Here is a 200,762-nt window from a genome sequence, read left to right as displayed (position 1 = left end):
AACTCAATAGTGTTTAATAGAACGTATGTTCGATAATATTGTGATGCTTGTTTTAATGGTGGTTGCTATTGTAATCACCGCCATTGTTGTGCTGGCTATTGTTAAGCACAACTCTGGAACGCAAGGCGCTAATGGCGTAAACCAACGCGAATTTAACGAATTGCGCTCGCAGTATGAACAAGCGCGCGCTCAAGCTCAAGAAAATGGCAATCAGGCTATACGGTATCGCACGCAAGCAGAGCAGCTTGCTGAACGATTGAAATTTGTGGAGTCTGAGCTGTTAAAAGCGCAGCAAGCAGAACAATTGCGAGTGAATCGCGAAGAACAATTGCGTGCAGAGCGAGAAGAACGCGAACGATTAAATCGTGAAAAAACTTTGAAAGAGCAAGGTAAAGTCTTGGAAGCGCTTGCTCCAGTAAAAGACAATCTCGAAGCATTGAAGAATAAAGTTTCGCAGATTGAAGAAGGGCGTAAGCAAGAAATGGGTGTGCTGAGCACTCAGCTTAAAGGCCTAAGTGAGCAGCAAACAAGGCTTGACCGCGAAACAAGTTCGCTTTCTGCAGCATTGCGAAATAATAAGGTTCGCGGAGCTTGGGGCGAGGCTCAACTAAAGAATATTGTTGAATCTGCAGGCTTGCTTGAGCATGTTGATTTTGATACGCAGGTTGTTGTAACTGGAGTAAATGGCGAACAGCAGAGGCCAGATATGGTTGTGCATCTGCCAGGAGGCAAAACAATTCCAGTTGATGCAAAAGTTCCGTATGCGGATTATCAGCGCGCTTGCGAAATCCCAGATAACGCAAGTGACGAAGAATTAGCTAGAAGGAGCGAGCTTCTAAAAGCGCATGCTAAGGCTTTGCGAGAACACGTTAGAGTATTGGGAGCTAAAGCGTATTGGCAGGCTTTTGAAACAGCACCAGATTTTGTAGTTGCATTTATTCCAAACGAAGCATTGCTTCAGGCGGCTCTTGAAGCGGATCCAACGCTTATGGATGATGCTTTTGCGCAAAAAGTAGCACTCACTTCACCAGTTACTTTGTGGGCTGTGCTTAAGTCTGTTGCGTACGCATGGCAGCAGCAAAGTCTTACAGATGATGCAAAAGAACTTTTCGATTTATCTCGAGAATTATATGATCGCTTTGCGGTTCTTGGGGAAAATGCTTCAAAACTTGGCGTATCTTTGGCAAGAACAGTTGCAGCTTACAATAAGTTTGCTTCCTCACTTGAGTCTAGAGTGTTGGTAACAGCGCGTAAACTTCAGAAGTTAGATCAAAGTAAAGTTATTGCTTCAATAGATCTTATAGATTCCGATAAAGCTGATGTTAAAGAGCTGAGCGCTCCGGAAGTATCAGTAGAAGATCGTTAAGCATAAAAACATTAAAGCATCAAAAATTGAAGAACTCTAACGCTAAGGAGTGCAAAAATGGCAGAATTACAAGAGGAACGCGCGGAACTTAAACGCATGCTTTGTGCGGATATGAGTGCGAAACCATTTAGCGAACTGTTTTCTGTTACTTTTAATCAGCGCGGCTCTAAGCTGGTTGGCGATGTTCTTTTTGACGCAATTGAGAAAGCTGGGTATTCGTTAGAACGCGATGTTGATGCTGTTGGCGCGCTAACTGCTGCTGCAGTGCCGATGGTTTTTGCGCTTATTCATGCTGCAGAACGTAAAGGAATTGCACTCGACGGCTTTGTTATGGATTTTGTTTTTCCTGCAACAAAAGGCCCGTCAGTTAAAGGCAAGCGAGTGCTGTTGCTTGACTCTTGGCTTTCTGAAAAATCGTATGTTCAAACTTCTTCGCTTGTGACTTTACGACACGGAAATGAATTAAGTCTTGATTTTGGCATTGTTAATCAGCAAGGCGCGCAAATTCTTGCTATAGTTGCATTAATTGGTGGTGTTGACGCCGACGAAGAAGGCATGAGGCATCTTCAATTAGTAAATCCAATAAGTGAGGAGAGTACTAAAATGGCATTTGTTCAAGCTTTCGATGAAGAAGAATTACGTGCAGATGCAGAACACGAAGATTGCTGCAACGATCATTGCTGTGGCGGTCATTGTGAGGTTAAATGCACTGGCGATTGCGCTAACGATGGTTGCACTGAGCCTTGCTGCGAGGATAACTGCTGCGGTGGCCATTGTGAGGTTAAATGCACTGGCGATTGCGCTAACGATGGTTGCACTGAGCCTTGCTGCGAGGATAACTGCTGCGGTGGCCATTGCAAAGTAGAGTGCACTGGTGATTGCAAGCATGACGGTTGCACTGAGCCTTGCTGCGAGGATAACTGCTGTGGCGGCCATTGCAAAGTAGAGTGCACTGGTGATTGCGCTAACGATGGTTGCACTGAGCCATGCTGCGAAGATAACTGCTGTGGCGGTCACTGCAAGTCAGGTTGCACAGGCGATTGCGCAACTGATGGCTGCCAAGACTAGTTGCAAAGACTAGCTGCCAAGCCTCAATCGCAAATTAATACTTTAATTGGAGCAAAACTTATACATGCACGAACCGAATCCAATTACTTTGGCTGCAAAAGCTTCCGATGAGCCAGAATTCCGACCTATAGGAGTTGGCCCGTGGGAAGAAGAGCATCCAGGTGAGCCTCGTCCAGATAATCCAGAATCGCCAAATTACGATGCGCGGTTTAGCACTGAATTACTAGACGAAGGCGACCAGCGTAACGTCCTAGACCGCTACCGGTACTGGAAAGTAGAAGCCATAAAAGCGGATCTCGATTCTAAAGGCCGTCATGAATTTGAAGTAGCTGTAGAAAATTGGACTCACGATTTCAACATAGGCTCTATGGTTCGCACTGCAAACGCATTTACTGCGAAAAAAGTGTATATCGTAGGGCCTCATAAATGGAATCGTAAAGGCTCGTTAATGACTGAGCTTTACCAATACGTTGAGTGCTGTCCAACTATTGAAACTCTAGTAAATAATTGGCGCGAAAATATAGCACGAGAAACAGAAGAAGCGCATCAACTTTTGCTTAAAGCGCAAGCAGAAGGCAATAAAGAAGCAGAAAAAATCGCAAATATCAAGGAACAAGACGCTAAAAACGCTCGCGTTATAGCGCTCGATATCATTCCAGGCGCTGTTGCTATGGAAAGCTACAAGTTCCCTAAACGTTGCCTTATGCTTTTTGGCGCGGAAGGTCCGGGTCTTTCTAAAAAAGCACTAGAAATGGCAGATGATGTTGTTTATATTTCGCAATTTGGCTCTGTTCGCTCGCTAAACGCAGGAGCCGCTGCGGCTGTTTCCATGCACGCGTGGATTGCGCAACATGCAGCACCAAATTGCTGAATCTTAATAAAATATTAATTAAAATTTCAGCAGCAAAATTTCAGCAGCAAAATTTCAACAAAAATATTAATCAAAACGCAATAGCCTGTACTCATAAACGCTTACATTTAATCTATATTTTTTTTTTATTTGTGATATTGTTAAGTTATGTTAGAATTCCAACATATTACAAAGCGTTTCGGCGCAAAAACAGCGCTTAACGACGTTTCTTTCGTCGCCGAAGACGGTAAAGTCACGGGCTTTTTAGGTCCTAATGGCGCTGGTAAATCTACTACCATGCGTTGTGCGTTAAATCTTATTCATGCCAATAGTGGTACTTCTCTTATTGACGGAAAACCTTACGCAAAAATCGCATCCCCAATGACAGAAGTTGGCGCAGTTCTTGACGCAAAGTCTGCCCACAGAGGTCGTTCCGCTTACAATCACTTGTATTCATTGGCTTTAACTCACGGAATATCAAAAAAGCGCGTTGACGAAGTGATTGATATTACTGGTTTAACTAGTGTAAAAACCCGCAAAGCAGGTTCGTTCTCGCTTGGCATGAGCCAGCGTCTTTCGATTGCTGCAGCACTTTTAGCAGATCCGCACAATCTCATTTTGGATGAGCCAATTAACGGATTAGACCCAGAAGGCGTTAAGTGGGTTCGTGAATTATGCAAGTATTACGCAAGTCAAGGCAGAGCAATTCTGCTTAGTTCGCACTTAATGAGCGAAGTTGCGCTTACTGCAGATAACCTTGTGATTATTGCGCATGGCGAAATTTTGGAGCGCACAACAGTTAAAGACTTTGTTGACGCTCATTCGCAGCACGCTGTGCGACTTGTAACGCCAGAAGGCGAAAAACTAAAGTCTGTGCTTGCTCAAAATCATCCTGAATGCAAGATTTTGTCGTGTAATCGCACTCCACAAGACGTTCAAGAAGGCGAACTTTTTAAGGTAACAGGTTGTGAGCTTAATCAACTTGCTCGCGAAATTGCAGATAATCAAATTCTGGTATATCAGCTAAATCAAGAGCATGCATCGCTTGAGGAAGCATATTTGGCTCTTACGCATGGGCAAGAGCAGTATGTGACTAGGACTATTCCTTCCGGAAACTTAAATCCTGCTGAGCAAAGCGTAGCTCAATTTAATAATCAGGGGAGTGCAAAATGAGTGAGCAAGTAGCAAATCAGCAAGTGCAATTGGCTGAATCTAACGCACGCCAATCCAACGCATACAAGACTGGCCGCAGTATGAACGCGCAACACTTGCGTTTAACATTTATGCACACGCTTAAATCTGAAATTGTTAAGTTGCGTGGGCTTGCATCTACGTGGTGGTGCATGGCATTGACTATTGTTTTGCCAGTAATTTTTAGCTTTATAATCGCGCTTGTGCAAAAAGCAATGTCTAAAGTTGACATTAAGAATGGAGCAAGTCAAAGTAAATCAAGCGCTGCAATTACTGTTGGGCCGAGCAATAAAAGTGACCTTATTGCATCTCAAGAAAGCATTTTCCGCTTGGTCATTAGCTTTGCTTCTATATCTTTGATTGTTTTGGCGATTTTTGCAGTGCTTGCTGTAACCGCGGAACATTCTACGACTTCAGTTCAGGCTTCTCTTACGGCTGTACCTAAAAGGGGTATGTTCTTTACTGCTAAGTTTATTGCTGTTGCAATCTATGTTTTTGTAGCCCAACTTATTGCAATGGCAGTTTCTTTAGCTGCTGCAGAATTAGCTTTTATGGGAGATAACATTTCCGGATTATCTGGAAGCAACGTGTGGAAATTGCCGCTTACTCTGTTCCTTGGCTCTCCTGCAATTATGGTTGTTGTGGCAGCAATGGCCTACGGTTTTGGCATGATTTGCAAGTCAACTGCTGGCGGAATTATGTGCGTTATTGGAGCCGTGATGATTCTGCAGGCCATTGTTAGCATTATTATGGTTGCAAGCAATTTAGCGAAGTGGACTTCAACACTTATGCAGCTTTTGCCAGGCAAGGCTGTGAGCCAATTCTTAGGAACGGGCGAACTACTTCCACCAAACGCATATGTTTTTACATGGTGGCAGTCCGGTTTAGTGGTCCTCGCTTGGGGTGTAGTTATGTACGCAATTGGCTACGTAATTGAAAAGCATCGCGATATTTAAATATTCTGCAAATAATATTTAAATAATATTTAGCAAACAATAAGGGCTTTATCTCGTAACTGGCTACAAGATAAAGCCCTTTTTTGTATTCATTTATCTTTAATTATAAATTAAATTATTCTTATTAAATTATAGGAAAAATCAATCGTTCTTCACAGTTTCAGCAACGCGTGGCCACAAGGTTGTGCCCCAGTTCTTGATTGTGCGCTGGCGAACCAGTGGCAAATCGGAACGGTCATACACTGTACGCCATGGCTCCCAAGCCAAGCCGGTCTTTTCAACAAGCTTGATGCGAAGATTGCGCACATTGCCCTTGAACTGAATAGTTGTGTTGAAGTGAGCTGTACGATACTTGCCGTTGCCTTCCCAAGCGCGAGAACGCACGTAAGGAGTGCCGTCAATTTCGGTGCCGTACTCATCCCAGTAGATGTAGTAGCGAGCTACGTAAGCTCCACGGTGATCCAAAGTCAAGTAGCCGTCGCGGTAGGAAGAAACCTTGGTTTCAACGTAATCGCTATTGGTTTGCAAAGTTGCTACTTCGTTATCCTTGACGAAGGAAGTGGTGTAAGCAATTGGAACTGCTGGGCTGGAGGTGCTCAAATTTGCGCCTTCCTGAATCAAAGCCTTCAACGTGTCGATGTTGCCGGTAATAACCTTGGCTGCACCGTTTGCGCTGCCACCGAGAATTACAGCAGTTACAGAAGTGTTCTGCAAAATGCGGTGGAACTCGGTATTTGGCTTGATTTCAACACCCTTGATTGCAGCTTCAACAGCAGCCTGGAAATCGGTGCTCTTGCTGCGGGTGTCGAACTTTACGTACATTGAACGGCCGTAAGCTACGTTGGACACATATACTGGTGGACGCTTGCTGTCTACTCCGCGGCTCTTCAAGCTTTCTGGCGTAGTGCATGGTGCGAAGAAGTCAGCTGGGCTGTCTGGTGCATCAACGCTTACGGTGTAGTAGGTCTGCTTGAAGTTCACAATTTGAGTCTGCTTTTCGCCCTTGTGCACAGCATCGAAATCAATCTTCAGCGGAACACCAATCTTGGCGAAATCAGCACCAAACTTTGCCTTGAGCTGGTTCATGCTTTGTGCGCTTGCAGAATCGTACTGCATGCGAGCAGCAACATGATGGCTTGCAGCATACTGTGCATTCCACTTGGAAACTAAGCCGTTCACTGCGGAAGTTACAGAGCTCTTGGTTGGGCGCTGAACAGTTACAGCACTTTCGCCGCCGTGGAAGCCTGGCAAATCAACGCTCAACGTGATTGGAGCGCGGTTTGCGGAAATTAGGCTTGGCATATTGTCCATCAAATTCTTATCAGCGCGGAAAAGAGCACCTGGGTATACGCGATCATCGTTGGCGGAAGTAACCGACAAGTTTGAAGTTGTATTTGTGATGTTCTTCTTCTGATGCTCAACAACAACGAATTCATCGCCCTTGTTGAAGCTATCGCTAGAGAATTTGTTGTCGATGGTTTCGCCATGACGGGCGAGAATGTTTGTTTTATCGTATTGCAAATCCCACAAATAATTATTCAACGAGTCCTTCTTGGCTGCGCAAGATGTGGCTGGTTCAGAATCCTTAGCGGAAGGAGCGGCCATTGCTGGTGCTGCTAAGCATTGTGGAATAATAGTTGCGCCCGCGAGCAACAACATTGCTGCATTACGGTAGAACTTTGAGTTCTTCATATGTGTCCTTCGATTTTTATTAGATTATTTTTATTAGATTATTTCGATGAGATGCTGAAATTCATATGCTTCAATGCATAACGTGCCTCAGTGCATTAGTTTTTAGCGTCTCACAAAACACGATTATTACACACTTTTTATTTATGCGATAATCTCTTAAAAAATTTTTTTATTTTGAAAACAATACTTTAAATATCGTTGAAATATCAACAATTTTTGGTTACGTCGTTTTTGCTTATGCGGCGTGTTGATATAGCAATTGCTGCAAATTTTGAAATTTTATATGCGTAATAATTTTGTGAAAACGCGCACGTGCAGTATGTGGATATAATAGATTTTTTCAGCTTTGAAAGGTCACGCATCACACATATAGTTGGGGTTATGCCTACATTCACACGAGAAGAAATTGAGCATTTGGGTGTTCTTTCCCAGATTGCTTTAAGCGACGAGGAAATTAGTCGCTTGCAAGGCGAATTAAACGTCATTGCAGAATCTATTAACAAGGTGCAGGAAGTTGCTGGCGAAGATGTGCCACCTACTGCAAATCCAGTGCCTCTGGAAGCTTATTTGCGCCCTGATGTACCTGCTACACCATTAACTCAAGAAGAAGCGCTTTCTGGTGCGCCTAAGAGTGAGTCTGGCATGTTTGTAGCACCTCGCATTTTAGGGGAGGAATAAAACATGACTAATACTCAAGATTTAGTAAAGCTTTCTGCTGCTCAAATGGCAGAAGCTGTAAAAGCTAAAGAAGTTTCTAGCCGTGAGCTTGTTGAAGCTCACTTGGCAGTGATTGAATCTGCTGAGCCAGAAATCAAGGCATTCTTGCATGTTTCTGCAGATATTGCACTCGAGCAAGCAGATGCTTTTGATAAAAAGAACGCTAATGGCGAGACTGAAGATTTGCCTGAGCTTGCAGGCGTTCCAATTGCCATTAAAGACATGATTGTCACTAAAGGCATTCCAACCACTGCAGCATCCAAGATTCTTGAAGGCTGGGTTCCACCTTACGACGCTACAGTTATTGAAAAGCTCAAAGCAGCTGGTATGCCAATTCTCGGCAAGACTAATTTGGATGAGTTTGCTCAAGGTTCTTCTACCGAGCATTCTGCCTACCAAACCACTTGCAACCCTTGGGATACCGAGCGTGTTCCTGGCGGTTCCGGCGGCGGTTCTGCAGCTGCTGTTGCTGCATTCGAAGCCCCTATTGCTTTGGGTACAGATACTGGTGGCTCTATTCGTCAGCCAGGTGCTTTAACTGGTACAGTCGGCGCAAAGCCAACTTACGGTGGTGTTAGCCGTTTTGGTGCAATTGCCATGGCAAGTTCCTTGGATCAGATTGGTCCTGTTTCTCGTACCGTTCTTGACTCTGCGCTTTTGCAGGAGATTATTGGCGGCAACGATAGGCGCGATTCCACTTCGATTCCAGCTCCTGTTCCTCCAATGGCTCAGGCTGCACGCGAAGGCGCTCGCCGAGATTTGAAGGGCTTGAAGGTTGGTTTGGTTAAGGAGCTTAGTGGCGATGGCTTCCAGCCAGGCGTTGAAGCTCGCTTTAATGAGGCGGTGCAGCTGCTTAAGGATATGGGTGCAGAGGTTACGGAAGTTTCCTGCCCTCACTTCCCTTATTCTTTGGCTGCTTACTACATTATTATGCCTTCCGAAGTTAGCTCCAACTTGGCTCGCTACGACGGCATGCGCTACGGTTTGCGCGTAATGCCGCCAGCAGACAAGCCTCAGACGGCCGCAAATATGATGGCTGCAACTCGTGAAGCTGGTTTCGGTGACGAAGTAAAGCGCCGTATTATTCTCGGTACTTACGCACTTTCTGCAGGTTATTACGATGCATGGTATGGTTCTGCTCAAAAGGTTCGCACCCTTATTATTCGCGATTTTGAAGAAGCATTTAATAAGGTAGATGTTCTTGTCTCTCCAACAAGCCCTACAACGGCATTTAAGTTTGGCGAAAAGATGAACGATCCGCTTTCCATGTACATGAACGATATTGCTACGATTCCTGCAAACATGGCTGGCGTTCCAGCTTTGAGCCTTCCAGCTGGCTTAAGCGACGATGGTCTGCCTGTTGGTATTCAGATTATTGCTCCGCAATGCCATGATGAGAAGATGTACAAGCCTGCAGCAGCGTTGGAAGCTGCTCTTGAAGAGCAGTGGGGCGGTCCAATCTGGAAGTCGCTTAAGGCTGGCTGGCTCGATTCATTGGCTAAGTAAAGTGAAGTAAAGCTTAAGTAAGAAGGATTCTCATGGCTGAAAAACTTATGAAATACGCCGATGCTGTTGAGCAGTTTGATCCAGTATTCGGTTTGGAAACGCACGTTGAGCTTTGCACTCGTACGAAGCTGTTTTGCCCAGCGGAAGTATCTTTTGGTGGCGAGCCAAATACTCAGCTAACTCCTGTAAGCCTTGGTTTGCCAGGCTCTTTGCCAGTTGTAAACAAGACTGCAGTTGATTACGCGATTAAGCTCGGTTTGGCATTGCATTGCGAAATCGCTGAGTGGAGCCAGTTCGCTCGTAAGAACTACTTCTACCCAGATATGCCTCGCGATTATCAGATTTCCCAGTACGATAAGCCTACTAACGGCAACGGTTACTTGGATGTTGAGCTCGAAGATGGCACCGTGTTTCGCGTGCCGATTGAGCGCGCTCATATTGAGGATGATGCTGGTAAGAATACTCACGTTGGTGGTGCTGACGGCCGTATTGAAGGCGCAAATCATTCTTTGGTTGATTACAATCGCGCAGGCGTGCCTTTAATCGAGATTGTAACTAAGCCAATCGAAGGTGCGGGTAGCCGCGCTCCAGAAATTGCTGGTGCCTATATGCGCGCAATCCGCGATATTGTTCGCGCCCTCAACATTTCCCACGCTCGCATGGAGCAGGGCAATATGCGCGCTGACGTGAACGTTTCACTCCGCAAAAATCCGACCGATCCGTTCGGCACTCGTTCCGAAACTAAGAATGTGAACACATTCCGCGGAATCGAAAAGACACTGCAATATGAGATTCGTCGTCAGGCTGCTATTTTGAGCGAAGGCGGCGAGATTTTGCAGGAAACCCGCCACTGGGATGAAGCAACTCAGACCACTGCTGGCGGTCGTGTGAAGTCCGACGCCGACGATTATCGCTACTTCCCAGATCCTGATTTGGTTATGCTTCACATCACTAAAGAGCATATTGAGCGCATGAAGGCCGAGATGCCAGAAATGCCTCGCGAGCGCCGTAACCGTTTGCAAAGCGAATGGGGCATTAGCGATCTTGAAATGCGAGATATTTTGAACGCAGATGCTCTTGATTTGGTTGAAGAAACCGTTAAAGCTGGCGCAACTGCAGCAGGCGCTAAGAAGTGGTGGCTTGGTGAGCTTGCTCGCGAAGCAAACACTCGTGGTGTGACTTTGGAAGAATTGCCTATTACTCCAGAAGATGTGGCTGAAGTTGAAAAGCTGATTGCAGACGGTAAGCTTAACGATAAGCTCGCTAAGCAAACTGTTGCTTGCGTTTTGGCTGGCGAGGGCAAGCCTGATGAAGTTGTTAATAAGCACGGATTCAAGGTTATGAACGATGACGGCGCTTTGGAAGCCGCTGTTGACGCTGCTCTTGCAGCCGATCCTGAAGTCGCAGAAAAGCTTAAGGCAGGCAATATGAAGCCGATGGGCGCGATTATTGGTGCTGTTATGCGCGCAACTAAAGGTCAGGCAGACGCTAAGGCTGTTACTAAGATCGTTATGGCAAAAATCAAGGGCTGAAAAACCAAAAGCTAAAAAATTTAATATTTGATAACGCTAATGTATAAGCGCAAAAGCGTAATCAATATCAAAAAGTAAGTGCTGCGTACTTGCTGCATAATCAAATCAGATTTGTTTGTGTAGCAGGTGCGCAGAATTTGCTATTTAGAAATATCGTGACGCATTTTTCGTCTTCTGGATTATCATATATTATGCGACATGAGAATTATGCGAAGGGCTTAATACTCAAAGGCACAATACAAGTAGGTGACTATGCAACAAACCAATGATGGTGTGAACAACTCTCGCGAGTTACCAAAATCTATAGTAATCCCTCCAATTCGTGGAGAAATGGCGCATCTTCGCCCAGCAACATGCGATGATTTACAGCGTATGGATGAGCTTTGCGCATATGATAACGCTTCGGTTATTACCGGAAAAGATTCTCAATCTGAGCGATCTATGGTTCATGCGTGGGTTGAGCGTTCTGTTCAGTGGTCTAATGACGGTTTTGCTGTTGAAAAAGCTGCTGAATCATGTCGTTTTGCTGGGGATATACAATCTCGTCCTACAATTGCTTGGGCTATAGTTCCAGATGTTTTAGATGATGTTAAGAATACTTCTGGTGCGATTATTGGTATGATTTTCCTTATTGACATAGATGGGTGGTCTCGTTCTGCGCGTATTCAAGTTGTACTTGGCAAGGATTATCGCGGACGTGGCTATTCGCGCGATGCTATGCCTCGAGTGATGACTTACGGTTTTGCTTCAGAGCCAGTAGGTTTAGGATTACATCGTATTTGGGTTGGTGTTCCTGCTACGAATACTCGCTCGCTTTCTGTATATCAATCTCTTGGTTTTGCACAAACCGGTACTGCGCGCGATGCTTTGTGGGATGCGCAAAATCAAAAGTATCAAGATTTTGTTGTTATGGATACGATTGCAGATGAGTACGATGCAATTCGTTCTCTTGATGCGTTTGGTCTGCATGTTATAGAGGAAAATCCGGGTGTAGTTGAAGCATTGAGCGCACACGAGCACTCTGTGGCTATACCGGTGCGTCGTGATAATCTTGATGAAGAATGGCCTTATAATGCAAATAACACCGAAGGTAGTTCTTCAAAAAGAGCTTGGTGGCGCATTATAGGTCGCGGTCGTAAACGTAACACCAATACGGAAGGGAAGCAATGAGCGCCGAAGATCTCGACAATTATGAAACTGATGCTGAACTTGCGTTGTATAAAGAATATCGTGATGTTATTAAGCTTTTTACGTACGTTGTAGAAACAGAACGCCGATTCTATTTGGCAAATAAGGTTGATTTCAACGTGCGTTCGGCCGGCCAAGACGTTTATTTCGACGTTCAACTTACAGATGCGTGGGTTTGGGATGTTTATAGGCCTTCGCGTTTTGTTAAAAATGTGCGAATAGTGACTTTTAAGGATGTTAATGTTGAAGAAGTGCAGAAAACAGACATTGATATTCCGGAATCTATCGCGTGATAAGCGTATGCTCAATAAAGATATATAGAAATTTTACCTAGCACAAAATGTGTTTTTGTAAAAATTGATGTATTAAGGTATGGAGGACAAGTGACGGATACACAATCCCCAAAGAAATCTGTTGTGATTATTGGCGGCGGTCCGGCAGGGTTGACGGCAGCCTGGGAGCTCGTTAAAGATGGCGGTTCTAGTCGCTATGACGTAACGCTGCTCGAAGCAACGCGTGAATTTGGTGGTATTTCGCGTACTGTAAAGTACAACGGTAATCGTATGGATATTGGCGGTCACCGTTTCTTCTCGAAGGATGATCGCATTATGCAGTGGTGGCGTGAAATGTTGCCGTTGCAGGGTGCGCCTTCATACGATGATAAGAAGCTTGGTCGTCACCATGACTTGGAACCAGGCGGTCCTGATCCTGAAGTTGAAGACGAAGTTATGTTGAAGCGCCATCGCGTTTCGCGCATTTTCTGGAATCATCATTTCTTCGATTATCCGATTTCTCTTTCCGCAGCCACCTTGCGCTCTATGGGCTTTATTTTGACGATGAAGGTTGGTTTTAGCTACTTGTGGTCTATGATTCACAAGTTACCAGAAACTAATCTTGAAAACTTCTACATTAATCGTTTTGGTAAGAAGCTTTATTCAATGTTCTTTGAGGGTTATACCGAGAAGCTTTGGGGTAGGCATCCAAGCCAGATTTCTGCAGATTGGGGTGCTCAGCGCGTTAAGGGTTTGAGCATTGTCGAAGTTTTGAAGAATGCTTTTTCTAAGCTTTTCCCTAAGAAAAATGGTAAGAAGAAGGAAGTAGAAACTTCTTTAATTGAGGAATTCTGGTATCCAAAGCTTGGCCCTGGTCAATTGTGGGAAACTGTTGAACGCCGCTGCCGTGAAAATGGTGCTACAGTTCGTACAGATGCTAAGGTTGTTGCTATTAAGCAGTCTGATGGCAAGATTTCAAGCGTTGTTATTGAAGATGCCAACGGTGAACGTTCTGAATTGCATGCTGACGAGTTTGTTTCTTCTATGCCTATTAAAGATCTGGTTGCAGCTCTTGAGCAGGGTGCAAATGGTGACAAAAAGGCTGAAGTTCCAGCAGAAATGCAACGTGTTGCCAAAGGTTTGCCTTATCGCGATTTTGTGACTGTAGGTTTGCTTGTTAAGCGTGTTCGTCTGCGTAATACTACTACTATTCCAACGCTTGGTAATCCTCCTATTGTTCCTGATTGCTGGATTTATGTGCAGGATCCTGGTTACAAGGTTGGCCGTCTGCAAATCTTCAACAACTGGAGTCCTTATCTTGTTAAAGATGTTGACAACACTGTTTGGATTGGTCTTGAGTACTTCTGCGAAGAAGGCGACGACTTCTGGAATATGAGTGATGAAGACGCTCGTAAGATGGCTATCGATGAATTAACTCGCATGCAGGTTATTAATGGCGAAGAAGATGTTCTTGATTCCCATCGTGAGCGTGTTCCAAAGGCTTACCCAGCTTACTTTGACACTTATGCACAAATGCCTGAGTTGATTAAGTACTTGGATAGCTTCGGCAACTTGTATTGCGTTGGTCGAAACGGACAGCATCGTTATAATAACCAGGATCATTCCATGGCTACTGCAATCGAAGCTGTAGAAAATATTCACACTGGCGCAGAGTCTAAAGCAAATGTGTGGTCTGTAAATACTGAAAAGTCTTATCACGAAAAGAAGTAGTAAGTATTTATAAATAACTTAAGTAAAAATTAAGCTAAAAGTAGCGTCAATAGTAGTGGCATAGTCCATTATTATTGGCGCTTTTTTATTAGAATATTCAGTTTATAATTTAAAAAATAATTAGACTTGCTGGCGCGTCGCGGTTTGCAGCGTCGTAGAGCTGTAGTAGCATACATAATGTTCGTGGTTGTGTACATTGTTATGTAATAATCATGAGTTCGTGACGGATTTTTCCGTAATCTTCCATACAAAGGCTTACCGGTAGTATATTCCGTGTGAGTTAGGGAAAGGTAAAATTGTGGCAACAAGCCAAAATCTTGAGAAAATGAAGCTCTCAGAATTGAAAGATCTTGCGAAGCAAATGGGTTTGCGCGGCACTTCGACCATGCGTAAGCCTGAATTGTTAGCTACATTGAATGCGGCACGCAATGGGGGAGAAGCGCCTGCCGGTGTAAGTGTTCGCACGCCTTACAATTCTACGAGTGCAAGTAAGTCTGCAGATACTCGTGCAGATAATGAAGAAGTTCGTTCGTTGAGCGACGATAAAGACTTAGAAGCGTTGGAAAACTTAGTGCCAAATGCAACTAATGATCGTCGTAGGCGCGACGAAGATTTTGGATCTAAGAATTATCGACGAGATAACAATCGTAATTCTTCTTTCCAGCGTCGTCGTGTAAATGATGAGCGCGATAACAATCGTGATCGTCGCGCAGAAGGAGTAGATTCGCGCGATTTAGATCAGATTTTGGCAACTTTGCCAGGAGATGAATCTCGTTCTGAAGGCGAATCTCGTCGACAGCGTGGAGCTTCTCGTGATTTTGATCGAGAAGAGCAAGATAATAAGTCGGAGCGTTTCCAGCGTCGCATGCGTGGCCGCGGTAGAGATTATGAGGATGATCGAGAGGATTATTCTGATCACGATGATCGTCAAGATCGTTCTGATCGTCAAGATCGTTCTGACCGCCAGGATCGTAAAGATCGCTCTGAGCGCAATTCTCGTTTAGATCGCGATAATCGTGAGAGCCGCGAAGAGCGCGATTCTCGAGAATCTCGCCGCGAAGAGCCTCAGGAAGATCTTGTTCCAGTCGCAGGTATTGTTGATGTGCTCGAATCTTATGCATTTGTGCGCACTTCTGGCTACCTTCCAGGGCCAAATGACGTGTATGTTTCAATGAGCCAAATTAAAAAGTATGGTTTGCGCAAGGGCGATGCTGTGCAAGGCTCTATTCGTGCACCTCGCGAGGGTGATCGTAGAAATCAGCGTCAGAAGTTTGTTCCGTTGCAAACTGTTAATAGTATCAATGGAATGAGTGTTGAAGAAGCTCAGAATCGTCCGCAATTTGCTAAGCTTACGCCGCTGTACCCTAATGAGCGCTTACGCCAAGAAACTACTGCTAATCGTATGCTTGGTCGTGTTATTGATTTGGTTGCGCCAATCGGTAAGGGTCAGCGCGGTTTGATTGTGTCTCCTCCAAAAGCTGGCAAGACTATTACTCTGCAAAATATTGCTAACGCTATTACTACGAACAATCCTGAAGTGCATTTGATGGTTGTTCTTGTAGATGAGCGTCCAGAAGAAGTTACGGATATGGAGCGTACGGTTCAGGGTGAAGTGATTTCTTCAACGTTTGACCGTCCTGCTTCCGACCATACTACAGTTGCAGAGCTTGCAATTGAGCGTGCTAAGCGTTTAGTTGAGCTTGGCCAGGATGTTGTTGTTTTGCTTGATTCTATGACTCGTTTGGCTCGTGCATACAACATCGCTGCTCCTGCTTCTGGACGTATTCTTTCTGGTGGTGTTGATGCTCAGGCGTTGTACCCACCAAAGAAGTTCTTTGGTGCTGCTCGAAATATTGAAGACGGCGGCTCTTTGACGATTATTTCTTCCGCTCTGGTTGAAACTGGATCTAAGATGGATGAGGTTATTTTCGAAGAGTTCAAGGGCACTGGCAACATGGAATTGCGTTTGAGCCGCGACTTGGCAGATAAGCGTCTGTTCCCTGCTGTAGATATTAATGCTTCTGGAACTCGTCGCGAGGAATTGATTACTCCGGCTAACGAACTTCCTATTATCTACCGTTTGCGTCGCCTATTTGGCGGTCTTGAGCCTGAGCAAGCGTATCAGACTTTGATTCCTCGCTTAAAGAAGACTGCTTCAAACCGTGATTTTTTGGCTGCTATTGTTCAGCAAGCAAACGGTTCTTCAAATACTTCTGCGCCAACTGCTGCTTAAGTGATTTGAGTGTTATTTTTAAGTTTGTAAGCTGAAAAATAACAGAATAAATAATTTTGCGCACAATCTTAAGAATTTATCCTAGGATTGTGCGCTTTTATTTATTGCTTTTATTTATTGCTTTTAATTGTTTTTACGCATTATTAGCAGCCTGCTGCTCAAGCGCAAACTTTCGCATGCGAGCCACAGCTTCCTTAAGTTCTTCCGATTTTCCAGCGTAAGAAAGTCGCACAAATCCGCTTCCTTCTTTTCCGAAAGCTTCTCCCGGAACAACAGCAACTTTTTCTTCTTCCAAAAGTCTTCTGCTGAATTCTTTGGAAGTTAATCCAGTTGGGCGAACGTCGACAAAAACGTAGAAAGCTCCTTGTGGCTCAATAAGTTTTAGTGCGTCGCAATCTTGTAATGCGTTAAGTACCAGATTTCGTTTTTCACGGTATTCTTCACGCATTTGACGAACATGATCTTGAGGTCCGGTAAGAGCAGCAACTCCGCCGTATTGTGCAGTCGAATTGACGGAAGAGTGTATCATTTCCGCAATTTTACTGCTTTGCTCAATAACGTTAGCTGGTGCAAGAATATAGCCGATTCTCCAGCCGGTCATTGCGTAAGTTTTAGACAAACTTTCTACAATAATGGTTCTATCTTTCATTCCTTCAACTGCTGCAATAGATGGCGCTACAGCATCTCCTGCAGGTTCTGTGTCAGGGTCACTTGCGAATACAAATGGATGATACACTTCGTCAGAAATTACCCACAAATCAAATTCTTTACATAATTCTGCTACTTCTGCAAGTTCTTCGGCTGTAGTTACTGCGCCAGTTGGGTTGCAAGGTGAGTTGATAATAATAGCTTTAGTTCGTGGAGTAATTGCTTTGCGTATTTCTTCAGCATTAACATGCATTCCATGTTCAGGTTTAAGGGCAACTGTTACAGGAGTTGCGTCGCACATTAACACTTCTGCATCATAAGAAGTGAAGTATGGGGAAGGAATAATTACTTCGTCGCCCGGATCAATTACTGCTTTAATAGCTAAATATAAACCAATTGTAGCGCCGTCAACTGCTTGAATTTCAGTATCGGCGTCATAAACTAAGCCTTTTACTCTCTTTGTGTAATCAACTGCGGCTTTGCGGAATTCTGGAATTCCTAAAACGTCGGTATATTTTGTTTTTCCGGCTTCAATAGATTCGCAAGCTGCTTTAACAATATGATTGGAAGCAGTTTCGCCAGGCTCTCCTAGGCAGAGCGAAATAGCATCAGGGATTTGTTCTACGCGGTCAAATACGTCACGAATACCAGATCTAGGTATTGAGATTGCGTGTTCTGCTACAACAGCCATATTATCTCCCTCTACTCTTTCGACAATAAATATTATTATTTAGTTTATATTTTTTATTATTTTTCCACAAAAAAACTGAATAAAGCAAGGTGTAAAAAAATTTTTTATATTATTTTGTTCTTTTTCTGTAAAAAATAAGGTAACATAGGTATTGCTGCCTGCCGGCGCTAGCATAAATCCGACTATAATTCTCGTTCAGCGTCGATTAGAGAATGGAGAAAATATGACAGGAAGTTCCCGTAAAGTTGAAGGCGCTTTGCCAATGGATTCAACCGATGGAGTTATTGTAGATATTCTCGAGCATGATGGTCGTGCTACGTTAACGCGTTTAGCAAAGGCTTCAGGATTATCTGTTTCTGCCGTGCAGTCGCGTGTTCAAAAGCTTGAGCGCAAGGGTGTTATTACTGGTTATCGTGCGCTTATTGATTACGAGCGTCGTGGCTTGCCAGTTAGTGCATTCGTGTCAGTTACTCCGCTTGATTTTGGTAAGGAAGCAACAATTCCTACAAAGTTGCGCGATATTCCTGGTATTGAAGCGTGCTATTCCGTCACAGGAAGCCCAAGTTTTATGCTGGTAGTTCGTGTTGCAACGCCAAGTAAGTTGGAAGAGCTAATCAATACTATTCATCGCATTGTGCCAGTAAGTACGGAAACCACAATGGTTTTGCAGACTTATTTTGATTAAAGTTTTGTATAAATCATATTATGTGTGATTTTTCTGAAACGACAATTAATCCGAGCAATACTTCATTAAATAAAAGTTGTGAAGATGCTGCGGATAAGATTTTAACGCTGCGCAAATCGATTGATAATATTGACGGTGCGATTATTGCGCTTCTAGCGGAACGTTTTAAGACTACTAATCGCATTGGTGAGCTTAAAGCTAAAGCTAAATTTGCTCCTTTGGATTCTAAGCGTGAGCAGGAGCAGGTTCAGCGTCTGCTAAATCTTTCTGCTGCTGCTGGCTTAGATGAATCAATCGCATTGCAATATCACAAATTTGTAGTTACAGAAGCTAAAAAGCGTCATCAAAAGATGCAGTTGTAACTTAAAGCGTTTTAGATAGTAAGTTATTAGAACAGCTTTTGTAACACTTTTGTGTATTTGTGTAGCTTTGTGAATTATAAAGGCGGATAATACAAGTATGACTATTGCAACCGTTGAACGTTACGCGCATATGCTTGATGCTGCAAGTCGAGGTGGCTACGCGTATCCTGCTATTAATGTTACAAGTACTCAAACGCTTAATGCGGCTCTTCAAGGTTTTGCGCAAGCTGAGTCTGATGGCATTATTCAGGTTTCTGTTGGCGGTTCGGCTTATTTTTCTGGACAGTGCGTAAATAATCGCGTTGTTGGCTCTCTTGCGTTTGCTGCTTTTGCGCATGAAGTTGCATCTCAGTATCCAAATATTACTATTGCTCTTCATACCGATCACTGTGCAGAGGCTTATCTTGACGACTGGATTCGACCGCTTTTAGCTAAAGAAGCAGAGCAAGTAAAAAAGGGGGCAGAGCCTCTTTTCCAATCGCATATGTGGGATGGTTCAACAGTTAATTTGCAACATAATTTAGATGTTGCAGAAGAGTTACTTGACGCTTCGCAAAAGGCTCGCACAATTCTTGAAATTGAAATTGGTGCGGTTGGTGGAGAAGAAGATGGGCATCGTGCCGATATTGACGAGCGCCTATATTCTACGCCTGAAGATGCTTTACGCGTTGTAAAAAAGCTTGGTTTGGGAGAGCGCGGAAGATATATGGCAGCGTTTACTTTTGGCAATGTTCACGGAGCATATAAGCCTGGCGTTGTAAAGTTACGTCCGCAATTGTTGCAAGAAATCCAACAAACTGTGTACGAAGAATATAAAGATACTTGCGATACTCGTACATTTGGCGCATCTAAAAAGCCTTTCCTGCTGGTATTCCACGGAGGATCTGGTTCTACTGCTCAAGAAATTGCAGAAGCTGTGCGTTACGGCGTAGTTAAAATGAATATTGATACGGATACGCAATATGCTTTTACTCGCGCTATTGCAGGACACATGTTTAGCAATTACGATTCTGTTCTTAAAATAGATGGCGAAGTTGGAGAAAAGAAACTTTACGATCCTCGTTCTTGGGGTCGTGAAGCTGAAAAAGCCATGGCTCAACGCGTGGTAGAAGCTTGTGTGCAGCTTGGCTCTGCTGGTAAAGCATTGAAATAGTTAGCTTTCATACTTAAAAGATTTTTCTTACCTCTTAATCGGTAGGGGCGTAGCGATAATCTTGTCAGGTAGGATTGTGCAAATTTGGGCAACGTTAGCCCAAAAAATGGAGGTGCGGCATGCCTGGTATTGTGCTTATTGGCGCTCAATGGGGTGACGAAGGTAAAGGTAAAGCAACAGATTTAATTGGATCTAAAGTTGATATTGTCGCACGTTTTAATGGTGGCAACAATGCTGGTCATACCGTTGTAGTTGGAGATAAGTCTTACGCGCTGCATTTGCTTCCAAGCGGCATTATTAGCCCTAATGTAACTCCTGTAATTGGCAACGGCGTTGTTGTTGATCCGGAAGTTTTGTTTGAAGAGATTGATGCTTTGGAATCTCGTGGAGTTGATTGCTCGCGTTTGCTGGTAAGCGAAGCTGCGCACATTATTACGCCGTATCATCGCGTAATAGATAAGGTTACAGAGCGTTTCCTTGGAAAGCACAAAATTGGTACAACCGGTCGCGGTATTGGACCTACTTATGCGGATAAAATTAATCGCGTCGGAATTCGCGTACACGATTTATTTAATGCTGAGCATTTGCGTGACAAAGTTGAGGCGAGCTTGCATCAAAAGAATCAGATGCTTGTGAAGCTTTATAATCAGCATCCTATTGATATTGACGCTGTAACTGCCCAGCTTGTTGAGCTCGGTAAGCGTTTGAAGCCTTATGTTGCTGACACTTCGCTAGTTTTGAATAAGGCAATGGATGAAGGCAAAACCGTTCTGTTCGAAGGCGGACAAGCAACAATGCTTGACGTTGACCACGGCACCTACCCATTCGTTACTTCTTCGAATCCTACTGCTGGCGGCGCTTGCACAGGTACGGGCGTTGGTCCAACTCGCATTACTCGCGTAATTGGTGTTGCTAAGGCTTATATCACTCGTGTCGGTGAAGGCCCATTCCCAACTGAGCTTTTGGATGAGCAGGGCGATTGGTTGCGTGAGCAAGGCCATGAATATGGTGTTACAACAGGCCGTCCTCGTCGCTGCGGTTGGTTTGATTCTGTAGTAAGCCGTTACGCAACTCGCGTAAATGGTTTAACAGATATTGTTCTTACCAAGCTTGATGTTTTAACAGGCTTGAAGGAAATCCCAGTTTGTGTAGCTTACGACGTGACTTTGGCAGATGGAACTTGCAAGCGCGTGGAAGAAATGCCTGTGGACCAGTCTCTATTTGCTTGTGCAAAGCCAGTTTATGAGATGGTTCCTGGTTGGAGCGAGGATATTTCTCAAATTCACAAGTTTGAAGACTTGCCTCAGAATACTCAGAATTACGTGAAGCGTTTGGAAGAGCTTTCTAATTGCCGTATTTCTGCCATTGGCACTGGCCCGCAGCGAGATCACATTATTAGTGTTCACTCTCTGATCGACTGAAATTGTTTATTGGCTGATGATTAACTTAACAAAACGGCACTTCTCAATTGAGAGTGTCGTTTTGGTTTATGCAAAGAGTTTTGTAAAAGAGTGCAAATGAGTAAAACAAGCGAGAAAAATTGCAAAAATAGCCGCCGCTTATACCTTTTAGTTTTTATTGGTGGCACTTTAGGAGCATTTGTGCGTGGGCTAATTTCTTCCTACGCGCCTTTAATTTACCCGGTAAATCTACAATCTTCTATATTTGGTCAGCTTACTTTAGGCACTTTCTTGTCTAATATGATTGCTTGCTTTATTTTCGCTCTTGTTACTGCAATATCTGTTAAAGCGTTATCTAAAGAAAAGCAAACTTTTTATAAATATGCTTTAGGAACGGGCTTTTGCGGCGGATTGTCAACTATGTCTACTTTCGCATTTGAAAGTGCAGTGTCTTTTGTTACTCCGCGCATGACGTTTGCTATTTTGGGTATGGTTCTTTCCTTAATATTTGGCGTTTTTATGGCGTTTTTTGGCAGTTGGCTTGGAACGGGAATTGCAAAGCGCATTAATAGCAAGCAAGAGCAAACTGTTCAAGAAGATAATACTAAGGCGGTGAAGTGATGAATCCATTGTACGTTTTTACTATATTTGTTTTGCCTTGCTTCTTTGGCGGTTTGGGTGCTGTTTTAAGATGCGCAATGACTAAAAAAATTTCTGCAAGCCATGATAGTAGAATTCCTGTTGCAACGCTGTTTATCAATTGTGTAGCCTCGTTTGCTTTAGGAGTTGTTGCTAATGTTTTTATGGTTGCGGTAACAATTTTTGGCGCTAATTTTATTTATTTGATGATTTTGGGATTCTTGGGTGGATTTTCCACGTTTTCTACCGCAATTTTTGAAGGTGTGGATCTTATTCAAGGAAAGCGCATAAAAGATGGCATTTTTCTACTTTGCGCGGAGCTTATTGCGCCATTTTTGTCTGCTTCTATTGGTTATGTTGCTTTGCAAATTTTGTTATTCCAAATATTTTAGTATTTAAAAGTTAAGTTTTGCGCGCAGAATCGAGTAGTTGTGAGCTTTAAGAATGTGGTGAGCTTTTTAAGTAAGCAGTCAAAGCAAATATTAGAAACTTTTTGCCAGCTTCGCTGGAAAGTAATATTAGCGGGCGTTTTAGTTGGCGTAGTTTCCGGTTCTCTCGTAGCTTTCTACAGATTTGGCATTGAGCATGGTACTGATTTTGCGCGTTGGATGTACTTGCAAATTTTGCATAACACATGGTGGATTGTGCCATGCTTAATTTTTGCCATAATTGCAGGCCTGATTATTGGTTGGATGAGCGTTAAGGAAAGCATGGCTTCCGGAAGTGGTATTCCACAAGTTGTTGGCTACGTTCGCCGTGGATTAAATATGCGCTGGCACACTATTTTGCCGGTGCGTTTTGTTGGAGGTTTGCTAGGTTCTTTATTTGGATTGTCGCTTGGGCGTGAAGGTCCGTCAATTCAAATCGGAGCGTGCGGCGCTCAAATGTTATCTCGAATCTTCCGTAAAGGAAGGAGAGACGATATTGAGGAGCATTATATTGTAACTGCTGGTGCTGCTGCTGGTCTTTCTGCAGCATTTTCTGCTCCTCTTTCTGGAGTTATGTTTGCTTTAGAAGAAGTGCAGCATGGAATGTCGTCTACAGTTTTAATGGGCGCTGCTGTTGCTTCTCTTTTTGCTGATTTTGTTTCACAAACCTGCTTCGGTTTACGCCCTGTACTTGATTTCGGCCAAATTCCAGATTTGCCAATGGGATTGCATATTTGGCTTATTCCACTTGGTATTTTTGCCGGATTTGTGGGCTCTTTAATGAATCGTTCTCTTCTTGGGTTGCAAACATTGTATGGATATTTGCCTCAGTGGATGCCGGTTGTAGTAGCCTGCTTAATTGCAATACCAGTTGGTTTATTCCTTCCAGAAGTCCTTGGAGGCGGATCTAACTTAGTGCGTCTTTCGGAATATGGAAAAATAAGTATTGCAATGCTCTGTTTGCTTTTTGTTGCAAAAATGCTTTTTACGTCAACAAGTTTTGGTTGTGGTGCTCCTGGAGGCATTTTTATGCCAATACTTGCTGTTGGTGCGCTCGCAGGCGGAGTTGCAGCGCGCAGTATTACTAGCGTTTCAGCATTTGGTATTGACACAAAATTCGTATCCGTGTTTGCGGTTTGTGTGATGGCTGGAACGCTATCTGCTTCTGTAAAAGCTCCACTTACTTCGATTTTGCTAACAGTTGAAATGTCTGGAACTATGATCCATACACTTCCAGTGGCAGCTTGCGCATTTATTGCGTTGCTTGTTTCGGATATTCTAAAAACTAAGCCGGTTTATGGTGAACTTCTTGAACGGTATATGCAATCTCATGGAGATCTTGTTCTTAATAATGCGCTAATTGCCGAATGATTAATGTTTTAACCACATTGATTTAATTTTATTGCAAACCAACTTGCGTATGCGTTTCAATAGGCGCATGAGTACAAATATTGATTTAAATAACAAGTTGGTTAGCGCTAGGCAAACTGATTTAAGCGGTAGTAGTAATTTAGCTAGATTTAGTGCGTCGAAAGACGTTAATCGTTACGTTTACCCGCCTCAAGCGGCGAGCTATTCTAATCCAAGCGCAATTCGTAGCGATTGTGTTAATTCATCTACTCTTGTAGACGATCACACTGTAATAACTACTATTGCGCCCAAAAATCGCAATATTTCATTACAAAATCTGAATCAGTCTTTGTGTGAATATTCAGAAGAAGCGCCGCTTGAAAGTGAATTTCTTGAGGCACTGCCTTCGAATATATTGGTTGGAACTGCGGCAACTGATGGAATTGGTTTGAGCACGTTATTGTCTATTATGGCTCGTTATATAAGCAAGCAAGGCTACAGTGTTGCGATTGTAGATGCTGATTTAACGCATGGCGGTTTGGATGTTTTGTTGGGGTTAGAATCCGATGAAGGTAGGCGCCTGCAAGAAGTAGAAGCACCTCTTGGTCGTTGCGATGGATGCGTACTAAAAAATGAGCTTATTCATTGGGATGATGTTGATGTTTTAGCATTTTCTCCTTGGCGCAGCGAGCGTCCAGAGCCGTGGGTTGTTGAGGCTGTAATTCGCGCTTTGGCTGAAGCTTGCGACGTGGTTATTGTAGATATTGGATCTGGAAAATCCTCAGTTGAAATTTACAAAAGTATTCCCCAACTTTCTGCTTCTGCCACTCTTGCTTCTGTTGAATTATCTGTTCTTGATTTAGCTCGTTTTCGCGCATATTCGCATGTTCTTAAGTCAACTTGCAATGTTGATATTAGTAGCGATGACTTTGCCGCAATAGGGATGTGCCCTAGAGGTCTAAAACAAAAATCATATGTTTTAAGTGTTGACGAAGCTTCTGAATATCTTTCAACGCAGATATTAGGGTTTTTGCCGTATGATTCAAACCTTCATGCAGACATTATAGGAGGATACGGTATTCGCGAAGTCCCTTCTTGTATGAAATCTGCTATGAAAAAACTAGGAAACTGGCTTTTTACAGAGGCAATCTTTAGCAAAAAAGAAAGTTCAAGCAAACATCGTCATTCTAAATTTAGTCATTTTTCATATTCAAGGGGAAAGTATGGTCGTAAATAATTCTCGCGATATTGATTTCGGAATTTTGCAGGAATTTGCAAATGATTCACGAGTTACAGATATGGTTGTGAGCGAAGATGGACGCGTGTGGGTAGATTGTGGTCAGGGTTTAAGAGAGTGTAAGCCTAGAGTGCCAATGCATAGCCCTAAATTATTAAGAGAGTATGCAGTGTGGTTATGTGCTCAGCTTGGCAAGAGGCTTGATGATGCTTGCCCTATTGCAGATGCTTCAACTAACTCTGGTATTCGTATTCACGCGGTTTTGGCACCAGTTGTAGCACAAGGTGCAGCTTTGTCGGTGCGATTCCCAACTTTAAAAAAGTATGATCTATTAGCATTAAGTGGCCAAGGAATGTTTCCTAAAGAAATTGCGTATATTCTTGGATTCCTTGTGAAATTAAAGGCAAACATATTGATTACAGGCAGCACTGGTTCTGGTAAAACTACGCTTATGAAAGCTCTTCTTGCTATGGCGGATGCGCGTGATCGAATTATTTCTGTGGAAGAAACTCGTGAATTAGGTGAGCTGACTGCAAATCATGTTTCGCTAAGCGTTCGCGAAGCCAATGTGGAAGGGGTTGGAGAAATTGGATTATCTCAATTAGTAAAAGCAACTTTGAGGATGCGCCCAGACAGAATTGTTTTAGGCGAGTGCAGAGGGGAAGAAATTGCTGATTTGCTACGCGTTTTTACTTCCGGACATAAAGGCGGCATGACTACGATTCATGCGGATGAGGTAGAAAAAGTTCCTGCTCGGCTTATGGCTCTTGGATTGCTTGCAAAATTAGAGCCTGCAGCATTATGCGCTTTGGCTGCAGGAGCTTTTGATGTAGTAATTCATGTGGAGCGCGCTTCGGACGGCAGACGTATGGTTCGTGAAATTGGTGTTTTGCAATATTTGCCTGCCGCTTCAGCTTTACAAGGCAAAGCAGTTTTGCGTTTGGAGCGATGTTTTAGTGATGGTAGTATCCGTGTTCTTGTTTTACCTGAGTGGAAAAAGTTTGCTAAGTGTTGGCGGCTTCCAGAAGATATTAGTAACATTTTCGCGCGTAATTTTAGTAAAAATAATTTTAATCAGCGTAATTTTAATCAAATAGCTTCGTAACTTTCATTCTTTGATTGGGGGAATATGGATATTGAAGAAGCTCTTGCCGGTTTAATTGCTGCATTGAGATCCGGCTCAACGTTTGAAATGATATTGCAAAATGATGCTGATTTTAAGAATAATATTTGTTCTAATGAGGTCAGCACAAAGATGATTTACAGGTGGCTTAATAATAGATGTTCTATTAAAAATCGTAATCTATCTGCAGCCCAGCGTCGGCGCATTGAAAACCATATGCAATCTGTTTGCGAAAATCTTATGGCGGCTTATGAATTAAGCAATACGTTAGGCTGCGAAATGGCTACTTGTGTAGAAGCTGCTTCGGCATCGTATCATGCTCGCCGCAGAGCTGAAGATCTGCAAGCAGACGTATCTGCAATGCCAGCTGCCACAATAAAATTACTTACCGCATTGCCTTTTTTGTCTCTATTAGCAGGCGAATTGCTTGGCGGTCATCCGATTCTTATTTTGCTAACTACCGTATATGGGTGGGGTTTGTTGATTGTTGGCGCGATTTCTTACAGTCTTGGCTTGGCATGGGTTAAGTCAATGTTGCGAATATCTAATCATAATATGGCAAGTTCGGTTATTAGGAAGTAAAAATGGAGTATAACAGTCGTCTTTTGCTGATTGTGCCTTTATTCGTTATTATGGCTTGGCAATTTTGCAATATTTCTTTTGGCTCTAAAACATTGCTTGGTTATAAAAGATTAAATATTGGCTATTTTGATACTAAATATGAGTGGCGTAATGCTTATTCTAAAGATATTGATCCTCTGCTTGGATTGCATATGATTATTGTTGCTTTGCGCAGTGGCGTTGCTATTCCTAGAGCTTTGAACGTAGTCGGTGCTGTTTTGCCCGGCGGTCACGGATTGTGGATGTGTGATGTGTCCAGAGCTTTGATTTCTGGGGATAGCTGGCATGAAGCGTGGTCTCCTCCGCATGTTCTTAAAAATATTCAATCTGTTTCAAAAAGCACAAACCGTCACAAAAAACTTGAAAAAATAGATTCATCGTCGGTTTTAGCAACTTGGTTAATGACTTCTTTGCGCGAATCCTGGTGTAATGGTTCTTCGCCTGTTCCGGTACTACTTGCGCTTTCTAAGCATTACGAAATCACTATGGAAAATGTTGCTAGGCAGGAAACTTCCAGGCTGTCTGTGCGATTATTGCTACCAGTTGGATTGTGCTTTCTGCCAGCTTTTATATGTATTGGTATTCTTCCTACGGTTGCTTCTCTTATGCGATAGTAGATTAAATTTTGTTAAGAAAATCTTATTTTTGAATTTTCTTAAGCGGTTTCCAAAAGATTTCAATGCTTTTTAGCTTTTATCCACAATGAAGATTTTTTCTTGGCCTTTGCAAATCAACCTGCAAAAATATTTTTATCCGAAAATTTCGGATAAATTGAAGGGAAAGGTACAAATAATGGTTGGGATAATCCAAAAGCTTGTTGCAAGATACACTGTATCGATGCTTCAAGTAAATGACCAATTATCAGTTGTAGAAATGCGCCTTAATCAAAAAGGTAAGCAGTATATTAACAATCTTCAAAAGCAAGATTCTGGTGCTGTAACCGCCGAATATGCTGTAGTGCTTATTGCTGCGACTGGTTTTGCTGCATTATTAGTTGCCATTTTGAAATCAGATGCAATACGCAAAACATTGACAGAATTAGTGAAAAAAGCGTTGAAAATTGGTTGATTGATTTTGGCTAATTTATTGATGCTTTATGTTTAGTGAAATGAGCTTATGATGCGGAAGAATATTTTGCATGAATGTTTGGTGTTATGCAAAAAATTATTGCGTAATATTAATACGCGTGATTTTGGTGCTGTAACTGCTGAATTTGCAGTTGTTTTGCCGTGTGCAATAGTGCTTGTAGTTGTACTTCTTGGAGTTGGTAGAGCAGTAGTATGCAATATGAATTGTCATGATGCAGCTTCCCAGGTTGCTTACTACATGGTTACTCATCACGACGATAAAGCTGCTGCAAGTATCGTGCAGAAAGTTGCAGGTTCAGGAGCATCTGTGCAAATAAATCGTAATGGGAATATGGCTAATATTGTTGTGAAATGTCCTCTTATTCCAGATCCGCTTCACATATTGCCTCCTTTGGTGGAAAGTCGCGTAAGTCAGGTTTTGGAATGAGTTTGCATTGTTGTTTTAATTGTTTAGTATCTTTCGCTCGTAAGAAGAGCAGTAAGGCAGATTGCGGTTCTGGCACAGCGCTAGGCATTATGCTGGTAATCGCAGTCTGCTCAATGCTTGCTGTTGCTGCAATTTTGGGGCATGTTCTTAGCGCTAGGCATCAAGCTTACGCAGTTGCAACTGCAGCTGCGTTGTCAGGGGCTTCCGCTTTACAGCGCATGGAAAATAATCCTTGTGAATTTTCTACTAGAACTGTTACTTCAAGCCGCGCAATATTGAAATCTTGTAAGTCTGCTAAAGATGAAGTCACCGTAAGCGTTACAGTTCCTTTGAATATTCCTTTAGCTCCAAGCGTAGAAGCTTCTGCTCGAGCAGCATTGGAAGATTGTGATAAATAAAAGTAATTAATATTCTTTTGTTTATAAGAGGGTGGCGGCTGCTGCTAATCTGAAATAAGATATATCGGGGAAACATTTAGGTCGCGGTAGGTTAGAAAACATGGCACTTGCACTGTATCGTAGATATCGTCCGGACACATTTGATGGTGTTATTGGGCAGGATCAAGTTACCGTACCTTTGTCTAGAGCATTAGACCAAGGCAAAATCACTCATGCTTATTTATTCTCTGGTCCTCGCGGATGCGGTAAGACCAGTTCTGCGCGCATTTTGGCACGTTGCATTAATTGCGAAAAAGGTCCTACTTCTCACCCATGTGGTAAATGTCAGAGCTGTAAAGATTTGGCAACTGGTGGCCCTGGGTCTATTGATGTTGTAGAAATAGATGCTGCAAGCCATAACGGTGTTGACGATGCTCGAGAGCTTCGAGAGCGTGCGGGTTTTGCTCCAGCTCGAGACCGCTATAAAATCTTTATTCTCGATGAAGCTCATATGGTAACTCCACAAGGTTTCAACGCATTGTTGAAAATTGTGGAAGAGCCTCCTGAGCACGTTATGTTCATTTTTGCTACCACTGAACCAGATAAAGTAATTGGCACTATTCGTTCCCGCACCCATCACTACCCATTCCGCCTAGTTCCTCCAGAAGTTATGGGTCCTTATCTTGAAGATATATGTAAGAAGGAAAACATTAATCCTGCTCCTGGTGTTTTACGTCTTGCTATGAGAGCAGGTGCGGGTTCCATGCGTGACACTCTTTCTGTGCTTGATCAACTTATGGTCGGAGCAGTTGATGGTGCTATTTCTCTGGATTCTGCAGTTGCTTTGCTCGGGTTTACGCCTAGTGAATTAATTTCTGAAGCCATTGATGCGCTTATTGAGCATGATGGTGCTGCAATATATGACGTTGTTCGTCGCGTTGTTGTTGGCGGCTATGATACTCGAAAATTTGTTGAAGATTTGTTAGGCAGAGTGCGAGATTTACTTCTTATGGTTTCTGCCGGAGCTAAAGCTGCTTCCGATCTGCTTAATGATATTGCTCCAGAAGATTTGGAAACCTTGCAGCGTCAATCTTCGCAAATGACGTTACCTAATTTAGCGCGTATGGCTCAAACTATTAATGAAGCGCTAAGCTCAATGGCTGGTGCTGTTTCGCCTCGCATGAATCTGGAAATTCTTGTTGCTCGTTTGCTTGCAGATAGTGGCATTACTGCAAATGTGCAAGGTAAATCTTTTATAGGTGCAACAAATACGCAAAATAAATCTTTTGCGCAAAAGCAGCAAGATAAGTCTTCTGTGAAAGAAACTAAGCATGAAGAGCCTTCGGAATCTTCTGCTGGATCTTTCGCTGAATCTTCTGCTGGACCTTCGCCGGTAGCTTCTTTGGAATCTCCGTTGCAATCTTCGTCAGAATCTTCTGCAGAATCCTCTAATTCTGTTACAAAAACGCAGAATAATGATTCTCTAAGTGCAGACGAAATGTGGGATGAAGTAGTCTCTAAGTTGCCAGAAGATGCGCGCGAATATGTGACGCGTAAGTACGTTCCTAAAGTGCAATTAAACTCTGAGCAATCTGGGCGTCAGCGTTTAGTGCTTACTTTTAATGAGCCTATGAGTCAGCATGCTTTTGCGCTCGCAGTATGCACTACATCTCCTTACGATGGTCAAAAAGTACCAAAAGTGGTAATGAGCGTAGTGAAAGACGTTTTTGGTAATCAGGTAATGATTGCTCCTGCTCCTGTTGCGTCTAACGGAGAAGCGGTGGAATCTGTTGCAAGAATGGATCCTAAGCGTCTTGCTCAAGTAAAACGCGATATTTTATTGCGAAAAACTGGCATGACTGCAGGATTTATTGGTAAAACAACTTCTGACAGCGGTGGATTTACTGAAAGTAAAACAGAAAAGGATTCCTCGGATTTTCTAGACGCTGATGGCTCCGCAGCATCAGTAGTATTTGAGAATACTGCGGAAGATGCAAGGCAAGAAGCTGCTTTGCCGGACGTTGAAGATGATGCTTGGGCGGATATGTCATCTGTGCCTATTGCGGATGTTATGACACTTCCTAACGCTTCTACTTCGGCGCTTGACGTATCTACTAAAACGCAAAGCAAGCCGCAAGCAAAAATGCAGTCTGCGCAATCTAATGCTGACGAGTCTAATGCTGACGTTACTAATGTGCATGTTTCAAATGTAGCTGTTTTAGACGCTTCTAAGTCAAGTATTTCTGATTCAGGTTCTGCTGGTCCAAGTTCTGTTAATCCAAGTGCTGCTGGTCCAAAAGAAATTACGCAAGAGCCTGTAGTCCCTACAAGTGGAGCGTCTGCAGATGAATGTTCTATGGATGATATTTCCTTGGAAGCTGCATCTTCAGTAGACGTGGATGATCTTAAGGCAATGTTTGAGGTTAAAAAGGTTGAAGAATTTGCTGCAACCGATCCAAAAAATCCAAAGAATATTTCTGCAAACGTTAAGAAAAAGCAAGAGGAGTAGTTAACTGTGCATAATGCATCGTCGTACGATGGCGCAATTGGTCGTTTAATTGACGAGTTTTCAAAACTTCCTGGAATCGGACCTAAAGGCGCTCAACGCATTGCTTTTTATATACTTTCTGCGTCTGAACAAGAAGCGCAATCTTTAATAGATGCCATAAACGATATGAAGTCGAGTGTGCGCTTTTGTGATATTTGCGGAAATGTTTGCGAACAAAGCCCTTGTGCGGTTTGTGCAGATCCTCGCAGAGACCATAGCAAAATTTGCGTAGTTGAAGAGCCTAAAGACATTATGAGCATTGAGCGCACTCACGAATATGATGGCGTTTACCACGTTCTTGGCGGAGCTATAAATCCAATGGCAAATGTTGGTCCTGGAGATTTATCAATTACTCAATTACTTGAGCGTCTTAAAAATCCTCAAATTAAAGAGGTTATTCTCGCGCTTGACCCAAATATTGAAGGCGAAGCAACAGTTACATATTTGGCTCGCCTGTTAGATCCTCTAGGTATTAAAATTACGCGTTTGGCAAGTGGTTTGCCTGTTGGCGGCGATTTGGAATATGCGGATGAAATTACTCTCGGACGCGCTTTCAGCGGACGACAAGCTGTGTAGGAGTAAAATTTAACGAACAAATTATCAATAATTGCGAATAATAGAGCGCAGTTGATACTCTGATACCAGACCAAATATTTGGAATATCCGTTCGTTCATCTGTTTATACATGAGCAAGGGGTAAAAATTGGCGCTTATCGTACAGAAATACGGCGGCTCGTCTGTGGCAGACACTGATTCCATACAGCGCGTTGCTAAACGTATTCTTTCCACAAAAGCAGCTGGCAATGATGTAGCGGTTGTAGTTTCTGCAATGGGGGACACTACTGACGATTTAATTGATCAGGCAATGAGTGTTAATGCGCATCCTCCTGCTCGCGAAATGGATATGCTTATGACTGCAGGCGAACGCATCTCTATGAGCTTGCTTGCTATGGCTATTCATGCTCAAGGATCTCACGCATACTCTTTTACCGGTTCTCAAGCAGGTTTTATGACCGACATGAAATTTGGTGCAGCTCATATTCGCGCAGTAAAACCAGACCGTGTTCGTCGCGCGCTTAGTAAGGGAAGTGTTGCGATTGTTGCCGGATTCCAAGGCATTAGCGAAATGGGGGATGACACTACTCTTGGCCGCGGAGGTTCGGATACTTCAGCAGTTGCTCTTGCAGTTGCTTTAGGAGCTGACGTTTGTGAAATTTATACAGATGTTGATGGTGTTTTCACTGCAGATCCTCGTATTGTTCCAACTGCTAAACGTATTCCAGTTATTGATTACGATTCGATACTAGAAATGTCTTCATGTGGTTCGCGTGTGCTCGCTCTGCGTTGCGTTGAGTATGCTCAGCGTTTTAGTATGCCGCTTCACGTTAGGAGTTCCTTCTCTCACAGAAATGGAACTCTTATTGTGCCGCGAAATGTTAATCCACGTACTTTACCTAATTTAAGTTGATTTAAGCAAGTTTATTTTTATAGATAATTATTTTTTATAGATAATATTTAAGCAAATAGAAATTAAGGGCGGTAATAATGGTAAACCAGGAGATTCGTTCTACTATGGGCGACTTGTTCCCAGATTTAGGTGTTGAAACGCCTGTTATTTCAGGTGTTGCTCACGATCGCAGTGAGTCTATGATTACAGTTCGCGGTATTCCGGACGTTCCTGGAATGGCTGCAAAAGTATTTACTACTCTTGCAAAAGCTAATGCAAATATAGATATGATTGCACAAGCAAGCGCATCTACGGGTACTGCGGATATTTCCCTTACTGCTCCTAGCTCGTCGATGAAAGCAATTTGTAAAGTTCTTGAAGAAGCGCGTGATGAATTGAAGTTTACTTCTATGGATGTTGACCCTACTGTTGGGAAAGTTGCAGTGGTTGGTGTTGGTATGAAGATGCACTCTGGTTTAGCGGCTACTTTCTTTACTGCATTAAGTGATCACGGTATTAATACGCTTATGATTTCTACTTCAGAAATTCGTATTGCCGCTTTGGTTCCTGTTAATCAGCTTGATGAAGCTGTTCGAGCCTTACACACGGCTTACGGATTGGATGCTAACCAAATCGAAGCTGTTGTTTACGGCGGCAGCGGACGTTAAAAATCGAAATTATTGGCATAACCACTATTAAGGGAGAAATAAGATGACGATTATCAATGAAACAGGTGTAAACGTATCTGTTTTAGGTGCTACTGGCCAAGTTGGTATGGTAATGCGCCGTGTTCTTGATGAGCGTGATTTTCCCGTTCGAGATTTACGTTTTATGGCTTCTGCTCACTCTGCGGGAACAGTTTTGCAATATCGTGGGAAAGATATTGTTGTAGAAGATGTAGAAAAAGCTGATTTGCGCGGAATTGATATAGCTATTTTTTCTGCAGGCGGTGGAACTTCAAAAATCTGGGCTCCAAAATTTGCTGAAGCTGGCGCAATAGTAGTAGACAATTCTTCTCAATGGCGTATGCATGACGATGTGCCTCTGGTTGTTGCAGAAGTAAATCCCGAAGATTTAGACACAATACCTTGTGGAATAGTAGCAAATCCAAATTGCACAACAATGGCTTGTATGCCAGTGTTGAAGCCACTTGCAGATGCTTTTGGATTAAAGCGGTTAATAGTATCTTCCTATCAGGCTGTTTCTGGAGCTGGAAGAGCTGGTGCTTTGCAGCTTATGAATGAGGCTCAAGATGCGCTAAATCAAGGCGCAGATAAATTAGTTTTTGATGGTAGTGCAATAGATTTTCCAGAACCTACCAAAGTTGTTCGCACAATCGCATTCAATGCAGTGCCTTTTATTGGTGCAATTGTTGACGACGGTTCTGAAGAAACTGACGAAGAGCAAAAGTTGCGTAATGAAAGTCGTAAGATTTTGCATCTGCCAAATCTTGCCGCGTCGTGCACTTGCGTTCGAGTAGGCGTTTTTACTGGCCACGGTATGAGTGTTAATGCTGAGTTTGATAATGACGTAACACCGGATATGGCTCGCGAAGTTTTAAGCAAGGCGTCTGGTGTTGAATTGAATGATATTCCTACTCCTCAGCTTGCTGCAGGTAAATCTGCAAGCTATGTTGGGCGTATTCGCCAAGATCAAGCTGTGGATGGCAAGCGAGGGCTGGCGCTTTTTATTACTAACGATAATCTTAGGAAAGGCGCTGCGCTTAATGCTGTTCAATTGGCGGAAATTATTGCGAAAAAACGTAATTTTGCTTAAATAACGAAATTAATTGCTCGCAATTGTGAAAGTCTCTGCGTAAACTGTAAGTATGTCGGTAGCATCGGAAGAAATACAGCAGCAGCTTGATCGTATAGTAGCGCTCGGGTATCCGGATGTGGCGGATATGAGTGCTGACGCTTTTCGTTCTCTTGCTCTGCCTCTTTTGCGCGCGCTTAAAAATAGTGATTTAGGAACGAATATTTTGTTGGTTCCTACGCGTGAGCTTGTTTCTCCAGAGTCTTTGATTTCTCGTACGAGTATTGACCGCATGGCTGGTTTTACAACTATGCCTCCTCGCGATATTGCTAGTTTTATGCCAAAAGATGGTTTTGAGCCTCCGGAAGGTCCGTTCTATTTGGCAATTGATCCTCATGCGGGCGGATCTTACTTAAACAGAGAGCCGGATGTTGCTAGTAAGCTTATTGATTCCGACGAACGCTTACCTCTTACTTTGGAAGAAGGGCTTGCGATTGTTACTCAACATCCGGATTGGTTGGAAAATAAGAATGGGTTTAATCTGCTCGGCTCTCAAAGCACGGATGGAAGAGTTCCTAGCATTTGGATGAGTCAGGGCGCTCCACGCTTAGGTGCAGTTTGGCCAAATTCTCGTCATACTTGGCTTGGTAACGCGTATTGCATGGCACGCCGTGGAATCTCGATTCTTTAAGTACAATTCATAAAATCTTCACGGTTATTACGTAAAATAGTTATAACAATAAAACAAGAATCCATAACAAAAGTTGAAAACCACTATCAATGGATGATACTTACGAAAGGCGCATTGTGGCATATATAACTTTTGATCATGTTGTAAAAGAATACCCGTCTGGTTCTTCTGCCGTTCGGGCTTTAGATGATGCCAGTTTTACGGCAGAACGTGGTGAGCTTACAGTAATTTTGGGCGCATCTGGCGCTGGAAAAACAACGGCCTTAAATATTTTAGGCGGTATGGATACGGCTACGAGTGGTCGCGTTATTGTTGGGGATTGCGATGTTACTAAGCTTAAAGGAAAAGGTTTAGTGCGTTATCGCCGCGAAGATATTGGTTTTGTTTTTCAATTCTATAATTTAGTTCCAAATTTGACTGCTCTTGAAAATGTTGAGCTGGCTTCGCAGATTTGTTCAGATCATTTTGATCCTGCCCAAACGCTTAAAGATGTTGGCTTGGCAGATCGTTTACAAAACTTCCCAGCGCAACTTTCCGGCGGCGAGCAGCAGCGCGTATCTATTGCTCGCGCTCTTGCTAAAAAACCGAAGCTTCTTCTATGCGACGAGCCTACAGGTGCTTTGGATTATGAAACAGGCAAGTCAGTGTTGCAATTATTGCAAGATATTTGCCGCACGGAAGGCATGACGGTTTTAATCATTACCCATAATGCTGCAATTGCGCCTATGGCACATAAAGTTGTGCGCTTCCGCTCTGGAAAAGTCGTAAGCGAGACTATACAAGAGAATCCTATGGCCATTGCTGATATTGAGTGGTGATTTTAATGAGTGCATTATTTATTAGCGCCGTTAGAATGTGGATTCATCAGTGGCGACGTTTCTGTGTACTTGCAGTTATTGCAATGCTTGGCGTTGCTGTTATGACAGGAATTTACGCTGGCTGCAACGATATGCTTCTTGGTACGAACGACATGTACGAAAAGTTGCATGCATACGATTTGCAAATCGTATCTACCTTGGGTTTAACTAAAGATGATGTTGCTTCTTTGCAAAAATTATCTAACATAAGCGAAATTGAAGCCGAACGTTTTTGGAAAGCTACAGCGCATCCTGATGACGATGCAAGTTCCACATATGCAATGAATTTTGTGCATTACGATTCGCAAAAAAATATGAATCGTCTTCATTTGCTTCACGGCAATATGCCTACTAATAATCGAGAAGCCGTTGTAACTCAACGATTTTTGCACGATAGCGGCTTAAATATTGGCAGTACCGTTGTTGTAAATTTGCAGCAGTCGGCCGCATTCGGCAGCAGTGTTTCAAATAATTCAAATAAAAAATCTGAAAAATATAATCTTTTAATTACTGGAAGCGTCTTAGATAGTAACGATTTAAACAATCCTGAAGGTTACCAGTCAAAAGCTTTTCGTAATTCTGTAACATCTCGCTACCCAATCTTTACGTCTGCAGCCCCAAGCAACATGAGTGACCTGCCGTATTCTGCAATATCTGTGAGATTGAACGATACTAAGAATGTTAATGCGTTTTCTAAATCGTATCGCAATATTGTTGACGACGCGTCTGAGCAAATTCGCGAAAAAGTGCAGTCTAAGCGCGAAAAAGTTCGTCGAAATCAGATTATTGATGAGATAGCGAATAGAGAAGCGAAAAATATTATTGCGAATGACCCAAGGATAAAGCTTGCTTCAAATTCTGTGAAAGAACAAGTAAAAGCGAAAATTCTAAAGCAGATTAGGCCAGAAATACAAAAGAAAGTTCCTCAAGCACAATGGCATATATCTACTAGAATTGCTAATGATAGTTACGCAAGCTTACGCTCCGACGTTGCTTCGATTCAGTCACTTGGTTATGCTTTCCCGGCAGTATTTCTTGTAGTTGCCATGATGATGAGTTTAACAGCTATGGCACGTATGGTTGAGGAAGAGCGAAGTCTTATTGGAACGTACCTAAGCCTGGGTTATGGACGTTCTGCTGCAGTTACAAGGCACGCGTTCTTCGCTATTTTAGCATGCTTTATTGGTGGTGGAGTTGGGGATATTGTTGGATTCCTTGCAATTCCTTCGCTTCTTTTGAAGATTTTGCGCGGACTTTACGCTGTACCAGGTGTTAGTTTGCGTTACGACTGGTTATACGGTTCACTGTGTGTGATTGCTTTTGTGATTCCTGTAGCAGTTTGCACAATAGTTGTTAGTTGGCGTGAAACAAAGCAAGTTCCTGCTGATTTACTTCGTCCAAAAGCTCCAAAAGCTGGCGCTCGCGTACTTCTTGAGCGTTTGCCTTGGATTTGGAAGCGTATGAGCTTCCTAAATAAAGTAACTATTCGCAACATAGCGCGCTTTAAAGGCAGATTATGCATGACAATCGGCGGTGTTGCTGGCTGCACTGCACTTATTGTGTGCGGTCTTGCATTAAACGATACCGTCGCAACTTTAGGCACTCGTCAATATGAGGGAATCTACCATTACGATATGATCGCGATTTCTGCTCCCGATTCTTTCCAAAGCATGAGAAAGCGTGTGGAACAAGATAAGTCGAATAATAAAGTAGAAACTATGCTTCCTGCTTACATAAGTTCTGGCGAAATTGCTAAGCATCAAAATTCGGGCAACAACAAATCTGAGCATAACAATGTAGAAGATTCTGAAAGTGTGCAAATGATTGTTGTAAAAGATGCGGATACTTTAGCTCGTCTTGTGCGATTGCAAAATATTGACAACAATTTGCAACCTGTTAAGCTCACAGATGACGGCCCGTTGCTTTCTCAAAGCGCAGCCGCTTCTTTGGATATCAATCGCGGAAATGAAATCACAGTAACTAACGCAAGTTTTAAGCGCACAACAGTAAAAGTTAATGCTATTGTTCGAAATCTAATTGGTTCAAACATGTATATGACTTCTAGATGTTACGAACGATTGTTTAATGATAAAAATAGTAAATCTCTAAAGCATAATGCGTTGATTCTTCGTTTGCGTGGCAGCGATGATAAAAAAATAAAGTACGCGAATAATGTTTCGGAGCGTGATAGCGTTCTTGCGGTTATGAATATTACGAAAATGAAGCATGCTTTTAGTTTTGATCTTATGAATGCTGTTGTTGCTCTGATTGTAACGTTAGCTGCAGGTTTGGCTTTAGCAGTGCTATTTACTTTGGCTAGTACGAATATTTCGGAGCGTTCGCGCGAAATGGCAACTCTAAAAGTTCTTGGCTTCTATAGAAGAGAAATTCATTCTTACGTACATAAAGAGATGCTAACTCTTACTGTAATCGGTATCGCTGTAGGTTTGCCGTTGGGAAGGTTGATTGCAGGCTTGCTGACCAAAGCTCTTAGAATGCCATCGCTTTATTTTGAGGTGGAAGTAGCTCCGTTAAGTTACTTTATTGCAGGCGTTGCAACATTAATTTTCGCTTTGATTGTGCAGTGGGCCACTAATCCTGCTCTTGATCGCATAGATCCGGTTAGCTCTCTAAAAAGTGTGGAATAGTGCAATAGTTAAGGGTGCAGATAGAATAAAAAGTTCGTATATACAAGGAACGGAGTTTTGGCAATGAATATGACGGCGAATAATGACAATTCCAACCAAATGGAACGCAGTCTTACTAAGCGTCATGTGCAATTTATTGCTATCGGTGGCACAATTGGTACTGGTTTGTTCCTTGGTTCCGGAAAATCTATTAGCTTAACAGGCCCTAGTATTGTATTTGTTTACATTATTGTTGGCTTGATTATGTTCTTGCTTATGCGCGGCATTGGCGAACTTATGTACAAAGATCCGAACCAGCATACTTTTATTAGTTTTATTACGCGTTATCTTGGCAGAGGCTGGGGTAATTTTGCTGGGTGGTCTTATTGGTTTGTGCTTGTGCTTATTGGTATGAGCGAGATTACGGCAGTTAGCACGTATTGCGTCACATTTTTCCAAACTTTTGATATTGACGTAAGTCATTGGAAATGGCTTATAGAAGTAGTATTTTTAGCGGCTTTAGTGTGCATAAATCTGGTTGCTGTAAAGCTTTTTGGAGAAACTGAGTTTTGGTTCTCCATGATTAAAATTACTTTGATTGTTGCGCTTATAGTTACTGCTATTGTGATGGTTGTAATTGGGTATCATTACCCAGCAACTCAACTTCATGGAGGGGTTATTAGTCCTGCTGGGCATGCTAGCGTCGATAACATTTTCAATAATTTTTCTCTTATGCCAAATGGTTGGGTTGCATTTTTGATGAGCTTCCAGATGGTGTTTTATGCGTATCAGCTTATTGAGTTTGTTGGTGTGACTGTTTCGGAAACAAAAAATCCTCGCAAAGTTTTACCTAAGGCTATAAACGGCATAATTACGCGTATTTTGATTTTTTATGTTGGCGCTCTTGTAGCAATCATGCTTATTGTTCCATGGCAGCGTTTCAAGGCTACTAATGCTGAAGGCACATTTATGTCTCCGTTCATTATGGTGTTCCAGTATGCTGGCTTGCATTGGGCCTCTGCGCTAGTATTCTTCGTGGTTATTACGGCTGCATCTTCTGCTCTTAACTCTTTACTGTATTCTGCCGGCCGCCACATGTATCAGATTGCTATTGAATCTCCTTCTCCTATTTTGGGTAAGTTGCGAAAGGTGTCGCATACTAAAGTTCCTGCTCGCGCAATCATATTTTCTTCTGTATTAATCCTTCTTTCTCCGGTAGTTAATTCGATTCCTGGAGTTCATGGTGCGTTTATTTTGTTCGCTTCTGCGTCTTCGGCTGTAATCATCATGATTTACATTCTGATTATGGTTACGCACCGTAAGTATCGTAAATCTGCTGATTTTATGGCGGATGGTTTCTTGATGCCGCATTATAAGCTTCTTAATTCGCTTACCATTGCATTCTTCGTGTTTGTGTATATTACATTGTTTATTAGTGAAGATACTCGCGTTTCTGCAATTGGCGGTTTAGTTTGGCTTGTGCTATTTGGAGGTTACTGCGCTCTGCACGAGCATTGGCAGAATCGCGATTTAGCAGCTGCTTTGCGCAAGTGACATTCTTTCCTGCACAAGTTCTGTTATGCTTACTGTGTGCGAATTATTGTTGCAGATTGTAGTGCTGAATATACAGGTAGATTAAACGCTACGCTTCCGCTATCTAAGCGTGTGCTGCTTATTAAAGCAGATGGTAGTGTGCTGATTTTTTCGGAGCTTGGAGCGTATAAGCCACTTAATTGGATGGTTGCGCCTTGTACAATGCGCATACTTCAAAAAGAAAATGGTGAAGAATCTACTTCTAACGAGCTTTCTGATGGTTGTATTCTTCGAGTTGCTGCATCAAAAGGTGATGATTTACTCAAAATTTCTTTAGAGCACATATACAGTGACAGCACTTATTATTTGGGTGAGGATCCTGGATTAGTTAAAGATGGTGTTGAGGAGCATTTGCAGCGATATTTGGCTGAGCAGATTGAGCGCATTGGGGAAGGCGCGAAGCTTGTTCGTCGAGAGTATCCTACTGCTATTGGTCCAGTTGATATTATGGCTCAGGATGCTGAAGGCGTGCACGTTGCGATTGAGATTAAGCGTCACGGTGGCATTGATGGTGTAGAGCAACTTACTCGTTACTGTGAGTTGCTTAATCGCGATCCGTTACTTAAGCCCGTTCGTGGCATTTTTGCTGCTCAAACAATTAGCCCACAAGCTAGAGTTTTGGCGGAAGATCGCGGTTTTACTTGTCTTATTCTCGACTATGACGATATGCGCGGTGTTGAATCCGACGACCTTCTTCTGTTTTAGATTTAGACGCATACACAAAAACCCCTCGAAAATGAGGGGTTTTTGTAATCAATCACTTGCGTATTTTTGTAAATTATCTCGCAAATTATCTAGCTAATTATTTTGCAAAATATTTTGCTTTGCTAGGCATTGCGAAATTTACAAACTCACGAAGCGTAAAGAATATCCACAACGAAGTACAGAGTGGAGTTTGCAGGGATTGTTACATTTCCCTTTGCATCCTTCTTATCTTCTTTGCCGTAGCCATCTTCTGGAGGAATTACAAGCAGAACTCGAGATCCAACTTTCTTTCCAGCCAAACCTTTAGTCCAACCTGGTATTACGCCTCCCGCAAGAGAGAAGTCTGCAGGCATTGAGCGAAGCCAAGAGGAATCAAACTGATGCATTTTGCCGTCTTTATCTGTGGTCCATCCGGCATAATGAGCAGTTACGGTGCTTTTTGCGGTTACCTTTTTGCCGGTTCCTTCAATCAAAGTCTGAGAAACAAGCTTTCCATCTGGCACATAGTTGTTCTTATCTAAGGATGGAACTCCAGATTTATCAAGAGTTACCTTTGGCAAATTTGCAGGAATATCTGTTACTGCTTTACCTTCTGCGTGCTTTAATGCTTTTGAGCGGGACACAAGCGTTAGAACCATAACGTATGAAGGTCCCTTATTTTCTCCAGCGACTCCAAAAGCAATAGTTGTATTAATCTTCTTGCCTTTAATAAGCGCGTAGTATGGTCGGCTGGTGACGTTTTTGTCAATAGAAATTGAGCAATCAACTCTGCCCTTATCCCACGTATTCATAAGTTCTTTGCCATCTTTAGCGTTAAGCACAATGCCTTGAGAGCAAACGCGATCGCCTTCTTGAATAGTCTCACCATTGCCGTGCTGTAAGATAGCGTAAGTATTTCTTTTTATATCTGCAGGTGTTTTAAGCGTAATTTTTGGCTTTTTCCCAAGCTCTCCAGAAGCGCTTATGCCTTCAATAAGCTGCATTCCGGCTTTTTGTGCGTTTTCATCTGCAGCACCTTTTGTATTGTCGGAATTGCCGCTGCAAGAAGCTAATCCTACGCATAATGCTACTGTGCTAATAGCAGCAAAAGTGCGTGCAATAAAGGATTTTTGTTTAGATATTGTAGTTTTTTGCATAGGTTCACATTACCGCTTGATATTGATTTTAAGGCAAAACCTGCAACTGGTATGAAAAGATTGTAGAATAGTATCGTTATGACTAATACCAACAATGCTCCTGAAAAAGAAGGACAATCAATGCGACAGTCAGCAAGGCGAGTAACATTGCGCACTAAAATTATGCGACGTATCGTAGCTCCATTTTTTGTAGTGCTTGCAGTATTAAGTGTTGCTCTTGGTGTTGCTAACGCAACATTTTGGAAGCCGAATGACGTGGTTATTGCTTATGCGCAAGTAACCGGAACTCGTTATATTGTTACAGATCCAGGTGTTCTTAATTTGGTTGACAGTAAAGTTCGCGTAAGTGTTGCAGCTTTGCGAACGCGTAAACCTATTTGTGTTGCTGTTGGTTTAACAAAAGATGTGCGTGGTTGGGTAGCTGGCTCTCCAGTGCAGCGCATTACAGGTCTTAAAGATTGGAATAATCTGTCTGTATCGGAAATGTCTGGCAAAAGCACTTTGCAACAAGATTTTAATACAGATATAAAAGATTCTGACGTTAAGTTCCAACAATCTAACTTATGGCCTTCTGTTACGTGTCAGCTTGGTTTAGCAAAGCTTTCAATAAATACTTATGATTATGTTCAAACTGCAGGTTCTGCTTCATATGATCATGCAGTTGCAACTGGTGCAGTTCTTAAGTCTGGTAAGAATTCAAAAAAGAGTTCAAATCGTCGCTACTCGCGTTCTATGAGAGCTAGATCTCAAGCAGCTCGACGTGTTCTATTAATTGATTTGGGAGATAACGTTCCTGCTGCTTCTGTGGAATTGCGTTGGCGCAGGCATCAAGTTCCAGATTTCGCAACACCTTTGTACTTTGTTGGTGCTCTTTTTGCTGTGTTAGCTTTGCTGGCTGCAACTATTTTTGCCATGGCTCCGCATCGTCGCAGGAATAAGCAACTTGCGGCAAATTCTTCCGGTTTGCTATCTAAACAATCTAAAGATGAGGAAGTCACATTTTCTGAAGCATTTTCTGGAACAGTGCATGGCATGCTTGCTCATAAGAAGCACAAAAAAGCTTCAGGGTCGCATGCGCGCCATGGATGCCACACTCGTCGTGGTAAAAATCCTGTAGAAAATCAGAATATTGCAAATAATTCTGATTCTAAGCAAATTAACCAGGAGTCTCCGTCGTCACAAGTATCTTCTGAAGATTCAATAGCGCAGACCACGGTTATTTCTAAGGACGATATGCTTGCATTCGCTGCTCGTTTTATTCAACAGCATGATGATGGTGAATTTGCGTATGAATTGCCAAGCGATGAGGAAAATAGCGAAAGTGTTGTTGATGAATCTTCAGATTTGAACGACGAAAATCTAAAGAACTCTTATTCCGAGACTAAAGACGATGCTAAAAATAATCAGGATCTTCAGTCCGCTCGCGTAGATAAGAATCGTAAGAATTCTCAAACTAGGCGAAATCAGCAGAATAAAAAGAACTCTAGAAATAGGCAGGATAGGCAGGAAAAGCAAGATAGGCGAGATAAACAAGACAGTCAGGTCAGGCTAGGTAAACAGGAAAATCAAAATAAGCAATCTAAGTCAACAAAGCAGACAGATAATTCTAAGAAAACTCGTGGCAATCGTCGTGGGTACAACGCAAATAGCAATAATTCGCGATATCGCAAGAATAATAAAGGTTATCGAGGCAATTTCTCGAGTGAGCGAGGTAACAAGCAATAATGCGTAGTATTAAAATGCGTAATCTTAATAAGTATATTCGCGAGTTTAATAATGGCGGAATTATGCGAAAAACGTTGCGCGCAGCTTCTCTTTGTGTTGCAAGTGCTGTATCTGTTGCTCTTGTTGCGGGATTATCTGCTTGCGATGGTCAAGTACCTAAGCCTGTGGAAGCTCGCAGCGGCCAAGAGCTTCCTAATGTAACTATGATTCAAGAAAAGGATATTCGTCTTGGTTTGCTTCGAACACTGGAACGAGCAAATGATGAAAAAGACGTTAACGCCTTGCCTAAAGCTGTTTCTGGGCCTGCGCTTGATGTTCGCACAAGCGAGCTTGTTATTGCTGGTAAAACCGGTAAATTAGACCCTAAAACTATTATTCCGCGCGCTTCAGCTCAGACGATTGTGCCAACAAATGCTGGGTGGCCTAGAGACTTAATGACAATTACAACCACCACTAAAGATCAGCAATCAAAGCGTTTGCTTGTTTTGCGTCAGCAACGAGCTAGGTCGAATTATAAGTTGTGGGCTGTGGCTCGACTTTTCCCTGGTGTGCATCTTCCTAAATTTGCTGTTCCAAGTATTGGTGCTTCAATGGGAAAATCAAATGACACTGGCTTAATTATGACTCCAGAAGAATCAGTAAAAGCTTATGCTGATGTTCTTCAGCATGGTGGTGAAAGCAAGTATGCAAAATATTTTGAGGAAGATTATCTTCGTCAAAAACTTGCAGAACTTTCTAAAGCTGTACAAGCTGGCATGGAGCGCAACAAAGGTTCGCAGGAACAAGTTTTTACTCCACAATTGAAACAAATAAGCGTTATGCGTTCGAGTGATGGAAGCGATTTAGTTGTTGCAAGAATTGATTCTGTTTGGACGCGTATTGCCGGAGAAGGCCGTGAGTCTAGGCCGGCATCTGACGAAGAAAAAGCACTATTTGGCGACGGAAAAGCAAAAAGTACTATGCGCGTAACTTATGTAAATGTTATTGCGCTTGTTGTGCCACCTGCTGGATCTCATATGAAAATTACGCCGGTTGGTGCTGAACGACAGCCTATTAAAGTAGAAGCGTTGTAAATATAAGAATCAACAATATTGCAATTAGCAAAAGAGGCAATAATGGTAAACGGTCAGTCGCAAGGAATGAATCCAGGAGGATTTTCGCTTGCTGGAGCTGTAGATTTAGAAGGCGTGAAGCGTCGCGTGGAAGCGCAAGCTAAGCAGGCTGCAAAAGCTGGAGCTGGTTCGGATGCTGGTTCTTCTGCCAATAATTCGGCGCCAAAAGCAGGCGGATACGTTATTGATGTTAACGATAAGTCTTTCCAGGCAATGGTTCAAACTTCCGTAAGTTTTCCTATTATTTTGTTGCTTTGGCAGCCTGGAGATACTGCTTATTACGATGTTGCACAAAAATTAGCTGATGCAGTAAATTCACTCGACGGTCGTATGCAGTTGGCGCGTATTGATGCAGACGAAAGCCCAAGTATTGCTCAAGCTTTGAGAGCTGAGCAACTTCCTGCAATTTATGGTTTGATTGGCGGACGCCCTATGCCAATTTCGCAAGGATTACCTAGCGATGATGAGTTGCAGCAGATTTGTAGCGCAATTTTACCTCAATTAGTGCAGGTGGCAGAGCGTTCGGGGGTTGCTGGAACGGCTCCTTTTGTACAGCCGGCTGAAGATGCTAAGGATGATTCAGAAGAATCTTCAGATAATAATTCTAGTTGCGAAAATCAAGTTCCTGCAGCTCATGAAAAAGCGCATGAACTTGCTATGAAAGGTGATTACGAGGGCGCTGCTTTAGAATATGCGAAGCTTATGGATGCAGATCCGCGCGATTCTATTGCTGCGCGTGAGCATGCCAAAGCTTTGCTGCTTGCGCGTAATACTAATACTGATGTTGCTTTAGTGCGCAAAAATGCTGGTGATAATCCTAATGATGTAGATGCGCAGCTTGCTGTGGCAGATGTCGATATGATTGATGGTCATATTGATGACGCTTTTGGCCGTTTGCTTGATTTTTTGGCTGCAGGGCATCGTTCGGATGCTGAGGCTATTCGATCTAGAATGCTTGAGTATTTTGCTATGCTTCCTGCAGATGATGCTCGATTAGCGCGCGCTCGCCGTCGCCTTGCAATACTTCTTTATTGATTCTTATGCAGATGACTTGTATTCTGGCGATTGCAGATTGAACTTCTTATGCGTTATTAAACAAAAAAGCCAAGAACCACAACAATCGTGAGAAATTCGTGTGATTCTTGGCTTTAGTAGCGGGGCATGGATTTGAACCATGGACCTCTGGGTTATGAGCCCAGCGAGCTACCGAGCTGCTCCACCCCGCGTCGGCTACTTTTAGCAGCTCTATCTACGATAGGTGCAAATTTGAATTTGTCAAATTCGGGCGTGTCTCTCTGTATTTGGTTAAAATTTTACGATTTGTGCACATTAGTGACATAGACACAATAAACATAAACAAGTGCGGGGTACAATAAACACATGCCTATTAAGATTCCTGAAGGATTGCCAGCGCGAAGCATATTAGATGCTGAGCGAATTTTTGCATTGGAACGCCCAGAAGCAGAACAGCAGGATGTTCGACCACTTCGTTTGTTGATTTTGAATCTTATGCCCAAAAAAATCGAGACAGAAACTCAGCTTTTGAGACTCATCTCTAAATCTCCTTTGCAAGTCGATGTCGATTTTATGAAAACTTCCACGCATATATCCACACACGTTAACGCTGATCATTTAGTAAAATTCTACGAAAATCTTGACGCACTTCGTAACAACTATTACGACGGATTTGTTGTAACGGGAGCTCCTGTTGAGCACATGGAATTTGAGGATGTCGACTACTGGAACGAATTTACGCAAATTCTTGACTGGGCAGCAACACACGTTTTCTCAACAATGTATTTGTGCTGGGGGGCAATGGGTGCGCTTTACTATAGATATGGCATAAAAAAGCATGTTCTCAGCGAGAAAATTTTTGGTGTGTTCCCACAATATTTGCAGGATGAGTACTGTTTTCTTACAAATGGTTTTGATGAAATCGCTTTACAGCCGCATTCTAGGATAGCGAGTGTTGATGTTGACAGCATTTCTTCAGATCAGCGTTTGCAAATTCTTACGTATGGTCCCGAATCTGGCCCAGGCTTAGTCGCTACGCGTGATTTTTCTGAAGTTTTTGCGCTTGGACACTGGGAATACAGCAAAATGACTCTTGCGCAAGAATATGAGCGTGACATGTTAAAAGGTTTGAGCAACGTGCCATTCCCCTACAACTATTTCCCTTATGACGATCCAAAATTAGAGCCACTATTTTCTTGGCGTGCACACGCGAATTTGCTTTGGCGCAACTGGCTTAACTGGGTGTACGAAACTACGCCTTACAATCTTTCTGATATTCCACATTTAAGAACTGCTGGAAAGCTTGGAACTGAACGTTCTATAAGGCATGAGCCGGCTTCTCCGCGTTCTGATAACTTTTGTCCATTTGACGGTATTAAGTACGGTATGAGCAAATAAATTTTGAAGTTGCGTAATTATGTACAAGCGAAGAGTACAATCAGCAGTTAGATGTATTTTTCGTTTCGTGCCCCGCGCCTTACGAGATACGGAATAGATGATTTAGATAATATATAACGCCGCAAGATGATTGAATTTAATAATGTGAGTGAGTGGCGTAGTTGTGAAGGCGTGTGAACGAATTGCTTAAGGAGGCACTTATGGATGGAATGGTTGACTTTTTGCTGAGGACTACCAATGTAGCTTCAGCAGTGGCTTCGTCTGGACCAGAATTGCCTAATATTGGCGAGTTTTTGCCTCCAGAGATTTTGTTCCAGGGCACACCGTTTGCCATGAATCGCATTATTTTGGTGCGTGTTCTTATGGCTGTAGTCGTTATGATTATTTTCGGCATTGGTGCCGCTCGCGCAAAGTTAGTTCCAGGAAGATTCCAAAGTGTGCTGGAAATCTTAATGGACTTTGTGCGCTACAACATCGTTTACGAAATGATTGGCGAGGAGCGCGGCAAGCGTTACGTGCCAATGATGTCTACACTTTTCATCACGATTTTCTTCTTTAATCTTTGTTCTGTGATTCCAGGATTAAATATGGCTGCAACCGCAACCATTACTGGTCCGTTGGTATTTGCTTTGTGGGTTGTGTGTCAGTATCTTCTTGCTGGCATTCGTGAAAAAGGTTTTTTGCGATTCTTCCGTGAAGCGTTGTTCCCAGCGGGCGTGCCATGGCCGATTTACTTCATTCTTTCGCCATTGCAGCTCATAGAATTAATAATTGTGCGACCACTTTCGCTTACAATCCGTTTGTTTGCGAATATGATTGCTGGCCATTTGCTGGTGGCCACTTGCTTAGTATTCACCAATTTCTTTGTGGTGGATTCCAGCAATAAACTCCTTGCCTTCGGCGGTGCTTTGTGGCTGCTTGGTGGCATTCTGTTTACCCTATTCGAAATTATGGTAGCCGGTTTGCAGGCGTTTATTTTCACTGTGCTTGCTTCTGTCTACATTTCGGAAAGTTACCCGGAGGAAGAAGAAAAGTCTGCTGTTGCTGTTGCCTGATAGCATAGCTTAAATCTTCAGATTTTACCCATCTTACGGGTTTATACTGGTTACTGTTTTAACAGAAAGGAAACCAATGAATAATATCATCGCTCTCGCAGGTTTGGTCGGCAACCTCAGCATTCTTGGCTTTGCTGTCGCAACAATTTCTCCTGCACTTGGTATGGCAATAGTCGTTGCTAAAGCTATGGAATCTACTGCACGTCAGCCAGAAGTTGGCAACCGTATTCAGTTGTTCATGTTCGTCGGTTTGGCATTTATTGAGGTTCTGGGCTTGCTCGGATTCGTTGCCTACATTATGGGAAAGTGAACCGAACGAAACAACTCGTTCCAGCACAAATATAAAAGTGTTGAAGGAATAGAAAGGACAAGCCATGGCACATGCAACTGAGAGTAATGGTTTGGCGTTGTTCTTGCCTGAGCCTTATGACTTAGTGTGGTCGTTAGTTGTTTTGGTAGTTCTTGCAGCGTTTTTCTACAAGTTCGTTATGCCTAAATTCCAGGCAATTCTCGACGAGCGCGCAGAAAAAATCGAAGGCGGAATAGCTAAAGCAGCAAACGTGCAGCATGAAGCTGACGAATTAAAAAGTCAGATGGAAGAAGAGCTTGCTCAAGCTCAAGCTGATGCTGCAAAAACTCGCGAAGAGGCTCGTACGGAAGCTTCAAAAATCATTGGTGAAGCTAGACAACGCGCTGAAAAGGATGCTGCCAAAATCATTAGTGAGGCACAGCATTCTATTGAAGCTCAGCATCAGCATGCCATGTCCAGCCTCCAAGGAGAGGTATCGGTTCTTGCAGCAGCGTTGGCTGGCAAGATTCTTGCATCCAAGCTGGATGACGATACTGTAAGCTCCAAAATTATTGATCATGTGATTGATGAAGTTGGAGAAACTAAAAATTCGGATCAAAGCAAGTAAAGCTTTAAAGTATTAATCTAAATTAATTTATTGAGATTAATACGTAAATTGCGTTACTTCGTTATTACAGAAACGAGGAGGTAAGAATGCCAGAAAAGGCATCGCGTGCAAACGACAGTTTGTCGCGCTCTTCTCTTGCGCAGGCCATTTCAGATGCGCACGATGAAGCGCAGCGCATTGCTGACGAGCTTTCGTCAATGATGGGCATGATTGATCAGTATCCTGAGCTTTCTGATGCGATTACCGATCCGAATAGATCTTCGGAAGATAAGTCTCGTTTAATTGACGAGCTTATTGGAGGTAAAGCGCACCCTGTTGTATTGCGCATTATGCATTATCTCGTAGGAACCTGGCACGGTGGAGCTGAAAGTGGTAAAACTGGCAGCTTTGGTGGTGCTTGGTCAGGATTTGAGCGTGAAGCTGGCGAAACATTGGTTACTGTCACTACTGCTCAGCCGCTTACAGATAAGCAAATTAAGCGTTTGATTGAAATCTACAGTAATAAGTTGGGTCATCGTGCATACATTAACCCAATTGTGGATCCAAACGTGCTTGGCGGCATGCGTATACAGATTGGTGATCAAATAACTGATCGCACCATGTTGATGCAGCTCAAGCAGTTGCAACGTTCTGCGCGCAATGGCGCTTGGACACAGGCAGTGAAGTAGTAAATTAAGGAGAATTATGGCGGAACTATCTATTGATCCCGCCCTGATACGCAAGGCGCTCGACGGGTTCGTTGACTCGTACAAGCCTACTGACATGCCAACACAAGAAGTTGGCTATGTTGTTACGGCTGGTGACGGCATTGCGCACGTAGCTGGATTGTCCGGCTGCATGGCAAACGAGCTGCTCACATTCGAGAACGATACCTTGGGTCTTGCGTTTAACCTTGATGCGCATGAAATCGGCGTTGTTATTCTTGGCGATTTCACAGGCATTGAGGAAGGGCAGGAAGTATACCGCACAGGCGAAGTGTTGTCTGTGCCGGTTGGTGACGCTTATCTTGGTCGTACTGTGGACCCGTTGGGTAATCCAATCGATGGTTTGGGTGCGATTGAGTGCAGTGAGCGTCGTATTCTTGAAGCCCAGGCTCCAGACGTTATTCACCGTCATCCAGTTGACGAACCTTTGTCTACTGGTTTGAAGGCTATTGACGCAATGACGCCAATCGGTCGCGGTCAGCGCCAGTTGATTATTGGCGACCGTCAAACTGGTAAGACGGCAATTGCAATCGATACGATTATCAACCAGCGTGCTAACTGGGAAACTGGAGATCCAAAGAAGCAGGTTCGCTGCATTTATGTAGCAATCGGTCAAAAGGGTTCAACAATTGCTTCCGTGCGTCAAAGCCTCGAAGAAGCTGGCGCTATGAAGTACACCACAATCGTGGCAAGCCCAGCTTCTGATTCTGCAGGTTTTAAGTACATTGCACCTTACACCGGTTCTGCAATCGGCCAGCACTGGATGTACAACGGTAAGCATGTTTTGATTGTTTTCGACGATTTGTCTAAGCAAGCAGAAGCATACCGTTCAATTTCCTTGCTTTTGCGTCGTCCACCTGGGCGTGAAGCATACCCAGGCGACGTGTTCTATTTGCACTCTCGTCTGCTCGAACGTTGCGCTAAGCTTTCCGACGATTTGGGTGGCGGCTCTATGACCGGTCTTCCAATCATCGAGACTAAAGCAAACGACGTTTCTGCATACATTCCAACCAACGTGATTTCCATCACCGATGGTCAGATCTTCTTGCAGTCTGATTTGTTCAACGCAGGTCAGCGTCCAGCAGTAGACGTCGGTATTTCTGTTTCTCGTGTTGGTGGTGCGGCACAGGCTAAGGCTTTGAAGAAAGTTTCAGGCATGTTGAAGATTTCTTTGGCTCGTTACAAGTCTTTGGAATCCTTCGCAATGTTTGCTTCCGATTTGGATGCAGCTTCTAAGGCTCAGCTTACTCGCGGTGCGCGTTTGACGGAGCTGCTTAAGCAGAAGCAGTTCTCTCCTCGCGCAATGGAGCAAGAAGTTGTTTCTGTGTGGGCAGGTACGCACGGCAAGCTTGACGATATTCCTGTGAAGGATGTTTTGCGTTTTGAAGACGAATTGTTGGATTACCTCGATAAGGGAACTGACATTTTGCAAGTGATTCGCGATACTGAAGATTTCACTAAGGAAACTGAAGCTAAGCTTGATGCGGCCATTGAAGATTTCCGTAGGACGTTTAAGACTTCTGTTGGCAAGCCTTTGATTGTAAAGGATTCGTTGCCGCCGGCTGAAAATCCTGCTCCTGTTGAAAAGGAACAGCTTGTAGCTAAGCCAAAAGCAGATAGTCGCGAGCCTGAGGGGAAGTAGCGTATGTCCTCCCAACTTGCATTGAAATCGAGAATTATTTCCACACAGTCTTTAGGTAAAATCTTTAAGGCTCAGGAAATGATTGCGTCTTCGCATATTGCAAAAGCGCGAGATATTGCGCTTAATGCTAAGCCTTATAGTGACGCAATTTTCGATGCCGTGCAGGCGTTGGTAGCTCATCACGAAGCAAATATTAAGCATCCTATTTTCGGTAAAGAGCATGCTGGCAATCGCGTAGCAGTTCTAGCCCTTACTTCTGATCGTGGAATGGCTGGTGCGTTTACGTCTTCGATTATTCGTGAGACTGAAGCGCTTCTTGCAAAACTCGATGCGGAAGGTAAGCACGCTGAGCTGTACGTGTACGGTCGACGCGGTGCAACTTACTACAAGTATCGCAATCGCGATGTGGCAGGTACGTGGGAAGGTTCTACTGACCATCCTGACGTTACTATTGCAGAAAAGATTTCCGATACTTTAATGGACGCTTATATGACGCCGGAAGCAGAAGGCGGAGTTTCGGAACTGTATATTGTTTTCACCGAATTTATTAATATGGTGAGGCAAAAAGTTCGTACGTTGCGTATGCTGCCAGTTGAGCTGGTTCCTTTGAAGGATGGTGAGGAGTTTGCTATGCACCGTCCTGATTACGAAGCAGCTTCTGGACCTTCAGCATCGTTGTCGTCTACTAGTGCAGTTTCAGCTCGCGAAGAAGCAGTCAGTCGCAGCAATCCAGAGGCTGTTGAGTATTGCTTCGAGCCAAGTCCGGATGAAGTGCTGGATTCTGTTTTGCCGAAGTATATTCAGTCTCGTATTCACGAGTGCTTACTTACTTCTGCTGCTTCTGAAACAGCAAGTAGGCAGAACGCTATGCATACGGCTACAGATAACGCCCGCAATTTGGTGGATGATTTGACAAGAAAGCTTAATGCTTCTCGTCAGGCATCCATTACTCAAGAACTTACCGAGATTATCGGCAGCGCTGATGCGCTGAATAATGAGGAGGATTAGGAGCATATGGCTGAAAATCAGACCACAGCGCCTCCAGAAGCTGAGCAGGAGGTCGATCCAACAGCTGGTCGCGTAACCCGCGTTCAGGGTTCCGTGATTGACGTTGAATTCCCAGTCGGCTATCTGCCGGATATTTACAATGCTCTCAAGGTCGATATCAACACCGTTGGAAACACGGAAGGTGATACCGTTCACGAGATTACGCTGGAAGTTGAGCAGCACCTTGGTGATTCGACTGTGCGTGCAGTTGCTTTAAAGCCTACTGACGGCTTGGTTCGTGGTGCTTTAGTGCGAGATACTGGCGGCCCAATTTCTGTACCTGTTGGCGATGTTACTAAGGGTCACGTTTTCGACGTTACCGGCAACATTTTGAATGCTAAGCCGGGCGAGAATATTGAAGTAACTGAGCGCTGGCCAATTCACCGTAACCCACCTGCTTTCGATCAGCTTGAGTCTAAGACTCAGATGTTCGAAACCGGCATTAAGGTTATCGATTTGCTCACCCCTTACGTTCAGGGCGGTAAAATTGGTCTGTTCGGTGGTGCAGGCGTTGGTAAAACCGTGTTGATTCAGGAAATGATTCAGCGCGTTGCGCAGAACCACGGTGGTGTTTCTGTGTTTGCTGGCGTTGGTGAGCGTACCCGTGAAGGTAATGATTTGATTGGCGAAATGGCTGAAGCTGGCGTTTTGGAGAAAACGGCACTTGTCTTTGGTCAGATGGATGAGCCTCCTGGGACTCGTCTTCGCGTGCCTCTTACCGCGTTGACTATGGCTGAGTACTTCCGCGATGTGCAGAATCAGGATGTGTTGCTGTTCATCGATAACATATTCCGCTTTACTCAGGCTGGTTCTGAGGTGTCCACATTGCTTGGTCGTATGCCTTCTGCAGTTGGTTACCAGCCAAACTTGGCGGATGAAATGGGTGCGTTGCAGGAGCGTATTACTTCTACGCGCGGCCATTCCATTACGTCGCTTCAGGCTATTTACGTGCCTGCTGATGATTACACTGATCCTGCACCTGCAACAACCTTTACGCACTTGGATGCAACTACTGAGCTTTCGCGTGATATTGCAGCTAAGGGTATTTACCCAGCTGTGGATCCTTTGACTTCTACTTCTAGAATTTTGGATCCGCGTTACGTTGGTCAGGCTCATTATGATTGCGCAAACCGCGTTAAGGCTATTTTGCAGCGTAACAAGGAGCTTCAGGACATCATCGCTTTGATTGGTATCGATGAGCTTGGTGAGGAAGATAAGACCACTGTGAGCCGTGCTCGTAAGATTGAGCAGTTCCTTGGTCAGAACTTCTACGTGGCTGAAAAGTTCACAGGCCGTCCAGGTTCTTATGTGCCAGCAGACGAAACCATTGAGGCGTTTACTCGCATTTGCAATGGTACTTACGATGATATTCCGGAACAGGCGTTCTCGGGTATTGGTGGCATTGACGATCTTGAGCGTCGTTGGCACGACATGCAGCAAGAGTTTGGTGCGTGATTATGGCAGAGAAGCAAGTAAAATCGCTGCACGTTAGTGTTGTGGCAGCCAGGCATCCTGTTTGGGAAGGTGACGCCAAGTTTGTGGTCATTCCTTCTGTGAATGGCACAATGGGTGTGCTTCCTGGGCATGAGGCTGTGCTTGCGTTGATTGATCACGGTTTTGTGAAGGTTGACGATTTGAAGGGTGTGCGTCACGTTTTTAAGGTGACGGATGGCTTCTTCTCGGTTGACTCTGACAATATTACGATTGCTGTTGAGCACAGTTGTAACGTTGATAAAGACGGCAACGTGCTGCCTAACGCTAAGGTGATTTAGGTTGCTTTTGTTGCTTATGTAAGTTTGTTGCTTTTGTAAGTTTGTAAACTTACGTAAGTAAGGTAATCTCTTACAAGGTAGGAGTTTGGGTATTCTCAAGCTCCTACCTTTTTGTTATTATGTCTGATTTTTGATTAATTTCTGGGTAGGCGGCATAAACTGCTCAGCGGTGAGTAGTTTATGCCGCTTTTTCGCGTGATTCCGACCAAAACGACTCAGCTGTGAGTAGTTTATGTCGTGCGTGAAGGTGACCTCTGCGCGTGTCGTGTGTAAAGTGGCGGTTTTTCAAGGGTTTGCGGGTGGCGAGGGGGAGCTGCCGCGAGTTTTCTGAGAGTTTTCTGAGAAAAATCTTTGAAAATCGTGAAATAGTATTTTTTACGATTAAACAGTGCTGTTTGGCGTATTTTTTTGTGGTTTTACGCGCTTTTACTTGAATATTTTTGTAATTTTGTTGATATTTTCTGTGTTGGACGCTTATTTTTGCTCTTGACTTTTTCGAACGGGGGGGGGGTATGTTAATAACAGCTTTCAGCTAGATACTCTATCTGAAAGTTATCCACAAGAGATTGATTTTGTGGGTTTATGTTTTTCACTGCGTTTTAAGCGTGGTGGAGAAGAAGAAAGGAAAATATTATGTTGAATAAGAAGGCTATCGCCGCACTCGCTGCTGGCGCCACCCTCGTTTCCGGCTTGGCTTTCGCCGCCCCAGCAATGGCTGACGGTGATCAGACTGCTCCAAAGACTGATCAGACTGCTCCAAAGGCTGATCAGGGTAAGGCTCCTGCTGCTGGTGAGCAGGGTAAGGCTCCTGCTGGTGGCGAGCAGGGTAAGGCTCCTGCTGCTGGTGAGCAGGGTAAGGCTCCTGCTGCTGGTGATGAAGCTACTTATGATAAGTCATTCTATAAGACTGAGGACTCTCAAGCTCTTGCTGATCGTTTGAATAAGGAGAAGAAAGAGAAGGAAGAGAAGGCTAAGGCTGAAGACGAGAAAGATAAGTATGAGCATTCTCCATTTGGCAATAAGGACATGGATTACAAGAAGTGTGTGAAGCTTTACGGTAAAGATTCTCTCGAGTGCAAAGCTGTCGCTGACTACCTCAAGCGTCATGGTCAGAAGGTTGATGACAAGACTAACGATAAGAAGTCTGACAAGAAGGCTGAAGCTAAGAAGGCTGCTCCATTGGCTAAGACTGGTGCTGCTGTAGCTTTGGCTGCTGTTGCTGCTTCCGTGCTTGCTGGCATGGGTGTTGCTCTTCGCAAGATCCGTCACTAAGCTTTTAGCACATTAAGTGTGTTGATTGTTTAATGATTTGTGAGCGTGCTGTATGTGAGTATGGTGCGCTCACTTGTTAAATCTTTCACTCAACGTGCTGCGAATGCTGTTTAGTGTTTTGTGGCGGGTTTGCTTTCGGGCTTTTGCATGATTCTACTGTTTTGCCAAATCTCTTTCTTCACGGTAGTGTTGTGCGCTGGCTTTCGGGGGCGTGACTGTTGAGTGTTTGGCTGGCTTGTTTGTTAGGGAAACGAGTCGGTTTTGTTAAAGGGCTTGGGTTTGGTGCTACTAGGGGCATCAGGCTCCAAGCCCTTTCTTTTTGCGTTCGCACGCGAAGGCCCTTTTCTTTTTGCTTATAGTTTTGCGAATCTTTACTTTTGAGTATGCAGAATCGCAATTATCTTTACTTTTTATGGTTTTTATGTGCGAATAAGTAAAGATTTAGCTATAACATAGCGCTTATATTTGGAATAATCTACGCCGAAACGAGTGGCGTGATGTTGCCTATGCTGGATTCGTCAAATCGCAAAATATGTGGTAAGTAAAATGCATTGCGAATAGTAGAATAGTTGTTAGTTGTTTTTGATTTTGAGCGGGTGCTGGCAGGGAGAAGAAATGATTGATAAGGAAACGCAAAAGTTCCGACTGGAAAACGTTGCAATAGCACTATCTTCAGCAAAGTTAGAAGGAGGCATGGTTTCTTCTGCATGCTTGGCTGATACAAGAAAATATATTCGCGGTTCTATAAGCGCAGATGAGCTTATATCTCTAACTCGTAAGCGTTACGGTCTGAAATAATCAATCTTAACTTGTTTAAGGATTAATTATGGTTGATGAAGTTTTTGACCCATATCTTATTCCTCATACGAGAGTGCTGAAAAACAAGCTGAATGTACAAACTCAGGAAGATCTTGATTTCTTTGAAAACGATTTAGTTTCAGTCCGTAGCTATAAGTTGTATGAAAACTTGCCGCATGCTGAAGGAACTGTTAAGCAATTGCAGTGGATTCATCATTATCTTTTCCAGGATGTTTACGATTGGGCTGGTCAGATTCGTACTATTGACATGTCTAAAGGCGGTGGCGAGCCGTTTCATCCGCTTGAATACATGGGTGCTGGGATTCGCTACTGTGAGCAAACGCTTAAAAATGATAATTTATTGCAAGGTTTATCTATTGATGAGTTTATTAGTAAGCTAAGCGTAAATTACAATAATTTTAATGTTTTGCACCCATTTCGTGAGGGCAATGGCAGAACGCAGCGCGTTTTTTGGGATATTGTTGCGCGAGATGCTGGATACCATTTTGATTGGGGTTTAATAACTCAGCGCGTTAACGACGAAGCTTCAATTCAGGCTAAAGATGCTAACGATACAAAGCTTCTTGAGGACATGTTCCACATTATTACAAAGCCTTTGAATGTTGAGCTTTTAGCGCAGCAGCAGTTTGCGCATCTTGTTGAAGAAGAATACAAATACGCGCCGAATGTGGCTAGTGTTTTGCAAGATAAGGATTACGCGGCATATAAAACGCGTTACGGCATAGATTGAATGTAGTGATTGCGTATTGCTAACGCCGAAACGAGTAGCGTGACGTTGATGCTGCCGGCACTACTGATGCTTCTATAGTGCTTTTTTGCGAAAATGTAGGTATAGACTAATCTTTTTTGCGTGCTATGCCTTCATTTTGCGAAAATGTAGGTATAGACGAATATTTTTTGCGTGCTATACCGCTGTTTCGCGAAAATGTCGGTATAGAATGAGACCGTCTGTAAACTATGTCGACATTTTGCTGTTTTTGTTATTTTGTTGCGGATTTTGACGAGTAACAGAGAGTTTTGACTTAGGGAGTGAGGCAAGCGATGTTTAGGAATGTAATGGCGTTTGAGCGCGCGCTTGGAACGGGGATTATTATTTCCAGCAGCAAGCCGATTCCTGAGCGCGCTGAGCAGCGGATTCGAGCTTTTGTTGACGAGTACGAGCGCACTCTTTCGCGCTTTCGTGCAGATTCGCTTGTTTCGCGCATGGCTTGTGCGGGGCATGGCGGCGATTTTGAGTTTCCAGCGTGGGTGCAGCCGCTTTTTGCGATTTATGACGAGTTTTACGCTGCCACGCACGGAGCTTTTGATGCTTGCGTTGGCGCGGATCTGCTTGCGCTTGGCTATGATAATTCCGTGCAATTCGTTCCGGAGTCGAAAGCTGGCGAAGGTAAGGATGAGAATATCAGCAGTGGCAGCTGGAGAAAATATCGCCGTGCTCTGCCAGTTACGTGGGCAGATATTTCGCGAGATGACGGCGGCGCAACGCTTCACACAAATAAGCCAGTGCAGCTTGATTTTGGGGCAGCTGGGAAGGGCTATTTTGTAGATCTTGTAGCGAAGATTATTAAAGATGGGCTTAGCTGCGATTCGCCTTCGGATTGTGATTCGCCTGCGGATTGCGATTTTTTGGTAAACGCTGGCGGAGATATGTGCGCTTGTTTTAGTGAAGAAAATAGCCAAATAAAAGTGGCTCTGGAAAATCCGTTTGACACAACTCAAGCGGTAGGTGTGGTATCAATTGCAAGCGGAGCGCTGTGTGCATCGTCTAGTGCAAGAAAGCGTTGGAAAGTAAAAGACGCAAGTTATTTAGGAAAAGATGCAAATGGCTTTGAGTCTAATTTAATTGCGACTCACTTAATTAACGCTTTGGATGGAACTCCTGCGCAAAAACTTTCTGCAAGCTGGGCGTATGTGCCTAGCAAAACTTGCGCTTTCCCAACTGCTTACGCTGATGCGCTCGCAACTGCGCTTTTTATTTCGCAAGAAAGCGATTTGCAAAAAATCGTGCAAACCACTAGTGCTGAGTTTGCTGTAATGCTGCCAAATCATGCGCTTCGCAAAACGTGTTCATTCCCAGCGCACTTTTTTGCTGAATAATGCCAACTAATGCTGAATAATGCCAACTAATGCGCCCCAACGCTGCCTAATCGCCTTGTTGCCTTATTGCCTAAAGTACTATCGCGTCGTTGCGTTGTGTCTTTTGTAACTCAAGGCTTGCCTGCAGAAATCGAAGCTAGACGCAAGCAATACAAATAACATTATGCAAATAAAATTATGCAAATAATATCGCTGATGATTGTGCGCGTTTACAGTAGAATATTAAAGAACGCTTATTTAATTATTGCGTAATATTGCGTAATTATTGCGTTTATTTAATTATTGCGCATACGCTTGCACGAATTGCACAAATAGGGAGCAGTAAAATGGACACTCGCAAAGAAGAAGAACGTGCGGAATTGCATCGCACGATTTGGAAGATTGCCGACGATTTGCGAGGTTCTGTTGATGGTTGGGACTTCAAAGCATACGTATTGTGCACAATGTTTTATCGCTATATTTCCGAGAATTTATGCGATTATATTAATAAAGATGAGCATGAATCTGAAGGCGGAGATCCAAACTTTGATTATGCAACAATAAGCGATGAAGACGCCGAGCCTCTTCGCGGTGACATGATTAGTGAAAAAGGCTTCTTTATACTTCCTAGCGAACTGTTTTGCAATGTGCTTAAGAACGCTCCTCAAGATAGCAATCTGAACGAAACATTAAGCCGCGTGTTCCGCAATATTGAAGCTTCTTCTCAAGGCACTGATTCCTCTGACGATTTTAAGGGATTATTCTCCGATTACGATGTGAATAATATTAAGCTTGCAGACACTGTTGAAGGCCGCAATAAGCGTTTTGTTAAGTTATTACAAGTGATTAGTGAGATGAAGCTTGGTAGCGTAAACAACAACGTGATTGAGGCTTTTGGTGACGCTTATGAGTATTTAATGGGCTTGTATGCGTCGAACGCTGGCAAGTCTGGCGGCGAATACTTTACGCCTGCAGAAGTCTCAATGCTGCTCACGCGCCTTGGAACTGTTGGAAAATCAAGCATTTCCAGCGTGTATGATCCCGCGTGCGGTTCTGGCTCGCTTCTGCTAAAGGCCAAAAAAGTGCTAGGCATTGAAAACATTAATGGCGGTTTTTACGGTCAAGAAAAGAACGTTACTAGCTACAACTTGTGCCGCATGAACATGTTTTTGCACGATGTGAATTTTAACAAGTTTGAGATTACGTGTGGTGATACTCTTATAAATCCGCAAATCGATGCTAATAAAAAGTTTGAGCTGGTTGTTTCTAATCCACCTTATTCCACGAGTTGGGAGGGGGATTCTAATCCGCTTATGATTAACGATCCTCGTTTTGCTCCAGCGGGCGTGCTTGCTCCAAAAAGCAAGGCAGACATGGCGTTTGTTTTGCACTGCTTGGCGCATCTAGCAGAAAACGGCGCTGCTGCAATTGTTTGCTTCCCAGGAATTATGTACCGCGGCGGAGCTGAGCAAAAGATTCGCCAATATTTAATTGAGCATAATGCTGTTGATTGCGTGATTCAACTTCCGAGCAACTTGTTCTTTGGCACTTCGATTGCTACGTGCATTATGGTTTTGCGCAAAAACAAGCAAAACGACACTTCCATACTATTTGTTGATGCTAGCCAAGAGTTTGTAAAGTCAACGAATAGTAACAAGCTTTCGGATGAGAATATTGAGCAGATTGTTAAATGGTACACTTCTAGGCAAGATGTGTAGCACATTGCGCACGTTGCGTCTTTGGAAGAAGTGGAGTCAAATAAATACAATCTTTCCGTTTCCACGTACGTTGAAGCAGAAGATACTCGCGAAAAGATTGATATTACAGAGCTTAACGCACAAATTGCGTCGGTTTGTGCTAGAGAGCAGGAGTTGCGCGAACAAATTGAGAAGATTGTAAGCGAGATTGAAGCTGGCAGCGTTAACTTCGATAATAGCGAGGTGGCTCAATGACTAGCAAACTTGAGGAGTTAATCGCTGAATTGTGCCCGAACGGTGTGGAGTATAAGAAAATTGGCGATGTTTATTCTCGTATTAAAGGTACTCCGATTACTGCAAGTAAGATGAAAGAAATAGCTTCTGAAGATGGTGAAGTTAGGATATTTGCCGGCGGTAAAACTGTTATTAATGCTCATGAATCAGACATACCTAAAGCGAATATCACGAGAGTTCCAGCAGTTTTAGTGCAATCTCGAGGTGTTATTGATGCTGTTTATTTTGATAAACCATTTACTTTTAAAAATGAGATGTGGGCTTATACTTCAGATAGTCAAATTAGCGTAAAATTCTTGTATTACATATTAAAAAACAACATTCAATATTTTCGTGATGCAGCTTCTGGAATGGGATCGTTGCCGCAAATTTCTTTACATGTAACAGAAGATTTTGAAATCCCAGTTCCGCCAATTGACGTACAGGCGGAGATTGTGCGGATTTTAGACACGTTTACAGAGCTTACAGCAGAGCTTACAGCAGAGCTTACAGCAGAGCTTACAGCTCGTAAAAAGCAATACGAATACTACCGCGATGCACTTCTTACATTTGACGATAATAATCCTCTTCACTCGCTTATCTCACACTACTGCCCGAATGGGGTGGATAAAATTAAGTTAAACGAAATTTGTAAGATATATGATGGAACTCATTCTACGCCACAATACAAAGAATCCGGAGTTAAGTTCGTAAGTGTAGAAAATATAAATGATTTGTATTCAACGACGAAGTATATCTCAGAAGAGGACTTTGATAAATATAAAATCAAACCTCAAATTGGGGATGTATTTATGACAAGGATTGGCTCAATCGGTATTTGTAATGTCGTTGATAGAGATGAAAAACTTGCATATTATGTATCTCTCGCTCTGCTACGACCTAATACAGCTATTATTAATAGCCGTTATCTTAAATACGCCATTGAGAGTATCCACGGAAGAAAAGAGTTAAGAAAGCGTACCCTTGTAAATGCTGTTCCAATAAAAATAAATAAAGATGATATTGGAAAGGTGCAGCTCCCCGTACCTCCGTTGGAGGTACAGAATCAAATCGTACAAATTCTGGATCGCTTTGATGCATTGTGCAATGATTTAACTCAAGGCTTGCCTGCAGAAATCGAAGCTCGTAAAAAGCAATACGAGTACTATCGCGATCAACTCCTAACCTTCAAGCGTGCGTAATTAAAAATTCGAGTGTGAGTAGATAAGAAGGAATCAAAATGAAAATCGTGTTAGAGAATCAAGATAGCACTGTAATGTCTACGTTTACGCCAAGCGCGCGCAACGACAGCAGCTATCAAAGCGAAACACAACTCGAAGAAGAGTTTATTAACATTTTGCAATCCCAAGGCTACGAGTATGCTCATATTCACAACGAGAAAGATCTTATAGCAAATCTTCGCGTGCAAATCGAAAAGCTCAACGACTACCATTTTTCAAATGACGAATGGGAAAGATTTTTCAAAGAAAATATTGCAAATAGCACTGACGATATAGTTAAGAAAACAGATACTATTCAGCGAGATAACGTTAAAATACTCAAAAAAGATGACGGCGTAGATAAGAACATTACTATTATTGACAAAGAAAATATTCACAAGAATATTGTGCAAGTAATCAATCAGTATGCTGTTAATGCAAGCGATAATGCAAGCGATAATGATGCAAATGGCCCTGCTCGTAGCAATCGTTACGATGTGACTGTTCTAGTAAACGGCTTGCCAATGGTTCACATTGAGCTAAAGCGCAGAGGTGTGCCTATTAGAGAAGCGTTCAATCAGATTAACCGTTATGCTCGCGACTCATTTTGGGCTGGGAATGGGCTATTTGGATACGTGCAAATTTTCGTAATCTCAAACGGCACTGAAACAAAGTATTACTCTAACTCAACGCGCAATAATGCTTACAACGAGCAGAAAAGTAAAGGATCTAGCAAAACAACAACAAGTAACAGTTTTGAATTTACAAACTATTGGTCGGATGCTCAAAACACTATAATCTCCGACTTATGCGATTTTGCTAAAACATTCTTTGCAAAGCACGTAATTCTTAACATTCTTACAAAATATTGCGTTTTTAATGCAGAAGACTGCTTGATGGTTATGCGTCCATACCAGATTACTGCAGCGGAAAACATAGTGAATCGCGTAAAATACATGTTTGCTAATGCGAGCAAAATGCAAGCATCAGAGCGTCAAAAGGGTGGTTATGTTTGGCATACTACTGGATCTGGTAAAACGCTAACTAGCTTCAAAACATCGCAGCTAGTAAAAGCGTTAAAAGACGCAGAAGGCAATAATCTTGTTGACAAAGTTTTGTTTGTTGTAGACCGTAAAGATCTTGACTATCAAACAATGAGAGAATACGACAGGTTTGAAAAAGGAGCCGCAAATAGTAACACTTCAACATCTGTGCTTACAAAACAGCTAGAAGACAATACGGAAGAATGCAGGCTTATTATAACCACTATTCAAAAGCTTAGTAAATTTATAAGCAGCAACCCGAGCCATGAAATTTACAAAAAGCGCATAGTGTTTATTTTTGACGAATGCCACCGAAGCCAATTTGGAGGCATGCACGCGGATATTGTAAAACATTTTAAAAATGCTCTGCTTTTTGGGTTTACTGGCACGCCAATTTTTGAAGCGAACGCTGCTGGATCCGACGCTGCGCATATTTCTACAACCGAGCAAACCTTTGGGCCTTGCTTGCATACGTACACAATCATTAACGCGATTAACGATAAAAATGTGCTGCCATTCCGCGTGGAATATGTTGCTACTGTAAAAACATCGAGCGAGCTGGAAAAAGCAACCGACGAATTGGTTAAAGATATTAATCGACCCGATGTAATTAGGCACAAAGATCGCGTGCATAATGTTGTTCAATACATTATTGAGCATTTTAGTCAAAAAACGTATCGCAACGAGAAAACTTACAAGTACAAGCGCATTCTTAACGTTAAAGAACTTGCTGCAGATAAGCATAATACTTTAGAAGCTAAAAAATCTTCTGAAGCAGTTGACGTAAACGGCTTTAATTCAATCTTTGCTGTTGCAGACATTCCTCTTGCAAAATTGTATTACAACGAGTTCAAAAAGCAGCAGCAAAATCTGCCTCCAAGCGAGCGCTTAAAAGTAGCAACTATTTTCAGCTATGCAGTAAACGAGGGTGAGTCAGATTCTTCGGCGTATGCCAACGGCATGGGTTCTCTTGGAGAAGAAAATTCAGAAAGCACGGCAAATCTAGATGCAAATTCGCAAGAATTCTTGGAAAGCGCAATAAAAGACTATAACGAAATGTTTAATACTGCGTATGATGCGTCAAATAACAAATTCCAAAACTATTACAAAGACGTTTCAATTCGTATGAAAAATAAGGAAATTGACGTTTTGATTGTAGTCAACATGTTCCTAACTGGTTTTGATGCAACAACTTTGAACACGCTTTGGGTAGATAAAAATCTTCGCATGCACGGGCTTATTCAAGCGTTCTCGCGCACAAATCGAATCTTAAATTCCGTTAAAACATTCGGAAACATTGTGTGCTTTAGGGATTTGAGCTATCAAGTTGACAAAGCGGTAGCTCTTTTTGGAGATAAAGATGCGCAAGGTATTGTGCTTTGCCCTACCTTTGAGCAGATTTTCAACGGTTATGTTGATGCTAATGGATTTGAGCGTTGCGGATACAGTGATTTAGTAAATGAGCTTATGGAAAAGTACCCGCTGCAAGGATTGAACATTGTTGGAGAAGAGAATCAGAAAAAGTTTATATCGCTTTTTGGTAATATTCTGCGCTTGCGTAACATGCTGAAAGCTTTCGATCAATTTGAAGGCAACGAGATAATCAAAGAGCGCGATATGCAAGATTACTTGGGGCATTACCAAGATTTGCATGAAGAATGGAAGCGCAAAGAGCAAAAAGGCGATATTGCAAACATTACGGACGATGTTGTGTTTGAGATGGAGCTTGTGCGCCAAGTAGAAGTAAATATTGACTACATTTTGATGTTAGTAGAACGTTACCATAGCAAGCATTGTAAAGATAAAAATGTTCTTGCTTCTATTAAGGTGGCGATTGACGCTAGCCCGCAGTTGCGTAGTAAAAAGAAGCTTATTGAAGGGTTTATTGCGCAGCTTAATGAGAAGGAGCTTGGGAAGCTTGTGAATTATGGCGATACAACTACTGTTTACGATTCGAACGGCAATAAGGTGAGTATTGTTGATTGCTGGAGCGAGTATGTTGAGAAAAAGTATGATCATGACTTGGCGCAACTTGTGCAAAGCGAAGGATTGAACGATGCTTTGACTCGCAAGTTTATGGAGAAATCTTTTAGCGCTGGCGAAGTAAGTGAGCTTGGTACAGACATTAATGATTTAATGCCTAGAATGAGCAGATTTGGCTCTGCAGCTAAGGCGCGCGCTGAGAAGAAAAGTCGCATTGTGGAAAGTATGAGAAACATGTTTAATGAGTTTGTTGGGCTTGTTGGCTTTAGCAAAAACGAAAGATAATTCTCATTTTCAACATATTTTTTGCAATATTTGCGTGTTTTTTGCTCCGAACTATATCAATCTACATGATATGTCGATATTATGTACCTGTGGGGCCTTTGATGGCAAGTTTTAGTTGGGTGCGCTCAATCGGGGTAGAGCGTGTTGAGAAGCAGGAAGTGTAAGAAGACACGAGGAGATGTTATGCGCGCGTGTAAAAGTGTGCGCCGAGTTGTTTCCGGTGCTACCGCGCTCATGCTGGCTGTATGCATGGTTATGTGCATGTCTATGTGCACGTTTGCGAGTTTTGTTATAAGCTCGTTTGCTGTAACTGAGCCAGCTTTTGCAACAGACGCAGATCGTTCGTACGCTAGTTGGTCGGATGTTTCTAAGGCGATTGATAGCCAATTGCAGCAGGGCCAAAGTGAATATAAAAGCGGCAATAATTCGGGAGCTGCCACACGATTCCAGGCAGCTTACAATTCCGTTTATGTTGCTTCGAATATGATTACTGTTGTTCGAGATACTTTTGGTCAGAATAAAGTTCAATCGCAAAGCGATCAATTCCAGCAGCTGCAAACGCTTGTGTACCAGCAAAATCAGGGAGATCAAATAGCAGCTGTATCAAAAGCTCTTTCGGCAGATGTTGCGCAAACTGCAGATCAACTCGACTCAAACTCAAAAATAGATAAGCCGAATATTTACGCGCAAAAACTTCGTGCGCAAATCAAAGCAGAGCGCAAAAAGCTTGACGCTGCAAAAAAGAAAAATCTTGGACGCAACGGCCGTACTTGGAGCCAAGTTGCTCGAGAAATGAACGTTATTCTCGACAAATCCGTTGCAACCTACAAATCCGCAAAAGGGAACAAGTCTCAAGTCGAAGCAGCAGTTGATTTAATCAACGAAGCATACTACCAGTATTACGAAAAGCTCGGTTTTGAAAAGAACGTAATGAACGCAATAAGTGGTAGTCGCGTTTCAACAGTCGAATATCAGTTCAAAGAGTGTCGCCAAGCAATGAACAACGGCAAAACGGTTGAGCAAGCTAAAAAGTTCGTAACGGATCTTAAAGCAATGCTTATTGAAGATTCGGCTAAACTTGACGGTGGTGCATCTTCAAATGCTAATCCGTTTATGCAGTTTATAACCAGTTCTTTCGGCCAAGCTTTTGTAATTTTGCTTCGCGAAGGTTTGGAAGCGCTTCTGGTTGTTGCAGCAATTATTGCGTACCTGATTAAATCCGGCCACAAAAACATGGTTAAGTATATTTACTTAGGACTTGCTGCAGGTATTGTGGCTTCGCTGATTGTTGCTGCACTGTTCGGCTTACTTTTCAACGGTTCCGGACCTCAGCAAGAGATTACAGAAGGCGTGGTTGCACTGTTTGCAATGCTTATGCTTCTTTACACAAGCAACTGGATGATTTCGCGTTCTTCCGTGCAAGCGTGGAATAAGTATATTAGCGATCAGACTACGGCTGCAGTGTCTAAAGGCAGTTTAATTTCTCTCGCTCTGCTTAGCTTCCTTGCGGTGTTTAGAGAAGGCGCAGAAACTGTAATCTTCTATCAGGCTATTTTTGCTGTTTCAAGTGGAGCTGACTCCCTGATTTGGGGCGGTTTTGTTGCTGCGGCTGCAGTTCTGGTAGTGATATTCTTGCTTATTCGTTTTGCTTCCGTTCGCATACCAATTCGTCCATTCTTTACCGGCACAAGTGCTCTTATGTCTGTGCTTGTGGTGATTTTTGCTGGCGGCGGTGTGCATGCTCTTATTGAGGGTGATGCGCTCGCAGGTATGTATATTCAAGGCTTGCCAACTAACGATTGGCTTGGGTTCTATCCGTACGTGGAAACGATTACGGCTCAGATTGTTGCTGCAATCGTGGTAATTTCGCTACTTTGCGTGTCTATTGCGCGGAGCCGTGGAAAGCGCGCGATAGAAGGTAAATAGGCAAAATTAAATAAATAACAAATAAATAACTAAATAACAACTAAACAATAAATAATAAAAATAACTAATCAATCAAAAGAAAAGGTTAGATATGAAGAATAAAAAAATGATGGCAATTGCAGCTTTGGCTCTCGCAGGTGTGCTTGCGCTTGCCGGCTGTGGTTCTAACGGAAATTCCGCAAAGTCTGCTTCTAAGTCACAGGCAACCGAGCAAAAGGCTGACGACAAGGCTGACGACAAAGGCGGCGATAAGGGCTTTGAAGAGGTGCCAGTTGGCCCTCACCAGGATCAAAACATTGGACCTCTTACTATCGGTGCTGTGTACTTCCAGCCAGTGGACATGGTTCCAGCTGGCATGGGCTTGAAGGCTTCAGAGGCAAGCTTCCACCTTGAGGCAGATATTCATGCTAACCAAAAAGGTACTAAGCTCGGCTACGGTAAGGGCGAGTTCATTCCAGATTTGACTGTGAACTATGAGATTGTTGACAAGGCAAGCGGCGAATCTGTTGTTAAGGGTACTTTCATGCAGATGAATGCTTCCGACGGTCCTCACTACGGTGCAAACGTTAAGCTCGACAAGGCTGGAAACTACAAGCTCGTGCTTTCAGTCGAATCCCCAGAAAAGAAGGGTTGGATGCTTCACGTCGATCCTGCTACCGGCGTAACCGGTCGCTTCTGGACTGAGCCAATCAAGGCCACATTCGACGACTGGAAGTACACTCCTCGCCAGTGGTAGTAATAGTTAGTAATAATTAGTAATAGTTAGTAACAATTAGTGATTGTTAGTAAATATTAGAAACTATTGAATAATAGATTGTAGCTAATAGCAAAGGAGGGAGTTATGCTCAGACTGTTCGTAACAGTGCTTCCTGGGCTGCTCCCTCTTATGCTACTTACAATGGGCTTAAGTGCCTCACTTACAGTGGGTGAGGGGCGAGATAAGCCGCTGAGTGCGCGCTGGAGACTGTACGGATTGTCGTTTGGCACAGTTGCTGCACTTATTTTTGCAATTCTTCGAGCAAGCGTAGTAATTAATCAGCGTAACTTTATTAACATGCCCGCTCTTTGCGTTGCAGTTCCTTTCGATATTGCTGCAATTGCGGCTGTAATTCGCTCGAGCAAAACTGTTGAAAACTGGCGTGAGCATCCGCTTGCAATGCACATAAGTAACGCAATTGGCGCGTGCGCACTAGCATTTACAGTATTTTATGCGCTTCCGGACGTTATTTTACAGCTTACGATTTTTGTAGATTCAAGCACACCACCTTTTACATCCGACATGCTTCTTCGCGCGCTTGGATTCGTGCTTGGTGCAGCCGCAGCAATTTGCATAAGTCTTATGGTGCACTCTTTGCGAGCCACATCTAACGCAATTTCCTTCAAAATTGCAATTGTGCTCAGCATGATTATTCTGCTTATTCAGCATGTAACTTCACTTTTGCAGATTATGCAAGGAAGCATTCTGCTTTATATTGACGACTTTTCTTTCAACGTGCTTGTTTGGCTGATTAACAATAATCCGCTGATGATTATGGCGCAAATTAGCGTATTTTTGATTCCTGCAGTTGCGTCTCTCGTAATCGGTTTTAAAACGGCAGTAGTTGGAGAAAATGCTGCAGAAATTCGCACAAAGCGAGCTTTTAAGCGCAAATCTCGAAAGTCTGCTCTTGCGGCGCTTTTGGCTGCTGTTACCGTAATACTTACGCTTACTGCAGGCGTATCTATTATGAATATTAAGCCAACTTTAACACCGCCTGAACCGTACGAATTGCACGATGGCGTGGCAACTATCAACTTTGTGCAAATTTCAGACGGCCACCTTCACCGCTTCCAGTACAAAGCAAAAGACGGCACTGTTATGCGCTTTATAATCATTAAAAAGAATGGTGGAGCGTACGGAGTTGGTTTGGATGCTTGCGAAAACTGTGGTGATGCAGGCTACTATGAAAAAGACGGTAAGATTATTTGCCGTAAATGTGACGTAGCAATTAACTTGGCAACCATTGGTTTTAAGGGTGGTTGCAATCCGATTCCGTTCCCGTACAAGGCTGGGCATGGCAAAATCACAATTCATACTGCTGATTTAGACGTGCTTAGTTCGCACTTTAAGTAAGGAGCAACGCTAATGTTTATGATGCGCATGGTTGCTCGCTCTCTTGTGCGGCAAATAAAAAAGCGTGTGCTGATTGCGCTTGTTGTGTGTTTAAGCGCGTGCGTAAGCGTTGCAATGCTTAGTGTTGTGTACGACGTTGGAGACAAGATTAACGCCGAGCTTAGCTCGTATGGTTCGAATATTGTTGTTCAGCCAAAATCTAGCGCTGTTGTAAATGATTTATACGCTTCTCGCGAGCAGGAAGACGCTGCTTCTTTGCATAATCTAGCAGCTGCCGAAAGCCAAGAGTCTACTGCTTTTTTGAAGGAATCAGACGCTGCAAAAATTAAAATGATTTTTTGGGCGTTCAATATTACGAATTTTGCGCCGAAAATAAAAGTTCACGCAAATCTTGAATCGAAGTCTTCTACTAAAACTGTTGTGCCTATTGTTGGAACTTGGTTTAATCGCAAGCTTGCGCTCGCTTCAGGGGAGACAACTGTTGTTGGTGTTCGAGGCTTGCGTTCTTGGTGGAAGATTCGCTCGGGCCGTTGGGCAAAAGATAATCAATCTGAGGCAATGGTCGGCGTTCAATTAGCTGAGCGTTTGCACTTAAAACTTGGTCAGCGTTTGCGTTTGATTCGTGACGGACGCGAGGTTTCGTTGCGCTTGGTTGGTGTATACGATTCTGGCGACGACGACAATAACGCAATTTACGCAAGCTCTAGTGACGCTCAAAACCTTGCAAATAAGCCGAATATGGCTGATTTGATTGAAGTAAAAGCGCTCACAACTCCGGAAAATGATTTAGCGCGAAAGGCTGCTAAAAATCCGGCAGCTCTAAGCCAGGAAGAGTGGGAAACTTGGTATTGCACTGCTTACCCGAGTTCGATTACTTACCAAATTGAGGAGGTAATTCCGGGAGCTGTTGCAAAGCAGGTTCGTCAGGTTGCTGCTTTGCAGGGGAACGTATTAAATAAGACGCGCGCTGTTATGGTTTTGATGACTGCATTGAGTTTGATTGCTGCGGCTGTCGCCGTGGCGAATCTTATGGCTGCTTCAATTTCGGAGCGTTCCGGTGAGCTTGCATTGCTTAAGGCTTTGGGTGCGCGAGATGGTGCTGTTGCTCGTCTTATGCTTATGGAAACTGCGGTTATTGCGCTTGGCGGAGCGCTTCTAGGTATGGTTTTGGGATTTGCGGTGGCTCAGATTATTGGTTTTACTGTGTTTGGTTCTGCGATTTTGTTCCGACCGATGGTGTTTGTGCTTGTGTTTGTGCTGCTTGCGTTGACTGTGCTTGCGGCTGCAGGCTCGTCGATTCGTTCGATTTTGAGTGTGCGTCCTGCGGAGGTGCTTCATGGCAGGTAAATCTTATATGACTTCCAACAATTCAATGTTTATAACCATGCTATTTAGCGCGGTATTTCGCCGAAAATCGCGTGCTTTAATGGCTGTTATTGCAACGCTTGTTGGTGCTGCTACGCTGTTTTGTTTGGCTGCAATCTGCCTGGTTGTGCCTCAGCAGATGAGCGACGAAATGCGCGCGTATGGAGCGAATATTATCGTAACGCCAATTGAGGGCGAGTGGAAAAACGGTATTGACCGCGCAATGGTTTTGCACACAAACGACATGGTTCTTGCAAAAGGTGCTATGCGATCTGCTACATATCGTTACGAAAATGTGCGTATTAACGCAGCCCCGTATGTTTTAGCAGGAATAGACGTTCGTTCAGTAAAGTCTCTTAATAAGCATTGGAATGTAGACGGCTCTTGGCCGAGCAGCGGAAATGTGATGGTTGGGCGAGATGTTGCTTCTGCAATGGGCTTAAAAATAGGTTCTCGTATTGCGATTGCGTATAGGTCTTCGGATAATACTGACGGCTCGCATAAGCCGGCAGAAAAATCTGAAAGTAAGTCTGCAAGTAAGTCTTCAGATCAGTCTGCGCAAAAATCTTCTCAACAAAAGCTTGTTGAAGGCCGTGTTTCAACGGATATTATGGATACTCACGGCACAACTTTCCGCGTTTGTGGCATTTTGGACACTGGCGGCGCGGAAGATTCCATGCTTTATGCTCTTAATGCGGATGTGAATACTCTTACTGGTGTTAAGTGCGGAGCAGATGTTATTGCTTACTCGTCTTCTGCACCTAGCGTTGATGCGGTTGTGAGAAGTATTAACGATATGACTTCTATGCGTGTGCGCGCTCAGCAAGTTACTAAAGTTACTGCTGCTGACACTGGCATTATTACTATGCTTCGAAGCCTGTTTTGCATAGTTTCGCTGGTTGTGCTTGCGTTAATGATGGTTGGCGTGAGCACTACGATTTCTTCGATTGTGCAACAGCGTCGAAACGAAATTGGTTTGCGCAAAGCTTTGGGTGCAAGTGCTAAGAGTATTGGCGTGGAGTTTACTGCCGAAGCTGGATTATACGGCTTGATTGGCGGAATCGCAGGTACGGCCGTAGGGTATGTGTTTGCGCGTTTGCTTGCGGCAATGGTGTTCGCTAGAGATTTGGGTGTGAATTGGTGGCTTGTTGCATTTTCTGTTGCATTTAGCCTGATTGCTTCTTGCGTTGCTGCCTTGCCGCCTGTTTTGCGCGCTTCAAAAATTGACCCTGCGATTGTGCTTCGAGAAGAATAGTTTTAAGTGTAAATTTATGGATTGTTTAAGATTTGAGTTAAGGATTTGAGTTAAGGATTTAATATGACAGAGAATGTAGAAAATAAGCTGGAAGGCGCGGAGTCTAAGCCAAAAATGCTGTTGACTTTGGATCATATTTCCAAGATTTACGGCTCTCTTCGTGCGGTTGACGATTTGTCGCTTACTGTGCCGCAAGGCGAGTGGCTTTCTATTGTTGGCTCCAGTGGTTCTGGCAAGACAACGCTAATGAACATTATTGGCTGCATGGATTCGCCGTCCAAGGGTTCCGTGTCTTTGCAAGGCCGCAAACTTGAGGATTTGAATGCAGGTCAGCTTGCAGACGTTCGTAAAAACGTAATCGGCTTAGTTTTTCAAAAGTTTTATCTTGTGCCGCATTTAACAGCCGTTGAAAATGTGATGGTTGCGCAATACTATCATTCTGTTGTTGACGAAGCTCAAGCAATGGATGCTTTGGATCGCGTGGGTTTGAAGGATCGCGCTCACCATTTGCCAAGCCAGCTTTCTGGTGGTGAGCAGCAGCGTGTTTGCGTTGCTCGTGCACTTATCAACTGCCCGAAGTTGCTTCTTGCGGATGAGCCGACTGGTAATTTGGATGAAAAAAATGAGCAGATTGTGCTCGACTTGTTTAAGCAGCTGCACAATCAAGGAACGACGATTATTGTTGTAACTCACGATTCTTTGGTTGCTCAGTGTGCGGATCGCGAAATTATGCTTAATCATGGTGTGCTTGTTGGTGAGCGTTGGAATAATGAGGATGCGCGCAAAGCGTACGAGGCGATTGGCGGCAAGCCTGCGTTTACGAGTGCTCATGTTGATGAAAGCGTTGCGGAAGCTTTGCAAGACCATGAGCCTACTAAGTCGCCTAAATTAGCGAATTTAGATGATTAGTTTTTAAATGATTAGTTGCGTATAGTTTTTAATTTAAGATTTAAAGGCGATGATTTTATGGTTTCGGATAATATGTTTCACGATGTTTCACGTTGCAATAATTTGCGCGATGATTTGAAGTCTAAAAAAGTTGCAAAAACCGTTGCTACACTTGCGATTGTAGCCGCGTCGTCCGCTATGTTTTCTGCTTGTGGTGAGCCAAGCGCTGTGCCGATGAACGATGAGTTCGCTGGTAATTCCGGTCAGAGCGCTGATGATGGCGGTAATCCTTCTGGAAAGTACGATGCTGGCGCTCAACAATCTAAGTCTTCTGCGCAAATTGAGGATTCTGGAGATTCGCAAGATTCTAAAAACCAGCAGAATCAGCCTAAAACAGACACTGGCAATTATAAAGATGGCGATTATAAAATCAAAGCTAAGTATGGGCCAGTTGCAGAAGATAGCATTGACGTGAATTTAAGCGTTGCAAATGGAAATGTTAGCGATGTGCAAATAACGTCTCATCCGTTTACGCCGATTTCAAAGGGCCATATGGATGCATTCTCAAAGGCTATCCCCGGCAAAATCGTTGGAAAGCCGTTAAAAGATTTGCATATTTCGGTTGTTGCTGGAGCAAGTTGGACTAGCGACGCATTTAATAAAGCACTTGACGTTGCTCGCCAAGAGGCTTCAATTCAATCCGCGCAATAATCTTGAACCACCTTAATCTTTGACTTCAAAAATAGTGCCTTCGTTTCGAGTCATCGTTGCTGTGCTTGCTCCGGTAGTTGCTATAAATGGAATAATAGCATTACTGTATTCGTGCATGAACTGTACAAAATCATGATTCCAAGAAATAATCGCAACGTACAAAATAAAGAATTCGAATGCTGTAAATATTGCCCACTTAAGAATCCAAATAAGCGTTTCTTTAATAAGTTTTATATAGTACTTGCTCATGAGTTGTTTCCCTTCCAATTTGCTGTTTTGTTTGTGAGCATTGTAGCTAATTCGCGTACACTGCCTATCGTTCGTATGTATTTCTAGTATAAATGCCGCAAGTCTTCGAGCAATATGATGTACTCAGAACTTAGTACTCAAGATTGCGCGGAAAAGGTTTGTAATTAGACTTAAATCAACGCACAAATATGTTGCAAATATATGTTGCAAATATAAGTTGCGAATATATTACAAATATAAGGAGATACAAACATGAATAGCACAAATATGGATAGTGAAAATACTGTCAATCAAACTAAAGAGCAGGAAGATAAACTTGCGGAAAATAGTAGCGAAGAGCTTTCGCAAGATGAAATTGATGAATTAGCTAAGCAATTAGAAGAATTCTTTACAAAATATATTGTGCTAGAAAATGGCTCTTTTGTTGTAAAAGATGATGCTATTATTGCAGACGGTTATGGCGATCACATAGAATATTTTCGCAATGCTGCAAAAGGATTAAATCTTTCAATGGAAGATCAACAATAAGCCTAAATCCTTAAAGTCTTAAATCTTTAAAAATCGCTTTCGTCAATAGGGTGACCTTGTGGTCGCTTTATTACTCGCCACAAAATCACCAATGTTAAAACGCCATTTGCAATTCCGTAGTAATAAATCCAAGGAACGTGAATAAGCCCACAAATAAAGCATGAAATAATATTTATTAAATTATTTGAGTAATTGTTGAGTATTTGCTTATTTTGTGATTCGACTTTTTTGCGTTCTTGCTCAAGAGTAATTATGTAATCTTTGTTGTTCTCTGTATTCTCAACGTCACTACTTATGCTGTTAGCACCCGCGCCGCTAATCTTAGATATATTATTTTCTATATACGCATTTTTTGCTTTAATAACGCTGTTGAGCAAGAAAAAATATGCACAAGAATACATTGCAACAGAAAGAAGTCCTAGAACAAGCCACAAAGCGAAAAGGTCAAAGCTACGCATAAAAGCAGCTGCTGAGGCAAACGCCATCGCAGCTACTTCTGCGGAGTGCAATACTACTAGTCGTTTTGTCATATAATCCTGCTGCAATCATTATTGAAAATGAATTTTCAACGCAACCAAAAGTCACATATTGTTACTTATTATAATCACATTTGATTTACATGCATTACTTGTAATCATTTATTACTACACGATTTGCTCTACTTTGAGCATGCTTATAAAGTAGAATATAAGAAAAGTAGCATAAGATTGCAAGAAAGCCATTATGCAAAAAACGTATGCAATAGTAGATAACGACCCATTAGTTTTAGCGGTTATGCGAAACGTGCTCAGCAAGCTTTTGCCAAGTGAGTACGCTTGCAAATGGTGCGTAAAATCAGGCGTGCAAGCTTTGAAATATTGCCAAGTAGCAAAAACTACTCCAGATTATATTTTGATAGATATGTCAATGAAAGACATGTCTGGAGTGGAAGTAATCCGCGCAATTCGTGAGCAAAACAACAGTATCATTTTAATTGGCATGACTTCGTATGACTGCAGATCCTATGCTTCGTCAGTAGCGCAAGTTGGTGGGCAAGCTATGGTTGCTAAAGACAATTTCAAAGGATTGGCAGAAGCTTTGCAATATTGCGATAATCAGAACGTGTATGGCTGCCGTTGCGTTAAAGACGTTGCGTACGATTTTGCTACTCCGCAAGAATCTTTTATTAGGCTTTCTAAATCAAGGTCGCGCAGCGTTTTGCCGCCGCAAGAACTAAAAATCATGGATCTGCTCGCTAAAGGTTACACGACGAATCAGATTGCGGCTCAACTTGGTCTTATGCCAAACACTGTAAACACGCATATTCATAGGATTTACAAAAAATTGCATGTTTCTAATCGCGTGCAAGCAATATCTGCATTTGCTGCAATGCAAAATCGTGAGCAAACTAACAATCTGCAATATTTTAATGATTTGCCGCAGAATCATACGAATATTTTGCAAGAAACGGATAGCGCATGTTAATGAAAACATTTTCGCGCGTTATTGAGTTGGTTAAAAGCTGGAAAATTCAGCGAACTTTATTCATAATATTGGCGATTCTTGTGGTGTCAATGGATGTGCAATCGTGCAATACAGCTGGGTTGTGGCATAATCCATTACAATCTGCGTGTCAATACGTTTGGATGTTTGCAATATTTCTTTTGATTGCTTTTCCGCGTCAAATATCACTCGTAACTCCGATTTTGTATTGCGTAACGTTAGCAGTACCAAGTGTAAATGCGACTTGCGTGCTTTTTTCGCTGATTGCTAGCATGTTTGTTGCAGGCTTTTACGATTCGTGGAAGTATTTGCTTTGTGCGTACATAGTTTCGCTGAATATTATGTACTTTGCAAAAATGGCGTACATTCCGTTTACTTTTCCTTGTTTTATTCTTATTTCCATGATTTGCGGTTACGCTTTGCGCAAGTATTTGAACATGTTGGAAGAAAATAATCGTGCAAAAATGGATATTGTACGAAGCAAGTTCCAGTCTTATATTGCGTCGGTTGCGTTGCAATTGCATGACGATGTGAACAATGAGATTACGGATATTACGCTGCTTGCAACGGATGCTTTATATGCTGAGAACAATGAACATACAAAAGAATCGTTAGAGCAGATTGTTGAACATTCGCGTAACGCGCTTTCCAAAGCGAGACTTGTTATCAGCCTGCTTGAGCAAGCTGAGCAAAAGTATGATGATTCTTTAGATTCAAATATTGCCAGCACGCAGTTTGTTTATGGTTCTAATAGCAATGATCGCATGAATTTGACTGATTTCTTATGCAATATTCGTGCGCGCTTACAAGCTGAACGGCAAATTTGCGAGCAGCTTGGATACTATGGCTCTCTAACAGTGGTTGATAAAAGTTCGGGGAGTGGTGATTTTACTACATCTGCAACTGTTAGTACTGAAAAGGCTCAATGCGCTATTCGCATGTGCAGCGAGTTGCTTACTAATATTCGCAAGCATTGCAATACTAGCGTTGATTTTTCTATGAATGTTACGGTTGATGAGCGCGAATGCAAAATAATGTGCATGAATTCGATTTCGACGTTGAATAAGTTTGGTGGAAGACTCGTTTTTGGCAAAGGGCTACTGTTTCACAAAAAATCTGTGGAACGTTTAGGTGGATCTTTAAGCGCTCAAAAAGATGATGACACTTGGCTGGTCAATGTTGTTATTCCGCTAAACTAGCAGCGCTCAAATCATGCGTTATCGTGGCAGAAATTGCAAAATTCGCAAAAACTGCCACGATAACGTGTATAACATAGCAACAAAACAGCATTCTGCATTGCAAATTAACCACCTACTTGCATCTGCTGCGCAAAGGTTCGTCCAAATACTCGATTAAAACGCGTCCAGACACTCGGTCGAAATACGTCCAAATACTCGATTGAAGCGCAAGGAAGCACAATAAGCATCTTGCGCAATGGCTATTTCTCTGCATGAAGCGGAACATGTACATTAATAATCCACGAATCACCATCTTCAATAACTTTAAAAGTTCCACCAACGCGTTCCGCAAGCATCTTATGAAAACGCAGTCCATATCCTAATTGCAAGTTAGCAAGGATACCGCGTTGCGCACTATTTATACACGTAATATGACATTCATGGTCATTAAGCATTACATTCATGGCGTATTCTTTAGGCTTTGCAGCATGCTTTTTTACGTTCGCAAGCAGTTCTCGGCAAATATACTCAATCTGAGCACATTCTTCAAAAGGCAAATGGATTGATTGGGAATTTTCAGCAGCTAAATCACTATTCAAGTCAATGGAACCAATATAGCCAAGCTTCTCAAATGACTTTTGCTCACCATCAAATAAAACGCGTAATCCTGTACAAAAATCTTTATAACATGTAGTCGATTGCATAACATCGCCAGTGCTTGCAGTTGTAGCATTGTCAAGAAGAGAAATGATATTACGTGCTCTATGAACAGTTGTAGTAGCACGTTGAAGAATCTCTCGCGAATTTTCATGCTCTTGTTCATGAGTTGTTTGAGGTTCAATAGATTGTTGAGCCATCATCATAATGCTGGAAAGCTCATTAGTTACTTCATCGTGCATGCGAATTGCTGCAATAGTGGCATATTTTTGAAAAACGTTGTAACGCTGTGCAAATAACTGTTCCTGTTGTTGGTGAATAGTAGAAATATAGTATTTTACGATTGCGCTAGAAATAAGAGTGATAAGAAGCCACCATGCTAACGCATAAGCGTTTTGAAAATCGCAGATAATAAAGAACCATGAAGAAACTCCGCAAGAAGAAAGCACAGTGTACCAAGGTTGAGTAATTACAGCAATTGCCAAACAAATCAATATGGTAAGCATCATAGATGAATAGTTGATATTTGGCGCAATAATTACCAACGGCATCCAAATGAGCACAATAAAAGATGCTTTACGAGGCCATATTGCAATACATAAGCAGATTACAATCCATACTATTTCAACCGTAATGGAATGCCAATTAGAGTAGTAATGAAGATTATTATAGGAACAAATTTCAAGAATCAAAGTACAACTTATGATCACACCAATTCCAATTTTCTGCCAGGCATCATGCGGCAAAAAATTGATCATACGCGTTAATAATTTCATAACTACCTACTTTTACACGTTAATTTCTTACACGTTATATGTCATGTGAATATTTTGCGAGCGCAGCAAGCGCCTGCATTCGACTTCGGACTTGAAGTTTTCCATAAATACGACGTAAATGCGTGTTTACTGTTGAAACTTTCACATTAAGCTGATCTGCAATCTCTTTCGTAGAATACCCCTGTTTGCAAAAGCGCATAATTTCCGATTCTTGAGGAGACAAAACTGAAGTCTTCGGAAGTTGAGAAATCATATTAAATGATTCTTGCGGAGTGTGAAAATAGTCAATATATTGTGGCAATTCTGGGCAACCGTAGCTTGTTGCGCGCGATTGGATGGCTGCAACTACGTCTGCTAAATTGTCTTTATGCACTAACGCTTGACCACCCGACTTAGCAACTTGCAATACGTATTCATCCAGCATGTAGGAAGTAATGCCAATTAAAACAATATTGCTATTGCGCTCGCGAATTGCTTTAATTACATCAACACCACTCATTTCTCTCATTGACATATCTACTAAAAGTACGTCAGGAGTATTTTCTGTAACGCAACGATGAATAGCTTGTTTTGCAGAAGAGCACATCCATGCACAAACAAAGTTTTCAGGCAAACGACTTTTTAGAAGAAGTTGCATGTACCGCAATACAAGCGTGTCATTATCAACAATTGCGTAAGTAGTGTTCATACAATATATGGTATCTTGTTTTTTAAATCCGCTTATCAAGAGATGTGCGACTGTATTGTTTTTCTCAAATTATCAAGATTGTACACATTAAAGTGCCATACACTAGCACTTTCCGTTGGCACACTCCATTCTTCTGTTTTACCATTGACAGTAAAGCGAATTATTTGAGTTGTTGGCTTATTTATAACTTCAAAATTAGTGAGTTGATTCCACGGAATGCGACGAAGATGCTTATCGTCTAATTTAGCTAGATTACTCGAGCCTAAAATGACATTCGGATTAACAACAATAAACTCATTATTAGTGGCAGCGATAATACGCGCAGCAACGCCTTGCTCTACATAGAATAATTTAGGTAACAAAAATAGTTTGATTAAATCTTTCCACCAAGGGTCGTACTTCATAGTAAGCACATATGTTTTACCAACTGAAAGATTATGCGCTTTAAAGTACTTAACAATATCCTCTTCTCTTATACCGCGCAAAGGATTAGTCATAATAAGCACCTCCTTGTGATTCTTGTTTTGTAAATTACCAACATACTAACGTGCAGATTTTATATACACAAATAGGCGTACCTATTTTTAACGATAGCGTTTTTAGAAAACTTTTATTATTAGCAGTTTGCATGTTCTCAACAATCAATATTTAAGAATATTTTCGTTTTGGAAATATTCTTAAATAGAGGCATACTTATGGAGTTATCGTGGCAGTTTTTGCGATTTTTGCGATTTCTGCCACGATAACTTGCTTAAAAATATAGCGTTGCAATTCTTTGTTGCTTTTACACTACAAAAAATATAAAATATTAGTATGAAAGCAACAGAAGTGAGGCTATTGTGTCAAACAAAGAGATACTCCTTAACTATTTAGATAATAATCATGGAATAATTACATACAAGGATTGTAAAACATTAGATATTCCAACTATATATTTAACTCGTTTGAAAAACGAAGGTGTTCTTAATCGAATTGAAAGGGGGATTTTCCTCTCTTCCAATGGTGATTATGACGAATATTACTTCTTTCAATATCGTTATCCACAGGCCGTATTCTCTTATGTTTCAGCTCTTTATCTTCAAAGTTTTACAGATGAAATTCCACAACATTTTGAAGTAAGCGTTCCTAGAGGATATCGTTTTAATAATCCACCCTCAAATTTAGCTATTCATTGGGTTTCAAGATTGTATAGCAAGTTAGGCGTTACTACAACGGCTACCCCAATGGGTAATAAAGTACGTGTATATGATTTTGAACGTATTATTTGTGATTTTATAATAAACAGAAACAGTATTGATTCTGAACTCTTTGTTAAAACTCTTCAAGCTTATAGTAAGTACAATGGGAAAGATCTTATAAAACTTCATGAGTATGCAACAAAAATGAATATATCCAATAAAATTAAGCAAACACTGGAAGTGCTACTGTGAATAAGGCAAAATTAACAGTGGCAAAATTATTCGAAAAAATATAGTTATACAAAAGGAATAACATTTTCAAGCGTACTTGATGAAATTATAAACTTATTGAACGTTCTTAACGCTAAGCAAAATGACTAAATTTTGTATCCATTGGCGACAAAGCGACAATTTTGGCGATATAAAAATGTCGCTTTGCGTCATATCTCTCATGTTTATTCTTGACAAACTCATACAACAACTTTAATATTTTTAATAAAAGTTTAATTTAATTAAAGTTTTATAGGTTGACGAAAGGGGTGATATGAATCATATTCCAAAATGGATGGCTAATCTCACAGATGAAGATATGTCGTTTATAAAGAACTTTGTATTATCGTCTGGGTCGTTAAAAGAAATGTCGCAAATGTATCAAGTCTCTTACCCAACGATGAGAATCAGGCTTAACAGGCTTATTGAAAAACTGCGCATAAGCGACAATGAACCAGAAGATCCGTTCGTTCTTTTAGTAAAGAGTCTTGCTATTGACGATAAATACGATGTTGACACAGCTCGAACACTCATAAACGAATATAGAAAAAGAAAGGATGAATCATGAGCTATGCATTATTTGGTCCGATAATTGATATTATTATCGCACTTGCTATATGTGCTTTAGTGTTCTTTATTGCAAGAAGTCTTATTCGATATGCACATTCTCTTAAGAAAGACGATACGTCATCTAAGCAGTCTGCAGAAGATAAAAGAATTGCGTTACAGGACTTATAAAACACAAAAATAACAAGTTATCGTGGCAGTTTTTACTAATTTTGCAATTTCTGCCACGATAACTCGTATAACATAACAACGAAACAGCATTATGCATCACAGATTAACCGCCTACTTGCATCTGCTGCGCAAAGGTTCGTCCAAGTACTCGATTGAAATACGTCCAAGTACTCGATTAAAACGCGTCCTTAACATTTCTTGTTGACGCAACGAATAAGTAAATCTATCATGTTAGTGGGAGGCACATTGCCCCCCCCCCAACAAATAAGTTGGAGGTTTACGATGAAGAAAATTTCACGTATTGCATCGACAGTAGTGTTAGCAAATGCTACAGCCTTTTGTAGGCACTGGTCGTGCTACTGCCTATTGGGATTGCAAATAATCTGTATGCATAAATAACTTGTTATAGAGGTTGAGATGTCTCGATTATTGCGTTCATTGTCATGCGCACTTGTTCTTCTGCTTGCGTTATTTGCATCGCTGTTAGGTTTGACAAGAATGAGGGACTCCTTGAGCGATTGCATTGCTATATATCCGCAAACGAGTCGCCTTTTCTCATTGCGCGGTGTTACAGAAGACAAAGCTAATCAAATTTACGCATTACTCGAGGAGACTGTTGCTCAGCATAATGCTTTTGTGGTTCGTAATGATATGCGCTTGGCAGCGAGTGATGCTGGTGTAGATGGTTTTGAGCTTGGCATATTTGGCAACCCGCGAGGTAAAGATGATTTGCTTACTTTGTCGTATCTCGGAACGCCGATTCTGACATCGCATGCCTTTACGCAATTATTACACAGCGAAAGCAGCAAAACGCTTGGACTTGATATGGCAAAAGCAGATATGCTTGCTGATCTTCCCACTATTTCCATTGAGGGTTCGCGTTTAGTTGTTCGTCAATTAGATGCCCTCGTCAACAATAGTAAAACAAAGCTTGGCGATTACAGGATTGTGGGACTTTCTAACCGAGACTACCATGCATTAGTTACTCAAGCTGCTCGCATCGCTGGTACAACCTACCAAGATTTTCAACGTGGAAAATCTGGAATAGCGCGATCCAATAGTTTTAATCAACTTACTTTTATTATTGTCTGCATTGTAACAGTGTTGCTTCTTGGCATTACAATAATCGCTGATGGGTATCTTTCGTATAGAACATTGGGAAGCTACTTATTGCTGGGTTGGTCGCGTTCATCGTTTGCTTTGCGTCATCTTATGCCGATACTTGTTTCAACGCTCGCCGTATATCCTCTTGTTTGTATCGTGATGAGTTTATTTACTCGCGGATTTATATGGAATATTCAATTGTTAATGCAGGCGCTGGTTATAGCGTTGCCAGTTATTGCAGTTGTGTTGCTTCTCAGTGCATTAGTTATTTTGATGATTATTTCTGTGAAACCAGTAGATGCAATTCGTAATCGTATCACCAAACGCGGTATGCTTATTGCTCTTGCACTCGTTTATGCTATTGCATCAACATGCGTATTAGAAGGTGTGCATAGCATAGATGGGCCAATAGGCGAGTTGACGAAAAGTGTGGAAGTTGCTCGTATGTGGCATCCTGTATTAAACCAGAGAATTATGTATCACCACCTCGTAGGGCAAGATGGTGCTTCGGTATCTGGTCAATCGACGCAGTATGCCAAAGATGCTTTTGCATGGTATCGTTCTATTGAGGATAAGCCAGGAGTAAGGCTTATTTACACAAGCTTCTTTGATGCGGATATACTACAAGATTGGCGCAATGGTAGCGTATATAAGCATGTGCCTTCTAAGCCATTCTGGTCGTTTGTGGCATCGCCTAAGTACTTGCAAGATCAAGGATTTACTGTAGATAACGAGGTCAAAAACCTTGCTCGTCAGGGTGTGCGCATCTACTTCATTCCCGACACGTATAATCCTCAAGAGCAGACTTCGATGAAGCAGTGGCTTCAAGAGTCAGACAACTTAACGTCTACTGATGTTTCGACCAAGTTTACTGCGCATCCACAATTCGCATTCCGCACGTATCATCCTTCTCGCGAGTGGTTTAACTGGTCTACGGATATTCATCATAAAGTTATGGTAAAAGATCCTATTATTTTTTATGCGACGAGCGATAATTTGAATGCATCTGAAAGTGAATCATTACTTGCTGGCGGCCTTGACAATAGCTACATTAAATTGAATGATCAAGCAGCAGCCCGATATCTGAGCGACGCTTATACTGCACGGTATCATCTTGATGATAATCATCTTCAATTCTTACAAGTAGGAGAATGCATTGCAGGCTACCAAAAGACGATTATGCAGACGTTGCAATTGTTCGGTAGCGTAATTCTGCTTATTACCCTGCTTATGTTGATATTGCTTATAGCGATTATTGCTATGTTTGCAGCATGCTATCAAGAAAGTATTGCAGTGAAACGATTGCTTGGTTTTTCGCTATTACGCATATTCTCTATGCCATTCTTGCTTGTGGGAATCGTTCAAGGAGCGCTTTTTGTTATTGCTTCGATTGAACGGACTCGTTCTGGCATGATATATGTGCTGATTTCGGCAATTATTGAACTCATATTATTAACGATACAAACATATTATTTGAGTAATAAACACATTACTTCTATGGTAAAGGAGTAGTCGATAATGCAAAATAACAGTATTGAACCTTTAATAAGCGTACGCAATCTTTATAAATCATATGGAAATCGACCGGTTTTAAATAATCTTAGTTTTAGTGTGCAACAAGGAGAATCGTTAGCAATCATGGGGGCTTCCGGCTCTGGAAAATCCACTATTCTAAACATTCTCGGCATGCTTGAAACCTATGATAAAGGTGAAATAAAGATTGCTGGCAAAGAACTTCCAGCTATCAATTCTGTTGCTGCTACTAAGTTACGTCGTTATCATATTAGCTATTTATTTCAATCGTTTGCATTGCTCAATAATCGAACTGTATTTGATAATTTGTGGATTGCAATGGCATATAATAAAGAGTCAAAGTCTGTTAAACACCAAATGATTGATGCAGTTCTTGCTGAACTTGGTATTGAGTATGCTAAAAATGACCGTATTGCTGTGCTTTCTGGTGGTGAACAGCAGCGAGTTGCGATTGCTCGCGCAATGCTGAAACCTGGCTCGTTGATTTTGGCAGATGAGCCGACGGGTTCACTTGATAGAGATCTTGCTGATAAAGTGTTTGCGCAATTGCAAGCGATGAATAAAGAATATAACAAGACCTTGCTTGTAGTGACGCATGATCCTTTGATTGCTCAGCGGTGTGATAGTGTGTTGCATATTGAGGCGCTAGCTCGGTAGTCGCATTGATTATCTTCTCTTCGTTAAATTTCGAGTTATCGTGGCAGTTTTTGCTAGATTTGCAATTTTTGCCACGATAACGCGCGGTTGCGTTGAGTATATTGCAAAATAGTATAATTTAGATTATTATAATTATGATTATAATAATCGCGATTATAATAACTTGAGCGCAGATTCAGCAGCTATAAGATGCGCTGAAAAATATTGCAATTATTAACGTAGCGGCAGGTGGAATATGGTTTTTGTTGGCAGACAAGACGAGTTACAAGTACTGGAAAAACTGTATGAAAACAGCAAACACTTGTTCCAGATGGCAATAGTTTATGGCCGAAGACGAATAGGAAAAACTTCGCTTATTTCACAATTTTGTAAAAATAAACGCGCAATACTTTTTACTGCTCGCGAACAAACCAATATCGAGAATTTGCGTGATTTCTCGCGAACTGTGTACGATTTCTTCAATCTACCAGCAACTACAGGATCGTTTAACAATTGGAACGACGCTCTCGATTTTATTTCACAACAATCTAGCAGTGCAAATCAAATTGCCTCTCAATCTCCACTTATTCTAGTTTTCGACGAATTTCCGTACGCAGCTCAAGCAGATAAATCCTTAGCGTCAACATTCCAAGTCGCAATAGATCATAAATTTAAGAACACGAACATGACTCTTATTTTGTGCGGCAGTAACGAAGGATTCATGGAAAGTGAAGTGCTTGGTAAAAAGAGTCCACTTTACGGAAGACGTACCGCGCAGATTCGCTTGCAACCATTCAATCTTTTTGAAGCATCTGAACTTATGCCAAATAATGCTACTTGGGAAGATAAAATCAACTATTTTGCATCTCTTGGAGGAACACCATACTATATTGAACAGTTAGATAATAACTCTTCGTTTGCGGAAAATCTTGAGCAGTTATGCTTTAATATTTCGGGAATTTTGTACGCTGAACCAGACATGCTTATGCGCCAGGAATTGCGCGATCCTTCAACGTACAATAGTGTGCTCAATGCTCTTGCTACAGGATGCAATACTCCGACTTTAATATCGGATCGTATTGGATTGCCGGCTACATCAGTGAACGTGTATTTGAAAACATTAGAAGGCCTTGGATTGATTGAAAGAAATATTCCATTCGGTATGAATCCGCTTCATTGCAAAAAAGGATTATGGCAGATTTGCGACCCATTTTTTGCGTATTGGTATAGGTTTGTAGCGCCTAATAAAGGATTGATTGAACGCGGACTTTCACACGCTTCCGCAAGTAGTGTTCTTGGTGGTGAGCATGAAGTGTTTAGCACTTTTGTAGGTCAACAGTTTGAGAAAATGTGCGAGCAGTGGATTGTGAGCCAATGCAAAATTGGTGGAATGGACTTTTTGCCAACTAAGTTAGGTAAATGGTGGGGCTCTGATCCTATTGCGCGCGAACAAACTGATATTGATATTGTTGCGCAAGACGATATTAACAAGCAGCTTCTTATTGCAGAATGTAAGTGGCGTAATAATCTTAACGAAGCTGAAGCAGTAAGCAAGTTGTTGCAGCGAGCAACTTTAGTCGAGAATTCAGAAAATCGCGATTATAAGAAAATATTTATGCTTTTTACAAAGCATCCAACTTCTTACAATCCTCGTCATGCTAAAACAAGCATCAACTTTGTTGACGCGCAAACAATGTTTTTTAACTGATTACGGGACAATAGTTACGAGACTATATTGCGCAGCAATAATCACAAGTTATCGTGGCAGAAATTGCAAATCTAGCAAAAACTGCCACGATAACTCGTATACCATAGCGACTATGCAATTAAAGTTGCGCGATATAGTCGCGTAATCAGTTAAAAAATATTGCCTGTTCATCAACCTCGTCGATGCACAGGCAATATTCTCAAAACAACAAAATTTGGCAAATAATCTAAATTATGTTGCTAAATCGTTTACTATTTTGCTACGTCAAGAACTACTAAACGTTGTCCGCCATAAGTTCTTGCATCAAGACAAGTTTGAATAAAGTAAGCAGATTTAGGGAATTGCTCAACATATCCTTTGAACTGGCTTAGCAATTTATCCGCGCTGCCGCCACCCTCAAAGTCTTTATAATCCGCCACTTTGTAATCTTTGCCGTTTAGTTTAACAGGCATGCCTTTTTGGAGTTTCTTTAATAAGATTCCTGAACTGTTCAAACGGTCAACAACCATATAATGACCAGTAGTAACTTGGAACCAGTCATCCTGAAGTGTCCAGTGGTAGAAAGCATCTTTCACGTAAGCCAACTGATCAGGATAAGCATCCCAAATAACGCGTTTAGTTTCGCCTAAGGCTTCCAAGGTTCCTTCTTGCCCTTTTACAAAAGCTTCGGAGATTTTCTTCTTTGGAGCCTTTTTGACTGATTTTGAATGTTTTTTAGCAGAATGGTGGGCTATTTTTGTTGGCTTCGGATTGTTTGCTTTGGAGTTACCGCAGGCTGCTAGACCCACAAGCGAGCTGAAGAGCACTACAACACAAAGTAATTTTTTATAAGTCATTTTCCCCATAAATGGACTTCTTTCTTCTTATAGATGCGTCTAACGGCTGTTAGTCATCCTTACAAACTTGGACTCCAACTTTAGTGCCCGCTCAGTTCAGTTCAAAAATCTTGGTTTGAACGTGAGTAGGAGTGATGGTCACTGCCGATTTTTGCATAAACAAATCAACAAGACCGGTTCCTTTTCACATAGTGTACCATAAAGGCTGAGTGACCTGTGTTATTTTTTGACTTCTAGCTTTTATATAGGATCTATTTTGCTGCAATAATTGACCTGACTAAATTAAAATTGGTTAGCTAATTAAGATAATTAGCTAACCAATCAGTTAGTTATTCAGTTATTCAGTTATTCAGTTATTCAGTAAATTAGTCAGTAAGTCAACTGTGCGATTAGAAGTCCCAATCATCGTCGTCAGTTTCAACAGACTTGCCCATAATGTAGCTGGAGCCAGAGCCGGAGAAGAAGTCGTGATTTTCGTCGGCTGCAGGAGAAAGAGCTGCGAGAATTTCTGGGCTTACGTGAGTCTCTTCTTCGCTGTACTTAGCAGGGTAGCCAAGGTTCATCAAGGCCTTGTTGGCGTTATAACGAACGAAGTCAAAAACGTCATCGTGGAAGTCAAATCCTTCGTAAATCTGACCAGAATACTCAACTTCCAAATCGTACAAAGTGTCGAGCAAGTTCATAGTGAACTTTTCAAGATTCTTCTTATCGTTCTCGCTTCTAAGCTCCAAACCACGCTGGAACTTGTAGCCGGAATAATAGCCGTGAATTGCTTTATCGCGCAAAATCAAGCGAATCATATCGGCAGTGTTCATCATCTTGCCGCGAGAAGCAAAATAAAGCGGAAGATAGAAGCCCGCGTAAAGAAGAAGCGAAGAAAGCATAGTTGCTGCAATCTTGCGCTTAAGCGGATCTTCGCTCTCGTACTCGCAAAGCACGGTGGTAACGCGCTGCTGCAAAACGTCGTTTCCAACAGCCCAACGGTAAGCTTCATCAATCTCCTCGCTAGAGCAAAGAGTGGAGAAAATAGAGGAGTAGGAGCGTGCGTGAATCGACTGCATAAAAGCAATATTCGTGTAAATAGCTTGCTCGTGCTCCGTGCGAGCGTGCTCAATCTGGCAAAGCTCGCCAATAGTTGCCTGGCTGGTATCTAGCAAAGTCAAGCCTGTAAAAACGCGAGTAGTGGTCTTGCGCTCAAGGTCGGTGAGGGAACGCCAAGAAGGAATATCGTTGCTCAGCGGAACTTTTTCTGGAAGCCAGAAGTTAGCAATAAGACGGTTCCAAACGTCCAAATCTTTGTCGTCAATAATATTGTTCCAATTAACTGGGCGCACGCGCGATCCGTGATGGTAGCGGTACTGAGATGGTGTGATGGAAGCTGCCATCATAGCGTCGTCTGCGATTACGCGATTCGTGCCGAAAGGCTTATCGAGACTACTGCGCAGTTCTGTTGGGTCGAGCTTGGTTGAGCTGAGTTCTGTCATTATTACTCCTAAATTATTTGTTTCATACTACGTTTTATAAAATTTTTAAGTTTTTTTTTTGATTTAATTTGCGAAATATTTACTTCGCTGCGATTTTCAGCGCTGCGATTTACAGCGTGCAGCTTACGCAACCCTCGATTTCCGTACCTTCCAAAGCCTTCTGGCGAATACGAATGTAGTAAAGAGTCTTAATGCCCTTACGCCACGCGTAAATCTGAGCTTTGTTCAAATCGCGAGTAGTAGTAGTGTCTGGGAAGAACAAAGTAAGCGACAATCCCTGATCCACATGCTGAGTTGCTTCAGCGTAAGTGTCAATAATCGCCTTCCAACCGATCTCGTAAGCGTCCTTAAAGTACTGCATATTGTCATTTGTCATGTATGCGGCAGGGTAGTAGACGCGACCAACCTTGCCCTCTTTGCGAATCTCAATGCGAGAAGCAATCGGGTGGATTGAACTCGTGGAATGGTTGATGTACGAGATTGAGCCAGTTGGAGGAACAGCCTGCAAATACTCGTTGTAAATGCCGTCGCGCAAAATCTCGTCGCGAAGCTGCTCCCAGTCCGAAACGGTTGGAATTGCAACGTTAAAGCGAGCAAACAAATCGCGAACCTTTTGAGTTTTAGGCTCAAGAGAGCGGCTGCCATCGGTGTACTTATCGAAGTAGTTGCCTTTGCCTGCTGGCTTAGCGTAAGCGCTCGTCTTAAAGCTTGCAAAAGCAGTCCTGCGCTCTACAGCCAAAGCGTGAGAAGCCTTATAAGCGTGGTAAGCAACCGTCATAAAGTACATGTCTGTAAAGTCAAGAGCTTCCTCGCTTCCGTACTGCATGTGTTCACGCGCAAGGAAACCGTGCAAATTCATTTGACCCAAGCCAATAGCGTGACCTTCCGCGTTACCGCGACGAATCGAAGGCACAGAATCAATAGAAGTATGCTCCGAAACAGAAGTGAGCGCACGCACAGCAAGCTCAACGCTTGTACCCAAGTCGCCATCCATTGCCTTAGCAATATTAAGAGAGCCAAGATTGCAAGAAATATCGCGACCAACGTGGCTATAAGACAAGTCAGCGTTGTAAGTGCTTGCTTCCTGAGTTTGCAAAATCTCGGAGCACAAGTTGCTCATAGTAATGCGGCCCTCAATAGGATTTGTGCGATTCACAGTATCCTCAAACAAAATGTAAGGGTAGCCAGACTCAAACTGAATTTCCGCAATCGTCATAAAGAATTCACGAGCGTCGATGTACTTCTTGTGAATGCGAGGATTTGCAACCATCTCATCGTAATGCTCGGTAACAGAAATATCTGCAAAAGGCTTGCCATATTCGCGCTCAACATCGTAAGGACTAAACAAAGCCATCTTTTCCTTACGCTTAGCAAGCTCGAAAGTAATATCTGGAATCACAACACCCAAAGAAAGCGACTTAATACGAATCTTCTCGTCTGCGTTCTCGCGCTTAGTGTCAAGGAAACGCATAATATCTGGGTGGTGAGCGCTAATATACACGGCGCCAGCACCCTGACGAGCGCCAAGCTGGTTAGCGTAAGAGAATGAATCTTCCAAAAGTTTCATAACAGGAACAACGCCACTCGACTGATTCTCAATGCGCTTAATAGGAGCGCCAAGCTCGCGCAAATTCGTAAGTAGCAGAGCCACGCCGCCGCCACGCTTAGAAAGCTGCAAAGCAGAGTTAATTCCGCGCGCAATAGACTCCATGTTGTCTTCCAAACGCACGAGGAAGCAGCTCACAGCCTCGCCGCGCTGAGCTTTACCAAGATTCAAGAACGTTGGTGTAGCTGGCTGGAAGCGGCCTGCAAGCATCTCGTCCAAATAGTTGAGTGCTGCTTTTTCGTCGCCGTCTGCGAGTTCCAAAGCGACTGCAGCTGCGCGCTGAGCGAAGTTTTCCAAATACTGTTTGCCGTCAAAAGTTTTTAAAGCGTAAGAAGTGTAGAACTTAAAAGCGCCCAAGAATGTGCCGAAAGTGTGGTGAGCGGCTTCTGCGTGCTCATAGAATTTATCGAGAAACTCGTCGCTGTACTTTCCGAACACGTTGCCGTTGTAGTAGTAGTTGTCAATCAAATAATTCAAGCGCTCGCGAGTGGAAGCAAACTTCATGCTGTGCTCTTGCACGTAACCCGAAACGTAAAGCTTTTCTGCTTCCGTGTCTTTATCAAACTGAATGCCTTTTTCTGGATCGAAAAGACCGAGCATAGCGTTAAGAACGTGGTAATCGCGGCTGTTGCGAATGCGTTCTGCTGTGCTGCTTGCAGCTGCGTTTGCAGTTTCGCTGGAGTCAGTGTGATCAAGATTAAGCGAAGTAGATTCGCTCATCGGATCCGTGCTATTCATTTGATTGATTCCTTTCTTCATGCGTTATTTTTTGATTTTCAAACGCTGATTGTTTTTGATTATTTTGATTATTTTGCTTATTTAGTTTCTTTTGCTTCTTTTAGTTGTTTTAAAAATTTCGGTATTCCCTGCGCTACTTTTTCAATATCTTCTTGAGTTCCTGTGAGCTCAAACGAATACATATTTGGGATTGCGCACTTTCCTGCAATCTGACCGCCTGCAGCGCAATAAGCATCTCCAAAATTCGTATTTCCGGAAGAAATTACTCCGCGAATAAACGAACGATTTTCGCGATTATTTAAGAATTTGCGCACTTGCAGTGGTATTGCTTTTGCAATATTTCCGCCGCCGTAAGTTGGTACGATTAGCACGTACGGTTCTCGCACGTTTAATTCCGGGTCTTTTGGTCGAAGCGGTATGCGATACACGTTTACGTTGTTGCTAGGAAAATCGCAATTTTGCACGAATCGTAATGTGTTTTCGGAAACTGATGAAAAGTAGACTACAGCTCCGATTGATTCGCCTTGTGCGCGAGATTCTGGCTTGCTTGGCTGTTGGATGCTTTCTTGTTCACACATTTCTCATGCTTCTTTTTCTGTTTCTGCGGAAGTTCCGAGTTTATCCGCAATTTGTGCGATTAAATCTGGGCGGTAACCGCTCCAGGATGTGTCTGGCGCAATAACTACAGGTGCTTGACGGTATCCTGCATTGCGCAATTGATCCAGTGCTTCAGGGCTTTTCGATAAGTCTACAGTTTCGAAGTTCACGCCAAGTTTTGTGAACTGTCGTTTAGTGGCATCACACTGTGGGCAATGAGGTTTTGTAAACACTGTAATTGTCATTTCAATCTCCTCTGGTGATGGGGAATCGTTAGATTCCGCGGTGTTAGCACAAAAGCCAAAAGTCAGCATACTACTCATAATTACTATTTGTAGTGGTGTGTCGATTATTCAAACACTACATATAGTTATTGTTTATATTTACAGAATCCGCGTGTTTGTAAGCGTGTCGTACTTTTTTAGAGATTTTAAGAACGATTTGTTTGTCTTAAAAATGTAATTTATATCACAAAATTTACTTAGTGTAACTTGCATTTTTTGCATCGAAAATCTTGTGCATATAGGTCGATAAAATTAAAAAGTGTGTTTCCTGAAGGGGAGTAACGCAGAAACGAAAATATGACAAAACAAGATAAGAGGTGTCGTAATGACTCAAGCTCAGGCAAATATTGGCGTTGTTGGCTTGGCTGCAATGGGATCTAATTTAGCGCGTAATCTTGCCCATCATGGCAATACTGTTGCTGTTTACAATCGTCATTATTCGCGAACTGAAACATTGATGAATGAGCACGGCACTGAGGGTGCTTTCGTTCCATCTAAAACTGTTGAAGAATTTGTGGCTTCTCTCAAGCGTCCACGCACAGCAATCATTATGGTAAAAGCTGGTGCTCCTACGGATGCCGTTATTGAAGAGCTCGCAAATGCTATGGAGCCTGGAGATATTATCGTCGACGGCGGAAACTCTTATTTTGAAGACACAATTCGCCGAGAGCGTGAAATTCGCGCGCGTGGTCTTCATTATGTTGGTTGCGGTGTTTCTGGCGGTGAAGAAGGTGCTTTGCGCGGCCCTTCGATGATGCCTGGTGGAACTGAAGAATCTTGGAAGACTCTTGGACCTATTTTGAAGTCTATTGCGGCTGTTGCAGAAGGCGAGCCTTGCGTAACGCATATTGGTACCGATGGTGCTGGTCACTTTGTAAAGATGGTTCACAATGGCATCGAGTACTCGGATATGCAGCTTATTGCCGAAAGCTATGATTTAATGCTTCGCGGCTTGGGCATGAAGTCCGACGAAATTGCAGACGTGTTTAGCGAGTGGAATAAGGGTGAGCTTGATTCTTATTTGATTGAGATTACTGCGGATGTGCTTCGCCAGAAAGACGCTAAGACTGGTAAGCCTTTGGTAGAGATGATGGTGGATCACGCTGGCATGAAGGGCACTGGCACTTGGACTGTGCAGTCTGCTCTTTCGCTTGGAATACCTGTTACGGGTATTGCTGAAGCTGTGTTTGCTCGCGGACTTTCTAGCCAAGTTGCATTGCGTGAAGCTGCTGAAAGCCAGGGTTTGACTGGCCCGGATGTTCATTTTGATTTGAATGATGCTGAGCGTAAGGCGTTTATTGAGGATATTCGTCAAGCTTTGTACGCTTCTAAGATTGTTTCTTATGCTCAGGGCTTCGATGAGATTGCGGCTGCTGCAATTGAGCATGATTGGAAGATTGACCAGGCTGCTGTTGCTCGTATTTGGCGAGGCGGCTGCATTATTCGTGCTCAGTTCTTGAACCGCGTTTCTGAGGCTTTTGAGTCCGGTGAAGCAAGCGTTTCTTTGCTTTTTGCACCGTACTTTAAGGATGCTATTGAAAAGTCGCAGGCTGCTTGGCGTCGTGTTATTGCGCGCGCAGTTGAGCATGGTGTGCCTGTGCCAGCATTCTCTAGCTTGCTTGCCTACTACGATGGTTTGCGTTCCAAGCGCTTGCCAGCTTCGCTTATTCAGGCTCAGCGCGATTTCTTCGGCGCTCACACTTACGGCCGAATTGACGAGCCGGGCGTATTCCACACTTTGTGGGCAGATTCTAATCGTCCAGAAGTAAAGCAAGATTAAAACAAATAATATTTAGAATAAGCAGGCCTCTGCATAATAATGCAAAGGCCTGTATTTTATTTTATTCTTTTTAATATATTTTGTTGCTGAATTTTATGCAGTTATTCAATAGCAGCTTGCAGTGTGCTTGCGGTGGTTAGCCAAGAGATTTCCTCAGTTCCGTTTGCAAAAGACGCAGGATATTCAGGATTATTAGCTCCCGAAAGTGAATTCATTAAAGCAGCGCCCTTTTCTGCTCCGGCAGTCAAAAACCAAGTGCGGCGACTGTGAGCCAGCACAGGAACTGTAAGCGACAATCGCATTGGCGGAAGCTTAGGGGAGTGGTTTACTCCAACAACAATGCGCTCGCGATTATTAACCTGCGGCAATCCCGGGAAAAGCGAAGCCATATGCGCGTCCGGGCCCATGCCAAGAATTGCTAAATCAAATACTGGCTCTGGCCCAAGTAATCCTGTAATTTCTTCCTCATAGTCGCGCGCTGCAGCATCTAAAATAGCGTCATTTTCAGCGTCGCTGGCTGCTGCAATTTCTTCCGCACTACGCTCATCTGCAGGCATCTCGTGAATATGAGATTCTGCCAAAGCTTTGTGAGAAGTAAGTAAGTCAAGCAGCGCTTCGCGAGTTTTGCGTGCGTTACGATCCTCACTATCGTAAGCTACGAAACGCTCATCTGCCCACCAAATATGCACTAAATCCCAATCAATCACCGTTAAAAGCGGATTGCTGGCAAGCATTTGGAACATGCGAATCGAATCCGTACCGCCAGTAATAAGTAAATGGAATGGCTTGTCGAGATTTTGCACATTAGCTTGTGACTCCATAAGAAGAATTGCCAAGCGCTGAGCTGCAACGGCTGAAAGTACGTCGGGGTTATTGTAGCCGTAAACGCTTGCGTTGTGTGCAAAAGTAACTTCATTATCTGTCATAATTATTCCTTTATGCCGTTAAAAATGTTTCACACGCTGTTTCATACGTTGTTTCACAAGTTGTTTCACGTTTTGTATTTTTTTATATACTTAACTGTTTTCTGCAGGATTATCTCGAACCAGCTGCGCGTAAATTTCGTCCGGATCAATGCGCCGCAATTCTTCACTTAAGCAATCATCCAAAGTGCGAATAGGAAGCGCAATCGGCTGAGCAGTCTGACCGGGAAGACTAATTAAAGCCTGATCTCCTCCAGCAGGGCGAGTAAGAGACAAAGTGCCGTCCTCGCGCTCTAAAGTTACGGAAGTAATTGCTTTAGCCTCAGGATTTTCAACTATTTCTACAGGCACTCGCAAACTGCTCTTAAGCCAAGCCGCAAGTAAATGCAAAGAAACATAGTGCGTAGGGCCGGTAACTTTTGCGCTAGTAATTGGCAAATGCGGAGGCTGATCGAGCATAGAAGCCAAAAGTGCACGCCATGGAGTAAGACGCGTCCAAGATAAGTCTGCATCTTGCGGAGACCAGTTTTTGCGTAAGTTTTGAACAGTTTTAAGAGTGTCGTCTGCGCGCTGAGCGTCAGTAATTCTGCTACTTGCCATAGCTCCAAGCAAATCGTGAGCAGGATCTTCCGGAGCGTTCGTCGGCCACCAGGCAACAATTGGCGCATCCGGCACAAGTAGCGGAATAACAAGCGTATCCGGATGGCGAACCAAGCCGTTATGAGGATACAAAATAATAATCTCGCCAGCCCCAGCATCAGCACCAAAACGAACTTGAGCGTCAAGATTTGGCACAATTTCTCCGCGCTCAGCAGCATTCTCGCTAGACCAGTCTCGAACCATAGCAATAACTCGGCAAGGATGCTCGCGGCTTGCAGCATTAGCAGCTTCGAGAGCATGCTCCAATTCTTGAAGATCTGTGTCGATTAAAAGAGTAAGCACGCGTCCAGTTGCAGATTCTCCGCGCTCTTCGTGCAATTCGTCGATTTTTTGCGAAATTTTACTGGTATTAGTATCAGGAAGGTTGATAATCATGGCAGTCTCCAATGACGATTGTTACGAGCAAGCATGTCGTCTGCTTCCTTAGGTCCCCAAGTTCCAGCGCGATACGGCTGTGGTTGTGTTCCAAGTGAACTCCAGAATTCCTCAATAGGATCCAAAATCTTCCAGCTCAAATCTACTTCTTCAGTAGTTGGGAACAGTGGAGGCTCTCCAAGAAGAACGTCAAGAATTAAACGCTCGTAGGCTTCAGGTGAGCTTTCAGTAAATGAGCGTCCGTAACTAAAGTCCATAGAAACGTCGCGAACTTCCATAGCAGTTCCGCCAGGAACTTTTGCGCCGAAACGCATAGTAACGCCCTCGTCTGGTTGCACGCGAATCACAATCGCATTACTGCCAAGCTCTCGAACAGCAGTTGATTCAAACGGTAAGTGTGGAGCGCGCTTAAAAATAACAGCAATTTCCGTAACACGCTTGCCTAAACGTTTACCGGTGCGCAAATAGAATGGCACTCCAGCCCAGCGGCGAGTGTCAACGTCTAGTCGCACGGCAGCATACGTTTCAGTAGTGCTTTTAGGGTCGATTCCTTGTTCTTCCAAGTAACCAACTGCTTTATAAGAACCTTGCCAGCCTGCTGCATACTGTCCGCGAGCAGTATTTGCTGCCAAATCGTGAGGCAAGCGAACTGCAGATAAAACTTTCGTTTTTTCTGCGGTCAAATCGCTTGCGCGGAAGCTTACAGGTTCTTCCATAGCAGTAAGTGCCATAAGCTGAAGCAAGTGGTTTTGAATCACATCGCGAGCAGCACCAATTCCGTCGTAATATCCGGCGCGTCCGCCAATACCAATGTCTTCAGCCATCGTAATTTGCACGTGGTCAACATAATTCGCGTTCCAAATCGGCTCGTACATTGCGTTAGCAAAACGGAAAGCCAGCAAATTTTGCACGGTTTCCTTACCCAAGTAATGGTCGATTCTAAATACGGAATTAGGGTCAAAAACTTCTGAAACAACGCGGTCTAATTCGCGCGCGCTCGCCAAATCGTGTCCGAAAGGCTTTTCAATAATTACGCGACGCCACGCGTGTTCAGAAGAGTGAGAAAGTCCAGACGCTGCCAACTGTTGCGCAACAATAGGGAAGCTTGAAGGCGGAATAGACATGTAAAATGCGTGGTTTCCGCGCGTGCCGCGGTCCCTATCTAACTCGTTTACCGTTTTGCTTAAACGCTCAAACGCAGAAGCATCGTCAAAAGTGCCGCGCACGAAGCGTATGCCTTTTGCAAGATTGATCCAAGTTGATTCACGAAATGGAGTGCGGCAATGCTGCTCAATATTTTCGCGCACAAAGTTTACGAAATGCTCGTCTGTCCAGTCTCGTCTTGCAAAACCTGTTAAACCAAATCCTGGTGGCAAAAGCCCTCGATTAGCCAAGTCGTATACGGCTGGCATAAGTTTTTTGCGTGCTAAATCGCCAGTAATACCAAAAATTACTAAACTGCACGGGCCGGCAATGCGAGCCAAACGTAAATCTCTAGGATCTCGTAATGGGTTCGTCCACGCAGACGCATCATCAGCATTGTGTTGCGTGTTAAAAGGAATCCTCAACTCAGTCATACATACTATCGTAATATTTCACTGCTATTTTTCCTACACGAGTCGTTATTTTCATTGCGATTCGTTATAAGATTTGCTTGTATCGTGCGCAAAATACTTGTAGTTATGCCAAAATTTACGTGATTAATAAATCAGGCTCCGCATAGAGCGAGTCGAATCATTTTTGCGTATTTTGGACCGCCAACTGGAGTTAAATGCACGCCGTCGTCAGTTAAATATTCAGAATGATCTTTGCTAAAACCATTCCAGTCAATAATGCCAACATTAGGATGCGTTTGAGCAAACTTGCGCAGGCGGTCGTTTGTAACATCTTGCCATGGCTGTGGAACTCTAGTTGTAACGAAATAAACAGGCTTACCCTTAGCAACATCTACCATGTGCTGAAGAACGCTGTCGTCGTGAGGTGGGCCATTTGTTCCTAGAGCGTAAATAACAACATCCCCAGCATGTTTTCTAGAAATATCTTGAGCGTATTCGTCGGCTCCGTGGAAAATCTGCCTGCTTACTTTTCCGTCAATATAAGCATTAGGCATTACTTGTAGCAAGTATGGTTTTGCGCCTTCGGTAATAGAATCGCCTACCATAGTTAAGTTTACTGAGCAAGTGTTGCGCTTTCTATCAATACGAGTGTGTGATGCTGCAAGATTCTGCGGAACTTTTTCTGCAATTGGGAAAAGCACAGGATACTTTGATGGCGTTGGCGGAAGAGATTGTTTTACTACAGCCTTGTGCGATCCTTTTGCTTTCTTATTCGAAGCAGATGCATTTGCTTTCTGGTCAGTTTTTGTTTTTTCTGCTTCAGCATTTTTAGCAGCATCTTTAGCAGCATTTACTGTTAGTTCTGGTCGAATTTGTATTGCGCGTTGTTGGGCAATACTATTCCAATTCAATGGCAAAGCAATTAAGAAAATAGTTATTACGCAAACTATTGCTAATGCTACGAAATGTACCAATTTTTGCAGATATTTTTCTGTTTGTTTTTCAAATAGTTGATAGAAACATTCTGCTACTGCAACAATTACTACAGCTTGCAAAATCTGCTCTTCCCAAGAAACAGCTGTTGTTCTTGTGGCAGGATTGCACAATTCCAAAATTGGGAAGTGTACTAAATAAATAGCAAATGCGCGCTTTCCAATATAAGATAACGGCGCAAATGCGAAAATTCTTGAGCAAATATTATCGGTCTGAGTGCAAGACCACAGTATTAGCGCGCAAACTGCCGCTGTTAAAGTGTATCCGCCAAAAGTAAATGCTGAGGATGTGCCGTCTGCATAAACAAAGCACAAAATCAGAACTATTGTTGTAACAATACCTATTAAGGATCTTTGCAACGCGTGCAAAGGGTTGTAAAACACTGTTTTTGGAGCTGTAAATACGTTATCTGGAAGTTCGCGTATTTCAGATTTAGAAGAATCTTCTAAATCTGTATTCTTGTAGTCATCGCGCAAAATTTCAGCATTGTCAGACAAATCAATTTGTAATCCAGCTCGCAAATCTTCTGGAATACTATTTTCAGCAGGAGATTTTGCAGCATTTTCATCAATATGCTTGTTGCTTGTGTTCTTTTCAGCATAAGTTTCGTTTGAAGAAGAGCTAGTAATGTCAGATTTCGGCAATATTGGGGAAATCTTAACTATTGCATGCTTATTGCCGCGAATCCAGTAAAATGCGCGAATAATCCAAGCGTGTAATGAATGTTTAGTAAACCAAGCCCCATACATTGCAAGCATTGCGCCTAGCAAGAATTCCGACGCTCTTGTGTCGAGAGAATAATAGACGCGAGCTGGAGTAGTGTAATTTCCAAACATGTAGGCAAAAGTAAACGTAAGTATTGTAGAAAGTATTGCCAATCCTGCAGTAATATACATGCGATTAATTGCGCGTTTAACAAGCTTTACTAGGGCTGTAAGAATAAGTGGCCACACAACGAATGCTTGCATGATTAAGCCAAGATACCACAAGTGTTTAATTGGGGAAGGCAATCCTGTTTGCTCAAAATAAGATAGTTTTCGCGCAACGTACATTATGTTGCTAAAGAAGCCAGCTCCAGAAAAAGCGTCCGCCTGTAATTTTGGAAGTAGACTTGGCGAAAAAAGCCACATCATTGGTGCGCTAACTCCAATAATTCCAAGGGTTGGTGGCCAAATTCGCTTTAAACGATGCCAAATGTAATTAAAGTAGCAGGTGATTAATCTTTTAAATTCACCAATTTTTGTTTTACTTTGCTCGATGCTGTTTGTATTGCTACTTGTATTGCTGCTAGTCGTAGCGCTTTTTTGAGAGTCTAAATAGCGAAGTATGGAATGTGTGCAAAAGTATCCAGCTAAAACTAAAAATAGCGTTACTCCTAAAAATCCTCCAGAAAGTGTGCTTGGGCGCATATGGAAGCAAACAATTCCAATAATTGCTAAAGCGCGTAAGCCGTCTATTGCAGGATTTCTTTTAGATTTAGTCTGATTTTTTACTTCACTAACGGTATTAGTTGACTTAGCTCTTTCGTTTGCAAGCTTTTTATTTACGAGTGTTTTACTAGCATTATTTGCGGCCTCAGCTTCCTTTTGGTGGAAGTTTTTATTGGCCGGTGAAACAGTGGAAGTATTCACGCGTTTCTTCTTTGTCATCTTGCCTGCGCTTCGTCAACCATGCTTTTGTATGTGCACATATTATGTGTAAAACAGAGCTATAATAACTGTGTCTTTCGACACTTTTGAACCGCAAAGCGTGTTTTGAAATAATGCTTTCTTTAGTGCGCGCTAAAGTGAAATAGAACAGTTGTGTCAATTGTTATTAAAGATAATAAAGGAGCCAAAATGGCAGAAACTTTTAACGTCGTGGTAGAAATCCCACGCGGTTCTAAGAACAAGTATGAAGTAGACCACGAAACCGGTCGCGTATTCTTGGATCGTACACTTTTCACCGCAATGGGTTACCCAGATGATTACGGATATATTGATGGCACTTTGGGCGAAGATGGCGATCCACTCGACGCTCTTGTTATGATTCCAAACTCCGTATTCCCAGGATGCGTTGTTGAGTGCCGCGCTGTTGGCTTGTATCACATGGTTGATGAAGCCGGTGGAGACGACAAGGTTTTGTGCGTTCCAGCAGATGTTCGTTTCGACGATATTAAGGATATCGATGATGTGAGCGAGTATCACAAGGCAGAAATCAAGCACTTCTTCGAGCAGTACAAGGCTTTGGAGCCGGGTAAGGAAGTTCTTCCTGGTGACTTCTGGGCTGGCGTAGAGCAGGCTGAGAAGGAAATCGTTGCAGCTCGCAAGCGTTTGGCAGAAAGCGAAAAGTAAGTTTTGCTTTTTGAATAAAAAAATTCCCCTGCGAGTTCATGGAAAAAATAGTTAAAAAAATAAACTCACAGGGGAAAACCTATAATGCATTCTCATGCAACTACAAGCATACCAAGTCCTGCAATATAAATCAACATTCCTGAAAACATTATTGGAAGTAACGAAATAGCAACGTCGCGAGTTACGTTATTTTCGTAGTAATTTTTGCAATTATTCCTAACCCACAAATACGAAAGTCCGGAAAGCAAAATCACCATCAATACGCATAGTGCAGCAACAAATATTCCGCCGTCTGTGTTGCGCAAAGATGGCATAAATCTAATAATAGAAGGCAAAAACATCCAGCCAGGAAGAGCTGCACAAGCAATACTTGCTGTTAGAGTGTGAGAAAGGTTTCTAACTAAATTTGTGCGGTTTTCGCGTAGCATTTGCCTTAAGAAAGTTATGAATGTTGCTGCTACAAGAATTAGCGCAAACGACACGGCCCAGCGCTCATAAGGTTTTATTGCTGCAATGAATTTACTCATTGAAACAGTTTCATTGTCAATAATAACGCTTTGTGGAAGCCAGCCTTTTAGCGCAAGAGTTGCGCACCATGCTGAAGCTACGCAGGAGAATAATGCAATAGCTCGATCAATAACGTTGCCGTGCAGTGGCCAAAAAGTAAGGAAAGTTAAAAGTATAAGCGCGCAAACAACAAGAGTTATTTTTGCGCTTGCTATCGGTAGTGCAGATGCTCCTGCAATTAGTATCACAACAAAAATCTGGCTTGCAATCATTGCTAGAAAATTAGTGTGAGGAATATGTGCTTGTTTTTGAGAGCTAGTACAAGAATTAGCATCGTTCTGCACTTGTTTGTTGCAGATATGTGTTTCGTCGCTCATAGCACTCCCGTTACGGTAAATATTCGCTCTTATGAATAGTAATATGTGTATAAACTTGATGCATATTACTTATTTCTTATTACTAATGTAGCTTACAACCTGCACTTATTGTTTGTGCTTGTTGATTACACAGAACTTTTGGATTGCTGTATTGTTGACGCTAACTTTATGCGAAATAAATTAAAGGTAAGTCGATATTTTTCGTAGCATGGTTTACAATTCCTGTAAAGGCTTGTATTTGGCATTGCATTATTTGTTGGCTGGAGGCATCACATGACCGATATTACATTGATGACTTCGTGCGCTTCTCCAGCAACTGTTTTGCCTTCGCTGGCTCTGCTTTCTCATAGAGTGCGTGTTCTTTCATTAGATTCTGCAAGTTTATCTAAACTTCCTGCACAAACAGTTCTTTTGATTGATGCTCGTGAAGATTTGGCTTTGGTGAAATCTTTATGCGCTCTTTTGCGCGCTGAAAATATTACAGTTCCAGTTGTATTGGTTCTTACAGAAGGCGGATTTACTGTAGTAAATTCTTCGTGGAATATTAATGACGTTGTGCTTACAAACGCTTCACCTGCAGAAGTAGAAGGAAGATTGCGCTTAGCTTCTCAGCGTATTACAAGTAATGGGTCGTTTGCGCAATCTCAAGATTCTCAAATTAGTGATTCTGCTGTTGACGATGGAACAATGCGCTCTGGCGATCTTGTTGTTGATATGCGCAGTTATACCGTGAGTTTGCATGGCCATCCTGTTGATTTAGCTTATAAAGAATTTGAATTGCTAAAGTATTTTGTGCAGAATCCTAGGAGAGTGTTTACTAGAGCACATTTGCTTCAGGAAGTTTGGGGATACGACTACTACGGTGGAACTCGAACAGTTGACGTTCATATTCGACGTCTTCGCGCTAAGCTTGGTGTTGAGTACGAGCATTTAATTGGCACAGTAAGAAATGTTGGGTATCGTTTTGATCCGTCTGAGGCGGAAGAAAATAGCGATGTAGATGAAGATACTCCCAGCGATTCAGATGATTCTTCAACGAATATATAAATTTGTAGTATGAAAGAATCAAAACAGGAAAAACTTGCGCGTATGCACGAAGAGTATGCGCTTCTTTGCAAAGAAATACCTGATCCTAAATGTGCGCTTAATTTTTCTAATCCTTTTGAGCTGCTTATTGCTACTGTTTTAAGCGCTCAAACAACCGATAAGCGTGTTAACTCTGTAACTCCAGAACTTTTTGATACTTTTCCAGATTCGCGTTCACTTTCTGAAGCTTCAGTTGAGCAAGTCGAATCTATTATTAAACCTCTTGGATTTTATCGAGTAAAAGCTCAGCATATTATTGCGCTGTCTTTACGTTTGGAAAGTGCTTTTCATGGCGTAGTTCCCTCAAAAATGGAAGATTTAACATCTTTGCCTGGCGTTGGTCGTAAAACAGCTAATGTTGTTAGAGGAAACGCTTTTGGATTGCCTGGTTTTCCTGTAGATACTCACGTAATACGCGTCACAGGCCGTTTAGGTTGGCGTAAAGACTGCAATAAGCCTAAAAAGTATGCAAATCCAGAATCTATTGAGAAGGAAATAACATCTTATTTCGACCCTGCAGATTGGACTAATCTTTCTCACCGTCTTATTTTGCACGGCAGAAAAATATGCACTGCTCGCAATCCTAAGTGCGCTTTGTGCCCTCTAAAAACAACATGTCCTTCTTCTAATATATTCGTTTAATGCAATTGCGTGTTGGTCTACATTCAGTTGTTGATATAGACTATGAACTATGTCAAGAACAGGCAAATACGCATATCGTACTTACAGATCATCTCATAGTCGTTCTAGCGCAGGTTGGGTTCCATGGGTTGTATTCATGGTTGTTTCTGTAGTAATGATTGGTGTTTTGTGGTGTGGATGGCAGATATACCAAGGGCGTTCGCCTATTGATTCTTTTACACATCCTGCTGGTAATTCGGTGTTAAAAGTCGGTTTAAGAACGGCTCCGGATTCTCTTGATATTCGTAAAGATAGCAGCGATTCTTTGCAGCAGGCGTTAATTGGCAACGTTTATGAAACTCTTGTAAAACGTGGTGACGATAACAGTTTGCAGCCTGGCTTGGCACAATCTTGGGATGTTTCTCAAGATGGATTAACGTATCGTTTTAATTTGCGCCAAGGTGTGCGATTCTCCAACGGTGACGTTATGAATTCGGATTCTGTGTTGCAATCATTGCAGCAAGGAATTACTAATAATTATCCAGGTTATGAAGCTTTAAACACTATTAAAACAGTTGCTAACCCAGATAATCATACTGTAGTTTTTACGCTCACAAAGCCTAACGCTTTACTTTTACGTCGACTTTCGGGTAGAGCTGGAATAGTGTATGACACTAAAGCTGTTGCTATTGATTATACGAATGGTGCTTTAGGAACTGGCCCTTTTACTGTTAGCAGTTACAATAAAGGACATTCTTTGGTACTTGTGCGCAACAATAGATATTGGGGTACGCCTGCATCTTGCGCAAGTATTACTTTGCAATATTTTGATAGTGATACCGCTTTGGCAGATGCTATGGAAAAAGGCAATATTCAGATGGCTGTTCCGCTTGAAGGCAATGAAAACAAGCGTCTTGCTGCTATTGCGGATACAAAAATGGTTGCAGGCCAAAGCACTCGCGTTCGATTCCTTGCATTTAACTCGACTGTTGCATCTATTTTCTGCGATGAGCAAGCGCGTAAAGCTGCTAGATACGCTATGAATGTGCAAACAGTGATGGCTGCTGATGGTAATGGTGGTGTTCCTGTAGGTGGACCTATTGACCCTCTTTCAACAGGATATGAAGATTTAACTGGATTGTATCCTTATAATCCTTCAAAAGCTGGTCCACTTTTCCATTACTTCAGTTCAAGTTATTTAGGAACTATTAGCTTCCTTGTTCCACAAGGTGAAGGCGATGTTGGCCGCGAACTGTCTAAGCAAATTAGCTCTGTAAGTGGTTTTAAGGTCAATCTTGAAGAGGTTGATCAAAAAACTTTGCAACAGCGTATAAGCGAAGGCAAATATGATATTGCTCTTACAACTTTGAGTAATACTTTAGATGAAGGTGCTTTTGCAGAAAGTGGCTCGCCGTTTGTTTTGCAGGATTCTAGAGCTCAGCAGGCTTGGGCGAATGCAGTCCACTCAAGAAATGCTTCAGAATATGAAGCAAACGTTCGTGCTTATGCGCGCGAAGTAAGCAATAATGCTGCAGCGCACTGGCTTTATGCTCGTAAAAGCATAATGGTTGTGAAATCTAATATAAGCGGTTACACAAAGAATATGACTGATCAGCTTCTTCCATTGCACGATGTAAGCGTGAAGTAGAAAGCGTAAGATTTGCGTTGTCGAACTGAGTTTCTAATATTCAGTTCATGAGTGAACAGGATAATAACGCAGTAAAACACGCACATTTAACACCATTGCCTAACAAGGTTGGTGTTGATGGTCTTGAAGACAAGTGGCGTAATAATTGGGAAGAAGCCAAGACTTACGCTTTCCACAATTCCCGCGACCGCAAGGCCGTATATTCTATTGATACTCCACCTCCAACAGTTAGTGGCCACTTGCACGTAGGTCACGTATTTTCTTACACGCATACGGATGTGATTGCGCGTTATAAGAGAATGCAAGGCTTTGACGTGTTCTACCCAATGGGTTGGGATGATAACGGCTTGCCAACAGAGCGCCGCGTTCAAAACTATTACGGCGTGCGCGTAGACACTTCGCTTAAATATGATCCTGATTTTAAGCCGCCTTTTGAAGGCACTGAAGGTAAGAAGATTGAAGCAAAAGATCAGGTTCCTGTAAGCCGACAGAACTTTATTGAGCTTTGCGAACGCTTAACTTCTCAAGATGAGAAGCTGTTTGAAGCTTTGTGGCGTAGGCTCGGTCTTTCTGTGGACTGGTCGCAAACTTACCACACGATTGGCGAGCAGCCTCGCCGAGTTGCACAAAAAGCATTCTTGCGCAATCTTGCTCGCGGAGAAGCATATCAGAAAGATGCTCCAGGCTTGTGGGATGTTACATTCCAGACTGCTGTTGCTCAGGCTGAGCTTGAATCGCGCGAATATCCTGGTTTCTACCATAAGATTGCGTTCCGTTTCGAAGATGGTACGCCAATTTATATTGAAACTACGCGCCCAGAATTACTTGCTGCTTGCACATCTTTGATTGCAAATCCAGAAGATGAGCGCTACAAGAAGTACTTTGGTCAGGAAGTTTACTCACCGCTATTTAAGGTGAAGGTTCCGATTTTGGCTCATTCTGCTGCTCAAATGGACAAGGGTGCTGGCATTGCAATGTGCTGCACTTTCGGTGATGTAACCGACGTTGAGTGGTGGCGTGACTTGAGTTTGCCAACTCGACCAATCATTCAGCGCAACGGCCGCATCGTTATGACCACTCCTGATTGGATTACGGACGAGTCCGGCCGCGAAATGTTCGAGAAAATTGCTGGTAAAACCACTTTCTCTGCTCGCAAGGAAGTTGTTGAAGCTTTGCAAGCTGCTGGAGATATGGAAGGCGAACCAAAGCCAACAAAGCGTATGACGAACTTCTACGAAAAGGGCGATAAGCCTTTGGAAATCGTCACTTCTCGCCAATGGTACTTAAAGAACGGTGGCACAGACGAAAAGCTGAACGCTGAGCTTATTGAGCGCGGCAAAGAACTTAATTTCCACCCAGACTTTATGCGCGTGCGCTACGAGAATTGGGTTCACGGCTTGAATGGTGACTGGCTTATTTCTCGCCAGCGCTTCTTCGGCGTTCCATTCCCACTTTGGTACCCAGTAAACGAAAATGGGGAAGTGGATTACGAGCATCCTCTGACTCCTAGCGAAGACCGTTTGCCAATCGACCCAACTATCGATGTGCCAGAAGGATTCGATGAATCTCAGCGTAACCAGCCAAACGGCTTTACTGCTGAGCAAGACATTATGGACACTTGGGCAACATCTTCCTTAACTCCACAAATTGTGACCCGTTGGGAAGAGCCAGGTGAGGAAAATCAAGCTTTGTTTAAGGCTACTTTCCCAATGGATTTGCGTCCACAAGGCCAGGATATTATTCGTACTTGGCTGTTTAGTACGGTTGACCGCGCGCATCTTGAAAACGGCTGCTTGCCTTGGAAGCATGCTGCGCTTTCTGGCTGGATTCTTGATCCTGATCACAAGAAGATGTCTAAATCTAAGGGCAACGTTGTTGTGCCAAACAAGCCAATCGAAGAGTTTGGTGCAGATGCTGTGCGTTATTGGGCAACTTCTGCAAAGCTCGGATTGGATGCAACTTACGACGAAGGCCAGATGAAGATTGGTCGTCGCCTTGCTATTAAGCTTTTGAACGCTACAAAGTTTGCGCTCGCAATTGGCCGCGAAGACGAGGAACATCAGGTTCTTGAGTCTGCCAGCGCGGATTGGGATTTTGCAGACGTTACGGAAGTTTTGGATCGCTCTGTTATGGCAAAGCTTGCATCCGTTATTCGTACCGCAACTGATGCGCTTGAATCTTACGAGCATTCTAAGGCTTTGGAAGCAATCGAAACCTTCTTCTGGGAATTCTGCGACGATTACATTGAGCTTGCAAAGAATCGTGCTTACGGTACTGCAGAATCTACTGGACGCACTCCAAGTGAAGCTGCTGTAAAGTCTGCTCGTACAACTCTTGGACTTGCACTAGACGCTTTGGCTCGCTTGCTTGCTCCTTACTTGCCTTACGCTACTGAAGAAGTGTGGAGCTGGATGCATGACGGCGAAGGCTCTGTGCATCGTGCAAGCTGGCCATGCGCTAAGGCTTACGAGGCCGCTGCAAACGGTGTTTCTGCAGATACTTTGGCTTACGCAGGTGAAGCTTTGGCTACTTTGCGCAAGATTAAGTCCGAAGCAAAAGTTTCTATGAAGACTCCTATTTTGCAAGTGACTTTGAACGTTACAGAAAATGCTTACAAGGCTGTTGAGGAGACTTTGGATGACGTTGCTGAAGCTGGTCGCGTTACTGGAGAAGTAAAGATTAACTCTGTTAAGGCTGCAGTTGCTGCTGATACTGAATCTGCTGAAGATTCTGCAGAATCTGATGCAGCTAACGTGAACGTCTCTGTTGCTCAAAGCGAACTTGGCGAAGCTCCTGCAAAAAAGAAGTAAACGCAAGTAATCGAAAATAACTAATTGCAAAACAAAAGCGCTGGAAGTCAATCTTCGACTCCAGCGCTTTTTGTGTATTTAAGCACTTAAGAATAATCACTTGTTATAAATTCTGCTACGATGATCAATATCCACAACAAAAACGGTCAGTACATTATTTTCAATCGCACAAATTATTCTGTAATCCCTTACTCTATATCTCCAAAACCCCGAATAGTTGCCAGTTAGCGCTTTGCCTCTGATTCGAGGATTGTCGAGATTGCTAATTTCGCGAAGTTCCTTAACGATTTGCTTAGCAATTGTTTTGTCAATTTTGCCCAGCTGTTTTTCAGCTCTTTTAGATAAATTAATCTTCCAAGCCAAGGCGCTTCACCACGTCGTCGAGTGGAGATGTTTCTAATTCCCCACGTTTATATGCTTCAATATCTGCCATTAGACCATATTCATGTTCAAGTTCATCGATTTGAGCCTCTAGTGCTTGATTCATGTAAAATGAACGAGTGCGGTGAGTGCTTTTAGCGAGCTGATTATAACGATCTAAAACGTTAGAGGGTACTCTTAATCCTGTAATTGTTGCAGCCATTCCTAATCTCCAATGTAAAACATGTAAAACATATATTACCTTACATTCAGAATAATGCAATTCAATGCGCTATAATCTCAAAGCATCGCGCGGTAACGCTAGACTGTAAACCATGAATCCAGAAAGCTTAAGTGAATTAATTGAAAAAATCGCTAAAGATTTAGTAGAAAATGGTAAAGCTGGCAGTCTAACAGAAGATTTGATTCCTGCAGCCGAAAAACTTGCGGTAATGCGACCAAAAGATCGCGCACACGGCGATTGGGCTACGAATGTTGCTATGCAACTTGCGAAAAAAGCTGGTATGAAGCCTCACGATTTGTCGGAACTTTTTGCTGAGCGTTTGCAAGAAGCGCAAGGTATTGCGTCTGTAGAAGTGGCAGGCCCTGGCTTTATTAACATAACGCTTGATTCTGCGTCTGCAGCGGCTGTTGTTGACGAAGTCTTAAAGCAGGGTGCTAATTTTGGTAAAAATGCGCACTTGGGTGGCAAAACTTTAAATCTTGAGTTTGTTTCTGCAAACCCAACTGGACCAATTCATATTGGTGGCACGCGCTGGGCGGCAGTTGGCGATTCCATGGCTCGAGTCTTGGAAGCGAACGGCGCAAAAGTTGTGCGCGAATACTACTTCAACGATCATGGCGAGCAAATCAATCGTTTTGCAAAGTCTTTAGTTGCTGCAGCTCACGGAGAAGAAACTCCTGCAGACGGCTACAAAGGCGCGTATATTAACGAAATCGCGGATGCTGTTATAAAAGAAGCACAAGCAGACGGCGTTGATGTTCTTTCTTTGCCAAGAATTGATCTTGGAAAAGACGAGGAAGGTTTGCCACTTGGCGAAGGTGATTCCGAGCAGCGCGAAGAGTTCCGCAAGAGCGCAGTGCCAATGATGTTTGCCGAAATTCGCAAGTCAATGCGCGATTTTCGCGTTAGTTTCGACGTGTGGTTCCACGAAAACAGCCTGTACGAGGATGGCGAAGTTGAGCGTGCTATTGCGGACTTGCGTGAGCGTGGAGATATTTTCGAAAAAGATGGCGCAACTTGGTTTGAATCCACTAAGCATGGCGACGACAAGGATCGCGTAATTATTAAGTCCGACGGAAACTACGCTTACTTTGCTGCAGATATTGCGTACTACCGCAACAAGCGTCACCGTGAGCAGAATCCTGCAGACGTGGCAATCTACATGCTTGGCGCGGATCATCACGGCTATATTGGCCGAATGATGGCAATGTGCGCGGCTTTTGGAGACAAGCCGGGCGAAAACATGCAGATTCTTATTGGTCAGCTTGTAAACGTTATGAAAGACGGAAAACCTGTGCGCATGAGCAAGCGTGCTGGAAACGTTATTACGATTGACGATTTAGTTGATGCAATTGGCGTTGACGCTTCGCGTTATTCGCTTGCGCGCACCGACTACAACACAAGCGTTGATATTGATTTGGACTTGCTCGCTTCTCACAGCAACGATAATCCTGTGTACTACGTGCAATACGCTCACGCGCGCAGTTGCAATGTGGCTCGTAACGCGGCAGATGCTGGAATTACGCAAGATGGCGCTGATTTGAGCTTGCTTAATACCGAGGCTGACGGCGAAGTGTTGGCTGCTTTGGCGCAATGGCCTGCAGCTCTTGCACAAGCTGGCGATTTGCGCGCTCCTCACCGCGTTGCGCATTATCTTGAGGATTTGGCTGCAAGCTACCACAAGTGGTACAACCTTGAGCGCGTGGTGCCAATGGAGTTAAGCGACCCAGAAGATCGTTTGCCAGAAGCTGAGCGCGAAGCAGTTCGCATTGCAAAGTGCCCAGAGCCAGCTCGTGCTGCAGCTCGTTTAAAGCTTAACGCTGCTGTGCGCACAGTTATTGCAGCTGGTCTTGATTTACTTGGTGTTTCTGCACCAGAAAAGATGTGATTTTGCTTATTTTATATAAGATTTAGAGCAAAAATATATAGCATTTTTTGATTACATAGGACGTTGGTAATATGCCAGCGTCCTATTTATTTTTGATTAGAAGACACGCGCGAGATTGTAAATTTATGCTGATTAAGTACATGTGATTTATTAAGATACCCCCTAATATTATTTTCGCTTTAAATCCACAATAAAGTCAGGGATTTAGCTGAATAATATGCTTAAACAATTTTCACCATATAGGAGGTGTAAGCATGAGCGTCACAACACAAAGTGTCAGCACAGACAGTGCCCCGAAAAAAAGGAACTTGACAATTATTGAATCCGCGTACGTGGCGGTCATGTTGTTTGGCATGTTCTTTGGCGCTGGAAACCTGATTTTCCCAGTATTTCTTGGTGCTAACGCGGGCAACAATTCTGCGCCTGCAGCATTAGGTTTTATTGTTACTGGCGTTGGTTTGCCGTTGTTAGGCGTCACGGCTCTTGCAATGAGCCGCGCAAACGGTCTTTTTGAGCTTTCGAGCAAAGCTAGCAAAAAGTACGGCATGTTCTTCACTTGTGTGCTGTATTTAACTATTGGCCCGTTCTTTGCAATTCCGCGCTGCGCAACAACTTCATACACTGTTGGCTTAGAGCGCGTTATTCCACAAGATGGAAACGGTCAGCTTTACTTATTCTTGTTCTCCGTAGTGTTCTTTGCGCTTGCGTTCTTCTTTGCTATGAAGCCAAGCGGAATACTTACGTGGGTTGGTAAAGTTCTTACGCCAATCTTCCTTGTGTTCCTAGCGGTTTTGGTGTTTACTGCACTATTTTCTCCTGTAAGCGGCGCTTCTGCGGATGCTGCTCCTATGGGAAATTACGTTAATAAGTCATTCTTTACAGGATTCTTAGATGGTTATAACACAATGGATGCTTTAGCTAGCTTGGCATTTGGAATTGTGGTTGTTAGCACCATTCGTCAGTTTGGTGTCAAAGATCCTAAAGATGTGGCAGTAAATACTGCTCGTTCTGGTTTCTTTAGCTGCTTGCTTATGGCAGTGATTTACGTTGCGATTGTTATTGTTGGTGTGCGTAGCCGCGCTCTGTTCCCACCTGCGGAAAATGGTGGCGTAACTTTGGCGCAAGTTGCACGCTACCATCTTGGAAATGCTGGCTTGTTTGTGCTTGCTGCAACTGTAACGCTTGCCTGCTTAAAAACTGCGGTTGGCTTAATCGTAAGCTGCTCGGAAACCTTCTCTAAATTATTCCCTAAGGGTCCTAGCTACAGAGTTTGGGCTGTGTTGATTACGCTTGTTTCGTTTGGTCTTGCAAACTTTGGTTTGAGCGCAATCATCGAATATGCGGTTCCAGTATTGATGTTCTTGTATCCACTGTCAATCGTATTGATTCTTTTGGCTTTGTGCGGTCGACTTTTTGGAAATTCCAAAGTCGTGTACGCTTGGACGCTTGGTTTTACTGGCGTTGCAGCTGTATTTGACTTTTTGAATAGTTTGCCAACAGCTTTGCGCAACGCATTGCATATGAACGATATGTTGATTGTTGCTCAAAACTGGCTGCCGTTCTCGGAATTTGGCATGGCTTGGGTTTGCCCTGCTGTTGTTGGATTTGTTGTTGGCTATGTTCGCATGGTTTTATGTGACAACAAAGGTATGGAAGAAGTGGCTCGTGTAGCTGCTGGCCCAAATCTTGAAGGCAGTGTTGCTAGTAGCGATGACTATTCTTCAAGCGATGCTGAGTTTAACGAGTCTGCTGACTTCGCTGTATCTGCTAAGTCTACTGCTGACGAACCTAATTTTAGTGAGCAATCCTAAAGTTTTGTAGAGTCGCGTAAAAGTTATAATAATCGCCATATTTTGATGCGTATTTTACGTAACAAGATATGGCGATTTTTGTATAAAACGCGCACTTGACTTATTTATTGGAACGATTTAGTATATTTCAATAACGAACAAAATAATGTGCAATCTAAAGTAATTCTCGCTTAGCCAGTAAAGCAAGATACAAAAATGCACGCGTCTAATGCTCGATGCTGAGGCATTAGCAAAAGTGGTTGTTCATGAGTGAAAGGAGTAAACGACGCTGTTTGCAGCAGAAGTCTGGCGTTGCTATATATCAAATGATTCATTGGGCGGTATGTCCAAGAACCTAAGTTTCTCTAAATATTTCTAAGGAAGAACAACGATGTTGAAACTAAAAAAGTTTGGAGCAATCTCTATGATGCTCGCTGCTGCGCTGTCTCTTACTGCATGCGGTGGCGGCACAAGCTCTACAAGTAATACTCAAGGTAAAACAACCGTTTCTGTTTGGCACTACTGGGATGGTGCTAATGCAGATGCTTTCGATAAAAAAGTAAAAGCATTTAATGCTTCGCATAAGAACATTGAGATTAAAACTACGAATGTTCCTAATGCTGATTTCTTAACAAAATTACGCGCATCTGCTACGTCAAATACTTTGCCTGATATGGCAATAGGTGATTTGATTTGGATGCCTCAAATGGCGCAAATTGGCAAATCTGCAGACTTAAAAAATCTTCTCAAGCCTGAAGTAATTGACAATATTAACCCAGCATTAAAGAATTTCGGCTCAATTGATGGTCACTTAGTATCCGTTCCAATGTCAGCCAATAATCTTGCGTATATGTACAATCGCACAGTATTTAAGAAGGCTGGTTTAGATCCAGATAAGCCGCCAAAAACTTGGGATGAATTAAAGCAAATGGCAAAGCAGATTAAGGATAAGACTGGTCTTCCAGGTTACGATTTGCCAACTGAAGCAGGAGACAGCGGTGAGGCTCTTACTTGGAACTTCCAAGTCAATCTTTGGCAAGCCGGTGGCGAATTCTTAAAGAAAGATAACTCTGCTGCAGCATTTAACACTCCTGCAGGTAAGAAAGCTGCAAACTTCTGGATGGATCTTATTAAAAGTGGAGTGAGCCCATATGCTGGATGGGGCAAGTTTGAAAAAGGTCAAGGTGGTTCTGCACAGGAAGGTTCATGGATGGTAGGTATTTGGGCTGCTGATCCGCCGTTTGATTTTGCTGCAGCGCCATTGCCAACCCCTGAAGGTGGTAAGCCATCTACCAACCTTGGCGGAGAACAGGCAATGCTATTTAATAATGATGATGCAAAAGTAAAAGCCGCTGCTGAATTTGTGACTTGGTTCTTGCAAGATAAACAAGTTCTTGATTGGTGTGAATCTACCGGCTTCCTGCCTGCAACAAAGAGTGCAGCTAGCAACGCAGAGTATCGTTCTTGGGTTGAGAAGAAAGAGCCTCGCTTGCTGCCATACATTGAACAAATGGCAACTGCTCATACTCGCCCGAACACCAAACTATATCCACAGATTTCGTTGGCATTCGCAAAAGAAATGGAAAAAGCATTTTCTGGCGAAGTAAATGTTGATACTGCATTAAAGAATGCAGAAAAAGCAGTCAACGACGTAATAGCGCAAGGTAAGTAGTCATGCGTAATCCGATAGCACAGCTAAAAAATAAGCAGCCAGCTACTATTGACAACGTAAAAGTTGGCAGTAGCAAGCTGATGCGAAATGATCATAAAACTGTAGGAAAATGGGAGCAAATTCTCACAGCATGGGGATTATTGCTTCCTGGATTAGTGATTCTCGTCATCTTCACTTTTTATCCAATTATTTCTGCAGCCTACACGAGCTTAACGAATTGGAACGGTTTTTCTGCAAATCCAGATTTTATTGGATTGAAGAATTATGTAAAACTATCTCAAGATCCAGAATTTTGGAATAGTTTAACTGTGACTGTTATATATGCGTTTGGCGTAGCTGTGTTATCGGTTGTTTCCGGTTTGATTTTTGCGGTATTACTAGATGCGCCAATTCGCGCTCGCGGATTGTATCGCACCATATATTTCCTTCCTGTCGTTACCTCCTCGGTGGCTGTAGCAATTGTATGGAAATATATGCTGGATCCATCGGGTCTTGTAAATTCGGTACTCTCATCCCTCGGTATTTCAGGACCCGACTGGCTCCACGATAAGTGGCTAGCATTATTTGCTACTATATTTCTTACAGTTTGGAAGAACTTAGGTTTTAATATCATTCTATATTTGACTGCTTTGCAATCTCTTTCTAAGTCGACTTATGAAGCGGCAAGTCTTGATGGTGCTACGAGCTGGCAACAGCTGCGTTATATTACAGTTCCTCTGTTGAGACCAATGACATTCTTCGTGGTTGTTCAAGCGCTGATTAGCAGTTTCCAATCATTTGATTTAATTTATGTGTTTACTGAAGGCGGTCCTCGAGGAGGCACTGACGTACTAGGAATGTTTATGTATCGTCAAGCATTTAGGTTAGGCAATTTCGGTTATGGCACAGCAATCGCGATAGCATCGCTGGTGTTAGTTCTTATCGTAACTCTTGTGCAATGGAAGGTAAGTAATGCAGAAAATAAGTAAGGTCTTTACGAGATTGCGTTCGTTGCATCTTGCTCGACATATTGTACTAATTGTTGGTGCAGCCTCAGTACTCATTCCATTTATGTGGATGTTTACAACGTCGTTGCAAACAAAAGCTGAGACGTATGCCGTTCAGTCAGTGATTCCAACATCGTGGCATTGGGAAAACTATTTGCATGCTTGGCAAAGTGCTCCGTTTGCAAATTATTATATTAATAGCTTGATTATGTCGGCAATTATTGTAGTTGGTCATCTTGCGTTCGACGCTATGGCAGCTTTTGCTTTTGCGCGATTAGAGTTTCCTGGAAAGAAAATATTATTTGTGCTTCTGCTTTCTGCATTCATGGTTCCAGCCTTCGTAACTGTTATACCTATGTACGGTATTATTGCTCAGCTGCGTTGGATTGATACTATGGCAGCGTTAACGGTTCCTCGTTTGGCTGATGTATTTGGCATTATTTTGCTGCGTCAGCATTTTAGTACTATCCCGCGTGAACTTGATGAAGCTGCACGAATTGATGGATGTTCAAGTCTTGGTATTTTTATTAAAGTTATTCTGCCGCTTTCTAAGCCAGCTCTTGCAACTCTTGGTGTGTTCTCATTCCTATTTGCGTGGAATGATTTCCTGTGGCCTCTGTTGGTTACAAATGCTGAAGAAATGCGTACTATACAAATCGGATTAAGTGGTTTTGTTGGGCGTTATGGTACGTCATGGAATTATTTAATGGCTGGAACTTTGACGTCAACGTTACCATCAATTATTATTTTCTTCTTCTTCCAAAAAGCTCTTGAACGAGGAATAGCTTCTACTGGTCTTAAAGATTGAAGAAGTGATAAAACTTTCGTAATTTGTAAAATTAATTATTTGTTAGGAACAAGTCATGCAACCTGAGTGGGTAAAATCAAGCGTATTTTATCAAATTTTTCCGGAGCGCTTCGCAAATGCAAATGCTTCTATTAACCCTAATCCTGTAGAATCATGGGATAAATCTCCAACTAGAGATAATTTTTTCGGTGGTGATTTGCAAGGTATTAGTAAACATCTTCCATATCTTGCGGATATGGGTATAAATGCTCTGTATCTTACCCCAATTTTCCAAGCAGATACGAATCATCGTTATGATGCTACTGATTATTTCAAAATTGATTCTCGACTTGGCAATGACTCAGATTTTGATGAATTTATTAAACGTGCTCATGAATTGCAGATTCGTGTAGTTTTAGATGGCGTATTTAATCATTGTGGAATAGGTCATTGGGCTTTCCAAGATGTTGTTCGCAACGGTGAACAATCACAATATGTTAATTGGTTTTCGGTAGAGGGATTTCCTGTAGTGTCTCATCCGGAACCGAATTATAAAACATGTTCAGGCTGCTACTATTTGCCAAAATGGAATGTGTATAATCCAGAAGTGCGTAGACATCACTATAACGTTGCTAAATATTGGTTAAATCGTGGTATTGATGGTTGGCGTTTAGATGTTCCATATTTCGTCAATAAAACATTTTGGAAAGGTTTCCATAATATAGTGAAATCTTTTGGAGATGATAAATACTTAGTAGCTGAAGAATGGCGTAACCCTTCTCAATGGCTTACTCCTGAACTTATGGATGGAACCATGAATTATACTGTTCGTGATTTAGTCCTAGGTTTTTGCGCTGATGAAACTTTGGATGCTTATGATTTTGCAGATGGCATGAATGCTTTGTATAACGATATTCCGGAAGAGCATCGCTCTTGTATGTTGAATTTGCTTGGTAGTCATGATACTGAGCGCTTGCTTACGCGCACAAAGGCTCATGAATATGCTTGGGATACACCTGCTGAAGACGCTGAGAATTTAGCTTACGCTTTGCTATTCGCTGCTGATGGTGCTCCTATGGTGTATTACGGCGATGAAAATGGCATGGAAGGAGAAAATGATCCGGGTTGCCGCGCTCCTATGATTTGGAATAAGAATGATTGGAATTTATCTGTTCGTAAAACAGTTTGCAAATTAATGCGTCTACGTAGAGAAAATGCTGCTCTACAATATGGAAGGCAGCATGTAGCTGCTTTGGGAAAACATACTGTGTGTATCACTCGTACTTTGCCTTCAGGGCGTGCATGCTTATGTTTAGTGCATCGAGGATCTGGAGCTTACATCAATTGTGATGATTTGCCAGTGCGTATGGATCGTGCGCTATTTGGTGTGCCAAGTATAATAGGTAATCAATACCGTATGGGCGAAAAATCCATTATATTGTATGAAGGTGAAGCAGTAGGGAAGCTATGAATGTTCGTAGAGTGACTATTAAGGATGTTGCAAAGAAAGCTAATGTTTCCAAGTCTGCAGTATCTTTTGCATATAATGATCCGTCAAAACTGTCTGAGGCGACGGTTGAGCATATTATGCAAACTGCTGAAGAAATGGGATATGTGCGAAGTGCAACAGCTAGAGCATTGCGCACGAATTCTTCGAATGCGTTGGGCTTGTTGCTGCCGCAAGGTATTGATACTATTTTGCAAAATCCTTATTATTCACTTTTGATTCAAGGCATTGGGCAGGTTTGCCAGTCAGAAGGCTACACTTTGATGCTTGTTCCTCCGCTAAGAGGTTCAATGTTAAAAGCTATTCCTACAGCTGCAGTAAGTGGTTTTATAATTTGCGGCTTGGAAGCTGAGCGTGCAGAAGTTGTTGAAATTTTGAATAAGCACGTTCCGGTAGTAATTGTTGATCCTGCTCAACCTATTAACGTTCCAACTGTAGAAGTCGACGATGAGCATGATTTTGAAGATTTAGTAGATAGACTCATTGATTTAGGCCATAGGAATATTGGTATTGCAGCAATTGAAACGAAATCGCATACTGATTATCCTGGATGGCAAGGAATAGTTGGTAGGCGCATGGCAAGTGTTGTGCGTGCGCTTAAAAAGCATAACTTGTCACCTGAAGATAAAGAAATTACCGTTATAGAAACGCCTTGCACATATCAGGGTGGGGCTGATGTTTTCAACAAAATGTGGAATGATACTAGTCTCGAATATAGGCCTACTGCGATTGTGTCGTTTAGTGACATCATTGCGTTGGGTGTGCTTGGGGCAGCTCAACAGCAAGGATTACGCGTTCCTGAAGATCTTTCCATTACGGGTTATGACGATTTGCCTTTATCTACAATTTGCACGCCTAGATTGACTACGGTTCATCAGCCAATTACTTCAAAAGGACGCTTGGCTGCAGAAAGTTTGATTGATCAAATACGTTTTAATGAAGAATCTTTGCCTGTTTCGCATAAAAAACTAGGAACTGCCCTCATCGTGCGTGAATCGGTTGGGGCAGCTCCTCTTAAGAAGTAGTTTATATATTCTGCAGTTTTTTATTTAGAAGTTGCTGCCGTTCCAACCCCAGTCAGTGGTTGCGGTGTAGCGAATATAAGTGCGATCCTGTGGCACGCCAAGCTCGTTCTCCAAAGCTGCCATAATCTGCTGAGTCAACTTTTCCCAAGCAGACTCAGGTACGCTGGAACCAAACACGTTCACCTCAACGTAAGCTGCAGGCTTGGAATCGTCTCCTGCAAAATAAATCGGCATATTGTCCTCGAATGGGCACATAAGCCAATGCTCACTTTTGCCTGGAACGGCGTTAATTGCTCTGCCGTAAGCTTCTTTTAATGCGTCGCGCTGGGCAGGTGTTGTGCTTACAGAAACATGAGTGTGAATAACTGGCATAATTGCTCCCTTGCTAAATTTAGTAAGTTTTATTACGTAACAATTATATGTTAATTGTTAGCCGTCGCGTGTTTAATGGAATGTATGAAAAAGCTTATTGAACAGGTTGTGAAATTCGGTATTGTCGGCATTATTGCGTTGATTATTGACGTTGCGCTGCTGAATTTGTTGCTGCTTGTGCACGTAAATAACGTGGTTGCTGGCACTATTTCGTTTATTATTTCGCTTATTTTTAACTATATTGCGAGCATGAAATACGTGTTTAAGCACCGCGAAGACATGGCTCGTTGGATGGAGCTGCTGATTTTCGTTATTTCTGCAGTTATTGGATTGCTTATTAACGATGCGATTATTTGGGCTAGTACTTTTGGAATGACAGCGGCTATGAGCAAAACTGCAATATACGTGCTTAGAACGAATATTGGTAAGTTAATTGCGACGGTTGTTGTGGCAGTGTGGAATTTTGTGATTCGTAAGTGGCTGCTTGACGACACTAAATCCAAAAAGCCGGGTTACGTAGCTGAAGAAGATACAAGTTTTGCGCATCGCTTGGGCGAATGGTCGCTAAATCATACGCCAAAAGGTTGGAAGTAAAAGTAGGAGTTAGGAATGCCGGCTACAACAATTCATTTTGTGCGTCATGGGGAAGTAGATAATCCGAATCATGTGCTGTACGAGCGCCTGCCGGGATTTCATCTTTCTGCGCGAGGTGTGCGAATGGCAAGAGCTACGGCGCAATATATTGCAACAGTTCCGCAAATGCGAGGAATTAGTGCAATATACTCGTCTCCTCTTGATCGCACTCGCGAAACAGCGCGCGAAATTGAGGATGCTTTGCGTGCTATTCCTGATTCTTGCTACGTAAAAGCACACTGCGGTGAGGATTCTTCGCAATCTTCTGTAAAATCTTCTGCGCAATCTTCGGTTCAATCTCATGAAAGCGACATTATTTTAGATAAGCGTTTGATTGAAGCTGGCAATAATTTCCGAGGGAAAAGAATCGGCTACGGTGAAGGTGCGTTGTGGAAAAACAATAACTGGAAGCTTGTTGCAAATTTGTGGAAGCCAAGTTGGGGAGAAAGCTACCGCAGTATTGCTACTCGCGTTGGTGATTTTGCACGCGAGCAGGTTCGTAAGCATCCTGGTGAGCAAATTGTGGCTGTAACACATGAGTCGCCGATTTGGTCTTATCGTCACCTGCTGGAAACTGGCCATGCTGAGCACAATATGCTTCTTCGCCACACAGCATTGGCGTCAATTACTTCTATTACTTACGATTGCAAGACTTTGCGCGTACTTTCTATTACGTATGTAGATCCTGCAGCAAACGTTAAGTAGAAGTAAAAGCTGCGAATGTAAAGGAGCGTTCGATGGTAGCTTCTAATGGAACAATAGGAATCGAAAACGTGGGAATTGAAAAAGTGGAAATCGAAACCATAAAAAATCTAAATAACGCAGCTCAATCCGCCGCAAATTTGACAGCATTGTGGCCATTAACAGAAGCTCGTCACCTTGATAACGACGCAAAATACGCGGAAAATCTGGAAGTGCGCTCAATGCGAGCAATAGCGCGAATGCTAACGAATCTTGACGTGACCGTTCCGGATGCTGAATTTGTGTACGAAGGTGCGGACGAGATTCCGGGCAGACCGCAAGAAATTGTTGACGCTTTGCTTTCGGCTGCGGACGCCTACGATGCAATGGATTCGTGCTATGAGCCTAATTATGACGAAGCGGAAGCAGAAATTTTAGAAAACGACGTCAATAATAACGTCAATAATATAGAAACTATTTTTAATAAACTTGCCTATCACTCTTCTGCGGATGCTGATGCAATTAATAGCGCTGCAGATACGTTGGGAGTACAAGGAAATTGGGTTGCTGAAGATTTACAAAACGCTATCGAATACGCAAAAAAGCAATCCTTTGAATACAGGGAATCTGTAGAGTCGCAAAAAATTATTCTGGTTTTGTGTATTCTTATCAAGCTAGTTTCAAAAACTAGTGATATTAAAGAAACTTTACCGATTTTCCTTTATATTAACGAAGTATGCGAGTGCGCTGGCGTGCCTCGCATGATGTTTAAAGATACTCAGTGGCGTGAACTTGTTGATTACGTGCGCAATTCGCAAGTAGATTGCAATGAAAGTAACGAAAGTAACGAAAGTAACGAAAGTAACGAAAATAGTATTAGCGCTTTAATTAATTTTGCGGCGCCTTTGTTGGCTGCGGAATGGCAAAAGCATCGTGAAGACGTGCTGTGGGATCCAGAAGTTGCTAAGAAGCTTGCAAAAGAAGAAGACGATCGTAAATCTCGCGAAGCATTGGCAGCAAAATTTGCGCATGTAGAGGGAAATAAGGAATCTACGCAAGCTTTGGACTGATGCAATCCGTCCGTAACGCGCGGCACAATGGAATCTATGACTGATACAGAGGAAACTCAAAACGCTGCGCAAGTTGCAGCAAAATCCGCAAAGCCTGAACTTCCAAAGAATGTTCGTGTGCGTTTTTGCCCTTCGCCAACTGGCACACCTCACGTGGGTATGGTTCGTACCGCGCTGTTTAATTGGGCAGAGGCTCGCCATACTCACGGCAAATTGCTGTTCCGCATTGAAGATACCGATAATGAGCGCGATAGCGAAGAAAGCTACCAGCAGATTATTGAGGCTCTTCGTTGGCTTAATATTGATTGGGATGAGGGCATTGATGTTGGCGGAGACAACGGCCCGTACCGCCAGTCCCAGCGCATGGAAATTTATAAAGACGTAGCACAAAAGCTTTTTGAAGCAGGATACGCTTACGAATCCTTCTCTACTCCTGAAGAAATTAAGGAGCGTAATATTGCTGCTGGCCGTCCAGCTGAGTTTGGTTACGATGGTTACGATCGCAATCTTACGGAAGAGCAGAAGCAAGCTTTCCGTGCGGAAGGCCGCAAGCCTGCGCTTCGCTTGAAGATGCCAAATGAAGACATTACTTTTAACGATTTAATTCGTGGCGAAATCACCTTTAAAGCTGGATCTGTTCCAGATTATGTGATTGTGCGCCCGAATGGCGATCCGCTTTACACGCTTACGAACCCTGTTGATGACGCTTTAATGGACGTGAACGTGGTTTTGCGCGGTGAAGATATTCTTAGCTCCACACCTCGCCAGATTGTGCTTTACCGTTACCTTATGGAAATGGGTATTGCTAAGGAAACTCCACTTTACGGCCATATGCCTTACGTTATGGGCGAAGGTAAGAAGAAGCTTTCTAAGCGAGATCCAGAGTCCAACTTGTTCTTGCATAGGGATAACGGCTTTATTCCAGAAGGCTTGCTGAATTACTTGGCTTTGCTTGGATGGTCTATTGCGCCGGATCGTGACGTGTTCACTATGGACGAGATGGTTGAAAAGTTCGATGTGCGCGATGTTAAGGCAAATCCTGCACACTTTGACTTGGATAAAGCAATTTCGATTAACGCTGAGCATATTCGCATGCTTGAGCCTCAAGATTTCTTGAACCGTTCCGTGCCTTACTTGCATAAGGATGACGTAGTTAGCGCGGATAATTGGGATGCATTAACTGACCGCGAGCGTGAAGTTCTCACAGCTGCAGCTCCACTCGTGCAGCCTCGCGTGCGTTTGCTTGGTGAGGTTGCTGGAATGGTTGGAAGTCTTCTTAGTGAAGATGGCTACATTGCTCCAGATGATGACGCTCGTAAGCAGTTGAAGGAGTCCGCAGGAGAGGTTCTTGACGCTGCGCTCGCTGCCTTGAAGGACGTTGATGCTTCTGATTGGCATACTGATTCCTTGCATGAGCTTTTGAACAAGAAGCTTGTTGAGGAAGCTGGTTACAAGCCGCGCTTGGCGTTTGGCCCTGTGCGCGTGGCACTTTCTGGCCGTCGCGTTTCTCCTCCACTGTTTGAGTCCATGGAAATCGTGGGCAAAGACGTGACTTTGGCGCGTTTGGCTGGATTGCGCGAGCACTTGTAAATCGCAAATAATTTATAAGCGCAAATAAAATTTGAATAAGGCGGGAGTGTGGCATTATTGCTGCATTTCCGCCTTTTTATTTGTTTTATGCTTAATATATTTTCGACACGCCGCGGTTGCAAGTATTTGCTTTATGTTGTAAAGTCGCTATTTGTTGCGTCAAGAGGCGTAGCTGATAAATGAAAGCCCCCGTCGTCTAGCGGTCTAGGACTACGCCCTCTCACGGCGCCAACACCGGTTCAAATCCGGTCGGGGGTACGAAGACGGAACGGTTCCAAGAGCCGCGAAGCCTGCCAATTGGGGTATGGTGTAATTGGCAACACAGGTGATTCTGGTTCATCCATTCTTGGTTCGAGTCCAGGTACCCCAGCGAATAGCTCTCGTAGAACGAGGGCTTTTTTGTTATCTATCTGTATTTCTGCGTATTGCATCAGCAGCGGCATAAACTACTCACGTCCTCGCTATTTTGGTCGATCGCATCGCTTCGGCAGTCAAAAAATCAAAAACCCCGGTGCGTGACCGGGGTTAGAGAAAAGAGAAGAAGAGAGGTTAAGTTCTTTAAGGTTTCGTAACTACTTGTTTGTAGTTCGTTTTCCTTTTGATATATCTATAATAAACACCTTATGCTGAGTGCAATAATGCGATTGCCTGTAAGTTTCCTGTGAATTTGTAACTATTTTGCTGATTTTTGCTGATTTTTCCTGTTTCCCACCTGTTTCCCATCAGTTTTCACTCGTTTTCGTTGGTAGTAGCGAGTTTTTCTGATCTCAACCATTTTTGCAAGCAAACCGAGTTTTACAAGAATTAGCGAATTTTTGAAAACACTGCAAAAAATTTAGTGAGTCGTTTCGTATCTGCCGTATGCTTGAAGTATGAGTGATTCTGCACAATCTGAAGTTACTGCAAATGCAGAGCTTCCTTTATCGATTTCGGCGCGATTGGGGCGCTTACAGTTCCATCTTTCTGGTAAGTTTCGCGTACTTCAATGTGCAGATGTTCAAGATGTTCCTAAAGTGTCGTCGGATACTATTCGACTAATCGAATCTGCTTGCAGCACTGTGCGCCCCGATTTGGTTGTGTTTACAGGTAATCAAATTGCTGGCTACGAAAAAGTTTTTTCGAGCACTTTTACGCGCAGACGTTGGCAGAAGCCAGAAAATATGTCTGACTGTGATAGGAAGCAGCTATTTCAGCAGGTTAAAAACGGAATATCTCGCTTAGTTGAACCATTAGAGAAGCGTAAAATTCCATGGGTTGTAACATATGGTAATCATGATTTTCAGTGTGGCTTAAGTAACGAGGAGCTTGACTCACTGTATCGTGAATTTTCCTGCTGCATGAATCGCGTTTCTAACTCTACGTCTTCATCAAGCGCAATGCAGTCAACGAATTGTATTTTGCCAAAGCAGATTATACTTCCTTGTGAGCCTGGTACTTTCGCTCTTCCAGTTATGGACGAAAGTCAAGAAAATGTTGTTTTTTCAATCGTTTTAATAGATTCAGGAGATTATTCTCAATCTGGCGGCTACGGTCAGCCTTCTAAAAAGGCTCTTAATTTTGTAGAAAAGCTGCCGGATTCTTTGCCGCCTCGCTTCTGCGTGTTTCAGCATTTTCCTTTGCAACAGTATTATCGCGTTCTTCGTGAGGTTTCTAAAGATTCTGCTGCACAAGAAAGTGCAATTGAAGGGTATCGTACTTTTTCTGGGCGTTACTACGCTCTTGACGAGAATCGTGTTCTTCCGGACGGCTATTTGGGCGAGGGTATTAGTTGCCCAGATGTAGACAGCGGCGAGTTTGAGCTTTTAGCTAAAGTTGGCGCGTTTGCTGTTGTTGCAGGCCACGATCATCTAAATGCTTTTGCTGGTAAAGAGCCTGAAAAGAATATGCTTCTTATTGCAACTCCTACTTGTGGATTTGGTTCATATGGCCCGGAGCCTGCAAAGCGTGGTGTGCGTTTGCTTGAATTTGATATTCGCCACCCATTTGAACCGCGCACGCAAATGCTAGAATTTGGCAATCTTGTTGGCAAACCATCAACTAAAAAGGCTTATACGTATGGTCTTACCGCAGAATCTGAGCATGATTTACCTGAGGTTGATTTATTGCGAAAACCATCATTGCTAACTAAGTTAATTCGCAGATGGCGTCAGCATCAAACCCATTAAAATGTGAGTTTAGCGGATTTAGGATTTTATTAAGCAATATATCTGAGCGCGTTGGCAAGTATGCCGGTATGATAGTTAGTAGTTTTTTAGCGCGAACGAAAGAGGTAAACGTGTCCGCACATAATACGGCTGAACAGAACAACAATAGTGGCATTGATGCTGCAGACGTGTTGCACGTAGAAGGTGGTAAGCCGCTTAATGGCACTATTAAAGTGCGTGGTGCGAAGAATTTTGTAAGCAAGGCAATGGTTGCTGCTCTTTTAGCACCTGGAAAGTCTGTGCTTAAAAATGTTCCAGAAATTCGTGACGTGCATGTTGTTTCGGATTTATTGCGCTTGCATGGTGTTTCTGTAGACGTAAATGGTTCGGAAGGAATTGTTACAATCGACGCAACAAAAGTTCAGCTTGCAGATGTTGCAGACGTCGATACTCTTTCCGGCTCTTCGCGTATTCCTATTCTTTTTTCTGGTCCTCTTCTTCACCGTCTTGGAGAAGCGTTTATTCCAGCGCTTGGAGGCTGTAACATTGGCGGTCGCCCAATTGATTTTCATTTGGAAACCTTGCGAAAGCTTGGTGCTGATGTAGATAAAGACCATGAAGATGGCATTCATATTACTGCGCCTAACGGTTTGCATGGCACTAAAATTCATCTGCCGTATCCTTCTGTTGGAGCAACAGAGCAGACTTTACTTGCAGCAGTTCTTGCAGAAGGTCGAACTGAGCTTTCCGGCGCTGCAATTGAGCCTGAAATTATGGATTTGGTAGCTGTTTTGCAAAAAATGGGTGCGATTATTTCCGTTGATGTTGATCGCACTTTCCGAATTGAAGGCGTAAAAGAGTTACAAGGCTATACGCATACTTCACTAACCGATCGAATTGAAGCTGCTTCTTGGGCTTCGGCGGCTCTTGCTACTCACGGAGACGTGTTTATTAAGGGCGCAACTCAGCCGGAAATGATGACTTTCTTAAACGTATTCCGCAAAGTTGGTGGACAATTCGACGTTACGGATAAAGGTATTAGATTCTGGCATCCGGGTGGGGATTTGCATCCTGTTGCTATTGAAACCGACGTGCATCCTGGTTTTATGACGGATTGGCAGCAGCCGCTTGTTGTTGCGCTTACTCAGGCGAAGGGCTTGAGTATTGTGCATGAAACGGTGTACGAGAATCGTTTTGGTTTCACTAAGCCTCTTGTTCAAATGGGTGCTATGGTTCAGCTGTATCGTGAATGCTTGGGTTCTCTTCCTTGCCGCTTCCAGCAGCGCAATTACAAGCATTCCGCTGTGATTTTTGGACCTACTCCATTAACTGGCCAAGATATTGACGTTCCGGATTTGCGAGGTGGTTTTAGCCACTTGATTGCAGCTCTTACTGCTAAAGGTCCGTCTAATGTTCGCGGTATTTCGCTAATTGATCGCGGTTACGCTGATTTTCGCGGAAAACTTCTTGCGCTTGGTGCGGATATTGACTAATTAATCCAAGTATTTTGTAGGATTCTAAGCTTTTAACCACAATAGGTAAAAAAGCTTTTTTACGCACAAAATTATCGATACAGTAGTCGCAATTGTAATTTAATTGCTCAGTAAATTAACCAAATTTCGCCGAGCAATTTACATTATTTAGATTGCGAGGATTGACGATGGTTTGTGTAGGAGGGCGATACCAGTTACTAGGAGAGCTGGGTTGCGGTGGTACTTCAACCGTATTTCTTGCGGTTGATACTGTGCTGCACAAACAGTGGGCTGTAAAAGAAACCTTGCTTCAAGGTGATGAATCGTATCGCAAAAATATAGTCCAGTCTTTACGCGCTGAAGTTGATGTATTAAAAGAGTGCGATCATCCAGCAATACCTAGAATCGTCGATTTTTTTGAAGAAAATGGTCGAGCTTATGCCGTACGAGATTATGTAAAAGGACGTTCTCTTAAATCAATTGTTGACGAAGAAGGTTTACAAAGCCCTTCAACGGTTAAAAACTGGGGAGTGCAATTATGTTCGGTTTTAGCTTACTTGCACTCTCATTATCCTCCAATTATTTATGGTGATCTTAAACCTTCAAACGTTATTATTTCGCAAGACGGAACAGTTCGCCTAATTGACTTTGGTGCTGCAAGTAAACTGTATACTCGCGAAGAAGCTGCTGATTTTAAATCTGATAGTATGCGAAGTTTTGAAAAATCGGATTTACGTTTTGCAACTCCACGTTTTTCGGCGCCTGAAGTTTTAGATGGTAGTGAGGAAATAACCCCTGCTAGTGACGTTTATGCTCTTGCAATGACATTAAGATACGCGTTATTTCCTAGCGATGCTTCTAAAGCAGGTTTGCAAACGCTAACTGTAAGGCACGAAAATCGTGAATTGTTTGAGAATCTAGTATCTGTTATTGCACTCGCAACAACTTCTAATCCTTCGCACAGGTATAAAGATTGCGAAGAGATGCTTTCTGCGTTAGAGTCATGCGGCTCCAGAAGCAGTCGAACTTCATTAAAGAATAAAAATTCTGTTATTAGCAGGCGCAAAAGTCAAGCATCTTCTACGAAGAGGCTTAAGAGTAGTGCGCAGATTAGCACTCCTGTAAAAACTGCAGGCATATCCGTATTGCTGCTATTTTTTGTGGTTGTATTATTCAATTGCCTGCCTATTTTCAGCAGCAATGCAGCAGTTAAGACGGCAGACAAAACTTTAAGCGCAGAAGCGAAAATAAGTCGCCTGAAGTTAATAAAGAAAAATAAAACAGATTACGATTCTCTTATACGTATGGCAGAACGTGAAAGCAGATCTGATTCCGCTAAACGCTATATTTCGCGCGCTATGCAAATCCAAAATAGCATGTTGCAAAAGAATTACGTTCGACAAATGTCTTTTAGGCCTTTGCGCGTTTTGCTGCGCTCGCAACTTGCGGATCAGCAGTGGAGTGCGGGGGAGGAGCGTGATTTTATGAGCTTAATAAGCAAGTATGATCATCAGCTGCGTTCAAATAGAAACGATTGGGCAAGTATTTCTGGCGATATTGGTAAAGCGTATTGGTACTATTTTGCGGGATTTTCTGGAAAAGTTGCGAATGTGGAAAGACTTTCGCGCATGCGAGTGGCAAGGGCTTGGTTTGTTGACGCATTGGCAACTTCCAAATCCGATTTAGTGAAAAATCAAGCGCACGAAGCACACAAGAAAGCAAGTAATAAAGCAAGCATGTTTAAGGCTTATGTTGCTATTTCTGATTGCTACGCTCGCCTTGTTGATGTTAGTACAGATGCTCCAAATGAAGAAACGTATAAACAGTATGTGAATCATTTGCAGAATCTTATAAAAATATCGAAGCAGAATAATGTGAACATACTTCGCATTGATACTGGAGAATTGGTGCTGCAATCCTTACATTCTTGGATGCGAATGTTGCGTGGAAGCGGTTTTAGTAAGCAAGAAATTCAACAGTTATGTGATGATGCGAAAAATCTTCTTAATCAGGCAAATGCTTCGAATGATGATGCTGCAAAAAGACAAAAATCTGCGCTCGATAGCGTGCATCAAATTCAAGACGAAATCAACTCAATTTTTTCAGAAAAATAATTTAAGTAATAAAAGTAATAAAAGGTAATAAAAGTAGAACAAAGTAACAGCAAAGTAATAAAAAAATAAAACAAATAAGGGATTAACAAAAGGGGGAACATATGAAACAGCAAAATCGAGAAGGGTTTGCTGAGCAGAAACATTCTTTGTGGGGGAAGGCAAAGATGTCTTTTAATAAACTTATTAAAAGACTTTTAGCAAGATTTATTGCAGGTATTTGCATTTCTGCATTTTTCTTTATGAGTATTGTTGCAGTGTTGCTGCCGATTAATGCTTCCTACGCGCAAACAAAGAATATTAGTGTAACAACAGAAAACCATGTAAAAACGCAGAATATTAACACTGATCGCAATTTGCGCATACGCCATATTTCTGTTATACCAAACCAGAGAACAGTTCGCTCCAAAGGTAAGTACATGTTTACTAAGCGTCCAGTTTTGCTAGTCGTTACGGTTGACGGAATAGATGCGTCAACATTAAAGCGTATTCACAAAGTTTATGTAAATATTGGACGTTACAAAGTTGCTAATTCTAAAGCCGAGTTGGCTAAAACAGAAGTGTTGTCGTCTTTAGTTAATTTCCGTTACCAACTACGTCCTAATCCGGTAGGAGTAGTAAAAGTTGAGTTGAAAAGTTGCGGAATTTACGATTTGCGCGACGTTTCAGTGCGAATTGCGTCCGTAGCAATTGCGCCGCATCGCATATGGGGTGGTAGTAATGCAAATAAAAAGAACGAAAATAAGGCATCTAGTATTACTCGTGTAGCAAAATCTTCTACAAGTAAAATGAATTTTCAAGAGCCAATACTAAATATTCCTGCTTTAGCTGTAAATATTTCGGATTCAACGCAAAGTAGCAATATGATAGATTCTGCACGTTTTGTGGTTATTGATTATACTGAACCGCGGTTAAAGGTTATTTACGACAACAATACCGTTTACGGAGGTAAATATTTTAAGGCAAATCGTTCAGCTAGGGTAATAGTAGACGATGATTCTTTTGCTTTTTCTTATCTTCTTAGAGACTCTTCGCCAATAGCAACTGTTAAAGCAAACGGAAAACAAGTTATTAATCTAACTGCTCAACAGTTTAAAAACGACAGTTTTCACCCAAACATTTGGTATGCAGATATTTCGTTTAATAAAGATGCTTCTTGGGAAGCTAAATATGCTGCTCAAGATTTGTCGGGAAATTTCAGCTCTTCGCGTAGTGACAATTTTGTTATTGATACTCACATTCCAACTGTTTCAATTACCGGTGTTAGTAATGGTGGAGCTTATTCTCGTGAAGTAAAACCAACGGTTGTTATTAGTGATAATTATTTGAATCCAAAAAGTGTAAAGTGCTGGCTGCATCGCGTTCGCGGTGGTCAGAACGTAAATCCAGCTTCTGCAAAATTTAGTAATAACAGTGCAAAAGTCCAGTACGAAGCTTTTTATAGCGGTCCAAACGATGACGATATTTATCAGTTGCAGTGGAGCGCAAAAGATGTGGTAAATCATGAAATTCACGGAAGTATGCAATTTTCTATTAACAGCTCCGGTTCAACGTTTAGATTAGATGGTTCAACTGCTGCAATGAACAACAAACAGTTGCAGCATGCGAAAGATGTTCGTATTGAAGAAGTTAATGCAAGCTCTTTGGCGTATCCTGCAAAAGTAAGCGTTGTGCAAGACGGTGTTGAAAGAAACTTAAGCAAAAACGATTTTTCTGTAGCTGTAAGCACAGATCGCGGTTGGCCTCGTTTAACATACACTATTTTCCAACGCAATTTTGCGGATAACGCAAATTACAGAGTGTTAATTAATTCCGTAGACAAAGCAGGTAATCATTCCTCTAACGAGCGAGTAGCAGGTGAGTCTAACGGAGCGCTACGCGCATCTTCTGCGTCTTTGCGATTTACTGTAGATCATCTTGCTCCTCTTGCAACAGCATTTGATATGCGTAAAAATTCAGTTTACAAAACTGAAAAAGATGGAAAATTAGTGAGAATTAGCGCAAAAGATAATATGGCTTTGAAATTAGTGTCATTTAATGTTGACGGCAAAGCTAAGCATATTTGGCGAGGAAAGTCGGCTAATAAGCCAGTACTGTCTTTGAAAATGAAGCCTGATGGTGTGGCGCACGATGTTCTTGTAAAAGCTGTAGATTATGCAGGAAACATAACAGAGTTAAGATACAACAATGTGAAAGTTGTGCAGATTTCACACAGTTTAAAAAAGATTTCTGCATTAGAAAAGAAGAAAAATGGGGGTAAAAAAGACAATAAAAATGATGATGTAGCAAGTTCTCAGGTGCAAGATTCTAATGCAAATAATGAAAATAATGCAGATTCTAATGGAGTTTCTAATAATGATTTGAGCAGCGATTTGAACGATAAAAACACAAGTGGAAGAAGCTCGTCAAATCTTCTAGTAGTGCTTGCGTATGTTGGAATAATCGTTGTTACATTGTTATGCGTGGCGCTTGGAGCTGGAATAATCTACAAAAAGCATAAAAGTAGCAAGGAAGATGATTAAGTGCGCAATAGGGCTAAGTGAATAAAAAAGCCCACTGCGGTGGAATGAATGCAGTGGGCTTCGTGGAGCTAATGGTAATCGAAACCACGACCTCTTCGATGCGAACGAAGCGCTCTACCAACTGAGCTATAGCCCCAATGTCTAAGACAAATCATCTTACGACAACTCTGCACACTGTACTACAAATCTTGTATAAAAACAATATTTCTTATAGTGCAGTGTGCATGAGTGTCGTAAGCACAATCTATTTAGATGCCTTTTTTGCTTTGTGTGCTTTGTATAAGCCAATAAAAGTTGGAACAAGTGAAATAAGTAAAATAGCAACAATCACTAATTCAAAATTCTTCTGTACGAAATCAATCTTTCCAAAGAAGTATCCAAGAAGCGTGAAAAGTGAGGACCATATAATTCCGCCAAGAATAGAAAATGGTGTAAAACGAACCCATCGCATTCCGGATACGCCGGAAATAAAAGGCATGAACGTGCGAATAAATGGGAAGAATCTGCCCAAAAATACGGCTAAAGGACCCCATTTTTCAATCATTGCTTCGGTTTTAGCAACGCGCTCTGGAGTAAGCGCCTTAACTTTACCAGATTCTACAATCTTGCGGCCGAAGAAATGGCCAATAAAATAGTTGCACTGATCGCCAATAATAGGCGCCAGCCAAACAACCGCAAGCAACAGTGGAAGAGGAAGTGCGCTGTGACCGGTTTGAGCATCGGGAGCTGCAAAGAAGCCGGCCGCAAAAAGCAAGGAATCTCCCGGCAAAAATGGGAAGAATACTACGCCTGTTTCAATAAAAACAATTAGAAAAATAAGGCCTAATGCTGGAGCTGTACCCATCGCAATCCAACTTGCAATAGCGGAGCGTGGATCCTTAAGTAAGTTGACAATAAAATGAATAAATCCCATGATATCCTGTCGTATTTTTTGCGACTAAACGCCGCTTTTTAAGCAAAACGCATGCAAAACATGCCTTTACAATGAGACTAGCAGTCGGCATAAACGGCAAACATGTTAAGCGCACTACTTCTTGCGCGAGTTATTGAATACAATAATAAAGTATTGATAAAGTATTATTACTGTTACGCAGGTGTGCTTAAACTTGCGAAGGATTGGGCGAATGCTAAAGATTGGCAGGAGAATTATCTTATGACATTGAATGATGAACATAGTGAGAGTCCTAAAAGCTTTACGCCAATAAAAGTAAGACGACGCCCAACATCTTCTAAAAATGCTGTGCTTGCAGAAAATGCTGCGCCTGCAGAAAGTGCTGCACCCACAAAAAGTGCTGCGCCTGCAAAAAGTGATGCGCATGCAGAAAATGCTGCGCCTGCAAAAGAAATATCAGACGCATATTTAAGCTCAGATTTACCTGAAACGGAATTGTCAATTGCTGACTTTTCGCGTAAACATGCGAATCCTAAGCGTTGGTGGATATATTTAGGAATATTATTGCTTGCAATTGTGCTACCGTATTGGGCTGGCCGCACTCTTGCTGTTCAATATACGTCGTGGGTTGTTTCGCATTGTGCAGGGCTGTCTGCTCAAGGGGTAGTTTTTATTTCCTGGGTTATTACAGTTGCTGCTTTTACAAGTCTTGCAATGGCTCTGATTGAATCAAGTAGCTGGGTTTGGAGATTTATTTTTGTGGTATTTCTAGCTTTTGAACAGCTTATTGCAGGCTTGTGTATGCTGAGTATGAGTTTTTGGTATTCAACTTACGTAGTTTATGGTCCTGCATCTGGGCTTGCTAACGCAGCTAATCTTGGCATTATTTCTGCAGGATTTGCTGTGGCTGTTTTTGCTGTATTATTCGTTGGTTTGCTTGTTGTTATTCCTAAAAAATCGCGTCTAAATGTGCTAACTCGCAGCTGGGCATCTTTTATTATGTTTTACGCTGTTGAAGTTTTGGCAATTCTAGTTGTGCTATTTGGTGGCTTTATGACCGCAATGTAATATTTTGCACTGCAAATTTTGATTAGCAATAATAACTTGTTGACGAGTGGTTGTATGATAGAGATTTGGCGTGTAACGCCCGCGGATTGAGAGCGCTACAACAGAAGGTTGTGGCACCGCGCAGTGATATTAAGGAGGACGCCGTGGCATTAACGGCTGAAGATAAGAAGAACATTATCAACGAATACGCGACGCACGAGGGTGACACGGGTTCCCCAGAAGTGCAGGTCGCTTTGCTTAGCAAGCGCATTGCTGACCTTACTGAGCACTTGAAGGAGCACAAGCACGATCATCATTCTCGTCGTGGCTTGTTGCTCATGGTTGGTGATCGTCGTCGTCTTCTCGATTACTTGAAGCGTGTTGACATCAACCGTTATCGTTCTTTGATTGAACGACTCGGCTTGCGTCGATAGTCTTTTAGCCCGGGCTTAAGCTCGGGCTTTTGTATATACATAATTGAAAGCATAATTTAAAATTGAATCATAACTAAAGATTGAAGAATAATTTAAGATTAAAATAATTTAAGATTGAAGCATAACTGAATACGGATGATTGAAGTAACCGAAACAAAAAACACTACGAAATATTGGCGTGCAGGATTGCGAAAAATCGTTAGGGATAATAACAACGTGAAGGCGCCAATGTTATTACGCATGTTGGTTGATTAGGTAAGTTAAGAAAAGGAGGAACCCGTGGAGGGTCCCGAAATTAAGGCTGTAGAAGCCGTTATTGATAATGGTTCATTTGGTAAGCGCACGCTGCGCTTTGAAACTGGTCGACTCGCACAACAGGCAGACGGTGCTGTTGCCGCCTACTTGGATGACGATTCCATGATTTTGTCGACGACGACTGCAGGATCTAGTCCGAAGGAAAATTACGACTTCTTCCCACTTACTGTTGATGTGGAAGAGAAGATGTATGCTGCTGGTAAGATTCCAGGTTCGTTCTTCCGCCGTGAAGGACGTCCTTCTAACGAAGCAACATTGGCATGCCGAATTATCGACCGCCCATTGCGCCCACTGTTCCCACACACTCTTCGTAACGAAGTGCAGGTTGTGGAAACTATTTTGTCTATTAATCCTGACGATGCTTACGATGTAATCGCTTTGAACGCGGCTTCTGCATCTACTATGATTTCTGGTTTGCCATTTGAAGGCCCAGTTTCTGGTGTTCGTTTGGCTTTGATTGACGGCCAGTGGGTTGCTTTCCCACGTTGGAGCGAACGTGAGCGTGCAGTATTTGAAATTGTTGTGGCTGGCCGAGTGATTGAAAACGGCGATGTTGCTATTGCAATGATTGAGGCTGGCGCCGGCAAGAACGCTTGGAACTTGATTTATAATGAAGGTCAAACTAAGCCGGATGAGGAAGTTGTAGCCGGTGGTTTGGAAGCCGCTAAACCATTTATTAAGGTTATTTGCGACGCTCAGAATGAGTTGAAGCGCATTGCAGCTAAGGAAACCAAGGAATTCCAGCTCTTCCCAGAATATACGGACGAACTTTACGCGCGTATTGACGAAATCGCACACAAAGACTTGGATGAGGCTCTTTCTATTGCAGAAAAGCTTCCTCGTCAAGATCGCATCGCTGAAATTAAGGAAGGCGTGCGTGCTGCAATCGCAGAAGAATTCACTGATATGGACGAAGCTGAGAAAGAAAAGGAACTCGGCAACGCGTTTAAAGAATTGCAGCGTCAAATTGTTCGTCGCCGTATTTTGACGGAAGATTACCGAATTGATGGACGTGGTTTGCGCGATATTCGTACACTTTCTGCAGAAGTTGACGTTGTTCCACGCGTTCATGGTTCTGCACTCTTCCAGCGTGGTGAAACCCAGATTTTGGGCGTAACAACTTTGAACATGCTTAAGATGGAACAGCAGGTGGATGCGCTTTCTGGCCCACAGACTAAGCGCTACATGCACAACTACGAAATGCCTCCATACTCCACTGGTGAAACGGGTCGCGTTGGATCTCCAAAGCGTCGCGAAATTGGTCACGGTGCTTTGGCAGAGAAGGCTTTGGTTCCAGTTTTGCCAGGTCGCGAAGAGTTCCCATATGCTATTCGTCAGGTTTCTGAGGCTATTGGTTCTAACGGTTCCACTTCTATGGGTTCTGTGTGCGCTTCTACACTTTCCCTGCTTGCTGCTGGCGTTCCTTTGAAGGCTCCAGTTGCTGGCATTGCTATGGGCTTGGTTTCTGGAGATGTTGATGGAAAGCACATCTTCAAGACTTTGACTGATATTCTCGGTGCTGAAGATGCATTTGGAGACATGGACTTTAAGGTTGCTGGTACTTCCGAGTTCATTACTGCTTTGCAGCTCGACACTAAGCTCGATGGTATTCCTGCAGACATTTTGGCTGCCGCTTTGCAGCAGGCTCACGAGGCTCGTGCAACTATTCTTGAGGTTATTAACGAGTGCATCGATTGCCCAGCAGAAATGAGCCCATTCGCTCCACGCATTATTACAACCACAATTCCTGTTGATAAGATTGGCGAAGTCATTGGTCCTAAGGGCAAGATGATTAACCAAATTCAGGAAGAAACTGGTGCTGAGATTGCTATTGAGGATGACGGTACTGTTTATATTGCTTCCGAAGGCGGCGAAGCTGCTCAGAAAGCAAAGGAAATCATTGATTCTATTGCAAATCCTCGCGTTCCAAAGGCCGGTGAAACTTTCACAGGTAAGGTTGTGAAGACTACGAGCTTTGGTGCTTTCGTTAATTTGACTCCTGGAACTGACGGTTTGCTGCATATTTCGCAAATTCGTAACTTGGCTAATGGTGAGCGAATTGACACTGTGGAAGATGTGCTTAAGGAAGGCGATAATGTTGAGGTTATCGTTCAAAGCGTAGATGAGCGCGGCAAGATTTCCTTAGCAATTCCAGGTTTTGAAGATCAGGAATCTTCTGCTCCGTCTCCTCGCGAAAATCGTGGCCGCGGTTCGCGTGACGATCGTGATTCTCGTAATGATTACCGCGGTGGACGTGGCCGTCGAGATGATCGCGACAGCCGTGATCGTTCGGATAGAGATGATCGTCCACGTCGTCGCATGCGTGATGATCGAGATGATCGTGACGATCGCGACAGCCGTGACAGCCGCTATTCCGATCGTGACAATCGTTACGAAGATCGCAATTCTCGTCGAGATGATCGTCGTTCGGATCGTGCAGATCGTTCGGAACGCGACGACCGTTACGCTGACGGCGATTTTGATGATCGTCCTCGCAGGTCTTCTCATCGCGATGACCGCTATGACGAGCGCGACAATCGTGATAATCGCGCAGATCGTGACGACCGTGCAGATCGCGACGAGCGCAATAGCCGACGCAATTCGGAAGCTCGCCGTGGCTCCGATCGCAATCTTCGCTACGCTGCAGATGACGATCACTATGATGAGTATCGTTCTGCTCGCGAAGAGCGTACCGAGCGTCCTCGTCGCCGCGTGCGCCGCGATTTTGACCCATTTGAGGAAGATTAATCGCATAAAATTATCGAAAAGCAAATGCTAATAGATAATAAATAAATTAATAACTTACGAAATGCCTTCAAATTGCGCTTGCATTTGGAGGCATTTTAAAACTGTTTAGATAAGAGGTAAATATGGTTATGCATCGTGCACTGGGGTCGTTTGACACAACAGCCATTGGCTTTGGTGAAATGCCGCTTACAATCGAAAACAATCTTGGACACAGTATGGGCATTGAAACCATTCATGCAGCTCTTGATGCTGGCTGCACGCATATTGATACCGCATGGGCGTATTACTGCTCTGGCGGTGAGGAGCAAACTGGAGAAAAGCTTGTTCGTGAGGCTTTAGAAAGCTGGAAGGGCAATAAATCTTCTATTTTAGTTGCAACAAAAGTTGGTCACTTCCGTAACTTTACGGATGGCCGCCCAACGTGGGGCAAGGATGGCAAGCCGGAGCATTTAATCCGTCACGCAAAAGAGTCTGCAATGGCTTTAGGCGTTGACACTATTGACTTGCTTTACTTCCATAGGCCGGATCCGGAAGTTCCATACAATGAATCCATTGAAGCAATGCAGCAGCTGCTTGACGAAGGAGTTGCTCGAGAAATCGGAATTTCTAACGCTTCCGTGGAACAAATTGATATTGCGCGCAATATTTTAGGAAATAAGTTAGTTGCTGTGCAAAACCAGTATTCGCCGGTTCATTTAGAAAACGAAGATACTTTGCAATATTGCGAAAAGCTTGGAATTGCTTTCGTTTGCTGGAGTCCATTAGGTGGATTCCGTCATCCGTATGACGACCATCTTTTTGACCCATTCCGCAAAGTTGCCGAGAATCATGGCGTAAGCTATCAGCAGGTAGTTTTGGCTTGGGAGCTTGCAAAAGGTGAGCACGTATTTGTGATTCCAGGAGCGCACAGGCCTGCAACTATTCTCGACAGCTTAAAAGCTTCAGATTTGAACTTAAGCAATGAAGAATTGGCTTATTTAGGGTGAAAGAAAGTAACATATGCAACAAACAAGCGTAACTGGCATGCCGTTGCCGCATGAAGATAACGAAGGCAAGCCAATTCCTGTAACTATTCCAGTTGCATTAGGAGCTCGTACTCACGCAGTTTTTACTACTAGATTGGGCGGTATTTCTGAAGGTTCATTTGCTTCGCTTAATTTAGGCGGACGTGCAGGAGATAATGAGGAAGCTGTTGCAAGCAATCGCGCAGCGTTACAGCGTGCGTTACAAGCGGACTTATCTTTGGTTGCTCAAGTGCACGGAAATGAAGTTTTTGACGCGGATACTGTAGTTGATTCATGGAATACGCCTTACGGATTCGACGCAACTGGTTTTGCGGATTCCAAATTGCGTATTGAATCAGATGCGCAAGTTTCTACAGCACACTCGCTTGCTTTGGGAATGTTTGCAGCCGACTGCTTGCCTGTTTTACTTGCGGACGACGAAGCTGGAGTAATCGCTGCAGCGCATTGCGGAAGAAAAGGATTAATGGCTGGAGTTCTTGATTCTGCTATTGAAGCAATGTGCGAAAAAGGTGCTGAACGCTCGCGAATAAATGCGGTTTTAGGACCATGCATTTGCGGCAACTGCTACGAAGTCGGCGAAAGTATTGCGCTCGATTTTGAAAAACGCTACCCACAAACCGTAACAAAAACTCGTTTCGGCGGCTTAGGTATTGATATTGCTGAGGCTGCTCGAATCGATTTGGCTCTCGCAGGAGTTGCAAATATTGTTAACGCTTTGCCTCGAGTTTATGCAGCAACGCAATATTTGCAGGAAGATGAAGAATTGCGCACAATTTGCGAAGTAGACGGTGAAGGAGAATCTTTGCCGGAACGTTTGCAAAATTTGCAAAACCCAATGTGCACTTTGGAAAATCCTCTGTGGTATTCGCATAGGCGCGCGCAACTTGCTGGAAAATCGCATGAAGGCAGACTTCTTGCGCTTGTAATACTAGACAAGTAGCTAAAATCTTCAGAAAGTAGGCTAATATTATGAATCAAATTAACGTTGTAATTTCAGGATTTGGTCCATACGCAGATTTAGAAGTCAACCCTTCTTACGAAGTGCCATTTGCACTAGAATCTGCGGAAAATCTTGCTAAAATGCAGCCTTCTGAAGATATTTGCGTAAAAGTAACGTCTGTTATGCTTCCGATTAGTTTTGCGAATGCTTGGCCTAAATTATTAGAAACAATTGAGCGTGAGCAGGCAAATATTGTAATCGCCACTGGCACAAAGCACACTGCGCGAGGCGTGCAACTTGAAAGATGCGCAACTAACGTTATTGATGCTAAAAAGCCGGATGTAGATAATAGTCGCCCGCAAAAAATGCCGATTGTTAAAGATGGTCCTGCAGCTTACTGGACGAGGCTGCCTTTGCGAATGATTTTGCAGCGTTTTGCTCACGACTCAATTGCGTCTAATTTAAGCTCCGACGCAGGAACGTACGTGTGTAATTCTTTGTTTTATCAGCTTTTGCACTGGGCAGCTAAAGATAATAAGCATGTTCTTGCCGGTTTTGTGAGTTTCCCTCCGGTAGTAAGTTCGCACGATGCTAGAAACGGTTTGCCATTAAAACAGCAGATTGAAGCAGGGCAAGATATTGTGCATGAAGCAGTCAGATATTATATGCAACCTTCTGCAGAAGGAATGTTACTAAAGTAGTTATTACTAAATTATTTGTTACTAAATTAGGTGATGATAAATTAGTTGTGTGAGCTTAGCAAAAACGTGCGCAACACACGAGTATTTTGCGCTCTTAAGTGATAGCGTTGATGCTGATGGCGTAGGCACACAGTCGGTGCAGCTTACTGGGGGCTTGTGAAAGGAATATTATGGCAACGGATTTATTCCCAACCGCGTTGCGTGGTTACGATAAAGACAAGGTAAATGAGGCCTTTGCTAACTATGAGCGTACAATTTCGCGTTTGCGTGAACAAGTGCGTTCCAGTGACGAATCAATTTTGCAATTGCAAGCTCAATTGCAAGAAGAAAAAAATAATGTAAAACGCGCAAAAAGCGGAAATACTTTCGCATCTTTGGGTGCAAATGCGCAACAATTACTGGCTTCTGCAGAACAAACCAGTGCGCAATTACTTGAGCGCGCAAAGCAGGATGCTGCGTCAATCAAAAAGAATGCACAAGCTCAGGCTGGAACATTACTTAATAACGCTAAATTAGATGCAGCTCACTTAATGCAGGAAGCACAAACTAAAGCCGACACAATGCTTTCAAACGCTACTCAAAAGTCGACTCAAATGATGCAAGCTGCTCAAGAAGATTCTGCACGTTTGCGCGACACTACAGCAAAAGACGTTCAAGCGCAAAAAGATGCTGCAGAATTAGCTTTACAAAATGCTCAAGAGGAGCACACTAAGCGCATGGCTTCTGAGCGCGCTCAGCAAGAAAGCAGTATTTCGCAACTTAAGTCGGAAGCTGCTCAAAAAATTGCAGAACAGCGCGCGGCAGCAAACGAAGAAATTGCACGCGCAAAGGCTGAAACTAACGATCAAATCGAATCTGCATTGGCAGAAGCGAATAAAAAGTTGGCAGATATGCGCGAGCATGCTTCTAAGATGATGGCGGATGCTCAGCGTAAGGCTGGCGAAATTACGGATGCAGCTAGCGCAAAAGCTCAGGAAATTGCGGATGATGCTCAAGTTGAGCGCACGCGTACGTTAAGCCAAGTTAGTGCAGAAGTTGAGCAGATTCGTGCAGATATTGCCTCCCAGCAGGAAGAAGCTACGAAGAAGGTTGACGCTTTGCTTTCCGGTTTGAAGGAAAAGGAGAGTGCAGCTCAAGAAGAAGCCGATGCTTTGGTGGCTCGTGCGAAAACCGTGCATCAGGAAGCTGACGAATATGCGGCACAAACGCATCAGGCTGCGGATAATCAGGCTGCTGATATTGTGCGCAAAGCTATGCAGGAGGCGACTGCTCAGGTTGAAGAGCGTAGGGCTGCAGCTCAGCAGGAATTAGATGGTATGACTGCGCGCTTGAGCCAATTGCAGCATCGCGAGGCAACTATTACGCAGCGAGTTACGGAATTGCGCTCGCTGTTTGCAAACGCGTTCTCTGGTTTTGATTTTGGAGATGCTCAGCCGGATCAGCCTGTTCAGCAGGCTTCTGACGATGTTGACAATTCTTCGGATGCGAAATCTTCTGCCGAAGCAAAGCAGGCTCAGCGAGATGTTCAGGCTGCGTTGGCGGAATCTGAAGAATCTAACGAATCTGACGAATCTCAAGAAAATTAGTAAAATAAGTTTTCTAAACAAATTTTCTAAACAAATTTAACTAAATAATTAACAGGAAAGGTAAGAATAGTGACTGAGATCACCGCTTTAACTGATGAAGCATTGCAAGGTTTGCGTGAGGATTTTGATGCAAACCCATTGAACCGTTTGGCTATGAATGGTGTAACTGCTGCTGGTATTGATAAGGTTGCGCGTAATTATGACCGCGCTCGCTTGTTGCAGCGTCGTTTTTCCACGATTGTTGACAACGGTGATGCTACGCATCAGGATCATTCTGGACGCTGCTGGCTGTTTAGCTCGTTGAACGTTGCTCGTTTTATTGCTAAAAAGTCGCTTGGTTTGAAGGAATTTGAGTTTTCTCAGAACTACGCAATGTACTACGACAAGCTTGAGCGAATTAACTACTTCTTGAAGGATGTTGCGGCTTTGGTTCGCGCGGGCGAGCCTTCAGATTCTCGCTTGATTCAGCATTTGTTGCATGATGTTATGGGCGATGGCGGCCAGTGGACCATGGCTATGAACGTTTACAAGAAGTATGGTGCTGTTCCTAAAGATTTGTTCCCAGAAACCGCTTCTTCTAAGAATACTGGCGCTATGAATACGCAGTTGCGTGCGCTTTTGCACACTGCTGTAGCTCATATGTATGCTAATGCTACTGAAATTGATGAGATTATTGCGGACGCTACTGCTGCAGGCCACAGGATTTTGACAATTCACTTGGGTGAGCCACCTAAGAGCTTCGATTGGGAGTGGACTGATAGCGACGGCAAGTTCCATCGCGATGGTGAGATTACGCCAGTTGAGTTCTGGAAGAAGTACGTGAACGCTGGTCTTGAGGATTATGTGTGCTTGGTTGACGATCCTCGTGCTGAGCATCCTAAGGGCAAGAAGATTGCTATTGAGCATTTGGGTAATGTTGCTGGCGGAGACGCAACCGAGTATTTGAACGTACCAAACCAGTTTATGAAGGATTGCGTGCGTAAGATTTTGGTTGAGAAGGGCATTCCAGTTTGGTTTGGTGCTGATTGCCATCCTATGATGGATCGCGAAAATGGCGCTTGGGCTACTGATTTGTTTGAGTATGGCCGCGTTTATGGCGTTGATTTTGATTTGGATAAGGAAGAGCGCGTGCGCTTTGCTGATTCTGCAATGAATCACGCTATGGCTTTTGCTGGCGTGGATGTTGCTGATGACGGCACGACTACTCGCCGTTGGCGCGTGGAGAACTCTTGGGGCACTGACATTGCGGATAAGGGTTACTTTACGATGAGTGACGATTGGTTCACTGAGTACGTGTATGAAGTTGCAGTGCCGAAGAATCTGCTTCCGGCGGAATATCGCAAAGCACTGGAAGAGCCAGCAATCGTTTTGCCGGCGTGGGATCCAATGGGCGCTTTGGCCTAGCTTAAGCGCATTGGGCGCTTAAGCTACTTCAAAGTGCCGCGCTTGCTTAAAGTTGGAAGTCCAGTGGACTTCCAACGCAAGCGCGGCGGCTTGTGCCGGCAAACGGCACAAGCCGACCACATCAAGTTAGGTTAGATTCTCTGCGCGAGTTCGGCGGTGTTTGCATCTTTATTTCAAGATGCAAACACCGACCACATCAAGTTAGGTTGATTCTCTCCTCACAACCACCGATTACACCAAGCATTGTTTTATAGGATGGTGAACAAATGTCTTCTACAGCTGAGCAGCGTACTTCTCGCGCGGTAAAGAAGGAGGTTGAGGAGGGGCGCAACCCTCTTAACTCCGCGAAGTTCCAGCGCTGGGAAGACCAGGTTGGTGTGGATCGCATTATTAACCGCCGCGTGTTGGAGCTTGAGCCGCTGCCGACTCCTGCTCAGGTGCTTGGTGAGCTGCCGTTGTCGCCGTATGCGCAGGATATTGTTGCGCAGTCGCGCGATGAGATTCGTGGCTGTTTGAATGGCGACGATGATCGCTTGTTGGTTATTGTTGGCCCGTGTTCTGTGCATGATCCTAAGGCTGCTCTTGATTACGCGAGTCGTTTAGCTAAGTTGCGTTCGGAGCTTGAGGGTGAGCTTCTTATTGTTATGCGCGTGTATTTTGAAAAGCCGCGCACAGCTCTTGGCTGGAAGGGTTTGATTAACGACCCGGATATTGATGGAACGCATGATATTCATAAGGGTTTGCTTCTTGCGCGTAAGACTTTGCTCGGCGTGTTGGATGCTGGCTTGGCTGCTGCTACTGAGTTTTTGGAGCCGACTAGCCCTCAGTTTATTGCGGATGCTGTGAGCTGGGGTGCGATTGGTGCGCGTAATACGGAGTCTCAGATTCATCGTCAGCTTGCTAGTGGTCTTTCTATGCCGGTTGGTTTTAAGAATGCTACGGATGGTTCTGTTTCTGCGGCTGTGAATGGTTGCTTGGCTGCGAGCCAGCATCATACGTTCTTTGGTATTGATCATCTTGGTCGTGCTTGTGCTGTGCAGACTCTTGGTAACCCGGATTGCCACGTGGTTTTGCGCGGATCTAGTAAGGGTCCGAATTATGATCCTGCGTCGGTTGCTTCTGCTGTGGCTTCAATTCGTTTGCGTTTGGGCACTGGTTGCGTGGCTTCTAACGGCGTGGTTGTGGATTGCTCGCATGGTAATTCTGGCAAGGATGAGCATCGCCAGATTGAAGTTGTGCGCGAGATTGCGGATCGTTTGGCTGCTGGCGAGCAGGGCATTAAGGGCGTTATGATGGAGAGCTTCTTGCAAGGCGGCAATCAGGATCCTGCTCCTCTTAGTGAGCTTGAATACGGCAAGTCTATTACGGATCGTTGTATTTCTTGGGAAGATACTGCCGATTTGTTAAGAACTTTAGCGAAGTCCGTTGCAACACGCCGTAGAGATTAGAGATTAAAGATTAGAGATTGTAGTAAGATAATCTCAATTTACTTCTACCTGGCTTATATTTTACTGTATTTGCCAGTTAAGTTTTGAACTATATTTTGCGTACAAAGGAGTGTGTTGAAATGTATAACAAAGACTTGAATAAAGCGAATAAAGCGAATAAAGGTTTTGCGTGTAAAGCGTTTCCGATTGTGAAATATGTGCTGTTCGCTTTGATTGCCACTGGCGTTATTTTACTTGCTTTTGCGTGGTATCGTGGCACTCATAGCGCAGGGTACACGCTTGTTACTGATTCTGCATTGTGGTTTAGCATTTTTATGCCGTTTGTAACTGGAATCGTTTTGCTTATTTTTACTCGCGGATGGCGTCGCATTGTTGGCACTTTAGTTTGCGTGCTTCTTATAGCTGGATTTGTCGCTTTTCTTGCTCTGCAGAATCAAATTATTGCGTTTTTCAATGTTCCTATTACGAATCCGTGGTTTGATTTTACGTGCGGCGCATTGCTGAAGATTGCTACTTTAACTTTTGTTATTATGACTTTAGTATGCGTGTTTTTGGTTAAGAATAACGATAAATGCGTAAGTGGCGAAGTAAAAAAAGGATGATTCTTAATGTCTAATACTGAGAAAATTACTAAAGTTGCTGTTGTTGGCGCTTTAGATGAGGAAGTTGCTCATATTGCTAGTGCGCTTGAAAACGTGAGTCACAATCAGTCTGCAAGTCTTAACGTATCTTGCGGCACTCTCAATTCTGCAGATGGTAGCAAAATCGAAGTCGCGGCTACAGTTGGCGGAATGGGCTTAGTAAATGCTGCTGCAACTGTGCAATATCTTATTGACGCATATAATCCTCAAGCCGTAATTTTTTCTGGTATTGCAGGAAATCTTAATAAAAATTTGCATACAAACGATGTTGTTCTTGGAAAAACTGTAAAATATCTCGATACCGATATGCGCTTAATCGGTCAATGGAAGCCGTTTGCAAGCGAATTTCATTCGGATGATTATCTTCTTATAGTAGCTACTAAAGTGCTTACCGATATGAAAATTACACATATTGCTGGCACTATTGCTTCTGGCGGATATTTTGTTGATTCGCCAGAAAAAGTAGCGGAGGTAATTGCAGCTACTCAAGCGGATGCTGTGGAAATGGAAGGCGCAGCAGTCTTGCATGTGGCTGCTCGTAACGACGTTCCTGCACTTGTTGTGCGCGCAATGAGCGATAATGCGGATACAAAATACGAGGATTTTCACACTTTTGATATTTCCGAATATGCGGACACTGCTGCAAAAATTACGGTAAATATTCTTCGCAATTTGTAGCATTTCGACACGCTGATATGGTCGCCGACCTTCATTTTGCTTAAGTCGCGTTAAATCTAGCGCCAAATACCGCCATTTTTAGTACACACTTTATTTTTGCCGGTGCGGTTTAACCCACCTATTTATGATGGTTGCGTTAATAAAAAAAGATAGGGATTAAGTTAAGAAAATGCGCCCAATTCGCAAATACGGCTATAGGAACGCGAAAATGTGGTGGGGCGCAAGGCAATTCTTCGCGAAAGGAAAGAAGAATATGCGTAACGATATGAATAAGTCAAATATGAATAAAGTGAATACAACTAAAGTAAATACAACTAAAGTAAATACGATCAAAGTAAATACGAATAAAAGCGCACTTAAGTTCCGTAGTATTGCTGCGGCAGCGCTAACTTTCGGCTTGTGTGCAACCTGTGCTGCTTGCGGAGACAATGTTCCTGCAGACAACAACAACGCAACTGGCGCGCAGAATGCAAAAATTTCCGGCAATTTCCAAGGCTCGGGAGCTTCCTCACAGCAGGTTGCAGTAGAAGCGTGGATTGCAGGATTCCAAGGCAAAAACAGCGGTGTAAAAATCGCCTACAATCCAACTGGCTCTGGTGCAGGAGTAACTACTTTTATGACGGGAGCCACAGCATGGGCTGGATCCGATAAATCGCTAAGCGACGACGAGATAGAAAAGTCAAAGTCGGTTTGTGCAAATGGCACTACAGCTTTTGACGTTCCAGTATATGTATCTCCAATCGCTGTAATCTTTAATCTAAAAGGCGTTTCGGATGCTGGAAAACACATAAATATGGACGCTTCTACGATTGCTAAAATTTTCGACGGCAAAATCACGCGCTGGAATGACGATGCAATTAAATCGCAAAATCCTAAGCTAAAGCTTCCAGACACTCCAATTACCGTGGTTCACCGCTCCGATAAGTCTGGCACAACGCAGAACTTCTTAAGCTACGTGAAGGATGCAGCTCCGGACGATTGGTCGCATGATCTTAGCGAAAACTGGCCAAACAGCGTCGGTCAAGGCGCAAAAGGCACTTCCGGTGTTGTGTCAACAGTTCGCATGGCTGACGGTGCTATTGGTTACGCTGATTTTTCGCAAGTTGGAAAGCTTGGCACTGTGGCTGTGAAGGTGGGGGATACTTATAATGAGATTTCTCCTGAAGCGGCTTCGCAAACTTTGGCTGATTCCGAGATTGATTCTGATATTTCGGCAAAGTATCCTAACCGCGTTGTTATGAAAATTAATCATAATACGCAAACTAAGGGTGCTTACCCGATTGTGTTGATTTCTTACGATATTTCCTGCCCGGTTTATAAGGATGCCTCAACTGCACAGTTTGTGAAGTCTTGGCTTAGCTACGTAACTAGCGCGGAAGGTCAGAATGCTGCTTCTTCTGCTGCTGGAACGGCTCCACTTCCGCAAAATTTGGTTGGCAAAATTAACAAGTCAATTCAATCGATTAAAACCGGAAAGTAAAACCGGAAAGTAAAACTGGAAAATAAAAAATAAAAATCGGAAAGTAAAACTGTAAAGTAAAAACTTTTCGTAACTGATATTATGAAAAATATCAGTTAAAAAGGAGAATGATTGAGTTCTACGAAAAATGCAGCAGCAGTTGCGTATACTGCAAACGAAGCTACTCAAGTTTCTGAGAGCAATAGCAAAAATTATGCAGGCACTCATTTTGCAGACCGTCTTTTTAAAGGCGTGGCTGCAAGCTGTGGCATGCTGATTTTGCTTGTGCTGACTGCAGTTGCAGTATTCCTGCTGTTTCGCGCGTGGCCGCTAATAAGTGGGAATCCTGCGCAGGTAAGTCGCGTATTTTCCGACTTTACTGGTGGCAAAGCGCACGATTTTATAAGCTACGTAGCTCCGCTTATTTTTGGAACTGTGCTTATGTCTGCGCTCGCGCTGCTGTTCGCATTTTTCGTGGCACTCGGCATTGCTCTGTTTATTTCGTATTATGCTCCTAAAAAAATTGTTCCGCTTTTAAGCGGAGTTGTTGATTTGCTTGCTGCAATTCCGTCCGTAATTTATGGTTTATGGGGCGGATTGGTGCTTGTGCCGGCAATGTATCCGTTCTGGGATTGGGTTTCTAAAGTTTTTGGGTGGATTCCATTTTTTGCCGGTCCTGCTGCGAATCCTTCCAGAAGTGCTGCAACAGTTAGCTTAGTTTTAGCTGTTATGATTTTGCCGATTATTACTTCGATGGCTCGAGACATTTTCCAGCAGGCTCCTCGCTTGCAGCAGGAAGGTGCGTTGGCTTTGGGTGCTACGAAGTGGGAGATGATTAAGTTAGCTGTTTTGCCGTTTGCAAAGTCTGGTATTGTGTCAGCTTCTATGCTTGGCCTTGGTCGAGCTCTTGGCGAAACAATGGCAGTTTTGATGATTTTGTCTCCTGGATTTACTTTTGGAATCAATATTTTCAAAGCTTCTCAAAATCAAACTATTGCCGCAAATATTGCAGCGCAGTATCCGGAAGCGAACGGTCTTGGCGTAAGTGCGCTTATTGCAACCGGCTTGGTTTTGTTCGTTATTTCTTTTGCAGTCAACTTTATTGCTCGCAAAATTACCGGAAAGGCGGGCGCATAAATGGAGAATCAAATTAATAAATCTGCCGAAAGTGTTTCTGCTGAAAGTGTTTCTATTGAAAATACTTCCGCAGAAAATTCCGCAGCTCCGGTTATTGACTTCAACAAATTCCGCCCAACTAGATCTTCTATAGCCGCGCGCAAACGCAAAGATATGCTTATGCGCGTGCTGATTTTCTTGTCTTTTATAGTGGCAGTTATTCCTTTGGCTTCCTTGCTTTTAACAACAATTATTAACGGCATTAAGCGCTTAAATCTTGACTTTTTAACGCATAATATGACTTACGTTGTGGGCGGAAATGCTACTGGAACTGGCGGTTACGGCGGTATTTTGCACGCAATTATTGGAACTCTTGAAATTACGCTTGGAGCTATGGCTATTTCGATTCCAATTGGCCTAATGTGTGCTGTTTACTTGGTTGAGTATGCTAGGGGAAATAAAATTTCGCGCATAATTAATCTGCTTGTTGACGTTATGAGTGGCATTCCGTCTATTGTTGCCGGTCTGTTTGCTTTTTCAATGTTTGCTCTTCTTGCAGGTCCTGGCACAATCAATGGCTTTGAAGGTTCTGTAGCTCTTTCTCTTCTTATGATTCCAACGGTTGTTAAATCTTCTCAAGAAATGCTAAAAATTGTGCCGAACGATTTGCGCGAAGCAGCTTTAGCTTTAGGCGTGACTAAGCAGCGCACGATTACGAAAATCGTTTTGCGCACTGCTCTTCCGGGAATTGTGTCTGGCTGTATTCTTGCGGTTGCGCGCGTTATTGGCGAAACTGCGCCACTTCTTATGGCTTCAGGCTTTATTGCTTCAACGAATTTCAACTTATTCGACGGGCAAATGACGACTTTGCCTGTGTACGTTTATCAGGAATATTCTAAACTTTCTGCAAATTGCCCAGCTAATGCGCCGGCTTCTTGCGTTACAACAATTCCAATGGAGCGAGCTTGGGCTGCGGCTTTAACGCTTATTGTGTTGGTGTTGTTACTAAATATTTTGGGGCGAGTTGTGGCTCGAGTGTTTTCTGTAAAGGCGAAATAAGGCGAAATAAAGCGAAATAAGGCGAAATAAAGCGAAATAAGGCGAAATAGATTTTTTAGAAAGCGAGCATAAAATGGGTCAACGAATTGATGTGAAGAACTTAAATATTTACTACGGTGATTTTCTTGCCGTAGAAGACGTAAATATTAATATTGAGCCCAATAAAGTTACGGCTTTTATTGGTCCTTCTGGCTGCGGAAAGTCAACAGTTTTGCGCACTTTAGACCGCATGCACGAAATTACTCCTGGCGCTCGCGTAGAAGGCCAGGTTCTTCTTGAAGGCCGCGATTTATACGGCAAAGACGTTGACCCTGTGGCAGTTCGCCGCGATGTTGGAATGGTTTTTCAGCGTCCAAATCCTTTCCCAACTATGTCTATTCGAGAAAACGTGCTTGCAGGAGTTCGCTTAAATAATCGCAAGATTTCCAAGCAGGATGCTGACGATTTAGTCGAGTGGGCATTGCGAGGCGCAAACTTGTGGAATGAAGTTAAGGATCGCTTAGATAAGCCTGGAATTGGTCTTTCGGGCGGTCAGCAGCAGCGACTTTGCATAGCTAGAGCAGTTGCTGTGCATCCGCAAGTTTTGCTTATGGATGAGCCTTGCTCGGCGCTCGACCCAATTTCTACGTTGGCTGTAGAAGATTTAATTAACGAGCTTAAAAACGATTACACGATTGTGATTGTGACTCACAACATGCAGCAGGCTGCGCGTGTTGCGGATTACACGGCATTCTTTAATTTGAAAGCTGTAGGTCGGCCGGGGCATTTGGAATACTTTGCAGACACGACTACCATGTTCAACAATCCGCGCAATGCCGAAGCTGAGCGTTATATTTCCGGCCGTTTTGGCTGATTTGTTATATACTTTTTTGATTTCAGTGTATTTTCTTGGTCAGCACGTGCGCGTAAGGTCAGAGCTGTTCGGTTGTTCAAAGGTTTCGCAATTTTCATAATTTTATGTGAGATTTTGTGATGCCTTCGTTCATTCGACGAGTCGCAGTAACCTCTGCGTGAATGCCCAAATGTAATTGCGTCCGCGATTGCTCAAGTGCTTTCGCCGCGCTTTTTCATGGTCTTTTGCGCGTCAAAACCAAGGAACAGAGAGTTTATGGAAAAGTTCTTCCAACTCAAAGAAAACGGCACGAATGTATCAACGGAGATCACTGCAGGTCTCACTACATTCTTCGCAATGTCGTATATTATCGTCGTAAATCCAATGATTTTAAGCCAAACTGGCATGCCTAAAGGTGGCGTTTTCCTCGCTACAATCATCGCAGCAATCATTGGTACCCTTGTTATGGGCTTGTTTGCTAACGTACCTTACGCACAGGCTGCTGGCATGGGTCTTAACGCATTCTTTACTTACACAGTTTGCTTCGGCCTGCATTTTACTTGGCAAGAGGCCATGTGCATGGTGTTCTTGTGCGGTTTAATTAACATTATTATTACCGTTACCAAGATTCGTAAAATGATTATTCGTGCCATCCCGACTTCGCTTCAACAAGCAATCGGCGGTGGCATTGGTTTATTTGTGGCTTATGTTGGCATGATGAGCGTTGGTTTGATTACTTTTACTTCCAAGGATCCTGCCGCCGCTGCAAAGAGTAAACCAACTGCTGCTATTCCAGGTCTTGCTGTTATGAATAACCCTGTGCTTTGGTTATTCCTTATTGGACTTCTTTTTGCTATTGTTCTTACAGTTCTTAAAGTTCGCGCAAGCTTGCTTATTACAATTATTGCAACTTCTTTAATTGGTATTCCTTTGGGATTGACTTCTTTGAACAATGCAGTGTCTGTTACTGACGCTTTTGCTCAGCTTCCAACTACTTTCGGTGCTATTTTTAGCGATAAGGGTTTTGCATCTTTGTTTGCTGATCCTGCTCGTTTGCCGCTTGTGTTGGTAACTATTTTCGCATTCTCAATGTCGGATACTTTTGACACTCTCGGCACCTTTATTGGTACTGGCCGTCGTACAGGTATCTTCTCTGAGGCTGACGAAAAGGCTCTTGAAAACGGCTCCGGATTTAGCTCCAAGATGGATCGCGCATTGTTTGCTGATTCTATTGCTACTTCTGTTGGCGCAATTTGCGGTACTTCTAACACCACTACTTATGTAGAATCTGCTGCTGGTATTGGTGCCGGTGGTCGCACTGGTTTGACTTCCGTAGTCGTATCTATTTGCTTCGCGCTTTCTATTGTTCTTGCGCCTTTTGCTTCTGCAGTTCCTGCTGCAGCAACTGCAGGCGTGCTTGTTGTTGTTGGTTGCATGATGGCAAGCTCCTTGAAGGAAATTGCTTGGGACGATATTTCCGAAGCAATTCCTGCATTCTTTGCTGCCGTATTTATGGCGTTCTCTTACTCTATTTCTTACGGCATCGCTGCAGGCTTCATCATGTACTGCTTAGTTATGACTTGCAAGAAGCGTGCTAAGGAAGTTCATCCAATGCTTTGGATTGTTTCCTTGCTGTTCTTGCTTGATTTCGTTGCTAATGCAGTGCTGTAAAATGTGCATTTAATGTAAGGGTGCATTTTGCAAGTAGTGAACTTGTGAAACATAAAATATAAAAGTAAAAATTAAAAAATTCGAGGGTATGTAAATTACATGCCCTCTTTTTTATTTCTATAGTATTTCTCTTGACATTGTCCTAATGGCGTATTAGACTTACCCAACGTAAACCACAGACCGTTGGTGGAATCACAAGATTCCTGAAATTGATGCGTCAGGCCAGCACAGGTTGAGCAAGATTTACAACTAGCATGTTGTAAGTTTTATTTAGCACTTAGTGTGCTTCGTATGTTGCTCTGCCGGTGCGCAGAGCTTTTTTATTGCTCTGTTTCTTGAGTTTGATGCTTTTCTTTCGAGCTGACGGCCGATTTAGGAAGGAACGCCATGAAGAGGCCCGAAAAGGAAGCGGTAGTTGCCGATCTTACGGAACTTTTCCGTAATGCAGACGCTGTCTACCTTACCGAGTACCGCGGGCTTACCGTTCCGCAGATTTCTTCTCTGCGTGAAAAGCTAGGCCGCGATACTTCCTACTCTGTGGCGAAGAACACGCTTGCTCGTATTGCTGCTAAGGAAGCGGGCATTGAAGGTCTTGACGAGCTTCTCGCCGGCCCAACTGCAATCACCTTCGTTAAGGGTGATTTCATTGAGGCTGCTAAGACCTTGCGTGATTTTGCCAAAGAGAATAAGACTCTCGTCATCAAGGGCGGTTTCGCAGATGGAACTGTTTACGATGCCGAAGGTGCAAAGCAGCTTGCAGACTTGAAGTCTCGCCCACAGTTGCTTTCCGAAATGGCCGGCGCGCTCAAGGGCACCATGTCCAAGGCCGCCTACCTGTTCAACGCATTGCCAACCAAGACGGTGCGTACTATCGACGCTTTGCGCGAGAAGCAGGAAAAGGCCGCTTGATTCCCTTGCAGCTTGCTGCATGAGACCAACCGATAATAAAAATGTTATGGTCGTAAGGCACACCGTGTGCCTGGCCAAGTAAGAAAGGAAGCCAATTATGGCTAAGCTCACTAGTGAAGAGCTTCTTGAAGCTTTTGGTGAAATGACCCTCGTTGAGCTCTCTGAGTTCGTCAAGGCCTTTGAAGAGAAGTTCGACGTCGAGGCTGCTGCCCCTGTCGCCGCTGTTGCCGCTGCTCCAGCTGCTGCTGGCGCTGCTGAGGAAGAGAAGGACGAGTTCGACGTCATTCTCACCGCTGCTGGCGACAAGAAGATTGCAGTCATTAAGGCTGTTCGCGCTTTGACCAACCTCGGCTTGGCTGAAGCTAAGGCTCTCGTTGACGGCGCTCCAAAGCCAGTTCTCGAGAAGGCTAAGAAGGAAGATGCTGAGAAGGCTAAGGCTGCCCTCGAAGAGGCCGGCGCTTCCGTGGAACTTAAGTAGTTCTAGCTTTTTATTACTTTGCGTGTAGCGCAGTTTTAGGCGTGTGCGCATAGTGAATAAGGCGGTAGGATTTATTCCTGCCGCCTTTTTTGTTGTGCGTTTGTTGGCAGAGAAAATGGGTTATAGGCCAAAAAGTGTGTAAAGCTAGTCTGATGAATATTCTGTGGAATAAGCCACAAGTCTCAACACTGTTAAAAACTCAGTCAACAAACTGAGAAAGTAACACTGATAGCCCAAATACCGTTACTAACTCAGCTAACAAACTGAGAAAGTAACACTGATAGCCCAAATATCGTTACTAACTCAGCTAACAAACTGAGAAAGTAACACTGATAGCCCAAATACCGTTACTAACTCAGCTAACAAACTGAGAAAACAACGGTTATGTGTTACTGGTGCAGTATGTAGACTGCGTTAGTAACGAATAATTGCGATTTATCGTTACTTGCGCAGTAGACAATCTGCGTTAGTAACGAATAGGTTATGAGAGAGGTTGCGGCGTGTGTGGTCTCCGCGCGTGTCGCGCTGTGAGTGGCGGTTTTTCAAGGGTTTGGGGGCGGTGTGGGGGAGCGGCGGCGAGTTTCCTGAGAGTTTTCTGAGAAAAATCTTTGAAAATCTTGAAATAGTATTTTTTACGATTAAACAGTGTAGTTTGTTGTATTTTTTATGGTTTTACGAGCTTTTACTGGAATATTTTTGTAATTTTGATGATATTTTCTGTGTTGGCTGCTTGTTTCTGCTCTTGACTTTTTCGAACGGGGGGGGGGTATGTTAATAACAGCTTTCAGCTAGATGCTCTATCTGAAAGTTATCCACAAGAGATTGATTTTGTGGGTTTATGTTTTTTCACTGCGTTTTAAGCGTGGTGGAGAAGAAGAAAGGAAAATATTATGTTTAACAAGAAGGCTATCGCCGCACTCGCTGCTGGCGCCACCCTCGTTTCCGGCTTGGCTTTTGCTGCTCCAGCAATGGCTGATGCTAAGTTACCTGCTGATGCTATTGCAAATGCTAAGAAGCAGGAACAGGCTGATAAAGATGAGTTGGCTAAAAAGGTTGAAGAGAACAAAGCTAAGGAAAATAAGGCAGTTTTAGATAATCTCGATAAGTCCAAGGCTTTTGACAACTTCCTTAACGGTTCCGAAAAGGGAGACATTGTAAATGGTTCTTTGAGCACCTTGAATGGTCGTGGTGCTGCAGAGGTTTCAGCAGCTAGGTCCAAGGCTAATGAAGCTACTGCTGCTTTGAATGCTTTGAAGGCTAAGTGGGCTGATATGTTGGCTCAGGCTGATTATCTTGACGCTGAAGGTGAACATGAAGCTGCTGCTGCTTTGCGTAAGTCTTACTACACTAATGTTCCATTCTTAGATAGTATTTCTGCTGCTACTAAGACTGAGAAGGAAGCCAAGGATGAGCTTGCTAAAGCTGAGAAGGCTTACAAGGAAAGTAAGGAACGCTTTGCTAAGTTCTTGAACAATCTTGGTGGCAAGAAGGCCGATGTTAAGAAGTCTGATAAGAAGTCTGATAAGAAGGCTGATGCTAAGAAGGCTGCTCCATTGGCTAAGACCGGTGCTGCTGTAGCTTTGGCTGCTGTTGCTGCTTCCGTGCTTGCTGGCATGGGTGTTGCTCTTCGCAAGGTCCGTCACTAAGCTTTTAGCACATTAAGTGTGTTGATTGTTTAATGATTTGTTTGTGAGCGCACTGTATGTGAGTATGGTGCGCTCACTTGTTAAATCTTTCACTCAACGTGCCGCAAGGGCTTTATGTTTTTGCAGCGGGTTTGCTTTCGGGCTTTTGCATGATTCTACTGTTTTGCCAAATCTCTTTCTTCACGGTAGTGTTGTGCGCTGGTTTTCGATGGCGTGACTGTTGAGTGTTTGGCTGGCTTGTTTGTTAGGGAAACGAGTCGGTTTTGTTAAAGGGCTTGGGTTTGGTGCTACTAGGGGCATCAGATTCCAGGCCCTTTCTTTTTATGCGTCTGTTTGCTGCGGTGTGAGTGCTGCTTGTTGGTGCGATGCGACAGAAACGACTAAGCGTTGAGTAGTTTATGTCGCCACTGCTTTGTCTACGCTGCGAAACGGATTAAAAATCAAAAGTTTAGGTCATTGATAACCTAAACTTCTAAAAATCAAAAGTTTAGGTCACGAATAACCTAAACTTGTAAAAAATCAAAGTTTAGGTCACGAATAACCTAAACTTGTAAAAAATCAAAGTTTAAGACATAGTATTTATAAGTTAAGTAAGATTCAGAATAATTACGAGAAGCTGGTTATTACTTTGAGCAAGGCTTTGGACGATGATTACGACGGCATTCGCGTTGAAAACATTGTTGATTATGGGAAAATAAGTAAAGATTTAGCTATAATTTGGCACTTATCTGTGTAATAATCTACGCCGAAACGAGTGGCTGTATCTTGCCTATGCTGGATTCGTCAAATCGCAGAATGTCGTAGTTGAGTTGGAGATTGAGCCAAAAATTGGGAGTTGTTCTAAAAGCTTTAGATAGCTTGTATGCCATTGCTACGCTGATTGCGCGTTTGCCGTTTAAGATTTCTCCGATTGCTGTTTGGGATACACCGATAGTGTGAGAAAGTTTGTATGAGCTGATTTTAAGCGGTTCCATAAATTCTTCGCGCAAAATTTCGCCAGGAGTGCTCAAGTAGTTATTAAGTTCCTTTTCTCTGGTTTCCATAGAACTATAGTAATGCATTGCGTTACTAATGTAAAGCGTGAGTATTATTTGTGTTAGAGCTATCAAGTGTTTATTATGCTGTTTTTAGTTGATTTTTGATTAATGTCGTTTATTCTTGGCTACGGGGGGGGGGGGATGCTTTTATGTGATTGTTGATGAACTTCTGGCTTTACTTTTATCAATCTGCCAGTTGTTTCAACGTGTAATATTTGCGCTTTTGCGGAAGATTTCGGCCAAAACGACTCAGCGTCGAGTAGTTTATGTCGCCTACGCAAGAAAATCCGACCAAAACGTCACGCGCGTGAGTAGTTTAGGTCGGCTACGTAAATATGTAACATTTTTATGCGAAAAATCAATAAAAAGTAGCGCAATATACACAAAGCATGACACAATAGAAGGTAGTGTATGTTTTCTGAAGGGAGCAGATCACGTGAGTGAGCGACAAGTCGTGCAGCGCTGGATGATTACAGTAGGCGGTGTTGAGCAGGCGCGCATTGGAGCAGGCCAGTCGGTTGAGATTGGTAGAAAGCCTATACGCCCATTGCGTGAAGATGGATTTAAGCGCATTGACATAGTAGATAATAAGCGTTCTATGTCTAAGCGCCATGCGCTACTCATTGTTGATCCTAAAGGCGTGGCAACAATACGCGATTTACATTCAACAAACGGAACTTACTTAGTTGGCTCAAACGGTGATTTGTTGCGACTTGATCCAGATGTTGATTTCCAGCTTCCAGACAGTTTAATGCGAATGCAGTTTGGCGATGTTCCTGTTGATTTTGTGCGCGTAGAAGATGAAGTTCAGGAAGAAGAGCATAGTAATGTGCGCGACTTATTCTCCTATGCCACTGATGATGAAAAGCATGAAGAGCCTGCCGCGTCTGGCTTGTCGGTAGATCAGATTCTTGATTTGCGTGCGGGCGAGCCGACTGGAATTTTCCACGCACAGTCGGTGTCGGAGCCTGGATTGTCTTGGCAAAAAGGCCAATCTATTAAGGATGCGCTTGAGGGTACTGCGTCGGTTGATGATGCGTCGGCTGACTCTGCGTCGGTTGATTCAGATCCGATCAATGCTGCACCAATTAATCACGATGTAACAGTTCCTGTTGTTTTGGAGCAGCAGGAAGCGCCTGTTGAGCCGCGTAATTTGTTTGCGGACGCTCGAGCGGAAAGTGAAAATGCTCAAGCAGAGATCGAAAATGCTCAAGTTGCGCAATCTCAAGCAGAACCGCTTCAAGCAGAACCTCTTAATGTAGAGCCTCTTCAGGCAGAGCAATCTCAAGCAGAATCCGCTCAAGCTGAGTCCTATGAAACAGAATCAGATAAAGTTGAATCAGCTGAAACCGAATCACCTGAAACCGAATCGGCTGAAACAGAACCAGCTGAAATCAAGCCTTCCAACACCGCATCAAATCCATTAGAGGGTAATCGATATTACTTAACTCACGAAGACTCTAATAAAGCGTACGAAAATTACACAAATATAGGTCCGCTTGATTCGCGCTTCACGGCCACAAGTATTGATATTAGCGATATTAGCGATATTAGTGGTATTGATTCCGACGCATCTTATACTCCTGCTTTTGAACCAGGATCCGTATTTGAAAAAGTATCGAAAGGTGAGTTCGACGCTCAGCAAAATATTGTAGAGGCTGGCGGATTCACTTCTAAAGAAGCAGAAGAAAGCACAGATTTTTCAAAGCAATTTGAAATGGCTCAACATTCCGAATTGCTGCCATACTTAGCTTCAAATCCTGGATTGTACGACGACTTATACGCTTGGCTTGCAGCACAAGGCAATGCGGATGTAGATGCAGCACTTGCGCGTAACAGCGGTTATAGTGCATACCGTAAAGCTATTGAACAGTAAGTGAGTAGGTGGGAAAATGAGTGAGGCAAACAGCGAGCAGAATGGCGAGCAAAACGTTGAGAACAGCGTTGAGCAAAATGTTGATCAAAACGTTGAGAACAGCGTTGATCAAAACAATTCACAAGTAAGTGCTCGAAGCAGCGCAATAAAAAATATTGTTGCCTGGAAGCAGCAGTATCAGTCTCAGCTATCTCCTTCTCCGCTAGAAGATATTACGCAACTTGCAGCGCAATTAGAGCTTACTCACGCACATCCTTCTGGAATAGCGCAACTTTTTGCAAGTGGAAAAGTAACGTTAAAAGCTTTATTCCGTGATGCTGGAATGTTGCGTGCTGCTGGGCGTAGATTGGATCGCGTTTTTGAAGACCGCGACGCAAAAGCGCACGAAAGCGGCGTATCTGAGCTTTCTTTGGTTGTTGGAGTTGCATCGTGGAATGGCAATCATGTTCCAGTTCTCACATACCCGGTGCATGTAGTTCGAGATACTAATCAAGACGAAACTGCAGCAACTATTTACTTCTCCGGTAGTGTTGGGCTAAACCATGCGCTTGTTCAGCGTTTGAGTGCTCGCGGAGTTGAGCTTCGTGAGGATGTGCTGTTCGACGGTTCTCAATACGAAAGCGGTACTCCAGAAACTTCTGTTGTTTTTGACGCTATTTGCAAGAAAGCGCGCACTTCTTTCCCAGATTTCGACATTGAGCGAGATATTGTACTTGGATGCTTTACGGATGCAGGGTCTCGTTTTGTGGCGGAAAGTGAGCAAATTCTTAACGCTTTACACTCCGGCAATGTTGGAAATATGCTTATTGACGCTATGGCAGGAGATGAGCGTTCAATACAAGCGATTAACGCTGATAATAAGCCGGAATATAGTCCTTTTGATGCAGATCCACATGGTGAGTGCGAAGTTGGAGATGTTGATAACACTGTTCGCTATGCTGCAGATCTTGTTTCTTCCGGAAACTCGTTATTCGTTAATATTGATTCCGGCTCGGATTCGGCCGCTATTGCTGCCGCAATCGCTTCGCGCTCAGTTCTTGCAGGGCGCTCGGTTTTGTATGTGCCAAATGTGATTGAACAGCAGCGTAGGTTCCGCTATACGCTTAATACGCATGAAATTTCTTCACTAGCATTAGACGTTGCAGATGGGCACATTGCCAAGCATGTTGATTCGCAGCTTATTTCTGCAGTTGGAGCGCGTCAAAGCGTTGCAACATCGCGTTTTGAGCAGGTTGCCGACGAATTAGTTGGTGTGCGCTCGCGTCTTACTCGCTATTTAGGTGACCTTCACGGAGTTAATGAAACTTGGGGAGTGTCGGCGTATCAAACAATACAAAATCTTGCTGCAATTGCTATGCTCCCAACGCATCCTTCTACGCACGTGCGTTTAGACGTTGCTGCAGCTCATGCAATTACTGGTCAAATCGATACTTGGTTGCAAAAATTCCATCAAGCGGACGAGCTTGGTGAATTTAATATTAATCCTGAAGATACTCCGTGGTTTGGCGCTTCTATTTACGACGAAAACGAAGCTGTATCGGTGTATCAGCGAATAGTAGACGTGCTTCTTAAGCTACTTCCTGCTACTCGCGAGCAGGTTAAAAGCACTGTTCAAAGCTGCGGATTCCCTGTTCCAACAACTGCGCGCGAATGGAGCAGACAAGTTACAGTTTTGAAGAATTTGCGACGCGTGCTCGACGTGTTCCAACCTGAAATTTTTGAGCGCGATTTGGACGCAATGATTGAAGCTAGTAAGCCGAAAGCTGTTAGAAAAGCTGAAGGCACGATTATGGGCTTCTGGGAGCGTCGTCGTCACGTGCGAGAGGCTCGTAGTTTGCTTAGAGTTGGAGCTAAGGTTGACGACTTGCATGAAGCTTTGAAGATTGTTGCTCAGCAGGCTGCTCAGTGGCGTACTTTTGTGCCTCACGGCGGATGGCCTGTTTTGCCGCCAAAATTAGACGAATTGGTAAATACTCAAGAAGTATTATCTAGGAATCTGGTGGCTCTTGACGCAGTATTGTCTACAACTCGTCAAGGTGCAGATCTTGAAAATATTGAGTTTGCGCAACTTGAGGCACGTTTGCAGGATTTGCACGACGATCGCGCATCTCTTGATACTCTTCCAGGTCGCTGCAAGTTGGAAAGTGAATTTAGCAAGGCTGGTTTGCTTGATTTAGTAAGCGATTTGCGTCATCGTCATGTTACAGGAGATGCTCTTGATGGCGAGTTGCAGCTTGCTTGGTGGACTACCGTTTTTGAAGATATTGTCAATTCTTCTGCGATTATTTCGCATCAAGATGGTTCTGCTATGCAGGATGCTTCGGATCGTTTTGTGCAAGTAGATACTGAGCATGTGCGTTCTATTGGACCGATGGTTCAGCAAGAAGCTATGAGGCATTTGTGCGAATTGCTGTTCTCGCATACTCAGGAAGCAAATCAACTGCACACTATGCTTGCAAGCAACCGTTCCGGAATAACATTTAACAAGCTTTTGCGCAATTATGCTGAGATTTTGCTTGCTGCAAAGCCAATCTTAGTGGCTATGCCATCAACGCTTACTATGATGACTCCGCTTGGCCCTATTGTAGACACTGTAATTATTGATTCTGCAGAGCATATATCAAATATTGAATTATTCTCTATTTTGGCTCGCGCTTCGCAAGTAGTTGTTCTTGCGCATAAGCAGACTGTAAGCTCCGAAAGCTTGCGTAAGCTTATTTCTATTCTGCCGTCTGTTACGGTTGTTTCTCGCGCTACAAGGCGTTCTTTGCGCTTGGCTCGATTCTTGGAAGAGCACGGTTACGGAAAGTTGCGTCACGATGTTCCTGTTGAACGCTTGCAAGGCAAGGTGCGTTTGCATCAGGTTGATGCTACAGGCGTTCCAGTGCTGTCTTCCGGACTGATTGAAAGCAGCCAGCGCGAAATTGACGAAGTGGTGGATCTTATTCGTCAGCGCGCGAAGACTTTCACTGTTGTTCCTTCAAGCTACATGCTTGTGGTTGTGACTTTAACAAACGTATTCCGCAGTCGTTTGGGTTCAGAATTGAAGTCTTTGTCTATTAAAGATGAAAATATGGCTCGATTCTTGCGTCATGTGCGTTTAATGAGTGTTCACGAAGCTTCCGGAGCTATTGCTACGGATGTTATTCTGTCTCTGTGCTACGCAAAAACTTCTCACGGACGTTTGCTTCAGCAATTTGGTTTGCTGGAAGAAGAAGACGGCAAGTGTATGCTTTTGGATGCGCTTGCTTTGGCTCGTAGGCATCTTGATATTGTTAGCGCATTTACTTCCAAAGATATGGATGATGAGCGTTTGCATCAGGATGGTCCAAAGCTGCTTAAGACTTTGTTGCAGTGGGCTGAGCAGTTAAGCGATAAGCCTTTGCGTCCGGAAGATGCTCATGATGTTGAAGCGCAGGTTGCGGCTTTATCTGCTCAAAATAATGTGCTATTTACTGATTTAGCTGAGCGTATTCGTTCGCGCGGATTAAATGTAGCAGTTAATTATGGTTTCGATAACGGCGTTCGTATTCCGCTTGTTGTTGGTCTTGCAGATAAGCCATTTGCTTTGGCTGTGCTTACTGATGATGCGCAATTTATGAGTATTCAGTCCACTCGTGAACGTCATCGTATGATGATTCAAGATTTGGAAGCTCTTGGATGGTCTGTTATGACTGTTTGGAGCGTTGGTGCATTCGTTAATCCAGAAAAAGAAGTTGACCGCGTTGTTTCAAGGCTCGGTGAATTGTATGGTGACAACGAATGAGCGATTATGATCCTAATCGACGCTCTCCGCGCAAATCTGTAAGAGTAGTGCGTGAAGGCTCTGAGCTTTTTGATGCCGATGGCGTAAAACTAGAGCCTTCTGATGAACTTACGAAAGAGCAGCGTGCTTTGGACGACGATAATCGCATTTTAAGCGAGCTTCCGCCGCATTGGGCTGTGTTTTCTGAGCGCGGACGAAACTAGTCGCTCTCGCTAGTTTGCCAATAAACTTATGAGTTTGCCTCGGCTGTCACGGCGTATAATAGGATATTTGAAGGAACAGTAAGTTTTTGTCTTACATTTGTGAAACTTCGGAGGAACTTTTGCCTACTTATCATTACCGTTGTAAAGAATGCGGATACGATTTTTCTGAACATCAATCATTTTCGGATGAACCTATTACTATTTGCCCTCAGTGCGGCAAAAACACTGTGCGCAAAGTGTATTCTGCTCCTCCAATCAATTTTAAAGGCAAAGGCTTTTACAGAACTGATAAGTAAATAAAAGCACTTTATTTGCGTTTTGCTTACGCTTTATTTGCGCGTTGATAGGTTTTATCCACAACGCGCAATTTTTATTGCGTGACTCTTTTGCTTACGTAAAAATGCATGTTATGAGTACACGTTTTTCTTTATTCTCGGGGTTTCAGCGCTCCGACCGTTCTAGCGCATTGGTTAAAAGACGCCAACATGATTTTGTGCGGAAAATTATTGTTATTTTATGTGCGGCAATCATGTCTTTGCTAGTGGTGTCTACAATTATTGATTCCCAAGCTACGCAAGTAATACCAGTAGCTGCTCGTAATATTCATCAAGGATCTAAAATCCGCGAAACGGATGTTAATTACATTCGAGTTCCGCAGCATTCTGTGTTTCGTTATGCGCTTGCTGGGCGAATAAACTCGCGCAATGCGCTTATTGCAACTTGCGAAATTAAAACTGGTATGCCAATTTTGCAAAATGCTGTAAGTCATGTGCCGGATATTCCTGAAGGCTTTACTTCGATTGCTGTGCATTTATCTAGCACAGATCACACGATAATACCCGGAGAAGAGGTAGATCTTGCTTTTAGTAAGCCTGTTCAAGAAGAGGGTGAAAAGTCGGACGATTCTACAAAAAATGGTGAGAATGCTCAGGAAGTCGGCAGTTCTGCAAGCAAAAGTAGTAAAAATAACGAAAGTAGTAAAAATAGCGAAAGTAGCGACGAAGAATCTGAAGAATCTGAAGAAACTGATATTACGCAGATTGATAGAAGATATGTAGATGTTGTTAATCACGTTATTGTAATGCGAATAGCTAAAAGTCAACAATCTTCTCAAGATCAGCAGAATACTACGACTCTTGCCATGCCTGCTGCAGACGCTTTACGCTTGTTGCAAGCTCAGTCTGTGAACCCTTCACTTGCGATTGTTGCTATGAAGCACGTTAATAACCGTTAGCTATAACACAGCATGTTGTGTGAAGAAAGATTGCATATTCCCACATTTTGGCGACACGCCGACGCGTTTATATTGCTACACATCCTTAGACGTCTTTATATTAATAGATATGGGTTATGAATCGGTTAGCGCACTAATTGTGTTAATCATCCTCGTAGCCTTATGGTTCGGGTGGTTGCCTAAACGCACGGTTAATGGCATGAAGACCATGCTTGAGCATCGCGAGGATAGGTTTTCACCAACACTACATCTTGTAGGTGAGTGGAGTGCTGCGCGCATTTGTGACGGCACAGGTATGTTGGCAAAAGGGGCTTGTATGCAACCGACTCAACGAAAACGAACATTAACTCCTGAACGTATTGCGCGTATTCGTGCTGCAAGACGAGCCGCTATTCGTCGCCGTTGCGTATTGGTTGGTGCTCTTGCTGTTTTAACAGTTCTTGTGTTTATAGTTGGGTGCTCTGGAGCGTTTTCGCCAGCCTTTGTGCTTATTCCAGGAACTATGCTGGCTGCAGTGCTTTATTTCGGTTCTCGTGCAGCTAAGCATGCTCGCGAATGGGAAGCGCGCGTAGCTAAGATGCGTGCTGAATCTTTGGAATCTGTAGATTTAGCGAATGATTCTTTGCACAACAAGTCTTTGAATAGTGAATCTTTGAAACTTGAACCTTCGAAGAAACAGTCTTTGAAGAAACAATCTTTGAAGAGTGAACCTTCAGAATCAGCTGAGCAACATTCTTCTCGAGACGATACCGCAACTTCCGTTATGGAAAAGGGCGAAATTAAAGTTGCGTTAATGCGTGCTCAAGAGGAGCGTAATGCGGCTCTTCTTGCAAGAAGTGAAGCAACTGAAAATGCTGAAAATGCTGAAAATGCTGCTGAAAACGTTCCTGAAAACGCTGCCGAAGATATTTCCGCTATCGAAAATAATCAAGATTTGATTTCATTCTCTCTTGGAAGCGACACAAAGTCTGATTTAAGCAATTCTTCTGTTGTGGCAAAAGCTCCGGAAAGCTTGGAAATCAAGTCAACTAAGCAGGTTGCTAAAGCAATACCTGTGGTTAAGCCTGCTAAATCTAAAGCTGCTAAAAGCGCTAAGACTTCTAAATCTAAGAATGCTAAAAATTCACTAAAGTCAACTTCTTTGCAATTCCACGCAGAAGAGCAAGCAAGTCAAGTAGAAGCTCCGGAAAGCTCTGCAGACTCACTGGGAGTTGCAAATCTGCGCGAAGTTTTAGCTCGTCGCAATGCCTAATTTAAGAATTTTCTAAAAATTTTCTTAAAAGATTAGCACTCGAGTTGTTAGAGTGCTAATTTCGCGGTACTATGAAACACAGAACGTAAGTGCGATTGCAAACGTGATCGTCAGCCTCGTATGTAAAACGCTTGCGTACAAAGTTAGTATCTCTCTTAAGAAAGAGGTGGCGACAGTGTCGATTAAGCTCACACCGTTGGAAGATAAGATTATTGTAAAGCAGGCTCAGGCAGAAACTCAGACTGCTTCTGGATTGTATATTCCAGATAATGCAAAGGAAAAGCCACAGCAGGGCGAAGTTCTTGCGGTTGGTCCTGGTCGTCGTGACGATAAGGGCGAGCGTATTCCTATGGACGTTAAGGTTGGAGACAAGGTTTTGTACTCCAAGTACGGTGGCACTGAAGTGCATTACGATGGCGAGGATTACTTAATCGTGTCTTCTCGCGACGTGCTTGCTATTCTTGGCTAGTCTTTAGCCGGTTGAAACAATAAAACTTACGCTGGAAATGACGCAAATGTCATTCCCAGCGTTTTTTTTTATTGCTGCACGTAAATGTAATACGCTATTGCACAGTTAAGTCGTGCGTGGAGTATTATGGAGAAGTATGACATACAAACACCGTAACATTGTAGATACGATTCCTAGCTACAAGCAGGGAAAGCCAGCTCCTAAATTAGACGGCATTCGTGCGTATAAGATTTCCAGCAATGAGAACCCTTATGAGCCTTTGGAAAGCGTAAAAGAAGCTATTTCAACTCGCGCACTTAATGTAATCAACCGTTACCCAAATATGCGCGGCACGCAAGTTGTTGAAGAGCTCGCTAAGCGCTTTGGAGTGACACCAGACGAAGTAGTGCTTGGTTGCGGTTCTACTGAAGTTATTACGCAGCTTGTTGACTTTGTTGCAGGCCCTGGTGATGAAGTTGTGTACCCTTGGCGAAGCTTTGAAGCGTATCCGATTATTGTGACTGGCGCTGGAGCTAAAAGCGTGCAAGTTCCTAATCTTCCGGATGGTTCTCACGATGTAGATGGAATTATTAACGCAATTAACGAGCGTACGCGCTTAGTTATTTTGAACAATCCTAATAACCCAACTTCTGCATCTCTTAGTGAAGCTGACGCGCGCAAAGTTTTGGACGCTGTTCCAAGCGACGTTCTTGTGCTTATTGACGAAGCTTATGTGCAGTTCAATACTGCAAAAGGCACGGCAGATGGCATGAAGTTGTATCGCGAGTATCCAAATGTGGTTGTGGCACAAACCTTCTCGAAGGCGTATGGCTTAGCTGGTTTGCGTATTGGTTACGGTATTGCTCCTGCAGAGGTTGTAGAGGGCATGCGAAAGGTTGCTGTTCCGTTTGGAGTTTCTCAAATAGCACAGGTTGCAGCTTTGGCATCTTTGGAAGATTTAGCAGTTAAGGAGATGAATGAGCGCGTTGCAGCTCTTGTTTCTGAGCGTGAGCGCATTATTTTGGCTTTGCGCAATCAAGGCTGGAATATTGAGGATGCTTATGCAAACTTCTTCTGGATGCCGTTTGGTGCGGATACTGAGCGTGTAACTGAGCGCTTTGTGGCAGTCGGTTTATCTGTTCGTGCTTTTGCTGGCGAAGGTATTCGTATTAGCATTGGTGAGCGCGAGGCGAATGATCGCGTTCTAACCGTTTGCGAAGATTTAAAAAAAGATGGTTTTTCGCTAAATAACTAGCTTTTTAGCATAAAATTTTGTTTTCGGCGTGTCTTAGACTTGCATTAGTCTCGCACTCGTGGCAAAATAACAAAGTTGCCGTTTGAAGTTCACTTCTTACGGAGACTGCTGGCGGGTTTCCCAAGTGGTCAAAGGGAGCTGACTGTAAATCAGCCGCTTCGTGCTTCAGTGGTTCGAATCCACTACCCGCCACGCCTCGATAGCTCAGTGGTAGAGCACTTCCTTGGTAAGGAAGAGGTCGTGAGTCCGATTCTCACTCGAGGCTCTCTGGCGGGGTAGCTCAGCTGGCTAGAGCGTACGACTCATAATCGTAAGGTCAAGAGTTCGAGTCTCTTCCTCGCTACAACGGCCAGTAGGAGACTGGCTGGCCAACAATGAATTGTAGAGGTGAACGAAATGGCAAGCAAGAGCGCCGACATCCGTCCGGGCATCACAATGGCATGCACGGAGTGCAAGGAGCGTAACTACATCACGACGAAGAATCGTCGTAACACGCCTGATCGTCTTGAGTTGAACAAGTTCTGCCCACGCTGCGGCAAGCACACGCTTCATCGCGAGACTCGCTGAAAATATTCAGCTTGCTGCGTTAATATAGCGTCTTTTTTAGACCTATTTAGATTACGCAGATTTTATACTTATTACCCCGCTTTTTGCGGGGTTTTTGTTATTTAGTGTTGTTAAGATTAAAACTATGACTATGCAAGCATCATCTACTACGTCTACCGCAAATCCAACTTTCGCAGATCTTACAACAATTGGTGTTGGTGGCAAAATTACTCGCTTCGTAGAGCCAAAAACGCGCGTTGCTGTTATTGAAGCTGTTGAAGATGCAGATGAGGCTAATCTTCCGCTGTGTGTAATCGGCGGCGGATCTAATATGCTGGTTTCAGATCTTAACTTTAATGGTGTGGTTGTGCGCGATGCTCGTCGCACTATTAACGTTCTCGATGAAGCAGCACCAGCAGAAGATGGCGTTGATGCCAAAACTGGAGCGAATATTGTACATGTGAATGCAGAGGCGGGCTGCAATTGGGATGATTTTGTAACTCACGCTATTGAGCTCGGTTTAGAGGGCGTGGAAGGTCTTTCTGGAATACCTGGCACTGTTGGCGCTTGTGTGGTTCAAAATATTGGCGCGTATGGCCAGGAAGTTTCTCAAAGCGTTACTTCTGTAGAAGTTTGGGATCGTAAAAATAAAGTAACGCTTGAATTGTCAAAAGATCAGTTGCATTTTGGGTATCGTACTTCTGCTCTTAAACAAAGCATGTACGCTTCTGCAGGAGTTCCAGGCGATTCGTATTTTCCTACTCCTCGTTACGTTGTGCTTTCTGTTACTTTTTGTTTGAAGCATAGTGATACAGGCGTTGTTGCTCATTCGCAATTGGCTCGCGCTTTGAAAGTTGAAGTAGGCGAGCGTATGAAAACTTCGGCAATTCGTCGTGAGGTTTTGCGTGTTAGAGCTTCTAAAGGCATGCTTGAAGATGCTTTGAGATACAAAAATCAGTGGATGTGCGGCACAAAAAGCGCTCAAGGCGTTGATTTTGCTTTGAAATTGCAAAATGAGGATTATGTTACTGGCGAATTTTTGCAAGGGGATGATCCTTATAGCGACCGACATAGCTGTGGAAGTTTCTTTATGAATCCAGTAATGACAAAAGCTGAGGCTGATTTATTGCCTGAGGATGCTCCTCGTTTTGATGCGCTTCTTCCGGACGGCTCTAAAGGTGTAAAAACTTCTGCAGCTTGGCTTATTGATCATGCCGGTTTTCATAAAGGATTTAGGCTTAGTGAAAACGGAGAAGTCTCTGCAGCAGGGCTTTCTTCTTTGCATACTTTAGCGTTGACGAATCGCAATAATGCTTCTTCTAGCGACGTGCTTTCTTTAGCTAAAACTGTTATTGAAGGTGTGCGTAATAAGTTTGGCGTGACGCTTGTACCAGAACCTGTGCTTATAGGTCTTTCTGTAAACTAAAAATTTTACACTTATACAGGTGCTTACACAGAAATATATAAAGTTATTTCGTAAAATTTCGTAAATAATAAAGGAACACACTGTAAAACTACCGTATAAGCAATGTTTTGTGTAATATTTACCTACATTATCCGTATAAAAGTTTTGTTTAATACCATTTATTGTGATTTGGCAGAATTTTATATAGATTAAGTCGCAACAGTTTCGCGCAATTCGTTGATGCGTTGCTAATTGCGTCTAATACCTTTATACCTATACATCGACGAAAGTGCGTTTATTATGCAAATATGGAGAAAAAAGTCTGTTGAACAGACTATCGCAGAGACGATGGATGGTGATCGCCATCTTAAACGTACATTAAATGCGTGGGATCTGGCAGTTATGGGTGTTGCCGTTGCCGTTGGCGCCGGTATTTTCTCTGTCGGTGCTCAGGCTGCAGCATTTCACGCTGGTCCTGCTGTAATTATTAGCTTTATTATTGCAGGTGTTGTGTGCGGTTCTGCTGCAATGTGCTACGCAGAATTTGCTTCTATGATCCCAGTTGCTGGATCTGCTTATACATTCACATACACTACAGTAGGCGAGCTTGTTGCTTGGATTATTGGCTGGGATATGATCCTGGAAATGCTGATGGCAGGCTCAGTAATTGCAAAGTATTGGGGTGTGTATCTTAACGATTTAATGAAGCTTTTCGGCTTGAATATGACCACCAGCTTTAAGCTAGGTGGTTTCTCTATTGACGTAGCTCCAATTATAATCGTTGCATTCTTTACAACTATGCTTGTTCTTGGAACTAAGCTTTCTGCACGTTTCGACGGCGCTTTAACAATCTTGAAGATTGGTATTGTTCTGTTCGTGGTAGTTGTGGGCTTCTTCTACATTAAGGCTTCTAACTTTACGCCATTCGTTCCACCTGCAACTGACGTTGCAAGTGTAAAGGGAATAGAAGTTTCTGGTGTTATGAGCCAGCCTTTGTGGCAGTGGGTAACCGGCATGCAGCCAGCCGTTTATGGCGTTACTGGCATTCTTTCCGGTGCAGCACTCGTGTTCTTCGCATTCATCGGTTTTGACGTTGTGGCAACCACGGCAGAAGAAACCAAGGATCCTCACAAGAACATTCCACGAGGCATTGGCCTTGGTTTGCTTATTGTTACCACTCTTTACATCCTCGTTGCAGTTGTAACAACCGGTATGGTTTCCTACAAGGATTTGGCAAATCAGCCATCTCCTTCGCTTTCCACAAGCTTCGAACTCGTGGGTGCAACTTGGGCTGCAAAGATTATTTCCCTCGGTATTGTTATTGGCTTAACAACCGTTGTTATGGTGCTTTTGCTTGGTCTTACGCGAATTATCTTCGCTGTTAGCCGCGATGGCTTGCTTCCACGTAGCTTCTCCAAGGTGAGTAAGCGTGGTATTCCTGCAAGGCTTCAGATTGTTTCCGGTATTGTTGTGGCAGTTGTTGCTTCCACTCTCGATATTGGCATTCTTTCCGACATGGTTAATATTGGTACGCTTTCTGCATTCCTGCTTGTTTCTGCAGGTGTTCCGATTATGCGTATGCGTAGGCCTGATTTGCACCGTTCGTTCAGCGTTCCGGGCAATCCGTGTCTTCCGATGTTCGCAGCTCTTTCCACATTCTGGCTCATGCTTAACTTGTCTGTATTGACTTGGATTCGTTTTGCAGTGTGGCTGGCAATCGGTTTTGCGGTGTACTTCGGCTACTCCTACCGCAACTCTCTGCTTGGAAGGCAGTTGCGTAAAGCCAAGAAGCTCGGCGTGCCGGTTGAAACCTTGTTTGCTCAAGATGCTGCAGCTGCAGAAAAGGTAGCTGAAGGAGAAACTGAAGAGCAGGCTCGCGCAGAAGCTGAAGCTGAGGTAGCTGCTGCACCTCAGTCAGCATCTGAATAGTTTGCAACTTAACAGTCTGCATCTTAGTAAAATAATCAAAATTAATAGATTATTTAAGTAGCAAGAAGTCGGCATACGGTTAGATTCGCATGCCGACTTTTTGTTATAGACTTTTCAAAAATGTTCTATAATAGAAAAGTTGCATAAAAACAGAAAGGAGGGCATTATGCCATATGTAATTGCAGAGCCTTGCGTAGATGTAAAAGATAAAGCATGTGTAGACGAATGTCCTGTGGACTGTATTTATGAGGGCGATCGCACGCTTTATATTAACCCGAACGAGTGTGTTGATTGCGGAGCTTGCGAGCCAGCTTGCCCAGTAGAGGCTATTTTTTACGAGGATGATTTGCCAGAAGGCTGGGAATGGTATCGAGATGCTGCAGTTGATTATTTCGACAAGCTTGGCGATTTAGGCGGAGCTACAGATGCTGGAGCTTCCGGATGGGATGAAGAGCGCGTTGCGGCACTGCCTCCGCGTGCGGATAAAGCAGGTAATTAGCTATTTGCCGAATTATTGTTTAATGTTGGCGCGAGTTTACAATCCAATGTGAGCTGCATCGTCGCCGTATTTTTTGCGAACAGCATCTAAAGCGTGCTCCGCGTGACGCAATCTAGTATTTTTATTCATTGCAGAAATGCTGTTTTGTGCAGGATTTTTAGATTCGCGCGTATTTTCTTCCAGAATATCGTTTAATGAAGGCTGCAGCGAAACTTTATTTGCTGGCACAAGATTATTCGCTGTAATACCAGCTAAGCGAACTGGGCTTAAAAGCTTTGTGTTGTTGCCGCCAAGAATGTAATTATGAACAGTTGGATTAGCTTTAGAAAGCAAGTCAATAGCGTGCTTGTAAAACTCGTGCGTTGAATCAGTGGCATTTTGCAAAGTAGAAGATCTAGTAACATAATGCAAGTCGCTAAATCGCAGTTTTAGCGTTATAGTTCGCGCCATAAGCTTACGGTTTCGCAAATGCTGAGTTACTTCGCTGCAGCATTGTTGCAGTAATTGTTGAACAGTTTGCTCACTAGTTGTGTCTGAATCTAAAGTTCGCTCAGTTCCAATAGATTTTTCTGGCGCTCTAGGTATTACAGTGCGCTCGTCTATGCCCCTAACAGACTGATATATCATTCTTGCCATGCTTTGCGAGCCTGTTATGCGAGCAAGAGTTTTTTCATCAACATTTTTAAGTGATGTAACAGTAGATAATCCCCAGTCTTCAAGTTTATGTATTAAAGAAGGACCGATTCCTGGTATTGCGCGCAAAGGCATTATTGACACAAAATCTTCATTACATTTTTGCGGAATAAGAAGCATTCCATTAGGTTTTGCGTTAGTTGAAGCCATTTTTGCAATAAGTTTATTGCTGGCAATGCCAACAGAGCACGTAATATGATATTTTTCAAATACTTCTTTTCGTATCCAAGCCCCAATGTTTACAGGCGACTTCCACTGTAATAAAGCCGATTTAACGTTCATGTAGCATTCGTCAACAGAAACTTTTTCGACTTGATTAGTCACACGCAAAAAAATTTCTTCAAAAATACTTTTAGAAACGCTTGAATAGTAGGGTATGTCAACTGGCAAGAAAACTCCCTGCGGGCAAAGAGTTCTAGCCTTAACAACAGGAATTGCGGAATTAACGCCATAAGCGCGAGCTTCGTAGCTTGCTGCAGAAACAACAGCACGATTTCCTGTGCCAATAATAAGAGGCTTTCCTTTAAGATCCGGGTGTCTTGCAACTTCTAAAGAAGCATAAAACGCATCCATATCAACATGAAGTATGTTACAGCCGGAGGTATCGTGACCCCAATCTCGTTTTGCTGCCTGAACTCTCGGTGCTGTACTCATAAATTTATAATAGAACAAACGTTCGATTTTATAGAAAAGAGTAATGTTTTTTGCAAAAAAGCGAATGTCGCCTATATATTCATGTAGGGTTGTTGCTATGAAGCAATTTGTCGTAAATGTATTACACCGCATGCCAGTGTTGTTAATCATAGTTATTGAAGCTGCAATGGTGTATACGGCTACGTCTGTTGCAAAAGTTGCGTTTAGTCAGTTAGACCCACTTTATGCTGTGTGGTATCGCGTTGGTTTTATGACTTTGATGCTACTGGCTTGGCGAAGACCATTTTCGCGCGCAAAACGTAGCTTGTTGCCAAAAACTTTGCGTGAATGGGCTATTGTTATTGCGGTTGGAATTTCTTTAGTTGCTATGAATACCATGTTTTATGTGGCAATTAGCTGCATGCCGGTGGGTGTGGCTGTAACTATAGAATTTATTGGCCCGTTGCTTGTTGCTGTTATTACTGGTCATGAATGGCGTGAAAGAGTGGGTATGGTAATTGCTGTTTGCGGAATTGCTTTACTCGCAAGCGCTTCCATACATAGTGCAGTAAGTCCGCATTTTCTAATCGGTTTATGCGCTATTCTTGTTGGCGGCTTAATGTGGGGATTGTATATTGTTTCCGGACGAAAAATTGCAAAAGCTTCGCATGCTATTGACCGCGTAAGCGTTGCTGCTCTTATTGGCTGGCTTTTGCAATCTACAGTTCTTGCTGTTCCTGCAGTTAAGAATGTTATTTGGCCTAAAGCAGAAGCTACGTGGGCTTCCAGGCCTGGAGGATCCGTTGCTTTGCTTGCGTTGATGCTTGTGATTGCAGTTTGTGCTTCGTTCTTCCCGACTTTGCTGGATCAGGTTTTACTTAAGCGCGTTAGCTCTGCAAAATATTCTGTTATGCAAGCACTGTATCCTGCAATTGCTGTGGTTATTGGAATGGGATTTGGCGAGATTCCAACTCTAAGCGATGTTGCTGGTATAGCTTTGGTTATGTGTGCTGTGGTAGTTACGTTCTCTGGCGACCATAATCCTGTTTAGTGCTTTGATTGATTTTTAAGTGTGTCGTCGGGCTTGTTTACAGTCCGTAAGAGGTGCTATAGTGTCAATCTGTTGCTAATTGTACGCAACAAATAATTGGAGTCATGCCTGAGTGGCCGATAGGGGCACCCTGCTAAGGTGTTAGTCGCGTAAGCGGCTCGAGAGTTCGAATCTCTCTGACTCCGCGGATTACTCCGGACTGCTTTTTGCGGTTCGGAGTTTTTTGTTTTTTAAAAATCTCCACGAGAAAAAATTGGGTAAGCTGCGGGTAAGAGGCGGGTAAGCGGCAAAAATTTAGGCAAGAAATTTAGGCAAGCAATTTAGGCAAGAGATTTAGGCAAAATTGTGGATTTGTGCATAACTTTTATTCAAATCTGACCTTTTAACCACAATACTAAAAAAATATTTACGCAAATCTTTTCTAAAGTCATAGTTGATGTCATGAGCGCTTACTCTAGCGCTCAATGCAAATAGAAAATTATTCTCATAATTCGCTATTTGCTAAGGGTTGGGTTAAAGGAGATTTTTATGGAAACATATTTGGGGAAGCATACTAGTTTTAGTTGTGCAAATAAATTGCGAAACCTCATGAAACAAAAAAATATTCGCAAAATGTTGGCATTGTTTACTTCCGCAGTACTAGTTCCTTCGGTGCTTTGTTCGCAAATTGCTATGGGATCTGTCGATAAATTAACGGGTTATTATTACAAAAAGTCGAATACTGTTGAATGGCTAAGTGAAAGGCTTGCAAGGCTAAGGCTCGGTCCTGTTAGGGATAAGTGGGGAGGCAGAGAGAATTCTATTTTTTGTATGGAATCTTCCGTGTTTGTAGATTACCAAGGCGATATTAAGCAGATGAATGATAAAGATTATCGTATTGCTGCAAATATTATTAAAACGCACGTCAACCATGGCGATGATTTAACTCAGGCTGCTTTGGCGTTTATGATTCATAATCATTTTGATATTAATCAAGATAGATGGAAGGAGGCTGTTGAAAACGGATTTGTAGACGTTGAAACAGAAACTTTGAAAAATAAGGCAGATGAGTTGTGGCAGCAGGGTGTTAAAGAAACTCCGGTTAATGCTGTGATAAAAAATGATTACACTAAGGGCAAGCGCGTTGGTGTAATGCATATTAGTCTGCAAAATTCTAATGGAGATTCTTTAGGTGGAGTTCCTATTAAAGTAAAAGCCTCAAATAATCTTATTAAATTTGCTAACGGGTCTGAATCTTTTGAAGGAAAATCTAAAAAAGAAGGTTTAGATATTACTTGGAACGCGCTTGATGCTGGAAATGCTCGAGTTGAGGTTTCTTTTAACGCTCCAAAAGCTGAACGTTTATTCTCTCCAAATGGTCAAGATGTGATTAGATCTTTTGAAAATACATGGTATCCACAAGATTTTCAGTTTAGTGTAGAAAAAACTTTCCAGCCGTTGCTTAAGTCGAAAATATCAAAGCATGAGCTGCGTGCGGGAGAGCAGGTAGATAGTACTGTAACTAGCGGTGTTGCAGGAAATGATTCTTGGCCAGAAAATGTTCGTCTTCGCGCGCAAGGCTACTATTTTGTAGGTTCTGCTGAAGATATTTTGCATATTCAACAGCGAAATAGTGGTGAATCTGCTAAAGAGTACTTGAATCGCATGCGTTCTATGCCTAATTTGCGTCAAGTTGCTGCGGCAAAAGCTAATTTCTCTAATTCTGGCGAAACTATAACTGCAGTAGCAAAACGTGCTAATGGCGATATTACAGCCTCTGATCTTGATAAAGCAGAAGCTTATAAAGTAAATGATTTAGAAGCAGGATCGTTTGGCACATGGGTTTGGATTATTTCTCGCGATGCTCAGAATAAATCTGACCGAGAGTTTTTGAAAGATGATGTTGTGCAGCTATTTGGTTCTACTGACACTACGGCTGTTCATCAAGCAACTGTAAGTTCAGACATTGTTGCTAAGCAGCAAACTGTTGGGCTTAATACGGAAATTGTTAATGAAATTACTGTAAGAGGTCTTCCTGAAACTTATGGATCTTTTAAGGGGAATAACAGTTACGGCTTTAACGAAGATAAAAAAGCGCATATTCGCGTTTGGTGGGCTGGTGCTGGCACAGAAAATCCTACTAAAAAAGATAACGAAAACTATATGCCTGGATCTAAAGGCGAGCCGTCCGCGCAAGAGCCAAAAGAAGATAGTCATCATCATTTGATTGCTAAGTGGGATGTTCCTGCAGTTAATGGCGTCTACAAGATTGGCAACGGAAATATTACGCTTAGACCTATTGCTGGAACTGATAGGTCTACTGCTGAGCCGAAAGTTTTGGAAAATAACGTGCATATTCGTGCCGATAAGAATAGTGCTTCAGGCTGGTATGTGTTTGTGTACGATTTTCCTGGATCTTCGCGCGCTGTAGCTTATAAATCGGCGTACGACAATTTGTGGAGCCGCACGTATGTGGAACCAACTGCTTTGATTCATCCTGTATCTGTAACAACTAGAGTTAGTGACGATAAAGTGCAGGTTGGAGAAAAGTTCCATGACAATGCTCGTATTACCGGTGACGTTCCAAAGGGAAGCTACGTAGTATTTAGCGCATATGCGTATGGTGACGATAATGCTAACGATAAAGCCAAGTCTTCTTCGCTAAAGTCTGATGCAGAAGGAAAAGGAAAGTCAAAGGCAAAAGCAAAGGCAAAAGCAACTGATGCGCCTCATGATTCACCATCTGCCAACTCTGTAACATCTGCACAAAGCGATGAGATTATGCCTGAATCGCGCGTAAATATTACGGATAAGCAATCTGAAGATAGCAAGAAATCTCCAATTACCGTTAAATCTGCGGATATTACTTTGAATCACGACGGAATTGTTTATTGGAAGGCGGAAGTTTTCGATGCTCAAGGTCATCCTTTAGCTACTCATGTTTTGGGTGTAGAGGGTGAAACTGTGCAGGTAATGGATAATTCTGCGCGCTCTTATGGAGATCAGAATCAGGATGATCAAGCTGATTTTGAGAATCAAGGTGTAAATGGCGAAAACGACAAAAGTGGTAAAGGCGGTGCAGATGGTAAGTCCGATGCAAATTCAAATTATCCAATTGATTTAAAGAATTTTGGTTTTGCGGATGGCAATAATGGGAATAACGCTAAGAGTGGCAAAAGCAATACACAGTCTACTCCAAACAATTTGGATGAATTGTCGGATAACAGATTAGATAAAGATGATAGTGATGAAATAACAAATACGAACCCATCTTCACTGGCTGTTACTGGCGTGTCTGATGCGACTGTAATGCTTCTTGCGCTAACAACGCTAACATTCGCTAGCGGAATGTTCCTAGGACGATTTGTTGCTGTAATTCCTAGACACGGACGCAAATTCGACAACGCGCGTCACGGTTGTGCTCGTCAATTGAAACGTAGATTGGTGTAGTGCTTATTACTAGGAATATGCGGAATTTGGCGCGTTAATCTTATGAATTTTTCAAAAAATATGATTAGCGCGTCAATTTTTTGTTGTAATTGCTTTACAATTTGCGCATAATATGAGTAGTATGTCAACTTGTACTATGTTGAGTATGACGTTATGACATCTAGGTTACTGTGCTTTTATTGAAGAGGGAGCAGCAATGAAAGATTATGATATTGATAAAAATAAACTGTTAGTACGCTTGCACAGAGTGCAGGGTCAGCTTAGCGCTATCAATACTATGATTGAGAAAGATGCTGAATGCAAAGATGTTCTTATGCAACTTTCTGCTGCAACAGCTGCGTTGCATTCTTTAGCTGTGTTGACTGCGCGTGAGCATGTTAATAGTGATATACAGCATGCTGTTGAAACAGGCACGGCTGAAGGCGCAAAACAAGCAATGGAAGATGTTACTGAGATTATTGATCGTTTGCTTCGCTACGAAAAGGCCTAGTATATAGTGCCAGATTCGCATACTGATTCGCACTCTGTTTTGCACACAGTGCAAGAAAATTCTTCTAATCCGGCGCATGATGCGTTTGTTGAGAAAAAGTCAGAATTTATTGGCAATATTTGTCATGTAACAACTCTTGATGAAGCTGTGGATTTTGTGCAGTCGGTTAAAGTTGCGAATCCTAAGGCGCGTCACGTTGCATATGCTGCTATATGCGGAATGTATGGAGCGCAATTATGCGAGCGAATGAGCGATGACGGTGAGCCTGCTGGAACAGCTGGAAAACCAATACTTGATGTTTTACGATCAGCAAATTTAACCGATTGCGTAGTAACAGTAACGCGCTACTTTGGTGGAATTTTACTTGGTTCAGGTGGATTAACGCGCGCTTATGCTAAGTCTGCAAGTATGGCGGTTGCTGCAGCAAAAATCGTAGATATTGTTTCTTGTATTAGCTTCGCTTGCAATCTTAAATATCAGCAATTGCGCATGTTGCAGCATATAGTCAATCAAGTAGAAGGCGTAATTGACAGCGAAAATTATGGAGCTGATATTACTCTAAATATTTCCGTACCAACTTATAAATCGGAAGAATTTCTTTTGCTAGTTAAAAATGCTTTTTCTGGAAGTGTTGTTCCTGAAGTGTTGTGCCGAAAGCAGATGGTACTCTAAGTAATAAGCTAACCGACATAAAGCGTTAAAGGTGATTTTATGAGTACGAATAATCAAGAGCAGCAAAATAATGATGCAGAATATGAGCCTTTAACCGCAGTATATGAGCATTTGCGCCATAGTGAGGATCCTGCAGAACTTCACGAATTTGCTAGACGCAAGTTGCCAGATAGGTCTGATCAAGCCGCGTTTTCTAGAGCCACTTCTTTATTGGAAGCTGTTGCTGGAAACGCAAATACTCCAGAAGAAGACAGAATCTACTTAGCTACTTCAATGCCATTCCCGAATATATTAGTGAAACTTTCAGAAGATTGCGCAGATGATGTTCGTCTTGCTGTTGCTGAAAATCACGATGCTAAAAATTGGTTAGTTGGAAGACTTACAAAAGATTCTTGCCCTAAAGTTCGCGATGCTGCATTGTGCAATCCAAAAGCATCTTGGAAAATGCGTTTAGAAGGTGCGCAAGTAGATGGCGTAAGTGCGAAAACCTTGCAATATCTTGCATCTCTTGGAGTAAGTATAGAAGAAAACGCGCCAACCGTGTTGGCAACTATGGTGCGTAGAGCAGTTGCGCTAAATCCTGGAGTTCCGCAAAATGTTTTGCAAACTTTGTGCAACGACAAGTCGGAAGATGTGGCTTTGGCGGCGCGCGGTCGTTGCTCTCGCGAATAATGGGAAGCATGAATAATACAACAGAAGAAGTGACAGAAGCGTCGCCACTGCATCGCCTAGCAGAATTAATGGGCGTGGGTGTGCGTTACGTTGGTTCCGACAATAAAGAACATGAAATTCAAGATAATGTATTGGTGTCTGTTTTAGCCGCATTAGGCGTAGATGCTTCTAGCGATGCTGCAATAGAAAAATCTATGCAAGATGTTTTGGCTTACCGTCATGGGCGTATTGTTGCTCCAACAGTTTTGCATACGGTTGGAAAGTGCGATGAAGTAACTGTGAATACTGGAATTCTCGAGTATCCAGTGGCAGCTATTACGTTGGAAAATGGCGAACAGTATGAGGGTGAATTAGAAATCGTACCTAACGATAACACCACTGCATACCCTGTAAATGGCAAGTTTGTAGCTACATCTTTAATTAAAATTCCTGAAGATTTGCCAATGGGCTACCACACTTTGCGAGTAACTGTTGGGGAGCGTCAAGAAGAAGCAACACTTATTAGTGCTCCAGAAAGCATTACTACACTTGATTCTCTTGAAGCAAACGGCGAGCAGCTTTGGGGATGGATGGCTCAGCTTTATTCAATCCGTTCTTCAAAGTCTTGGGGTGTTGGTGATTTTGCAGATTTAGCAACTCTTCTTGCTGAAGCTAAGAAAAAAACTGGCGCCGACTTTGTGCTAATCAACCCAATGCATGCAGGTGAGCCTGTAACTCCGCTTACGCCATCTCCGTACTTACCGGTTGCTCGAGGAATGGTAAACGTAACGTATATTCGCCCAGAAAGTATTCCTGAGTATGAAACGTTAAACGATAAAACTCGAAAAGAAGTCGAAAAATTACATGCCCAAGTAGAGCCTCTTAACAACGATGCTCAAATCATTGATAGAGATTCTATGTGGCGTGTAAAAATGCGCGCATTGTGGCTGATTTTCAAGGCTGGCATGCCAGAAAATCGCGCTCGCGTTTTTGACGAGTTTAAGCAGGAGATGGGCGAACGTCTTGAATCCTACGCCACATGGTGCTTGTGCTACGACAAGTGGGGTGCTCCAAAGGGTGACGATTGCTGGGAGAAGACTCTTACTAAGGATTCTGACCAAGTGCGCGAATTAGCTAATCGTTTCCCGGATACCCTTGAGTTTTATCGTTGGCTTGAATGGGTTGCTTTTACGCAATTGCATGATGCTCAAGTTGCTGCACGTAAAGCTGGTATGAAAATCGGCATTATGTCTGATATGGCTGTTGGCGTGCATCCTGCAGGATCTGAAGTTTGGTGGAATCCAGAGCGATTTGCTAACGGAGCTACTGTTGGCGCGCCTCCTGATTACTTCAATCAGCAAGGCCAGGATTGGTCTCAGCCTCCACTGCATCCGTTTGAGCTTGAGCGCACTGGTTTTAAAACATACCGAGATATGGTTCATGGCATGTTTGCTTCAGCTGGCGCTGTGCGAATTGATCACATTCTTGGACTTTTCCGCTTGTGGTGGATTCCAGAAGGTTCAGCTCCAAGTGGCGGTGCTTACGTTTACTACGATGCCGACATTATGCTTGGTATTTTGGCAATCGAAGCAGCTCGTGCTCACGGTGTAGTTGTTGGTGAAGATTTGGGTGTTTTGCCTGCAAATGCTTTGGAAGTGCTACGCAAGAAGGCTGTGCTTGGTTGCACGGTTGAATGGTTCGAAGTGCAAGATGGTGAATTCCGTTCTCCAGATAAGTGGCGCGAAATGACGCTTGCTTCTGTAAATACTCACGATTTACCTCCTGCTGCTGGTTATTTGCGTTATGAGCAGGTTAATATTCGCGAGCGTTTGCACTTGCTTACTGGTTCTGTTGAAGAATTCCGCGCTGGAGCTGTTGCAGAGCATCGTGCCATGATGCGCATGCTGGTAAAGGGCGGTTATTTGGATGCTCAGTTGCTTGAGGATGAGGATGCTCATACTCAGGAGATTATTGAGGCATTGTACCGCGCTTTGAAGGTTGCTCCTTCGCGTTTGCTTGCTGCTTCTTTGGTTGATGCAGTTGGTGAGTATCGTGCGCAAAATCAGCCTGGCACTGATAATGAGTACCCGAATTGGCGTATTCCGTTAGCTGATGGTGACGGCAATCCGGTGTCCTTGGATACTATGTTTGATTTGCCGCGCGTGCGCTCGCTTGCTGCGATTATGAATGCATAACATTTTGTGATTTATTTTGTTTGACAATTTGTTTAGCAATTTGTTTAGCAATTTGTTTGACAATTTGTTTTGTATTCGTCTCAGCCTTATATAAAATAGACACTTGCAAGTAGTCGTCACTTGGCGATATACTTGCAGATTGTTGTGTTTCCCTAAGGGGTCCTTCAAAGCGCTTTTCCCACTCGCCATCGAGGACTTTCAGGGAGCCCACGGATTATGAGTAACGTATTTTCTATAAACCAAGAAAATGCAACGCTCGAAACACAATAGAGAAAAGGTACGATTGTGAAGACTTTCACACCGAAACCAGCAGATTTGACTCATGACTGGTACATCATCGATGCCACTGACGTGGTACTTGGTCGTTTGGCCTCTCAGGTAGCAATCTTGCTGCGTGGTAAGAATAAGCCAACGTTTGCTCCTCATGCTGATTCTGGCAATCACGTTATTATTATTAACGCTGAAAAGATTGCTTTGACCGGCAATAAGTTGAGCAAGGAACTGTATTCCCACTCTGGTCGTCCAGGCGGCCTTCGTCGTGATAGCTATGCAGAGCTTTTGGAGAAGGATCCAAAGCGTATTATCATGGCTGCTGTCAAGGGCATGCTTCCAAAGAATCGTCTTGCTAAGGTGCAGCTTGACCGCCTTCGTGTGTTCACTGGCGCTGAGCATCCGCACACTTCGCAGAAGCCACAGGTCTTCGAGATCGCTCAGGTCTCTCAGCAGGCTAAGTGAGATCAAGGAGAATAGATATGGCAGAAAATAACAACTCCGCGGTTCTTGAAAACGAAGAAGAACTGACTAGCTACACTACTGAAACTAACGCTGGTGCAGGCACCGGCACTTCCGCAATCGAGCCAGGCTACGGCACTGGTCGTCGTAAGGAAGCTGTAGCTCGTGTACGTTTGGTTCCAGGCTCTGGTAAGTGGACCATCAATGGTCGCACTTTGGAAGAGTACTTCCCATCTCGCTTATTGCAGCGCGAAGTGAATTCACCAATCGTGTTGCTCAAGCTTGAAGGTAAGTTCGACGTCGTAGTCCTCGTTGACGGCGGCGGCACCACCGGCCAGGCTGGCGCTATTCGCTTGGGTGTTGCTCGTGCATTGAATTCCATCGATCGCGATGCAAACCGTATTGCTTTGAAGAAGGCTGGCTTCTTGACCCGCGACGCTCGCGTTGTGGAACGCAAGAAGGCTGGTTTGCACAAGGCACGTCGTGCACCTCAGTTCTCGAAGCGTTAAGTTTCGCAGAATATATATTTTACAAAATGGCTTCAGGCTTTTGCTTGGAGCCATTTTTGTATATCAAAACTAAATATCAAAATCTATGTAGCAAAATAAAACGAACGTAAAAGTAAGCAAAAGTACTCAAAAAACGAACATAACTCTACCGTGCTCAATCATAAATAGCGCAACTCGCTGCAAAGATGCAAAAGTACAGTAAAACGGCTAAATTGTGACTTGTATCACATATTTACTTACTGTGAGTAACAACGGGCAAAAAATATTTGCTATTAACGTCGTTATTAATGTCGTTATTAATGCCGTTGGTAAAGATCAAGGAGGACTACTCATGGTTGAGGCACAGAATAAGGCCGAAACAGAGTCTAAAACCGTCGATGATGTTGAATTAGCAGCACAGCAAGAGGTTGATCAACTTGTTGAAAAAGCATCGCATGCTTTAGATGAATTTGAAAAGCTTAATCAGCAACAAATTGATCATATTGTAGCTAAAGCATCTGTTGCAGCACTAAATAAGCATTTGGTTCTTGCAAAAATGGCTGTTGACGAAACTGGGCGCGGTCTTGTTGAAGATAAAGCAACGAAAAACATTTTTGCATGCGAACATATTACGCATTACTTGGCTGGGCAGAAAACAGTTGGCATTATTCGCGAAGACGATGTACTTGGAATTGACGAAATCGCTGAGCCGGTTGGTATTGTTGCAGGCGTAACTCCAGTTACAAACCCAACTTCAACAGCAATTTTTAAGTCGCTTATTGCGCTAAAAACTCGATGCCCAATTATTTTTGGATTCCATCCTTTCGCACAAAAGTGCTCTTCTGAAGCAGCTCGAATTGTTCGCGATGCTGCTGTTGCGGCTGGAGCGCCAAAAGATTGCATTCAGTGGATTGAGCATCCTTCTATTGCTGCAACCGGCGCTTTAATGAAGCATCCGAAGATTGCAACCATTCTTGCAACAGGCGGTCCTGGAATGGTAAAGGCTGCGTATTCTTCTGGAAAGCCAGCTCTTGGCGTTGGCGCTGGAAATGCTCCTGCGTATGTTGACAGCGATGTTGATATTTCGCGTGCTGCAAACGATTTAATTCTTTCAAAGCACTTCGATTACGGAATGATTTGCGCAACCGAGCAGGCAATTATTGCGAATAAGGACGTATATGAGCCGTTACTTCGCGAATTAAAGCGCAGAAAAGCGTATTTTGTTAATGCTGACGAAAAAGCTAAGCTCGAACAATATATGTTTGGCTGCACTGCGTATTCTGGAAATACTCCAAAACTTAACTCCACTGTTCCAGGAAAATCTCCTCAATACATTGCTCACGAAGCTGGATTTGAAATTCCAGAAGATGCTGTGATTTTGGTTGCAGAGTGCAAAGAAGTTGGTGAGATGGAGCCGCTTACTATGGAAAAGCTTGCTCCTGTTCACGCAATGCTTCGCGCAGAAAATAAGGAACAAGGCTTCAAGATGTGCGAGCAGATGCTTGTGCATGGAGCTGGTCACACTGCTGTAATTCATACAAATAATCAAGATCTTGTGCGCGAATATGGCGTTCGTATGCATGCTTGCAGAATTGTTTGGAATTCTCCTGGATCTCTTGGTGGCGTTGGAGATATTTACAACGCGATTGCTCCTTCGCTTACTCTTGGATGCGGATCTTATGGCGGAAATTCCGTTTCCGGCAACGTACAAGCTATAAATCTTCTTAATATTAAGCGTATTGCACGAAGGAATAATAATATGCAATGGTTCAAGATTCCGGCTAAAACTTATTTTGAGCCGAATGCTATTCGTTATTTGAGGGATATGTACGGCGTTGAGCGCGCAGTTATTGTGTGCGATAAAGTTATGGAGCAGCTTGGCGTAGTAGATAAGATTATTGACCAGCTTCGTGCTCGAGATAATCGCGTTACTTTCCGCATTATTGATTACGTTGAGCCTGAGCCAAGCGTTGAAACGGTTGAGCGCGGAGCCGCAATGATGCGTGACGAATTCCAGCCAGACACAATTATTGCTGTTGGCGGCGGTTCTCCAATGGATGCTTCTAAGATTATGTGGCTTATGTACGAGCATCCGGAGATTTCTTTCGCTGATTTGCGCGAAAAGTTCTTCGATATTCGAAAGCGCGCGTTTAAGATTCCGCCTCTTGGTGGCAAAGCTAAGCTTGTTTGCATACCAACTTCTTCCGGAACTGGATCTGAAGTTACACCTTACGCTGTTATTACAGATCACAAGACCGGATACAAGTATCCTATTACGGATTACGCTTTGACTCCAACGGTTGCAATCGTAGACCCTGTGTTAGCTCGTACGCAGCCTCGTCGTTTGGCGTGTGATTCTGGTTTTGATGCATTAACTCACGCTATGGAAGCTTATGTGTCTGTTTACGCGAATGATTTCACGGATGCTATGGCGTTGCACGCTTCGAAGCTTATTTGGGAAAATCTCAACGATTCTGTGAATTGCGAAGATTCTCAGCGCAAGATTGAAGCGAAAGAAAAAATGCACAATGCAGCTACTATGGCTGGAATGGCATTTGGTTCTGCATTCCTAGGTATGTGCCACGCTATGGCTCATACTATTGGTGCTTTGTGCCATGTTGTACACGGACATACGAACGCAATTTTGCTGCCTTATGTTATTCGCTACAACGGTCAGATTCCGCAAGAGCCAACTAGCTGGCCAAAGTACAATCATTATATTGCGCTTGAAAGGTATCAGGAGATAGCTAAGAATCTTGGTGTAGATCCTGGTAAGACTCCTGAAGAAGGCGTGGAAAATCTTGCTCGCGCTGTTGAAGAGTATCGAAATGAAAAGCTTGGAATGGACGCTTCGTTTAAGGCTTGTGGCGTAGACGAAGAGTACTACTGGTCGATACTTGACAATATTGGCATGCGTGCTTACGAAGATCAGTGCGCTCCTGCAAATCCTCGTATTCCGCAAATTGAGGATATGAAGGATATTGCTATTGCTGCATATTATGGTGTTTCTCAAGAAGAAGGCCATCGCATGCGCTTGGAGCGTGAAGCCGCGTAATTATTTGCGTATTTAGTTAATAATGGCAGAAGCTAAACTAATTGTAGTTTCTGCCATTTTTTGTTGGAAAATAGCCGACACGCCCGGTTTTTAATAATCGAAGGTTGATGGTTTAATTACTTAGTTGCCTGTTTTAAGGCTCGCATATTGTAATTAAAAAAAAGCGAGCGCGGAAGCAAAAACTTTGAATCGAATTTTTTTGTATGAATAGGTTTTTGATGCCGCGCACTGATGTGGAATTGCCCTAGGGGCTTATTCTCGCCGGTGCCCTTGAATTCAGGTTGGTAAACAGTAAACGAATCGCTAGAAAGGGCGGACGGCAATGGCGGGACAGAAAATCCGCATCAGGCTTAAGTCCTATGACCATGAGGTCATCGACCAATCGGCGAAGAAAATCGTCGAGACGGTGACGAACGCGGGCGCCACAGTGGTGGGTCCGGTTCCTCTGCCGACCGAGAAGAACGTGTTTGTTGTTATCCGTTCTCCTCATAAATACAAGGATTCTCGCGAGCATTTCGAGATGCGCACTCATAAGCGCCTCATTGACATCGTAGATCCAACGCCAAAGGCTGTGGATTCTTTGATGCACATTGACCTGCCTGCGGATGTAAACATCGAGATCAAGCTGTAGGAAGGGGGAGAAAATGTCGCAGAATAAGAATCGCACTGCATTGCTCGGTCGCAAGCTGGGTATGTCGCAGGTTTGGGATGAAAACGGCTTCTTCGTCCCCGTAACTCTGGTTGAAGTTGCCACTAACGTAGTTACCGCTGTAAAGACTGTAGAGTCTGACGGTTATTGCGCAGTACAGCTCGGTTATGGCCAGATTGATCCTACCAAGGTGACCAAGCCATTGGCCGGTCATTTTGCAAAGGCTGGTGTAACTCCTCGTCGTCACCTCGCTGAGGTGCGCACGGAGAACGCAGCAGATTATCAGCCAGGTCAGGAATTGACCGCTGAATTGTTCGCTGAGGGTTCTGAAGTAGATGTCACTGGCACTACCAAGGGTAAGGGCTTTGCTGGCACTATTAAGCGTTGGGGCTTCAAGTCCTATCGTCGTACTCACGGCTCGCACAAGAACGAACGTCGCCCAGGTTCTGTGGGCGCTTGCGCAACTCCAAGCCGCATTTTGAAGGGCAAGCGTATGGCTGGTCGCATGGGTCATGTGACTTCCACCGCGCTTAACCTCACCATCGTTTCTTCGGATGTCGAGAACGGCATTCTCGCTATTAAGGGCGCTGTTCCAGGTCCTAAGGGCGCAATCGTTCTCGTCCGTTCGGCAGTGAAGGGAGCCTGATAATTATGGCAAACGTAACTCTGAACGTCACTGATACTAAGGGCAAGGCAAGCGGAACCGTTGAAGCTCCTGCTGAGATTTTCGGCATCTCCAACGAAGACGTTTTGGCTCACGGCCCACTGGTTCATCAGGTCGTAATCGCTCAGCTTGCTGCTGCTCGTCAGGGCACCCATGCTGTGAAGAATCGTGCTAATGTTTCCGGCGGCGGTAAGAAGCCATGGAAGCAGAAGGGCACCGGTCGTGCTCGCCAGGGTTCCATTCGTGCTCCACAGTGGGTACATGGTGGCGTTGTTCACGGTCCAGTTCCTCGTAAGTACGATCAGCGCACCCCGAAGAAGATGAAGGCAGCTGCTCTTCGTTATGTTCTTTCGGATCGTGCAAATGCTGGACGTATTGCTGTAGTTGACTTTGGTATTAAGGATGTTCCATCCACCAAGCAGGCAGTTGCAGCACTTACCCCTGTGACCAATAACCAGTTCACTACTGTTGTTCTTTCTCGTGAGAACATCAATGAGTGGATGTCTGTACGCAACATTCCAACTGTTCACGTGATCTTCGCTGATCAGCTTAACACTTACGATGTTGTTACAGCTCAGTACGTCGTCTTCTCCAAGGAAGGCTTCGAAGCCTTCGTTGCTGCTAAGACCGAGCCTGTCGTTAAGGAGGCCTGATTTAAATGGTCGCAGTCCATAACCCAGCACATGACGTAATTCTTAAGCCAGTTGTTTCTGAAAAAAGTTATGCAGCTTCTGATCGTGGTCAGTACACTTTCGTAGTGGCTCCAGATGCTAACAAGGTTCAGATCAAGCAGGCTATCGAAGAAATCTTCAAGGTCAAGGTGACAAACGTTAACACTTTGAACCGCGCTGGCAAGTTGAAGCGCTCTCGCACCGGTTTCGGCCGTCGTGTGAACCAGAAGCGCGCTATTGTCACCGTGGCTGAAGGTCAAACGATTGACATCTTTGGTAACTGAAGGCTAGCCGAGAAAAGTAAAGGAATACTATATTATGGCTATCCGCGTTTATAAGCCGACGACTGCAGGCCGTCGTAACGCTTCGGTTTCGGATTTTGCCGAGATCACGCGTTCTACGCCTGAAAAATCGTTGGTACGCAAACTCAGCAAGACTGGTGGTCGTAACTCTTACGGCCGCATGACTTCTCGCCATCGCGGCGGCGGTCACAAGCGTCAGTATCGTCTCATCGACTTCAAGCGTTGGGACAAGGATGGCGTGCCAGCAAAGGTCGCTCATATTGAGTATGACCCTAACCGTTCCGCTCGCATCGCATTGCTGCACTACGCAGATGGTGAGAAGCGCTACATTATCGCTCCTGAAGGCATTGCCCAGGGTGACGTTATTGAGACTGGTGCTCAGGCTGATATTAAGCCAGGCAACAACCTGCCTCTGAAGAATATCCCAACCGGTACCGTGGTTCACGCAATCGAGCTTCGTCCACTTGGTGGCGCAAAGATTGCTCGCTCCGCTGGTGCTGCTGTTCAACTCGTCGCTAAGGATGGCGCTTACGCTCAGTTGCGTATGCCATCTGGCGAAATTCGTAACGTTGACGCTCGTTGCCGCGCTACGATTGGCGAAGTTGGTAATTCTGATCACGCCAACATTGAACTTGGTAAGGCTGGTCGCGCTCGTTGGCTTGGTCGTAGGCCAATCACTCGAGGCGAATCCATGAACCCTGTGGACCACCCACATGGTGGTCGTACCCGTGGTGGCAAGCCGCCAGTTTCTCCATGGGGCAAGGGCGAGGTTCGTACACGTCGTCCAAAGAAGGCTTCGAACAAGATGATTGTTCGTCGTCGCCCGAATGGTAAGAACCGCAAGTAAGGGAGTGTCGAATAGATGACTCGTAGCATCAAGAAGGGCCCTTTCGTCGACGCCCACTTGCAGAAGAAAGTCGACGAGCAAAACGACAAGGGCACGCATAACGTCATTAAGACGTGGTCGCGTCGTTCGATGATCACTCCTGATTTCATTGGACACACCTTTGCCGTACACGATGGCCGCAAGCATGTGCCGGTATTCGTTACCGAAGCCATGGTTGGTCATAAGCTCGGTGAGTTCGCCCCAACCAAGACCTTCAAGGGTCATGTGAAGGACGACAAAAAGGCACGCCGCTAAAGGAGAGTTAGGACACATGGAAGCTAAAGCAATCGCTCGTCACGTCCGCGTGACGCCGCGCAAGGCTCGCCGCATGGTCGACCTCATCCGAGGCAAGCGTGCAAGCGAAGCTATTACCATTTTGAAGTTTGCTCCTCAGGACGCATCTTTGCCGGTGCGCAAGGTTCTTGAAAGCGCGATCGCTAACGCTCGCGTTAAGGCTGAAAAAGCCGGTGAACCATTCCGTGAGCAGGACTTGGTCATCAAGGAAACCTACGTGGATGAGGGTGTAACGCTTAAGCGTTTCCGCGCTCGTGCACAGGGTCGCGCTGCGCGCATTAACAAGCGCACAAGCCATATCACCGTTATCGTCTCGCTTAAGGAAGGAGCCCGCTAAAGATGGGTCAGAAGATAAATCCTTTCGGCTATCGCCTGGGCATCACCGAGAATCATCGTTCTAAGTGGTTCTCCGACTCCAACAAGGCTGGCGAGCGTTATCGTGACTTCGTCCTTGAGGATGACAAGATTCGCAAGGAAATGAGCCATGACCTCGAGCGTGCTGGCGTATCTCGTATCGTCATCGAGCGCACTCGTGATCGCGTTCGTGTTGATATTCACACCGCTCGTCCAGGTATTATTATCGGCCGTCGTGGTGCTGAAGCTGAGCGCGTTCGTGCAAAGCTTGAGAAGCTCACAGGCAAGCAAGTACAGCTCAACATCTTTGAGGTGAAGAATGCTGCACTTGACGCTCAGTTGGTTGCTCAGGGAATTGCGGAACAGTTGACAAACCGCGTTACATTCCGTCGTGCTATGCGTAAGGCACAGCAGGACGCAATGCGCGCTGGTGCCAAGGGTATTCGTATTAAGCTCTCCGGTCGTCTTGGTGGCGCCGAAATGAGCCGTTCTGAGTTCTATCGTGAGGGTCGCGTTCCACTGCAGACCCTTCGTGCCCTTATTGATTATGGCTTCTTTGAAGCTAAGACCACTTACGGCCGTATTGGCGTTAAGGTCTGGATTTACAAGGGTGATATGACCGAGCGTGAGTTTGAAGAGCAGCAGGCTCAGCAGGGTAAGCGTGAAGGCCGTCGTGGCGATCGTCGTCCACGTCGTGGCGCACGTCCTGCTAACCAGCAGAAGGCTGCTGAAGCACAGGCTGAAAAGCCAGCTGAAGCTGCAGCTGCTGAAGCTCCTGCCGCAACGGAAACGAAGGAGTGAGCAGATGCTTATCCCAAAGAGGACTAAATATCGTAAGCAGCACCGTCCTACCCGTAGCGGCATGTCTAAGGGTGGCACCGAGATTGCTTTCGGCGATTTCGGTATTCAGGCGCTGGCTCCGGCCTACATCACTAACCGACAGATCGAGGCAGCTCGTATCGCAATGACCCGCTACATTAAGCGTGGCGGTCGTGTGTGGATTACGATCTTCCCAGATCGTCCATTAACCAAGCACCCGCTTGGTGCGCGAATGGGTTCCGGTAAGGGTGCTCCAGAATTCTGGATTGCCAACATCCACCCAGGACGCGTAATGTTCGAGATCGGTGGTGTTTCTGAGGACATCGCTCGCGAGGCTTTGCGCCGCGCTATCGATAAGCTCCCAATGAAATGCCGCGTTATTGCGCGTGAAGGCGGTGACATCTGATGCCAGTCGGAACTGCAGACTACACCATCAAGAATTTGAACGAGAAGACCAATGCTGAAATTGAAGGCTTCTTGAAGAAGTCCAAGGAAGAGCTTTTTAACTTGCGCTTCCAGGCAGCAACTGGTCAACTTGAAAACAGCGCTCGCCTCAAGGCGGTCAAGCACGACATAGCCAGGATGTATACTGTCCTGCGTGAGCGTGAACTCGGCATCAGCCAAGAGCCTGGCGCCACTGAGGTCAAGGAGAAGTAAGCATGGCTGAGAACCAAGAGCGCAACTTCCGCAAGGTTCGTCGCGGCTACGTCGTGTCCGAGGCCATGGACAAGACGATTGCCGTTGAGCTGGAGCAGCGTTCGACACACCCGCTTTACGGTAAAGTCGTTCGCTCCACCCGCAAGGTCAAAGCCCATGATGAACACAACGAGGCACATATTGGCGACCTCGTGAGTATTATGGAAACTCGGCCCCTGAGCAAGACCAAGCGTTGGCGTCTCGACTCGATTATCGAGCGCGCCAAGTAAACAAGTTCGGCAAGGCTCCGCGCTTCACCTGTGTCTGTTCTTTGGACAGGCACAGGTGAGTGGGGAGAACCAGCTCGGCTAAGGAGAATCAATGATTCAGCAGGAAACGCGGCTTCATGTCGCCGACAACACGGGTGCTAAGGAATTACTTGCCATCCGCGTGCTCGGTGGATCGAAGCGACGCTATGCCGGCATCGGCGACATCATCGTCGCCTCCGTCAAGGACGCGATCCCTGGCGGGTCGGTCAAGAAAGGCGACGTAGTTAAGGCTGTCGTCGTCCGTACTGTCAAGGAACATCGCCGTGTCGATGGTTCCTATATTAAGTTCGATGAGAACGCCGCCGTCATTCTCGGCTCTGGCCGTGAACCAAAAGGCACTCGTATCTTCGGACCAGTCGGTCGTGAATTGCGTGATCAGCACTTCATGAAGATTGTGTCCCTTGCCCCGGAGGTGATCTGATATGGTAGCCAAGATTAAGTCCGGCGACCAGGTGAAGGTTATCCGCGGTAAGGATCGCGGTAAGGAAGGCAAAGTACTTCGTGTACTTGCCGACGACCGTTTAGTCGTAGAAGGCGTTCAGGTCGTTAAGAAGCACGTTCGCGCCACCCAGCAGGGTCAGCAGTCGGGCATTGTTTCGGTTGAGGCTCCAATCCATCGCTCTAACGTGATGGTTATTGATCCAGAAACCAAGCAGCCTACTCGCGTTGGCGTGATTGTTAAGCAAGAGGCTCGTGACGGCAAGGTTAAGACCGTGCGCGTGCGTGTCGCCAAGAAGTCCGGAAAGGAGCTGGCATGACCGATACTACAATTGAGTTGCCGGCAACTCCGCGCTTAAAGCAACAATACAAGGATGAAATCGTTCCAGCCTTGGAGAAGGAATTTGGCCACACCAATCCTATGCAGGTGGCTCGTGTACAGAAGGTTGTCGTCTCTATGGGCGTCGGCGCTGCAGCACGTGATTCCAAGCTCATCGAAGGTGCGATTAAGGATCTCACTTTGATCACCGGCCAGAAGCCAAAGGTCACTAAGGCAAAGAAGTCTGTCGCTCAGTTCCATCTGCGCGAAGGCCAGGCTATCGGTGCTTACGTAACCCTTCGTGGCGATCGTATGTGGGAATTCTTGGATCGTTTGCTTACTCTGGCTTTGCCTCGTATCCGCGATTTCCGTGGTATTAACGGCAACCAGTTTGACGGTCAGGGTAATTACAACTTCGGTCTTACGGAACAGTCTATGTTCCATGAGATTGATCCTGACTCGATTGATCATCAGCGTGGTATGGACATCACCGTGGTGACTACCACCAAGGACGATGTGGAGGCCAAGTCTTTGCTTAAGCACCTCGGTTTCCCATTCAAGGAGAACTGAAATGGCAAAAACCGCTCTGAAAAACAAGGCGGCCGCTAAGCCGAAGTTCAAGGTACGCGCTTATACGCGTTGCCAGGTTTGTGGTCGTCCTCACTCCGTGTATCGCAAGTTCGGTCTGTGCCGCATCTGCCTTCGTGAGAAGGCTCATCGCGGTGAGTTGCCGGGTGTTACGAAGTCCAGTTGGTAAATATCGACGCTGAAGGTCCACTGCCTAAAGACAAAGGTCTTATATAGAGGCGGTGGAAACCACGGCGAGAAAGGGCGTTAGCCCACATGACAATGACAGATCCAATCGCAGACATGTTGACACGTCTGCGTAACGCGAGCGCGGCAAAGCACGATACCGTGGAAATGCCGTACTCCAAGTTCAAGGCGAATATCGCCGAGATCCTTAAGCACGAAGGCTACATTAAGGACTTCGCTGCTAAGGAAGCTAAGGTTGGACAGACGTTGGAAATTACGTTGAAGTATGGCTCCAATGGCCAGCGTTCTATCCAGGGCATCAAGCGCATTTCTAAGCCAGGCTTGCGTCGTTACGCTAAGTCTGATGCTTTGCCAATGCCTCTTGGTGGTCTCGGTATCGCTATTATCTCGACCAGCTCGGGATTGTTGACTCAGAAGGAATGCCTCGACCGAGGCATTGGCGGCGAAATTGTCGCCTACGTATGGTGAGAAAGGAGAGCTGAAGATGGCATCGCATATTGGTAAGCTCCCCGTCGACATTCCTCAAGGCGTGGAAGTAAAGATTGAAGGTCAGTCCTTCAGCGTCAAGGGCGCTAAGGGTTCTGACTCCTATGTAATTCCAGAGGGCATTACCGCGGAAGTTGCTGAGAATCAGATTGTTTTGACTCCAGTTGACGATTTGCGTCCAACTCGTGCAAAGCACGGCTTGGCTCGCGCAATTGTTGCTTCCATGGTTAAGGGTGTGCATGAAGGCTACACCAAGACTTTGGATATTGTCGGTACCGGTTATCGTGCAGTAATGAAGGGCAAGGGCATTGAGTTCTCGCTCGGTTATTCTCACACTATTACCGTTCAACCACCGGCAGGTATTGAGTTCGAGTTGCCAAATCCTAACCAGGTAATCGTTAAGGGCACCGATAAGCAGACTGTTGGCCAGGTTGCTGCTAACATCCGCAAGCTTCGTGCTCCAGAACCTTACAAGGGTAAGGGTATTAAGTACGCCGATGAACGTATCCTGCGCAAGGCTGGAAAGGCTGGTAAGTGATATGAGCGTTAAGATTTTCGGTAAGGGTACCAAAGTCGCACGTTTGCGTCGTCACGCCCGTCTTCGTAAGCATATTGCTGGTACATCTGAACGTCCTCGTTTAGTTGTTTCTCGTTCTAACCGTCACATGGTTGCTCAGATTGTGGACGATACCAAGGGCATTACTTTGGTAAGCGCTTCCACTTTGACAGCTGACTTCGCTGGTTTCACCGGCACGAAGACTGAAGCTGCAACCAAGGTTGGCGAATTAGTAGCGGCTAAGGCGAAGGAAGCGGGCATCACCGCTGTAGTCTTCGACCGTGGCGGTAACAAATATCATGGTCGCGTCGCAGCAGTAGCTGAAGGCGCCCGTCAGGGAGGTCTAGCACTGTGAGCGACAACGAAAAGGAAACCCAAGTGGCTGAAGAAACTCAGAACACTCAGGCATCCGCTGAGGAACGCAACGATGATCGTCGTTCTCGCCGCAATAAGGGCGAGGGTAAGCGCGGCGAGCGTCGTAATCGTCGTGAAGAAAACCGCGGCGAAGAGCTTCTGGATCGCGTAGTTACTATTAACCGTGTTTCCAAGACCCACAAGGGTGGTCGTACCTTCAGCTTTGCAGCACTTGTTGTTGTTGGCGACGGTAAGGGCACTGTTGGTGTTGGTTACGGCAAGTCTCGTGAAGTTCCAGCAGCTATCGCTAAGGGTCAGCTTGACGCTAAGAAGCATATGTTCACTGTTCCACGTATTCGTGGTACCGTCACTCATCCAGTGCTCGGTCACGATGCTGCTGGTACTGTGTTGCTTCGTCCAGCTGCTCCAGGTACTGGTGTAATCGCTGGTGGTGCTGTGCGTGCTGTTATGGAGTGCGCTGGCATTACAGATATCCTCACCAAGTCCATGGGTTCTGCGACCGCTGTAAACGTGGTGCGCGCTACTGTGGACGCTTTGAAGAAGCTCGAAGAGCCAGAAGAGATTTCTGCTCGTCGTGGTCTTTCTCTTGAGGAAGTTGCTCCTGATGCTTTGCTCCGTGAGCGTGCTGCCGGCATTGCCGAAGCTCGCAAGGCTCGCGAAGAAGCTCAGGCCGCCAAGGCAGCTGAAGCAAAGGATGGTGAGTGATGTCTAATTTGAAGATCACTCTGGTGCACGGTTTGGTTCACACCACTGAGCGCCAGCGCGCGAATGTTCATACGCTCGGCCTTCATAAGATTGGTCACAGCGTAGTTCGCGAAGACACCCCCGTCAATCGTGGCTTGGTCATGGCCGTGCGCCACCTGGTGAGCGTCGAGGAGGTCGACTGATTATGGCTAACGAAGAACCAATGCTGCATATGCACACATTGCGTCCAGCTCCAGGAGCTAAGAAGGATCGCATCCGCGTAGGCCGTGGTGAAGGCTCCAAGGGTAAGACCTCGGGTCGTGGTGACAAGGGCACAAAGAAGCGTTATCAGGTTCGTCCTGGCTTCGAAGGTGGCCAGCTTCCACTTTACATGCGCTTGCCTAAGTTGCGTGGATTCAAGAGTCCTTTCAAGAAGGAGTTCCAGGTCGTTAACGTTGCAGCTCTCGCTGAACTCTTCCCAAAGGGTGGCGATGTTACTGTAGCTGACCTTATTGCAAAGGGCGCCGTGCGTGATGGTTACCCAGTTAAGGTTTTGGGCGATGGTGAATTGACTGTTGCTTTGAACTTGAAGGGTATGAAGGCTTCTGCTTCTGCTAAGGCAAAGGTTGAGGCTCAAGGCGGCTCCATCAGCGAAGAGTAGTTAGAACTACTTTAAGCTTGATGCAGTTATAAAGCTGTAGATAGTCCCTCTAGCATTGTCTAGGGGGACTATTTTTATCGACAAAACTCACCAATAATCTGTTCCAGTATGCACCGTGAGTTACACTATTGCCTCAGAGTTTGTTTTTTGCACTGTTGCGCCTAGGAGTGCGCGAAAAAAGGGAGGAAGACCCAGGTGAAAACGTTAATCCAGGCCTTCAGGACGAAGGAGTTGAGGAATAAGATCCTCTTCGTCTTCGCTATGATTATCATCTACCGTATCGGTTCGTTTATTCCGATTCCAGGTGTTGACTATAAAGTAATTCGTGCTTGCACAGCTAAGTTAGCTTCGTCAAAAGAGAACTTTATTGGGTTGGTCAACTTGTTCTCCGGCGGCTCGCTGTTGCAGCTTTCTATCTTTGCTTTGGGCGTAATGCCTTACATTACAGCTTCCATTGTGATTCAGCTTCTTCGCGTTGTTATTCCGCGCTTCGAAGCGTTGCATAAGGAAGGTCAGTCTGGCGAGACAAAGCTTACTCAGTACACTCGTTACTTGACTATTGGTTTGGCTGTTTTGCAGTCAACAACAATTTTGGTAACTGCTCGCTCAGGCGCTTTGTTTAATTATCAGTGCGGTCAGGTTATTCCAGATGGTGGCTTCTGGAGCTTGGTTGTAATGGTTTTGATTATGACCGGCGGCACTGGCCTTATTATGTGGATGGCAGAGCTTATTACAGATAAGGGCATCGGCCAAGGTATGTCCGTCTTAATCTTTATGTCCATTTGCTCCGGCTTCTTGCCAAAGCTTTGGGAAATTGGTTGGGGCACTAACGGTTCTAATGGTGATTGGACTAAGTTCTCCATCGTTGGCGGCGTGCTTCTTGTAATTCTTGTTTTCGTTGACTTTGTGGAACTTGCGCAGCGTCGTATTCCTGTGCAGTACACTCGTCGCATGATTGGCCGCAAGATGTACGGTGGATCTTCCACTTATTTGCCTTTGAAGATCAATATGAGCGGTGTTATTCCACCAATCTTTGCTTCTTCTATTCTTGCTGTTCCTACTCTTATTGCTCAGTTCGGAGATAAGAGCAAGCCTTGGGTACAGTGGATTGAAGAAAATTTGGCAAATTCCACGTCTGCTTGGTACATTGCATTGTACACGGTTATGATTGTGTTCTTCTGCTTCTTCTACACCGAGATTACTTTTAATACGGATGAAACTGCAGATAACATGAAAGAGTATGGCGGATTTATTCCTGGAATCCGCGCAGGTAGCGCAACTAGCAATTACTTGAGCTATGTTATGAACAGGCTTAACACTGTCGGCGCTATTTATTTGCTTTTCGTCGCTTTGATTCCTACCGTTTTGATTATGGCTTTGCACTTGAATACAAAGTTGCCATTCGGCGGTACAACAATTCTGATTATTGCTGGTGTAGGTTTGGATACTTTGCGTCAGGCAAAGGCTCAGACTGAACAGTTCCAGTATGCTGGTTTCTTGTTCAACCACGAAAATCAAAAACAAGTATCTAAGTAAATAAAATAATTTGTGAAGAATCAAGGAGATGAATATGCGATTGCTGATTATGGGTCCTCAGGGCGTTGGCAAGGGCACTCAGGCTGCTTTGTTAAGTGAGCATTACAATATTCCAGCAATTTCTACTGGTGATATTTTCCGCTATAACTTAAAGAATCAGACTGAGCTTGGCAAGCAAGTGCAGGTTTATCTTGACAAGGGCGAGTTGGTTCCAGATGAACTGACAAACAGCATTGTTAAGGATCGTCTTGCACAAGATGATGCTAAGAATGGCTGGATTCTCGACGGTTATCCTCGTAACGCTTCCCAGGTTCAGGCTTTGGATTTAATGTTGGAAGAGCTTTCAACTCCGCTCGATCACGTTGTGGCCTTGGAAGCTGAGCGTGAGGTTTTGCTCGAGCGCATGCAGAAGCGTGCAGTAGAGCAGGGTCGTTCTGACGATACTCCAGAAGTTATTGCTAAACGTTTGGAAACATACGAAAAAGAAACTGCTCCGCTTCTTGATATTTACGATAGCCGCGGCCAGTTAGTTGAAGTTGATGGTGTTGGCGATATTAAAGAAATTAATAATCGCATTATCGAATCGCTAAACTAATAGCAGTAAAACAATAATAGACTGATTTATTACGGTCAGGTTTGTAAAGAGTTGATGCGCCCTATGCGACACGCCGAGTGTTGAATAGGGCGCATTTACTGTAATATAGAAGATTGGCGTGTCTTCGGATGCGCGAAGTAGTATGCCCAAGGATCGGAACGAGGCTCATGGCAAAAGACGGTGTGATTGAAGTCGAAGGCAAGGTAGTCGAAGCACTGCCGAACGCGATGTTTCGTGTTCAGCTCGAGAATGAGCACATCGTTCTAGCTACGATTTCCGGAAAAATGCGTAAGAATTATATCCGCATTCTTCCGCAGGATCGTGTAGTGCTGGAGATGAGTCCATACGATCTGAACCGTGGACGTATTACGTACCGTTATAAGTAAAGGTACAAGCAAAGGAAAACCATGAAGGTCAGCCCTAGCGTGAAGAGGATCTGCGAAAACTGCCGCGTGATCCGCCGTCACGGCCGCGTCATGGTGATCTGCATTAACCCACGTCATAAGCAGCGTCAGGGCTGAGCAGATTTCCATCGCGGAATACAAAGAATAAGGCGCTAAGTCACAGCAGAAGCTGAACCCTGGGTGCGCAGGCCCAGGCCGCATCTAATTTATTAATGCGGAAGACTTGGTGCACGACCTGCGTAACAGTAAAGGAATTACAATGGCACGTCTTGCCGGAGTAGATATTCCCAATGAGAAGCGCATTGAGATTGCCCTCACCTACATTTTTGGTGTTGGCCGCACTCGCGCTAAGGAAACGCTTGCCGCGACCGGTGTGAATCCGGACACTCGCGTCAAGGATCTTACGGATGAACAGCTGATCACCTTGCGTGATTATCTCGAGGCTAATTACAAGATCGAGGGCGATTTGCGTCGTGAAATTGACGCAGACATCCGTCGTAAGATTCAGATCAACTGCTATCAAGGCCAGCGTCATCGCAAGGGTCTTCCTGTGCGTGGTCAGCGTACCAAGACTAATGCTCGTACCCGTAAGGGCCCGAAGCGTACTGTCGCCGGGAAGAAGAAGGCCACCCGATAGTAGTCGGTGGTCGGCTCTAGGCCACGGATACATTTCCATCGTCTAGACATACCAACTCATTCGTCATTAGGAAACGAGGGTCAATGGCAGCTGCAAAGCAAGCCTCGCGCAAGCCGCGTCGCCGGGACCGCAAGTCGGTGCCGGTTGGGCAGGCGCATATTAAATCAACATTCAATAACACGATTATATCCATCACCGATCCATCCGGTGCAGTCCTTTCCTGGGCTTCCGGTGGTGACGTCGGCTTTAAGGGTTCCCGTAAGTCGACTCCTTACGCTGCAGGTATGGCCGCTGAGTCTGCCGCTCGTAAGGCAATGGAGCATGGCCTTAAGAAGGTCGACGTGTTTGTTAAGGGTCCAGGTTCCGGTCGTGAAACCGCTATCCGTTCCCTCCAGTCCGCGGGTCTCGAAGTTGGTTCTATTACCGACGTTACCCCGCAAGCGCATAACGGCGTACGCCCACCAAAGCGTCGCCGCGTCTGAGCACTCTTACGAATCCATCCATCCAACCCGCTTATGGGCGGCGAGTGCACCACCGACCAGAAGCTGAAAGGATACCAAAGTGCTTATCGCACAGCGTCCGACACTTACCGAGGAATCACTGAATCCCCAGCGTTCTCGCTTTACTATTGAGCCGTTGGAACCAGGTTTTGGCTACACTCTCGGCAATTCGCTGCGTCGTACCTTGTTGAGCTCCATTCCAGGTGCTGCCGTTACTTCGGTACGCATTTCCGGAGCTTTGCATGAGTTTACGACTCTGCCAGGTGTTGAAGAAGATGTCACTGAAATTCTGCTGAACATCAAGGGCATCGTGCTCACTAGTGAGTACGACGAGCCTGTAGTGATGTATCTGCGCAAGAATGGTAAAGGTGAAGCAACCGCTGGAGACATTACTCCTCCGGCTGGCGTTACTATTGCCAACCCTGAATTGCATATTGCTACACTTGCTGAAGATGGTGAACTTGAAATTGAGTTTACTGTTGAACGCGGTCGCGGCTACGTACCAGCTCAGATGAACAAGCAGGAGAACAGCGAAATCGGCCGCATTCCTGTGGATTCGATCTACTCACCAGTTTTGAAGGTGAGCTATAAGGTCGAAGCTACCCGCGTGGAACAGCGCACGGACTTCGATAAGCTCATCCTGGATGTGGAAACCAAGCCAGCTATTACACCGCGAGATGCTGTTGCATCCGCAGGTTCAACCTTGGTTGAGCTTTTCGGCCTTTGCCGTGAGCTTAATCTTGAAGCTGAAGGTGTTGAAGTTGGTCCAGCGCCAATGCGTGATGAATCTGATTCCCAGTTGGCTATACCGATTGAAGAAATGAATCTTACCCAGCGCAGCTACAACTGCTTGAAGCGCGAGGGTATTCATACAGTCGGCGAATTGGTAGTTCACACTGAGCAGGATTTGCTCGATATTCGTAATTTCGGCATGAAATCCATCGATGAAGTAAAAGAGAAGTTGCAGTCCATGGGTCTGTCTTTGAAGGCTTCGCCGATTGGCTTCGACGCCAATAATCTCGAAGGTGGCACTTTCTTCTCGCCTGAAGACGAGTAGAATTCACCTGCAATCGTCGTAAAATTCGGATGTTCGGGTTGATGCCCACCTGAGTTTTCGGCAATTGCGACAATAAGGAGTAATAATGCCTACACCGAAACAAGGCCCTCGTCTGGCTTCTAGCCCGGCTCATGAGCGCCTGATGCTGGCCAACATGGCGACCAGCCTCTTCCAGCACGGTCGTATTGTGACGACGTTGCCAAAGGCAAAGCGTCTTCGTCCGCTTGCTGAGCGTTTGATTTCATTCGCTAAGCGTGGCGATTTGCATTCGCGTCGTCGCGTGTTGCGCGTGATTCGCAACAAGTCCGTGGTTCACGTTCTTTTCACTCAGATTGCTGAGCAGATGAAGCAGCGTGAAGGCGGCTACACCCGCATCGTGAAGATTGCTCCACGTCGTGGCGATACCGCTCCTCAGGCAATTATTGAGCTTGTAACTGAGCCAGTAAGCCCAAAGAAGGCTGTTGTGAAGGAAGCTGAAGCAGCTACTAAGGTAGCAGCTAAAGAAGAAGCTGCCGAGTAGCCAGCATTTCAGCTTTACGCATCGGTAAAGTGAATCTTAAAGTTAAGCGTAAATTCGCTTCTTGAAGAATTGCTAAAACGAGTCGAGGATTTCCTCGGCTCGTTTTTTGTTTGTATTATTATTGAATTATGTCGAATGTTATTGATTTGTTGCGAAACGATTTCTCTACCTTCGCTCAGCGCAAGTTTAATGCCGTGGATTCGCTGATTTTGTGCGAGCTATCTTATATAAATATGCCAACGTCTGTGCCAAAATATTGCGATAATCCAAAGAATATTTCGACTGTATCTATTAACGAATTGCTTAGAATAGAAGACTATTCGTCAATGTTTTCTTCTGGGTCTCCTAAAGTAGATAAATTCCGCAGGAAGCTGCTTCTTGCTGTCGCTTCCAGCCCTAGGTATAGGGGAATTCGCGTAGGGGAGTATCTTGAGAGGTTTGATGAATCAAATATTGACGAATCTTTAGAACAGCAGTTTGCTGGAGTTACTTTTGATCTTAGTAATTGCGAGGGCATTGATAATCCTCATACTCTTGTTGTTGCGTATCGCGGCACTGACAATACGCTTGTTGGATGGAAAGAAGATTTCAACATGGCTTTCCGCTGCCCAGTGCCAGCGCAAGAATCTGCTGCTGAATATTTGACTTCTGTAGCGCAAAGATACAGCAAGCGTTATTCCAATAAAAACTTCTTTAATAAACTTTTTGCGAACAAACTTTTTGCGCGCTTTTCAAAATCTTTCGTAGACTCGCAAAATAATCCAAATATTATTGTTGTAGGTCATTCAAAAGGCGGGAATATGGCTGCTTATGCGGCTATGCGTTTAGATGCTACAAGTCAAAAACTAGGTAATCTTGTATCAAAAATTTATTCTATGGACGGCCCTGGTTTTGCGTGTGATGTAGTTGACACAAGCGTTTTTGCGAATGTTTCAAGTCGTATTGAAAAAGTAGTTCCGCAGTCTGCTTTTATTGGCTTGATTATGGATACGGGAGTGCCGTATAAGGTTACAGTTGCCGATTCGATTGGATTAATGCAGCATTTTGGCATGTATTGGCAGATTAAAGATGGCGATTTTGACTACTGTGATTGCGTAACTCCGCGCGCTCTGGCTGTTTCTAAGGCTGCAAATGAGTGGATGATGAATCTGCCATTTGAGGAGCGAAAGCGAAGAATTGACAGCGTTTACAGCATTTTTAGCAGTTTAGGTTACCCAACTTTTGATGAAATGTCTTCGCATTGGTCGGAGGTTGTTCCTAAATTATTGAAGATTGCAATGCATATGGATTCAAAAACTTATGAGCTGATTCGTAGTGTTATGAGTGCTTTTGCGCTTGCAGGCGGCTCTTCGGATAAGAAAAGCTAGTGGAAAGTCTGTTTGGAAAGGTTTTGAATGCGACTTCGCTTAGATTTAGCTTACGATGGTGGCGGATTTTACGGTTGGGCTAAGCAGCCTACTTTGCGCACAGTGCAGGGTGAAATTGAGGGGGCTTTGCATACAGTATTGCGCGTTACAGAAGGAGATGCTGCTGAGCCGCTGCGTCTTACTGTGGCTGGACGTACGGATACGGGCGTGCATGCGTCGCATCAGGTTTGTCATCTTGATGTTTGTGAAGAAACTTTATTGCGATGCGTAGGTCATACCGGATTGGACGGTGTTTGCGCGCTCGAGTACCGGCTTAAGCACGTTTTGCCGCAAGATATTTCGTTGCATAAGGTAAGTGTTGCGCCCATTGGTTTTGATGCGCGCTTTTCTGCGTTAGAGCGCACGTATGTGTATCGTATTTGCGACGCTTCTGATTATTGTGATTATGACCCTCGTATGCGCGGTTTTGTTTTGAAACTTGACGATGTTTTGGATGTCGATGCAATGAACCAGGCTGCGAGGCTTATGATTGGCCTTCACGATTTTGGATCTTTTGCGCGCCCTAATCCTGGAGGCACTACTATTCGCGATGTAAAAAGTGCTTGTTGGGAACGTGTGGGAACGCGTGCTAACGATGTGCTAGTTAAGCTTAAAACTGGCTGCGTGCCGCCTGTTGAGCAGGGTTTGCTTGAGTTTACTATTGTTGCTGATGCTTTCGCTCACAATATGGTGCGCTCTCTTGTGCAAGCTTGCGTGCAGATTGGGCGTGGTAAGCGCACGCTTGATTGGTTTGTTGAGAAGATTAATACGCCGCTTCGAGAAGGTTCTACTGGTCCTATTGCGCCGCAAGGTTTGACTTTAGAATATGTGGCGTATCCGCCGGATAATGAGCTTGCAGAGCGTGCGGAAAAGATTCGCGCTCGCCGTGATTCTGCTGAATTATAGCGTTTCAACTCGCCATAAATTTATATTCGCGCCATGGTTTACAATTGAAAAGTTGCGTTTGCGTGCGATTTTGTTGCGCGAATCGTAAGTGGATGAATGTCCGAGCGGTCTAAGGAGCACGCCTCGAAAGCGTGTGAGGGTAAAATCCTCCGCGAGTTCGAATCTCGCTTCATCCGCAGAATAACAAGCTTCAAGCACATTTTGTGCTTGAAGCTTTTTTATTCTGCCAGTACGTAATCTGCGCATATCGTAGTTTTTGTACATTCAATGTACAAAAAATCATACACTTAATGTACAAAAAATACGTTTTTCGTGTATAGTTACTTTTATGAGTACGTATTTTCCTAGACCAATTGCTGATTCTATTCTTCAAGCAAAAAGAAAAGTCGTAATTCTTGAAGGCGCAAGAGCTGTAGGCAAAACTATGATGTCAAAGCGTCAGCTTGTGACTAAAGGTTTCTCATACGCAAGTCTTGCGGATGAAAATACTTTTGCACTCGCCTCAACAGATTTGTACGGTTGGCTAAAAAATCTTAGTACTCCAGTTGTTATTGACGAAGCGCAGAGACTTCCAGATCTTCCGCTTGCAATAAAAGAAATAGTTGATAATTCAACGGAAAACAGTCTTCAATATGTTTTAACAGGTAGTGCGCTTATAAATCGCAACGGATTAGATGGTCAAGATCCTCTTGCTAGGCGCGCTCAGCACTTTATAATGAGTCCTTTTACTCAGTGCGAAAT

186 protein-coding genes, 9 tRNA genes and 2 pseudogenes (1 of these 197 running past the window's edge) are annotated in these 200,762 nt (G+C 43.7%); 171 read left to right on the top strand and 26 right to left on the bottom strand.

What is annotated here, in order from left to right:
* The first annotated feature begins 25 nt into the window (after window positions 1-25).
* The 5 genes and pseudogenes from rmuC (at window position 26) to ACLD6A_RS05410 (ending at window position 5,431) form a co-directional block, all read left to right on the top strand.
* Window positions 26-1,366: a DNA recombination protein RmuC gene (gene rmuC / locus ACLD6A_RS05430; protein WP_410313789.1), complete on the top strand. Its 1,341-nt coding sequence runs from the start codon at window positions 26-28 to the stop codon at window positions 1,364-1,366.
* A gap of 57 nt (window positions 1,367-1,423) precedes the next feature.
* Window positions 1,424-2,269: pseudogene (locus ACLD6A_RS05425) on the top strand (hypothetical protein); the annotation flags it as partial.
* 229 nt (window positions 2,270-2,498) lie between these two features.
* Window positions 2,499-3,305 carry a TrmH family RNA methyltransferase gene (locus ACLD6A_RS05420; RefSeq protein WP_410313788.1) on the top strand — a complete coding sequence of 269 codons (807 nt, stop codon included), beginning with the start codon at window positions 2,499-2,501 and terminating at the stop codon, window positions 3,303-3,305.
* A 147-nt stretch (window positions 3,306-3,452) separates the two neighbouring features.
* A complete protein-coding gene (locus ACLD6A_RS05415) occupies window positions 3,453-4,457 on the top strand; it encodes an ATP-binding cassette domain-containing protein (RefSeq protein ID WP_410313787.1) in 1,005 nt (334 codons plus the stop codon).
* Window positions 4,454-5,431, top strand: coding sequence for an ABC transporter permease subunit (locus ACLD6A_RS05410; RefSeq protein WP_410313786.1), 978 nt, complete (start codon window positions 4,454-4,456; stop codon window positions 5,429-5,431). Before ACLD6A_RS05415 ends, ACLD6A_RS05410 begins: the two co-directional genes overlap by 4 nt.
* A 141-nt stretch (window positions 5,432-5,572) precedes the next feature.
* Here ACLD6A_RS05410 and vly read toward each other — a convergent pair whose 3' ends face one another.
* A complete protein-coding gene (gene vly, locus ACLD6A_RS05405; protein ID WP_004133995.1) occupies window positions 5,573-7,123 on the bottom strand; it encodes a cholesterol-dependent cytolysin vaginolysin in 1,551 nt (516 codons plus the stop codon).
* Window positions 7,124-7,504: 381 nt separating this feature from the next.
* Here vly and gatC point away from each other — a divergent pair, with 381 nt between their 5' ends.
* The 7 genes from gatC (at window position 7,505) to rho (ending at window position 16,302) form a co-directional block, all read left to right on the top strand.
* Window positions 7,505-7,801, top strand: coding sequence for an Asp-tRNA(Asn)/Glu-tRNA(Gln) amidotransferase subunit GatC (gatC, locus tag ACLD6A_RS05400; protein ID WP_004126322.1), 297 nt, complete (start codon window positions 7,505-7,507; stop codon window positions 7,799-7,801).
* A gap of 3 nt (window positions 7,802-7,804) precedes the next feature.
* Entirely contained in the window at window positions 7,805-9,346 is a 1,542-nt protein-coding gene (gene gatA / locus ACLD6A_RS05395; RefSeq protein WP_004126320.1) for an Asp-tRNA(Asn)/Glu-tRNA(Gln) amidotransferase subunit GatA, read from the top strand.
* Between the two features lie 32 nt (window positions 9,347-9,378).
* Window positions 9,379-10,878: an Asp-tRNA(Asn)/Glu-tRNA(Gln) amidotransferase subunit GatB gene (gatB, locus tag ACLD6A_RS05390; protein WP_004126318.1), complete on the top strand. Its 1,500-nt coding sequence runs from the start codon at window positions 9,379-9,381 to the stop codon at window positions 10,876-10,878.
* Window positions 10,879-11,130: 252 nt separating this feature from the next.
* Window positions 11,131-12,048, top strand: a complete 918-nt coding sequence (locus ACLD6A_RS05385) for a GNAT family N-acetyltransferase (RefSeq protein WP_410313785.1) — start codon at window positions 11,131-11,133, stop codon at window positions 12,046-12,048.
* Window positions 12,045-12,359, top strand: a complete 315-nt coding sequence (locus tag ACLD6A_RS05380) for a DUF2469 domain-containing protein (RefSeq protein WP_004105898.1) — start codon at window positions 12,045-12,047, stop codon at window positions 12,357-12,359. The genes ACLD6A_RS05385 and ACLD6A_RS05380 overlap by 4 nt, the downstream gene beginning before the upstream one ends.
* A 90-nt stretch (window positions 12,360-12,449) precedes the next feature.
* Complete coding sequence (locus ACLD6A_RS05375) at window positions 12,450-14,069, top strand: NAD(P)/FAD-dependent oxidoreductase (protein ID WP_410313784.1); 1,620 nt, start codon at window positions 12,450-12,452, stop codon at window positions 14,067-14,069.
* Between the two features lie 298 nt (window positions 14,070-14,367).
* Complete coding sequence (gene rho, locus ACLD6A_RS05370; RefSeq protein WP_410313783.1) at window positions 14,368-16,302, top strand: transcription termination factor Rho; 1,935 nt, start codon at window positions 14,368-14,370, stop codon at window positions 16,300-16,302.
* 133 nt (window positions 16,303-16,435) lie between these two features.
* On the opposite strand, the gene ACLD6A_RS05365 is transcribed toward rho, so the two are convergent.
* Window positions 16,436-17,641: a pyridoxal phosphate-dependent aminotransferase gene (locus ACLD6A_RS05365; protein WP_004136489.1), complete on the bottom strand. Its 1,206-nt coding sequence runs from the start codon at window positions 17,639-17,641 to the stop codon at window positions 16,436-16,438.
* 223 nt (window positions 17,642-17,864) lie between these two features.
* Between ACLD6A_RS05365 and ACLD6A_RS05360 the strand changes: the two genes are divergently transcribed.
* From ACLD6A_RS05360 to nucS, 24 genes are all read left to right on the top strand, one after another.
* Complete coding sequence (locus tag ACLD6A_RS05360) at window positions 17,865-18,326, top strand: Lrp/AsnC family transcriptional regulator (protein WP_004126304.1); 462 nt, start codon at window positions 17,865-17,867, stop codon at window positions 18,324-18,326.
* A gap of 20 nt (window positions 18,327-18,346) precedes the next feature.
* Window positions 18,347-18,688, top strand: a complete 342-nt coding sequence (locus ACLD6A_RS05355) for a chorismate mutase (RefSeq protein WP_410313782.1) — start codon at window positions 18,347-18,349, stop codon at window positions 18,686-18,688.
* A 97-nt stretch (window positions 18,689-18,785) separates the two neighbouring features.
* Window positions 18,786-19,841: a class II fructose-bisphosphate aldolase gene (gene fbaA, locus ACLD6A_RS05350; protein WP_004136484.1), complete on the top strand. Its 1,056-nt coding sequence runs from the start codon at window positions 18,786-18,788 to the stop codon at window positions 19,839-19,841.
* Window positions 19,842-19,960: 119 nt separating this feature from the next.
* Window positions 19,961-21,262 (top strand): adenylosuccinate synthase, encoded by a 1,302-nt coding sequence (locus ACLD6A_RS05345; protein WP_410313781.1) that lies wholly within the window; start codon window positions 19,961-19,963, stop codon window positions 21,260-21,262.
* A 96-nt stretch (window positions 21,263-21,358) separates the two neighbouring features.
* Window positions 21,359-21,862 carry a fluoride efflux transporter FluC gene (locus ACLD6A_RS05340; protein WP_410313780.1) on the top strand — a complete coding sequence of 168 codons (504 nt, stop codon included), beginning with the start codon at window positions 21,359-21,361 and terminating at the stop codon, window positions 21,860-21,862.
* Complete coding sequence (locus ACLD6A_RS05335; RefSeq protein WP_410296420.1) at window positions 21,862-22,272, top strand: fluoride efflux transporter FluC; 411 nt, start codon at window positions 21,862-21,864, stop codon at window positions 22,270-22,272. Before ACLD6A_RS05340 ends, ACLD6A_RS05335 begins: the two co-directional genes overlap by 1 nt.
* Before the next feature lie 39 nt (window positions 22,273-22,311).
* Complete coding sequence (locus tag ACLD6A_RS05330) at window positions 22,312-23,679, top strand: ClC family H(+)/Cl(-) exchange transporter (RefSeq protein ID WP_410313779.1); 1,368 nt, start codon at window positions 22,312-22,314, stop codon at window positions 23,677-23,679.
* A 67-nt stretch (window positions 23,680-23,746) separates the two neighbouring features.
* Window positions 23,747-24,895: an ATPase gene (locus tag ACLD6A_RS05325; RefSeq protein WP_410313778.1), complete on the top strand. Its 1,149-nt coding sequence runs from the start codon at window positions 23,747-23,749 to the stop codon at window positions 24,893-24,895.
* Complete coding sequence (locus tag ACLD6A_RS05320) at window positions 24,882-26,000, top strand: CpaF family protein (RefSeq protein WP_410313777.1); 1,119 nt, start codon at window positions 24,882-24,884, stop codon at window positions 25,998-26,000. The genes ACLD6A_RS05325 and ACLD6A_RS05320 overlap by 14 nt, the downstream gene beginning before the upstream one ends.
* A 24-nt stretch (window positions 26,001-26,024) precedes the next feature.
* Entirely contained in the window at window positions 26,025-26,600 is a 576-nt protein-coding gene (locus ACLD6A_RS05315) for a pilus assembly protein TadB (protein WP_410313776.1), read from the top strand.
* A gap of 2 nt (window positions 26,601-26,602) precedes the next feature.
* Complete coding sequence (locus ACLD6A_RS05310; RefSeq protein WP_410313775.1) at window positions 26,603-27,253, top strand: type II secretion system F family protein; 651 nt, start codon at window positions 26,603-26,605, stop codon at window positions 27,251-27,253.
* 178 nt (window positions 27,254-27,431) lie between these two features.
* Window positions 27,432-27,707, top strand: a complete 276-nt coding sequence (locus ACLD6A_RS05305; protein WP_004126283.1) for a DUF4244 domain-containing protein — start codon at window positions 27,432-27,434, stop codon at window positions 27,705-27,707.
* Between the two features lie 51 nt (window positions 27,708-27,758).
* Window positions 27,759-28,154, top strand: coding sequence for a TadE family type IV pilus minor pilin (locus ACLD6A_RS05300; RefSeq protein ID WP_410313801.1), 396 nt, complete (start codon window positions 27,759-27,761; stop codon window positions 28,152-28,154).
* Window positions 28,151-28,552 (top strand): Rv3654c family TadE-like protein, encoded by a 402-nt coding sequence (locus tag ACLD6A_RS05295; RefSeq protein ID WP_308582707.1) that lies wholly within the window; start codon window positions 28,151-28,153, stop codon window positions 28,550-28,552. The genes ACLD6A_RS05300 and ACLD6A_RS05295 overlap by 4 nt, the downstream gene beginning before the upstream one ends.
* Before the next feature lie 100 nt (window positions 28,553-28,652).
* A complete protein-coding gene (dnaX, locus tag ACLD6A_RS05290) occupies window positions 28,653-31,040 on the top strand; it encodes a DNA polymerase III subunit gamma/tau (RefSeq protein WP_410313774.1) in 2,388 nt (795 codons plus the stop codon).
* A gap of 6 nt (window positions 31,041-31,046) precedes the next feature.
* Entirely contained in the window at window positions 31,047-31,655 is a 609-nt protein-coding gene (gene recR / locus ACLD6A_RS05285; RefSeq protein ID WP_004126278.1) for a recombination mediator RecR, read from the top strand.
* 127 nt (window positions 31,656-31,782) lie between these two features.
* The gene (locus ACLD6A_RS05280) at window positions 31,783-32,547 is read left to right on the top strand and encodes an aspartate kinase (protein WP_004136463.1); all 765 of its coding nucleotides are present in this window, start codon (window positions 31,783-31,785) and stop codon (window positions 32,545-32,547) included.
* Between the two features lie 77 nt (window positions 32,548-32,624).
* Window positions 32,625-33,194 (top strand): ACT domain-containing protein, encoded by a 570-nt coding sequence (locus ACLD6A_RS05275; RefSeq protein WP_004136461.1) that lies wholly within the window; start codon window positions 32,625-32,627, stop codon window positions 33,192-33,194.
* Window positions 33,195-33,237: 43 nt separating this feature from the next.
* A complete protein-coding gene (locus tag ACLD6A_RS05270; protein WP_410313773.1) occupies window positions 33,238-34,302 on the top strand; it encodes an aspartate-semialdehyde dehydrogenase in 1,065 nt (354 codons plus the stop codon).
* A 52-nt stretch (window positions 34,303-34,354) separates the two neighbouring features.
* Window positions 34,355-34,972 carry a DUF5701 family protein gene (locus ACLD6A_RS05265; RefSeq protein WP_004136457.1) on the top strand — a complete coding sequence of 206 codons (618 nt, stop codon included), beginning with the start codon at window positions 34,355-34,357 and terminating at the stop codon, window positions 34,970-34,972.
* Between the two features lie 116 nt (window positions 34,973-35,088).
* On the top strand, window positions 35,089-35,790 hold the full coding sequence (locus ACLD6A_RS05260; protein ID WP_004136445.1) for an ABC transporter ATP-binding protein: 702 nt from the start codon (window positions 35,089-35,091) through the stop codon (window positions 35,788-35,790).
* 5 nt (window positions 35,791-35,795) lie between these two features.
* Window positions 35,796-38,477, top strand: a complete 2,682-nt coding sequence (locus ACLD6A_RS05255) for an FtsX-like permease family protein (RefSeq protein ID WP_410313772.1) — start codon at window positions 35,796-35,798, stop codon at window positions 38,475-38,477.
* A 63-nt stretch (window positions 38,478-38,540) separates the two neighbouring features.
* Window positions 38,541-40,010 carry an amino acid permease gene (locus ACLD6A_RS05250; protein WP_375169159.1) on the top strand — a complete coding sequence of 490 codons (1,470 nt, stop codon included), beginning with the start codon at window positions 38,541-38,543 and terminating at the stop codon, window positions 40,008-40,010.
* A gap of 36 nt (window positions 40,011-40,046) precedes the next feature.
* A complete protein-coding gene (gene nucS / locus ACLD6A_RS05245) occupies window positions 40,047-40,754 on the top strand; it encodes an endonuclease NucS (RefSeq protein ID WP_375169158.1) in 708 nt (235 codons plus the stop codon).
* Between the two features lie 146 nt (window positions 40,755-40,900).
* Here nucS and ACLD6A_RS05240 read toward each other — a convergent pair whose 3' ends face one another.
* Window positions 40,901-41,890, bottom strand: coding sequence for an FKBP-type peptidyl-prolyl cis-trans isomerase (locus tag ACLD6A_RS05240; protein WP_375169157.1), 990 nt, complete (start codon window positions 41,888-41,890; stop codon window positions 40,901-40,903).
* Between the two features lie 78 nt (window positions 41,891-41,968).
* Between ACLD6A_RS05240 and ACLD6A_RS05235 the strand changes: the two genes are divergently transcribed.
* From ACLD6A_RS05235 to ACLD6A_RS05225, 3 genes are read left to right on the top strand one after another with little or no spacing between them, the layout of a single operon-like run.
* Window positions 41,969-43,615, top strand: a complete 1,647-nt coding sequence (locus ACLD6A_RS05235) for a hypothetical protein (protein WP_410313771.1) — start codon at window positions 41,969-41,971, stop codon at window positions 43,613-43,615.
* Window positions 43,615-44,688 carry a hypothetical protein gene (locus tag ACLD6A_RS05230; RefSeq protein ID WP_410313770.1) on the top strand — a complete coding sequence of 358 codons (1,074 nt, stop codon included), beginning with the start codon at window positions 43,615-43,617 and terminating at the stop codon, window positions 44,686-44,688. Before ACLD6A_RS05235 ends, ACLD6A_RS05230 begins: the two co-directional genes overlap by 1 nt.
* Window positions 44,689-44,730: 42 nt before the next feature.
* Window positions 44,731-45,762: a tetratricopeptide repeat protein gene (locus ACLD6A_RS05225; RefSeq protein WP_119521102.1), complete on the top strand. Its 1,032-nt coding sequence runs from the start codon at window positions 44,731-44,733 to the stop codon at window positions 45,760-45,762.
* 117 nt (window positions 45,763-45,879) lie between these two features.
* Here ACLD6A_RS05225 and ACLD6A_RS05220 read toward each other — a convergent pair.
* Window positions 45,880-45,953 (bottom strand) — tRNA-Met (locus ACLD6A_RS05220).
* A gap of 154 nt (window positions 45,954-46,107) precedes the next feature.
* On the opposite strand from ACLD6A_RS05220, the gene metA reads away from it, so the two are divergent.
* From metA to ACLD6A_RS05105, 23 genes and pseudogenes are all read left to right on the top strand, one after another.
* Complete coding sequence (metA, locus tag ACLD6A_RS05215) at window positions 46,108-47,139, top strand: homoserine O-succinyltransferase (protein ID WP_375169153.1); 1,032 nt, start codon at window positions 46,108-46,110, stop codon at window positions 47,137-47,139.
* 200 nt (window positions 47,140-47,339) lie between these two features.
* Window positions 47,340-48,194 (top strand): F0F1 ATP synthase subunit A, encoded by an 855-nt coding sequence (gene atpB / locus ACLD6A_RS05210; protein WP_004126224.1) that lies wholly within the window; start codon window positions 47,340-47,342, stop codon window positions 48,192-48,194.
* A gap of 76 nt (window positions 48,195-48,270) precedes the next feature.
* Window positions 48,271-48,504 (top strand): ATP synthase F0 subunit C, encoded by a 234-nt coding sequence (atpE, locus tag ACLD6A_RS05205; protein ID WP_004126223.1) that lies wholly within the window; start codon window positions 48,271-48,273, stop codon window positions 48,502-48,504.
* A gap of 64 nt (window positions 48,505-48,568) precedes the next feature.
* The gene (locus tag ACLD6A_RS05200; protein ID WP_004136436.1) at window positions 48,569-49,111 is read left to right on the top strand and encodes a F0F1 ATP synthase subunit B; all 543 of its coding nucleotides are present in this window, start codon (window positions 48,569-48,571) and stop codon (window positions 49,109-49,111) included.
* 86 nt (window positions 49,112-49,197) lie between these two features.
* Window positions 49,198-49,779, top strand: coding sequence for a F0F1 ATP synthase subunit delta (locus ACLD6A_RS05195; RefSeq protein WP_410313769.1), 582 nt, complete (start codon window positions 49,198-49,200; stop codon window positions 49,777-49,779).
* A gap of 16 nt (window positions 49,780-49,795) precedes the next feature.
* Window positions 49,796-51,457, top strand: coding sequence for a F0F1 ATP synthase subunit alpha (atpA, locus tag ACLD6A_RS05190; RefSeq protein WP_004126217.1), 1,662 nt, complete (start codon window positions 49,796-49,798; stop codon window positions 51,455-51,457).
* 3 nt (window positions 51,458-51,460) lie between these two features.
* Window positions 51,461-52,465 (top strand): F0F1 ATP synthase subunit gamma, encoded by a 1,005-nt coding sequence (locus tag ACLD6A_RS05185; protein ID WP_004126216.1) that lies wholly within the window; start codon window positions 51,461-51,463, stop codon window positions 52,463-52,465.
* Between the two features lie 6 nt (window positions 52,466-52,471).
* The gene (gene atpD, locus ACLD6A_RS05180) at window positions 52,472-53,959 is read left to right on the top strand and encodes a F0F1 ATP synthase subunit beta (protein WP_004134078.1); all 1,488 of its coding nucleotides are present in this window, start codon (window positions 52,472-52,474) and stop codon (window positions 53,957-53,959) included.
* 2 nt (window positions 53,960-53,961) lie between these two features.
* On the top strand, window positions 53,962-54,276 hold the full coding sequence (locus tag ACLD6A_RS05175; RefSeq protein ID WP_375169151.1) for a F0F1 ATP synthase subunit epsilon: 315 nt from the start codon (window positions 53,962-53,964) through the stop codon (window positions 54,274-54,276).
* A 633-nt stretch (window positions 54,277-54,909) separates the two neighbouring features.
* Window positions 54,910-55,548, top strand: a complete 639-nt coding sequence (locus tag ACLD6A_RS05170; protein WP_410313768.1) for a peptidase — start codon at window positions 54,910-54,912, stop codon at window positions 55,546-55,548.
* A gap of 615 nt (window positions 55,549-56,163) precedes the next feature.
* A complete protein-coding gene (locus ACLD6A_RS05165; RefSeq protein WP_004135896.1) occupies window positions 56,164-56,346 on the top strand; it encodes an antitoxin VbhA family protein in 183 nt (60 codons plus the stop codon).
* 28 nt (window positions 56,347-56,374) lie between these two features.
* Window positions 56,375-57,097 (top strand): Fic/DOC family protein, encoded by a 723-nt coding sequence (locus tag ACLD6A_RS05160; protein ID WP_375169149.1) that lies wholly within the window; start codon window positions 56,375-56,377, stop codon window positions 57,095-57,097.
* A 311-nt stretch (window positions 57,098-57,408) separates the two neighbouring features.
* On the top strand, window positions 57,409-58,464 hold the full coding sequence (locus tag ACLD6A_RS05155; protein WP_410313767.1) for an FAD:protein FMN transferase: 1,056 nt from the start codon (window positions 57,409-57,411) through the stop codon (window positions 58,462-58,464).
* A 326-nt stretch (window positions 58,465-58,790) separates the two neighbouring features.
* A pseudogene (locus ACLD6A_RS05150) lies at window positions 58,791-60,395 on the top strand (type I restriction-modification system subunit M).
* Window positions 60,392-61,615, top strand: coding sequence for a restriction endonuclease subunit S (locus tag ACLD6A_RS05145; RefSeq protein ID WP_410313766.1), 1,224 nt, complete (start codon window positions 60,392-60,394; stop codon window positions 61,613-61,615). The pseudogene ACLD6A_RS05150 and the gene ACLD6A_RS05145 overlap by 4 nt, the downstream one beginning before the upstream one ends.
* A 38-nt stretch (window positions 61,616-61,653) precedes the next feature.
* Window positions 61,654-64,944 (top strand): type I restriction endonuclease subunit R, encoded by a 3,291-nt coding sequence (locus ACLD6A_RS05140; protein ID WP_410313765.1) that lies wholly within the window; start codon window positions 61,654-61,656, stop codon window positions 64,942-64,944.
* A 183-nt stretch (window positions 64,945-65,127) separates the two neighbouring features.
* Window positions 65,128-66,870 (top strand): FTR1 family protein, encoded by a 1,743-nt coding sequence (locus ACLD6A_RS05135; protein ID WP_410313764.1) that lies wholly within the window; start codon window positions 65,128-65,130, stop codon window positions 66,868-66,870.
* Window positions 66,871-66,961: 91 nt separating this feature from the next.
* Window positions 66,962-67,606, top strand: coding sequence for an iron transporter (locus tag ACLD6A_RS05130; RefSeq protein WP_102695043.1), 645 nt, complete (start codon window positions 66,962-66,964; stop codon window positions 67,604-67,606).
* Window positions 67,607-67,711: 105 nt separating this feature from the next.
* Window positions 67,712-68,983, top strand: coding sequence for a Fe-S-containing protein (locus ACLD6A_RS05125; protein WP_410313763.1), 1,272 nt, complete (start codon window positions 67,712-67,714; stop codon window positions 68,981-68,983).
* A 12-nt stretch (window positions 68,984-68,995) separates the two neighbouring features.
* Window positions 68,996-70,330, top strand: a complete 1,335-nt coding sequence (locus ACLD6A_RS05120) for an ABC transporter permease (protein WP_410313762.1) — start codon at window positions 68,996-68,998, stop codon at window positions 70,328-70,330.
* Entirely contained in the window at window positions 70,320-71,603 is a 1,284-nt protein-coding gene (locus ACLD6A_RS05115; RefSeq protein WP_410313761.1) for an ABC transporter permease, read from the top strand. The genes ACLD6A_RS05120 and ACLD6A_RS05115 overlap by 11 nt, the downstream gene beginning before the upstream one ends.
* Before the next feature lie 63 nt (window positions 71,604-71,666).
* Window positions 71,667-72,512, top strand: coding sequence for an ABC transporter ATP-binding protein (locus ACLD6A_RS05110; protein WP_410313760.1), 846 nt, complete (start codon window positions 71,667-71,669; stop codon window positions 72,510-72,512).
* Between the two features lie 57 nt (window positions 72,513-72,569).
* Window positions 72,570-73,202, top strand: a complete 633-nt coding sequence (locus tag ACLD6A_RS05105; RefSeq protein ID WP_410313759.1) for an FMN-binding protein — start codon at window positions 72,570-72,572, stop codon at window positions 73,200-73,202.
* Between the two features lie 12 nt (window positions 73,203-73,214).
* Here the strand turns inward: ACLD6A_RS05105 and ACLD6A_RS05100 are convergent, their stop codons facing one another.
* Window positions 73,215-73,451 (bottom strand): hypothetical protein, encoded by a 237-nt coding sequence (locus ACLD6A_RS05100; RefSeq protein WP_004129709.1) that lies wholly within the window; start codon window positions 73,449-73,451, stop codon window positions 73,215-73,217.
* A 252-nt stretch (window positions 73,452-73,703) separates the two neighbouring features.
* Between ACLD6A_RS05100 and ACLD6A_RS05095 the strand changes: the two genes are divergently transcribed.
* Window positions 73,704-73,979, top strand: coding sequence for a hypothetical protein (locus ACLD6A_RS05095; RefSeq protein ID WP_410313758.1), 276 nt, complete (start codon window positions 73,704-73,706; stop codon window positions 73,977-73,979).
* Between the two features lie 26 nt (window positions 73,980-74,005).
* Here the strand turns inward: ACLD6A_RS05095 and ACLD6A_RS05090 are convergent, their stop codons facing one another.
* Window positions 74,006-74,509, bottom strand: a complete 504-nt coding sequence (locus ACLD6A_RS05090; protein WP_032843726.1) for a hypothetical protein — start codon at window positions 74,507-74,509, stop codon at window positions 74,006-74,008.
* A 193-nt stretch (window positions 74,510-74,702) separates the two neighbouring features.
* Between ACLD6A_RS05090 and ACLD6A_RS05085 the strand changes: the two genes are divergently transcribed.
* Together ACLD6A_RS05085 and ACLD6A_RS05080 are read left to right on the top strand one after the other, a co-directional pair.
* Window positions 74,703-75,443, top strand: coding sequence for a LuxR C-terminal-related transcriptional regulator (locus ACLD6A_RS05085; RefSeq protein ID WP_410313757.1), 741 nt, complete (start codon window positions 74,703-74,705; stop codon window positions 75,441-75,443).
* Window positions 75,437-76,660 (top strand): histidine kinase dimerization/phosphoacceptor domain-containing protein, encoded by a 1,224-nt coding sequence (locus ACLD6A_RS05080; protein WP_004134109.1) that lies wholly within the window; start codon window positions 75,437-75,439, stop codon window positions 76,658-76,660. Before ACLD6A_RS05085 ends, ACLD6A_RS05080 begins: the two co-directional genes overlap by 7 nt.
* Window positions 76,661-76,899: 239 nt before the next feature.
* Here ACLD6A_RS05080 and ACLD6A_RS05075 read toward each other — a convergent pair whose 3' ends face one another.
* Genes ACLD6A_RS05075 through ACLD6A_RS05065 form a run of 3 tightly spaced genes read right to left on the bottom strand, consistent with a single transcriptional unit; the run spans window position 76,900 to window position 79,257 of the window.
* Window positions 76,900-78,072: a hypothetical protein gene (locus ACLD6A_RS05075; protein ID WP_004134111.1), complete on the bottom strand. Its 1,173-nt coding sequence runs from the start codon at window positions 78,070-78,072 to the stop codon at window positions 76,900-76,902.
* A 34-nt stretch (window positions 78,073-78,106) separates the two neighbouring features.
* Window positions 78,107-78,760 carry a response regulator transcription factor gene (locus tag ACLD6A_RS05070; RefSeq protein WP_004134113.1) on the bottom strand — a complete coding sequence of 218 codons (654 nt, stop codon included), beginning with the start codon at window positions 78,758-78,760 and terminating at the stop codon, window positions 78,107-78,109.
* 35 nt (window positions 78,761-78,795) lie between these two features.
* Complete coding sequence (locus ACLD6A_RS05065; protein ID WP_004134115.1) at window positions 78,796-79,257, bottom strand: hypothetical protein; 462 nt, start codon at window positions 79,255-79,257, stop codon at window positions 78,796-78,798.
* A 342-nt stretch (window positions 79,258-79,599) separates the two neighbouring features.
* On the opposite strand from ACLD6A_RS05065, the gene ACLD6A_RS05060 reads away from it, so the two are divergent.
* The 6 genes from ACLD6A_RS05060 (at window position 79,600) to ACLD6A_RS05035 (ending at window position 85,927) form a co-directional block, all read left to right on the top strand.
* Window positions 79,600-80,190 carry a type IV toxin-antitoxin system AbiEi family antitoxin domain-containing protein gene (locus ACLD6A_RS05060; protein WP_004134117.1) on the top strand — a complete coding sequence of 197 codons (591 nt, stop codon included), beginning with the start codon at window positions 79,600-79,602 and terminating at the stop codon, window positions 80,188-80,190.
* A gap of 292 nt (window positions 80,191-80,482) precedes the next feature.
* Window positions 80,483-80,776, top strand: a complete 294-nt coding sequence (locus ACLD6A_RS05055) for a DUF2089 family protein (RefSeq protein WP_410296382.1) — start codon at window positions 80,483-80,485, stop codon at window positions 80,774-80,776.
* A complete protein-coding gene (locus ACLD6A_RS05050; RefSeq protein WP_410296383.1) occupies window positions 80,773-80,946 on the top strand; it encodes a hypothetical protein in 174 nt (57 codons plus the stop codon). The genes ACLD6A_RS05055 and ACLD6A_RS05050 overlap by 4 nt, the downstream gene beginning before the upstream one ends.
* Before the next feature lie 417 nt (window positions 80,947-81,363).
* Window positions 81,364-83,562, top strand: coding sequence for a hypothetical protein (locus ACLD6A_RS05045; protein ID WP_410313756.1), 2,199 nt, complete (start codon window positions 81,364-81,366; stop codon window positions 83,560-83,562).
* Window positions 83,563-83,568: 6 nt separating this feature from the next.
* Window positions 83,569-84,240: an ABC transporter ATP-binding protein gene (locus ACLD6A_RS05040; protein ID WP_410313755.1), complete on the top strand. Its 672-nt coding sequence runs from the start codon at window positions 83,569-83,571 to the stop codon at window positions 84,238-84,240.
* Window positions 84,241-84,475: 235 nt separating this feature from the next.
* Entirely contained in the window at window positions 84,476-85,927 is a 1,452-nt protein-coding gene (locus tag ACLD6A_RS05035) for an ATP-binding protein (RefSeq protein WP_019260661.1), read from the top strand.
* Window positions 85,928-86,178: 251 nt separating this feature from the next.
* Here ACLD6A_RS05035 and ACLD6A_RS05030 read toward each other — a convergent pair whose 3' ends face one another.
* The 5 genes from ACLD6A_RS05030 to nrdH all read right to left on the bottom strand — a co-directional run bounded on the left by ACLD6A_RS05030 (window position 86,179) and on the right by nrdH (window position 91,433).
* On the bottom strand, window positions 86,179-86,772 hold the full coding sequence (locus ACLD6A_RS05030; RefSeq protein WP_029599995.1) for a hypothetical protein: 594 nt from the start codon (window positions 86,770-86,772) through the stop codon (window positions 86,179-86,181).
* A gap of 380 nt (window positions 86,773-87,152) precedes the next feature.
* Window positions 87,153-88,247 carry a class 1b ribonucleoside-diphosphate reductase subunit beta gene (gene nrdF, locus ACLD6A_RS05025; protein WP_410313754.1) on the bottom strand — a complete coding sequence of 365 codons (1,095 nt, stop codon included), beginning with the start codon at window positions 88,245-88,247 and terminating at the stop codon, window positions 87,153-87,155.
* A 109-nt stretch (window positions 88,248-88,356) separates the two neighbouring features.
* Window positions 88,357-90,591: a class 1b ribonucleoside-diphosphate reductase subunit alpha gene (nrdE, locus tag ACLD6A_RS05020; protein WP_410313753.1), complete on the bottom strand. Its 2,235-nt coding sequence runs from the start codon at window positions 90,589-90,591 to the stop codon at window positions 88,357-88,359.
* 77 nt (window positions 90,592-90,668) lie between these two features.
* Window positions 90,669-91,169 (bottom strand): class Ib ribonucleoside-diphosphate reductase assembly flavoprotein NrdI, encoded by a 501-nt coding sequence (nrdI, locus tag ACLD6A_RS05015; RefSeq protein ID WP_410313752.1) that lies wholly within the window; start codon window positions 91,167-91,169, stop codon window positions 90,669-90,671.
* Between the two features lie 3 nt (window positions 91,170-91,172).
* Window positions 91,173-91,433 (bottom strand): glutaredoxin-like protein NrdH, encoded by a 261-nt coding sequence (gene nrdH, locus ACLD6A_RS05010; RefSeq protein WP_410313800.1) that lies wholly within the window; start codon window positions 91,431-91,433, stop codon window positions 91,173-91,175.
* Window positions 91,434-91,797: 364 nt separating this feature from the next.
* On the opposite strand from nrdH, the gene gndA reads away from it, so the two are divergent.
* Window positions 91,798-93,252, top strand: coding sequence for an NADP-dependent phosphogluconate dehydrogenase (gene gndA / locus ACLD6A_RS05005; RefSeq protein WP_410313751.1), 1,455 nt, complete (start codon window positions 91,798-91,800; stop codon window positions 93,250-93,252).
* A gap of 101 nt (window positions 93,253-93,353) precedes the next feature.
* Here the strand turns inward: gndA and pgl are convergent, their stop codons facing one another.
* From pgl to ACLD6A_RS04985, 4 genes are all read right to left on the bottom strand, one after another.
* On the bottom strand, window positions 93,354-94,178 hold the full coding sequence (gene pgl / locus ACLD6A_RS05000; protein ID WP_019260666.1) for a 6-phosphogluconolactonase: 825 nt from the start codon (window positions 94,176-94,178) through the stop codon (window positions 93,354-93,356).
* Window positions 94,179-94,268: 90 nt separating this feature from the next.
* The gene (locus ACLD6A_RS04995; protein ID WP_410313750.1) at window positions 94,269-95,210 is read right to left on the bottom strand and encodes a glucose-6-phosphate dehydrogenase assembly protein OpcA; all 942 of its coding nucleotides are present in this window, start codon (window positions 95,208-95,210) and stop codon (window positions 94,269-94,271) included.
* On the bottom strand, window positions 95,207-96,787 hold the full coding sequence (gene zwf / locus ACLD6A_RS04990; RefSeq protein WP_019260668.1) for a glucose-6-phosphate dehydrogenase: 1,581 nt from the start codon (window positions 96,785-96,787) through the stop codon (window positions 95,207-95,209). The genes ACLD6A_RS04995 and zwf overlap by 4 nt, the downstream gene beginning before the upstream one ends.
* Before the next feature lie 131 nt (window positions 96,788-96,918).
* Window positions 96,919-99,408 (bottom strand): acyltransferase family protein, encoded by a 2,490-nt coding sequence (locus ACLD6A_RS04985; RefSeq protein WP_410313749.1) that lies wholly within the window; start codon window positions 99,406-99,408, stop codon window positions 96,919-96,921.
* A gap of 189 nt (window positions 99,409-99,597) precedes the next feature.
* Between ACLD6A_RS04985 and ACLD6A_RS04980 the strand changes: the two genes are divergently transcribed.
* On the top strand, window positions 99,598-100,092 hold the full coding sequence (locus ACLD6A_RS04980) for an inorganic diphosphatase (protein WP_004134152.1): 495 nt from the start codon (window positions 99,598-99,600) through the stop codon (window positions 100,090-100,092).
* Window positions 100,093-100,184: 92 nt separating this feature from the next.
* On the opposite strand, the gene ACLD6A_RS04975 is transcribed toward ACLD6A_RS04980, so the two are convergent.
* Complete coding sequence (locus ACLD6A_RS04975) at window positions 100,185-100,976, bottom strand: beta-carotene 15,15'-monooxygenase (RefSeq protein ID WP_410313748.1); 792 nt, start codon at window positions 100,974-100,976, stop codon at window positions 100,185-100,187.
* Between the two features lie 273 nt (window positions 100,977-101,249).
* Between ACLD6A_RS04975 and ACLD6A_RS04970 the strand changes: the two genes are divergently transcribed.
* The 4 genes from ACLD6A_RS04970 (at window position 101,250) to valS (ending at window position 107,141) form a co-directional block, all read left to right on the top strand.
* A complete protein-coding gene (locus tag ACLD6A_RS04970; RefSeq protein ID WP_410313747.1) occupies window positions 101,250-102,023 on the top strand; it encodes a winged-helix domain-containing protein in 774 nt (257 codons plus the stop codon).
* A 9-nt stretch (window positions 102,024-102,032) separates the two neighbouring features.
* The gene (gene nth / locus ACLD6A_RS04965; RefSeq protein WP_410313746.1) at window positions 102,033-102,704 is read left to right on the top strand and encodes an endonuclease III; all 672 of its coding nucleotides are present in this window, start codon (window positions 102,033-102,035) and stop codon (window positions 102,702-102,704) included.
* 136 nt (window positions 102,705-102,840) lie between these two features.
* On the top strand, window positions 102,841-104,331 hold the full coding sequence (locus ACLD6A_RS04960; protein WP_410313799.1) for an ABC transporter substrate-binding protein: 1,491 nt from the start codon (window positions 102,841-102,843) through the stop codon (window positions 104,329-104,331).
* Between the two features lie 47 nt (window positions 104,332-104,378).
* On the top strand, window positions 104,379-107,141 hold the full coding sequence (valS, locus tag ACLD6A_RS04955) for a valine--tRNA ligase (RefSeq protein ID WP_410313745.1): 2,763 nt from the start codon (window positions 104,379-104,381) through the stop codon (window positions 107,139-107,141).
* A gap of 96 nt (window positions 107,142-107,237) precedes the next feature.
* On the opposite strand, the gene ACLD6A_RS04950 is transcribed toward valS, so the two are convergent.
* On the bottom strand, window positions 107,238-107,504 hold the full coding sequence (locus ACLD6A_RS04950) for a type II toxin-antitoxin system RelE family toxin (protein WP_004134163.1): 267 nt from the start codon (window positions 107,502-107,504) through the stop codon (window positions 107,238-107,240).
* Window positions 107,488-107,724, bottom strand: a complete 237-nt coding sequence (locus ACLD6A_RS04945) for an antitoxin (RefSeq protein WP_375169132.1) — start codon at window positions 107,722-107,724, stop codon at window positions 107,488-107,490. Before ACLD6A_RS04945 ends, ACLD6A_RS04950 begins: the two co-directional genes overlap by 17 nt.
* Before the next feature lie 112 nt (window positions 107,725-107,836).
* On the opposite strand from ACLD6A_RS04945, the gene argS reads away from it, so the two are divergent.
* The 7 genes from argS to ACLD6A_RS04910 all read left to right on the top strand — a co-directional run bounded on the left by argS (window position 107,837) and on the right by ACLD6A_RS04910 (window position 117,400).
* The gene (argS, locus tag ACLD6A_RS04940; RefSeq protein WP_410313744.1) at window positions 107,837-109,633 is read left to right on the top strand and encodes an arginine--tRNA ligase; all 1,797 of its coding nucleotides are present in this window, start codon (window positions 107,837-107,839) and stop codon (window positions 109,631-109,633) included.
* Between the two features lie 254 nt (window positions 109,634-109,887).
* The gene (brnQ, locus tag ACLD6A_RS04935; RefSeq protein WP_155114929.1) at window positions 109,888-111,444 is read left to right on the top strand and encodes a branched-chain amino acid transport system II carrier protein; all 1,557 of its coding nucleotides are present in this window, start codon (window positions 109,888-109,890) and stop codon (window positions 111,442-111,444) included.
* Window positions 111,445-111,814: 370 nt separating this feature from the next.
* Complete coding sequence (locus tag ACLD6A_RS04930) at window positions 111,815-113,095, top strand: ABC transporter substrate-binding protein (protein WP_004134171.1); 1,281 nt, start codon at window positions 111,815-111,817, stop codon at window positions 113,093-113,095.
* A 2-nt stretch (window positions 113,096-113,097) separates the two neighbouring features.
* A complete protein-coding gene (locus tag ACLD6A_RS04925) occupies window positions 113,098-114,063 on the top strand; it encodes a carbohydrate ABC transporter permease (RefSeq protein ID WP_004134174.1) in 966 nt (321 codons plus the stop codon).
* Window positions 114,047-114,889 (top strand): carbohydrate ABC transporter permease, encoded by an 843-nt coding sequence (locus tag ACLD6A_RS04920; RefSeq protein WP_004134175.1) that lies wholly within the window; start codon window positions 114,047-114,049, stop codon window positions 114,887-114,889. Before ACLD6A_RS04925 ends, ACLD6A_RS04920 begins: the two co-directional genes overlap by 17 nt.
* 55 nt (window positions 114,890-114,944) lie before the next feature.
* On the top strand, window positions 114,945-116,339 hold the full coding sequence (locus ACLD6A_RS04915) for a glycoside hydrolase family 13 protein (protein ID WP_410313743.1): 1,395 nt from the start codon (window positions 114,945-114,947) through the stop codon (window positions 116,337-116,339).
* Entirely contained in the window at window positions 116,336-117,400 is a 1,065-nt protein-coding gene (locus ACLD6A_RS04910) for a LacI family DNA-binding transcriptional regulator (RefSeq protein WP_019260677.1), read from the top strand. Before ACLD6A_RS04915 ends, ACLD6A_RS04910 begins: the two co-directional genes overlap by 4 nt.
* Window positions 117,401-117,424: 24 nt before the next feature.
* Here the strand turns inward: ACLD6A_RS04910 and ACLD6A_RS04905 are convergent, their stop codons facing one another.
* Window positions 117,425-117,772, bottom strand: a complete 348-nt coding sequence (locus ACLD6A_RS04905) for a phenylpyruvate tautomerase MIF-related protein (protein ID WP_410313742.1) — start codon at window positions 117,770-117,772, stop codon at window positions 117,425-117,427.
* 84 nt (window positions 117,773-117,856) lie between these two features.
* Between ACLD6A_RS04905 and ACLD6A_RS04900 the strand changes: the two genes are divergently transcribed.
* The 10 genes from ACLD6A_RS04900 to ACLD6A_RS04855 all read left to right on the top strand — a co-directional run bounded on the left by ACLD6A_RS04900 (window position 117,857) and on the right by ACLD6A_RS04855 (window position 129,995).
* The gene (locus tag ACLD6A_RS04900) at window positions 117,857-118,366 is read left to right on the top strand and encodes a GtrA family protein (protein ID WP_410313741.1); all 510 of its coding nucleotides are present in this window, start codon (window positions 117,857-117,859) and stop codon (window positions 118,364-118,366) included.
* A 15-nt stretch (window positions 118,367-118,381) separates the two neighbouring features.
* Window positions 118,382-119,110 (top strand): histidine phosphatase family protein, encoded by a 729-nt coding sequence (locus ACLD6A_RS04895; RefSeq protein WP_004134185.1) that lies wholly within the window; start codon window positions 118,382-118,384, stop codon window positions 119,108-119,110.
* 32 nt (window positions 119,111-119,142) lie between these two features.
* The gene (locus ACLD6A_RS04890) at window positions 119,143-120,156 is read left to right on the top strand and encodes a hypothetical protein (protein ID WP_410313740.1); all 1,014 of its coding nucleotides are present in this window, start codon (window positions 119,143-119,145) and stop codon (window positions 120,154-120,156) included.
* A gap of 27 nt (window positions 120,157-120,183) precedes the next feature.
* A complete protein-coding gene (gene gltX, locus ACLD6A_RS04885; protein ID WP_410313739.1) occupies window positions 120,184-121,746 on the top strand; it encodes a glutamate--tRNA ligase in 1,563 nt (520 codons plus the stop codon).
* 185 nt (window positions 121,747-121,931) lie between these two features.
* Window positions 121,932-122,004 (top strand) — tRNA-Glu (locus ACLD6A_RS04880).
* Window positions 122,005-122,044: 40 nt separating this feature from the next.
* Window positions 122,045-122,116: transfer RNA gene (locus ACLD6A_RS04875), tRNA-Gln, on the top strand.
* 502 nt (window positions 122,117-122,618) lie between these two features.
* A complete protein-coding gene (locus ACLD6A_RS04870; RefSeq protein ID WP_019260683.1) occupies window positions 122,619-123,911 on the top strand; it encodes a metallophosphoesterase in 1,293 nt (430 codons plus the stop codon).
* Between the two features lie 110 nt (window positions 123,912-124,021).
* Complete coding sequence (gene murA, locus ACLD6A_RS04865) at window positions 124,022-125,383, top strand: UDP-N-acetylglucosamine 1-carboxyvinyltransferase (RefSeq protein ID WP_029600013.1); 1,362 nt, start codon at window positions 124,022-124,024, stop codon at window positions 125,381-125,383.
* Between the two features lie 167 nt (window positions 125,384-125,550).
* The gene (locus ACLD6A_RS04860; protein WP_019260685.1) at window positions 125,551-127,476 is read left to right on the top strand and encodes a serine/threonine protein kinase; all 1,926 of its coding nucleotides are present in this window, start codon (window positions 125,551-125,553) and stop codon (window positions 127,474-127,476) included.
* Window positions 127,477-127,577: 101 nt separating this feature from the next.
* Window positions 127,578-129,995, top strand: coding sequence for a hypothetical protein (locus ACLD6A_RS04855; RefSeq protein ID WP_410313738.1), 2,418 nt, complete (start codon window positions 127,578-127,580; stop codon window positions 129,993-129,995).
* A 63-nt stretch (window positions 129,996-130,058) separates the two neighbouring features.
* Here ACLD6A_RS04855 and ACLD6A_RS04850 read toward each other — a convergent pair.
* Window positions 130,059-130,131: transfer RNA gene (locus tag ACLD6A_RS04850), tRNA-Ala, on the bottom strand.
* 108 nt (window positions 130,132-130,239) lie between these two features.
* Window positions 130,240-130,908 carry a DedA family protein gene (locus ACLD6A_RS04845; RefSeq protein WP_019260687.1) on the bottom strand — a complete coding sequence of 223 codons (669 nt, stop codon included), beginning with the start codon at window positions 130,906-130,908 and terminating at the stop codon, window positions 130,240-130,242.
* A 240-nt stretch (window positions 130,909-131,148) separates the two neighbouring features.
* Between ACLD6A_RS04845 and ACLD6A_RS04840 the strand changes: the two genes are divergently transcribed.
* From ACLD6A_RS04840 to ACLD6A_RS04750, 19 genes are all read left to right on the top strand, one after another.
* Window positions 131,149-131,955, top strand: a complete 807-nt coding sequence (locus ACLD6A_RS04840) for a hydrolase (protein ID WP_410313798.1) — start codon at window positions 131,149-131,151, stop codon at window positions 131,953-131,955.
* A gap of 143 nt (window positions 131,956-132,098) precedes the next feature.
* Window positions 132,099-132,368, top strand: coding sequence for a 30S ribosomal protein S15 (rpsO, locus tag ACLD6A_RS04835; protein WP_004109774.1), 270 nt, complete (start codon window positions 132,099-132,101; stop codon window positions 132,366-132,368).
* Between the two features lie 279 nt (window positions 132,369-132,647).
* Complete coding sequence (locus tag ACLD6A_RS04830) at window positions 132,648-135,431, top strand: polyribonucleotide nucleotidyltransferase (RefSeq protein ID WP_102694998.1); 2,784 nt, start codon at window positions 132,648-132,650, stop codon at window positions 135,429-135,431.
* 122 nt (window positions 135,432-135,553) lie between these two features.
* A complete protein-coding gene (locus ACLD6A_RS04825; RefSeq protein ID WP_410313737.1) occupies window positions 135,554-136,417 on the top strand; it encodes an aldo/keto reductase in 864 nt (287 codons plus the stop codon).
* A gap of 13 nt (window positions 136,418-136,430) precedes the next feature.
* On the top strand, window positions 136,431-137,396 hold the full coding sequence (locus ACLD6A_RS04820) for a polyphenol oxidase family protein (protein ID WP_410313736.1): 966 nt from the start codon (window positions 136,431-136,433) through the stop codon (window positions 137,394-137,396).
* A gap of 29 nt (window positions 137,397-137,425) precedes the next feature.
* Window positions 137,426-138,097, top strand: a complete 672-nt coding sequence (locus tag ACLD6A_RS04815) for a pyroglutamyl-peptidase I (RefSeq protein ID WP_410313735.1) — start codon at window positions 137,426-137,428, stop codon at window positions 138,095-138,097.
* Window positions 138,098-138,267: 170 nt separating this feature from the next.
* The gene (locus ACLD6A_RS04810) at window positions 138,268-139,683 is read left to right on the top strand and encodes a cell division protein (protein WP_410296412.1); all 1,416 of its coding nucleotides are present in this window, start codon (window positions 138,268-138,270) and stop codon (window positions 139,681-139,683) included.
* A gap of 69 nt (window positions 139,684-139,752) precedes the next feature.
* Window positions 139,753-141,087, top strand: a complete 1,335-nt coding sequence (locus ACLD6A_RS04805) for a C1 family peptidase (protein WP_004135780.1) — start codon at window positions 139,753-139,755, stop codon at window positions 141,085-141,087.
* 266 nt (window positions 141,088-141,353) lie between these two features.
* Complete coding sequence (locus ACLD6A_RS04800; protein ID WP_410313734.1) at window positions 141,354-142,535, top strand: 3-deoxy-7-phosphoheptulonate synthase; 1,182 nt, start codon at window positions 141,354-141,356, stop codon at window positions 142,533-142,535.
* Between the two features lie 119 nt (window positions 142,536-142,654).
* Window positions 142,655-143,137, top strand: coding sequence for a hypothetical protein (locus tag ACLD6A_RS04795; RefSeq protein WP_410313733.1), 483 nt, complete (start codon window positions 142,655-142,657; stop codon window positions 143,135-143,137).
* A 6-nt stretch (window positions 143,138-143,143) separates the two neighbouring features.
* The gene (gene mtnN / locus ACLD6A_RS04790) at window positions 143,144-143,854 is read left to right on the top strand and encodes a 5'-methylthioadenosine/S-adenosylhomocysteine nucleosidase (protein WP_410313732.1); all 711 of its coding nucleotides are present in this window, start codon (window positions 143,144-143,146) and stop codon (window positions 143,852-143,854) included.
* 208 nt (window positions 143,855-144,062) lie between these two features.
* On the top strand, window positions 144,063-145,334 hold the full coding sequence (gene pstS, locus ACLD6A_RS04785; protein ID WP_410313731.1) for a phosphate ABC transporter substrate-binding protein PstS: 1,272 nt from the start codon (window positions 144,063-144,065) through the stop codon (window positions 145,332-145,334).
* A 111-nt stretch (window positions 145,335-145,445) separates the two neighbouring features.
* Window positions 145,446-146,450, top strand: coding sequence for a phosphate ABC transporter permease subunit PstC (pstC, locus tag ACLD6A_RS04780; RefSeq protein WP_004135769.1), 1,005 nt, complete (start codon window positions 145,446-145,448; stop codon window positions 146,448-146,450).
* Window positions 146,451-147,488, top strand: coding sequence for a phosphate ABC transporter permease PstA (gene pstA, locus ACLD6A_RS04775; protein ID WP_019260701.1), 1,038 nt, complete (start codon window positions 146,451-146,453; stop codon window positions 147,486-147,488).
* A 73-nt stretch (window positions 147,489-147,561) separates the two neighbouring features.
* The gene (gene pstB, locus ACLD6A_RS04770; RefSeq protein ID WP_019260702.1) at window positions 147,562-148,341 is read left to right on the top strand and encodes a phosphate ABC transporter ATP-binding protein PstB; all 780 of its coding nucleotides are present in this window, start codon (window positions 147,562-147,564) and stop codon (window positions 148,339-148,341) included.
* A 255-nt stretch (window positions 148,342-148,596) separates the two neighbouring features.
* The gene (locus tag ACLD6A_RS04765) at window positions 148,597-149,991 is read left to right on the top strand and encodes an NCS2 family permease (RefSeq protein WP_019260703.1); all 1,395 of its coding nucleotides are present in this window, start codon (window positions 148,597-148,599) and stop codon (window positions 149,989-149,991) included.
* Window positions 149,992-150,378: 387 nt separating this feature from the next.
* On the top strand, window positions 150,379-150,900 hold the full coding sequence (rplJ, locus tag ACLD6A_RS04760) for a 50S ribosomal protein L10 (RefSeq protein WP_004129547.1): 522 nt from the start codon (window positions 150,379-150,381) through the stop codon (window positions 150,898-150,900).
* Window positions 150,901-150,997: 97 nt separating this feature from the next.
* Window positions 150,998-151,378: a 50S ribosomal protein L7/L12 gene (rplL, locus tag ACLD6A_RS04755; RefSeq protein ID WP_004134236.1), complete on the top strand. Its 381-nt coding sequence runs from the start codon at window positions 150,998-151,000 to the stop codon at window positions 151,376-151,378.
* 890 nt (window positions 151,379-152,268) lie between these two features.
* Window positions 152,269-153,024, top strand: a complete 756-nt coding sequence (locus ACLD6A_RS04750) for a hypothetical protein (RefSeq protein WP_004134238.1) — start codon at window positions 152,269-152,271, stop codon at window positions 153,022-153,024.
* A 740-nt stretch (window positions 153,025-153,764) separates the two neighbouring features.
* Here ACLD6A_RS04750 and ACLD6A_RS04745 read toward each other — a convergent pair.
* Entirely contained in the window at window positions 153,765-154,067 is a 303-nt protein-coding gene (locus ACLD6A_RS04745) for a HigA family addiction module antitoxin (protein ID WP_410313730.1), read from the bottom strand.
* Between the two features lie 430 nt (window positions 154,068-154,497).
* Here ACLD6A_RS04745 and ACLD6A_RS04740 point away from each other — a divergent pair, with 430 nt between their 5' ends.
* The 15 genes from ACLD6A_RS04740 to fdxA all read left to right on the top strand — a co-directional run bounded on the left by ACLD6A_RS04740 (window position 154,498) and on the right by fdxA (window position 168,474).
* Window positions 154,498-155,937 carry an FHA domain-containing protein gene (locus tag ACLD6A_RS04740; protein WP_410313729.1) on the top strand — a complete coding sequence of 480 codons (1,440 nt, stop codon included), beginning with the start codon at window positions 154,498-154,500 and terminating at the stop codon, window positions 155,935-155,937.
* Between the two features lie 16 nt (window positions 155,938-155,953).
* A complete protein-coding gene (locus ACLD6A_RS04735) occupies window positions 155,954-159,703 on the top strand; it encodes a helicase (RefSeq protein WP_410313728.1) in 3,750 nt (1,249 codons plus the stop codon).
* Window positions 159,700-159,906 carry a hypothetical protein gene (locus ACLD6A_RS04730; RefSeq protein WP_004127727.1) on the top strand — a complete coding sequence of 69 codons (207 nt, stop codon included), beginning with the start codon at window positions 159,700-159,702 and terminating at the stop codon, window positions 159,904-159,906. Before ACLD6A_RS04735 ends, ACLD6A_RS04730 begins: the two co-directional genes overlap by 4 nt.
* A 119-nt stretch (window positions 159,907-160,025) precedes the next feature.
* On the top strand, window positions 160,026-160,202 hold the full coding sequence (locus ACLD6A_RS04725; protein WP_029600038.1) for an FmdB family zinc ribbon protein: 177 nt from the start codon (window positions 160,026-160,028) through the stop codon (window positions 160,200-160,202).
* Between the two features lie 197 nt (window positions 160,203-160,399).
* Window positions 160,400-161,140 (top strand): hypothetical protein, encoded by a 741-nt coding sequence (locus tag ACLD6A_RS04720; protein WP_410313797.1) that lies wholly within the window; start codon window positions 160,400-160,402, stop codon window positions 161,138-161,140.
* 316 nt (window positions 161,141-161,456) lie between these two features.
* Window positions 161,457-162,392 (top strand): hypothetical protein, encoded by a 936-nt coding sequence (locus tag ACLD6A_RS04715; RefSeq protein WP_410313727.1) that lies wholly within the window; start codon window positions 161,457-161,459, stop codon window positions 162,390-162,392.
* A gap of 175 nt (window positions 162,393-162,567) precedes the next feature.
* A complete protein-coding gene (groES, locus tag ACLD6A_RS04710) occupies window positions 162,568-162,861 on the top strand; it encodes a co-chaperone GroES (RefSeq protein WP_004127748.1) in 294 nt (97 codons plus the stop codon).
* A gap of 136 nt (window positions 162,862-162,997) precedes the next feature.
* Entirely contained in the window at window positions 162,998-164,095 is a 1,098-nt protein-coding gene (gene hisC, locus ACLD6A_RS04705) for a histidinol-phosphate transaminase (RefSeq protein ID WP_410313726.1), read from the top strand.
* A 110-nt stretch (window positions 164,096-164,205) separates the two neighbouring features.
* Window positions 164,206-164,287, top strand: a tRNA-Tyr gene (locus tag ACLD6A_RS04700).
* A 1-nt stretch (window position 164,288) separates the two neighbouring features.
* A tRNA-Thr gene (locus tag ACLD6A_RS04695) sits at window positions 164,289-164,360 on the top strand.
* A 4-nt stretch (window positions 164,361-164,364) separates the two neighbouring features.
* Window positions 164,365-164,438, top strand: a tRNA-Met gene (locus ACLD6A_RS04690).
* A 53-nt stretch (window positions 164,439-164,491) separates the two neighbouring features.
* Window positions 164,492-164,662 (top strand): 50S ribosomal protein L33, encoded by a 171-nt coding sequence (gene rpmG, locus ACLD6A_RS04685; protein ID WP_004105548.1) that lies wholly within the window; start codon window positions 164,492-164,494, stop codon window positions 164,660-164,662.
* 124 nt (window positions 164,663-164,786) lie between these two features.
* Window positions 164,787-166,067 carry an FAD-binding protein gene (locus ACLD6A_RS04680; RefSeq protein ID WP_004134256.1) on the top strand — a complete coding sequence of 427 codons (1,281 nt, stop codon included), beginning with the start codon at window positions 164,787-164,789 and terminating at the stop codon, window positions 166,065-166,067.
* 279 nt (window positions 166,068-166,346) lie between these two features.
* Window positions 166,347-167,975, top strand: coding sequence for an APC family permease (locus ACLD6A_RS04675; protein WP_410313725.1), 1,629 nt, complete (start codon window positions 166,347-166,349; stop codon window positions 167,973-167,975).
* A gap of 166 nt (window positions 167,976-168,141) precedes the next feature.
* Window positions 168,142-168,474 (top strand): ferredoxin, encoded by a 333-nt coding sequence (fdxA, locus tag ACLD6A_RS04670; RefSeq protein WP_019260710.1) that lies wholly within the window; start codon window positions 168,142-168,144, stop codon window positions 168,472-168,474.
* Between the two features lie 36 nt (window positions 168,475-168,510).
* On the opposite strand, the gene dinB is transcribed toward fdxA, so the two are convergent.
* Window positions 168,511-169,821: a DNA polymerase IV gene (dinB, locus tag ACLD6A_RS04665; RefSeq protein WP_032837668.1), complete on the bottom strand. Its 1,311-nt coding sequence runs from the start codon at window positions 169,819-169,821 to the stop codon at window positions 168,511-168,513.
* A gap of 97 nt (window positions 169,822-169,918) precedes the next feature.
* On the opposite strand from dinB, the gene ACLD6A_RS04660 reads away from it, so the two are divergent.
* The 43 genes from ACLD6A_RS04660 to ACLD6A_RS04450 all read left to right on the top strand — a co-directional run.
* Window positions 169,919-170,851 (top strand): EamA family transporter, encoded by a 933-nt coding sequence (locus ACLD6A_RS04660; RefSeq protein WP_032837670.1) that lies wholly within the window; start codon window positions 169,919-169,921, stop codon window positions 170,849-170,851.
* 98 nt (window positions 170,852-170,949) lie between these two features.
* Window positions 170,950-171,036: transfer RNA gene (locus tag ACLD6A_RS04655), tRNA-Ser, on the top strand.
* Between the two features lie 343 nt (window positions 171,037-171,379).
* Complete coding sequence (locus ACLD6A_RS04650) at window positions 171,380-174,280, top strand: peptidase (protein WP_410313724.1); 2,901 nt, start codon at window positions 171,380-171,382, stop codon at window positions 174,278-174,280.
* Between the two features lie 196 nt (window positions 174,281-174,476).
* Complete coding sequence (locus ACLD6A_RS04645; protein WP_019260714.1) at window positions 174,477-174,770, top strand: metal-sensitive transcriptional regulator; 294 nt, start codon at window positions 174,477-174,479, stop codon at window positions 174,768-174,770.
* Window positions 174,771-174,776: 6 nt separating this feature from the next.
* On the top strand, window positions 174,777-175,442 hold the full coding sequence (locus tag ACLD6A_RS04640; protein WP_410313723.1) for an IMPACT family protein: 666 nt from the start codon (window positions 174,777-174,779) through the stop codon (window positions 175,440-175,442).
* A 39-nt stretch (window positions 175,443-175,481) separates the two neighbouring features.
* Window positions 175,482-176,114, top strand: a complete 633-nt coding sequence (locus ACLD6A_RS04635; RefSeq protein WP_019260715.1) for a hypothetical protein — start codon at window positions 175,482-175,484, stop codon at window positions 176,112-176,114.
* An 8-nt stretch (window positions 176,115-176,122) separates the two neighbouring features.
* A complete protein-coding gene (gene malQ / locus ACLD6A_RS04630) occupies window positions 176,123-178,288 on the top strand; it encodes a 4-alpha-glucanotransferase (protein WP_410313722.1) in 2,166 nt (721 codons plus the stop codon).
* Window positions 178,289-178,573: 285 nt separating this feature from the next.
* Window positions 178,574-179,023: a 50S ribosomal protein L13 gene (gene rplM / locus ACLD6A_RS04625; RefSeq protein WP_004134277.1), complete on the top strand. Its 450-nt coding sequence runs from the start codon at window positions 178,574-178,576 to the stop codon at window positions 179,021-179,023.
* A 17-nt stretch (window positions 179,024-179,040) separates the two neighbouring features.
* Entirely contained in the window at window positions 179,041-179,529 is a 489-nt protein-coding gene (rpsI, locus tag ACLD6A_RS04620) for a 30S ribosomal protein S9 (protein WP_004129066.1), read from the top strand.
* A 331-nt stretch (window positions 179,530-179,860) separates the two neighbouring features.
* Window positions 179,861-182,563, top strand: coding sequence for a bifunctional acetaldehyde-CoA/alcohol dehydrogenase (adhE, locus tag ACLD6A_RS04615; protein ID WP_019260719.1), 2,703 nt, complete (start codon window positions 179,861-179,863; stop codon window positions 182,561-182,563).
* Between the two features lie 322 nt (window positions 182,564-182,885).
* Window positions 182,886-183,194 carry a 30S ribosomal protein S10 gene (rpsJ, locus tag ACLD6A_RS04610; RefSeq protein WP_003808013.1) on the top strand — a complete coding sequence of 103 codons (309 nt, stop codon included), beginning with the start codon at window positions 182,886-182,888 and terminating at the stop codon, window positions 183,192-183,194.
* 13 nt (window positions 183,195-183,207) lie between these two features.
* Complete coding sequence (rplC, locus tag ACLD6A_RS04605; protein WP_004105519.1) at window positions 183,208-183,858, top strand: 50S ribosomal protein L3; 651 nt, start codon at window positions 183,208-183,210, stop codon at window positions 183,856-183,858.
* Between the two features lie 5 nt (window positions 183,859-183,863).
* Window positions 183,864-184,529 carry a 50S ribosomal protein L4 gene (rplD, locus tag ACLD6A_RS04600; protein ID WP_004129063.1) on the top strand — a complete coding sequence of 222 codons (666 nt, stop codon included), beginning with the start codon at window positions 183,864-183,866 and terminating at the stop codon, window positions 184,527-184,529.
* Window positions 184,530-184,534: 5 nt separating this feature from the next.
* The gene (gene rplW / locus ACLD6A_RS04595) at window positions 184,535-184,831 is read left to right on the top strand and encodes a 50S ribosomal protein L23 (protein WP_004105515.1); all 297 of its coding nucleotides are present in this window, start codon (window positions 184,535-184,537) and stop codon (window positions 184,829-184,831) included.
* Between the two features lie 34 nt (window positions 184,832-184,865).
* A complete protein-coding gene (gene rplB, locus ACLD6A_RS04590) occupies window positions 184,866-185,696 on the top strand; it encodes a 50S ribosomal protein L2 (RefSeq protein WP_004129060.1) in 831 nt (276 codons plus the stop codon).
* Between the two features lie 15 nt (window positions 185,697-185,711).
* Window positions 185,712-185,990 carry a 30S ribosomal protein S19 gene (gene rpsS / locus ACLD6A_RS04585; RefSeq protein WP_004114357.1) on the top strand — a complete coding sequence of 93 codons (279 nt, stop codon included), beginning with the start codon at window positions 185,712-185,714 and terminating at the stop codon, window positions 185,988-185,990.
* 16 nt (window positions 185,991-186,006) lie between these two features.
* On the top strand, window positions 186,007-186,366 hold the full coding sequence (gene rplV, locus ACLD6A_RS04580) for a 50S ribosomal protein L22 (RefSeq protein WP_004105510.1): 360 nt from the start codon (window positions 186,007-186,009) through the stop codon (window positions 186,364-186,366).
* A 2-nt stretch (window positions 186,367-186,368) separates the two neighbouring features.
* Window positions 186,369-187,184 carry a 30S ribosomal protein S3 gene (gene rpsC / locus ACLD6A_RS04575; RefSeq protein ID WP_004129057.1) on the top strand — a complete coding sequence of 272 codons (816 nt, stop codon included), beginning with the start codon at window positions 186,369-186,371 and terminating at the stop codon, window positions 187,182-187,184.
* Between the two features lie 4 nt (window positions 187,185-187,188).
* Window positions 187,189-187,608: a 50S ribosomal protein L16 gene (gene rplP, locus ACLD6A_RS04570; protein ID WP_004109684.1), complete on the top strand. Its 420-nt coding sequence runs from the start codon at window positions 187,189-187,191 to the stop codon at window positions 187,606-187,608.
* On the top strand, window positions 187,608-187,859 hold the full coding sequence (rpmC, locus tag ACLD6A_RS04565) for a 50S ribosomal protein L29 (RefSeq protein ID WP_004129054.1): 252 nt from the start codon (window positions 187,608-187,610) through the stop codon (window positions 187,857-187,859). The genes rplP and rpmC overlap by 1 nt, the downstream gene beginning before the upstream one ends.
* Before the next feature lie 2 nt (window positions 187,860-187,861).
* The gene (gene rpsQ, locus ACLD6A_RS04560) at window positions 187,862-188,128 is read left to right on the top strand and encodes a 30S ribosomal protein S17 (protein ID WP_004114365.1); all 267 of its coding nucleotides are present in this window, start codon (window positions 187,862-187,864) and stop codon (window positions 188,126-188,128) included.
* A gap of 91 nt (window positions 188,129-188,219) precedes the next feature.
* Window positions 188,220-188,588, top strand: a complete 369-nt coding sequence (gene rplN / locus ACLD6A_RS04555) for a 50S ribosomal protein L14 (RefSeq protein ID WP_004129052.1) — start codon at window positions 188,220-188,222, stop codon at window positions 188,586-188,588.
* A gap of 1 nt (window position 188,589) precedes the next feature.
* Entirely contained in the window at window positions 188,590-188,925 is a 336-nt protein-coding gene (gene rplX / locus ACLD6A_RS04550; protein WP_004129050.1) for a 50S ribosomal protein L24, read from the top strand.
* The gene (gene rplE, locus ACLD6A_RS04545; RefSeq protein ID WP_410313721.1) at window positions 188,922-189,494 is read left to right on the top strand and encodes a 50S ribosomal protein L5; all 573 of its coding nucleotides are present in this window, start codon (window positions 188,922-188,924) and stop codon (window positions 189,492-189,494) included. Before rplX ends, rplE begins: the two co-directional genes overlap by 4 nt.
* 1 nt (window position 189,495) lies before the next feature.
* On the top strand, window positions 189,496-189,681 hold the full coding sequence (locus ACLD6A_RS04540; RefSeq protein WP_003808046.1) for a type Z 30S ribosomal protein S14: 186 nt from the start codon (window positions 189,496-189,498) through the stop codon (window positions 189,679-189,681).
* 86 nt (window positions 189,682-189,767) lie between these two features.
* Window positions 189,768-190,166, top strand: coding sequence for a 30S ribosomal protein S8 (rpsH, locus tag ACLD6A_RS04535; protein ID WP_004105495.1), 399 nt, complete (start codon window positions 189,768-189,770; stop codon window positions 190,164-190,166).
* Window positions 190,167-190,182: 16 nt separating this feature from the next.
* On the top strand, window positions 190,183-190,722 hold the full coding sequence (gene rplF / locus ACLD6A_RS04530; protein ID WP_410313720.1) for a 50S ribosomal protein L6: 540 nt from the start codon (window positions 190,183-190,185) through the stop codon (window positions 190,720-190,722).
* A 1-nt stretch (window position 190,723) separates the two neighbouring features.
* A complete protein-coding gene (gene rplR, locus ACLD6A_RS04525; RefSeq protein ID WP_004109670.1) occupies window positions 190,724-191,095 on the top strand; it encodes a 50S ribosomal protein L18 in 372 nt (123 codons plus the stop codon).
* Window positions 191,092-191,820 carry a 30S ribosomal protein S5 gene (gene rpsE, locus ACLD6A_RS04520; protein ID WP_004134284.1) on the top strand — a complete coding sequence of 243 codons (729 nt, stop codon included), beginning with the start codon at window positions 191,092-191,094 and terminating at the stop codon, window positions 191,818-191,820. Before rplR ends, rpsE begins: the two co-directional genes overlap by 4 nt.
* Entirely contained in the window at window positions 191,820-192,002 is a 183-nt protein-coding gene (rpmD, locus tag ACLD6A_RS04515) for a 50S ribosomal protein L30 (protein ID WP_004105491.1), read from the top strand. The genes rpsE and rpmD overlap by 1 nt, the downstream gene beginning before the upstream one ends.
* A gap of 2 nt (window positions 192,003-192,004) precedes the next feature.
* Entirely contained in the window at window positions 192,005-192,460 is a 456-nt protein-coding gene (gene rplO, locus ACLD6A_RS04510; protein WP_004134287.1) for a 50S ribosomal protein L15, read from the top strand.
* A 195-nt stretch (window positions 192,461-192,655) separates the two neighbouring features.
* Window positions 192,656-193,996, top strand: a complete 1,341-nt coding sequence (gene secY, locus ACLD6A_RS04505; RefSeq protein ID WP_410313719.1) for a preprotein translocase subunit SecY — start codon at window positions 192,656-192,658, stop codon at window positions 193,994-193,996.
* Window positions 193,997-194,030: 34 nt separating this feature from the next.
* Complete coding sequence (locus ACLD6A_RS04500; RefSeq protein WP_004129023.1) at window positions 194,031-194,591, top strand: adenylate kinase; 561 nt, start codon at window positions 194,031-194,033, stop codon at window positions 194,589-194,591.
* 167 nt (window positions 194,592-194,758) lie between these two features.
* Window positions 194,759-194,977, top strand: coding sequence for a translation initiation factor IF-1 (infA, locus tag ACLD6A_RS04495; protein WP_004129021.1), 219 nt, complete (start codon window positions 194,759-194,761; stop codon window positions 194,975-194,977).
* 21 nt (window positions 194,978-194,998) lie between these two features.
* Window positions 194,999-195,112, top strand: coding sequence for a 50S ribosomal protein L36 (gene rpmJ / locus ACLD6A_RS04490; RefSeq protein WP_003842636.1), 114 nt, complete (start codon window positions 194,999-195,001; stop codon window positions 195,110-195,112).
* A 142-nt stretch (window positions 195,113-195,254) separates the two neighbouring features.
* Window positions 195,255-195,632, top strand: a complete 378-nt coding sequence (rpsM, locus tag ACLD6A_RS04485) for a 30S ribosomal protein S13 (protein WP_004105472.1) — start codon at window positions 195,255-195,257, stop codon at window positions 195,630-195,632.
* Between the two features lie 83 nt (window positions 195,633-195,715).
* Window positions 195,716-196,114 carry a 30S ribosomal protein S11 gene (gene rpsK, locus ACLD6A_RS04480; protein ID WP_004105468.1) on the top strand — a complete coding sequence of 133 codons (399 nt, stop codon included), beginning with the start codon at window positions 195,716-195,718 and terminating at the stop codon, window positions 196,112-196,114.
* A 79-nt stretch (window positions 196,115-196,193) separates the two neighbouring features.
* On the top strand, window positions 196,194-197,189 hold the full coding sequence (locus tag ACLD6A_RS04475) for a DNA-directed RNA polymerase subunit alpha (protein ID WP_019260722.1): 996 nt from the start codon (window positions 196,194-196,196) through the stop codon (window positions 197,187-197,189).
* Window positions 197,190-197,274: 85 nt separating this feature from the next.
* Window positions 197,275-197,709 carry a 50S ribosomal protein L17 gene (gene rplQ / locus ACLD6A_RS04470; RefSeq protein WP_004129014.1) on the top strand — a complete coding sequence of 145 codons (435 nt, stop codon included), beginning with the start codon at window positions 197,275-197,277 and terminating at the stop codon, window positions 197,707-197,709.
* Between the two features lie 128 nt (window positions 197,710-197,837).
* On the top strand, window positions 197,838-199,076 hold the full coding sequence (locus ACLD6A_RS04465; protein ID WP_410313718.1) for an Mbeg1-like protein: 1,239 nt from the start codon (window positions 197,838-197,840) through the stop codon (window positions 199,074-199,076).
* Window positions 199,077-199,103: 27 nt separating this feature from the next.
* Window positions 199,104-200,021 carry a tRNA pseudouridine synthase A gene (locus ACLD6A_RS04460; RefSeq protein ID WP_410313717.1) on the top strand — a complete coding sequence of 306 codons (918 nt, stop codon included), beginning with the start codon at window positions 199,104-199,106 and terminating at the stop codon, window positions 200,019-200,021.
* Window positions 200,022-200,111: 90 nt separating this feature from the next.
* Window positions 200,112-200,197: transfer RNA gene (locus ACLD6A_RS04455), tRNA-Ser, on the top strand.
* A 152-nt stretch (window positions 200,198-200,349) separates the two neighbouring features.
* Window positions 200,350-200,762, top strand: partial view of an ATP-binding protein gene (locus tag ACLD6A_RS04450; protein WP_410313716.1) — the beginning only. The gene runs 844 nt beyond the window's last position; 413 of the gene's 1,257 nt are visible here — the first part of the coding sequence; the start codon lies at window positions 200,350-200,352; the stop codon falls past the right edge of the window.

The sequence above is a fragment of the Gardnerella sp. Marseille-Q9691 genome (genome assembly GCF_046507715.1).
GTDB lineage: Bacteria > Actinomycetota > Actinomycetes > Actinomycetales > Bifidobacteriaceae > Bifidobacterium > Bifidobacterium greenwoodii.
Note: the sequence above shows the minus strand (reverse complement) of the source record. Positions and strands in the feature narration are given on the sequence as shown.

Coding starts and splice junctions, on each gene's coding strand:
- ACLD6A_RS04975 (WP_410313748.1), bottom strand. CDS start 100,976: ATGAGCGACGAAACACATATCTGCAACAAACAAGTGCAGAACGATGCT.
- ACLD6A_RS05345 (WP_410313781.1), top strand. CDS start 19,961: ATGCCTGGTATTGTGCTTATTGGCGCTCAATGGGGTGACGAAGGTAAA.
- ACLD6A_RS04540 (WP_003808046.1), top strand. CDS start 189,496: ATGGCAAAAACCGCTCTGAAAAACAAGGCGGCCGCTAAGCCGAAGTTC.
- mtnN (WP_410313732.1), top strand. CDS start 143,144: ATGTCTAATACTGAGAAAATTACTAAAGTTGCTGTTGTTGGCGCTTTA.
- ACLD6A_RS04960 (WP_410313799.1), top strand. CDS start 102,841: ATGGTTGTTTCTGTAGTAATGATTGGTGTTTTGTGGTGTGGATGGCAG.
- ACLD6A_RS04715 (WP_410313727.1), top strand. CDS start 161,457: ATGCAACCGACTCAACGAAAACGAACATTAACTCCTGAACGTATTGCG.
- fbaA (WP_004136484.1), top strand. CDS start 18,786: ATGACTATTGCAACCGTTGAACGTTACGCGCATATGCTTGATGCTGCA.
- gatB (WP_004126318.1), top strand. CDS start 9,379: ATGGCTGAAAAACTTATGAAATACGCCGATGCTGTTGAGCAGTTTGAT.
- rplN (WP_004129052.1), top strand. CDS start 188,220: ATGATTCAGCAGGAAACGCGGCTTCATGTCGCCGACAACACGGGTGCT.
- ACLD6A_RS05030 (WP_029599995.1), bottom strand. CDS start 86,772: ATGGGGAAAATGACTTATAAAAAATTACTTTGTGTTGTAGTGCTCTTC.
- ACLD6A_RS05360 (WP_004126304.1), top strand. CDS start 17,865: ATGACAGGAAGTTCCCGTAAAGTTGAAGGCGCTTTGCCAATGGATTCA.
- ACLD6A_RS04750 (WP_004134238.1), top strand. CDS start 152,269: ATGTTTAACAAGAAGGCTATCGCCGCACTCGCTGCTGGCGCCACCCTC.
- ACLD6A_RS05305 (WP_004126283.1), top strand. CDS start 27,432: ATGGTTGGGATAATCCAAAAGCTTGTTGCAAGATACACTGTATCGATG.
- nrdF (WP_410313754.1), bottom strand. CDS start 88,247: ATGACAGAACTCAGCTCAACCAAGCTCGACCCAACAGAACTGCGCAGT.
- ACLD6A_RS05090 (WP_032843726.1), bottom strand. CDS start 74,509: ATGACAAAACGACTAGTAGTATTGCACTCCGCAGAAGTAGCTGCGATG.
- ACLD6A_RS04745 (WP_410313730.1), bottom strand. CDS start 154,067: ATGGAAACCAGAGAAAAGGAACTTAATAACTACTTGAGCACTCCTGGC.
- ACLD6A_RS05410 (WP_410313786.1), top strand. CDS start 4,454: ATGAGTGAGCAAGTAGCAAATCAGCAAGTGCAATTGGCTGAATCTAAC.
- ACLD6A_RS04840 (WP_410313798.1), top strand. CDS start 131,149: ATGACATTGAATGATGAACATAGTGAGAGTCCTAAAAGCTTTACGCCA.
- ACLD6A_RS05275 (WP_004136461.1), top strand. CDS start 32,625: ATGGTAAACCAGGAGATTCGTTCTACTATGGGCGACTTGTTCCCAGAT.
- ACLD6A_RS04995 (WP_410313750.1), bottom strand. CDS start 95,210: ATGATTATCAACCTTCCTGATACTAATACCAGTAAAATTTCGCAAAAA.
- ACLD6A_RS04680 (WP_004134256.1), top strand. CDS start 164,787: ATGACTATGCAAGCATCATCTACTACGTCTACCGCAAATCCAACTTTC.
- argS (WP_410313744.1), top strand. CDS start 107,837: ATGAATCCAGAAAGCTTAAGTGAATTAATTGAAAAAATCGCTAAAGAT.
- ACLD6A_RS04925 (WP_004134174.1), top strand. CDS start 113,098: ATGCGTAATCCGATAGCACAGCTAAAAAATAAGCAGCCAGCTACTATT.
- rpsI (WP_004129066.1), top strand. CDS start 179,041: ATGGCAGAAAATAACAACTCCGCGGTTCTTGAAAACGAAGAAGAACTG.
- rpmG (WP_004105548.1), top strand. CDS start 164,492: ATGGCAAGCAAGAGCGCCGACATCCGTCCGGGCATCACAATGGCATGC.
- rplJ (WP_004129547.1), top strand. CDS start 150,379: ATGAAGAGGCCCGAAAAGGAAGCGGTAGTTGCCGATCTTACGGAACTT.
- rpmJ (WP_003842636.1), top strand. CDS start 194,999: ATGAAGGTCAGCCCTAGCGTGAAGAGGATCTGCGAAAACTGCCGCGTG.
- ACLD6A_RS05255 (WP_410313772.1), top strand. CDS start 35,796: ATGAGTGCATTATTTATTAGCGCCGTTAGAATGTGGATTCATCAGTGG.
- ACLD6A_RS05420 (WP_410313788.1), top strand. CDS start 2,499: ATGCACGAACCGAATCCAATTACTTTGGCTGCAAAAGCTTCCGATGAG.
- adhE (WP_019260719.1), top strand. CDS start 179,861: ATGGTTGAGGCACAGAATAAGGCCGAAACAGAGTCTAAAACCGTCGAT.
- pstA (WP_019260701.1), top strand. CDS start 146,451: ATGGAGAATCAAATTAATAAATCTGCCGAAAGTGTTTCTGCTGAAAGT.
- atpA (WP_004126217.1), top strand. CDS start 49,796: ATGGCGGAACTATCTATTGATCCCGCCCTGATACGCAAGGCGCTCGAC.
- ACLD6A_RS04915 (WP_410313743.1), top strand. CDS start 114,945: ATGCAACCTGAGTGGGTAAAATCAAGCGTATTTTATCAAATTTTTCCG.
- ACLD6A_RS04970 (WP_410313747.1), top strand. CDS start 101,250: ATGACCGATATTACATTGATGACTTCGTGCGCTTCTCCAGCAACTGTT.
- ACLD6A_RS05070 (WP_004134113.1), bottom strand. CDS start 78,760: ATGAACACTACTTACGCAATTGTTGATAATGACACGCTTGTATTGCGG.
- ACLD6A_RS04855 (WP_410313738.1), top strand. CDS start 127,578: ATGAAACAGCAAAATCGAGAAGGGTTTGCTGAGCAGAAACATTCTTTG.
- ACLD6A_RS05320 (WP_410313777.1), top strand. CDS start 24,882: ATGGTCGTAAATAATTCTCGCGATATTGATTTCGGAATTTTGCAGGAA.
- ACLD6A_RS05300 (WP_410313801.1), top strand. CDS start 27,759: ATGCGGAAGAATATTTTGCATGAATGTTTGGTGTTATGCAAAAAATTA.
- infA (WP_004129021.1), top strand. CDS start 194,759: ATGGCAAAAGACGGTGTGATTGAAGTCGAAGGCAAGGTAGTCGAAGCA.
- rpmD (WP_004105491.1), top strand. CDS start 191,820: ATGTCTAATTTGAAGATCACTCTGGTGCACGGTTTGGTTCACACCACT.
- dnaX (WP_410313774.1), top strand. CDS start 28,653: ATGGCACTTGCACTGTATCGTAGATATCGTCCGGACACATTTGATGGT.
- ACLD6A_RS04635 (WP_019260715.1), top strand. CDS start 175,482: ATGAGTACGAATAATCAAGAGCAGCAAAATAATGATGCAGAATATGAG.
- ACLD6A_RS05155 (WP_410313767.1), top strand. CDS start 57,409: ATGTTTAGGAATGTAATGGCGTTTGAGCGCGCGCTTGGAACGGGGATT.
- ACLD6A_RS05355 (WP_410313782.1), top strand. CDS start 18,347: ATGTGTGATTTTTCTGAAACGACAATTAATCCGAGCAATACTTCATTA.
- ACLD6A_RS05160 (WP_375169149.1), top strand. CDS start 56,375: ATGGTTGATGAAGTTTTTGACCCATATCTTATTCCTCATACGAGAGTG.
- ACLD6A_RS05040 (WP_410313755.1), top strand. CDS start 83,569: ATGCAAAATAACAGTATTGAACCTTTAATAAGCGTACGCAATCTTTAT.
- ACLD6A_RS04650 (WP_410313724.1), top strand. CDS start 171,380: ATGGAAACATATTTGGGGAAGCATACTAGTTTTAGTTGTGCAAATAAA.
- rmuC (WP_410313789.1), top strand. CDS start 26: ATGTTCGATAATATTGTGATGCTTGTTTTAATGGTGGTTGCTATTGTA.
- rplC (WP_004105519.1), top strand. CDS start 183,208: ATGTCGCAGAATAAGAATCGCACTGCATTGCTCGGTCGCAAGCTGGGT.
- ACLD6A_RS05085 (WP_410313757.1), top strand. CDS start 74,703: ATGCAAAAAACGTATGCAATAGTAGATAACGACCCATTAGTTTTAGCG.
- ACLD6A_RS05225 (WP_119521102.1), top strand. CDS start 44,731: ATGGTAAACGGTCAGTCGCAAGGAATGAATCCAGGAGGATTTTCGCTT.
- pstS (WP_410313731.1), top strand. CDS start 144,063: ATGTGGTGGGGCGCAAGGCAATTCTTCGCGAAAGGAAAGAAGAATATG.
- ACLD6A_RS05050 (WP_410296383.1), top strand. CDS start 80,773: ATGAGCTATGCATTATTTGGTCCGATAATTGATATTATTATCGCACTT.
- zwf (WP_019260668.1), bottom strand. CDS start 96,787: ATGACTGAGTTGAGGATTCCTTTTAACACGCAACACAATGCTGATGAT.
- ACLD6A_RS05315 (WP_410313776.1), top strand. CDS start 26,025: ATGGATATTGAAGAAGCTCTTGCCGGTTTAATTGCTGCATTGAGATCC.
- rpsM (WP_004105472.1), top strand. CDS start 195,255: ATGGCACGTCTTGCCGGAGTAGATATTCCCAATGAGAAGCGCATTGAG.
- ACLD6A_RS05185 (WP_004126216.1), top strand. CDS start 51,461: ATGTCCTCCCAACTTGCATTGAAATCGAGAATTATTTCCACACAGTCT.
- ACLD6A_RS04465 (WP_410313718.1), top strand. CDS start 197,838: ATGTCGAATGTTATTGATTTGTTGCGAAACGATTTCTCTACCTTCGCT.
- ACLD6A_RS05045 (WP_410313756.1), top strand. CDS start 81,364: ATGTCTCGATTATTGCGTTCATTGTCATGCGCACTTGTTCTTCTGCTT.
- pgl (WP_019260666.1), bottom strand. CDS start 94,178: ATGACAGATAATGAAGTTACTTTTGCACACAACGCAAGCGTTTACGGC.
- ACLD6A_RS05265 (WP_004136457.1), top strand. CDS start 34,355: ATGTCGGTAGCATCGGAAGAAATACAGCAGCAGCTTGATCGTATAGTA.
- ACLD6A_RS05130 (WP_102695043.1), top strand. CDS start 66,962: ATGAAGAATAAAAAAATGATGGCAATTGCAGCTTTGGCTCTCGCAGGT.
- ACLD6A_RS05110 (WP_410313760.1), top strand. CDS start 71,667: ATGACAGAGAATGTAGAAAATAAGCTGGAAGGCGCGGAGTCTAAGCCA.
- ACLD6A_RS04795 (WP_410313733.1), top strand. CDS start 142,655: ATGTATAACAAAGACTTGAATAAAGCGAATAAAGCGAATAAAGGTTTT.
- rpsC (WP_004129057.1), top strand. CDS start 186,369: ATGGGTCAGAAGATAAATCCTTTCGGCTATCGCCTGGGCATCACCGAG.
- ACLD6A_RS04920 (WP_004134175.1), top strand. CDS start 114,047: ATGCAGAAAATAAGTAAGGTCTTTACGAGATTGCGTTCGTTGCATCTT.
- rpsQ (WP_004114365.1), top strand. CDS start 187,862: ATGGCTGAGAACCAAGAGCGCAACTTCCGCAAGGTTCGTCGCGGCTAC.
- ACLD6A_RS05415 (WP_410313787.1), top strand. CDS start 3,453: ATGTTAGAATTCCAACATATTACAAAGCGTTTCGGCGCAAAAACAGCG.
- ACLD6A_RS05035 (WP_019260661.1), top strand. CDS start 84,476: ATGGTTTTTGTTGGCAGACAAGACGAGTTACAAGTACTGGAAAAACTG.
- nrdE (WP_410313753.1), bottom strand. CDS start 90,591: ATGAATAGCACGGATCCGATGAGCGAATCTACTTCGCTTAATCTTGAT.
- rplX (WP_004129050.1), top strand. CDS start 188,590: ATGGTAGCCAAGATTAAGTCCGGCGACCAGGTGAAGGTTATCCGCGGT.
- ACLD6A_RS04985 (WP_410313749.1), bottom strand. CDS start 99,408: ATGACAAAGAAGAAACGCGTGAATACTTCCACTGTTTCACCGGCCAAT.
- rplB (WP_004129060.1), top strand. CDS start 184,866: ATGGCTATCCGCGTTTATAAGCCGACGACTGCAGGCCGTCGTAACGCT.
- valS (WP_410313745.1), top strand. CDS start 104,379: ATGAGTGAACAGGATAATAACGCAGTAAAACACGCACATTTAACACCA.
- ACLD6A_RS05240 (WP_375169157.1), bottom strand. CDS start 41,890: ATGCAAAAAACTACAATATCTAAACAAAAATCCTTTATTGCACGCACT.
- ACLD6A_RS04905 (WP_410313742.1), bottom strand. CDS start 117,772: ATGCCAGTTATTCACACTCATGTTTCTGTAAGCACAACACCTGCCCAG.
- ACLD6A_RS05165 (WP_004135896.1), top strand. CDS start 56,164: ATGATTGATAAGGAAACGCAAAAGTTCCGACTGGAAAACGTTGCAATA.
- ACLD6A_RS05365 (WP_004136489.1), bottom strand. CDS start 17,641: ATGGCTGTTGTAGCAGAACACGCAATCTCAATACCTAGATCTGGTATT.
- ACLD6A_RS05250 (WP_375169159.1), top strand. CDS start 38,541: ATGAATATGACGGCGAATAATGACAATTCCAACCAAATGGAACGCAGT.
- rplE (WP_410313721.1), top strand. CDS start 188,922: ATGACCGATACTACAATTGAGTTGCCGGCAACTCCGCGCTTAAAGCAA.
- ACLD6A_RS04890 (WP_410313740.1), top strand. CDS start 119,143: ATGGTAGCTTCTAATGGAACAATAGGAATCGAAAACGTGGGAATTGAA.
- ACLD6A_RS05385 (WP_410313785.1), top strand. CDS start 11,131: ATGCAACAAACCAATGATGGTGTGAACAACTCTCGCGAGTTACCAAAA.
- ACLD6A_RS04815 (WP_410313735.1), top strand. CDS start 137,426: ATGAATCAAATTAACGTTGTAATTTCAGGATTTGGTCCATACGCAGAT.
- pstB (WP_019260702.1), top strand. CDS start 147,562: ATGGGTCAACGAATTGATGTGAAGAACTTAAATATTTACTACGGTGAT.
- atpB (WP_004126224.1), top strand. CDS start 47,340: ATGGATGGAATGGTTGACTTTTTGCTGAGGACTACCAATGTAGCTTCA.
- hisC (WP_410313726.1), top strand. CDS start 162,998: ATGACATACAAACACCGTAACATTGTAGATACGATTCCTAGCTACAAG.
- rplV (WP_004105510.1), top strand. CDS start 186,007: ATGGAAGCTAAAGCAATCGCTCGTCACGTCCGCGTGACGCCGCGCAAG.
- ACLD6A_RS04980 (WP_004134152.1), top strand. CDS start 99,598: ATGGCAGAAACTTTTAACGTCGTGGTAGAAATCCCACGCGGTTCTAAG.
- ACLD6A_RS05100 (WP_004129709.1), bottom strand. CDS start 73,451: ATGAGCAAGTACTATATAAAACTTATTAAAGAAACGCTTATTTGGATT.
- vly (WP_004133995.1), bottom strand. CDS start 7,123: ATGAAGAACTCAAAGTTCTACCGTAATGCAGCAATGTTGTTGCTCGCG.
- dinB (WP_032837668.1), bottom strand. CDS start 169,821: ATGAGTACAGCACCGAGAGTTCAGGCAGCAAAACGAGATTGGGGTCAC.
- ACLD6A_RS04900 (WP_410313741.1), top strand. CDS start 117,857: ATGAAAAAGCTTATTGAACAGGTTGTGAAATTCGGTATTGTCGGCATT.
- ACLD6A_RS04810 (WP_410296412.1), top strand. CDS start 138,268: ATGGCAACGGATTTATTCCCAACCGCGTTGCGTGGTTACGATAAAGAC.
- nrdH (WP_410313800.1), bottom strand. CDS start 91,433: ATGACAATTACAGTGTTTACAAAACCTCATTGCCCACAGTGTGATGCC.
- rplW (WP_004105515.1), top strand. CDS start 184,535: ATGGTCGCAGTCCATAACCCAGCACATGACGTAATTCTTAAGCCAGTT.
- atpE (WP_004126223.1), top strand. CDS start 48,271: ATGAATAATATCATCGCTCTCGCAGGTTTGGTCGGCAACCTCAGCATT.
- rpmC (WP_004129054.1), top strand. CDS start 187,608: ATGCCAGTCGGAACTGCAGACTACACCATCAAGAATTTGAACGAGAAG.
- brnQ (WP_155114929.1), top strand. CDS start 109,888: ATGAGCGTCACAACACAAAGTGTCAGCACAGACAGTGCCCCGAAAAAA.
- ACLD6A_RS05145 (WP_410313766.1), top strand. CDS start 60,392: ATGACTAGCAAACTTGAGGAGTTAATCGCTGAATTGTGCCCGAACGGT.
- ACLD6A_RS05230 (WP_410313770.1), top strand. CDS start 43,615: ATGCGTAGTATTAAAATGCGTAATCTTAATAAGTATATTCGCGAGTTT.
- ACLD6A_RS04730 (WP_004127727.1), top strand. CDS start 159,700: ATGAGCGATTATGATCCTAATCGACGCTCTCCGCGCAAATCTGTAAGA.
- ACLD6A_RS05170 (WP_410313768.1), top strand. CDS start 54,910: ATGTTGAATAAGAAGGCTATCGCCGCACTCGCTGCTGGCGCCACCCTC.
- ACLD6A_RS04765 (WP_019260703.1), top strand. CDS start 148,597: ATGGAAAAGTTCTTCCAACTCAAAGAAAACGGCACGAATGTATCAACG.
- ACLD6A_RS05135 (WP_410313764.1), top strand. CDS start 65,128: ATGCGCGCGTGTAAAAGTGTGCGCCGAGTTGTTTCCGGTGCTACCGCG.
- fdxA (WP_019260710.1), top strand. CDS start 168,142: ATGCCATATGTAATTGCAGAGCCTTGCGTAGATGTAAAAGATAAAGCA.
- gndA (WP_410313751.1), top strand. CDS start 91,798: ATGACTCAAGCTCAGGCAAATATTGGCGTTGTTGGCTTGGCTGCAATG.
- ACLD6A_RS05175 (WP_375169151.1), top strand. CDS start 53,962: ATGGCAGAGAAGCAAGTAAAATCGCTGCACGTTAGTGTTGTGGCAGCC.
- rpsK (WP_004105468.1), top strand. CDS start 195,716: ATGGCAGCTGCAAAGCAAGCCTCGCGCAAGCCGCGTCGCCGGGACCGC.
- ACLD6A_RS04930 (WP_004134171.1), top strand. CDS start 111,815: ATGTTGAAACTAAAAAAGTTTGGAGCAATCTCTATGATGCTCGCTGCT.
- rplL (WP_004134236.1), top strand. CDS start 150,998: ATGGCTAAGCTCACTAGTGAAGAGCTTCTTGAAGCTTTTGGTGAAATG.
- ACLD6A_RS05095 (WP_410313758.1), top strand. CDS start 73,704: ATGAATAGCACAAATATGGATAGTGAAAATACTGTCAATCAAACTAAA.
- ACLD6A_RS05200 (WP_004136436.1), top strand. CDS start 48,569: ATGGCACATGCAACTGAGAGTAATGGTTTGGCGTTGTTCTTGCCTGAG.
- rpsS (WP_004114357.1), top strand. CDS start 185,712: ATGACTCGTAGCATCAAGAAGGGCCCTTTCGTCGACGCCCACTTGCAG.
- ACLD6A_RS04825 (WP_410313737.1), top strand. CDS start 135,554: ATGGTTATGCATCGTGCACTGGGGTCGTTTGACACAACAGCCATTGGC.
- rplD (WP_004129063.1), top strand. CDS start 183,864: ATGGCAAACGTAACTCTGAACGTCACTGATACTAAGGGCAAGGCAAGC.
- rplQ (WP_004129014.1), top strand. CDS start 197,275: ATGCCTACACCGAAACAAGGCCCTCGTCTGGCTTCTAGCCCGGCTCAT.
- ACLD6A_RS05325 (WP_410313778.1), top strand. CDS start 23,747: ATGAGTACAAATATTGATTTAAATAACAAGTTGGTTAGCGCTAGGCAA.
- ACLD6A_RS04800 (WP_410313734.1), top strand. CDS start 141,354: ATGTCTTCTACAGCTGAGCAGCGTACTTCTCGCGCGGTAAAGAAGGAG.
- ACLD6A_RS05120 (WP_410313762.1), top strand. CDS start 68,996: ATGTTTATGATGCGCATGGTTGCTCGCTCTCTTGTGCGGCAAATAAAA.
- ACLD6A_RS04735 (WP_410313728.1), top strand. CDS start 155,954: ATGAGTGAGGCAAACAGCGAGCAGAATGGCGAGCAAAACGTTGAGAAC.
- rplR (WP_004109670.1), top strand. CDS start 190,724: ATGAGCGTTAAGATTTTCGGTAAGGGTACCAAAGTCGCACGTTTGCGT.
- ACLD6A_RS05310 (WP_410313775.1), top strand. CDS start 26,603: ATGGAGTATAACAGTCGTCTTTTGCTGATTGTGCCTTTATTCGTTATT.
- rplO (WP_004134287.1), top strand. CDS start 192,005: ATGGCTAACGAAGAACCAATGCTGCATATGCACACATTGCGTCCAGCT.
- ACLD6A_RS05105 (WP_410313759.1), top strand. CDS start 72,570: ATGGTTTCGGATAATATGTTTCACGATGTTTCACGTTGCAATAATTTG.
- ACLD6A_RS05125 (WP_410313763.1), top strand. CDS start 67,712: ATGCTCAGACTGTTCGTAACAGTGCTTCCTGGGCTGCTCCCTCTTATG.
- ACLD6A_RS05335 (WP_410296420.1), top strand. CDS start 21,862: ATGAATCCATTGTACGTTTTTACTATATTTGTTTTGCCTTGCTTCTTT.
- rplF (WP_410313720.1), top strand. CDS start 190,183: ATGGCATCGCATATTGGTAAGCTCCCCGTCGACATTCCTCAAGGCGTG.
- malQ (WP_410313722.1), top strand. CDS start 176,123: ATGAATAATACAACAGAAGAAGTGACAGAAGCGTCGCCACTGCATCGC.
- ACLD6A_RS05195 (WP_410313769.1), top strand. CDS start 49,198: ATGCCAGAAAAGGCATCGCGTGCAAACGACAGTTTGTCGCGCTCTTCT.
- ACLD6A_RS04895 (WP_004134185.1), top strand. CDS start 118,382: ATGCCGGCTACAACAATTCATTTTGTGCGTCATGGGGAAGTAGATAAT.
- ACLD6A_RS04675 (WP_410313725.1), top strand. CDS start 166,347: ATGCAAATATGGAGAAAAAAGTCTGTTGAACAGACTATCGCAGAGACG.
- ACLD6A_RS04870 (WP_019260683.1), top strand. CDS start 122,619: ATGAGTGATTCTGCACAATCTGAAGTTACTGCAAATGCAGAGCTTCCT.
- ACLD6A_RS04910 (WP_019260677.1), top strand. CDS start 116,336: ATGAATGTTCGTAGAGTGACTATTAAGGATGTTGCAAAGAAAGCTAAT.
- nrdI (WP_410313752.1), bottom strand. CDS start 91,169: ATGTGTGAACAAGAAAGCATCCAACAGCCAAGCAAGCCAGAATCTCGC.
- atpD (WP_004134078.1), top strand. CDS start 52,472: ATGGCTGAAAATCAGACCACAGCGCCTCCAGAAGCTGAGCAGGAGGTC.
- ACLD6A_RS05295 (WP_308582707.1), top strand. CDS start 28,151: ATGAGTTTGCATTGTTGTTTTAATTGTTTAGTATCTTTCGCTCGTAAG.
- ACLD6A_RS04460 (WP_410313717.1), top strand. CDS start 199,104: ATGCGACTTCGCTTAGATTTAGCTTACGATGGTGGCGGATTTTACGGT.
- ACLD6A_RS05080 (WP_004134109.1), top strand. CDS start 75,437: ATGTTAATGAAAACATTTTCGCGCGTTATTGAGTTGGTTAAAAGCTGG.
- ACLD6A_RS04660 (WP_032837670.1), top strand. CDS start 169,919: ATGAAGCAATTTGTCGTAAATGTATTACACCGCATGCCAGTGTTGTTA.
- ACLD6A_RS04500 (WP_004129023.1), top strand. CDS start 194,031: ATGCGATTGCTGATTATGGGTCCTCAGGGCGTTGGCAAGGGCACTCAG.
- ACLD6A_RS05140 (WP_410313765.1), top strand. CDS start 61,654: ATGAAAATCGTGTTAGAGAATCAAGATAGCACTGTAATGTCTACGTTT.
- ACLD6A_RS04820 (WP_410313736.1), top strand. CDS start 136,431: ATGCAACAAACAAGCGTAACTGGCATGCCGTTGCCGCATGAAGATAAC.
- ACLD6A_RS05115 (WP_410313761.1), top strand. CDS start 70,320: ATGGCAGGTAAATCTTATATGACTTCCAACAATTCAATGTTTATAACC.
- ACLD6A_RS04945 (WP_375169132.1), bottom strand. CDS start 107,724: ATGGCTGCAACAATTACAGGATTAAGAGTACCCTCTAACGTTTTAGAT.
- rpsH (WP_004105495.1), top strand. CDS start 189,768: ATGACAATGACAGATCCAATCGCAGACATGTTGACACGTCTGCGTAAC.
- ACLD6A_RS05380 (WP_004105898.1), top strand. CDS start 12,045: ATGAGCGCCGAAGATCTCGACAATTATGAAACTGATGCTGAACTTGCG.
- metA (WP_375169153.1), top strand. CDS start 46,108: ATGCCTATTAAGATTCCTGAAGGATTGCCAGCGCGAAGCATATTAGAT.
- ACLD6A_RS05270 (WP_410313773.1), top strand. CDS start 33,238: ATGACGATTATCAATGAAACAGGTGTAAACGTATCTGTTTTAGGTGCT.
- ACLD6A_RS04860 (WP_019260685.1), top strand. CDS start 125,551: ATGGTTTGTGTAGGAGGGCGATACCAGTTACTAGGAGAGCTGGGTTGC.
- gatA (WP_004126320.1), top strand. CDS start 7,805: ATGACTAATACTCAAGATTTAGTAAAGCTTTCTGCTGCTCAAATGGCA.
- ACLD6A_RS05075 (WP_004134111.1), bottom strand. CDS start 78,072: ATGAAATTATTAACGCGTATGATCAATTTTTTGCCGCATGATGCCTGG.
- rplP (WP_004109684.1), top strand. CDS start 187,189: ATGCTTATCCCAAAGAGGACTAAATATCGTAAGCAGCACCGTCCTACC.
- ACLD6A_RS04645 (WP_019260714.1), top strand. CDS start 174,477: ATGAAAGATTATGATATTGATAAAAATAAACTGTTAGTACGCTTGCAC.
- ACLD6A_RS05340 (WP_410313780.1), top strand. CDS start 21,359: ATGAGTAAAACAAGCGAGAAAAATTGCAAAAATAGCCGCCGCTTATAC.
- gatC (WP_004126322.1), top strand. CDS start 7,505: ATGCCTACATTCACACGAGAAGAAATTGAGCATTTGGGTGTTCTTTCC.
- ACLD6A_RS04845 (WP_019260687.1), bottom strand. CDS start 130,908: ATGGGATTTATTCATTTTATTGTCAACTTACTTAAGGATCCACGCTCC.
- ACLD6A_RS05235 (WP_410313771.1), top strand. CDS start 41,969: ATGACTAATACCAACAATGCTCCTGAAAAAGAAGGACAATCAATGCGA.
- ACLD6A_RS05065 (WP_004134115.1), bottom strand. CDS start 79,257: ATGACTAATCCTTTGCGCGGTATAAGAGAAGAGGATATTGTTAAGTAC.
- nth (WP_410313746.1), top strand. CDS start 102,033: ATGAAAGAATCAAAACAGGAAAAACTTGCGCGTATGCACGAAGAGTAT.
- rpsJ (WP_003808013.1), top strand. CDS start 182,886: ATGGCGGGACAGAAAATCCGCATCAGGCTTAAGTCCTATGACCATGAG.
- gltX (WP_410313739.1), top strand. CDS start 120,184: ATGGAATCTATGACTGATACAGAGGAAACTCAAAACGCTGCGCAAGTT.
- ACLD6A_RS05055 (WP_410296382.1), top strand. CDS start 80,483: ATGAATCATATTCCAAAATGGATGGCTAATCTCACAGATGAAGATATG.